Genomic DNA, 223,756 nt, shown 5'->3' on the forward strand with positions numbered 1-223,756 from the left:
TAATAGCGCCGATGGTAGTGTGGGGCTTCCCCATGTGAGAGTAGGACATCGCCAGGCTTTAAATTTGAAGAGAGCCCGTTTGAAAGAACGGGCTTTTTTAATCCCAAGCATAAAAGATTTATTGTGCTGGTATAGCTCAGTTGGTAGAGCGCACCCTTGGTAAGGGTGAGGTCCCCAGTTCAAATCTGGGTACTAGCACCACTTAATATAAAGATTTTTCTTGGCGACCATAGCATTGTGGACCCACCTGATTCCATGCCGAACTCAGAAGTGAAACGCAATAGCGCCGATGGTAGTGTGGGGCTTCCCCATGTGAGAGTAGGACATCGCCAGGTTATATTTTAAAGCCCTGACCATAAGGTCGGGGCTTTCTCGTTTCTGGGGTTGGTGTTTGGAAAGGTAGTGTGTGCTTGCGAGTCGTCGAGGTGTCGAACCATCGCACTGCCCATACAAGAGTTGGTATCACCAAGTAGATATTAAAGCCCAGCCTACTTTGCTGAGCCTTTCAGCACTAAAACTATTTGTGTAAGGTGCTAATCGCTATTTTGCTTCATTAAGCGACCAATCATACTCGTATTTGAATTTACTGCCGCCGATGTCGGTTAATTCTGGCTTGTACGAGGCTAGGTGAGCGACGAGTTGTTCTTGAGAACCGAAATCTTCAGCAAACCACTCATAGATCGATGATAGTTGCGTTCGATCATCAGTTACTGATACCCCTTTTTCACTGTTAATGAACTCTTTAGCTGCTGATTCTAACAACTGTTCAGTGTTGCCTGATGTGAATGCTTGCAACTGAAGGTTAGGACAGCCAAGGCTTGCACAGTTCACTGCATAATGCGTTCTAGGGTCATTCCATATAGGACGCAAAATCCGATGCTCTATATCGTTTAGGGTGAGATCTTTACCATTTACCTCTATTACTTCATCGCCCCAAGGGCCGAAGCTGAACAGTCCGCCCAACTTAGTAATCGACTTAATAGGATAGGCTTCTAGAATCAGCTCAACAGTGATTGCATTGTAGAGGTTGACCCAATATGCATATTGTTCAGCTCTATTGAGTTGCAGCGGGTCGATGTTGGACATGCTATTCAGGTAATTCTTAAGCAACTCTTTATCGCTATTTGAAACACTAGCGTAGCGAAATAAAGTGTTCTCGCCTTCTTTTACCAAGTAGGTATCGAGTATCTGCTGCCAAGGTGTATGGTCTAAGGCTTCTGAATTACTTTCATTACTGGCATTCCAATAAGGCCAAAGCTCGGACTTAGGTGCAGAAAAGGTTTGGAATGACAGCAAAGTGAGAAATAGAGTGATAAGTACTTTCATAGAATTACGAGTTAATTTAAGTAACATATACAATCAGACCGCTTAATGTATCTCTTCATTTCATATTAAGTTGTCACAAATAAAAAGGCTGGCACTTGCCAACCTTTTTAGTCATTGAGCTTTTTAGTTATTAAGCTCCGAAAAGATTCTCAGCTTATTTTAAAAACGCTGGAATTTTTTCTTCGTATGCAGCAATTTTATCTTCGTGCTGAAGAGTTAGGCCAATGTTATCTAGGCCATTTAGTAGGCAGTGGCGGCGGAACTCATCAATTTCGAATGAGTACTCTTTCCCATTAGCGCGAACAACATTCGCCTCTAGATCTACCTCAACCTGCGCACCTTCATTCGCTTCTATAAACTGGAATATCTCATCCACTTCTTGCTCTGTAAGACGTACCGGAACCATCTGGTTGTTGATTGAGTTACCGTAGAAGATGTCTGCAAAGCTTGGCGCGATCATCGCTTTGATACCGTAATCTGCCAACGCCCAAGGCGCGTGTTCACGAGATGAACCACAGCCAAAGTTCTCACGAGCTAGTAGGATCGAAGCGCCTTGGTAACGAGGAGCGTTCATCACAAACTCTGGGTTTGGTTGCTCTCCAGCGTCATCTAGGAAGCGCCAATCGTGAAATAGGTGCTTACCAAAACCTAAGCGAGATACTTTTTGTAGGAACTGCTTAGGGATAATTGCATCGGTATCGACGTTCGCTGCATCTAGAGGAACAACCAAGCCTGTGTGTTGTTTAAAACCTGACATGTGTTCTCTCCTTAGTCCAATTCACGAATGTCAACAAAGTGACCAGCAATTGCTGCTGCCGCTGCCATAGCAGGGCTCACTAAGTGGGTACGGCCATCACGGCCCTGACGGCCCTCAAAGTTACGGTTTGAAGTAGATGCACAACGCTCGTGTGGACCTAAGCGGTCATTGTTCATTGCTAGACACATAGAACAGCCCGGTAGGCGCCATTCAAAGCCAGCGTCTTTAAAGATAGTATCTAGACCTTCCGCTTCTGCTTGCGCTTTTACCTGTTCAGAGCCCGGTACGATAAGCGCTTGTACGTTATCTGCTACCTTACGGCCCTTCGCAATTTCAGCTGCTGCACGCATATCTTCGATACGAGAGTTAGTGCAAGAACCAACAAACACTTTATCTACTTTGTAGTCAGACAGTGCTTTGCCAGCTTCGAGACCCATGTAAGCTAATGCTTTCTCAGCTGATGCTTTTTCAACTGGGTCTGCAAAGCTTTCTGGTGCTGGGATAGGTTGGTCAACTGCGATTACCTGACCTGGGTTAGTACCCCAAGTAACCTGAGGTTTGATGTCTGCAGCGTTTAGCGTAACAACGGCATCAAATTCAGCATCATCATCAGTTTTTAGAGATGACCAGTACTCAATGGCTGCATCTAAGTCGTCACCCGTTGGAGCGAACTTACGGCCTTTGATGTACTCAAAAGTGGTTCCATCTGGTGCGATTAAACCTGCTTTCGCGCCCAGCTCGATAGCCATGTTACATACTGTCATACGACCTTCCATCGTAAGATCTGTAATGGCTTCACCACAGAACTCAACTACGTAGCCAGTACCGCCAGCGGCAGTGGTTTCACCGATGATGGCTAGTACGATATCTTTTGCCGTAATTCCCGGTGCGACCTTGCCTTTTACTTCGATCTTCATCGTTTTAGCACGTGCTTGCTTTAGCGTTTGTGTCGCTAGAACGTGTTCAACTTCAGAAGTACCGATACCAAATGCTAGCGAGCCGAATGCACCGTGTGTTGCTGTGTGTGAATCACCACAAACAATGGTCATGCCTGGTAGCGTAATACCTAGCTCAGGGCCCATAACGTGGACGATGCCTTGATACTTGTGGTTGATATCGTAAAGCGTAACGCCGAATTCTTCACAGTTTTTAGATAGCGTTTCCATCTGAATACGCGCCATCTCGCCAGAAGCGTTAATGTCTTTAGTCTGCGTTGAAACGTTGTGGTCCATCGTTGCAAACGTTTTGCCTACTTGGCGAACTTTACGACCTTTCTCACGCAGGCCATCAAAAGCTTGAGGTGAGGTTACTTCGTGAACCAAATGGCGGTCAATGTAAAGAATCGGGTTTTCGCCCTCAGCGGCTACGGCAACGTGTGCGTCGTAGACCTTTTCATATAATGTTTTGCCCATCATCACATTCCTGTGTGCGACTCCCGACAACGGCTTATCGGGAGCAAATAATTATTATTGATTAAGAGTTTAAGATGTACTCAGCGATCTTATCGCCCATCTCAGAGGTAGATAGCGCTGGTTTATCACCGGCTAAGTCGCCTGTTAGTTCACCTGCAGAAAGCGCTTTAGAAACCGCGCTCTCGATATCTTGCGCGGCAGCTTCTTGACCAAGGCTGTAGCGTAGCATTAGCGCTGCAGATAAGATTTGAGCAACAGGGTTGGCAATGTTCTTACCTGCGATGTCTGGTGCACTACCACCTGCTGGTTCATATAGACCAAATTTGCTTTCGTTTAACGATGCAGATGGAAGCATGCCCATAGAGCCAGTGATCATTGCACACTCGTCAGAGATGATATCGCCGAAGATGTTTGAACATAGCATCACGTCAAACTGTGCAGGGTCTTTGATTAGCTGCATAGTCGCGTTGTCGATGTACATGTGTGAAAGCTCAACATCTGGGTAATCTTTTGCGATCTCTTCAACTACTTCGCGCCACAGGATAGAGCTTTGTAGTACGTTTGCTTTGTCGATTGAGCAAACCTTCTTGTCACGTAGGCGAGCTGATTCAAACGCAATCTTTGCAATGCGCTCAATTTCGTAGCGATGGTAAACTTCAGTATCGAAAGCTTTCTCGTTAGGACCTTCACCTTCACGACCTTTAGGTTGGCCGAAGTAGATACCACCCGTTAGCTCACGAACCACAACGATGTCGAAGCCGTTTTCTGAAATGTCTGCACGAAGTGGAGAGAAAGCTTCTAAACCTTTATGGATCTGCGCTGGGCGAAGGTTACAGAAAAGCTGGAAGTGTTTGCGAAGTGGAAGTAGTGCACCACGCTCAGGCTGATCATTTGGTGGAAGGTGTTCCCACTTAGGACCGCCTACAGAACCAAATAGCACAGCGTCTGACTCTTCACACGCTTTCACTGTTGATTCTGGTAGTGGACAACCGTGGTTATCGATTGCAATACCGCCGACATCGTGTTCTTCACGTTCGAACTGAACACCATGTTTTTTCTCGATAGCATCTAGCACTTTGTGTGCTTGCTGCATTACTTCTGGGCCAATGCCATCGCCAGGAAGAACGGCGATTTTGAATGATTTGTCTGTCATGTTAATCCTTTATACTTTTATTTTTGCTCTCTTTGGAGAGTCATTCCCTGTCAGCAGCTCTTGACTCTCCAGAAGAGGTTTAAACTGTTTCGACTTTCTTTTGCTTAATTTCGGCGATCTTATCGGCACGATGGATGCTGTTAATAACATGAAGTAGTGCTTGGCCAGATGCTTCAACGATGTCAGTTGATACGCCTGTACCGTGGTACTTTCTGCCTTTGTAGTTCGCAATGATGTCAGCTTGGCCTAAGCCATCTTCGCCTTCACCTTTAGCCGTTAAATCAAACTTATCTAGAACAATATCATAACCAGTGACACGATAGATACACTGGTAAAGTGCATCAACAGGGCCGTTACCGACAGCTGCCTCACTAGTCTCTTCATCGCCACACTGTAGCTTGATACTGGTTGTCGCCATCACGCTGCCAGATTGCACGCTTAGGTAGTTCAACTTGTAGAAGTCATCTTCTTCTCGTAGGTTGGAGAAGTGCATTAACGCTTCCAAATCGTAATCGAATACTTGGCCTTTGCGGTCTGCCAATTTCAAGAAATCTTCGTATAGTGCGTCTAGGTTGTACTCATCGCCTTCTTTATAGCCCATCGTATCCATGTGGCTCTTCACCGCGGCACGGCCACTTCGGCTAGTTAGGTTAAGCGCTTGGTTTTTAAGACCGATAGACTCAGGGGTCATGATTTCGTAGGTGTTCTTGTTCTTCAACATACCGTCTTGGTGGATACCTGAAGAGTGACTGAACGCATTCGCACCTACAATCGCTTTGTTGTCTTGAATTGGCATGTTACAAAGTTGGCTAACAAGCTTACTTGTACGGTGAATTTCGTCGTACTTAAGACCTGTGTTCACGCCCAAAAACTCTTGGCGCGTCTTGATGATCATGGCGATCTCTTCAAGAGAACAGTTACCTGCGCGCTCACCGATACCGTTAATGGTACCTTCTACCTGACGTGCACCAGCTTGAACCGCAGCAATTGAGTTAGCAACAGACATACCTAGGTCATCGTGACAGTGAACTGAGATGATCGCCTTATCGATGTTTGGTACTCGGTTGAATAGCGTTTGGATGATACCACCAAACTCATTCGGTACTGTGTAGCCGACGGTGTCTGGAATGTTGATTGTGTTGGCACCGGCATCAATGGCTGCTTCTACCATGCGACATAAGTTGTCGATCGGTGTACGGCCTGCATCTTCACAAGAAAACTCGACGTCGTCAGTGTAGTTACGGGCACGTTTAACTGCTTGAACACCCATCTCTACCACATCGTCGTAGCTGCGACGCAATTTGTCTTGAACGTGAACAGTTGAAGTTGAGATGAAGGTATGAATACGGAATGCGTCTGCCACTTTTAGTGCTTCTGCAGCTGCATCAATGTCTTTAGCAACCGCGCGGGACAAACCACATACTCGGCTGTTCTTGATGTTGCGCGCAATGGTTTGAACCGATTCGAAATCGCCTGGAGAAGAAACAGGGAAACCAGCTTCGATTACATCTACACCGAGGCGCTCTAGTGCGTAGGCAATTTGCAGTTTCTCTTTAACCGTCAAACTTGCTGACAACGCTTGTTCGCCATCACGTAATGTGGTGTCGAATATAATCACCTGATCGTTCATGTTTGCTTCCTTTTTACCGATTGTTAATCGTTTGCTTCCAGTTTCTTTTTAAAAGAGAGATATGAAAAAAGCCCGCATTTTGGTGCGGGCTTTTTAAATTCTTATGTGGTTCATTTTTCTTCCACAGCCAACCCGCGCGATTATGTCACGATAAGGAGGAGGCTCAGCAGGATAGAAAAACGGTTCATCATTGTTAACGGTTCCTTTTAGGGCGTTAAATAATCCACAAAATTAAGTTAACAAATTAGTACCGCACTCAGCCTGTGAGGTCAACCCTTTCGTCGCATTTTTATTCATATCGGATCAGTTAGGCAGAAATCTCGCGGTCAGACAATAAATTAATCAAATGATTAAATAGTGATTAATAAAAGTCCTGTGGATAGAAAATAGTCTGTCCTATAATTAATCAATTGTTTAATTATTACTGAAATGAGTATGGTTAATATGGGGCAGGAATCGCGGAGAGTAGGGCGGCCAACGGAGCATACTGATGCTAGGCAGCTGTTAGTCAGTGCTGCTCGTGGGCTTTTCATCACTCAAAGCTACGAAAAAGTGTCCACTCGAAAGATAGCACAAGAAGCGGGCGTTAATGTGGCGATGATACGTTATTACTTTGGCAGCAAAGAAGGACTGTTTGAAACCATGGTTCGCGAAACCATTGCACCAATGAAGTTGCAAGTTCAGCGTTTATTCAAAGACGTCACCCATAAAAACCTCGTCGATTTGATGCGAACGTATTACCAAGAGATGAGCAAGTCGCCGCAATTTCCTCGGTTAGTGGCTCAGGTAATGAATATGCCTGAAAGCCAACCTCAAAGGCAGTTAGTTGAGAAGGCTCTGGATGACGTGAGTCGGCCAATGCAAGAAGCCATAATCAGTCGAATCAGTGCGGATAGTGTTCTTAAGCCGGGCTTTGAACCTAGACTATGTAAGTTCTCTTTTCTTAGTTTGATGGTGTTCCCCTTTATTGCGCCTTCATCGCTATTAGCCAAACATGACATTCAAATCAATGAAGCGTTTCTCAATCAATTAATTGAACACAACATTAAACTTATGACCTCAGGCATGTTGCAAGAACCCGCAACCCAGCAAGGAAGCCAAAATGAAAATTAATCGTAAACTCCTCTTCTTTCCGGCTGTTGCAGTTGGGGTAATCATTTTAATTATCGCTATTAACTCCAAGCCTCAGCTGCCAGTTAAACCTGCGGGAGATAGAGCTCGCCTTGTTGATACAGTTCCATTAGAACTCAGAGCAATGGCTCCATTAGCTATCGGATTTGGCAAAGTGACACCAAAAGTTGAGTGGAAAGCAATAGCGGAAGTAACGGGCAAAGTTGTATTCCGACATCCTAGATTGGAAAAGGGCCAAGTATTGGTGGCTGGAACTGAAATCTTACGCATTGACCCGCTCGATTATGAGCTTAAGTTGACCCAAGCTCAGGCCGATTTGAAATCGAGTCAAACGTCTTTAGCTAAGTTGTCACAGCAAGAGCAGAACTTAAATCAGACCTTAGCGATTGAGAAGAATCAGCTCGAGATTGCCAACAAAGAGCTAGACCGTAAGCAGAACCTTAGAAAGAAAGGTTTAACTTCGCAATCAGATGTAGATCAACAACAGCAAAGTGCTTTGACTCAGAAGAAGTTGGTTCAAGAGATCCAAAACCAGCTGGCGCTTTTGCCGGACGAAAAACGCGTGGCAGAAGCAATGGTGAAAGTGAACCTTGCCAAAGTCCAAGAAGCACTGCGATCGCTTGAGAAAACCATCGTAACCTTGCCAGAAGATCTGCGTATTGCGGAAGTGAACATCGAACAAGATCAAGTTGTAAACATGCAACAAGAGATGGTTGTGGCTCATGGCATTGATGTCATGGAAGTGGACGCTCAGCTATCGATTCATGATATGCAGACCTTAGCTTCTAGCTTGAGTGCGTTTACTCGAGATGAAAACGGCCTGCCAAAGCCAGATATGTCTCAGGTATCTGCGCGTATTTACTTGCAAAGTGGCAGTCTAAAAGCGGATTGGCCTGCCGAAGTGGCACGCATCAGTGAGACCGTTGATGAAGCACAAGCCACGGCAGGTGTGATTCTAGAGATTGAACAAAGCTATAAAAGCACTCAGCCCACAAACTGCACCGCCATTAGTGAATGGGATGTTTGTCAGTGCCGAAGTCGAAGGGCAAGCTAACCCGAGCTGGGTTGTACCAGAGCGCGCGGTGCACGGTGACAAAATTTACCTATTGAATAATGAAAGTCGACTAGCGATTGTGCCAATCACAGTACTTTATCGAAGAGACAATCTGGTTGTGATAGATGGTGAATTAGAGCAAGGGCAAAAGCTCATTCTTAATGATCTTCTGCCAGCTATAGATGGCATGTTGCTAAGAGAAGACGATGTTAGCGAAGAAGAGACTAATGACGCACAGGAGGCATCATTATGATTCGTTTCTTTGCAAGGCACCCAACCGCGGCGAACTTGCTCATGTTAGCGCTGCTGATTTTGGGTTTGTCTTCGCTTTCTGGCATTAAACGCGAGACATTCCCAGAGTTTGATCCTCCCTACATCATGGCTGGAATCGTTTACCCTGGCGCATCGCTTCTGAAGTCGAAGAGAGCTTGTGTGTGCGAATGGAAGATGCGGTAGACGGCTTGTCCAATATTGAAGAGGTGCGCTGTGAGGCAATAGAGGGATCAGCGCGATTGATCCTAAAACTCAATGAGAAGGCTGACATTGGCCGAATGCTGGTGGATGTTCAAACACAGATAAACTCGATCAATGACTTTCCGGCTGAAATCGAATCACCAGTTGTTCAAGAGATGGATTGGAACGAGCCGGTTGTTGATGTCGCCATAATGGCCGATACCACATGGCCAGAACTCAAAGCCTATGCCGAACAACTAAAGCGTACTCTCAAGCTTGATTATGATGTCTCTTTGGTTGAAGTGAGCGGTTTTTCTGATCATCAGTTTCGGGTTGAAGTAGATATTCAAGCCATGCGTCAGTTGGGTGTCAGCATCAATGACATTGCCAATCAGATTGGTAGCCAGAATATCAAGCTGCCAAGCGGTAATGTCGAAACGCCGGACAAAAACTTTCTGATCCGATTTGATGAACGCCGCATCACGCCCGATGAGCTTGAGTCATTAGTGGTAGGATCCTCGCCTAATGGTGCGGTAATACGCCTTAGAGATATTGCCACCATTACGGATCGCTTCGAACTTGATGAACAAAAAGTGCTGTTCAATGGGCATCCGTCTGCTCTCCTCAAGGTGAGTAAGAATAAAGAAGACGATGCACTAAGGATTAAAGAGCGAGTAGAACAGTTCGTTGACGATCAAAGGTTGATCACTCCAGATGGTGTCACGCTTGAAATGACTAACGATCTCTCATCGGTACTTTGGGATCGTTTGACTATGATGGTGCGCAATGGCTGGCAAGGGATCGTGCTGGTATTTGCAACCATGTGGCTGTTCTTTAGTTTGCGTTACTCGTTCTGGGTTGCGGCAGGCTTACCGGTTGCCTTTTTAGGTGGTCTATTCTTAATGGCTAACCTCGGCCTTTCTATCAATATTATGTCGCTGGTGGGTTTGCTCATGGCGATTGGTATCATGATGGATGACGCCATAGTGATCGCCGAATCGATTGCTGCCCATTTAGAGAGGGGGCAAAAGGTTGATGATGCGGTGGTGAATGGGGTTAAAAAGGTACTACCCGGCGTATTGTCCTCCTTTCTCACAACCGTGTGTATCTTTGGTAGTTTACTGTTCTTGGACGGCGAAATGGGCGCGGTATTGAAAGCGGTGCCGCAAGTCTTAATTCTGGTGTTAACCATCAGTCTGGTAGAAGCGTTTTTGATTCTTCCCAATCACCTTTCCCATTCTCTACATAAGCAGTCGAAAGAGCGCGAGCCATTGCGATTCAAGAGAGTATTACTTGAGAAGTTTGAGCACTTTCGTAATACCACTCTAGTGGCGAGCGTAGAGAAGGTGGTTACTTACCGATATGCTTTCTTAGGCAGTGTGATTGCACTGCTGCTTATATCGGTCGCTATGATTGCGGGTGGAGTACTTAAGTTTCAGCCATTCCCCGAACTCGATGGTGACATTGCAGAAGTTCGCGTGATTTTGCCGCCGGGGTCGTCACTGTCTCAGACAGAGCGAGTAGTTGATAAGCTGGTGGAGTCGGCGCAACGTCTCGATAAAAAGTGGACACAAGAAGTCGAAAATGGCGTGCCGTTAGTGAAGCACATTACCAGCCAGTTCAATGTGAATGCCGATGCGAATGAATCTGGGCCGCACATCGCTACAGTCCGTTTGGACTTATTGGGGGCGGAATCGCGTAATACCTTGATTGATGATTTCATTGCCGCGTGGCGTGACGATGTGGGTGAGTTAGCTGATCCAATCTCACTGGTTTACAAGCAGCCAACCATGGGTCCCGGCGGGCGGGCGATCGAAATCCGAATCAAGCATGATGATTTGGATGAGCTGAAAGCGGCTTCTATCGATATCCAACACTATCTCAATCAATTTGATGGAGTACATGGCATTCTCGATGACATGCGAATGGGTAAAGAGGAAGTATTGGTTAAATTGCGCCCCGGTGCGGAAAGCTATGGTGTGAATGGGCAGATCATTGCGGCTCAATTGCGCGCGGCGTTTTTCGGTCAAACGGCGGATGAGATTCAAGTTGGGATTGAAAATATCTCTATAGAAGTGCGTTTGAATAAAAAACAAGCGGGTGACTTAGGGCAATTGGCGAACTTCCCAATTATTCTAAGCGATGGCAGTCAAATTCCATTGGCTACACTTGCGACCCTAGACTTTCAACGAAATTATGTTCGCATTCAACGTGTTGATGGTTTAAGAACCGTTAGCGTCTTCGGAGATACTGACAACAGTAAAGTAAGCTCGTCGGCGGTCATTTCTCAATTTCAACGAGAGGAAGCGCCTAAGCTTACTAGCAAATACCCAGGCTTGAGATTCGACTTCGAAGGTGAAGCCAAAGACGCAGCTAAGACTGGCGCCTCTATGGGGAAAGGGTTCTTGCTTGGCTTGTTTGGCGTGTTTGCCATATTGAGCTACCAGTTCCGCAGCTATCTGGAACCTGTGGTCGTCATGTTAGCGATCCCGCTGGCGTTTATTGGTGTCGTGTGGGGACATATCCTACTTGGGCACTCGCTGAGTATGCCTAGTCTAATGGGTTTTGTCTCCTTGGCGGGCATTGTGGTGAATGACTCCATTTTGTTGGTGCAGTACATCAGGCACCATGTCGATGAGGGAGACTCGGTTCATGATTCGGTGGTCAAAGCGAGCCGCGAACGTTTTCGAGCCGTGTTCATAACTTCGATGACGACTGCGGCCGGCCTTTTGCCTCTGCTTACTGAGACCAGCTTGCAGGCTCAGGTAATTCAGCCATTAGTGATATCGATTGTGTTTGGTATTTTCGCTTCAACGTTGATGGTGCTTTTCATGATTCCTGCTGCTTATTCTGTATTGGCAGACTTTGGTTTAGTGAAAAAGCATGAAGCTATCTAGCTGAAATACGAGTTATATTTTGAAGGCCCTGTTGGGCCTTTCTATTTTTCATCATACCGCCAACTTAACTTCACGATTCTGTCATGCACGCCAACTACCTTGATAAGATATACCCAAGGTAGTAGGAGTGTAGGATGCGTTCTGTTGAATCTATCGTGAAGTTAGACTTTGCCTTCTCGCAATTTTGTTCTCAGCACAAGTTTAATCGTCAAGTCGCTAGGGTCAGTAAAACCGTCTCTCAAACGGGCGATGGCCCCACTTATTTATTGATTGGTATTTTGTGCTATTTGAAAGGTGGAGAGGTTGGTAAGTTGCTGCTGCTTAGCGGCCTTCTGGCGTTTGCCATTGAATTGCCTATTTACTGGATTGCGAAAAACAGTTTTCGTCGCAGAAGGCCAAGTGAACTCTGCCAGTTCTTTACCTCACACATAACGCCTTCTGATCGTTACAGCTTGCCTTCCGGCCACACCGCGGCAGCATTCTTGATGATGACGGTCATCTCATACTACTACCCCGATCTATTGATGTTCACATTAATTTGGGCGTCGCTGATTGGCCTGTCTCGAATTCTACTGGGTGTCCATTTCTTAAGTGATGTTCTGATTGGAGCGTTACTTGGTTTCTCAACAGGCTATGCCTCTATTCAGTTTGTTAAGGCGTTGGTATGAAAATCTTATATGGTGTGCAAGGCACAGGAAATGGGCACATTGCTCGCTCTCGAGTGCTGGGTCGAGCTTTAAAAGAGCGTGGGTTAGAGGTTGATTTCTTGTTCTCCGGTAGAGAGCGAGACGGTTACTTCTCTATGGAGTGCTTTGGTAATTACCAAGTCAAACGCGGATTAAGCTTTGCGACCTGTCGTGGGAAAGTCAGTTATCTAAAAACATTGATGCAAATGGATTTTGGCCAGTTGCACAAGGATATTAAGCAGCTTGACCTCTCTAATTACGATTTGGTGATTACCGATTTTGAGCCGATTTCAGCTTGGGCGGCCAAACTGCAAAGTAAAACCTGCATAGGCATCAGTCATCAGAATGCCTTCCTATACGATGTGCCAACCAAAGGCGTTAGTTGGCTAGATAGAAAGGTCATAAAGAACCTTGCTCCTGCCACTCACACCATTGGGCTTCACTGGCATCACTTCAATCAGCCAATCTTGCCACCGATTATCGATCTGTCTAACGACCCATCAACCAATGATGAGTCTGTGCTTGTCTATCTACCATTCGAAGACAATCAAGATGTAGAGGAACTGCTGTTAAGGTTTAATCAGCAAAAATTCGTCAGCTACCATCCTGATAACAGCGAAATTGTGGTAAGAGGGAATGTAGTGCATCGACCTCTTTGCTATGACAGCTTTAAAAAGCAGCTACATGCGTGCAGTGGGGTAATCGCAAACGGTGGTTTTGAGTTACCTTCCGAAGCTCTGTCTCTGGGTAAGAAGTTATTATTGAAGCCGCTAAAAGGTCAATTTGAGCAGTTGACTAATGTTGCTACGTTAGAAACATTAGGACTCGCTCAGGGGATGGATTTCTTAGATGCGGCAGCATTGAGAGATTGGCTCGATGAGCAGCCTGCAGAGCATGTTCACTACCCAAATGTTGCCCATTCTATATCGGAATGGATATGCCAACGCAGCTGGGAGAGCCAGAAAAAGTTGCCGTTCGATCTATGGAATCGTGTCGACTTCCCAAGTTACACCGCAAACGTTTAACTAATATTGACGTCGTCATTATATTGGCTTTGTCTACTATTCAGCCGCTCAATGCACAAATTGCGCGGCTTTTTCTCATTTTTGCGACATGATGCAATCTAAATGACCTAAATTTTTCTAATTTAGACTTTTTTATAAATGATCTAGATATATGATTTGAAAGATTAAAGTGGTCGCGTAAGTAAAAAATACTGATTAAATATCAATCTTCTTGGTGTTCGTTAATTGATTTGTGAATAGTAATAGTCGTCCGGCAATCATCCGGATGACAAATGTATAAAATACGCTGTTCTATTACGTATCCTCCCTTTAAAAATTATTTTTGCTAGTAGTAGCGATTGACGACCGAAGAGGCCAAGCAATGATCGATAAAAAAGACGCAATGAGCGCGATTGCAAGTTACCGCATGGAGAGCACATTACGTGGTGTAGACCTAAACCTATTGACCGTGTTTGACGCCGTTATGCAAGAGCAGAACATTACTCGTGCTGCGCATAACCTTGGCATGTCACAGCCGGCAGTAAGTAACGCGGTTGCACGTCTTAAGGTTATGTTTAACGACGAACTGTTCATGCGTCAAGGTCGTGGTATTCAACCAACTCAACGTGCTCGCCAACTGTTCGGTCCTGTACGTCAAGCGCTGCAACTTATCCGCAATGAACTGCCAAGCTCAATCTTCTCGCCTGAGACTTCTACGCGCTTGTTTAAGCTAGCGATCTGCAGCCCATGCGATATGCGTTTCGCACCTAAGATCATGTCTACAGTTCATGAGCAAGCGCCAAACGTACAGCTTCACTTAGACGCTGAGTTTGATCGTCGTCTTGCAGAGCGCATGCGCTACCAAGAGATCGACTTCGTTATCGACTACGCACGTTTCGATGAGCAAGGTTTCTCAAGCACTGAAATCTTCCAAGATGAACTTGTTGTTGTTGCGGCTAAATCTCACTCTCGCATCCAAGGCAGCGTAACGGCTTCTGATCTTGAGCTAGAGCGTCACGCTAAGCTTTCTAAGATTCACGGTCAGCGCAGCTTTTCTGAGCAAGCTTACCGCGAGCTAGATGTCCAAGCATACTACGAAGGTACAAGCCTAAGTAACGTGCTGTACGTTGTGGGTCAGTCTGAGCTTGTGACTATTGCACCTCGCTGGATGGTTGAAAACGCAGCCAACAAAGATGAGCTGCAAGTGATTGAGTTCCCATTCGCTAATTCAAACATCAGTGGCTACCTAAGCTGGCATGAGTCGAGCGAAAAAGACAAAGGTCACATCTGGCTACGCGACCAGTTGATGATGATCTGCGGCGAAGTTGTTGCACTGAACTAAACAGACATATTTAGTAACAAGAAACCTTGCTCGGATAAGCCCTGAGCAAGGTTTTTTTATGGCCAAAATTGACAGATTTGTCGATAACTTTGATGTTCGTCAGTTGCCTTTTTCGGCCCTAAATGTACACTTGTGCGCTCAAAATAGCTTACATGTGTAAGCCAAAGGTAAGAAGTGATGGCCAATTTAGATTTTCATATCGTAAAACGAATTCGTGACCAAATTGCTCAAGGTGCTGACCGCATTGCACTTAAGCACAAAGTGGGTGCCAAATGGGAAGGCATCAGCTGGAAGCAATTTGGAGCGCAAGTGGACGCACTGTCTCTTGCACTATTGGCTCAAGGATTGAGAGTACAAGATAAAGTTGGTATCTATTCCAACAACATGCCGCAATGGACAATGGCTGACTTTGCTGCGCTGCAAACTCGCTGTGTCACTGTGCCTATTTACCCAACCAACACGGCGTCTCAATCGTCGTATGTGATTCAAAACGCGGATGTTCGCGTGTTGTTTGTGGGTGAGCAAGAGCAGTTTGATGCTGCAGTTTCGCTCTTTGATGAGTGTGATCAGTTAGAACTTGTTGTGGCAATGTCTGATGATGTGGATCTTGGTGATCATACTTTTGCGATGAGCTGGAAGCAGTTTATTGCTCTAGGTGGCACGAAGCAGCAGGTGGAGTTTGATGCTCGCCTAGATGCGGCAAATCTTGATGATCTTCTTACCTTGATTTACACCTCTGGCACCACCGGTCAGCCAAAAGGCGTAATGTTGGACTACGCCAACATCGGCGCGCAGCTAAAAGGTCATGATGAAAGATTAAGTCTAAGCCAAGACGATGTATCTCTAGCATTCTTACCTTTGTCACATGTGTTCGAACGCGCGTGGACCTTCTACGTTCTTTATAAGGGCGCAACTAACTGTTACCTACAAGACACCATGCAAGTACGTGACGCGCTAGGAGATGTTCGCCCTACCGTTATGTGTGCGGTGCCGCGTTTCTACGAGAAGATCTTCTCAGCGATTCACGAGAAAGTGTCTAAAGCGCCATTCATTCGCAAAGTGCTGTTTACTTGGGCGGTGAACATGGGCGCCAAGATGGCGGTATGCCACCAAGAAGGGCGCACACCATCGTTGATGTTGAAGAAGTCCCATGCGCTAGCAGATAAGCTTGTGCTTTCTAAGTTACGTGCTCTGCTTGGTGGTCGTATCAACTTCATGCCATGTGGCGGTGCTAAGTTAGACGAAACCATTGGCCGCTTCTTCCATGCGTTAGGTATTAACGTCAAGTTGGGCTACGGCATGACGGAAACCACTGCAACAGTCTCTTGCTGGGATGATAAATGCTTTAACCCTGATTCGATTGGTATGTCTATGCCGGGTGCCCAAGTTAAAATCGGTGAGAACAACGAGATTTTAGTTCGTGGCCCAATGGTTATGCGTGGCTACTACAAGTTACCAGAAGAGACAGCAAAAACGTTTGATGAGCATGGCTTCCTGAAAACAGGCGATGCGGGTCATATCGATGAGAACGGTAACGTATTCATCACTGATCGCATCAAAGAGCTGATGAAAACATCGGGCGGTAAGTACATTGCGCCGCAGATGATTGAGGGTACAATCGGGAAAGATCACTACATCGAGCAGATTGCGGTGATTGCAGATACTCGTAAGTTTGTATCTGCGTTAATCGTGCCTTGCTTCGATACACTGGAAGAGTACGCGAAAGAGCTCAACATCAAATATCACGACCGTCTGGAACTGATCAAAAACAACGATATTGTTGAGATGTTCGAGAAACGCGTCAATGAGCTTCAGAATGAACTGGCGAAGTTTGAACAAGTGAAACGCTTTAAGCTCCTGCCAAAAGCTTTCTCTATGGATGATGGTGAGTTAACACCGACACAAAAATTGCGTCGAAAAGTGATTAACGATAAGTATCACGACGAAATCGAAGAAATGTACACAGAAAATCATCAGGCAAAGTAATTTAGCCCAAGATAATTTTCAAAGTGTTTAAAAATCCCCCACTGCGATTGAGTGAAATCGGTGGGGGATTTTTTTATGTCTAGGGTTATTGAGCTGTGTAAATAGTAAACAGCATCATTTCACTGAAATGATCCTCCGCTCTTTGCGTTTGTAGAATATTTCTCTTTATTTTTATTATTAGCCTAACGTAGTTCGAACTTGGGGCTTCCAGTTGGCATGAATGATTGCATATTGGCCAAAGTTTGGAGTTTTATGGATATTGGGATCAAAGTTGCATTAGACCCATTGATAATAAAACGTTACAGTTGTTGAGTTACCTGTATTCTTGTTATCACAAGATTGGGGCATAGCTGAAAAAGTGGATTAATGTCCAATTAGGCTACGAATAAGACCTAGACTATGTAAAACCAGAACAATTCGCCTAACAGGCTGATTGAACACTGGTAAGGAGAAAATATGGCAATGTCATCTGAAAGCACCACAGCTTCGGAAGCGAATACTATTCAGTTATCTGGAGCAGAGATGGTGGTTCAATCTCTTATTAATGAGGGAGTTGAGCAGATTTTTGGTTATCCAGGCGGTTCAGTGCTGGATATCTATGACGCACTTCATGCGAAAACCGATCAGATTAAGCACGTTCTTGTTCGTCATGAACAAGCCGCGACGCATATGGCAGACGGTTATACTCGTGCAACGGGTAACCCTGGTGTGGTTCTGGTTTGTTCTGGTCCTGGCGCAACCAATACCGTAACGGGTATTGCCACCGCGTACATGGACTCAATTCCTATGATCGTCATTTCTGGCAACGTACCAAACAACCTGATTGGTAACGATGCTTTCCAAGAGTGTGACATCGTGGGTGTCTCTCGCCCAATCGTAAAACACAGTTTCTTAGTGAAGAAAGCCGAAGATATCCCTGAAGTGGTTAAGAAAGCTTTCTACATTGCAACAACGGGTCGCCCTGGACCCGTTGTCATCGATCTTCCTAAAGATGTGATGAATCCGCAGATCAAACTGCCTTATCAATATCCTGAAACCATTAAGATGCGTTCATACAACCCAACGGTTTCAGGTCATAAAGGCCAGATCAAAAAAGCACTCAAAACACTGCTTGCAGCGAAAAAGCCAATTCTTTACGTCGGTGGTGGCGCAATCATCTCTGGTGCCGACAAACAACTGCTTAAACTTGCTGAAGCCTTGAATCTACCGGTAGTGAGCACCTTAATGGGCCTAGGCGCTTTCCCTGGCACACATAAGAACGCATTAGGTATGTTGGGCATGCATGGTTTGTATGAAGCCAACATGGCAATGCACAAAGCCGATTTGATCTTTGGTGTTGGGGTACGATTTGATGATCGTACAACGAACAATCTAGAGAAATACTGTCCAGATGCGAAAATCATGCACATTGACATCGATCCTTCATCAATCTCTAAGAACGTTCGCGCGGACCTACCGATTGTAGGCTCGGCTGAAAAAGTTCTAGAGAGCATGGTTAAGCTTCTTGAAGAGCAAGGCGCGAGTAACGATAGCGAGGCATTAGACAGCTGGTGGCAAGAGATCCAGACATGGAAAGAGCGTGACTGCCTAGCATATGAAAAGTCGCCAGAGCGCATCAAGCCACAGCAAGTTATCGAGACGCTGCATAAGGTCACTAACGGTGATGCTTACGTTGCGTCGGATGTTGGTCAGCACCAAATGTTTGCTGCACTTTACTACCCATTCAACAAACCGCGTCGTTGGATCAACTCAGGTGGCCTTGGCACCATGGGCTTTGGCCTACCAGCAGGTATGGGCGTTAAGTTTGCTAAGCCTGATGAAGAAGTGGTGGTAGTGACCGGTGATGGCAGTATTCAGATGAATATCCAAGAGCTGTCGACAGCACTTCAATACAATATTCCGGTTAAGATCATTAACTTGAACAACCGTTTCTTAGGCATGGTAAAACAGTGGCAAGACATTGTTTATCAAGCCGTCACTCAAACTCATACATGGACTCTGTTCCAGACTTTGCGGCTATTGCCGAAGCATACGGGCACGTTGGCATGCGAATCTCCTCTCCAGATGAACTTGAGTCTGGTCTAGAGAAAGCAATGGCAATGAAAGATCGTTTGGTGTTCGTTGATATCAGCGTGGACGATACTGAGCACGTTTACCCAATGCAAATTAAAGGCGAGGGTATGGACAAGATGTGGTTAAGCAAGACGGAGAGAACATAATATGAGACACATTCTTTCAATATTAATGGAAAACCAACCAGGTGCACTATCACGAGTGGTTGGCCTGTTTTCTCAACGTGGCTACAACATCGAATCATTAACAGTATCGCCAACGGATGATGAAACACTGTCGCGTCTTAACTTAACGACGACTTCTGATGAGATGCAGTTAGAGCAGATTCAAAAGCAGCTGCATAAATTGATCGATGTACTTAAGGTACAAGAAGTTTCCGAGCTCGAGCATATTGAGCGTGAACTGATGATGGTCAAGGTGAAAGCGAGCGGCTTTGCACGAGCTGAAGTAAAGCGCACGGCTGATATCTTCCGAGGTCAAATCGTCGATGTGACTGCCTCTCAATATACCGTGCAGATGGCAGGCACCAGTGAAAAGCTTGATGCTTTCATTCAGGCTTTGTCTGAAGTGACGGATGTGATTGAGGTCGCTCGAAGTGGTGTGGTTGGTATTGCTCGTGGTGAGCGAGTGCTAAAAGCATAATCATTTCTAAATGAATAGTGAAAGCGCAGCCCAAGGGCTGCGTTTTTTTGTTGGTAAGGTAGTCGATTAAAGCTTCCGACAAACAAAAAGCCCTGCATCATGTGCAGGGCTTTGACGTTTTATTGTAGCAACGAATTAGTGAAGGATACGCGCGCGAATTGTACCTTCGATCTGCTTCAGTTTCGCTAATGCTTCTTCTGAACGTTCTGCTTCCACATCGATAACTACGTAACCCATGTCTGCAGAGGTTTGCAGGTACTGGCCTGCGATGTTGATGCTCTCTTCGGCAAAGATGGTGTTGATTTGCGTCAGGATACCTGGGCGGTTCTTGTGGATGTGCAGTAGGCGAGAGCAATCACGGTGCTCTGGCAGCGATACCTCTGGGAAGTTCACACTTGAAAGCGTTGAACCGTTGTCTGAGTATTTCGCCAGCTTGCCTGCTACTTCCACACCAATGTTTTCTTGAGCTTCTTGCGTTGAACCACCAACGTGAGGCGTTAGGATGACATTGTCGAATTGAATTAGTGGAGATTCAAACGGGTCTTTGTTGGTCTTAGGTTCAACTGGGAACACGTCCACAGCTGCGCCAGATAGGTGACCAGACTCAAGTGCACCGCAAAGCGCAGGAATATCAACAACCGTACCGCGAGCCGCGTTAATGAAGATCGCACCTGGCTTCATGCGTGCGAACTCTTCAACGCCCATCATGTCTTTCGTTTCTGGTGTTTCAGGAACGTGCAGTGAGATAACGTCACACTTATTTAGTAGTTCACTCATGGTGTGAACTTGTGTTGCATTACCGAGCGATAGTTTGTTCTCGATATCGTAGAAGTAAACACGCATACCCAAGTTTTCAGCAATAATACCCAGCTGAGTACCGATGTGGCCGTAACCGATGATACCAAGACGCTTGCCACGTGCTTCGTAAGAGTTGTCAGCGCTCTTTTTCCAGATACCACGGTGTGCAAGTGCATTCTTCTCAGGAATACCGCGAAGAAGCAGAAGAATTTGGCCAAGTACCAGTTCAGCAACGCTTCGAGTGTTTGAGAACGGTGCGTTAAATACTGGGATACCGCGAGCGGCGGCTGCACCAAGGTTTACTTGGTTTGTACCAATACAGAAACAACCAATCGCAACCAGTTTTTCAGCTGCATCGATCACTTCTTGAGAAAGGTTAGTACGGGAGCGAATACCAATGAAGTGTGCGTCCTTCACGGCTTTCAATAGCTCTTCTTCTGGCAAAGAGCCTTTGTGGTATTCAATGTTGGTGTAACCCGCAGCTTGAAGTACTTCTACTGAAGAAGGGTGTAGGCCTTCAAGCAGAAGGATTTTAATTTTGTCTTTTTCCAGTGAAACTTTGGCCATTATCGTAATCCTTTAAATGGGGAAAGGGGGCTTAACTGGCGCACATCGCAAAAAAGGGCTCTAACACGTAAAATATTCGCCACTTCTTGGGGACGCAAACGATTTCCCTGTGCGTCTTCTGCTCATTAAGTTAACAAAAAAAATACAGTTTGGGTAAGAAAATTACGGAATAAGCAATAATTTTTCTAGAGAAGCTAACAAAAAGCGGCGCAAAAGAGCGCCGCTTGTAATGAAATAACAAAAAATAATAGAAACTCAGTTCAAAATCCGAGTTTTCATTCGATTATTCTTCGATTTTTGCACCTTCAGGTGTACCTGTGATCACAACGTCAGCGCCGCGATCAGCAAACAGGCCATTTGTCACCACACCAACGATGGCATTGATGCGGATTTCTAGGTCTTTTGCGTCAGTAATTTTCAGACCGTGAACATCGAGAATGTCACAGCCATTGTCGGTCACTACGCCTTCACGGTACACAGGGTTACCGCCCAGTTTTTTCAGTTCGCGCGCTACGTGCTCACGAGCCATTGGAATCACTTCTACAGGAAGTGGGAAAGTACCTAGTACGTCGACAGCTTTCGTGCCATCAACGATACATACAAACTTATCTGAGATTGCTGCAACGATCTTTTCACGAGTCAGAGCTGCGCCGCCACCTTTGATCATGTCGCGAGTTGCATTGATCTCGTCTGCACCATCAACGTAAACATCCAGTTTTTCAACTTCATTACAGTCGAATACTTGAATACCAAGGCCTTCTAATTTCTCAGTTGATGCTACAGAGCTAGAAACCGCGCCTTTAATATCGTCCTTGATTGATCCTAGTGCATCGATGAAGTGATTCACTGTTGAGCCCGTACCTACGCCCACGATGCTGCCTTTTTCTACATACTTTAATGCAGCCCAGCCAGCAGCCTTTTTCATTTCATCTTGAGTCATGCCCATCTCCAGAGTGAGTTATTTAGATTAAGAATTAATCAGTACCATTCAAGCGCGCGATTATAGCGATTCTAGGTCAAGATTCCCATTGCCAGATCTGGCTCGGGGTCACTATTTTAGGTAAAGGCACATCCCATGATTCAATAGGCAGCTTATCAACATGTTGGCAATCATGGGCGAGACCGATAGGTTGAGGGCCGCGATTATTTTCAAACCAAGGCTGCAGGGTGCGATCGTAGTAACCGCCACCCATCCCCAGTCGATGACCGGTCGAATCAAATCCCACTAAAGGTGTACAGATGACATCCAATTGCTGAACGGGGCAGATCAGTGGCTGTTTCAAACGTGGCTCGAGAATGTTGTAGCGGTTGTGGGTCATTTCTGTATTGGGTGTGTATTCCAAAAACAGCAGATGGCCTTTAGAGAAAGGGTGAATAACCGGTAAGTAGGTCTTTTTACCAGTAGCCCAGAGCCAGTCAATCAGAGGTTGAGTGTCGAGCTCGCCGTCAGCGGCCAAATAGAGCGCAATGTGTTCGGCGTTTGCTTCAGATGTTTGCTTGAACTGATCAACCAAAGCCTGTGATGCCGCTTTTTGGTCAAACTCTGAAAGGCTATTCCGTTTGTTGCGGATCAGTTTGCGAAAGTCTTGGCGAGAGAGCTGTGATGGTTGATTGGAACTTGATTGAACGGTCAGTGACATAGTGGCCTCTAGTTAAAAGCGGCGAGTTCTAAATCACTTGAAAGGGATACCCCAGAGTGCCGTTGAGGATTGTGGCCCTTGAACCAGCTGGTTCAAGGCGGATCAGCAATGGTGACCGTAGGCTTCTCGGTACGAGCCGAGCATGCTCAATAGTCATCAAGTACTAACCCTAATGTATTGCTTATCGGCTCAGGGACTTAAATCCAGCTGACGCACACCCCAGGGTAAATTTTGTGGTTAAGTAAGTTTAGTCGCTCGAACGTTTTACTTTACTTAATGCATCATCGAGTGATGCTGTGAGCAGACTGAGTCTGTCACTTAAATCTTGTTGCTTTTGCTCGCCATCACGGTTTACCGATTGAAGCTCATAGCAAAAGTTTAAGGCGGTAATTGTCAACAATTGAACTTCATTGGTGACTTTGGTTCGGGAGGTTAACTCTTTCAGTTTTTCATCAAGGTGTTGAGCCGCATTAATCAATGATTCTTCTTGACCTGCAGGGCAGTTAACTCGTGTGAGTTTGCCTAAAATTTCAACTTCAACCGCTTGATTACTCATTACCTATGAACTCTTTACGCGCCATTCCATGGTGACCATGATACGCGACCACCGAGGAGGAAACTATAGGTAATGCGATTATAAGATTCAAGCTTTTCACAACGAAGTGACACAAATCAGAGTTTGACCACACAGTAATTGGGCAATTTGAGTATTTGCTATCCACAATTACTAACATCGCCATTTTCGCCGTGAGGGTGAAATGGTAGGATTGAGCGACTTAAAACATGAAAGGCTTTCCCATGAGTGAAACAACACTTCCTGATTACCTTGTTGTAGCGACTGAATTGCAATCTGCAGGCTTAGCGGTGAACCCGTCTGAGCTTCATGGCTTATTGACAGGCATGCTGAGTGGCGGCTTGAAGCTGAATGATGAAAGCTGGCAGGCCGTATTATTTGATTACACCAATGATGGTATGGGCTGGCCGAAGGCGTCACTGGAGTTTGCCAAAACTATCCTTGCGACAACGACGCTTGAAGTGACAGGTACAGGCATGGAAATTTCTTTGCTGCTTCCAGATGAAGAAGCGAGTGCAAGCCTATTCGATTTAGCAGATGGCGTTGCGGATTGGGTTAACCACTATATTTCTGGTCTTGGTTTAATTGGTGCCGACATCAAGAAAGCGTCGAAAGAGACGAAAGAAGCCTTGGCAGACTTAGAAGAGATCGCCAAGCTAGGTATCGATGAAGATGATGACATGGAAGAGCAAGCCCAGCTGCTTGAGCAGGTGATTGAGCATGTTAAAGCGTGTGCTTTGACCATTCATGCCGAGTTTGGTGCAAGGCCAACTGCTGAAGCGTCGACGACGATTCACTAACCTTTTTCTTTTCGCACTATAAAACTTTGAGCAGTACAAAACTGGGTAGAAAGCATGAAGCAGTTTGATGTCGTTATTGCTGGTGGCGCAATGGCAGGGATGACGCTAGCACTAGCGTTGGATAAGTTAAGCGAAGGTCGCTTATCGATAGCGGTCGTTGAAGCTTATCAAGTGGATCATCAGACCCATCCCGGTTTTGATTCTCGCTCCATTGCACTGTCTTACGGCACGGTTAATCTTCTGAAAAGTTGGTCTTTGTGGCAAGACATTGAGCCTGTTGCAACGGCCATCAACGACATTCACGTTTCTGACCGCGCGCATGCTGGCATGACAGATATTTCCGCTCCAGAACTGGGGGTGAATGCGCTAGGCTATGTCGTTGAATTGGCAGATGTAGGCCGTATCTACCAACAGAAAGCGGATGCGACAGATAACATTACGTTGTTTTGCCCTGATTCTGTCGCTAGCGTAGAAAGAACCCAAGAAACGGTATCTATTACCTTAGCGAGCGGTGAATTACTGACGAGTAAGCTACTCGTAGCCGCCGATGGTGCGATTTCAACTTGCTGTTCGCAGGTTGGTATTGAGATGCGCGAGCATGATTTTGAGCAAGTCGCTGTCATTGCGAATATTTGCAGTGAACAGAGTCACGGCAACCGCGCGTTTGAACGTTTCACTGAACATGGCCCATTAGCTTTGCTGCCGATGAGCGATAATCGCTTATCTTTGGTTTGGTGCTTGCCACCAGAGTTTGCCCAAACGGTGATGTCACTCGACGAAGAGGTGTTTTTGCAGGAACTGCAAAGTGCATTTGGATGGCGCTTGGGCAAATTGACCAAAGTGGGGGAGAAAGCGAGTTACCCTCTGATTCTGCGTCATCGCGAGCAAAATGTGTCTCATCGTTTTGCTATTGTCGGGAATGCGGCACAAACCCTTCACCCAATCGCAGGTCAAGGGTTTAACTTAGGTATTCGAGATGTGGCTACGCTTGCTGAACAGATTGTGAAGTCTCCTCAAGATGCCGGTCAGTATGGGGTGCTATCAAGTTTTCGCGAGCGCAGACAGTCCGATAGGGCCAATACTATTTCGCTCACGTCGTCTATGGTTCATATATTTTCCAATGATCTACCGCCATGCGCTTGGGTAGAAATTTAGCGCTATTTACTATGGATAATCTGCCACAACTCAAGTCGCCGCTGATTAAGCGCACTTTGGGTATTGTTGAGCGCTAATCGAGTCATTTTTAAAAGGTTTAATTGTCATGATGCAAAGTGTAGATATTGCTATCGTTGGTGGCGGGATGGTCGGCCTAGCTTTGGCCGCAGCGTTTAAAGATAGTGATATTCGTGTTGCGGTAATTGAAGGCAAAGCGCCTGAGCAATCTTTGGTTGCTCTCCCAGATGTGCGTGTATCCGCCCTAAGCCGTTCAAGCGAAGTGCTACTTCGTAACTTAGGCGCTTGGCAGGGCATTATGGAACGCCGAGCTTCACCTTACCGCGCAATGGAAGTGTGGGAGCAAGACAGCTTCGCGCGAATAGAGTTTGACGCCCAACAGTTCGCACAGCCTGATTTAGGCCACATCGTTGAAAACCGAGTCATCCAACTGGCTCTGCTTGATCAGGTTCAGCAGTTGCAGAATGTTTCCCTGTTTATGCCTGCTCGTTGTCAAACTATGGCGATAGGTGAAAGTGAAGCCTGGTTAACCTTAGACAATGGTCACTCGATTACGGCGAAGTTAGTCGTTGGCGCTGACGGTGCAAACTCTTGGGTCCGCAAGCAAGCGGATATCCCACTTACCCATTGGGACTATGGCCACAGTGCTATTGTTGCCAACGTGCGCACTGATGAACCGCATGAATCGGTCGCAAGACAGGTGTTCACACCGCAAGGGCCGCTGGCATTTCTGCCGTTAGGTGAATCTAATTTAAGTTCTATCGTTTGGTCGACCGACCCTTCACGAGCAGAGCGCTTAGTTGCTATGCCAGAAGAAGAGTTTAATAAATCATTAACGGCAGAATTTGATGTTAAGTTGGGTTTATCGCGGGTTGAGGGAGAGCGTTTTGCGTTTCCTTTGAAGATGCGTTACGCCAGAGACTTCGCGGTTGAACGCATTGCGCTGGTTGGTGATGCCGCGCATACCATTCACCCGCTAGCTGGGCAGGGTGTGAACCTTGGCCTGCTTGATGCCGCCAGTTTGGCTCAAGAGGTGATGGTATTATGGCAAGAAGGGCAAGATATTGGCTCTAAGCGCAACCTAAGAAACTATGAGCGCTGGCGCAAGGCTGAAGCCGCTAAGATGATTGCGGCGATGCAAGGCTTCAAAGATCTGTTTGCTGGTGACAACCCTGCCAAGAAACTGATCCGTGGGATTGGCATGAGCTTGGTTGGAACATTACCTGGTGCGAAAGATGAAATTATGAAGCGAGCACTGGGGCTCAAGGGGCAGCTTCCGGAACTGGCGAAAGCTCGCACTAAAGGCTTGGTATAGAGCCGAATTAGGTTTGAGAAAGTAAAAAGGGTTGGCAATGCCAACCCTTTTCTAATTCTGTTGTGTTTAAGCGTATGCGCAGCGTAGTTTCATGATTTCTTGATTAATTTCTTTTACTGCTTGGAAATGACGCTTTTCCGCACGCTCTGGAAGTATTAACTTTCCGTTATCAAACTCAAACTTACCGACTCCGTTGATATAGATTCTTCCCTTAAAAAGACGACTTACATGCTTAGCTATCATTCCTGGAATATAGCGCTTAAACAGTCTCATATAGTGTGTCCTTGTTATTACCTAGCACCGCTAATTGTACGAAAACCCCGGCGATTTTTTTGTGATATTGCTGGAGGTTCATGCAGTCTTTACTAATCAGATTGGATATTTGTGCTGTTGTAGACAGAAAACCAGTCAAATCCCTAACTGAGTGTGATTGTTACCTCAAATTTGTTCTGTATGTGGAACTTGGCTGCGACATAGTAAGACAGATGAATGTGACAAAAGTAAGAATAGACGAGATTTTTATCTGGGAAAGTTTAAGTTGTTATTTCTTAGTTAGAAAAGTAACAAAAAAAAGCCCGCTTTAGTGGCGGGCGAATAGTCACAGATGCATTACACAAAAAGTGGATGTCCTGAAACAATCAGTGGATTCACTTTTTTTGTTGGTGAAGGATTTCAAGGTTAAGTAGCAGTCACTTACCTTGCATCGCCGACATGACAAGTGCCAAGCGAAATTTTACCAACAGATTCAGCATAGCCCAAAAAAACACCTATGACTATTTATGTTTTCTTTGTGAATAAAAATTTAACCCAATCCTGTTGCTTGTGCGATCTTGTTCACTCTTTGTTGTAATATGTGGTTACATTTTGCAGATGTCAGCCCAAATTGGGGTACATAGCTGAGTAAGATCTTCACGATGTAATGCAATTCCCGCAAGGCGATCGCCACTGCTTATGGTGATGCAGTCTTCGTCTTTGATGGAATGGTCGAACAGAATTGGCATATGACGTTTAAGAAGCAAGGGAGCGACTGTCCCAATTTTGTAACCCGTCAGTGGCTCAACTTGTTCCTTCTCAACGCAAGTCATCCGGCGGCAGTCTAGTGTCGCTCTGACTTTTTTCGGATCAACAGAACGATTGCCAGGGCAGCACGCGAGCGCAATCATACCGCCCATATCCCGCAGCAGCATCGACTTAACCATTTGGCTGGTTCGGATACCACGCTGTCTAGCGGCATCTTCAATCGACACTGCCGCCGTTTGGTGCGGCAGCAGTGTGTAGCTCACGCCTTGTGAGTCAAGGAACTGAGTGATTTTTGTAGCAAACATAGTCATCAAAACTTACTCATCAAAACTCAAAACCTAGTCATCGGTGAGTGAGTAAGGAAGGGCTTCGATTCTCCAGCTTGAGTCTGGTTGATCTTTTAGGCGAAGCTGAGTGTCGGCTTCAAGGTTATTCGGCAGCACGACCAATCCAATAGCTTGGTTGTCACTAAAGTTAAATATGTTCAATAGAGAGCCTGCCGAACGCCAGTTTTCACCCACGGCACGTTCAAGTTCAACACTGTCGCTATCTAGTGGAGCGGAAGTTGAACCGCGAACGATGAATGTTGAGCGCTTATTAGTGCCACGATATTTTGCACGAGCGACGGTCTCTTGGCCGGTGTAGCAGCCTTTCGTGAAGCTAATGCCTCCGGTTGCTTGTAGATTCAGTGCTTGTGGAATATGTTGGATCTGCTCTTGTTGAGTCACTGCTGGCAAGGCCGCTTGAATATCAAAGTAGTCCCAAGCAGATTCAGAAACTTTTTCACCTGAGAAGTCGCTTATCAGCGAAGTAGCAGCATCTTGATTGATGAGTAGCAGCCAGCGATTGTCTTCAATTTTAACGGCTGTGCCACCATCGATATTACGAACATCGCTTCGGGCATCAGACAGAGCATCAACAAAATCGTTGGCTTCCAAACCCATGACACCTAGCGCCACATCGCTGCTTGATTCAATCGTCACCTTAGAGAAAATAGCGTATTTCTTTAGTTCAGTGAGTTCAGCTTCAATCGCAGATTTTGGTTGAAACATCCCATAGCCACCGTTGTGGTTGAAAAGGCGAAACAGGCTCCAAACCTTACCTTTTGCATCACAATGAGCACCTAATGTGGATTCTTCAGCAGGTAGAGTCACGACATCGCAGGTGACTTGGCCTTGAAGGTAAGACTTTTTGTCATCACCTTGCATTTCGATTGCGCCCCAAGATGGTAAATGAGCAAGCATCAGAGCCGGAAGTTGCTGATCGTGTGCAATCTCAAGTTGTGTGAATTCGTTTTGCCATTCCATGTTGAAACCTTTTAATCAATTGGCGATGGCTTATGTTAAAGCGGATAGGTCACAAAGCTCAAGAGTGAGCGACTGAGATTATCAATATATCTAAGAATCGGAGGAAATAGCCCGTTTTGAAAAGCGATAAACCCTTTGTTATTTGTGGACTTGAAGGACTTTTTGACAAGTTTTTGCTATCAAGCAAAGGGACTGTGACTGGTGCAGTAGTGGACTGGCGCTTAGATTGATACACTCCGCTTATAGTTACAGAAACATCAGGTGAGGAATACCATGTACACTGCAGAAGACAAAGCTCGTATCAAGTGGGCATGCCGAAGAGGGATGCTTGAGCTTGATGTCGTCATTATGCCTTTTTTCGAAGAGTGTTTTGAGTCACTACAAGATAATGAACAACGTGATTTCGTTTCGCTACTAGAGTGCGATGATCCGGATCTATTTACCTGGGTCATGGGGCACGGTCGAAGCGAAAACCTTGGCCATGCCGCCATGGTGGATAAGATTGTCGCTCATAACCTCAGCAAAGTTCGATAGTTTCCACTGCCGGACTTCATCTAACGCTCGTATTGCTAGCCTACTACTCCTGTTGCTAGCAATATGGGCGATTGTCACCTCTCCATTAGCCCCTCTGCCTGCTTTACTTCTTTCACTCGCTCTCATTTACTGTTGTTGTTTTAATTCCTTAACGCCTCCCGCCATTGAAGGCTCGTTCTCATTGTCTCGCACTGGCGAGTTTAAGTACCAAGATCAGACATTCAATGTTACTCGCACTTTTGAGCATTGCGGATATTGGTTTGTGGTGATTACTATGAGTAACGGTCATCGATTTACTTTGTGGCGAGACAGCTTACCCGAATCAGACTATCGATTGATTAAGGTCATCTCTAGGATGAATAAGCAGGAATAACTGAACAAGGCTGAATGTCAGGCAAAGAAAAGGAGCGATGACCGCTCCTTTTTGATGTGTTGGTGTGAACCGTTACTTTTCAGGGGTTAAGATTGTTGGCCCACTTTGCTCTGCGCGGTTAGGATAATCTAAGGTGTAGTGCAAGCCTCGGCTCTCTTTACGTTGCATGGCGCAGCGTACCATGAGCTCTGCCACTTGCAGTAGGTTACGCAGCTCAAGCAGGTTGTTCGAAACTCTAAAGTTGCTGTAATACTCGTGCGTTTCTTGCTGCAGCATTTGAATGCGGCGCAATGCCCGTTCAAGACGCTTATCTGTGCGAACGATACCCATGTAATCCCACATAAACAGGCGTAGCTCATGCCAGTTATGCTGAATAATGACTTCTTCATCTGAACAGCTAACTTGGCTTTCATCCCAAGCAGGCAAACTTGGTGGCATTTCAGCATTGCCAATCAGTTTGACGATGTCCTTCGCAGCAGACCACGCATAAACCACACACTCCAGCAAAGAGTTCGATGCCATACGGTTCGCACCGTGTAGGCCGGTGTAGCTCACTTCACCAATCGCATAGAGCTGCTTGAGGTCGGTCTGGCCTTGCTGATTCACCATCACACCACCACAGGTATAGTGAGCGGCAGGAACGATAGGGATCGGCTCCTTAGTCATATCGATGCCCAAGTCTTGCAAACGCATGTGAATGGTTGGGAAGTGCTTTTCGATAAAATCAGCAGGCTTATGGCTGATGTCTAAATACATGCAATCTGCGCCCAAGCGCTTCATTTCAAAGTCGATTGCACGTGCCACGACGTCACGTGGAGCAAGTTCAGCTCTTTCATCGAAGTCAGACATGAAACGTGAACCGTCTGGGCGTCTTAAGTACGCTCCCTCACCACGCAAGGCTTCGGTAAGAAGGAAGTTACGCGCTTCAGGGTGGAATAGACAAGTTGGGTGGAATTGGTTGAATTCCAAGTTGGCAACGCGGCAACCTGCACGCCATGCCATTGCAATACCATCGCCAGAGGAGACGTCTGGGTTAGATGTATATTGGTAGACTTTGGAAGCACCGCCTGTTGCTAACACAACAAATTTCGCGCGTACGGTTTCTACGTGCTCTTGGTTGCGGTTCCAAATGTAGGCGCCGATGACTTTATTCTTATTGCCGCCAATTTTGTCTTCAGTGATGAGATCAAGCGCGTTGTGACGTTCGAAGATTTCAATGTTTGGATGATTATGAACGTTGTCTTGGAGAGACGTTTGCATCGCCATGCCCGTTGCATCGGCGGCATGCAGAATGCGTCGATGACTGTGACCGCCTTCTCGCGTTAGGTGATAACGTGGCGCTTCATCAGTGTCGTTTTCTTCTCTGTCAAAAGGAACGCCGCCATCAATCAACACTGCACACACTCCTTGGCGTTTTCAGCAATAAACTTAACGGTTTCTTCTTCACAGATATCGCCACCGGCAATCTGTGTATCTTCGACATGCGACTCGATGCTATCTGACTCATCGAATACCGCGGCAATACCACCTTGAGCGTAATAGGTTGCCCCTTCGCTTCTTGGGCCTTTGCTCAATACGATAACCTTGCCATGCTCTGCGACACGCAAGGCCAAGGATAAACCTGCAGCGCCGCTCCCTACCACTAACACATCACATTGATGTTCACGGTTTGCGTTCATAAAACTTTTAAAATCCTGAATTAAATTAGAGCGTGGTGACCTTTTGTGGTTTGTTTCCCACCAAGTGCTGCAAATCAGCTCGAAAGGTTAACACGCTCGAGAGTGCTCAACTCTTGCAGTGCAATCTTTAATGCAACGAACACGTTTTCACGTGTTTTAATTTCAACTATACCACTAGCTTTAATACATTACTTTGTTAATAACATTGCTTTTCGTCATTTTCATCCCCAGAATCTGGATAACGAATAAATGTGGCGATATCACACTGTCCAAAATAAAAAGTGAATTTTTTGAGAAAGTTTTGAACTTTCCTTTCACTGCTGGGTCACAATAGTGCTCATGTAGGCAGTGGTGTCAATACTACATTGTGCATAAATAGTACTCACCTTTGTGAAAAGCTGAGTAAAAACAAATAGGAGAATACGCTCGAATGAACGAGCAGCTGACCGATCAAGTATTGATTGAGCGAGTTCAGAGTGGGATAAGCAAGCATTTAATCTTTTAGTTTTGCGTTACCAAAACAAAGTTTGCAATCTTATTTCTCGGTATGTGAGCAATTCCGGCGACGTCGCAGACGTTGCACAAGAAGCGTTCATTAAGGCGTATCGTGCGATTCCAAGTTTCCGAGGCGAAAGTGCCTTTTATACTTGGTTATATCGAATCGCTGTCAATACCGCTAAAAATCACCTTGTTGCCCAAGGCCGTAGGCCACCAGCAACAGATGTTGATGCTGAAGAAGCTGAATATTACGAAACCGGTAGTGCACTGAAAGAAATTTCGAACCCTGAGAACTTAACGTTGTCCAACGAGTTGAAACAAGTGGTTTTCAGTGCAATAGAAGCACTACCTGAAGATTTAAAAACCGCGATGACTTTACGAGAGCTAGACGGCTTGAGTTATGAAGAAATCGCAGAAGTAATGGATTGCCCTGTAGGAACGGTACGTTCGCGTATCTTCCGAGCCCGTGAAGCGGTTGAAAAGAGAATCAAACCTCTTATGCAGCGCTAACGTCAATAACGGTATGAAAGCGAGTTATGGTGAAAAGAATGGCTGACAAAGAAAAACTTTCAGCACTCATGGATGGAGAGTTGGTTGATAAAGCACTAATTTCAGAATTAGAGCAAGATCAATCAGGGTTGGAAGCGTGGAAGAACTATCATCTCATCGGCGATGTGATGCGTGGTGATGCCCCTGAAAAACCTGAGTGGAATATCGCTGAAAGCGTCGCGTTAGCGTTGGAAAATGAACCTGCGCACAATCCACTACCACAGACTAATGTCGTTGACCTTCAAGAAGCTAAGGTTGAGTCACAGCCTACACCTTCACAAGCAAGAAGACAGCTTCCAGCTTGGTTGTCCCAGTTTGGACAAGTTGCTGTTGCAGCGTGTGTGTCAATGGCCGTTATTCTGGGTGTACAACAGTATGGTGGTAGTGAAGCGTCTCAAGCAGAGCGTGACCAAATCCCAGTGCTACAAACCATTCCATTTGCGGGAAGCGCAGAACCTGTAAGCTTGACCCGTGATACAGTTTCTAATCGAAGCACAGAATTGAGCGAGGCGAACGTTCAAGAGCAACGTCGTCGTATTAACGCCATGCTTCAAGATTATGAGTTACAATTGAGACTAAACAGTGAAGGTAACCCAAACCAGAGTGTTATCGAACCGGTAGTTGAATGAAAAAAATCCTGATCAGTGCGCTGGCACTGTTCGGTTTGAACTCAACGTTAGCCTTTGCAGAGCCAGTACCTGCAGAGGCTTTGTTGCATCAAATGAACGAAGCCAGTCAAAATCTTAATTATGAGTTGTCTTACGTCTTAATTAAGAAAAACAGTATAGAACCTCTCCTTTATCGTCATGCTCGAAATGACGAACAACAACTTGCGCATCTTGTATATCTTAGTGGTCCTGTTCGTGAAGTGATTCGTCGTGGTGGCGAAGTAAGCTATATCGAACCGGGTGTCGAGCCGTTCACCATCGAATCTGGCAATATGGTTGCCCCGACCATTCCGCTATTGAACAGCGATATTGAGCATTTGAGTGAACAGTATGATTTCGTCAATGTGGGCCGCTCTCGCGAAGCGGGCACGGCGTGTCAGGTGTTGCGTATAGTGCCAAAAGATGGCTTGCGTTATTCCTACATCCTTTGGATTGATGAGAACACGAGCCTTCCGCTACGTGCCGATTTAGTCGACCGTGACGGAGAAGTGCTAGAGCAATATCGCACCATCTCTTACTCAGTCAATGAGCGTATTGCTGATGTGCTGACGCGTCTAAATGATGTCACGCTTCCTGAAGTATTGTCTTTGCCTAAAGGTAATGTTGAAGATACATACTGGAACGTGGGTTGGACCCCTGAAGGGTTTGAGCCGAAAGAGTTGAACCGTTACAGGATGGCGATGACAGAACGTATGGTGGAAAGCCAAATGTTCAGTGATGGTCTGTTCACGTTTTCTGTGTATGTTTCTGATAGCGATGATTTGTCTTTAAAAGGGCAGGTTGTTCGTCAAGGTCGCCGCACCTTGCATAGCTTTGTGAAAGGCAAGAGTGAGATATCAATCGTTGGTGATATCCCACCAGCAACGGCGAAGCGTATCGCCGACTCTGTGGTTTTTGAAACACCTGCGGTGGCTCAGCCATGATGACGGCATTAGCAACGGTAACCTCGGTTGAACAAACTCAATCGGGGTACCGAGTCTCGTTAAGTTGCGAGCAGCAAACCAGTTGCAGCAGTTGTTCTTCGCAAAAAAGCTGCGGAACTGGGATTGTCTCCAAAGCTGTCGGAAACAAATCATTACAATGGAACTTAACTTCTGATAAACCTGTATCGGAAGGACAAGTGGTTGAAATCGGCTTTCCTGAGAGAAATCTTCTTCAATCGGCCGCAACGGTCTACATTATTCCTCTTATAATGATGTTAGTGGGTGCGCTTCTTGGCCAGTGGTGGATTGCACCATGGCTTGGAGGTGGCGAAGGTAGCGTCATTTTTCTCTCAATGCTCTTTATTGCGCTCGGTGTGATGATATCGAAACGCGTTGCCCACACTTTAGAGGCAAAAGATTCTCACCATGTGACTTTGATCCGCGTATTTGGAAATCCAATTAGCTAGTGCGCACAAGAGAGAAATTGGGTAGAATCTGCCAACTTGATTGAAATGCCGTCAAATGATGGCTTTCTTATGTCCCTATTTTTAGAGTTTAGTCATCCCAAATCATGAAGCACATTCGTAACTTTTCGATTATCGCCCACATCGACCACGGTAAGTCGACCCTATCAGACCGTCTAATCCAAGTATGTGGTGGATTAAGCGATCGTGAAATGGCAGCACAGGTTCTTGACTCAATGGATCTTGAGCGTGAGCGTGGTATCACCATCAAATCTCAGAGTGTGACGCTAAACTACACCGCCAAAGACGGTGAAACTTATCAGTTGAACTTCATCGATACCCCAGGACACGTTGACTTCGCCTACGAGGTATCTCGTTCTTTGGCGCTTGTGAAGGTGCGCTGTTGGTTGTCGACGCAGGTCAGGGTGTAGAAGCTCAGACTTTGGCAAACTGTTACACCGCGATCGAAATGGATCTTGAGGTTGTGCCAATTCTCAACAAGATCGACCTTCCTGCCGCTGATCCTGAGCGTGTAGCAGAAGAGATCGAAGAGATTGTTGGTATCGATGCGATGGAAGCGACGCGTTGTAGTGCGAAAACAGGTATCGGTGTTGATGATGTATTAGAAAACATCGTTTCAGCTATTCCAGCACCGGAAGGCGATCCTGATGCGCCACTTCAAGCTCTGATCATCGACTCATGGTTCGATAACTACCTTGGCGTTGTGTCACTGGTTCGTATCAAGAACGGTACACTTAAGAAGAACGACAAGATTAAGGTGATGAGTACGGGTCAAGTTTGGGGTGTAGACCGTCTAGGTATCTTTACGCCGAAACAGATCGATACGACTGAACTGAAAACTGGCGAAGTAGGCTGGGTTGTTTGTGGTATTAAAGACATCCTAGGTGCACCTGTAGGTGATACTCTGACGTTGGCAAAAGGTGGCAGTGAAGAAGCGCTACCTGGTTTTAAGAAAGTAAAACCTCAGGTTTATGCCGGCTTGTTCCCAGTATCATCAGATGATTACGAAAGCTTCCGTGATGCGCTAGGTAAATTAAGCCTAAACGATGCGTCTCTATTCTATGAGCCAGAAAACTCTGCGGCACTAGGCTTTGGTTTCCGTTGTGGCTTCCTTGGTATGCTTCACATGGAGATCATCCAAGAGCGTCTAGAGCGCGAATACGATCTTGATCTGATCACTACAGCACCAACCGTAGTGTATGAAGTTGAGAAAACTGACGGCACTCTACTGTACGTAGATAGCCCAGCGAAACTGCCTGCTATCAACGACATCGAAGAGATTCGTGAGCCAATCGCTCGTTGTAATATCCTTGTACCTTCTGATTACTTGGGTAATGTGATTACGTTGTGTGTTGAGAAACGTGGTACTCAGGTTGATATGGTCTACCACGGTAACCAAGTTGCCGTCACTTACGATATCCCGATGGCAGAAGTTGTATTGGACTTCTTCGATCGCTTGAAGTCGACCTCGCGTGGTTATGCGTCGCTAGATTACAACTTCCAGCGCTTTGAAGCATCGAACATGGTTCGTGTAGACGTACTATTGAACGGCGATACGGTTGATGCCCTTGCAATGATTACTCACAAAGATCAATCGCAAACTCGTGGCCGTCAGTTGGTTGAGAAGATGAAAGAGTTCATTCCTCGCCAGATGTTCGACATTGCGATTCAAGCAGCAATTGGTAACCACATCATTGCTCGTTCTACCGTTAAACAGCTTCGTAAGAACGTAATTGCGAAATGTTACGGTGGTGACGTGAGCCGTAAGAAAAAGCTACTGAAGAAGCAGAAAGAAGGTAAGAAACGTATGAAGCAGATCGGTAATGTCGAGCTGCCTCAAGAAGCCTTCCTTGCCATCTTGCATGTAGGTAAAGATTAATCCCCGTCATAATTGTCGCTACAGCGTTGTTGCCAGCGCAAACTCACCCAAATCACATAGGACTTCTATGCTCATTGGGATGAGCTTGCTTGTCGCCTAGCTGTAGCACCAATTATCTAGGGGATAGTGAGTGCAAAATTATAATTAGTAAGTGAAAGGGTCTCGGCTCTTTCACTTTCGTATTTTTAAGATAAGGGAAGTCAATGGCGAATACATTCTCACTGATTCTGGTTCTAGTCACGCTAGTGACCGGTATTGTTTGGGCCTTAGAGAAGCTCGTTTGGGCGAAAAAGCGTCAGCAGAATCTGCAGCAAGCTCAAGATCAAACCAATGATTTAGATGAAGCAACTATCGAGAAAGCTCAGCAGCAGCCTTGGTGGGTAGAGAACAGTGTATCGATTTTCCCAGTCATTGCGTTTGTGTTGGTGTTGCGTTCGTTCATTTACGAGCCTTTCCAGATCCCATCAGGCTCTATGATGCCAACGCTGTTAGTGGGCGATTTCATTCTAGTAGAGAAATACGCTTATGGATTGAAAGATCCGGTTTGGCGTAACCAACTAGTGGAAACGGGCAAGCCTGAGCGTGGTGACGTTGCGGTATTTAAGTACCCACCTCAACCAAACATTGATTACATCAAGCGCGTCGTTGGCCTGCCGGGTGATACCGTTCGTTACAGCGGTAAGAAAGAGATCTGTATTCAGCCACAAGGCGAGAACGTATGTAAGCCAGTGAAACTGCATAATGTGGTTGAGAGTGAATTCATTCAAGACGGCGTACCAATGATTCAGCTCAACGAGCAACTTGGTGAGCAAGAACACCAAATCTTGATTAACCCGATCCGCCGTGACCGTGTGGGTTCTTACCAACCACGTGGTGGTGTAAACGAGTGGGTAGTCCCACAAGGTCAATACTTTGTGATGGGTGATAACCGCGACAACAGTGCTGACAGCCGCTACTGGGGCTTTGTTCCAGAAGGCAACTTAGTCGGTAAAGCGGTCGCAATTTGGATTAGCTTCGAGTTCGAACGCGATCCAAACAGCATCCTACCAGGATGGATTCCAACGGGTGTGCGTTTCAACCGCATCGGTGGTATTAACTAAACTTTTAGTTAGCAGGAGTTGCAGCCTAAGCGGCTGCAACAATCCCGACTTAGAGTTATAAACGAAACTAATGAGAGAGTATGAATTCTCCAATTGATAAATTAGAAAGAAAGATTGGTTACACGTTTAACCAATCTGACCTTATTCACCTAGCGCTCACTCATCGCAGTGCGCACGGTAAGCACAATGAACGTCTTGAATTTCTGGGCGATTCAATTTTAAGTTTTGTCATTGCTGATGATCTTTATCACCGTTTTCCTAAGGTAAACGAAGGTGATATGAGTCGTATGCGCGCCACCTTGGTTCGCGGTAATACATTGGCTGAGCTAGGTCGTGAATTCGAACTAGGAGATTACTTAAAATTAGGTCCAGGCGAATTGAAAAGTGGTGGTTTCCGCCGCGACTCGATTCTTGCCGATGCCGTTGAAGCCATCATTGGCGCTATCTATTTGGATAGTGATATTGAGGTGACAAGACGAATCGTTCTTAGCTGGTATCAAACTCGCCTTGATTCGATCCAGCCAGGTGTCTCGCAAAAAGACCCGAAGACACGATTGCAGGAATTTCTACAAGGTCGAAGAAAACCGCTTCCTGTCTATACAGTGACTAATATTAAAGGTGAAGCACACAACCAAGAGTTTACGGTTTCGTGTGAAGTAGCAGGAATAGGAAAGCCTGTAATTGGAAAAGGTACCAGTCGCCGCAAGGCTGAACAAGCGGCTGCTGAGCTAGCATTAGAGCAACTGACCAATGGCTGATTCAAAAGACAATAACTCAGCGGATAACGCAGAGTTCGATATCGACGCATACTTCTCTTCTAACCCAGAAGAGAGCAACCCAGAGAACCAACATTGTGGTTTCGTTGCGATTGTAGGTCGTCCAAACGTGGGTAAATCGACGCTCCTGAACAAGATTTTAGGGCAAAAGATTTCGATCACTTCACGTAAGCCACAGACCACTCGTCACCGTATTATGGGTGTCGATACGGACGGTGATTACCAAGCCATTTTTGTTGATACTCCAGGTCTTCATATTGAAGAAAAGCGTGCTATCAACCGTTTGATGAACCGTGCAGCAAACTCTTCTTTGAGTGATGTGAACTTAGTATTCTTCCTAGTAGATGGTACTCAGTGGACACCAGATGATGAGATGGTACTGACTAAACTGCAGAAGTCTAACTTCCCAGTTGTGTTGTGTGTTAACAAAGTCGACAACGTGTCAGACCGCAATGATGTGATGCTGCACATGATGGAGATGTCTAAGAAGATGGACTTCGTCGATGTTGTGCCTATCTCTGCTAAACACGGCAAAAACATCGACGTATTGCGCAAGCACGTACGCGAGTACTTGCCAAAAGCCACGCATCACTTTCCTGAAGAGTACGTGACTGATCGTTCTCAGCGCTTTATGGCCTCTGAGATCTTGCGTGAAAAATTGATGCGTTTTACCGGTGATGAGCTGCCATACTCAGTGACGGTAGAGATTGAGCGTTTCGACTACAACCCAGAGACAGACGGTTTCCATATTAATGGTCTGATCTTGGTTGAACGTAGCGGTCAGAAGAAAATGGTCATCGGCAAGGGCGGAGAGAAGATCAAGACGATTGGTCGAGAAGCGCGCTTGATATGGAAGAGCTATTTGGCCGTAAAGTCTACTTAGAAACTTGGGTTAAAGTGAAATCTGGTTGGGCTGATGATGAGCGTGCCTTGCGTTCATTGGGCTACATTGACGACCTTTAAGCTCGTCTGAGTATGACAACTCACGTTCGATTACTTTTAAGTACGAATAACAAAAGAGAGAGTGTAAACTCTCTCTTTTACGATCTGTAGGGGTGAACAATGAGCGATGGATTACAGCGATGCTTTGTATTGCATCGTCGCCCTTATAGCGAATCGAGTTTGATTCTTGACGTGTTCAGCGAAGAGTATGGTCGCTTAACCTTGATGTCTAAAGGGGCACGCAGCAAGCGTTCCACCTTGAAAGGTGCATTGCAGCCATTCACCCCCTTACTGCTCAAGTGGTCGGGCAAAGGCTCAATGAAAACCTTGCGCCAAGCGGAGCCCATCAGCTTGGGGCTACCCTTAACAGGCATTAACCTCTATTCAGCAATGTATGTGAATGAACTTGTCGGCAGAGTACTCGCGGCTGAAGAGCCTATGCCGGCGCTTTTCCATGATTACTTACATGCATTAACTGAGCTTGCACAATGCACCAACCCTGAACCGGCTTTACGACGTTTTGAACTCGCGGTGCTGTCGGCTTTAGGGTACGGCGTGGATTTTTTGCATTGTGCCGGTACGGGTGAACCGATTGAGCCTACTATGACGTATCGTTATAGAGAGCAAAAAGGTTTTATCGCCTCTGTTAGGCGTGACAATCTGACATTTTTAGGTGATGAGCTGATTGCCATCAGTGAGCGTCGTTTCATCACGAAAGAGCAGTTAAGCGCTGCAAAACGCTTTACACGAATAGCCTTAAAGCCGTATCTTGGCGGCAAACCTTTAAAAAGCCGAGAGTTGTTTATCTCAAGAGTCGGCCTTCCTAAAGCACGGAGTATTGGAAAATGAGCGCAATCTATTTAGGCGTTAATATTGATCACATCGCAACATTGCGAAATGCACGTGGTACAAAGTACCCAGACCCAGTTCACGCGGCTGAGATTGCCGAGCGTGCGGGTGCAGACGGTATCACGATTCACCTACGTGAAGATCGCCGCCATATCTTAGATCGCGATGTGCGAATTCTACGCGAGACGTTGCAGACACGTATGAACCTTGAGATGGCCGTAACCGATGAGATGGTGGAAATCGCGCTTAAGACTAAACCTGAGTTTGTATGTCTAGTACCAGAAAAGCGTGAAGAACTGACCACTGAAGGTGGTTTAGACGTGGTTGGTCAGCTAGAGAAGGTGAAAGCGGCAACTAAAAAGCTTAACGAAGCAGGCATCAAAGTATCTCTGTTTATTGATGCTGACCGCGAGCAAATTGACGCGGCTAAAGCGTGTGAAGCGCCATTTATTGAGCTGCACACTGGCCATTATGCCGATGCGGAAACCGAAGAAGACCAACAAGATGAGCTTAAGAAGATCGCCGCTGGTGCCAGCTACGCACATGATCTAGGCATTACAGTCAATGCAGGCCACGGCCTGACGTATCACAACGTTGCTCCAATCGCGGCGCTGCCAGAAATTTACGAGCTTAACATTGGCCACTCTATCATTGGCCGAGCAGTATTTGATGGCCTGCATAAAGCGGTAGCGGACATGAAAGCTGTGATGGAAGCCGCGCGCAAATAACCCATGGCAATTGTTGGAATCGGCACTGATATCGCAGAAATCGAGCGCATAGAAAAAGCGCTTGAACGCAATGGCGACGCATTTGCGTCGCGCATTCTGACAGAGTCTGAAATGTCTGTGTATGCGGGCTTAAAGCAAAAAGGGCGTTACCTTGCTAAGCGCTTCGCCGTTAAAGAAGCGGCGTCAAAAGCCCTTGGAACTGGCATTGCTAAAGGCGTCACTTTCCATGATTTCATTATCTCCAATGACGGGTCTGGTGCCCCCATATTGGAATTATCTCAAGTTGCCGCTTCGATTGCACAATCAAAAGGCGTGCAAAATATCCATCTCTCGATATCTGACGAGCGCCACTATGCAGTGGCCACTGTTATCTTAGAAAAGTAAGACGGCCTGATGGCCGTTTTTTTGTCTCGTTTTTGAGTGCTATTGCTACACTAATTACAAGGTTGTTGCTTTTAACGCGCTGATATTCCTCTCTTGGTTGTCGCTAGAAGCAATCTCTTCACTTGATCGAGTTGCAAAGGATGGCATGTCATGAGGCGAGATGCTCAAGTTTGGGTCATACGCTACTTTTTCCTCTTCTCTCTTATAACGACTAGCATAACGAGTTTTGCTGTCGATTGGTCAGTTTCTGGCTTCGGTACACTAGGTTACTCCTACGAGAACGAAGATGACCTTGCTTACCTCAGAGATATCACCCGCACCGCAGACATCAGTGATAATGGATCGTTCGGGACGGATTCAAATTTAGGTATTCAGCTTGACGGCACATTCAATCGTAAATGGTCCTTCACTACTCAATTGGTTTTGGATGACAGCGTTAAGCACAACTTAGATACCGTAACTGAACTGGCTTTTCTGCGTTTTACCCCCAATGCCAACTGGGAGTTTCGTGCCGGCCGAGCCGGAGTGAATGCCTATGCTGCCGCTAACAGTCGTAATATCGATTACGCCCATTTGTGGGTAAGGCCGCCGCAAGAGTTATACGGCAGCGTGGTGTTTAACTCGCTTGATGGTGTCGGAGCAACCTATTACTCGAATAATCCTGAATTCAACTGGCAAGCCAAAATTCAGTTTGGCCGTAATAGCGAAGAAGGGGAGCTATCACTGACCAAAGACCGCTTCAGCACCGACATCGAACAAGTATTGGGCCTCTCTTTTGATGTGATTCAAGATAATTGGAAATGGCAACTGTCCTATGCCCATGTAGGCTCATTGACGGTTAATCAGTCTGAATCAATCAAAACACTGCAACAAGGTATTGGCCAAGTAGCGATGTTGGGTATTCCCGGTGTCAGCGATGAGGCGGCAGCCATTTCAGAACACTTAGTGATCGATGGGGAGAAGCTGGATTACTTTCAGGCTGCTGTTGGCTACTTCGATGGTGTATGGACTGCGCAGGTTGAGCTTTTCCAAGTCAATGCAAAGAAAAAATCAATACCTCAAGGTTACGGAGGATATGGGCTTATTGGTCGCAACTTTGGCCAGTTTACCCCTTACCTGATGTATGGCGTTTTTAATGCGAGTAACGAGGTCTACACAGCCCAAACAGATTGGGGCGCTGTTGATCCCAATCTTGGGGTATTACAAGCTTCAAGTATCGCCGGTATTAATGCTGTTCGGGTAGACCAAGCGACTTATTCATTTGGTTTGCGTTGGGATGTGACCTCGAATATCGCACTCAAGGCGCAAATTGATCATGTCGAGATTAGTCCATTTGGTTATGGATTGTGGGCAGCTTCGGTGGATAGATTTGCAAGCGGAAGTGATATTCAAGTTTATACACTCAACTTAAACTTTATTTTCTAAGGGGGCGAATGAAATATTTACTCCTCTTAACCTTGATGGCGAGTATGCCGGTTTTCGCGGACTTCTATGTGGTTGCTCATAAAGACAGCCAATTGGAAGTTTCCTCACTAGACAGTGTTGCAGAACTCTATCTTGGTCGACGTAAAGCGATTGGTGGCGTCTATGTTGATGAGGTGCTTGATAGAGAAGGTGATATCCGAGGGCGCTTTTTTAAAGCGGTGGTCAATATGGGAGAGAGCCAAGTGAATGCCTATTGGGCGCGGCTTAAATTCTCAGGAAGTATGCGTGAGCCTGAAAAAATCGAGACACAACAAGATCTGATTGAGAAGCTGACTTTGAATGCTAACGCGATTGGTTATATGACAGATCAGCCTCCTGAGGATTCAGAACTGAAGGTGATCCTTAAAATTGAAGAATAAACCTCACTCACAATCCTTGTCGAATCAGTTGCTAAAAATCGTGTCGATTTTGGCACTGATCTATTTGATTGTGATTCTGCTGCTGTTGGTGCCCATTGGTTTCATTCAGGCAGACAAGAACCACAAAGATCTTGAACAAAAGCTCGCCCTTTCTTTATCGAGCAATGCCGCTATTGCGCTTTATGTAAGTAATAAAGAGATAGCAGACGAAGTGATTACATCCTTGTTGCTGCATGAAGAGATCGATGCCGTTAAATTAGAAAGTGATGATGGTGTGGTCTTTGCTTCGACCATGATGATTGAAGATGAGCAAGATGTTTGGGAGAAAGCCAAAAAGTATCGACTCTATTCCCCAACCGATGGTATGCCCTTAGGCACGCTCTACATTCATGACAATCACAAAGTACTTCAAAGGCAAGCGCTGAGTAAGATCTTTGATCAAGTTCTATTTATTCTTATCCAGTTCTTCCTCACCGTCATTGCTTTGGTTGCCGTCTTTAAGCGTGTGGTTGGCGATCCATTAAAAGCCTTGTCTCAGGCTGTGTATTCTGTTACTCCGGGGCGCAGGGAAATGATTCCAATCGATAAACACAATGAACATAACGAGCTTGGTGTGGTGGTTCATAGCGTAAATACTTTTATTACTAACTCGAATCAAGCAATCGAGCGGGAACGCGAGCTGCGGGCGCAGTTAGAAAAGTGGGAACGCTACTATCGAACGATGGCGGAGCAAGACACATTAACAGGACTAAAAAATCGTTTGGGCTGCGAGAAGTATATTGAAGAGGCGGGTCATTTTGGCCAGTACATAGCGCTCTTGCTGGTGGATCTTGATGGCTTCAAGCTCGTCAATGATACCCATGGTCACTCTGCTGGCGACTTAGTGCTTAAAACTTTGGCGCAGCGATTCCAAACTTTGCAGGCTGAGAGCAATGTTCCCGGAGCGGTAGGGCGTATCGGGGGCGATGAGTTTGTCGTTTATTTTGTGTTACAGAGAAATGATCTCGCACTGTTGCGCCGATTGGCCTTGGATTTGATCGATCTTGCCAATATGCCCTGCCAGCATGGGGGTACCTCAGTTCATGTGGGCTGTAGCGTCGGTATTGCAACTGCACCTGCAGAGAATGTCGACATTGAAGCCTTAGTTCATAGTGCAGATCAAGCGATGTATAAGGTCAAAGGTAGCGGTAAGAACAGTTACCATTTTAGTACTGTTGAGTCGGTTCGAGATTGATTCAATATGGTTGAGATGAGCTTAAAATAAAACATCGGCGCTTTGTCAGCGCCGATGTCATTGTATTTAGACTAACTCTATTACGTGTTAATCAATATAGGGCTTGGCACTGGCCACCACTTTCTCCATTTCATCTTGAAGCTCGAATAATTCAGGCTCGATATCTTCAATCGAAGAGCCAGAACGCAGTGCTTTCTCAATTTCAGCGCAGACTTTCTTTAGCCTTGGAACACCACTGTACGAACAGCTTCCGTGCAGCTTGTGAATGTGATGAATTAGGGTGTCGACATCATAACCTTCTTCATCCAAAGCTGCCTCAACGGTGGCGTCCACTTCGGGGATAGACTCGGTGAGCATGCGCAGCATATCTTTGGCTAAATCTTCTTTGTTCGCAGATTGTTTCAGCGCCGCTTGCCAATCGATGATCATATTTTGATGAGCTGGTTCAGTTGAAGGTGCTATCTCCGCCTCCGGAACTTGAGCGGTAATATCGAGTTTCTCGACAACGTTTTCAGGTATTGCTGGTCCCCAATGAACTAAGACTTGTTGCAAGATGTGCTCTTCAATGGGTTTGGTGAGGTAGTCATCCATACCTGCATTCAGCAGGCGTTCACGTTCTCCCGTCATCGCATGTGCAGTAACCGCAATGACTGGAGTATTCGCGTTGAGCTCAGTTTCCTTGATCAAACGATTTGCTGTGACACCATCCATGTGCGGCATCTGAATATCCATGAGGATGATATCAAACTTACGTTTTTGGGCTTGCTCCACCGCGTCTTTACCGCTTGTACAAGACACAACATGCTCGGCGCGTTCTTTGAGTAGTGCGGTGATAAGCTTCAAGTTGGCTGGGTTATCATCCACCGCCATGACAGTGATAGGGGCTTGGTCACTGACTTGGTCGCTGACATTGCCTTCAAGATTCTCAAGGGCAAAGCTTGGTGGTTCATTCGCTACCATAATTTGCAGTAGCTTCTTACGAGCAAGTGGTTTAGTCACACATTGAACTTGGTATTTCTGAATCAGATGATCGGATAAGGCTAATGCGGTACTTGGTATACCCACTATTACGTTGCTACTCATGGTTTGAGCTGACTCAACCCAACCCTCTACTGTTGAAGTGTCGTAATCGCCACTTGGCGCTAGGTTAAATAATACATAGTCGTACTGCTCAACTTGCTCAGGCAGAGTGGAACGATAGGTCACTGCTACGCCTTCCTGAACCAGCATCTGCTGCGTGACCGAGGCCGCTTGCATGTTTGGTTCGATAAGCAGCAACTGACGCTGCTTCAGTGATTGAGTATTGAGAAGGTCGCTTACAGGCATATCGGTCGCATGCAGCCTGATGGTAAACCAGAAAGTAGAGCCTTGGTGAAGTCGGCTGGTTAGGCTGATTTCGCCCCCATTTGGCTAACCAGTTTTTGAGTGATGACAAGACCTAGACCCGTACCGCCATAACGACGTGAAATACTCGCATCTGCTTGGCTAAAGGCTTGGAATAACTGAGCTTGCTGGCGCTCTGAGATACCGATACCCGTATCACGCACCATAAATTGAAGCTCAACAGCATCGTCTTTTTGAGAGCGCAGCTCAACGCTAATATCAATGTTGCCACGCTCTGTAAATTTGATTGAGTTGCCAACAAGGTTAGTCAGTACTTGCTGAATTCGAAGTGGGTCGCCTACAAGGCCTGTTGGGATCTTAGGATCCACTTTTAGCGTCAGTTCTAGTCCTTTTTCGTGGGCGCTGGTGGCTTGCAAGCTGACTACCTCTGCAAGGCTCTCTTGGAACTCAAATGGGATGTTTTCAAGTGCTAGCTTACCGGCTTCAAGCTTAGAGAAGTCCAAAATATCATTGATGATATTGAGTAGGTTATTGGCCGACTTTTCGATGGTTTGAAGATAGTCAGTTTGGCTATTGGTGAGCTGAGTTTTTAGCATCTGCCTGGTAAAGCCGATAACCCCGTTAAGTGGCGTTCTTAGCTCATGAGACATGTTAGCCAAGAATTCCGATTTCACCCGTGCTGCTTCTTGGGCACGCTTTTTCGCGATATCGAGCTCAACGTTCTGAATTTCTAACTGCTCAAGGGTTTCACGCAAGTCTGATGTCGCTTGGTCGATACTGTGCTGCATTTCAACGTGATACTCAGACAGTGAAACCGCCATTGAGTTGATACCATTTTTCAATGAATCAAGCTCACCGTGCATCTTGCCTTCAATACGAACATCAATGTGACCACGTCGAATTCGGTCGACCATGTTCTTCATATGCGTAATTGGACGAGTGACATCATGCATCAATCTAAAGGCAAATATACCCGATAGGCCAAGGCCGGAAAGGAGAACAAGGAAGGCGGCAAAGACTTCTTGATATTGTTGAAGTCGTAATGAAGACAAGTCCAACTCTATCGCAATATAACCGAGCGCTTGGTTCGGTGGTTGCTGCCCAGACGGTGTGCTTAGAAATGTCCCTTCCGCCAAAATTGGCACGCGCAACACTAACGTTTGCTCATCAATATGTGATGAGCCAATAAGCGGGATAGGTGCGTCTTTGGGGAAAGTTAGGGTTTCGAAATTAGGATGAAAGTTCGAGGTTACGAAGAGGTCATGTTTGAAGTCAAAGACTGCAATACTGCGCACGAAACGCGAGTTTTTTCGGTGTGCATAACCAATAAGGCGTCGAACCGACTCTCGGCTCTGATTTCTTAAACCATCCTCACTAGCAATGGCTAAAGGCTCTACGATATTCAAGCCGGAGCTAATGACCTGACGTTCAAGGTCTTGATAGCGATTGAATGAGAAAAACGCACTAAGCAGCAACCCAATGATTAAGGTTGGGGCAAGAGTGAGAGTGATAACGCGGGCGCGTAAGCCATATCTGGTCATTATTGTCTAAACATCGTGGTGTGGATATGGGAAAATAACTCGCATAGCAAATTATAATAATAAGGCGTGTCGTCCTTTCGTGGTTAAATTTTCCACAAAGAGTTGAGAAAATCAGCTCGATGGATCACATGCCCTAGCGTTAGCTGCCTAAATTGTACTCAAACTTGAGGTTCAATAAAGGGTTAGCTTTAGAATTAGCTTAATAAAGTCAGCGCGGTTCGACAATTGCTACAGAGTTAAATAGTGACTCTCGGGCGAAACTTACCCTGACTTACTTGGGTATACAATTAAATTGACACATTTAGGCACAGAGCATGGCGCGTTTTTTCCAACCGAAAAAGAAAACTCAAATCGACAAGAAACACCAACCAGTGAAAATCGACAGGTTGGATAATCATGGTGCGGGTATCGCTTACCTCAATAAAAAGCCGTTGTTTGTCGAAGGGGCACTGCCGGAAGAAACCGTTTTAGTGCAGCTTGCAGAAAGTAAAAGTAAATTTGCCCGGGGCAACTTAATTAAAGTGCTTGATGAGAGCCCACTGCGTCGTGACCCATTTTGCCAGCATTATCGTGATTGTGGTGGCTGCCATCTCCAACATATGGACCTAGACACTCAGCTTGAATACAAACAGCAGTCGCTAAAGCAACTGATGAGTAAGTTTGCTCAGAGCGAGGTTGAACTGCAACCCACCATTCAAGCTTCAGACAAAGGCTATCGTCGCAGAACGCGCATTAGTTTGATTGTCGATAAGAAAACCAAGCAATTGCAGTTTGGGTTCCGCAAAAAACAGAGCAAGCAGATTGTGAACATCAAAAGCTGCCCAGTACTTGAACCTAGCCTGAATGCTTTGTTGCCACCGCTTAAATCTTTGTTGAGCGAGTTGCCATGTGTGGCAAACCTCGGGCACGTTGAGCTCGTAAAGGCAGACAACACTGCCATTCTTGTAGTGCGTCACTTAAAAGCGTTAGATAGCAAGAGTCATCAAGCTCTACTCGATTTTGCCAGTGAACATACTTTAACGCTTTATTTGCAATCCGAGTCGGACAAGTTAGAACGTATGCTTGGTGACGCAGGTTATTACCAAGAAGCAGGGGCCAAAGTTCCTTTCGAGCCGAACAACTTTATTCAAGTTAACCAAGATGTGAATCGACAGATGGTTGAGCAAGCGCTGGAATGGCTAGCGCCACAACCTCAAGATCGAGTGTTGGACTTGTTCTGTGGATTAGGCAACTTCAGTTTGCCTCTAGCAAAACAGGTAGATCAGGTTATTGGCGTCGAAGGCGTGGATGACATGGTAATAAAAGCGACCAACAATGCTAAAGAGAATGAATTGGACAACGCCAAGTTTTATCAAGCCAACTTAGAACTGGATATGTCGACCCAGCCTTGGGCTGAAGAAAAATTCGACAAAGTGCTGCTTGATCCAGCAAGAGCGGGCGCAGCTGGCATTGTCGATCAAATATCAGAGCTTGGAGCTATGCGAGTGGTTTATGTTTCCTGTAATCCTGCTACTCTAGCCAGAGATGCACAAAGCTTACTATCACAAGGCTACCAGTTAGAAAAATTGGGTATGTTAGACATGTTCCCACATACCAGTCACATGGAGTCGATGGCACTTTTTACTAAGTCATAGCCGGTGAGAAGCATCACTGAACAATTGGCTTATATACCCAAGTAACTTCAAGATGCGTGGTTCAGCGAGGGGTGCCTAGTTTGCATACGCGGCAACGATTCGACAATCTAGTAGCTCTAAATTGAGAGTCGTTAACAAAGTATGCGAGCTAGGCAAACTTGCCCTTCGGGAGCGTATCACGGATTCAATCTCTACGTTAAATGACTGGGAAAGAACCCGTTATTCCGCTGCGTCATTTGTCTTGACCTTGAACCCGTGATAACGCTCTGAATCCTGCATCTTGAAGTCACTTGGGTATAATATGATGCGATAACCCAAAGAACTAACTCCGACATGGTTAGTCGAAGTAATAAATATAAGAACTAGGACGAAAAAATGGTTGCGGTACGAAGTGCACACTTAAACCAAGACGAACAGTTTGATTTAGACAAATGGATTGAGAGCTTAAAGCAGGAGCCGAAAACGGCCAATAAGCTCACCAAAGTTTACCGTCAGTGTGAAGAGCTAGTAAAAGATCACGAGCAAGGCGCTCTGCTGTTGTGGCGTGGGCGCGAGATGATCGAAATCTTAATTACCCTTTCAATGGACAGGCCAACGCTTGTCGCGGCTCAATTATTTCCGTTGGTGACCAGCGGCGTATTCGAACGTGAGCAGCTTGAAGAGCATTACGGCAAAGAGATCATCAAGCTGATTGATGGCGTAGAAGAGATGGCTGCGATTGGGCAGCTAAACGTCACTATGCAAAGTAGTGACTCGCAAGGCAGCGAGGCATCCGGCCAAGTCGATAACGTACGTCGCATGCTCCTGGCGATGGTCGATGATTTTCGCTGCGTGGTTATTAAGCTTGCAGAACGTATCTGTAATCTTATCGAGGTCAAAAAGGCGCCCGATGAAGTGCGTCGTGCCGCGGCAAAAGAGTGTGCCAACATCTATGCGCCACTGGCGAACCGCCTTGGTATCGGTCAGCTGAAGTGGGAAATCGAAGACTACGCGTTTCGTTATCGCCAGCCTGATACCTACAAACAAATCGCTAAACAGCTGTCAGAGCGCCGCATTGTTCGCGAGCAATACATCACTGATTTCGTTGATGACCTAACGTCAGAAATGAAAGTCTCGAGCATTAACGCTGAAGTAAGCGGGCGCCCGAAACACATCTACAGTATCTGGCGTAAAATGCAGAAGAAGAGCCTCGCATTTGATGAGCTTTTCGATGTGCGCGCAGTTCGTATTATTGCTGACCAATTGCAAGATTGTTATGCCGCATTAGGTGTCGTTCATACCAAATACAAGCACCTACCAAGTGAGTTTGACGATTACGTCGCGAATCCAAAACCGAATGGCTACCAATCGATTCATACCGTGGTGTTAGGCCCTGAAGGTAAGACCATCGAGATTCAGATCCGTACTAAGCAGATGCACGAGGATTCTGAACTCGGCGTTGCTGCTCATTGGAAATATAAAGAGGGTAGCAGTGGTGGTCGCAGTGGCTATGATGAGAAAATTACTTGGCTGCGTAAACTTCTTGATTGGCAGGAAGAGATGTCCGATTCCGGTGAAATGCTGGATGAAGTTCGAAGCCAAGTGTTTGATGATCGCGTTTATGCCTTTACCCCACGCGGTGATGTGGTCGACTTACCGATGGGGGCTACGCCGCTCGATTTCGCATACCACATTCACTCAGAAGTGGGGCATCGCTGTATTGGTGCGAAAGTAGCAGGGCGAATCGTGCCATTCACGCACAAGCTTACAATGGGCGATCAAGTCGAAATCATTACCTCCAAAGAGCCTAACCCGTCACGCGATTGGCTAAACCCATCGTTAGGCTTTGTGACGTCAGGCCGTGCCCGTGCCAAGATTAACGCGTGGTTTAGAAAACAATCTCGCGAGAAGAACCTAGAAGCGGGTCGTGAGATTTTAGAGGCGGAACTTGCCAAAATTGGTGCATCTCTCAAAGATGCAGAAACCTACGCCCTGAAGCGCTTTAACGTCAATACGCCAGATGAGCTGTTTGTTGGTGTTGGTAGCGGTGACTTGAGAATCAACCAAGTTATTAATCACATCAATGCGTTAGTGAATAAGCCAACAGCGGAAGAGGAAGACAAGCAAGCGCTTGAAAAACTGCAAGAAGCAGAAAGCAAAGCGCCAGCGCAGAGTCGTCCGAAGAAAGACGCGGTCGTGGTAGAAGGTGTCGATAACCTAATGACGCATCTTGCGCGCTGTTGTCAGCCAATTCCTGGTGATGAGATTGCAGGTTACATCACGCAAGGGCGAGGTATTTCAGTCCACAGAGCGGATTGTGAACAGCTTGAAGAGCTTCGTCATCATGCGCCAGAGCGTATCATCGATACAGTTTGGGGCAGTGGCTTCGTTGGTTCATACATATTGACTGTGCGCGTTGAAGCGATGGAGCGTGGTGGCCTACTGAAAGACATCACCAGTCTGTTTGCCAACGAGAAGATCAAAGTGACCAGCATGAAGAGCCGAGTGGATTACCGCACGCAAATGTCGATAATGGACTTTGATTTAGAGGTGACTAACGTTGAGATCCTGCAGCGCGTTTCTAAGCGAGTGGAACAGATCAAAGACGTAATGTCAGTCAAGAGATTGGGATGATCATCTCTGTTTAAAGTTGATAATATGTTGAAGGTGAGTGGTTTTGGCTGCTCACCTTTTTCTTTATAAAAAAGGTTTAAAGGGATAGAGAGATGAGTCACCCAATTGAACAGTTAGAGCAGATCATGGCTAAGTTACGTGACCCAGAGAGCGGATGCCCTTGGGATATCAAGCAGAGCTTTGACACTATCGTGCCTTATACCATAGAAGAAACGTATGAAGTGGTGGATGCTATCCATAATCGCGACTGGCCGAACCTTAAAGAAGAACTAGGCGACCTGCTGTTTCAAGTAATCTTTTATAGTCAAATGGCCAAAGAGCAGGAGTTGTTCGATTTTTCGGAAGTGGTGGAAACCGTGAACGAGAAGCTAACACGCCGCCATCCTCACGTCTTTTCCGATAGCAAGTTTGAGAATGAAGAACAAATTAGTGCCAATTGGGAGAATGAGAAACAGAAAGAAAAAGCTCAGTTAGGCAAAAAGGAGCAAAGTATTCTAGACTCAATACCAAATTCTCTACCTGCACTTTCGCGTGCCACAAAAGTGCAAAAGAAGTGTGCTAAGTATGGCTTTGATTGGCAATCTCTTGGTCCTGTGGTTGAAAAGGTGCAAGAAGAGATTGATGAGGTGATGGAAGAAGCGCTTCAAGTCCAACCTGATGCCGAAAGAGTAGAAGATGAGTTGGGGGATTTGCTGTTTGCTGTGGTCAATTTATCTAGGCATCTTGATGCGACCCAGAAGCCGCTTTAAGCAAAGCGACCCTCAAGTTTTCTCGCCGTTTTAAAGGGGTAGAAGCACAGGTTAAAGCCCAAAATAGCAAACTCGAGCAGTATAGTTTGGAGGATCTAGAAGAATTTTGGCAACAAGTGAAACGCGATGAAAAAACATCTTCTCAATAAAATGAGCGAGTTATAAAAAATAGCGCTTCGGCGTGATGTGAATCACCCATGTTGTTTTTTTGTTCGGTGTCACTATTTGATTTGAAGCAAAAAATAAAAAATTGCAGTGTGATAGATTTCACGTTGTAGCGGAAAAGGCGTTCTGGTATATTTATATCCCGTCCAGAAGAAATCCATTTTCCCTCATTCAACCAATTTCAGGTTAAACATGACGACAAATTACATTTTTGTTACTGGCGGGGTTGTATCCTCTCTAGGTAAAGGTATTGCAGCAGCATCTCTTGCAGCTATTCTAGAAGCTCGTGGTCTAAAAGTGACTATGATGAAGCTTGACCCTTACATCAACGTTGACCCAGGCACAATGAGCCCTACTCAACATGGTGAAGTGTTCGTCACGGAAGATGGCGCTGAAACTGACCTTGACCTTGGTCACTACGAGCGTTTCATTCGTACCAAGATGACCAAGCGTAACAACTTCACTGCAGGTCGTGTTTACTCAGACGTTCTAGCTAAAGAGCGCCGCGGCGACTACCTTGGTGCAACTATTCAGGTTATCCCTCACATCACTAACTCAATCAAAGACCGCGTAATTGCTGGTTCTGAAGGCCACGACGTTGCTATCGTTGAAGTTGGTGGTACGGTTGGTGATATCGAATCTCTACCATTCATGGAAGCGATTCGTCAGCTAGCAGTTGAACTCGGTCGTGAGCGTGCTATGTTTATGCACCTGACACTGGTTCCATATCTTGCAGCTGCGGGCGAAGTGAAAACTAAGCAACTCAGCACTCAGTTAAAGAACTACTGTCTATCGGTATTCAGCCAGATATCCTTGTTTGCCGAAGCGATCGCATGATCCCTGCAAACGAGCGTAAGAAGATTGCTCTATTCTGTAACGTTTCAGAAAAAGCAGTAATCTCAATGAAGGACGTAGATTCAATCTATAAGATCCCTCAACTAATCAAATCTCAAGGTCTTGATGATCTTGTATGTACTCGTTTTGGTATCAACGCACCAGAAGCTGACCTGTCTGAATGGGAACAGGTTATCTATGAAGAAGCGAACCCAACGGGTGAAGTCACGATTGGTATGGTTGGTAAGTACATTGAACTGCCAGATGCATATAAATCTGTGAACGAAGCACTTAAGCATGCGGGTCTTAAGAACCGTTTAAGTGTGAAGATCAAGTACGTAGATTCTCAAGATGTTGAGTCTAAAGGTGAAGAAGCTCTTCAAGGCCTTGACGCAATTCTTGTTCCTGGTGGCTTTGGTGACCGTGGTGTTGAAGGTAAGATCCTTGCTGCAAAATACGCACGTGAAAACAAAGTACCTTACCTAGGTATCTGCTTAGGTATGCAAGTGGCACTGATTGAATAGCACGTAACGTTGCGGGTATGGAAGGTGCACATTCAACAGAATTCAACAAAGAGACGAAGTACCCAGTGGTTGGTCTAATCACTGAGTGGGTAGATGGCGAAGGTAACGTTGAAGAACGTACTGAAAAATCTGACCTAGGTGGTACTATGCGTCTTGGTTCACAGCTGTGTCACCTAGAAAAAGGCACAAAAGCGCGTGAGCTTTACGGTAATGCAACGATTCACGAGCGTCACCGTCACCGTTATGAAGTAAACAATAATTTGCGTCCACAGATTGAAAAAGCAGGCTTAAAAGTATCAGGTCTGTCTGCGGACAAGAAGCTTGTTGAAGTGATTGAGAACCCTGCTCATCCATGGTTTGTAGCAGCTCAGTTCCACCCAGAGTTCACTTCAACACCTCGCGATGGTCACCCACTATTCGCAGGTTTCGTGAAAGCGGCTGGTGAATACCAACGCGGCGAATTAGAGAAGTAAAGGATACGGGCAGCAGCGTTAGTAGTGCTGCTGCCTTTAATTTTGACATTATATATTCAACGAGAAGGAAACATTCAATGTCTAAGATCGTTAAAGTTCTAGGTCGTGAAATCATCGATTCACGTGGTAACCCAACTGTAGAAGCTGAAGTACACCTAGAAGGCGGTTTCGTAGGTATGGCTGCTGCTCCATCTGGCGCATCAACTGGTTCACGTGAAGCTCTTGAGCTACGTGACGGCGACAAAGCTCGTTTCCTAGGTAAAGGTGTTCTTAAAGCTGTTGAAGCTGTAAACGGCGAAATCGCTGAAGCTCTAGTTGGTAAAGACGCTAAAGACCAAGCTGCAATCGACGCAGTAATGATCGAGCTAGACGGTACTGACAACAAATCTAAGTTTGGTGCTAACGCAATCCTAGCGGTTTCTCTAGCTAACGCTAAAGCTGCTGCAGCGGCTAAAGGCATGCTCTATACGAGCACATCGCTGAGCTAAACGGTACTGCTGGTCAGTTCTCTATGCCTCTACCAATGATGAACATCATCAACGGTGGTGAGCACGCAGACAACAACGTTGACATCCAAGAGTTCATGATCCAACCAGTTGGTGCTAAGACTCTTAAAGAAGCTCTACGTATCGGTGCAGAAGTATTCCACAACCTAGCTAAAGTTCTTAAGTCTAAAGGCTACAGCACTGCAGTTGGTGACGAAGGTGGTTTCGCTCCTAACCTTAAGTCTAACGCTGAAGCTCTAGAAGTTATCGCAGAAGCTGTTGCAGCTGCTGGTTACGAACTAGGTAAAGACGTTACTCTAGCTATGGACTGTGCAGCATCTGAGTTCTTCGACAAAGAAGCTGGCATCTACAACATGAAAGGCGAAGGTAAGACTTTCTCTTCTGAAGAGTTCAACCACTACCTAGCTGAGCTAGCAAGCAAGTTCCCAATCGTTTCTATCGAAGACGGTCTAGACGAGTCTGACTGGGATGGCTTCAAGCACCAAACTGAACTACTAGGTGACAAGCTTCAACTAGTAGGTGACGACCTATTCGTTACTAACACTAAGATCCTTGCTGAAGGTATCGAGAAAGGCGTAGCTAACTCTATCCTTATCAAGTTCAACCAAATCGGTTCTCTAACTGAGACTCTAGCTGCAATCAAGATGGCTAAAGACGCGGGTTACACAGCTGTAATCTCTCACCGTTCTGGCGAAACTGAAGATGCAACTATCGCTGACCTAGCGGTAGGTACTGCTGCAGGTCAAATCAAGACTGGTTCTATGAGCCGTTCTGACCGTGTTGCTAAGTACAACCAACTAATCCGTATCGAAGAAGCTCTAGGTGCTAAAGCTCCTTACAACGGTCTTAAAGAAGTTAAAGGTCAAGCTTAATTCTTAGTTGAATTAACTGATTAAAGCTTTGAAACGCTCTACTTCGGTAGGGCGTTTTTTTATTTTTGTAGAAAATGGCGGTAAGAAGCTCTAGGTTCTAAAGCTCCTCCTTTTTACAACGTAAGCGGTCTTAAAGAAGTTAAAGGTCAAGCTTAATTCTTAACTGAATAAGTTTAACTTACGCTTTGAATGCCCTGCTTTATGCGGGGCATTTTTTGTCTGCGAGGTAGTGGCGTTAGGCTACAAAGCTCTTCTGTTGATACAAAAACACCTCGGCAAGCCGAGGTGTTTTAGATTTTAATTGTGCTACTACAGGGCAGCAATCGCCGCAACTCTACGTTTTTCCATCTCATCTCGAATGGCTTTACCTTGATGACCGTCTTTAATCACCTCTTGAACATTGACGCTCAAAGCGGCTTGATAGGCTTGTTCGAAAATCGCTTTCTGCGGATACTCTATATCTTCAAAGCCAGTTCGACCACGGCTGTCTGCCATACAGCATAGTAGGATATCTTCGAGTCTTTCTGGTTTACGCCACACATCAAAATGGTTCAGCACTTTTAACTTGGTCGCGGGCTTGAGCTCTGCCGCGCGGTGTATGTTCGAGTGCTGCTCACAAACGAACAGAGAAAGTTCTTTGAACTCATTGGGGACTCGAATCCGTTCACACAGCTTCTTAATGAGCTTAAGACCGGTATGGCAGTGCATTTTATGGCTTGGCCACTCTTTTTCTGGCGTGATGCCTTTGCCAAGATCATGCAGCTGAGCGGCGAAACGAACAGGCAGAGAGTCTGAGAGTAGCGCAGCTTGCTGAGCAACCATCAATGTATGAACCCCAGTATCAATTTCTGGGTGCCATTTCTCTGGTTGCGGGACACCGAATAGCTTATCTATTTCTGGAATGACGACTGCGAGAGCGCCACACTTCCTTAAAACGTCTAGGAAAATGTGAGGGCTTTGCGTGGACAGTGATTTATGCCATTCCTGCCAAACACGTTCAGGTGTTAGGCTCTCCAGTTCACCAGATCCTGCAATCTGCGCCATTAACACTAGGGTCTCATCGGCAACAGTAAAGCAAGGTGATGAAATTTAGCAGCAAAACGAGCCACGCGTAATACGCGTAGAGGATCTTCAATAAAGGCGTCAGAGACATGACGCAGAGTACGATTGTCGAGGTCTTCTTGACCACGATAAGGATCAATAATCTGTCCATCGGTATCTCGTGCCATGGCGTTGATCGTTAAGTCTCGGCGTAAAAGATCATCTTCGAGAGATACATCGGGTGCAAAGTAGCAATCAAAGCCTGTGTAGCCTTGGCCTGTTTTACGCTCGGTGCGAGCTAACGCATGCTCTTCCTTTGATTTAGGGTGCAGGAAAACAGGGAAATCTTTACCTACAGCTGTATAGCCAAGCTCTAGCATATTCTCTGGCGTGCCACCTACGACCACCCAATCCTTGTCATAGACGGGCATATTAAGGAGTTGATCTCGAACCGCCCACCGACTAAATAAATTTGCACCTTGTTACCTCGAATTTTTTGCGTGTGCCATTGGCTATTATGAGCTGCAATGGTACTTTTCCTGTTAGGACAATTATAGAGATGTGCGAGTGTATAAGGAATTTTTTGGTTGTGCAGAGCTGCCATTTTCAATAGTACCCAACTCACGCTACCTATTTTTAAGCCCAAGGCACAAGGAAGCGATCTTTCACCTTGAATCTGGCTTAGGAGACGGTGGTGGTTTCGCGATGCTAACTGGGGAAGTTGGTACGGGTAAGACAACAGTCGCGAAAGCGATGTTGAAGTCTCTAGATGACTCGACACAAGCTGGCTTTATTCTCAACCCGACTTTCTCAAGCAATGAGCTTCTAGAAGCCATTTGCGATGAGTTCCGCTTGGATTATGCGGCTGGAGATAGCCTGAAACAGCTTAGTGACACGATACATCGCTTTCTATTAGAAAATCACAGTAAGCAAATTCAAACCTTGTTGGTGATTGATGAGGCTCAGCATTTATCCATTGATGTGTTGGAGCAGCTGCGTCTGTTAACTAACTTGGAGACAGAGCGCACTAAGTTGCTAAAGGTGCTCTTGGTTGGGCAGCCCGAGCTGCAACAAAAACTCAAGCTTCCGCAATTGCGTCAATTAGCTCAAAGGATCACCGGTCGATATCACTTGTTACCGCTCGATGCTCAAGAAACGAGTAAATACATTCGCTTTCGTTTGGAGCGTTCAGGGGCAAGCGCAGAGCTGTTTTCATCTCGCAGCATCCGACATATCGCAACCGCTACATCGGGTATTCCAAGGTTAATCAATCTTGTTTGTGATGCTTCTCTTAAGCATGCCTATTCAGTCGGAGAGCAAATTCCATCTTTTAAAACGGTTGAACTAAGCTGCGATCAAGTGATGGCATTTCAATTTCAACCTAACCCTAGCGCTTCTAAGAAAAAGAGTGGCTCTGGCTGGTTAGTGGTTTGTGCGATTAACGGGGTACTGCTAGCTATTCCTAGTTACTATTATATGCCGAAGCTGGCTCATAACACGATTGCCCAAGTGATAGAAAATCAGCACCCTACTGTGGAGCCAGTGAAAGTCGAAACCGAGCAATTGGCCACTGCATTTACGGAGCTTTTAAAAAAGGCGAATCAACAAGATAGCGCAATTACTGACCTTTACCATTTGTGGGGTCACCAAGCGTCGGTTATCGACAAAATGTGTGATGGTCAAAGTACCAACTTTCGCTGCGTTCGCCGCTTGGGCAATTGGCAGCAGGTCATTGAGCAAAACAAACCAGTAGTCCTCACTCTGCAGTATCAAGGTGAGACCGCGTATGCCACGCTTTATCAAGCGGATGCGCAATATGTGGATCTTTTGTTAGCAGGTAAGCGAGTACAGATTGAGCGACGCTGGATTGATGAGCTTTGGGTCGGTGAGTATTACACCGTGTGGCAGGCTTTTTGGAATCAAACCTTGAGAGAGGGCATGCGAGGGGAGTCGGTTTCAGTACTCGATACTAAGCTCTCTGCACTGTTGGGAGAAGAACCAGGACAAGGCCTTGTGTTTGACCGCCATTTAAAAAATAAGGTCGAGCTTTTCCAACGCTGGCAAAATATGGATGTTGATGGCATCGCCGGTCGACAGACGCTTTCTCAATTAGAAAAATTGAGCCAAGAAAACCCGCCGACCCTAGAACCTCAAAGATCTCAACCTCAAAGTTCGCAGTCTCAAGAGGTTACCGCTTTAAACGAGGATGATGTCTAATGTCTAAAATTTTAGCGGCTTTAGAGCAGTCAGAGCAGAATCACCAAGCGCAAACGATGCCTTATAGTGGCGCCGAACGTGTTAATGAAGTGAAAGAGAACTGGGCGCCAAAAGGTCTGTTGTTCATAGCGCTGCCAGCAGTGATTGCTGCCACAGTCGGTATCGCGCAAGAGTACATCAAACAGAAATCCAGCTTTGTACCGTTGCCTAGCTCTGAAGAAGTAGTGGTGGATGCGTATTTTGCTGAACTGGCTTATCCAACGTTCGTAGAGCGAGAGTTATCCTCGGTACCTCAAGTTGCTGCTGTCGCCTCACAACCGAATCAAACGTCGTTAATCGCGACCAACATAGTTGAAAGTCCACCTAACCCAACAACACTAGAATCTCCCCAAGTTTTACCCGAAACAGTCTCACCCGAAATAGACTTATCAGAGATTGATTTAAGTGAGTTTTCGCCTTTGCTCGCACAGCGAGTGGAATCGGCTTTAGCTCAAACTCAGTTCCAAGAGACTAGTTCAAATAAACCAAGCTCAAGTGGTTCTGATTCGCAACAAGATTTTGCCGTTGATCTGATATCTCAATCAAATCGCTATATCGGTAAGTTGCCAGCGTTGAATTTCCAAACTCACGTGTACTCAAGCAATGTTGGCAAGCGTTGGGTTCGTGTCAATGGTGTGGAGTATGTTGAAGGAGATTGGGTATCCGATGATGTTCAACTGATAGGTATTGAACCGCAATCGACCAAAGTTCGATTTGAACGAGAAGTTATTGAGATACCTGCACTCTATGATTGGCAAGGGTAAGGATTGGCAAGGTTTAGCTCGTTTAAATAGGTACATTACTTTGGACGGTATATGAAAAACAAAAAGGAGCACAATGTGCTCCTTTTTCAATTTGAGTTGCTATTACGCCCAGCCGTTTGGTGACTTCTTACGACGAGGAATAAGGTGTGGAAGCAGTAAACCAAAGATTAAACCACCGCCTGCAACACCACCACCGTACATGAAGTACTTAAGCAGCAGATCTTCTTTTTGAGTGTCTAAACGTGCACGAAGCTCGCGAATTTCTGTTTGAGACGCTGTTAGCTGAGTGCTGATTTCGCTGTAGCTTTGCTCAAGGTCGGCAATTTGCTGGTTGCGTGTTTCTAGAGACTCAACCAAGCCTGCTTTTTCGCTGTCAGCGTTGCTACGTGCATTTGCCAGCTTTGATTTCACATCAGCTAATTCTTTTTCTAGCTTAGGAAGACGCACGCCCATGCTTTCTTGGCGAGTCACAAAGCGAGTCTCAACCCAACCTTTACGACCACGGCTATCTGTAATTTGAGAGTAGCCTGAATCTCTGTCTGTGCTTAGTAGAGTAACTTTATCACCCGCATCGACACTGCCGATGATACGGAATTGATTGCTTGGACCTGAGTGCATGTAGGTAAATAGTTTATCTGCGATATAGCGGTCTTGAGCAAGCGCAGCTGGGACGACCAGCATAGAGGCTAAAACCATGCAAATCAGTTTCTTCACGGTAAATCCTTTAACAATATTTGGGAATGTCATTATGCATTGGGCAAATAGTATGAAGTTTCGCAGGGCTGTGCAACAAAGAAGGGAGGCAAAGCCTCCCTTTATGTGCGTTTGAGTCAATAATGACAGTGCGCTCACAAAGCGCTGACGTTTTTGCTTAAACGAACATGCCTTGAATGCCGTAGAAGAATACGACAGCTAGTAGAGCACCAGCAGGCAGTGTGACAATCCAAGAAGCAACGATGTTACGAACTACGCCAAGGTTCAGTGCTGCAATACCGCGGGCAAAGCCAACACCCAGAACCGCACCAACCAAGGTTTGTGTGGTTGAAATTGGCAGACCTGTACCTGACGCAAGTACAACCGTACAAGCTGTTGCAAGCTGCGCTGCGAAGCCACGGCTTGGTGTAAGTTCAGTGATGCCGGTACCAACCGTTGCCATTACCTTGTGACCAAGGGTTGCTAGGCCGACAACGATACCAAAACCACCCAGAGGAAGAATCCACCAAGCAATCGTGCTCTTACCTGAGATTTCACCCATATGTTCAACAGTAGACACTACCGCAGACAGTGGACCAATCGCGTTTGCAACATCGTTTGAACCGTGAGCGAATGCCATCGCACAGGCAGTGATAACCATTAGCACGCTGAAGATCCCTTCTACGCCAGCAAAACCGTGGTCGTCTTCGCGGTTAGCAAATTTCTTCTGGATGTAGATGTAACCGCCAATCATAACAAGTGCAGAAACACCTGCCGCCCATGCCCATGCTTCGAAACCAGTTAGATGAAGACCAACGTGCTTAAGGCCTTTTTTGATGGTAACCAGTGCGATCACCATTGTGGTGATGAACATGTACACAGGTACAAAACGCTTAGCGTTAAATAGAGGTTTCTCAGTATCAAAGATTAGACGCTGTGCACTAACGAAAATAACGTACGCGAAGAAACCGGAAATAACAGGTGTGATAACCCAGCTACCTACGATGCCTTTCACACTGCCCCAGTCAACCGCTTCAGTACCAACAGACACACAAGCGAAACCGATGATAGCGCCGATGATTGAGTGAGTCGTTGAAACTGGCCAGCCCATGTAAGAGGCTAAAAGAAGCCAAGTACCAGCCGCAAGGAGGGCGGAGAGCATACCAAACACGAGAACATCTGGTTGGTGTGCAAAGAGGTCTGTGTCAATTACACCACGGCGAATCGTATCGGTTACTTCACCACCTGCAAGGTAAGCACCTGCAAATTCGAAGATCATCGCGATAATGATCGCTTGTTTAACCGTTAGAGCTTTAGAGCCGACTGAGGTGCCCATTGCGTTCGCAACGTCATTCGCACCAATACCAATCGCCATCAAAAAACCGAAAGCGGCTGCAATAAGAATGAGGACAGTGCCGTGGTTAGCAATTATATCCATCGTAATACCTAGATTTGTTATAACAAGCGGAGCAAATTTTAAGCGCAATTAACCCATCGGTAATGAAAATAATCATCACCTAGCCGGTTGAGTTTAAATTATGCTCTTCGTTATTGAGTTAACTTATGAATTATGAGCGAGATAGCATAACTTCCAGACGAGCGCCCACACGTTGCGCTTGGTCTGCAATTCCGCCAACCCATTCAAGAATTTTGTACAAGAACATCACATCGACAGGGTTCAAGTCTTTCTCTACGCCCATAAGTTGTTGGCGTAGCTGAACTTGCATCGCGTCAGTGTCATCTTCAATGACATCAAGCTGGTGGATCATTTCAGCCACAAGAGTTACCTCTCGGCCTTTGAATCCAGTTTCCAGTAACTCGTCTAACTCGTTAATCACTTTCTGTGCTTGATCTGCTGCATCTAGGCAACGTTTCACGTAAGCGATGAAGTTTTCTTGAAGAGCTTCTGGGATGACAAGTTGACGGCCGTATACGCGACCAGCAATGTCTTTAGCAAGGTTTGCAAGTTTGTCTTGCTGAGTTAGCAACTCAAGCATGTCGGTACGATCAACCGGCATAAACAAACCGCGAGGAAGTTTGAGACGAATTTCACGTTTGAGTACGTCCGCTTCTTTCTCTAGGTGAGAAATTTGAGCGCGAATTTCAGCCGCTTTTTCCCAGTCACCTTTTGAAGATACTTCAAAAAAGTTCACTAGGTGTGAGCAACACTCGTTCACGCAAACAACGTGACGCTGCAAAGGCTTAATTGGGGACTTTGCAAATAACCCCATAATCGTATTCACTGGCATGGTCGTTCAACCTAAATGTATAACCTAAAAAGAACATACACCATTTCATGGTGAAATGTTGAGCGATGGCTATAAAGGCGCGCATGTTAACCCATTAAATCCCTCATTTAAACTGTTTTAGATCATCATTAGGGCGATATTTCACACTTGCTACGTGTGGAAATTGGCAATATCCTGTTGCTATCTGCTTTGAAAGGTATAGATATGGAAACCGAGATAGAACTGAAGTTTTTTGTTTCTCCTGATTTTTCAGATGTTTTACTGGAAAAAATCTCCGAAGCAAAAGTGCTTCAGCACAGTTGTCGTGAGTTAGGAAATACTTACTTTGATACCGCTGACAACTGGCTTAGAGGGCATGACATCGGCTTACGTATTCGTCGATTTGATGATGTTTTTGTTCAAACCGTGAAAACGGCTGGACGCGTAGTCGCAGGTTTGCACCAAAGACCTGAATATAATGCTGAACACAACTCCAACGAGCCAGATTTGTCTTTGCATCCAGAAGATATTTGGCCACAGGGAAGAACTTTCTCTGAAGTTCAGCAGCAGTTAACGCCTCTTTTCTCGACTAACTTCACTCGTGAGCAGTGGCTAATTGGCATGCCAGATGGCAGCCAAATCGAAGTGGCTTTCGATCAAGGCTTGGTTATCGCGGGTGATAAAGAAGATCCTATCTGTGAAGTTGAGTTAGAACTTAAATCTGGCCAAGCGGATTCATTATTCACTTTGGCTCGCACATTATGTGAAGCAGGCGGCATGCGCCTAGGCAACTTAAGTAAAGCCGCGCGTGGTTACCGCTTAGCTCAGGGGCACGAAGAAGATGAAGTTAAAGAGCTGACATTAGTCGCGACAGACAAAAACGACACGGTTGAGTCTTGCTTCATTAATACCTTAGAACACGCGCTTTCTCATTGGCACTATCACGAGCAGATTTACTCAGAAAGAGAATCGAATGAGGCGCTGCACCAAATTCGCCAATCCATCAGTTTTATTCGACAAACGTTGACCATTTACGGTGGCATTGTACCGCGTCGCGCCAGTGCTATCTTGAGACAAGAACTGAAATGGCTAGAGCAAGAGCTTGAGTGGCTGCAAGAGTTTGACTACCTTGATGACCTGTTAGAAGACAAAGGCCACGTACTGCGTAAACTGGATGCTCGTAAGTTCCTCGTTGGGGAACTTAAAGTGATGCAAGAACAGCTGCCTGATCGAGAAAGTAACTTAACGTTATTGTCTTCGGCACGTTATACCGGTCTTCTGTTGGATCTTAGCCGTTGGATTTTGAGCCGAGGTTGGCAGCCCTTCCTCGATGAAAAAGCCCGACAAAAAATGGCGCGTAATATCTTGCCGTTTTCTGTCCAGCAATTAGACCGCACTTGGGCAGAGCTGATGGAAGCTTTCCCACCGGAGCGCACGCTATCTCGTCAAGAATACATCGATCAGCAATACCGCTTGATGCGTAACTTATACACTGGGCTTGGTTTTGCAAGTTTGTATGATGCCGACGAGCGCAACAGCTTCCGCTTACCATGGGCTGACTTGATGCAGGGCATTGATGACCTGTTGATGCTAAAGCCGCTTGCGAATCTCATGGATAAGCTTGATGGCGAAGAAGAGCGTGAGCAGTTAGAGCGATGGCTTTTCCGCCAAGAAACATCCATTTTGCACGCTATGGAGCAAACGCGCTTAATTAGTGTTGAAGCTGCCCCATACTGGCAAGAGTAATCGAAACCCAGTTTTCTATCCTAAAGGCCTAGTGAATGATCACTAGGCCTTTTGTTTATGGCGCAATAATAAATGGACCGCCTACGTCTTTTTTTCTAGCTGCTCGAGCCTATCTTCAATGGCTTCCAATCGCTGTATAATTTTCGTTTGATGCTGAGTGATCTCTATTAATAAACGTTCTTTGTTCTCTGAGCGGCTCTCTTGTTGCTTGGTTGGAGAGGTAATGAGGGAAGTGATCAAACCTGAAATCATACCGAACAAGCCCACACCGGAAACGATCAACCCAGCCGCGAGTAATTTGCCGGAATCGGTCACGGGGTAGTGATCCCCATAGCCGACGGTCGATATAGTCACTAGCGCCCACCACATGGCGTCGCCTGCATTATCTATATTGGACTCGGGATTCGGCCCTTCAAGAAACAGCATGACGCTTGAACCCACCGCCATTAACACCACCATCAACAAGATAATGGAGGCTAACGTCGTCTCTGTGCGGTTGCGAGTAAGAAGGGCGGCGATGTTTTGGCTTGACCGAAGCAGTAATATGACTCGCAAAATTTGGAAAATCCGTGCATATCTCAGCGGTTCAATCAAAGGGATACTTGCGACGTAATCTATCCAATGTTTTTTCAAGAATTGCACACGATCTGTGGCGCGGATCATATCTATAGTCAACTGTATGATGAATACGCTACAGATCAGGAAGTCTAAGCCGATAAGGACCTGACGAGTTTCATGGTCGACAGGCAAAAAGAGCAAGCTTGAGATCACAAATAGCGCCATGAATGACAGGATTAGTGACAATAAGCTCATAGGTTTAGTGCTGTCTTTGTTATCATCTTTATTCATACGAAGCTCGAAATAAATATCGGGTAAGTTTTTTAACCCTCTAAATCTTTGGGTTAAAAATCAATATATAAGACTTAGTGGAGAACTGACAATGACGACTTTGGCATTTAAGCATGGGAAAAGGTAATTACCAATACACGCCTTATCCCTAAGATGGTCATGCTCATGGTGTTTAGTACCGTACTAATCATCGGTAAGCAGCTCTGGGACGCGAGTACTTTTTATGATTCGTTGGTGGCAGCGACTCAAAGCACTGAAATCGCTCAAGAACATTACCAAGCCTACTTGGTAAAAATCGTTTGGCAAACTGCCGCAATGGTCGTTGTTTTTGTGGTTCTTCTTTTGTTCGCAGCCCGTGTTATGTTGCGACAAACTCAATACCTGAGCGAATCGATTAAGAAGATGGCAAGCCGTGACCTATCGCAGCCAATCCATATGGATTGTAAAGATGAATATGGCGATGTCGCGCGTGAACTTGAAAAGACACGAGTTCAGCTACAAGAAATGATTAAGATGCAAGTGACCTCTTCTCAAGAGCTAGCCGGCCTGACTGAAATCATGACACTAAGCATGTCTGAGACAAAAGAATCAGCTCAAGAAGAGTTTAATGAAATTGATCAGCTTGCTACCGCAATGAGCGAAATGACCTCAACGGTCCAAACGGTTGCTGAACATGCACAAAGCGCTTCTAGTTTAACGGAAAGCGCTTCAGGTCAAGCAGAAACCGGTCAACGCTTTGTTCAAGATAGCGTCGATAAAATGAGTGTGCTGTCGCAAGACATTTCGGCATCGGCACAAGCAGTAAACCAAGTTGAAGAAAGTGTGGATTCAATCGGCAGTGTGGTCGGTACTATCCAAGGTATTTCTGAGCAAACCAACCTTCTAGCATTGAACGCGGCGATTGAAGCAGCACGTGCCGGCGAAGCGGGTCGTGGCTTTGCGGTTGTTGCGGATGAAGTTCGTAACCTAGCGCAGCGCACTCAACAAGCAACGGTTGAGATTCAAGAGATGATCACTCAGTTACAAACCAGCGCAAATTCAGCGGTAGAGTTGATGGAGAAAAGTGTGGTTGAAGCGGCAACGGGTGTGGAGCTTGTGACGAACGCTGGCTCTGAGCTTGATGGCATTGTGGCTCAAGTTAATCAGATCAATGACATGAACTTCCAAATTGCAACAGCGGCAGGTCAGCAAAGCAGTGTCGCGGAAGAGATGAACCAGAACCTAACCAACGTACGAGAGTTGGTAGAAGCGTCGGTAACCGTGGTCAGTGAGCTGCTTGAAACGTCAGAAATCATGCAGACCAATGCGGAAGAGTTAGACGGAAAGATCACGTCCTTTAAAGTCTAATTGATGATAACTCTATGAAAAACGCCCACATTGATACTGTGGGCGTTTTTTATTGCGCTAAGTTTGATATAAATAGAGACATAACTCGTCGCGCTAGTCTCAACAAGGAAGAACAATGCAATTGCCTGCTCAGCTAACCACACAGGTTGATCCTCACCTTTCTCAATTACTCGAACAACATCAAGCTACTTTTGATGCATGGCCCGAAGATTTGCAGAGCCAACTCAGCTACGTGTGCACCTTGAGTCAATTCGTTTGCGAGACGCTACAAAGAGATGAAGCATTGGTGGACCAATTGCCTTCAATGCTGGCTCAAGAAGAAAGATGTCAAAGCTATCGAGAGCGGCTAGCGGCCCTGCTTGCTGACTGTAGTGATGAAATGAGTAGTCATCGCGTGCTGCGTCAATTTCGTAATCGTGAGATGGTCTATATTGCTTGGCGTGATTTTACTCAGTCGTGGCCGCTTGAAGAGAGTTTGGCCCATCTGTCTTGTTTGGCAGAGGCGATGATTTTTGAAACCTACCAATGGCAGTACCAAATTTGCTGCAACGAGTGGGGCACACCCTGTAATGAGCAAGGCGAAGCTCAGCCAATGCTAATCATTGGTATGGGTAAATTGGGTGGTGGCGAGCTCAACTTCTCTTCTGATATCGATTTGATCTTCACTTACCCAGAGAACGGCGAAACCCAAGGCGCTAGGCGCTCAATTGCCAATGCACAGTTCTTTACACGTCTCGGGCAGCGTGTGATTAAAGCGTTAGACCAGCAGACTTTTGATGGCTTCTGTTATCGAGTTGATATGCGTTTACGCCCGTTTGGCGAAAGTGGCCCCTTGGTGATGAGCTACGCGGCACTGGAAGACTACTACCAAGAGCAAGGGCGAGATTGGGAGCGTTACGCGATGATCAAAGCACGCGTAATGGGACGTGAAATGTACCCAGAGTACCAAGAGCTGCGCCAGATGCTTCGCCCGTTCGTATTCCGACGTTACATCGACTTTAGCGCGGTTCAATCTCTGCGCCGCATGAAATCGATGATTAGTAGTGAGGTTCGTCGCCGTGGCTTAAGCAACAACATTAAGCTCGGTGCGGGCGGCATTCGTGAAATCGAATTTATCGCGCAGGTTTTCCAGCTTATTCGTGGTGGGCGTGAGCCTAGCCTTCGCCAGCGAGGCCTACTCGAAACTTTAGAGGCGATTGATGAGTTACATCTGCTTGATAAGCAAGAAGTACAGAATTTGTCCGATGCCTATAAGTATCTACGTAGGCTAGAAAACTTACTTCAAGCCATGGCGGATAAACAAACTCAAACTTTACCTGATAACGATATTGAACAGCTAAAGCTGGCGGTTGCCATGGGGTATCAAGAGTGGACGGAGCTAGTTGTCGATACTCAAACTCACATGAAAGCAGTTCACGCTGTCTTCGACCAATTGATTGGCCAAGAGGAAGAAGAAAGCACGAGCGTAGCGAAACACTTCCATGAACTGTGGGATATGGCCCACAAGCAAGATGTGATTGAAGATGTGCTCGAAAAAGATGTGCACCTTAATGATGTAGAAGTTCATGCCCAAACGATCATTCAGTTCAAGCAAGATTTAGCGAAGAAGACATTGGGGCCTCGCGGACGCGAAGTGCTAAATCGATTGATGCCTAAAATCTTCCAAGCCCTATTCACCAATAAAGATGCGCAGTTTGGCTTATCTCGAGTGCTTCACCTGCTGCATAAAATCGTTACTCGCACAACGTATCTTGAGTTGCTTGATGAACATCAGGCTGCGCTTACTCAATTAGTCCGCCTATGTACGGCAAGTCCAATGATCTCAGAGCAGCTAGGGCGTTATCCAATCCTTCTGGATGAGCTGATTGACCCGCAGCAGCTTTATAACCCAGTTCCGTTGGAGTCTTATAAAACTGAGCTTCGCGATTTTCTCGCACGCATTCCTGAAGATGATATGGAACAGCAGATGGAGCGCTCAGGCAGTTCAAGCAGATCTGTATGCTTAGAATTGCCGCCGCCGATATCGCAGAAGTACTGCCAGTCATGAAAGTGAGTGACCACTTAACTTATCTTGCTGAAGCGATTGTTGAAGCGGTGGTGAACCAAGCTTGGCTGCAAGTGGTCGAAAAGTTTGGAGAACCGTCCCACCTTAAAGATCGCGAAGGCAAAGGTTTTGCGGTTATTGGCTACGGCAAAGTGGGCGGTTGGGAGCTTGGCTACAACTCCGACTTAGATATTGTGTTTATGCATGATTGCCCTGTTCATGCTTATACGGATGGAAAAAAAGAGATTGATGGCAGGCAGTTTTATCTGAGACTTGCTCAGCGCATCATTCATATTTTCTCAACTCGTACGGCTTCAGGCATTTTGTATGAAGCGGATACGCGTTTACGCCCTTCAGGTGCGTCGGGGTTATTGGTGAGCCCGACGGAAGCATTTGATGAGTATCAGCATAAAGAAGCTTGGACATGGGAGCATCAGGCATTGGTGCGTGCACGTATGATTTATGGTGATGCGCCGCTGCAACAAGCCTTTGGTGAAACGCGTCATACCATTTTGTCATTAGAGCGAGCAGAACCAGAACTTAAACAGCAAGTCGCGGACATGCGGATGAAGATGCGCGACCACCTTGGCGGGAAGAAAGCTGGACGATTTATGCTTAAGCAAGATCCGGGTGGGATTACCGATGTTGAGTTCTTAGTTCAGTATTTGGTGTTGCGTTTTAGTCATGAGAAGCCAAAACTGACTAAATGGTCGGATAACGTGCGGATCATTGAGTCGCTAATCTCGCAAGGAATTCTTGATGAAGGCCCTGCGATGGCGCTTATCAATGCGTACACAACTATGCGCGACCAAATACATCATAGAAACCTGCTTAATCTGGATGCTGATGTTGATGAGCAGAAACTGCAGCAAGAGCGAGAGTGGGTTCGTCAAGTATGGAATCAATGGCTTGGATAAGTTGCTCGCGACTTATCAAGAATTGTTTGCCATTGATAATCTGATACACTCTGCGCTGAAACAAAAATTGGAGATCCATAATGAAACCAATCCTACCTGATTACAGTGATGCTGGCGTACTCATCATCGGTGATGTCATGCTTGACCGCTATTGGTACGGCCCAACTGGCCGCATCTCACCAGAAGCGCCTGTGCCTGTAGTGAAAGTAGAGAATAACGAAGAACGCCCGGGTGGTGCTGCAAACGTGGCAATGAACATTGCTTCGCTTGGCGGTAAGGCGCACATCGTTGGTTTAACGGGTCAAGATGAACCTGCGAGTGTTCTGCAAGATACGTTGAGCTCACTGAATGTGACTTGCGATTTCGTTGCGTTAGAAGATTTCCCAACCATTACTAAACTTCGTGTGTTAAGCCGCGGGCAACAACTGATTCGTTTAGACTTTGAAGACAAGTTTGAAAACACGGATCCAGAGCTTGTGCTTAGCCGCATGGAAAAAGCGCTACCAAATAGCAAGTCAGTGATTTTGTCTGACTATGCAAAAGGCGCGCTTGAACATGTTCAACAGTTCATCCAAAAAGCTCGTGCGGCGAATGTACCTGTATTTATCGACCCTAAAGGTGCCGATTTCGAACGTTACCGTGGCGCAACACTTCTGACGCCTAATATGGCAGAGTTTGAGTTGGTTGTCGGCCCAGTGAAGTCGGAAGAAGAGCTGGTCGAGAAAGGGTTAGAGCTTATCGAACGCCATGACTTTGAGGCACTTCTTGTTACTCGCAGTGAGCATGGCATGACGCTACTTCGCCGCGGACAAGAACCTTTCCATCTGCCTACTTTGGCAAAAGAGGTGTACGACGTAACGGGTGCGGGCGATACGGTTATCTCTGTATTGGCTGCCTCTGTCGCTGCGGGTAAACCACTGGATGAAGCGTGTGCATTAGCCAATGCAGCCGCAGGTGTGGTTGTCGGCAAGTTGGGCACATCAACCCTTTCTACTATTGAACTGGCGGAAGCGATTCACGGTAGCCAAGACACCGACTATGGTGTGATTGCTGAATCAGCGTTGATTGAAGCGGTGAAGCAAGCGCGCGCGAAAGGTGAAAAGGTGGTGATGACCAATGGCTGTTTTGATATTTTGCATGCAGGTCATGTGTCTTACCTAAACCACGCTGCAGAGCTTGGTGATCGTCTGATTGTTGCGGTGAATACCGACGATTCAGTCAAACGTCTTAAAGGCCCTGGCCGACCAGTTAATCCAACCGATCGCCGAATGGCGGTATTGGCTGGTTTAGGTGCGGTGGATTGGGTTGTACCATTTAGCGAAGATACGCCTCAGCGTCTGATCTCTGAAGTGCTGCCAAGCCTATTAGTGAAAGGCGGCGATTACAAACCGGAAGAAATTGCGGGTGGCAAAGAAGTGATTGCCGCTGGCGGTGAAGTTAAAGTGCTTAACTTTGAAGATGGTTGCTCAACTTCTGGGATTATCGAAGCGATTAAAGGTGGCCGTGGTTAATCTCATCCACTAGGTTGTTGCCTCTAGCAAAGAGTGAGAAAGCTAGCAAAAACAAGAAAAAAGCCGTTGAAGAAATTCAACGGCTTTCGTTTATCTAGAGGGTCGTTAGTTTGCTGGCTTTAGGCCTGCATCGATATCTAGAATTTCTTGTTCGCTTAGCGTACCGATAGCTTGACGAAGTTGAAGCTCACTTAGGATGTAGCTGTAACGTGCGTTAGATAGGCTCTTGTTCGCATCGTATAGACGGCGAGTTGCATCTAATACGTCAACGATTGTACGAGTACCCACATCGAAACCGGCTTCCGTTGCTTCTAGAGCAGATTGTGCAGAAATCACAGTTTGTTCAAAGGCACGCAGGGCACCAATAGAGGCCGTGATGTTGTTGTTCTGTGCACGTACATTCTTCACTACGCCACGGTAAGTCGCCTCAAGATCTTGGCTTGCAGATACGTAGGCAAACTCAGCTTGTTTGGTTTGCGATGTAATGTTGCCACCTGTGTAGAGAGGTACGACCAAGTTCAAACCAATATTGAAGTTGTCTTGATCAAAGTTACTGTTCAATTGGTCACTTTTCGATTGATCAAGGAACTGGTAGCCACCATCAAGGGTGATGGATGGTAGGTGACCAGATCTTGCTAGCGAAATGTTGTCGCGAGCGATGTCTTGCGCAATACGAGCCGTTAGTAAGCTCAAGTTTTTCTCTTGTGCTTGTTCGATCAGTTCATTGACTGATGATGCTGATTTACGAGCTGCGAAACGGTCTGTATCTAGAATGTTTAGCGCAGTGTGCTCTTGACCTGTGATTTCACGCAGGCCTTCGTAGCTGTTTACCAGATCGTTCTCAGCTAATACTTCTTGAGCAAGCACTGAGTCAAACTGAGCTTGTGCATCATGAACGTCAGTGATTGCTGATAGACCTACTTCAAAACGTTGTTTTGTTTGTTCTAGTTGTCGACCAACGGCGGCTTTTTCTGCACGAACAAACTCAAGGTTGTCTTGTGCGCTAAGCACCGCGAAATATGCGTCTGCAACTCGGAAGATCAGATCTTGTTGTATGGTTGCGTAAGCCGCGTCTGCTTGACGAGCCGACTTCTCAGCTGTCTCTAGAGTAATCCAGCTTGAACGTTGATAAAGCTCTTGTGAGAAGCCAATGCCAGCGGTTAACTGATTGTTATCAATGCTTGTAGAACCGACACCGTCAATATCACGATCACCACGGTTTAGGTTGTAACCCGCCGTTAAGTTAATTTGAGGTAATAGAGTACTGCGTGAACTGTTAACTGCTTCGAATGCAGCATCACGTTGAGCAGCTGCTCCTAATAGCGTAGGGTCGTTTTCTTTTGCTTGGTTATAGATTTCAGTTAGGGTGTCCGCCCAAACTGTGCTACTCATGCTACCGATTGCAGCACTAATAAATAGAGGAAGCAGTTTTTTCATTGGTCCTATTCCTGCCAAGGGTGAAAGGTGAATTCTTCAAATTCTAACTCAAATTGGCGCTAAAACACGCATTACTTTGCAGTTTTTTACATCAATATAGAAATCGATCATCAGTAAATAGTCAAAATTTAAAAAAAGTGACAATTCTTGTATAAAAAGTTGAACCAGATCCTTGGTGCTATAGTGTCTATCTGAGTACACTACACGATTCTCTTACTTAGAGAGGCACTTATAATGCAACAACCTCAAAAAAAACCGCAAACTTTTCGCCGAGAAGATGTGCAAATCATCTCAAAAGAGACTTTGTTTCAAGGTTTCTTCAAGATGGTGAAGTACAAGTTCAAGCATAAACTGTTTGAAGGGGGTTGGAGTGGCCCGGTTGAACGAGAGATGTTTGAACGAGGTCATGCTGCTGCAATGCTTCCATACGACCCTAGCTCAGACAGTGTCGTGATTATTGAGCAGATCCGTGTTGGAGCTCTGGAACATGACTCTCCTTGGCAATTAGAAATTGTCGCGGGCATTATTGATACGGATGAGTCTGCGGAAGATGTGGTGCGACGTGAGTGCGTTGAAGAAGCGGGCGTTGAGGTGTCTGAGCTAGAGAAAGTGACTTCTTACTATCCATCTTCGGGCGGATGCTCTGAAAAGCTAGACGTGTATGTGGGTCGCGTTGATGCTTCTAAAGCGTATGGCGTTCATGGTTTAGACTATGAAGATGAAGACATTCGCGTTCAGGTGATGAGCCGACAAGAGGCTTATCAATTGGTCGTCGATGGTCAGTTAGAAAACGGTGCGTCGATCATTGCTCTGCAGTGGTTGGAGCTGAATTACGAGCGATTACAGGCAAAATGGCAGGCTTAGCGACAAATCGTCCGTATCACGTTGATTTATGTGAACTCATGCGTGTGTACGAGACAAACTATGCGAAGTTGAACGCATTAATACCCTCTCAACCTGAGGTGGGGGATGTGCGCTGCTACCAAGCTGTGAACATGACGTATCAGCTACATGTGGAAGAGGTCACAAAGTACACGACTCTGGTGGAGATTTGTCAAAGTGATGACGTTCCGGTATTTCCATTGCCGAAAATGTCTGTCAGGCTTTATCACGATGCAAGAGTTGCTGAGGTTCACCAAAGTGACCAAATGCAACGTATCAAAGCGCATTATGATTACCCTAATGACAAGATGATTCAGAAGGATGAGAAGGCACAACTGAATCGATTTTTAGGGGATTGGCTAACTTTTTGCCTTAAACACGGTATCAGCCGTGCACCATTGGATATTAGTTAACACTTATCGATAAAGAAGAAACTCGCAGATGAAGCGATCAGCAGATAATAGTTAGCAAAAATACTTAACTAAAATAATTAGCGAACAATAGAAGAAAGGGTACTGAGGTTTAATTTGTCGTCACAGTCATCACAATCACAACCGATTAAGCTACTTCAAATTACAGATACGCATCTGTTTGAAGCGCATGATGGTAGCTTGCTCAGCGTTAACACGGGAGAAAGCTTCAAATCAGTGGTGAATGCTGTTTTGGACTCTGGTTACGACTATGAGGCCATTCTGGCAACAGGCGATATCTCTCAAGACCACAGTGCGGCTTCTTATCAACGATTCGCCGATGGTATCGTGCCGCTAGAGAAAACTTGTTATTGGTTGCCGGGTAACCATGACTATAAGCCGAACATGGGTTCTGTTTTTGAAGAGCAAGCGCAACTAGATAATCAGATTCAGCAAGTCGAGCATGTGTTGCTTGGCAATAATTGGCAGATTGTGCTTTTGGACTCGCAAGTTGTTGGTGTTCCGCATGGCCGATTAAGTGACCAGCAGTTAGCTTTGCTAGACGACAAATTAGCGCAATACCCTGAGCGTCACACTTTGGTTCTGTTACACCACCACCCAATTTTGGTTGGTAGCGCGTGGCTTGATCAGCATACCTTGAAAGATAGCGATGCGCTTTGGGATGTGATTGCCAAGCACAGTAACGTCAAAGCTATTTTGTGTGGTCACGTCCATCAAGACATGGTTAAAGATCATAATGGTGTGTTGGTAATGGCAACGCTTCAACCTGTGTTCAGTTCAAACCCAATTCCGACGATTTCGCACTGGATAACCAGTCTCCGGGTTGGCGAGAAATCAATTTGAATCACGATGGTAGCGTCGACACAATCGTTAAGCGCCTTGGCGATGGTCAGTTCCTACCCGACTTTAGTGCAGACGGCTACTAGGGTCTACAGATACTAACTCACAAGAGTGCTCATCATGATGGCAAGTCAAAAACCTTCGCTGCTTCTCTATATCCATGGTTTTAACAGCTCACCGCTTTCTCACAAAGCGAATGTTATGGCTAACTATTGCAAAGAGCACAGGCCAGACATTAAGGTATTGACGCCTCAACTTCCATGCTACCCCAAGCAAGCTGCAGAGCATTTACAACAGCTGGTCAATCAGCATCAAAACGACTTTAATATTGCCTTGATTGGCAGTTCACTAGGCGGGTACCTTTCTACTTGGCTCAATAACAAGTTTGGTTTTCGCGCTGTAGTGGTTAATCCAGCGGTGAAACCTTATGAGTTACTTAGTGATTTCTTAGGCCCGCAAACCAATCCTTACACTAACGAAAACTATTTCTTAGAAGCTCACCATATTGCCGAGCTAAGAGAGTTAGATGTGGAAGTTATCCAGCAACCACAAGATTTTTGGCTCTTGCAGCAAGAGGGCGATGAAGTTCTCGATTACCGCGAGGCGGTGGCTAAGTTTCAAGGTGCAAAACAGACGGTGGAGCCCGAGGGTGATCATAGCTTTGTTGACTTTGAACGTTACCCTGAGCAGATAATCCAATTCTTAAAGCTTTAGCTCGTCTGGTTAAGCCTTTCGTCTCTCATTGAGGGAAGAGTCATAAATTTACCTGTTACTTACTGATGTCACTTGACATAGCAGGGTCTCTTCCAGACTATGTTCTACCTAGACTTTTGTAGAGTAGAGTCATGGATAGAATGTTTAAAAGAGCAGCGCCTTAGTCGATTTTTCACCTATTTGGCTAACGAATCGCCAAGCCTCCATTGCTGCACGTCATCTACCTTATCCTTTCCTACAAAGTTACCTATTATTTTCTAACGAAGCATTCCGTATTATGACTGAACAATATAATGCTGGAGCCATTGAAGTTCTTAATGGTTTAGAACCAGTACGTCGCCGACCAGGGATGTATACGGACACAGCGCGCCCGAACCATTTGGGCCAAGAAGTTATCGATAACAGTGTCGATGAAGCGCTAGCCGGACATGCCTCAAAGGTGCAAGTGATACTGCACGCCGATCAATCGCTAGAGGTGATTGATGATGGTCGTGGTATGCCTGTCGATATACACCCAGAAGAGAAGATCTCGGGTGTCGAACTGATTTTCTGTAAGCTGCACGCAGGTGGTAAGTTCTCGAACAAGAACTACCAATTCTCGGGTGGTTTGCACGGGGTAGGTATCTCCGTTGTAAACGCACTGTCTAAGCGTGTTGAAGTGACGGTTCGTCGTGATGGTCAAGTGTATGAAATGGCTTTTGAACACGGTAATAAAGTCGAAGAGCTTACGGTAACGGGCACTTGCGGTCGTCGTAACAAAGGTACCAGCGTTCACTTCTGGCCAGATGCTAGCTATTTCGATTCAGCGAATTTTTCTGTTACGCGTTTAGTGAACAACTTACGCGCTAAAGCCGTGCTTTGCCCGGGCCTTGAAATTACCTTCAGCGACAAGGTAAACAACAAAGATTACCGCTGGTTCTATGAAGATGGCCTGAAAGATTACCTAGCCGAAGGCGTTAAAGGCTTCCCTGTCTTACCTGAATCACCTTTTACCGGTGAGTTTAAGGCAGAAACCGAAGCAGCAACGTGGGCGGTGATTTGGCAGCCAGAGGGCGGTGATATGATCACCGAAAGCTACGTTAACCTTATTCCTACTGCCCAAGGCGGTACGCATGTTAACGGTCTGCGCCAGGGCTTGTTGGATGCAATGCGTGAATTCTGTGAGTTCCGCAACCTTCTCCCTCGCGGCGTCAAACTGACTGGTGACGATGTCTTTGAACGTTGTTCGTACGTCTTATCGGTGAAGATGCAAGATCCTCAGTTTGCAGGCCAAACCAAAGAGCGTCTATCGTCGCGCCAAACGGCAGCGTTCGTATCTGGCGTGGTTAAAGATGCCTTCAGCTTATGGCTAAACGAGAAACCGCAACTGGCTGAACTGCTGGCTGAATCTTGTATTGCCAATGCGCATCGCCGCATGCGAGCAAGTAAGAAAGTCGTACGTAAGAAAGTGGCTTCAGGCCCAGCACTGCCAGGTAAACTGACAGACTGTTCCGTACAAGACTTAAACCGTACTGAAATCTTCTTCGTCGAGGGTGACTCGGCGGGCGGCTCTGCTAAGCAGGCACGTGATCGTGAGTTCCAAGCAGTCATGCCACTGCGCGGTAAAATCCTCAATACTTGGGAAGTTTCAGCAGATCAAGTACTGGCTTCACAAGAAGTCCATGATATCTCTGTGGCGCTAGGTATTGACCCAGACAGCGATAACCTCAGCAGTCTACGTTACGGTAAAATCTGTATACTTGCCGATGCGGACTCGGATGGTCTTCATATCGCGACGCTACTGTGCGCTTTGTTTACGCGTCACTTTAAAGCGCTGGTGGAAGCGGGTCATATATATGTCGCTATGCCGCCTCTTTACCGAATCGACTGTGGCAAAGAAGTGTTCTATGCCCTAGATGACGATGAAAAAGAGGGCATTTTAGAGCGCCTGTCTAAGAAGAAAGCCAAGATTAACGTTCAGCGATTCAAAGGTCTGGGTGAGATGAACCCACTTCAATTGCGTGAAACGACAATGGATCCAAATACCCGTCGCCTTGTTCAGCTGACTATCGATGATAGCCAAGCGACGATGGAGATGATGGATATGCTGCTTGGTAAGAAGCGAGCGGATGATCGTCGTACTTGGTTGCAAAGCAACGGCGATTTGGCAGAGGTTTAATGAATGTCTAACGAAATTACTTATGACGGCGTTGAACAGTTGCCAATGCGCAAGTTCACCGAAGACGCTTATCTAAATTATTCAATGTACGTCATCATGGACCGTGCCTTGCCATACATTGGCGATGGCTTAAAACCGGTTCAACGACGCATTATTTACGCGATGTCGGAGCTTGGTCTGTCGGCAGCAGCGAAATACAAAAAATCGGCACGTACCGTTGGTGACGTTTTGGGTAAGTACCACCCACACGGTGACTCGGCGTGTTACGAAGCCATGGTATTGATGGCTCAGCCATTCTCTTACCGTTACCCATTGGTGGACGGTCAAGGTAACTGGGGTGCACCAGATGACCCTAAATCATTCGCAGCGATGCGTTATACCGAAGCGAAACTGTCGAAGTTTGCTGAGGTATTGCTTGGTGAATTAGGTCAAGGCACGGTTGAATGGCAACCAAACTTTGATGGCACAATGAAAGAGCCACAAATGTTGCCGGCTCGTCTGCCACATATCTTGCTGAATGGTGTGACGGGTATTGCTGTAGGTATGGCAACAGATATCCCGCCTCACAATGTACGCGAGATTGCGGATGCGACCATCCATATGATCGACAACCCTAAGTCTGAGCTTTCGGATGTGATGGACTTTGTGAAAGGTCCGGATTACCCAACTGAAGCGGAAATCATTTCGCCGAAGTCGGACATCGAAAAGATTTACCGTACCGGTCGTGGCAGCATTAAGATGCGTGCCGTATGGCATAAAGAGGGCGGTGATATTGTCATTACCTCTCTACCGCACCAAGTATCGGGCGCTAAACTGCTAGAGCAGATCGCAAACCAAATGCGCGCGAAGAAACTGCCGATGGTCGACGATTTGCGTGACGAGTCGGATCATGAGAATCCAACGCGTATCGTGGTGGTTCCTCGTTCTAACCGTATCGATTGCGATCAGTTGATGAATCACTTGTTTGCATCAACCGATCTTGAGCGTAGTTACCGCGTTAACCTAAACATGATTGGTTTGGATAATCGCCCTCAAGTAAAAGGGTTAGTTCAAATTCTGTCTGAGTGGATCGAATTCCGTCGCTCAACGGTGAAGCGTCGTCTACAACACCGTTTAGATAAGGTTCTAGCTCGCCTACACATCTTAGAAGGTTTGTTGGTTGCTTACCTGAACTTGGATGAAGTGATTGAAATTATCCGTACTGAAGACGATCCTAAAGCTGTGCTTATGGCGCGTTTCGGTATCACTGATATTCAAGCCGATGCGATCCTAGATACGAAACTTCGTCATTTAGCCAAACTCGAAGAGATGAAGATCCGCGGTGAGCAAGATGAACTCGAGAAAGAGCGTGAGAAGTTAGAGAAGCTTCTTGGTTCAGAGCGACGTCTAAATACATTGCTTAAGAAAGAGATCCAAGCGGATGCTGACAAGTATGGCGACGATCGCCGTTCGCCACTTGTTGAGCGTGCAGAAGCGAAAGCGCTAACTGAGCGCGATCTTGTACCGAGCGAGCCAATCACGGTTGTACTATCTGAGAAAGGTTGGATTCGTCACGCGAAAGGTCATGATGTCGATGCTTCAGGACTTAACTACAAGTCTGGGGATAAGTACTTGGCGAGTGCTCGAGGCAAGAGTAATCAGCCTGCGGTGTTCTTAGGTAGCGACGGGCGAAGCTATTCCCTAGAGTCTCACTCTCTACCTTCTGCTCGTAGTCAAGGTGAGCCGATTACTGGTCGCTTGAATGTCGCAGCAGGCACATCCATCAGCCAAGTGGTGATGGGTGAAGAAGAGCAGCTATGGTTAGTTGGCTCAGATGCAGGTTACGGCTTCGTTTGTAAGGGTAGCGATATGCTATCTAAGAACCGAAGTGGTAAAGCGTTGGTTAATCTGCCGCAAAACGCGCAGATCATGACACCATACCCAATTGCGAACTTGGATGCGGATGAGATCCTAGCGATCACCAATCTTGGCCGAATGCTGCTGTTCCCAATTAAAGATCTGCCGCAACTTGGCAAAGGCAAGGGCAATAAGATCATCAATATTCCAGCGGCGAAAGCGAAAGAGCGTGAAGAGTTTGTCTCTCATCTAATGGCATTGCCGCCAGAAGCGTCACTCACATTGTACGCGGGTAAGCGTAAGCTAGGTCTTAAACCAACTGACCTAGAGAACTTCCGTGGTGAGCGTGGCCGACGCGGTGGCTTACTGCCTCGAGGCTTGCAACGTGTGACTCGTATTGAAATCGAGTCAGCGAAAGAGGTTGATGAATTGGAGTCAACGGACGATTAATATCAAGTTCGTTGAACTATAAAGAAAAAGCCCCGCATTGCTTATTTAGTATTGCGGGGCTTTCTTATTTTTGTGATGAATGAAGGCGTTGGTTACTGGCGCGTATCTTCTTCAATAAGTACAGGTAGAGTTATCTCTTCCCCTTTACGCAAGACGAGAATATCCACTGTTGTTCCTGGCCTTAAGTCTGTCACGATATCCATAACACTTTGTCTGCCATTCACTTTATGTCCATCAATCGTCAAGATAATATCTTGCTCTTCAAAGCCAGCTTTGGATGCTGGGCCATTTGGATCGACACCAAGTACGACAATACCGCCAAGGTGCTCACTTCCAAGAAGCCTTGACGTTACCGAATTGATGTCTTGTCCATCAATACCGATATAGCCGCGAATAACTCGGCCATCAGCGATAATCTTATCCATGATTTTCTGTGCAAGAGGGAAGGGGATAGCAAATGAAATGCCGTAGGTTTCTAGCTCTGTTGCCTGTTGGAAAGAGGCGGTATTAATGCCGACCAGCTCACCTTGAGTGTTCACCAATGCACCACCGGAGTTCCCTTCGTTGATCGCCGCGTCCGTTTGAATAAAGGCTTGTCGACCATCAAGGCTGATTGAAGAGCGCCCTGTTGCTGAAATAATCCCAAAAGTGGTGGTTTGACCGAGGTTGTATGGGTTACCAATGGCAAGTACCACATCGCCCACTTTGGCTTTGTAGTCTGGGTTTTGTGGTATGACGGGCAGGTTGCTGCCCTCTACTTGTAAGATCGCGATGTCTGTCCTGCGGTCTGTCCCCACCAATTGTGCTGCAGCAACGCGGCCATCTTGCAAAGCAACGATGATTTGATCTGCCTGAGCGATAACGTGGTAGTTAGTGATGATGTAGCCTTTATCACTAACGATGACACCCGATCCAAGACCTTGCGTAGAGAGTTGAACTTTATCGCTTTCGGTGTATTTTCGGCTGTAGATATTGACCACTGCAGGCGCGGCTTTACGAACAGCATTGTTGAATGAGATTTGCAGTTTATCGGCAGTGAGTGGAATGCTTGGAAGCTCGGCGTTGGAAAGATTTGGACGTAATGATGGCATGACTACAAGTAGTAAGGCTGCCGTCACAAGTCCTAACGCGATGGAACGAAATAAAAAATTCAGCATGCCTTTTTGAGCTCTCCTGCCACTAAATTAGCCAATTGCAAATAGAAACAGAAGGATAGCATTAGATAGTTAAATAATAAAAGGACGGCTAAAAATATAGCCGTCCTTTTGACGTGACTTCACTGTTTTTTGTCATTTTTGACTTGATTATTGCCTGCTTCGGCCTAGCGAACCACTAAATAGATAGTGCGATCTCCACGTTGAATGTTTAGTGCAAGTACTCCAGGTTTAGTTTCCAAAAGTGCTCGGAACTCAGCGAGGTTTTTCACTCGTTGGCGGTTTACGCCAATAATGATATCGCCTTCTAGCAGCTGGTAACTTGCGGCCGGTGACCCCTCTTGAACAGAGCTCACTTTAACACCTTGTACGGAGTCGGCAGATGTTGTGTTAGTCAGTGATGCGCCGGTCAGGCCTTCATGCAGTTTTTCAGCCGTCGTTTGCACATCGGCCTGCTCACCCAGTGTGACTTCAAACTGTTTCGATTTACCATCACGTACTACGCCTAGCTCAATGGTTTTACCCGCTCCAAGGGTCGCGACTTTGGCACGCAGTTCGCTGAAGGTGCTTATCTTCTTACCATTGACCGATACGATGATATCTCCGGCCTCGATCCCCGCTTCTTCGGCAGCACTTTCAGGCATAACTTGGCTAACAAAAGCACCTTTACTAGATTCATAGCCTAAAGCTTCAGCAAGTTCAGAAGTCACTTCACCGCCTTGTACCCCTAACATGCCGCGCTTAACTTCACCAAAATCAATAATTTGGCTAGTTAGGTTAGACATCATGTTAGATGGGATGGCGAAACCAATACCGACGTTACCACCGTTAGGGCCAAGGATCGCAGTGTTGATGCCGATCAGTTCACCATTGAGATTTACCAAGGCACCGCCTGAGTTACCGCTGTTAATAGCGGCGTCAGTCTGAATGAAGTTTTCAAAGTTTTCTAAGTTAAGTCCGCTGCGGCCCAGAGCAGAAACGATACCAGAGGTGACGGTTTGACCCAGACCGAATGGGTTACCAATGGCTACCGTGAAGTCACCGACTCTGAGAACGTCAGAATCAGCTACATCGATTTGAGTCAGGTTTTTCGCCGACTCCAGTTTTAATAGAGCGATGTCGGACATTTGGTCGCCACCGACAAGCTCAGCCTTGTATTCACGGCCATCGTGTAGACGTACACGGATTTTTTCGGCGTTATTGATGACGTGATAGTTGGTCACAATGTGGCCTTGCTCTGCATCAATAATGACGCCAGAGCCTAAACCACGAAATGGGCGTTCTTGGGCTTGTTCTGGAATGCCAAAGAAGAAGCGAAATTGTTCTGGAATTTGTTGCTGTGCGACTTGCGTACCTTCTACCGCAATACTGACGACGGCTGGTGTGACTCGTTCCAACATGGGTGCCAAACTTGGCAGTTGCTGGTGATCGACAGAAAGGGGTAGCGCAGCCGTGGCAGGAACTGGCGCGATGATTGAACTTAAGCTTAGAGAGAGGGTTGCTAATGCAAGCAAAGGTTTTTTCATCATAAAACTCCTACTATTGAATGAATGCCTATCTTCAGATACTCATTTATATACGAAGATAGGCACTAGTGAGTTTTATGACTCAGAAATTTATTGAAAGTTCAGCGGTTTTTACGATGCTTTTGCAGTAACGACATCGGCAGGTTGAATGATCTCTTTCTTGTCTTCTTTTAAAAGACCAGTTGCACCGTTTGCGTAGTCCTTCGGTGCTTCTTCCATTTTAGGCTGCTCAACTTGTACTTCTGACTCGTCTAGATTGTGCTGAGCAATCTTTTTAGCAAACGGATTGTCTTGAGCCGGTTGCTCTGGAAGCAGTTCAGATGACGTCTTCGCCATATGCTGATACAGCTTAGTGTAATCTTTACCAAGCGTGTCTAGCATCTCGGCTGTTTGAGCGAAATGGTCAGAAAGGTCTTGGCGCTGTTGTTCGAGTTCGTATTTAGCGGCCTCTAGATCTTTTTTAACGGTTTTTTGCTTTTTGTATTCTGGGTTAGAAATACGAGCGATAACAACACCCAGTACAGTACCAACTAGCAAGCCAACAAGGGCGTAAATCCACGGCATAAAAGCTCCTTATCGTTGTTGTTTAACATGTTTGCAACCACTTGGTTACACATGTCGAAAGTCCATGGTACTATGAGTTTCATACCCAATAAAGAAAAAGTGCATAAGCATTTTGTTTAATCTTGTAAGACCTTCTTCCTAAAGCATTTCGTCCTTAGGTGTATTCTATAAAGTAGTAAAGTAATGACCCCAAAAGAAAAATACTTGCATGATATCCGTGAACTCGGTTTTCAAGAAGATGTCGCTCAAGCGCAGGCTGTTGAAGCCTTAGACAAGCTATATCACGAGTTCAACGACTACATTTCAGCTCAGCCGGAGGAAATTAAAGGTTGGAAGAAATGGTTTGTTAAGCCGCAGGAAGTGATTGCGCCAAAAGGCCTCTATTTCTGGGGCGGTGTAGGGCGCGGTAAAACTTACTTAATGGATACCTTTTTTGACGCGCTACCGAGCGACAAAAAGATGCGGGTTCACTTTCACCGCTTTATGTACCGTGTACATGATGAGTTGAAGGCTTTGGGTGAGCAGTCTGACCCATTAGAGTCAATAGCGGACACATTCAAACAAGAAGCAGAGATTATTTGTTTCGACGAGTTTTTTGTTTCCGATATCACCGATGCAATGATTCTTGGCACTCTATTCCAAGCCTTGTTTGAGCGAGGTGTCATTCTTGTCGCGACGTCCAACATCCCACCGAAAGATCTCTATCGAAACGGATTGCAGCGTGCGCGCTTTTTACCTGCGATTAAGTTAATTGAAGAAAACTGCCTCGTTATGAATGTGGATAGTGGAGTGGACTATCGCTTGCGTACGCTTGAGCAAGCTGAGATCTATCACTATCCGCTAGACAAAGCCGCAACTGAAAACCTCTATCGTTATTACGGCCAGCTAGTTGGCGAGGGGAAGGCAAAAGAGTCACAGATTGATATCAATCATCGAAGCATTCCCGTTATCGAGGCGAGTGATGGGGTTCTCCATGCCTCTTTTGAGCAGTTATGTCAGTCTGCGCGTAGCCAAAATGACTATATTGAAATGTCTCGCATCTATCACACCGTGCTGCTTGCCGATGTCAAACAGATGGGTGTGACCCTTGATGATGCTGCCCGTCGTTTCATTGCTTTAGTTGATGAGTTTTACGAAAGAAACGTTAAGCTGATAATCTCGGCTGAGGTGGCGATGGATGCCTTATATAGTGGTGGACAGCTTGAATTTGAGTTTAAGCGATGTCTGTCACGATTAATTGAAATGCAAAGCCATGATTACCTAGCAAAAGAGCACTTAGGCTAAGGAAAATCACACAATTTTGGGCTGCGAGAAAAAAATCGTGATTTTGTTCAAAAAGAGGTGATTTTTTCAGCTTACTTCTCTATAATCCTGCGACCTACCGTTACTGCTGGCCTCTAGTTATTAGATTTTCTATGGCTATGCCGAGAGTTACCAACACTCGAAGGGGTGATGAATGGGGCTCTTAGACAGTGGGAACATATTGTTCCTTAAGTGTAAATTTTTTAATAGGTAATTATTAGCATGAAAACTTTCGTTGCTAAACCAGAAACTGTAAAACGCGACTGGTACGTTGTAGACGCTGAAGGTAAAACTCTTGGTCGTCTAGCAAGTGAAATCGCTTCTCGCCTTCGCGGTAAGCACAAAGCTGAATACACTCCACACGTTGACACTGGTGACTACATCATCGTTGTAAACGCGGAGAAAGTTACTGTAACTGGTAACAAGGCTAAAGGTAAGATCTACTACCGTCACACTGAGTTCCCAGGCGGCCTAAAATCAATCAGCTTCGAGAAGCTAATTGATCGCAAGCCAGAGATGGCTCTTGAACTAGCTGTTAAAGGTATGCTACCACGTGGTCCTCTTGGCCGTGCTATGTACCGTAAGCTAAAAGTTTACGCTGGTGCTGAGCACAACCATGTTGCTCAACAACCAACAGTACTAGACATCTAATTGGGGATTATGAAAATGGCAGAGAATCAATACTACGGCACTGGCCGTCGCAAAAGCTCAGCAGCTCGTGTTTTCATCAAGCCAGGCAATGGTGAGATCGTAATCAACAAGCGTAGCCTTGATGTTTACTTCGGTCGTCCAACTTCTCGCATGGTTGTTAAACAGCCTCTAGAGCTAGTTGAACTAACTGAGAAACTAGACCTATACATCACTGTTTCTGGTGGTGGTATTTCTGGCCAAGCTGGTGCTATCCGTCACGGTATCACTCGCGCGCTAATGGAATACGATGAGTCTCTACGTCCTGCTCTACGTGCAGCTGGCTACGTTACTCGTGACGCTCGTTGCGTTGAACGTAAGAAAGTTGGTCTACGTAAAGCACGTCGTCGTCCACAGTTCTCTAAGCGTTAATCTCTTTTTACAAAGAGTTCGCTTCCAGTTATTACTGGATTGTGGTTCAAAAGCCTGGCATTTATGTCAGGCTTTTTTGTTTTTCCCCTTCTCAAAACCTCTTCATTCCGAATACTTCCTCCTGATATCGCTCAATTTTAGCGCTTTTGTGACCATGCGAACGCTTTGCCCGACGAATGTTGCAAAAAGGTAGCTTTATCTTGTCAAAAAGTAGGGTTTTATTTATCATTTCCCGTCAAATAAATACAACTAAATTCGTATCTTGTTAGCCATGCTCTGTAAGCGGAATAACAATAATCCAAAGGGAGCAAATGGGAGAATGTTTGGATGAGCAATGCGCCTTTAAATAACGGCCGTAGACGTTTCTTAACTGCCACAACCGCGGTTGTGGGTGGTTTGGGAGCAGCTGCTGTCGCCGTTCCTTTTATTAAATCTTGGAACCCAAGTGCCAAAGCGAAAGCGGCGGGTGCCCCTGTTGAAGTTGAAATTGGAAAACTTGAAGAAGGGCAAATGGTTCGTGTCGAGTGGCGAGGAAACCCTGTATGGGTTGTACGTCGCGCCCAGTCAGTTGTCGACACCCTTAAAGATCTTGACGGTCAGCTTCGTGACCCTAGCTCCAATGAAGAGCAGCAGCCAGATTACGCTCAGAATGCTTATCGCTCAATTAAGCCTGAGTATTTTGTGGCTGTTGGTATTTGTACCCACCTAGGTTGTTCGCCTACTTATTTGCCAGATACCTTTGGCGAGCAAGTTCAAGGCGTGCGTTCTGGTTTCTTCTGCCCATGTCATGGTTCTAAATTTGATATGGCTGGTCGAGTTTTCCAAGGTGTTCCTGCACCACTAAACCTAGTGGTACCTAAGCACATGTACCTAAGTGATACCAAAATTATCATCGGTGTTGATGAAACAGGGGAGGCATAATGCAAGCTCTACTTGATTGGGTAGAAAAACGCATACCCGCAATGAATGCGTACAAAAAGCACTTGTCTGAGTATCCAATGCCAAAGAACTTCAACTTTTGGTACTTGTTTGGCTCATTGGCAATGTTGGTGCTAGTTAACCAGATCCTAACGGGTATTTGGCTGACTATGAACTATGTTCCATCTGGTGATGGTGCATTTGCCTCTATCGAATACATCATGCGTGACGTGGAATACGGTTGGTTACTGCGTTACATGCACTCTACTGGCGCATCAGCTTCTTTGTTGTCGTCTACCTGCACATGTTCCGTGGTTTGATTTACGGCTCTTACCAGAAGCCGCGTGAGCTGCTTTGGGTATTCGGCATGCTGATCTTCCTAGTTCTAATGGCAGAAGCTTTCATGGGTTACTTACTACCATGGGGTCAGATGTCTTACTGGGGTGCTCAGGTAATCATCTCATTGTTCGGTGCAATTCCTGTTATCGGTGACGACCTAACGCTATGGATTCGTGGTGACTACGTTATCTCTGGCGCGACGCTAAACCGTTTCTTTGCACTGCACGTTATTGCGCTGCCTATCGTTCTGCTGCTTCTTATTGTTCTTCACGTTCTAGCGCTTCACGAAGTTGGCTCAAACAACCCAGACGGTATCGAAACTAAGCTACCTAAAGGTTCTCAAGGCGACGATTACAAGACTCAGTTTAAGTTCCACGAAGACTACACGAAGAAATACGACATTATTGATTCCATTCCTTTCCACCCATACGGTACGGTTAAGGACTTGGTTGGTGTCGCAGGTTTCTTATTCTTCTTCTGTTATGTGTTGTTCTTTAATCCAGAGATGGGCGGTTTCTTCCTTGAGCCACCTAACTTTGAAGCAGCGAACCCACTGAAAACACCAGAACACATTGCTCCAGTATGGTACTTCACGCCGTTCTACGCGATTCTGCGTGCTGTTCCAGACAAGCTCCTAGGTGTTATCGCAATGGGTGCGTCGATTGCCGTACTATTCGTACTACCTTGGTTAGACCGCTGTCGTGTGCGCTCTTACCGCTACCGTAGTAAGTTCCACCTGTTTAACATCATTCAATTCACCATCAGCTTTATTGCGTTGGGTATTCTTGGTGCGCTTCCAGCAACGCCAACGTATACACTGCTTGCGCAGATCTTTAGCTTAGGTTACTTCATGTTCTTTGTACTTCTGTACTTCTACAGTAAGAATGAGGCGACGAAACCATTACCAGAAAGGGTGAATTTCAAATGAAAAAATGGATTGTAATTTTGTTTGCAATGCTGCCTGCTCTCGCGATGGCAGCCGGTCCAAAGGTACCGTTAGACAAAGCAAATAACGACTTATCGGATCAGGCATCGCTACAAAATGGTGCCAAGTTATTCATGAACTACTGTTTTGCTTGTCACTCTACGCAATATCAGCGTTACGAGCGAGTAGCGACAGATTTAGGTATTCCTGCTGACCTAATGAAAGAGAATCTAATGTTCGACCCTGAGGCGAAAATTGGTGATCTTATGGTGAGTGCAATTCCGCAAGACTCTGCGGCTCAATGGTTTGGTGCACCGCCACCAGATCTAACGTTGGTTGCTCGTGTTCGTGGTGTGGATTGGTTATACACTTACTTGCGCTCTTTCTATGCAGATCCGTCTCGCCCATTTGGTGTGAACAACGTTGTGTTCCCAATGGTAGGTATGCCACATGTTCTTGAAGAGCTTCAAGGTATTCCTCAGCCAGTATACGGTACGCGTGTTGTGGATGGCGTTGAAGAGCAAGTCATCGTCGATATTAAAACAGACGGTACGGGTGAGCTAAACGAAGAAGAGTACGATGACGCCATTCGCGATCTTGTAAACTTCCTAGAGTACTCTGGTGACCCTGTGAAACTTGAGCGCCATACGTTGGGTTGGTGGGTGATGGGCTTCCTTGTTATCTTCACCATCATCGTTGTGCTTCTTAAGAAAGAGTATTGGCGTGATGTGCACTAATTGTGCTACCATACGGTGCTAATTCCTAATTTTTAATGTATACAATGGAGGCAATGCCTCCATTGTTTTTTATATCTGTAAGTCTGCTGGAGGGCTCCATGGCTGTAGCTGCCAATAAACGTTCTGTGATGACTCTATTTTCAAGTGCATCTGATATGTATAGCCATCAGGTTCGTATCGTTCTGGCTGAGAAAGGTGTAAGTGTTGAAGTTGAGCTAGTTGATGAGGCAAATCTGCCGACAGAACTTGTTGAACTAAACCCGTACAAGACAGTACCAACTCTTGTTGATCGTGAGCTTGCGCTTTACGATTCAAAAATCATCATGGAATACCTTGATGAGCGTTTCCCTCATCCACCATTGATGCCTGTATATCCAGTTGCTCGTGGTAACAGCCGTTTGATGATTTACCGCATCGAGCGTAACTGGTACTCACTAGCAGAGAAAGTTGTGAAAGGTAATGCAGAAGAATCTGAGTCTGCTCGTAACAAACTTCGTAACGACCTTCTGACTCTAGCGCCTCTTTTCGCTGAGTATGAATACTTCATGAGCGATGAGTTCAGCCTAATTGATTGCTACCTAGCACCTCTACTATGCGTCTGCCTCAGCTTGGTATCGACCTAATCGGTCCTGGCTCAAAAGAGCTGAAAATCTACATGAACCGCGTATTTGAGCGTGATTCATTCTTAGCTTCTTTGACGGAAGCTGAGCGTGAGATGCGTTTATCTCGTTAATGTTGGTGTGATGGATATTTCTAACATGACACCGCGCCGACCATATTTGCTGAGAGCATTTTATGATTGGCTAGTGGATAACGATTTAACGCCACACTTGGTGGTAGAAGCCAATGTACCTGGTGTACGAGTTCCTCTTGAGTTCGTTCAAGATGGTCAAATTATCTTGAATGTCGCGCCGCGTGCGGTTGGGAACTTAGAGTTAGGTAATGAAGCGATTACATTTAATGCTCGCTTCAGTGGTCGTCCACATTCGGTGATCGTTCCACTCTATGCAGTACAAGCGATTTACGCTCGTGAGAATGGTGCAGGAACAATGTTTGAACCTGAAGAAGCTTACGAAGCGCGAATAGATGAAGAAGAGGCTGTATACGAGCCAGAAGCGCCATCTCCGCTTTCTGTAGCGACAGAAGAGAGCACGCCAGCTGAAGTGACAGAGGCTGAATCAGAACCGGCTAGACCAAAAGGTAAGCCGAGTCTTCGAGTTATCAAATAAAATGCTCAGTCGTCACTATTAAACTAAAAAAGCAGCGCATCAGCGCTGCTTTTTCTTTTTGTGCTTGTTGCTTACTGGAAATAGCTTATAGGAAGCCGTTTACTGGAAAGCGCGAATGACCTGCTTAACACCAGAAATGTTGCGGGCAACTTCGGTAGCCTTATCGGCTTGTTCTTTAGTGACATAACCGAGCAAGAAGACTTCTTTGTCTTCGGTAATCACCTTAACCTGCAAGCCATCTAGCGCTTTTTCTGCCAGTAATGCGGATTTCACTTTAGTGGTGATCCAACTGTCTGCGCTTATTTCAGTGACCGATAGTGGGGCTTTAATGCGGACTTGGTTGTGGATGGTTTTAACGCCATCAACAGAACGAGCTTCTTTCTCAAATTGGTTTAAAAGCTCTTCTGTGCTTGATTGGCCGATCAGCACCACGGTGCCATCGTATGAACTGGCTGAGATACGTGCTTGGCCGCGGTAAGGGGCTTTGTTGCCAATACCAACGATCGAAAATTCAATGTTGCTGTCGTTCCATTTATCTCGAGTTGAGCGCGGATCTAAGTTTGAGCTGGATGAATCACCTGAACCGGGTAGCGAGCCACAACCCGTTAACAGAGCGATACCCAAGGCAACAAAAAAGAGTTTGATTGACTTCATCATTTACTCCTCGTGAGCAGGGAAAAGTACCTGATCAATAAGATCACATAAACAGTGCAGCGTGACCATATGGACCTCATGGATCCTTGCGGTACGGTGTGAGGGAATACGGATTTCAACGTCATGTTCGCCAAGTAAACCGGCCATTTCGCCACCATCTTTACCGGTTAGGGCAATGATGGTCATGTCGCGAGTTACGGCAGCTTCCATCGCTTTGATAATGTTTTTACTGTTACCACTGGTCGAGATAGCTAAAAGAATATCGCCCGGTTGACCAAAAGCGCGTACCTGCTTTGAGAAGATCTCTTGGTAGTGGTAGTCATTGGCTACAGCCGTTAACGTTGTGTTGTCGGCGGTTAACGCCATGGCTGGTAGGCTTGGCCTTTCCGTTTCGAAACGGTTGAGTAGGCAGGATACAAATTGCTGTGCATTAGACGAGGAGCCCCATTCCCACAACACAGAATCTTATTGCCATTGAGTAAACTCGTGACCATAGCTTGCGCTGCGTGAGTAATTGCGTCTGGCAGAGCTTCTGCAGCGGCAATTTGAATTTGAATGCTTTCTGTAAAACTGTCTTTAATGCTATCGAGCATCGTTTATCCTTGAGTTATTGCGTTTTGTATCCATTCGATGTCATGGCCGTCGTTATGTATCGCGACGAGATCAAATCGAAAGTCAGTATCATGAACTGAGTGGTCGTGTTTCATTAGCCAAAGGTTTGCCGTTTTAATTAACTTACGCATTTTGGCTGGGTTAACGGTTTCGGCAGCATGGCCGAAATTTTGGCTTTTTCGGTAACGAACTTCAACAAAAACCAGCGTACTGCCATGAGTGAGTATCAAATCGATCTCTCCACAGCGCGCATTGAAGTTACGTTCAACAAGTTTTAAGCCACGGCGCTGCAAATAATCCAGCGCCGCGGCTTCGAAGTGATCGCCTTTAGCTCTTTTACTAAAGAGCTTCACGCTCTGCCCAGCTAATTTCGCGCTGTACGACGCATTGCTCATCAATGGTCAAAACACCTGTTTTACCTTCGATAGAGTAACCCTCAACCACTTTCATTTGTGGTAGTTGCTCCATCAACTGATAAGCATCCATGCCGAGAGCTTGCAATCGTTTCTCTGCATTAGAGTTTCTTGGCCACAGCTGCGCCATTTCTGCTTCTAGTGCAGCATCCGGCTGAATCAGAAGAGGGATATCACTGTAGGTAACGCCCGTCAGATCTTCGTACTGTTTGCTTGAGCTGTTGCTGCGTGAATTAGAGAACAGCTTCGGTGGAATCGTATCTGGGTTAATTGCAACTTCAATAAATGGCTTAATCAGCGTTAACTCAGAGCTTTTTGCCACAATGTAAACGGCATCAATATCTCTGCGGCTGCGAGGCTGGCTCTCTAGAGGGATATCGAGCAGTGCTTCCATTTGTGCGATGTGCTGCTGACTATCTTGCAAACCAAACACGCCATTAATGTTGCGTTGTAGTTGGCGTTTATGGCCAAACAGATTAACTGCGACTTTATTGTCACTGTGCTTAGCCCACTCTTCATTGAAGCTTCAACCACACGTTGACCTAGGCTGCCTTGTGGTGCCAAGACCAATGGATATTGATAGCCCTGTTCAAAAAAGTGCTTGGCTGCCTGAGCGACTTCTTGCTCTGGTGATAGTGCAAGATAGCAAGTGTCGGTGCCGGCTTCTAACGTATCTGGGATATTCAATGCGAGAGTCGGAATCGGTTTTTGTAGGTTGTCTAGTGCGGTTTGCAGCTCTTCCACCTTGTCTTTAGTCAGTGGACCAACAACAAAATCGATGTCTTTTTCGAGCATCAATGTTTCAATCGCTTTCGCGTCGTTGATGTTAGTATCAACGATAGTCAAAGTCGCACTGTCATCGCGTTCTTCATCGTTCATCATCTCCATGATGAATCCATCGCGAATCAGTTGGGCTTGTTTAGCGAAGCGACCTGTTAAAGGCAATAACAGTGCAGTGTTCACTGGCTTTGCGATATCTAAAGCGAGAATGTCCTGCACTTTGTTTGGTGTGTACAGCGCGGCTGGATGATTCGGGTTTGCGAGTAACCACTCTTCAATCTCACCTTTTAACTGAGCAATGCTTGTCGCGTACTGTTTCGAGATTTGACTTAATTCAACCCAACCTGCAAATGTCGAGGTTGATGACGCTTGAACGAGGCGCGCTGTCTCTGGCGTGACATCGTAAGATAAGTATTCCCAAATGCCTTCAGACAGCAGAGGCTGCTTTTGTTCGCGTTCATATCGTGAAAGGTTCGACAGCTCATTTGCCGCTTCGAAATAACGAGATTGAAGAGCGAAAAGGTCTGAACGAAGCTGGTGGTACTCTTGCCATTGCTCATCAGGCAGTGACCAGTTGCTTTGGAAGTTTAGCTTAGACAGTGCTAAGTCATAATCGCCAGCGTTCTTAACAAGGTTTGCTCTAGCCAGTTGCCACTCTGCCTGTTGTAGAGGGCTTAAAGATTGCTTCGACAAGCGGTTAATCAAGCGGTTCGCTTGTTCCACATCATTGGCTTCAACAGAAGCTTTCAATGCCATGATAAGCCAATCATTTTGCAAACTACCTTGGCTGCTGTCTGCTTGCATGATGTAACTTTGCGCAGACCTCACCGGATCTTGGGTAATATCAACGCTAAGCGGTGCTTTCGGTTGCGATGAACATGCTGCTAGGGTAATTGCCAGTGCAACAGGAGTCAGCAAGCGTGGTACACTTATTCTCTTATGGTTCTTCATAGCCATGAGTTCTTAAATAATTCCGTGTAAAATTGTCTCTATATTAATCGTTGAAGTGATGGTAAACAAATGACAGATAACAAAACCTTGCCAGCAGAGATCTCAACTCTCTACATTGTTCCGACCCCTATTGGCAATTTAGGTGATATTACTCAACGTGCCATAGAAGTTTTGTCTAATGTCGACGTTATTGCTGCTGAAGACACTCGACATACAGGTAAATTACTTGCTCACTTCAATATACAAACAAAAACCTTTGCACTGCATGATCACAATGAGCAGCAAAAAGCGCAAGTCTTAGTTGAAAAATTGCAACAAGGGCAGTCTATCGCTTTGGTTTCAGATGCGGGCACGCCCTTAATTAGTGATCCAGGATACCATCTGGTGAAACAATGTCGTCAAGCAGGCGTCAGAGTTGTTCCGCTGCCTGGTGCATGTGCAGTGATTGCTGCATTGAGTGCGTCGGGCTTACCGTCAGATCGTTTTAGTTTCGAAGGTTTCCTGCCTCCAAAGAGCAAAGGCAGAAAAGATAAGTTTCTTGAAATCGCTAAAGTGGAGCGCACGTGTATCTTCTATGAGTCGCCGCATCGCATTATGGATTCATTGGACGATATGCTTTCCATCCTCGGCCCAGATCGCGAAGTCGTGCTAGCCCGTGAGCTAACTAAAACCTTTGAGACGATTCAAGGGTTGCCTTTAGGCGAGTTGATTGAGTGGGTGAAGAGCGATGAAAATCAGCGCCGAGGTGAGATGGTGCTATTGATCCATGGTCACCGTGAAGAGGCCTCTGATGAGCTACCAGAGGAAGCGACTCGCACTTTGTCGATTCTGGTAAAAGAGCTGCCATTAAAGAAGGCGGCAGCGATGTCAGCAGAAATCTATAACTTGAAGAAGAATGCGCTTTATAAATGGGGACTAGAGAACCTGTCTTAACGACCGCGCTTCGAGATGCATAACAAAGGCCTGTATTCGATACAGGCCTTTTGTTTATGAGCGCTGGGGGATTTGTCGGTGGTATTCAATAGCGCTAGACACTGTATCTAATTATCTATACAATCCGCCTCCGGAGTTGAACGGGTAATCGCTGCTTCATTGATGTCCTTCGGGAGACTGATGAAGGGGAGGAACGTCCGGGCTCCATAGAGCAGGGTGCCAGGTAACGCCTGGGGAGCGTGAGCTCACGACAAGTGCAGCAGAGAGAAAACCGCCGATGGCTTAATCTTCTTTTATTCTTCGGAGTAGGGAAGTAAGCACAGGTAAGGGTGAAAGGGTGCGGTAAGAGCGCACCGTGCGTCTGGTAACAGTGCGTAGCAAGGTAAACTCCACCCGGAGCAAGATCAAATAGGCCTCACATAGCATGGCTCGTGTTTGGGGCGGGTAGATTGCTTGAGCCTGTGAGCGATTGCAGGCCTAGACGAATGGTTACCACCGCGTAAGCGGGACAGAACCCGGCGTATGTGTCAACTCCACCTATTCGAGACCCATCATAGCTGCAAAGCTATGATGGGTTTTTTGCTTTTAATTGACGAATTTAACTTTGTTAGCCTTAAACTTAGCGCAAGATCACGACTAACAGTAGCGATTAGCCACTAAATCAGTACACTGATAGTTTGGTAATCGCTTGTTATTGCGAATATTCAATCAAGCCTGATGAGAACATTATGACTGAACCCTTCCAACATATTTCTGTACTGCTTAACGAATCGATCGACGGTTTGGCGATTAAACCAGATGGCATCTACATTGACGGTACTTTTGGACGTGGTGGTCATAGCCGCACGATTCTTTCAAAATTGGGTGAAAATGGTCGTTTGTATAGTATCGATAGAGATCCTCAAGCGATTGCTGAAGCCAATAAAATCGATGACCCTCGTTTCACCATTGTTCATGGTCCGTTTTCAGGAATGGCTGAATACGCAGAGCAATACGATTTGGTCGGCAAGGTAGATGGCGTGTTACTCGATTTAGGTGTGTCATCGCCACAGCTTGATGACGCTGAGCGTGGTTTTAGCTTTATGAAAGATGGCCCGTTGGATATGCGTATGGATCCAACGTCTGGTGTCCCCGTATCTCAATGGCTTTTAGAAGCGGACTTGGATGATATCACTTGGGTTATTCGTGAGTTTGGCGAAGACAAACACGCTCGCCGTATCGCTAAGGCGATCGTGGCGCATCGTGAAGACGAAGAGAAAGAGCCACTGACTCGAACCAGTCAGTTGGCGAAATTGATTTCAGAAGCCGCGCCAAAAAGTTTTAAAGAGAAAAAGCACCCAGCTACTCGTGCTTTTCAAGCTTTCCGTATCTATATCAACAGCGAACTTGAAGAGATTGATACAGCACTAAAAGGGGCGGCAAGTATTCTTGCGCCGCAAGGCCGCTTGTCGGTGATCAGCTTCCATTCACTTGAAGATAGAATGGTGAAGCGTTTTATCCGTAAAGAGAGTAAAGGCCAGAAGTGCCACATGGTATTCCATTGACCGAAGATCAAATCAAAGCAATGGGCAGCGCTAATTTGAAACCAGTAGGTAAAGCGATCAAACCATCAAAAGAAGAAGTCGACATGAATCCACGCTCGCGCAGCTCGGTATTGCGTTTGGCAGAGAAACTATAAGACACCAATGAAACAAACACCTCCTAACCTTGCAAAATTGATCGGGCTAGATCTAATAACAGTGGGACGACTCCCGCTGTTTATTATGGTGCTCCTGTTTGCAAGTGCTATGGGGGTCGTATTTACCACTCATCACACCAGACAAGCGATTTTTGAAAAGGATCAAGCATTGTCTGAGCGCGAACGCTTAGATAACGAGTGGCGCAACTTAATTCTGGAAGAAACGGCACTAGCCGAGCATAGTCGTGTTCAAGCCGTTGCGATGCAAGAGCTTGAAATGACTCGACCTAACGCTAACACGGAAGTAGTGATCTCCTCGCAATGACCACCCAAAAAGCCAAAGCTCAACCTAAAAAAACTGATATGTCGGGGCCAATTCTTATCCGCTGGCGCTTCTATCTCATCATTTTCTTCGTTTTTTGTGCTTTTGCTGCGCTCGTCGGTCGTATTGGTTACATTCAAATTATTGAGCCGGACAACTTAATTCGCCAAGGCGATATGCGTTCGGTTCGTGCTCAAACCCTTCATTCTGCTCGTGGCATTATTTCTGATCGCAATGGCGAACCATTGGCAGTAAGTGTGCCTGTTGAGGCGGTTTGGGCAGATCCTGTCGCCATCTACAAAGCGGGTGGATTAGTTGATATTGACCGCTGGTATGCACTTGCAGACGTACTTGGGATCGCCCGTGAAAGCCTTGTCAGTAAAATCGAAAAAAACAAATCACGTCGATTCATCTATCTGCAACGCCAAGTTAGTCCTGCCATGGCGAAATATATCCGTGAGCTTAAGCTAGCGGGAGTGGGGTTAAAAGCCGAATCTCGTCGTTATTATCCAGCGGGTGAAGTCAGCGCCCACTTAATTGGTGTGACGGGTATTGATGGCCACGGTTTAGAGGGCGTTGAGCGCAGTTACGATAAGTGGTTAACAGGTGAAGCTGGCAAACGAATTATCCGCAAAGATCGCTATGGCCGAGTGGTTGAAAACATCTCTTTAGAAGAGCGTGAAGAAGGTAAGCCTTTAGAGTTAACAATCGATCAACGTCTACAAGCGATTGCTTATCGAGCCATCAAGCAGGCGGTCGCCGATTTTCGTGCGACATCAGGCTCGGCTGTGTTGCTGGATGTGAAGACCGGTGCAGTGTTAGCTATGGTGAACGCGCCATCCTACAACCCAAACAATCGCGCTGACCTGCAATCTTTCAAAATGCGTAACCGCGTCATCACTGATGCTTTCGAACCGGGTTCAACGGTAAAACCTTTTGTCGTACTTGCGGCGTTAGAAGAGGGGACGGCAGACTTAGACACTGTGATCGATACGGGTAATGGTCGCATGAGAACCGGCGGTAGTTGGGTTCGTGATACGTCGAAAGTAGGCAAAGCTGACCTTACTACTATTCTACAAAAATCCAGTAACATCGGTGTGGCGAAACTCGCACTGGATATGCCGCTTGAGGCCTTGTTGGGCATGTACAGTTCAGTCGGGTTTGGCGAAATGTCTGGTTTGAATTTGGTGGGTGAAACCTCCGGTATCTTCCCGAATCGCCGTCGCTGGTCTAAGCATGAGATTGCGACTTTCTCTTTTGGTTATGGTCTCACTATTACGCCACTGCAACTTGCCCACGCTTACGCCACCCTAGGCAACTTTGGAGAGTATCAACCGATTCATATTATCGATAATAATCAGCAAGACCTGTCTCGTCAGGTGATTGGCCGAGACAACGCTAAATCGGTTCTGAAAATGTTAGAAACTGTCACTCAGCCAGGTGGTACCGCCACCCGTGCAGCCGTGCCCGGCTATCGTGTTGCCGCTAAAACGGGTACATCACGTAAAGCGGTGGCTGGTGGTTATGGTGATGAATACTTTGCCTATACCGCAGGCGTAGCGCCAGCCAGTAATCCGAGAGTGGCTTTGGTGGTGGTGGTGAATGAACCGCAAGGTGATAATTATTATGGTGGCTCGGTTGCCGGCCCTGTCTTTTCTGAAATTATGAAAAGTGCCCTGCAAATATTGAACGTAGCGCCAGATGAAAATAAGACAAAAAGTGAAGAGCAAAACTAACAATGATTGAGAAGATGACTTTATCTCAGCTTGTCGCCCCATGGCTTACCAACGCGTCAGAAGCTTTATCGAATGTAGACGTGACCCATTTAGAGCTTGATAGTCGCAAGATAACTTCAGGCGACACTTTTGTGGCGGTAGTCGGGCACGCCGTTGATGGCCGAAAGTTTATTGATAAAGCGATTGAACTCGGCGCTAGTTCCGTTATTGCTCAATCTTGCTCTGAGCATCCTCATGGCAGCGTTGAGCTGCGCGCTCAAAAGCCAGTGGTCTATTTATCGGATCTCGGTGAGCACCTATCTCAGCTCGCTGGTCGTCTGTACAATCACCAAGGCAATGCTGTGATTGGTGTGACAGGTACGAATGGCAAAACCACTATTTCGCAACTGATCGTCCAGTGGCTCGATCTGGTTGGTTCACGTGCTGCCGTAATGGGCACAACAGGGAATGGTTTTCTATCAGATTTAAAGCAAGCTGCCAATACAACGGGCAGTGCGATTGAGATTCAGAGCACTTTGGCTGATTTAGCTGATGAGGGCGCTAAATATACTGCGCTTGAAGTCTCATCTCATGGTTTGGTGCAAGGGCGCGTTAAAGCGCTGACGTTCAGCGCTGGTGTTTTCTCTAACTTGAGCCGTGACCACCTCGATTATCACGGGACCATGGAAGCCTACGCTGAAGCTAAATACACCCTGTTCTCCGAGCACGAGTGTCAGCAGGCGATCATCAACGCTGATGATCCTGTTGGTCATGAGTGGCTAAATCGTTTATCCGATGCCATTGCCGTGTCTCTAAAGCCTGATTGCCAATTTTCAGAGGCTGTGTTTGCCAAAGAGGTACACTACTCAGAGTCCGGCATTAAGCTATCGTTTGATGGTAAGTTTGGTTCAGGTGTGCTCCATGTTCCGCTTATTGGTGAGTTCAATGCCAGTAATGTGCTTTTGGCGTTTGCGTGTTTACTTTCGCTCGGTGTTGATAAAGTAGCGCTTGTCGAGGCTGCGCCGAAGTTAGTGCCAGTCATCGGCCGTATGGAGCTGTTTAAGAATGGCAGCAAAGCTAAAGTCGTCGTCGATTATGCTCATACGCCTGATGCACTCGAGAAAGCGTTGAAAGCATTGCGCGTGCATTGCTCAGGAAAACTGTGGGCTATATTTGGCTGTGGTGGCGATCGCGATACGGGTAAGAGGCCAATGATGGCATCTATTGCCGAGCAGTTCGCCGACCAAGTGATCATGACAGACGATAATCCGCGCAGTGAAGATCCCGCCACTATCGTGGAGGACATGAAAAAAGGTCTTAAGCAACCAGACAATGCCTACATTCTGCACAGCCGCTATGAAGCCATTGAGTTCGCACTCAATCATGCGAATGAAAATGACATCATCTTGCTGGCAGGAAAAGGGCACGAAGATTATCAAGTGATGGCGAATGAGACCATCCATTACTCAGACCGCGAGTCTGCTCAGCAATTATTAGGTCTGTAGACGAAAGGAATTACGAATGATTTCAGTATCGCTTTCCACGTTAGTGGATGTGCTTGATGCGACTTTGATTGGTGACGATCGCATCATTAACAGTGTCTCGACAGATACTCGAAAGATAGAGGCAGGAAGCTATTTATTGCCATTGTTGGTGATCGATTTGATGCGCACGATTTTGTTGATAACGCTGCAGAACAGGGTGCCAGTGCCGTACTTGTTTCTAAACCGCTTGATGTTTCTATCCCTCAATTACTGGTAAAAGACACTAAGCTTGCGCTTGGCAAGCTAGGTGCATGGGTGCATCTGCAGTGCGATATTCCTACCATCGCTATCACAGGTAGCTGCGGTAAAACCACAGTGAAAGAGATGGTTGCCAGTATTCTCTCTACCAAAGGCAAGGTGCTGTTTACCGCAGGTAACTTTAACAATGATATTGGGGTGCCGTTAACCCTGCTGCGCTCTACGCCAGAATACGATTTTGCGGTAATTGAACTCGGCGCCAATCATATCGGAGAGATCGCTTATACGACTCAATTGGTTCAACCTGATATCGCCATGGTCAACAATGTTGCGGCTGCGCACCTCGAAGGTTTCGGCTCAATGGATGGCGTGAAACAGGCTAAAGGCGAAATTTACCAAGGATTAACGGCAGGCTCACCTGCCATTGTTAACTTAGATAGCCATGGTGAGCAATACTGGGAAGCAGTCCTAGCAGACAAGCAAGTGACGACGTTCTCGGTGAAAGAGAGCAAAGCGGATTATTTTGCATCGAACATCAGACTGTCTGACACAGGCGAAGCCAGTTTTACCTTGCAAACACCGCAAGGCAATATCGACGTTCAGCTAGGTATTATTGGTCAGCATAACGTGGCCAATGCATTGGCTGCTTGCGCGTTATCTCTCTTTATGGGGGCAACATTGGAGCAAGTTAAATTGGGTTTGGCACAACTAGGTATGGTGAAAGGTCGAGTTGAAGTGGTTGAGCTCACCGACTCAATCAAACTGATCGATGACAGTTACAACGCCAGTGTTCCAGCAATGAAAGCCGCCGCCGACCTACTTAACAGCTTTGATGGTATTCGGTGGCTTATTTTAGGCTATATGGCAGAGTTAGGTGAGGAAAGCCTTGCACTTCATCGGCAAGTTGGAGAACATGCTGCACCGTTTAAATTTGAGCATGTCCTGACATTTGGTGATGACGCAAAAGCGATCAGCGACGTATGTCATGGAAAGCACTTTAGTAATCATGAAAGCATGATTCAGTATATTGAGCAGCAGCTGGTTAAGCACGATACTCAAACGCACACATTATTAGTGAAAGGTGCTAACAGTGCGGGTATGAGTAAAGTCGCTACTGCTTTGAAGGAGAAATACTCATGATCATTTGGCTAGCAGAGTTATTACAGCCATATTTTTCTTTTTTTCGTCTATTTGAATACTTGTCATTCAGAGCCATCGTTAGTGTGTTAACCGCACTTGGTCTGTCGCTTTGGATGGGACCACGCTTAATTAGACGTCTTCAAATGCTTCAGATTGGCCAAGTCGTTCGTAACGATGGCCCTGAATCGCATTTTAGTAAGCGCGGCACGCCGACCATGGGCGGAGTCATGATTTTAGCGGCAATCATTATTACCGTATTGCTTTGGACGGACCTGAGCAACCCTTACGTCTGGGCAGTTCTAGCGGTACTTGGTGGTTATGGCGCAGTCGGTTTTGTCGATGATTATCGTAAAGTGGTGCGTAAGAACACCGATGGCCTTATCGCCCGTTGGAAGTATTTTTGGCAATCAGCGATTGCGTTGATCGTGGCATTTGCGCTTTACGCACACGGCAAAGATACAGCAGCAACTCAGCTGGTAGTGCCTTTCTTCAAAGACATCATGCCTCAGCTGGGACTGTTCTACATTATTCTGACTTACTTTGTGATTGTAGGAACCAGTAATGCGGTTAACTTAACCGATGGTCTCGACGGTCTTGCAATCATGCCAACAGTTTTAGTGGCCTCGGGCTTTGCGGCGATTGCATGGGCGACAGGTAACGTTAATTTCGCAGAGTATCTGCACATCCCGCATATTCCAATGGCTTCAGAGCTTGTGATTGTTTGTACGGCGATTGTGGGGGCGGGTTTAGGTTTCTTGTGGTTTAACACCTATCCAGCGCAAGTCTTTATGGGCGATGTGGGCTCGCTAGCGCTAGGCGGTGCTCTAGGTACGATTGCGGTACTAGTGAGACAAGAATTTGTACTTGTCATTATGGGCGGTGTATTTGTAATGGAAACCTTGTCGGTTATCTTACAAGTTGGCTCATATAAGTTGCGTGGTCAGCGAATTTTCCGCATGGCTCCTATCCATCATCACTACGAGCTAAAAGGCTGGCCAGAGCCGCGAGTTATTGTGCGTTTTTGGATCATTTCAATTGTTCTAGTATTGATCGGACTGGCGACACTTAAAGTACGTTAATCGTTCTGGATGACCAGTTCTTTCCAATTAAGTAATCACTTTCAATGAGTTAGCATGGAACGTTGGCAACACATTAAAAATGTCGTGGTATGTGGGCTCGGTATTACCGGGCTCTCTGTCGTTAAGCACCTCAAACGTTTAGAGTTACCCTTAAACATACGCGTTATTGATACTCGCGATAATCCTCCAGGAAAAGAATCTTTACCTGATGGCGTCGAGCTGTATTCAGGTAGCTGGAATACCCAGTGGCTAGAAGATGCGGATCTGGTGGTGACCAACCCTGGTATTGCTCTAGCGACGCCAGAGATTCAAACCGTTGTTAAAGCAGGAACAACTGTTGTGGGTGATATCGAGCTGTTCGCGTGGCAAGTCGATAAGCCAGTTATCGCAATCACAGGCTCGAATGGCAAAAGTACCGTTACCGATCTGACAGGTGTGGTTGCCAATGCGTGCGGTGTGAAGACTGCTATTGGCGGTAACATTGGTGTTCCGGCTTTAGATTTACTGGAGCAGGAAGTGGATCTTTACGTCTTGGAGCTGTCTAGCTTCCAACTTGAAACCACGTCTAGTTTGCCTCTTGTCGCCGCCGCATTTTTGAATCTTTCTGAAGACCACATGGATCGCTATGAAGGTATGGCGGATTACCGTGAGGCGAAATTACGTATTTTTGAACATGCTTCTGCTTGCGTTGTGAACTTAGATGACAAGGCGACTTACCCTGATAGCAAGAACTTGAATCTTGTTGAATTTAGTGTCGAAAACGAAGCTCAGTTTGAGGTTATCACTAAGGATGGTGTTGAGTGGCTGAGTGACAACAAGTTACCTATACTCCCAACTTCGAAGTTATCTTTAGTTGGTCGCCACAATGTGGCGAATGCGCTTGTTGTGATTGCGCTTCTCAAGCAAGCGGGTATCGACTACCGCCAAGGCCTTGAAGCGCTTACCTCATACACGGGTCTTACTCATCGCTGCCAAGTGGTAGCAGAAAAAGATGGTGTGAAATGGGTGAATGACTCAAAAGCGACCAACGTCGCGAGCACCTTAGCGGCTCTGTCTGGCTTAGAGTTAGAAGGCACCTTATATCTGCTTGTTGGTGGTGATGGCAAAGGTGCCGATTTCTCGGAACTTGCGCCAGCTCTGGGTAACTTAAATGTTCAGCTTTGTTGCTATGGCGCGGATGGTAAGGAGTTTCTCTCTCTTCATCCATCAGCAAGATATTTCTCAACTATGCCCGAAGCGATTGAAGTTGTGAGTCCACAAACTCAGGCTGGCGATATGATTATGTTGTCACCGGCTTGTGCAAGCTTCGATCAGTTCCCGAACTTCATGCTAGAGGTGACGCGTTCACCGATATTGCCCGCCAGTATACTCAAAAATAGGGATCTTGAATGAGTTTACGTGGAATGCTCGGAGCGACAAAAGGTTGGTTTACCACTCACACGCCAGACGCGCTGTTCGATAGGCAGTTAGTATGGATATCACTAGGCCTGATGTTAATTGGTCTAGTGATGGTGACGTCTGCTTCGTTTCCTGTAAGTTCAAGGCTGACCGATCAGCCGTTTCACTTCATGTTTCGTCATGCGGTATTTTTAATTCTGTCACTGATGGTCTCGACAGCGGTTTTGCAAATCCCTTTGCAGCGTTGGTTACAGTACAGCTCTGTGCTCTTAGGTATCTCTTTTGTCTTGCTGATTGTCGTGTTAGTCGCGGGTAAATCAGTAAACGGTGCTTCGCGTTGGATCCCACTAGGGCTGTTTAACCTCCAGCCTGCAGAAGTTGCCAAGCTTTCGCTGTTTATCTTCATGTCTGGCTATTTGGTCAGAAAACAAGATGAAGTGCGCTCAACCTTCTTTGGCGGCTTCTTTAAGCCCATTGTGGTGTTCGGTGCATTGGCGATCTTGCTACTTGGTCAGCCGGATTTAGGAACCGTGATCGTTATGCTGGTGACGCTATTTGGCATGCTGTTTGTCGCAGGGGCTAAGCTCACACAGTTTATTGCCCTGATGGTGGCAGGAATCGTGGCCGTTATTGCATTGATTGCAGCAGAACCCTACCGTGTTCGTCGTGTGACCTCATTCCTTGACCCGTGGGAAGATCCATTTGGAAGCGGTTATCAGCTGACTCAATCCTTGATGGCTTTTGGCGTGGTGAGTGGTTTGGACAAGGTTTGGGTAACTCAATTCAAAAACTCGAATATCTCCCAGAAGCGCATACCGACTTTGTATTTGCCGTATTGGCCGAAGAGTTAGGCTTTGTCGGCGTCGTATTAGTTCTCATGCTGATCTTTAGCTTGGTGCTAAAAGCGGTCTTCATTGGTAAGAAAGCGTTCGAGCATGAACATAACTTTGGCGGTTATCTTGCCTTTGGTATCGGTATTTGGTTTGCCTTCCAAACCTTGGTTAATGTGGGGGCGGCTGCGGGCATGGTCCCGACCAAAGGCTTAACCTTACCTTTGATCAGTTATGGTGGTTCAAGTTTAATTATTATGGCAATTGCAGTATCCATTTTGCTGCGAATTGATCATGAATGTCGCCTTGATGGTGGCTCCCAGCAAGACGACATAGCAAAAGAAGAAATAGAGAACGATGAAAAAGAATAAGCGCTTAATGGTAATGGCTGGTGGTACGGGTGGACATGTTTTCCCCGGTTTGGCAGTTGCTAAGAAGCTTCAAGAGCAAGGATGGGAAATCCGCTGGTTGGGTACCGCTGATCGTATGGAAGCTGATTTAGTGCCTAAGCATGGCATCGAAATCGACTTCATTAAAGTGAAGGGCCTACGAGGCCAAGGTGTGCTTAAGTTGTTAAAAGCACCGTTTCAGATCCTTAATGCAGTAAAGCAGGCGCGTGAGCATATGTTGCTTGGAAGCCGGATGTCGTTTTAGGGATGGGCGGTTACGTTAGCGGTCCTGGCGGAATAGCAGCTAAATCAATGGGTATTCCAGTGGTACTGCACGAGCAAAATGCGGTTGCGGGCTTAACTAACCAATGGTTGTCGAAAGTGGCTACCAAGGTGTTCCAAGCATTCTCTGGGGCGTTTTCTGATGCTGAAGTTGTGGGTAATCCAGTACGTGAAGACGTCACTCAAATTCCTGCACCACAAAATCGCCTAGCAAATCGCGAGGGTGATATTCAGATATTGGTAATGGGCGGGAGCAAGGCGCGCAAATTTTAAATACGACCTTACCGCTTGCGTTATCCCAGTTAGGTGAAGGCTACCAAGTTGTTCATCAAGCGGGTAAGAACCGACAACAAGAAGTCGAACAAGCTTATCAGAGTGCCGGCGTTAAAAATGCTCAGGTTGTTGAGTTTATTGATGATGTTGCTCAAGCCTATGAACAGGCAGATTTGCTAGTTTGTCGCTCTGGTGCTTTAACTGTATCAGAGGTATCAGCAGCGGGTGTCGCGGCTATTTTTATTCCTTTCATGCATAAAGATAGACAGCAGGCATTAAACGCCGACCATTTGGTTGAGTGTGGCGCGGCCAAAATGATTGAACAGCCGCAACTGACGGCGGATGGTTTAGCTGAGCAAATTTCAGAGCTGACTAGAGAAAAAATTTTAGAAATGTCCATCGCAGCGCGTGAAGCGGCAAAACTCGATGCAGACATTAAAGTGGCTGAGGCAATTCAAAGTATTGCAGCCTCAGGCAAATAAAGAGACAAAGAATATGACAATAGAACATACACAAGACCTAGCTCAAATTCGCGCTATGGTTCCAGAAATGCGCCGTGTTAAGAGCATCCACTTCATTGGTATTGGTGGTGCTGGAATGAGTGGTATTGCGGAAGTTCTGCTAAATGAAGGCTATCAAATCACGGGCTCAGATATTGCGGAAAACCCAGTTACTCAGCGTTTAACTGAGAAAGGGGCGACGGTTTATATCGGCCACCAAGCGAGTAATGTGGCTAAAGCCAGCGTTGTTGTAGTCTCTACTGCCATTAATGAAGAAAACCCAGAGATTATTGCTGCGCGCGAAATGCGAGTGCCGATTGTGCGTCGTGCTGAGATGCTGGCAGAGCTGATGCGATTCAGACATGGAATCGCGGTTGCGGGTACTCATGGTAAGACAACCACTACGGCACTGGTCACTCAGATCTACTCAGAAGCAGGCCTTGATCCAACCTTCGTTAATGGCGGTCTTGTGAAAAGTGCGGGCACGAACGCGCGTTTAGGTTCAAGCCGAATCCTTATCGCAGAAGCCGATGAAAGTGATGCATCTTTCCTTCACCTGCAGCCAATGGTAAGTATTGTCACCAATATTGAAGCCGATCATATGGATACCTATGGCGGCGACTTTGAAACACTTAAACAGACATTCATCGACTTCTTACATAACTTGCCGTTTTACGGCCAAGCGATCTTATGTATTGATGATCCTGTGGTTCGAGAGTTGGCTCCAAAAGTAAGCCGTCAGGTGATCACTTATGGTTTCTCCGATGATGCCGATGTTCGAATTGAAAATTACCGACAAGAAGGCCAGCAAGGTAAATTCACCGTTGTACGTGAAGGTAAAGCCGATCTTGCGATCACTTTGAACATTCCGGGCCGTCATAACGCGCTTAATGCAGCAGCTGCAATTGCCGTGGCAACGGAAGATGATATTAGTGACGAAGCTATCATGAATGCCATGGTTGGCACTCAAGGCACAGGCCGACGCTTTGATCATCTTGGAGAGTTTGATACAGGTAATGGCAATGCGATGCTTGTTGATGATTATGGGCACCACCCGACAGAAGTGGACGTAACCATACAAGCTGCTCGTAGCGGTTGGGCAGACAAACGACTAGTGATGATCTTCCAACCTCATCGTTACAGCCGTACACGCGATCTATACGATGATTTTGCCAATGTTCTCGATCAAGTTGATGTTTTAATCATGCTTGATGTGTACTCGGCGGGTGAGCAACCGATTGCGGGGGCAGATAGCCGCGCATTGTGCCGCACCATTCGCAGCCGAGGACGTATCGATCCAATTTTTGTTGCTGAAAATGACACCTTACCTGCTGTTTTAGCTAATGTTTTACAAGATGGTGACCTAGTACTTACTCAGGGCGCAGGCGATGTTGGTAAAGTGGCTAAGCAGCTTGCTGCTCTTGAGTTGAATATCAATAAAATGCAGCAAAACTAATCGTTGGGGCTGAAAGTCGAAGTTTTGTTCAGAAAGGCGTTATCAAACTTCGATTTATCACTTTCGCCAATTGATACTTTTAGATAGCTCAGTATAATCCGAGAGTTAAAGTGAGTACTTTTACGCTTTATTTTGAAGAGACATGGAAAGAGATTGCAAGCTACGTGCAAGGATAACGGACTTTGATTAAAAGTACTTTAGAACAAGGTCTCCGTATTCCCCATCTTCCAAAGCTAAAACAGCACGCTTCCGGCGGCATGTTTTTACTTTTGGTTATTGTGCTTGTCGGCTCTCTTCTTCACTCTACGTTATCGTGGATGTGGGATGATGAACGACTTCCTCTCTCCAAAATTGTATTGCAAGGTGACTTGCAATACGTATCGGCTCAAGACGTACAAAATGCTTTTGCCCAGCTCGATTATATTGGGACGTTTATGTCTCAAGACGTTAATGCTTTGCAAGAGCGTGTTGAAGAGATCCCTTGGGTTTCGAATGCATCGATTCGTAAGCAGTGGCCCGATACTGTAAAAGTTTACTTAACAGAATTTAAAGCAGAAGCCATTTGGAATGGGATCAGCCTGTTAAATGAAACAGGTGTGATTTTTGATGGTGATGTTGGTCAGCTACGAGAAGAGCGAATAAAGCTCTACGGGCCAGAGGGCAGTAATACCGAAGTGCTTTCTGTGTGGCGTGATATCTCCCCCAGGTTTGAAGACCTAGGACTGTCGATCAATACGCTACTCCTAAATGAGCGAAGAGCTTGGCAAATAATTTTAGACAATGGCATGCGCTTGAATTAGGCAAAGAGTCATTGCATCAGCGAATTGAGCGCTTTATCTCGTTGTACAAGAACTTAGGCACTGATGTCGATAGGGTTAGCTATATTGATCTTAGATACGACACTGGCGCCGCGGTAGGTTGGTTTCCAGAACAAGAGTTAGGACAAGAAAATACAGATGACGAAGATCGCTGATGACAATATTATTGTAGGTCTTGATATCGGGACAGCGACAGTATCCGCTTTAGTCGGTGAAATCTTACCAGATGGCCAAATTAACATCATCGGCGCAGGTACCAGTCCTCTCGTGGGATGGATAAAGGCGGCGTTAATGATTTAGAGTCGGTAGTGAAATCTGTACAGCGTGCTATCGATCAGGCTGAGCTTATGGCGGAATGCCAGATCAGTAGCGTGTTCATTTCTTTATCTGGTAAACATATCGCAAGCCGAATCGAAAAAGGCATGGGAACTATCTCCGATGAAGAAGTTTCCCAAGATGATATGGATAGAGCGATTCATACCGCAAAATCTATCAAGATTGGTGACGAGCAAAAAATTCTGCACGTTATCCCTCAAGAATTTACAATTGATTACCAAGAGGGCATTAAAAACCCGCTTGGTTTATCAGGTGTGCGTATGGAAGTTAGCGTACACTTAATTTCTTGTCATAATGATATGGCGAGAAATATTATCAAAGCCGTTGAACGCTGTGGCCTTAAGGTTGAACAGTTGGTGTACTCTGGATTGGCTGCAAGTAATGCGGTCATTACAGAAGATGAGCGAGAGCTTGGTGTGTGTGTTGTCGACATCGGTGCAGGTACGATGGATGTATCTATCTGGACAGGTGGTGCCTTAAGACATACCGAAGTCTTCTCTTATGCTGGCAATGCAGTAACAAGTGATATTGCATTTGCGTTTGGCACACCAGTAAGCGACGCTGAAGAGATTAAAGTCAAATATGGCTGTGCTCTTAGTGAGCTAGTCAGTAAGGATGACACGGTTAACGTTCCTAGTGTCGGAGGTCGACCATCCCGCAGTTTGCAAAGACAAACCTTGTCGGAAGTGATTGAACCTCGTTACACTGAATTAATGGGGCTCGTTAACCAAACTATCGACACTACACAAGAAAAGTTGCGTGAAGAGGGCATTAAGCACCACTTAGCGGCCGGAGTCGTACTCACAGGCGGCGCAGCACAGATTGAAGGGTTGGTAGAGTGTGCGGAGCGTGTGTTCCGCAACCAAGTTCGAGTCGGCAAGCCTCTTGAGGTGAGCGGACTAACAGATTACGTAAAAGAGCCGTATCATTCTACGGCGGTTGGTTTACTTCATTACGCAAAAGATAGTCATATTAATGACGAGACTGATTACAATGAGCCTAAGCGCCAGTCAGTAACGTCATTATTTGGTCGTTTGCGTAACTGGATACAAAAAGAGTTTTAACCTGAGTAGCAGGAAAAACGGAGATAACACATGTTTGAACCGATGATGGAAATGTCTGACGATGCAGTAATCAAAGTCGTTGGGGTTGGTGGCGGTGGTGGTAACGCCGTTGAGCACATGGTACGTGAATCCATCGAAGGCGTGGAATTCATCAGTGTCAATACGGACGCACAAGCTCTACGCAAAACAAGCGTTAGCAGTGTAATCCAGATTGGTGGTGACATCACAAAAGGTCTCGGTGCGGGTGCAAACCCTCAGGTTGGACGTGATGCTGCTCTAGAAGATAGAGAAAGAATTAAAGAAGTTCTTACTGGTGCCGATATGGTATTTATCGCAGCTGGTATGGGCGGTGGTACAGGAACAGGTGCAGCTCCAGTTATTGCTGAAGTTGCAAAGGAGCTTGGTGTTCTGACTGTTGCTGTAGTAACCAAACCATTTAGCTTCGAAGGGAAGAAGCGTTTGGCGTTTGCTGAACAAGGGATTGAAGAGCTTTCTAAGCATGTTGACTCTTTGATTACGATTCCTAACGAGAAGCTTCTTAAAGTGCTTGGCCGTGGCGTAACGCTACTGGAAGCCTTTGCTAGCGCGAATGATGTGCTTAAGAACGCAGTACAAGGTATTGCTGAGCTAATCACACGCCCTGGTATGATCAACGTCGACTTTGCGGATGTTAGAACCGTAATGTCGGAAATGGGTCATGCAATGATGGGTAGTGGTGTGGCAAAAGGCGAAGATCGTGCTGAAGAAGCGGCAGAAACGGCAATTTCTAGCCCGTTACTTGAAGATATCGATCTTGCCGGAGCTCGAGGCGTGCTGGTTAACATCACTGCTGGTTTGGATATGCGTCTAGACGAATTCGAAACAGTGGGTAATACCGTTAAGGCATTTGCTTCAGACAATGCTACAGTTGTAATTGGTACATCGTTAGACCCTGATATGACAGAAGAAATCCGCGTAACGGTTGTTGCGACGGGTATCGGTAACGAGAAGAAGCCAGACATTACGTTGGTTGCAGGTGGTAAAGCGAAAGTAGCCCCTGCTGCACAGCCTCAAACACAGGCTACGCAACCAGCAGCGAAAGTGGAAGAAAAGCAGGCACAACCTTTGCAAGAAAAACCACAAGTAACTGCTCAGCCAACGGCTCCTGTGACTAAACCAGCTCCAACTGCTGGTGGTCAAGGCCAGAGTACTGCGCCGAAAGAGAAAGAAGGCTACTTGGATATTCCGGCATTCTTGCGTCGTCAGGCTGATTAATAAAACGCCATAATTTGACAGTGTTCAAAATTGTGGTACGATTCTTGGTCGAAAATTACATCGGCCGAGTTTTGTGGCACTGATATTGAGGCATTATAGATGATCAGACAACGTACTCTGAAAGAGATAGTGAAAACAACTGGTGTGGGTCTCCATTCTGGTCGTAAAGTAACACTGACTCTTCGACCTGCTGCTGCAAACACAGGTATCGTATATCGTCGCACCGATGTAAACCCGCCTGTAGACTTTCCTGCAGACCCTGAGTCTGTACGCGACACTATGTTGTGTACAGCGCTTGTTAACGATGAAGGTGTTCGTATCTCGACGGTAGAGCACTTGAACGCGGCATTGGCGGGTATGGGTATCGACAACATTATTGTTGAAGTCGATGCTCCGGAAATTCCAATTATGGACGGTAGCGCAAGCCCATTCGTGTACTTGCTACAACAAGCAGGTATCGAAACATTGAATGCACCGAAACGATTCATTCGAATCAAGAAGCCTGTACGCTTCGAAGACGGTGACAAATGGGCTGAGTTTGTTCCTTTCAATGGCTTTAGAATGGACTTCGAAATTGAGTTCAATCACCCAGCAATTGATGGCGATGAACAGCACCTGCGATTTGATTTCTCATCGCAAGGTTTTGTGAAAGAGATTTCTCGCGCTCGTACTTTCGGTTTCATGCGTGACATTGAATACTTACAGTCTCAAAACCTATGTTTAGGCGGAAGCTTTGATTGTGCAATTGTACTGGATGAGTATCGCATTCTTAACGAAGAAGGCCTTCGTTTCGAGAACGAATTCGTTACACACAAAGTACTTGATGCAATTGGCGACCTATACATGTGTGGTCATGCAATCATTGGTGAGTTCCGTGCTTTCAAATCAGGCCACGGCTTGAACAACCAACTTCTTCGCGCAGTACTTGCTGACCAAGAAGCTTGGGAATGGGCAACCTTTGAAGAAGAAGTCGGCTCTCCTGTTGCTTTTGCGGAACCTAACATGGTGTTAGCGTAAGACAACGTTTAGAACAGAATTTAAAAGGCTAGGTGAAAACCTAGCCTTTTTTGTATCTGTCGCTTTTTCTGTATCTGCAGTTCAGGCCCTACTTAATGTTCCAAACAGCTAGCGTTGTTTACTGGCTTTTATCGGCAAGTTTGGCTAATCGTTCTAAACGCGCTTTCACTTTTGGAGGCGCAGCGGTCGCGGCCATCAATAGTGCCTCAGCAGCGTTATGAGAAATAGGTGGCCGAGCAGGGGCACTTGGTTTATCTGCGTGATTAGAGGTATTTCTATAAAGTTCGGGATTAACCTTGAGCTCGATTGAAATCAGACGAGCGTAGCCTTTGCTGCGTAACTGGTTCAGTATATTCAGTCGGTCGTAGTCGAGCTTCATTTTAAGGCTAGCGTTTGCCACTTCGATGATTAGGTGACTGCCTCGCACATTCGCAACCCGGCAATGTTCAAGGGCACTCTTGGGCAAAATTGCCTGCAAGGCGTTACCAATCTCTAAAACCTCTTTCGCATGCTCTTGGATTTGAGACAGTTTAGAGTCAGAGATAAGCTCTTTGGTTAAGGTAGGTCTATGGTCTCTCATGGCAATCAATTCAAGGGCTGACACGATCAAGTGTAATCGATAGCAAAGCGAGTAGATAGGGCTTAAAAGCGTATTCTTTGAGCAAAACATAAATAAAATTTTAGTATGCATCAAACAAATCAATTTGCTATTGGTCGTAGAGCTCAAAATTCCTTACACTAAGCCGCATTATTTCTAACTGTCACCTTGAAATCTAAGTTTGTCATCGCAATATCTGTGATACATGATTTAACTCAGTATCCTTAGTTACAAACTGGAAGAGACTGAAGGTATTTTTGATAGATCCGGTGCGGTCTAAGTAAAGAGAGATTCACAGCAAATGATAGCTAAGCTACTGACAAAGGTATTTGGTAGTCGTAACGATAGAACGCTACGTCGCCTGCGAAAAATTGTAAAAGAGATTAATAACTACGAGCCGCAGTTTGAAGCTCTATCGGATGAAGAGCTAAAAGCGAAAACTGTCGAGTTTCGTGAGCGTCTAGAGAAAGGTGAATCATTAGATAACCTGCTACCAGAAGCTTTCGCGACGGTACGTGAAGCGTCTAAGCGTGTTTACGGTATGCGTCACTTCGACGTACAGCTTATCGGTGGTATGGTACTGAATGCTGGTCAAATTGCAGAGATGCGTACTGGTGAAGGTAAAACCCTGACTGCAACTTTGCCTGCATACCTAAATGCTCTTCCAGGAAAAGGCGTTCACGTGGTTACTGTGAACGACTACCTCGCAAAACGTGATGCTGAAACAAACCGTCCACTATTTGAATTCTTAGGGATGAGCGTTGGCGTTAACGTGCCAAACATGCCTCCACAAGAGAAGAAAGAAGCCTACCAAGCAGACATCCTGTACGGAACAAACAACGAGTTTGGTTTCGATTACTTACGTGACAACATGGCATTTCGCAGTGAAGACCGTGTTCAGCGTGCTCGTTTCTTTGCCATCGTCGATGAAGTTGACTCAATCCTAATCGATGAAGCGCGTACTCCTCTTATCATCTCTGGTCCAGCAGAAGATAGCTCTGAGCTATACACTCGCATCAATACTCTGATCCCACACTTGAAGCGACAAGAGCAAGAGGACTCGGAAGAGTACCGTGGTGACGGTCACTACACTCTGGACGAGAAGTCTAAGCAAGTTCACTTGACTGAAACGGGTCAAGAGTTTGTTGAAGAGTTGATGATTAAGAACGGCTTGATGGAAGAGGGCGACACACTTTACTCTCCAACCAACATCAGCCTATTGCACCACGTGAATGCGGCACTTCGAGCTCATGTTCTGTTCGAGAAGAACGTGGACTACATCGTGAATGAAGATGGTGAAGTGGTTATCGTTGATGAACATACTGGTCGTACTATGCCAGGTCGTCGTTGGTCTGAAGGTCTTCATCAAGCGGTTGAAGCGAAAGAAGGCGTTAAGATCCAAAACGAAAACCAAACACTTGCGTCAATCACCTTCCAGAACTTCTTCCGTCTGTACGAGAAACTGTCTGGCATGACAGGTACTGCAGATACAGAAGCGTTTGAATTCCAATCTATCTACGGTTTGGAAACGGTTGTTATCCCAACTAACAAGCCAATGATTCGTAACGATATGCCTGATGTGGTTTACCGTACCGAGGCGGAAAAGTTCAACGCAATCATCGAAGATATCAAAGATCGCGTTGCGAAAGGTCAACCAAGCTTGGTTGGTACTGTAACGATCGAAAAATCTGAGCTTCTATCAAACGCACTGAAGAAAGCGAAGATCAAACATAACGTTCTTAACGCGAAGTTCCACGAGAAAGAAGCGGAAATTGTTGCTGAAGCGGGTATACCAGGTGCGGTTACTATCGCAACCAACATGGCTGGTCGTGGTACCGATATCGTGTTGGGTGGTAGCTGGCAGGCAAAAGTTGAAGCGCTAACGAATCCAACTCAAGAGCAGATCGACCAAATCAAAGCAGACTGGAAAGTCGTTCATGATCAAGTACTAGAAGCGGGTGGTCTACACATCATCGGTACTGAACGTCACGAATCTCGCCGTATCGATAACCAGTTACGTGGTCGTTCTGGTCGTCAGGGTGATGCGGGTTCATCTCGTTTCTACCTATCTATGGAAGATTCATTGCTGCGCATCTTTACTTCTGACCGTATGGCGAGCCTAATCCAGAGTGGTATGGATGAAGGTGAAGCAATCGAATCGAAAATGCTTTCACGCTCAATTGAAAAAGCACAGCGTAAAGTAGAAGGTCGTAACTTCGACATCCGCAAGCAGCTTCTTGAGTACGATGACGTTGCCAACGACCAGCGTAAAGTAGTTTATGAGCTGCGCGATGAGCTAATGAGCGTTGATGATATCAGCGACATGATCTCGCAAAACCGTGAAGATGTAATCACTTCAGTGATCGACGAGTTCATTCCGCCACAATCTCTGGAAGATATGTGGGATGTGGAAGGTCTTCAAGAGCGTTTGAAGAACGACTTCGACATCGATGCTCCAGTTAAACAGTGGTTAGAAGACGACGATAAGCTTTATGAAGAAGCGCTTCGTGAGAAGATTCTAGAAACTGCAGTGGAAGTGTACAAAGCGAAAGAAGAAACCGTTGGTGAGACTGTTCTTCGTAACTTCGAAAAATCAGTTATGCTTCAGACGCTAGACACGCTATGGAAAGAGCACCTAGCGGCGATGGATCACCTTCGTCAAGGTATTCACCTACGTGGCTATGCTCAGAAAAACCCGAAACAAGAGTACAAGCGCGAGTCGTTTGAACTGTTCGAAGGTCTACTCGAGTCTTTGAAGTTTGATGTTATCGCGATTCTTTCTAAAGTTCGTGTTCAACAGCAAGAAGAGGTTGAACGCATGGAAGCCCAGCGCCGCGCTCAAGCTGAAGAAGCAGCGCGTCGTGCACAGGCTCAACATGCAAATGCACAAAATCCACTTGCAGAAGGTGATGAAGCTGAGCAAGGTGCTGCACAACCTATGGTTCGTGATGAGCGTAAAGTGGGTCGTAATGAGCCTTGTCCATGTGGTAGCGGCAAGAAGTACAAACAATGTCACGGTAAGATCTCTTAAAGATTGAAGACATTGATGCAGTAAAGTATTGCTGACAAGTAAATGATCAAGAGTCGCCTAGGCGACTCTTTTTTTGAGGAAATTTTAATGAAACGAGTTCATATCGTCGCTGGTATTATCTTCAATGCCGATAAGTCGAAAGTGTTTATCACTAAGCGACCAGATGACAAGCACAAAGGTGGATTTTGGGAGTTTCCCGGTGGCAAAGTTGAAGCTGGCGAAAGTATTGAAGCTGCGATGGCGCGAGAGCTAAATGAAGAGATTGGTATTCAGGTGACGCAGCAGTCGCCTTACGAACACTTTGAATTTGATTACACCGATAAGTCGCTCACTTTTGACTTTATCCTTGTCTCTTCTTTTGAAGGGGAGGCCTATGGCAAAGAGGGTCAACAAGGAGAGTGGGTAGAAGTGTCCAATCTTCCGGCATACACATTTCCAGAGGCAAACACACCAATCGTTGAAAGAGTTGTGAAAGAGTTTACTATACCCAAGTAACCTCAAGATACGTGTTTCAGCGAGAATTGCCTAGCTTGCAAACGCGGCAACGATTCGAGAATCTAGTGGTTCTAAATTAAGAATCGTTAACAAAGTGTGCGAGCTAGGCAAACTCGCCCTCTGGGAGCGTGTCACTGTTTCAATTTCAGCGTTAAATGACTTGGAAATAACGCGTTATTCCGCTGCGCCATTTGCCTTGAACTAGAATCAGTGACCTCGCACTGAATCCTGTATCTTGAAGTCACTTGGGTATTAAGTCTAGCCAGCGGATTGGATTGTTGATAGGTTAGTTAGATTGGTTAGGAATGAGGTGTTTGAACACCTTGTACAGAATGAATGGAGAACAGCAATGGTGAAAATTGCAGTCGCAGGAGCGGCAGGGCGCATGGGGCGAAATCTCGTCAAAGCAACGTTAGCTAATCAGCAAGCAAGATTCGGTGCAGGTTCTGAGCGACCAGAGTCTTCACTCGTTGGCGTTGATGTTGGTGAGTTATGTGGTGAAGGCAAGCTGGACATCGCATTGGTCGATGATCTAGAAAAAAGCATCGAAGAATTTGATGTGATCATAGACTTCACTGCGCCAGCAAGCACTTTGGCAAATCTAGAGCTGTGTAAAAAATACGGCAAGAAGATCATCATTGGCACAACCGGTTTTACAGATGAAGAGCGCAGCTTGATCGACGAGTTCGCAAAATCGGTTCCAGTTGTTATGGCTCCAAACTACTCAGTGGGTGTAAACCTAGTATTCAAGCTACTTGAAAAAGCGGCGAAGGTTATGGGTGATTACACTGACATCGAGATTGTCGAAGCGCACCATCGCCATAAAGTCGATGCACCTTCAGGTACTGCGATTGGCATGGGTGAAGCGATTGCAGGTGCAATGGGCAACCAACTAAATGATGTTGCGGTCTATGCTCGTGAAGGTATCACAGGTGAGCGAACTAAAGATGAGATTGGTTTTGCGACTATTCGTGCAGGTGACATTATTGGTGAGCACACTGCGATGTTTGCTGATATTGGTGAACGCGTTGAGATCACTCACAAAGCGACCGATCGCATGACATTTGCCAACGGTGCGGTGAAAGCTGCGGTTTGGTTGAATGAAAAACAGGCTGGTTTCTATACCATGACCGATGTTTTAGGTCTCAATGACATCTAATACATATTTATGCGCCAGACTTGTCTGGCGCTTTTCTTATCTAGCTATATTTCGCTTCCAATTAACTCTCCCCTTCATCCTTAGATATCTCTACTTAATTTATTATTTACCTCTTTTATTGTGTTTTTTTGCCTTAACTGGTCAAAAGATCAATTAAACTGTCTATTGTTATCGGTTGCGCGAATTTATAAAGGCGATATGGTTAGTGATGGATGTTCGACTGAGGTTATGGAGTGAATTTTTTTGATTTCGACCACTCAAAGGTTAGTAAACATGTTTTTTTAACCTTTTGAGAAGGAAAATTGCATATAGAGCCTTAAAAGAGATAATTATTTATCATTGTTAGTTGACACAAGTCACAGGCATCACTAGAATACCGCCAATTTGTCTAATTTCCATAAAAACGCTATTTATGGCGTAAAAGGAAGGTAGATTTGCAAATTAAATCAATTTTAATGCATTTTTATTCTGGAGGTTGTCTTGAGTAAGTCAGCACTGCTAGTCCTAGAAGATGGGACAGTATTCCACGGTGAGTCCATTGGAGCAGATGGTTCTGCTGTTGGTGAAGTCGTTTTTAACACCTCGATGACGGGGTACCAAGAAATCCTCACTGATCCTTCCTATTCTCAACAAATCGTTACTTTAACTTACCCTCACATTGGCAATACCGGAACCAATTCCGAAGATGAAGAATCCTCTTCAATTCATGCACAAGGCCTTGTGATTCGCGATCTCCCTCTTATCGCTTCTAACTTCCGTAATGAACAATCTCTTTCTGATTACTTAAAGTCGCAAAACATTGTAGGTATCGCTGATATCGACACGCGTAAGCTGACTCGTATTCTTCGTGAAAAAGGTGCGCAAAACGGTTGTATCGTTGCAGGTAACAACCTTGATGAAGCATTAGCACTGGCTAAAGCTAAAGAGTTCCCTGGCTTGAAAGGAATGGATCTTGCGAAAGAGGTTACAACAAAAGAAGCGTATCAATGGAAACAAGGTTCGTGGACGCTTACGGGTGGACTTCCTGAAGCGAAAGCAGATTCAGAGCTGCCATACCACGTTGTTGCCTACGACTTCGGTGCAAAACGCAACATCCTGCGCATGCTTGTTGACCGCGGCTGCCGCCTAACGGTTGTTCCGGCTCAAACTCCAGCTGAAGAAGTACTAGCAATGAACCCAGATGGCGTTTTCCTATCAAACGGCCCTGGTGACCCAGCTCCTTGTACTTACGCAATTGAAGCGACAAAAGTATTCCTAGATAAAGGCCTACCAATCTTTGGTATCTGTCTTGGTCACCAAATCCTTGCTCTAGCGTCTGGCGCTCAGACAGTGAAGATGAAGTTTGGTCACCACGGTGCAAACCACCCAGTTAAAGACCTAGATCGTAACGTTGTAATGATCACGTCTCAAAACCACGGTTTTGCTGCAGACGAAGAGACATTACCAGAGAACCTACGTGCGACTCATAAGTCTCTATTCGACGGTACTCTACAAGGTATCCATCGTACAGATAAGCCAGCGTTCAGCTTCCAAGGTCACCCAGAAGCGAGCCCAGGTCCACACGACGCTGCGCCACTATTTGACCACTTTATTGAACTAATTAAACAGCACAAAGCGTAATTCGGAGTCTTAGACAATGCCAAAACGTACTGACATTCAAAGTATTCTTATTCTTGGTGCTGGCCCGATTGTTATCGGTCAGGCTTGTGAGTTTGACTACTCTGGCGCGCAAGCGTGTAAAGCGCTTCGTGAAGAAGGTTACCGAGTTATTCTGGTTAACTCTAACCCTGCAACTATTATGACTGACCCAGAGATGGCGGATGCGACTTACATCGAGCCAATCCAGTGGGAAGTGGTTCGCAACATCATTGCGAAAGAGAAGCCAGATGCAGTACTGCCTACTATGGGTGGTCAAACTGCGCTTAACTGTGCTCTAGATCTTGAAAAGCACGGTGTGCTTGAAGAGTTCGGCGTTGAGATGATCGGCGCAACTGCAGACGCTATCGATAAAGCAGAAGACCGTTCTCGCTTTGATAAAGCGATGAAATCTATCGGCCTTGAGTGTCCACGTGCAGACACTGCGAAAACCATGGAAGAAGCTTACGCTGTTCTAGATATGGTTGGCTTCCCTTGTATCATCCGTCCATCATTCACTATGGGTGGTACTGGCGGTGGTATCGCTTATAACAAAGAAGAGTTCGAAGAGATCTGTCGCCGCGGCCTAGATCTTTCTCCAACGAATGAACTTCTAATCGATGAATCACTTATCGGTTGGAAAGAGTACGAGATGGAAGTAGTTCGTGATAAAGCGGACAACTGTATTATCGTATGTGCGATTGAAAACTTCGATCCAATGGGTATCCACACGGGTGACTCAATCACAGTTGCACCAGCACAGACTCTAACTGATAAAGAGTACCAACTGATGCGTAACGCATCGCTAGCAGTACTACGTGAAATCGGTGTTGAGACAGGTGGTTCAAACGTACAGTTTGGTATCAACCCGAAAGATGGCCGTATGGTTATCATCGAGATGAACCCACGTGTATCTCGCTCTTCAGCTCTAGCGTCTAAAGCGACAGGTTTCCCAATCGCTAAGATTGCTGCGAAGCTGGCTGTTGGTTTCACGCTTGATGAGCTAATGAATGACATCACTGGCGGCGCAACACCTGCATCGTTCGAACCAACTATCGACTACGTAGTCACTAAGATTCCTCGTTTTAACTTCGAGAAATTTGCAGGCGCTAACGACCGTCTAACGACTCAGATGAAGTCTGTTGGTGAAGTTATGGCTATCGGCCGTAACCAACAAGAGTCACTACAAAAAGCGCTTCGCGGCTTAGAAGTTGGCGCGACTGGTTTTGATGAAATGGTTGACCTAGATGCACCAGATGCACTGTCTAAAATTCGTCACGAACTAAAAGAAGCGGGCGCTGAGCGTATCTGGTACATTGCAGACGCATTCCGCGCTGGCCTATCTGTTGATGGTGTTTTCAACCTAACGCAAATCGACCGTTGGTTCCTAGTTCAAATCGAAGAGCTTGTGAAGCTAGAGGAAGAGCTAAAAGCGAAAGGCTTTGCTGGTCTTGATAAGCAAGAACTGAAAAAGCTTAAGCGTAAAGCTTTGCTGATGCTCGCCTATCGAAGATCCTAGGTGTAGCAGAAAGCGAAATTCGTCGTCTACGTGATCAGCACGATATCCACCCGGTTTACAAGCGCGTTGATACGTGTGCGGCGGAGTTCTCATCTGATACGGCTTACATGTACTCATCTTACGATGAAGAGTGTGAAGCGAACGCAACTGACAAAGACAAGATCATGATTCTTGGTGGCGGTCCAAACCGTATCGGTCAAGGTATCGAATTCGATTACTGTTGTGTACACGCAGCGCTAGCACTTCGTGAAGACGGTTACGAAACCATCATGGTTAACTGTAACCCAGAGACAGTATCAACCGACTACGACACGTCTGATCGTCTGTACTTTGAACCAGTAACGCTGGAAGATGTACTGTCTATCGTTCGCGTTGAAAAACCAAAAGGCGTTATCGTTCAGTACGGTGGTCAAACACCACTGAAACTGGCTCGCGCACTAGAAGCGGCTGGCGTGCCAATCATCGGTACTAGCCCAGATGCAATCGACCGTGCAGAAGACCGTGAGCGTTTCCAAGTTGCTGTTGAACGTCTAGGCCTACTACAGCCAGAAAACGCGACAGTAACAACAATGGAGCAAGCGGTAGAGAAATCTCGCGAAATCGGTTTCCCATTGGTTGTACGTCCTTCATACGTTCTTGGTGGTCGTGCGATGGAAATCGTATACGACGAGCAAGATCTACGTCGCTACTTCAACGAAGCGGTAAGTGTTTCTAACGAATCTCCAGTACTACTTGATAGCTTCCTAGACGACGCGGTTGAAGTCGATATCGATGCGATTTGTGATGGTGAGCGCGTAGTAATCGGCGGTATCATGGAGCACATTGAGCAAGCAGGTGTTCACTCTGGTGACTCTGCATGTTCACTGCCTGCTTACACGCTAAGCCAAGAAATCCAAGACGTGATGCGTGAGCAAGTTGAGAAACTGGCGTTTGAGCTAGGTGTTCGTGGTCTAATGAATACTCAGTTTGCCGTTAAGAACAACAAGGTTTACCTAATCGAAGTAAACCCACGTGCTGCACGTACAGTACCGTTTGTATCGAAAGCAACAGGTGCACCAATCGCTAAGATTGCTGCTCGTGTAATGGCAGGCCAATCTTTAGAGTCGCAAGGCTTCACTAAAGAGATCATCCCACCATACTACTCGGTGAAAGAAGTTGTTCTACCGTTCAACAAGTTCCCAGGTGTTGACCCACTGTTAGGCCCAGAAATGCGCTCAACAGGTGAAGTTATGGGTGTGGGTACGACATTTGCTGAAGCTTACGCGAAAGCAGAACTAGGTTGTGGCAATGTTTACCCAGAAGGTGGTCGTGCACTACTGTCAGTTCGTGAAGGCGACAAAGAGCGCGTTGTAGACCTAGCGTCTAAGCTTTCAAAGCTTGGCTACCAGCTAGATGCAACACACGGTACTGCGGTAATCCTAGGTGAAGCAGGTATCAACCCACGTCTAGTGAACAAAGTACACGAAGGTCGTCCGCACATTCTTGACCGTATCAAGAACAACGAATACACCTACATCGTGAACACGGCTGCTGGTCGTCAAGCGATTGAAGATTCGAAAGTTCTACGTCGCGGTGCACTAGCTGAGAAAGTGAACTACACAACAACGCTAAACGCAGCGTTCGCAACGTGTATGGCTCACACAGCTGATGCAAAGACATCGGTAACATCGGTTCAAGAACTTCACGCGAAAGTGAAAGCTGACCAAGCATAATTGGTTATCTTGAGCATTAATCTGAAAGCCCGCTATTAAGCGGGCTTTTTGTTTTAATGAGAGAATTAACCAAATCCTAATCTTACGGCTCTAGACGCAGTTGGAATAAGCTGTCATGTTTAGCAGCTTGCTCTGTTTGCCAACTTACTTATTGTAATACCAAGGGATTTATGGAACTGACTTTCGAAATCTTCGCACTGCTATTTGCCGTCGCTACTGTGGCTGGGTTCATCGATGCAATGGCCGGGGCGGTGGGCTATTAACCTTGCCTGCACTTTTGGCCGCAGGCGTTCCGCCAACGCAAGCGCTGGCCACGAATAAGCTACAAAGCTCTTTCGGTAGCTTCTCCGCGAGTTGGTACTTTGTGCGCAATGGTTTAGTCAGCATTAAAGAGATGAAGTGGGCGATAGTCTGCACCTTTGTTGGTTCCGCTCTGGGGGCTGAACTGGTGCAGTACATTGATGCCAGTTTGCTCACCAGCCTAATCCCTATTTTGCTGATTGCAATATCGCTCTATTTCTTACTAGCGCCACAAACCAAAGAGTCAACCAGTAAGCAAAAGATGTCGGAGTCTTTGTTTGCGCTTTCCGTGGGTGGCGGCGTGGGTTTTTATGATGGCTTTTTTGGTCCGGGAACGGGCTCAATTTTCACCGTCTGTTTTGTGGTGATTGGGCATTTTTCACTTGTCGATGCAACCGCTCGAACTAAAGTGCTGAACTTCACTTCGAACATCGCGGCGCTTCTATTCTTCATTCTAGCGGGCTTGCCTGTGTGGGAGCTGGGTTTAGTAATGGCACTTGGTGGTTTCCTTGGTGCTCGTTTGGGCGCCAAAGTCGTAATTTCAAAAGGTCAGAAGTGGATTCGCCCTCTGGTGATTGTGATGTCTATGCTCATGGCCATTAAACTACTTTGGTCCGAGCATAGCGACTGGGTGCTTTCCTTCATTGTTTCTTAAATCGAGCCAAACGGCTATTTAACTAACAAGGCAATGCGTTTACCGAAATGGTGAGCAGTCTCTAAATCATTTGGATGAAGTTGCCCATTTTCGTCGTGACTGGACACCAAGCCAATACTTGAGCCGGTTCTGTTTAGGCCAAGTTCGTCAACATGAACTGACGTGTCGAGCCCTGCCCAAAGCATTCCGTGTTGATTGGCTAATACGAAGAAGCTTAACAGGGTTTGTTGCTGCTCTCCGTTGATACTGCCACCTGAAGTAAAGCCTGCGGCAATCTTGTCGCGCCAAATCCCTTTGCAGTAACTGTCGCTGCTTGCGTCCATGAAGGCTTTAAACTGTGCAGCAGCACTGCCCATGTAGGTTGGGCTGCCAAATAGGATGGCGTCATATTCGCTAAGCTCGTGGAACACTTCAGTCTTGCTATAGCGACCAGCTTGAATATCATCGCCCACTATTTCAAACAAGGTTGGCTGTACGTCGCACTGTTCCACTCCCTCGGCTACTTTTGTTGCGATTTGTTTGGTATTACCGCCATGAGAGAAGTAGACGATTGCAATTTTTGTTGCCATATCAAGCCTCCTCATAGCTATTTTTTAGGCTTGGTTCTGTTACCACGTACTCAACAAATTCCCACTCAATACCGTCTTGGTCGAACACGTAACAACGCTTGCGATAGGTTTCATCCATGACTTCATCATCGTTTCGAAACCCTGCGGCGATTAAACGTTGTGACACTTCATTGATGTTATCTACAACGAAGCCAACATGGTTCAAACCAAGATCATTGTATGCTTCGCGCTGACAAGTTTGTACGTGCTCCGGTTCAGGTTCTTGCAAGGCAAGGTAGCTATCTTCTGTACCTAGATGACACCATCGCTTGGTGTTTTTCCCTTGATGTCGAATTTGAAAGTCCGGCATGGCGGTTTGCAGAAAGTGAATCGTTCTCTCTAGGTTCGTGACGGTAATGTTGGCGTGTTCGACAAAGGCTTTCATAGGCCCTCCTGTTGTAATCGCATTTCGATGGCTTGCTGATAGTTTTGGTTAGGGAAGCGACTTGATAGCCAATAGCAGCTGTAAGTCACCTTAATTGTGTGATCATCTGAACTAGAAAAAGCTCGGGAAATCATTGCCCTCCAAGAATCTAACTGCTGACTCTCCGTCTTATCCTTGATCAGTATTCTGGGTTGAAAAGGCTTTTGAGTGGTGCTGAAGGCAGCAACGTAAGCTTGCCAGAACTGCCTAAGTGCGAGCTCTTTGTCACTCATGTATGGAAGTAGATGGTTAAAGGCGTGAAAGCCTGTCACACCATGGAGCAGAGTGAAGTCATTAGTGTGATAGAACTGCTGCAAGATGAATTCAGCCACTTCTTCAAGCGTAAGAGACGACGGAGATGAGGAGATAAGATGAAAATTCGAATGGCGGACAGCTTCATTGATTCGATCATCAATGATCCCCGGTTGAAAGTGGTGATCACCAAATAGTCTGGCGGCAAAGTTAAGTTGCTCTTCGGCAGTGTATTGATCGCTGATTTCGAACTTAGGTAAAGGAGTGTATTGATCTTCCCAGTAGATCAGTGCGAGTGCGATCTCCAAATGGCTATCTGCTTGAACCGCATAGCTTAACCGAATCAGTGCATGGAAGGCTGCTGAACCAAAGTTAGCGCTAAGTGCTTCAAGTTTCTTTTTTAATACTGCACCCACGTCATTTTCGGAGAATCGTGAGAGGTATGACTCTATTCGCGCATCCAGTAAATTTTGCTGACTGTGATTTAGCGTGGTTAATCGCGGAGTGTACTGCTGAATAAAGTGATTTATGATCTCTGTTTTTGCATTGAGTTGCTTGTAGGCGATCACCGTCATTGGGAGGTGATTGGTTAGACGATCACCGTATTCGAACGCAAACTTTGCGTTGTAGTGAAGAAAGTCTTCTAGGGATGAAGCCGATTTCAAAAACATAGCCAACTCACTTAGTAAAGTTATTTATTTATAAACTAGATTCTTTACTAATGTTTGTAAATAAAAAACTTTACTTAATTGATGATGTATTTGATTTTGCGATCTGTGATGGATTTTTGAACAGGGTGAGTTTAGAGACTGAAGATCAAAAAAAAGCGCCTTTCGGCGCTTTTTTAAATACTTACGTTAACTTGTTTTACTGTGAATTATAGAGACTCAGTAAAAGTACGAGCGATTACGTCACGTTGCTGCTCTGGAGTTAGAGAGTTGAAACGTACCGCGTAACCAGATACACGGATTGTTAGCTGTGGGTAGTTCTCTGGGTTTGCAACTGCGTCTTCTAGCGTTTCACGCTTAAGAACGTTAACGTTCAGGTGTTGACCGCCTTCGATTTTTGGTGCAGTTTCGATAGCAACTTCGCGGCTTTCGAACTCACCTAGATCAGATGCTGGAACAACTTGGTCTGCTTCGTAGCCAGAGTTTGCAGCAACACAACGCGCTTCGTTTTTCTCTGTATCTAGTAGCCAGATTGAGTTTAGTAGTTCGTCGTTAGCGGCTTTAGTAATTTGAATACCTTGAATCATCACTTTCTCCTATACACATAATTGTGTTGGTTGGTGTTAACTTTCTAATTTTTGTTAAGCGTATTTTCTACTTAGCTGATACCCACTATTTTAATATTGATTTACGTCAAAATACAACTAAAAACATCAAATTCTTAATGGTTATTAATTTGCGCTTAATCAATAAAGCGTTGGAAAACCTAGCTTGTTAACTATAGTTGATAACTTAAAATAAATCTATAATGAAATTTTGTCGTAATTTTACTACAAAATACCGCATTTTAAGTGGCGATAATGCAGCCAAGCCGCATTGGTTCGTCGCGTTTCTGAAAGTAAAAAGTGATTAAATGACAAAACAGACACAAGCATTTGGTAACAAATTTATTGGTGCTCATGTATCCGCTGCGGGCGGCGTGGATCAGGCTCCAATGAGAGCTCGAGAAATTGGTGCGAACGCTTTTGCACTCTTCACTAAAAATCAAAGGCAGTGGAACGCAAAGCCTCTTGAAGAAGAGACAATTGCAGCGTTCAAGTCAAATTGCGAAAAGTATGGCTTCAAATCTGAACAGATTCTTCCCCATGATTCGTACCTGATTAATTTGGGTGCTCCTGAAGTGGAGAAGCTTGAGAAGTCACGCGCGGCTTTTATTGATGAGATGGAGCGATGTCATCAGCTAGGGTTGACGCTACTTAATTTTCATCCTGGGAGTCATTTAAAGAAGCTTTCTGAGAAAGGCTGTTTATCGAGAATTGCAGAATCGATAAACATGGCTCTTGAGAAAGTGCCTGATGTGATCGCCGTTATAGAGAATACAGCAGGGCAGGGGACGAATTTAGGCTGGCGCTTTGAACACCTCGCGGAGATCATAGATCAAGTAGAGGATCACTCGCGCGTCGGCGTCTGCTTGATACTTGCCACACCTTTGCCGCAGGCTACGACTTGCGAACCATGGCCGCGTGTGAAGCAACTTTTGCTGAGTTTGACCAAGTGGTTGGGATGCACTATTTGAAAGCAATGCATCTTAATGATTCAAAAGTAGAATTAGCAGGTCGTGTGGATCGCCACCATTCACTGGGTAAAGGTGAAATAGGTTGGGATTGTTTTGAGTTCATCTCTAAAGACAGTCGCTTCGATTCTATCCCATTGATTTTAGAGACAATTGATTCCAGTATTTGGGCTGAGGAAATTTCTAAGTTAAGAAAATTTCATCTAGATTCAATAAAATAGAGGATTAAGCGAAATAATTGGCATCCTTTTTTCATAGTGTAACAGTGAGCAAGTAATTTATCGGCCTAGTAACTAGTGAACCGGAGATTGGCGATCGAGTTACCTATATTGGGAGGGCGCCGCTATGACATTTACGACAACTGCACCACGAATGACTTCACGAGTTAACATCACTCGTTTCCCTGTTCCTAACCGACACATCACAGGACAGGGGCATCATCGAACTCCGCAGAAAACGCAATCTGATAAGTAAGCTTGTCTGCGCTTTAGTGACACTTCTAAATCGCTCTGTGTACAATGCTAACACTCTTGTTCACAGGGCGGTTATATGACTTCAAACCTCACTTGGGAAGCGCTTCTTTCTGAAGAGCAAAATCAACCTTACTTCCAATCCATGATTGAACACATTGAAACGCAGCGGAAAGAAGGCAAAGCATCTATCCTGCAAAACAAGATGTGTTTAATGCGATGACAGAAACGCGTCTTGAAGACGTCAAAGTCGTTATTCTCGGCCAAGATCCGTATCACGGGCCCAATCAAGCGCATGGTTTAAGCTTTTCCGTTTTACCTGGTGTTAAAACGCCGCCGTCTTTGGTGAATATTTATAAAGAGCTTGCGCAAGATATTGAAGGTTTTGAGCGACCAAACCATGGCTACCTGATGCCTTGGGCTAAACAAGGGGTGTTGCTGCTCAATACGGTATTGACTGTCGAGGAGGGCAAAGCCCATTCCCATGCTAAGTTGGGATGGGAGCAGTACACAGATCGCGTGATTGAAGTGATCAATGAACACTGCCAAGGTGTGGTGTTTATGCTGTGGGGCGCGCATGCGCAAAAGAAAGGGCAAAACATTGATACGGCTCGACATCATGTGTTGAGCGCGCCGCATCCGTCGCCTTTATCTGCTCGCCGCGGCTTTTTTGGTTGTCAGCATTTTTCCAAAGCAAATGATCTGATTGTTGCGCAAGAGAAAACACCTATCGAGTGGCGCTTGCCTCCAGAAGTGTAGCGACTATTTTTTGAACAGCGTCAAAGCGAGAGAGGGTGGCATCTTATACACTTATAAAAAGTAGGTGTTATGGAGAGCCACTATGATAATAGAAAGGATTAGGCGCGAGCACGGCTACATGCTGAGATTACTCGCCATATTGAATCGTAAGTTGACGCAACTCGAGCAAGAACAACTGATTAACTACAGTTTGGTTTATGAGGTGGTTGATTACTTAGCCACACATTCTGAGAAAGTTCACCATCCTAAAGAGGACATTCTCTATCACTATTTTGTGAAGCATTATGGAAATGAAGAGCAGATAGAGAACTTAGAGACGGAGCATGTGGAGCTATCTGAAAGAACCCATCAGTTTTTAGAAACCGTTGAAATGATTCTGCAAGACGCGGTAGTACCCCATGACATCTTCGTCGGGCAGCTAAGTGAGTTCATTCAAGCGCAGAAACGTCACCTCGATTTGGAAGAGCGTTCCATTCTCCCCATGATTCAAAAGGCATTTACCACTCAAGACTGGCAAGCGGTTGAATCGGAATGGTCACTCAGTGACGATGATCCTGTGTTTGGCGAAACCATAGCAGATCGATACCAACAACTTGCTCAAAGAGTCAGAACCACAGAGCAAGAAGCGATATAAGCTGCGAGCTATAAACTAAAATGCAAAAGAGGCACATAATGTGCCTCTTTTCTCTATTTATAGGTCTATGTCTTCAACATCGAAATCTAGCCGATGTCCATATCCATTAATTCTCGCTGCAAGCGTTGGCGATCTTTAATAGCTTCTATTTCACGCCATTTTCTTTTCATTGGTTTCGAGCGCGTTGCGCGTACTTTAGGGATATCCAAGTCCATTACTTCATCAAACTGTAAGCCATCCATAAGCCACCTCATTATTGTTTTTACATCCAACTAAGGAGTATTTTTAATATCACATTCAAAGGGAGCCTAACTTTGATATGTTTCTCATTTGTTTCGTTTCAATGAACTTTTTATTGGAAGTTGAACATTCATTCACAAAAAAATAACCAACGATTGCTTATAAAGTAAGCAGTTAAACGTTATCGTCAGATTTTTTATGGAATGTCGTTTGTTAAGTGGGTGAGCTTGGTCACTGACAAATAGTATGCAAGCGCCAAATGGAAACCTGAACACACTGGATGGACCACATCACTAAACATCGACATTGTTTGAATCCTTATTCCATAACGCTTTGAGTTTGAAATAGCCTTGGAAGCGAGTAGAGGGTATGTCTAGGTATGAATGTTAGCTAAATTGATGGTGATTGTTTCAATGCTGGCCGAATACTGTTATTGAATGTGTTAAGTTTTAGTGTCTTTTTAGTGAGAAATAACAGTTAAGTGCGCCTGTGTTCATATTGATTTTTCGTGATCTTGGCTTCATTATCTGCCGGTCAAAAAATCGCTGTACTGAGTATTTATGCTTTTCGAACACTTCCTAGGAGGGAAGTCGACTGGCTGAGACTCACTGTGAGTGCTAAACAATACTAATCACAAGTCGTACTGAGTTGACATACGATGACGGCACTTATGGGCTTGGCATTGGCCAAGAACAGCGCAAACACCGAGAGAGGTTCTTGTGACAGACTTAATTAATTTGATGAACGATTTACTTTGGGGATCGATTCTAGTTTATCTACTGGTTGGCGTAGGCGTTTACTTCACCGTTCGACTTGGTTTCATCCAGTTCCGCCATTTTGGCCACATGTTCACGGTGTTGAAAAACAGCCGTAAAGCAGACAAAGCGGGTATTTCTTCTTTCCAAGCTCTTTGTACTAGCCTAGCTGCTCGTGTCGGTACTGGTAACATGGCGGGTGTAGCCGTTGCACTGACCGCTGGTGGCCCAGGCGCGATTTTCTGGATGTGGCTGATCGCTATGTTGGGTATGGCGACTTCATTCGCCGAGAGTACACTTGCTCAGCTATATAAGACACGCGACAACGACGGTAACTACCGTGGCGGCCCTGCGTACTACATGGAAAAAGGCCTTGGCATGCGCTGGATGGGGGTTCTGTTCTCTATCTTCCTTATCATCGCATTCGGCCTAGTGTTCAACGCTGTACAAGCAAACGCGATTGCTGGCGCGATGAACAATGCATTTGGCTTTGAGCACATGTATGTGGGCATTGCGATTGTTGTGATTTCTGCATTCGTTATTTTTGGCGGTATTCGCAAGATTGCACGTACAGCTGAACTGATTGTTCCACTGATGGCATTGGCTTACTTGTTGCTGGCTATCTTCATTATGCTAACCAACCTAGACAAGCTACCAGATGTTCTGAGCTTGATCTTTAAGAGCGCATTCGGCCTGCAAGAAGCAGCAGCAGGCGGTCTTGGTTATGCGATTGCTCAAGCAATGATCAACGGTATTAAACGTGGTCTATTCTCGAACGAAGCGGGTATGGGTTCTGCGCCAAACGCGGCGGCTTCAGCAACGCCTTACCCACCACACCCAGCATCTCAAGGTTACGTTCAAATGCTTGGTGTGTTCGTTGATACCATTGTTATCTGTTCTGCCACTGTGGCGATCATCTTGATGTCGGGAGAATATGTACCACACGGTGAAGTGACGGGTATCGAACTGACTCAAAGTGCATTGACGGCGCAAGTCGGTGATTGGGGCGGCATCTTTGTTGCGGTTGCTATCTTCTTCTTTGCTTTTACATCAATCATCGCGAACTACTCATACGCAGAAACTAACCTTATCTTCTTGGAGCACAACAACAAGAAAGGTCTGGCTCTGTTCCGCATCTTCGTACTTGGTATGGTGATGTTCGGTTCTATGGCAACGCTGCCAACCGTTTGGGCACTGGCTGACGTTTCCATGGGCCTAATGGCGATTGTCAACTTGGTAGCGATCATCTTGCTGTCGGGTATTGTTATCAAATTGGCGAAAGACTACAACCGTCAGCTTGATGCCGGTAAGGTGCCAACGTTTGATGCCAATGACTATCCTGAGTTGAAATCTCAGCTAGAAGATGGCATCTGGGACCAAAACGACAAGAAATAATCGGTTTCACATATTGAAGCGATTGAAAAAGCCATGCAGACAACGCATGGCTTTTTTTGTACTCTGTGTTCAGTAAAACAATAAAGTAGAGTATCAGTCATGTTAATCGTAATCTCACCAGCAAAAACACTGGATTATGAATCGCCACTGGCGACTCAGTCTTACACACAGCCTGAGCTTATTGAGCATTCTGCCGAGCTTATCGAAGAGTGCCGTAAGCTGACGCCTGCCGATGTCTCCGCGTTGATGAAGGTGAGCGATAAGATTGCAGGCCTTAACGTCGCGCGCTTTGAAGAGTGGAGTGAAACCTTCACCACAGACAACTCGCGTCAAGCATTGCTAGCGTTCAAAGGCGACGTATACACGGGGTTAGATGCGCAGTCGCTTTCTGAAGATGACTTCGAATACGCGCAGAAGCATCTGCGTATGCTGTCTGGCTTATATGGCCTGTTAAAACCTCTGGACCTAATGCAGCCATACCGACTAGAAATGGGCACTAAGCTGGCAAACCCACGCGGCACTAACCTTTACCAGTTTTGGGGCAACATTGTTACCGACAAGCTCAATGAAGCGATTAATGCTCAGGGTGACAACGTGCTGATTAACTTGGCGTCTAACGAGTACTTTAAAGCGGTGAAGCGAAATCGCTTGATGCGCAAGTGATCACTCCAGTGTTTAAAGATTGCAAGAATGGTCAATATAAGGTGATTAGCTTCTACGCCAAGAAAGCACGTGGCATGATGGCGCGCTTTATCATCGACAACAAAGTCGATTCAATCGAAGGCTTAACAGCGTTCGATCGTGAGGGTTACTACTTCAGTGAAGAGGACTCAAATGCCAAAGAGTTGGTATTCAAGCGCGAAGAACAGTAATTATTGAAGTGCGACTAAATAGAGGGCAAGTGATGTGGAGTAAACTCAAGCAACTCGTTGCGAAGTACGATCGTTGGTTGCGTAGTATGGGATTAGCGCCAGACCAGAAACGCAGTTGTGTGCCTTATCGCTCAGATCCTGCGCCAAAGAAAGATGACTCGAACGCCACTGTTTGACACGCACTGCCATCTAGACTTTCCTCCGTTTCAAGATGATATTGGCGGGCATATCGATCTTGCCCGCCAACATCAAGTTGAACGTATTCTTATCCCTTCAGTCGGGCCAAGTAACTGGCTGACTATAACCAACCTCGCAACCCAATACCCCAATCTCTATTTTGCCTTGGGGATCCACCCACACTTTATTCGCCAAGATCCACAAGTCATGTTGCAGCAGCTTGAGAAGGTGTTAGCTGACACAAGCCAACATACTCATCTTGTTGCGATTGGTGAATGCGGTTTGGACTTTACAGTCGACACCCCAGCAGAAATCCAAGAACAAAATACTGATTCGTCAGCTAGAACTGGCGAATGAGTACCAACTGCCCGTGATTCTTCACTCTCGTCAATCGCATAACCGGCTACTGCAATTGCTAAAACAAACACCGCCGATTAAAGGAGGGGTTTTACATGCGTTCAGCGGAAGCGAGCAGCAAGCCAAGCAGTTTATTAAGTTCGGTTTGAAGATTGGAGTGGGGGCGTGATCACCTATCCAAGAGCGAATAAGACTCGCAATACCATTCGCAACCTGCCTATTGATACATTAGTGCTAGAAACAGACGCACCGGATATGCCGCTTAATGGTGAGCAAGGCTGTTACAATCATCCAAAAAATACATCAGTTATAGTGGAATGCGTCGCAGAGCTTAAGAAACAACCAAAGCAAACGATTGCTTGCAAATTGTGGGAAAATAGCAATTTGCTCTTCGGTATTTGTGAATAAAATCTAAATAAAATGTATTTGTTATGATTAATGCAAACGATTAATTAGATCTGGATCACATAAAATGATGAGCGCACGGTGAATCTTGTCGGAAAGTGTGAAGGTGGCATTACTTTATCTTGGGCGGGGTGAGTATAATTGCCCCGCTTTTTGAGCTCCATTTTGTAACACGCCAACAAATAAACATATAAGGATGCCATAAACTATGAGCCTGTTTATGAGCCTAATCGGTATGGCAGTACTAGTAGGAATCGCACTTCTACTGTCTGATAACCGCAAAGCTATTAATCTAAGAACTGTGGGTGGCGCATTCGCTATCCAATTTTTAATCGGTGGTTTCGTTCTTTACGTACCATGGGGTCGTGATCTTCTTGCTGGCTTCTCTGCTGGTGTACAGAACGTTATCGACTACGGTAAAGACGGTACAGGTTTCCTATTCGGTAGCCTAGTTAACTTCTCTGTTGACGGTATCGGTTTCATCTTTGCTTTCCAAGTACTACCAACTCTAATCTTCTTCTCTGCGCTAATCTCTGTACTTTACTACATTGGTGTAATGCAGTGGGTTATCAAGATTCTTGGTGGCGGTCTACAAAAAGCACTTGGCACATCTCGTGCGGAGTCAATGTCTGCAGCAGCAAACATCTTCGTAGGTCAAACAGAGGCGCCTCTAGTTGTTCGCCCATTTGTTCCTAAGATGACTCAATCTGAACTATTCGCAGTAATGTGTGGTGGTCTAGCATCTGTTGCTGGTGGTGTACTTGCGGGTTACGCATCTATGGGTGTACCTCTAGAGTACCTAGTTGCAGCGTCATTCATGGCAGCACCAGGTGGTCTACTATTCGCTAAAATCATCAAGCCAGAAACTGATACACCAGACGAAGAGCTTGAAGCTAACATCGACGGTGGCGAAGACAAGCCTGCTAACGTTATCGATGCAGCAGCTGGTGGTGCTTCTGTTGGTCTACAACTGGCACTTAACGTTGGTGCAATGCTACTAGCATTCGTTGGTCTAATCGCGCTAATCAACGGTATCCTAGGTGGTATTGGTGGTTTCGTTGGTATGCCAGAGCTAACTCTAGAGCTTATCCTAGGTTACCTATTCTCGCCTCTAGCATTCCTAATCGGTGTTCCATGGGAAGAAGCAACATTTGCAGGTTCATTCATTGGTCAGAAACTGGTTGTGAACGAATTCGTTGCTTACCTAAACTTCGTACCTTACGTTGGTGAAGCAGCTCAAGTTGTTCCAGCAACTGGTGAAGTAATGTCTGAGAAGACTCAAGCAATCATCGCCTTCGCTCTATGTGGTTTCGCAAACCTTTCTTCTATCGCGATTCTACTAGGTGGCCTTGGTAGCCTTGCTCCTAACCGTCGTTCTGACATCGCTCGTATGGGTGTTAAAGCGGTTGCAGCAGGTACTCTATCTAACTTGATGGCAGCGACAATCGCTGGCTTCTTCCTATCTTTCTAAGAAAGTAGAGTTAGATTATATAGACGCCGTTTAATAAAACCCCGTAGTCACACTTGGTGTGCTACGGGGTTTTTTTTGTTTTTCGGCAGCTAAAAAATGAGCTGTTTAGGCAATAAGCAAGGCCAGAGCAGCGAGTTTGGAATCGTTTGAACATTGAGCAAACGTTAAACAGACTCTTTTTTGAGATACAAACCGTTTGCGTTCTATGGGTAGCTACAGATTTGTGACAAATATCTATACTCTATAGGGCAGTTAAGGTGAAGATTACCTTTATCTAAGACCCATGGTGGATAGCATCCACGGATTGCAGGAAGCAATCAGGTCATTGCTTACGTTAGACACAACAACTTAGCTTTGTTGTGCCATAGACCAGACTGGTACTGTGCGGTGACAAGGATTGCAATTGGTATACGTTGAACTACGAGTAATACCGAGTCTTCAGGGAACCAAGTCCGTTCATTTGTTATTGCAAACAAGCCCATGGTGGGCGTTTGCTAAAACTAATTGAATATATTGATCGGAGATAGAAATGAGCGATTTAAAAGCAGCAGCGCTACGTGCACTTAAACTTATGGATCTTACTACGCTAAATGACGACGACACTGATGCAAAAGTGATCTCGCTATGTCACGACGCGAAATCTGCAGTAGGCAACACCGCTGCAATCTGTATCTACCCTCGCTTTATTCCTATTGCTAAGAAGACACTTCGTGAGCAAGGTACGCCAGATGTTCGTATCGCAACAGTAACGAACTTCCCTCACGGTAACGATGACATCGAAATCGCGGTTGCTGAAACTAAAGCAGCTGTGGCTTACGGTGCCGATGAAGTCGACGTGGTATTCCCATACCGTGCTCTAATGGCAGGTAACGAGGAAGTGGGCTTTGAGTTAGTTAAACAGTGTAAAGAAGCATGTGGCGATATCCTTCTGAAAGTCATCATCGAAACAGGTGAGCTAAAAGAAGAAGCGCTAATTAAGAAAGCGTCGGAAATCTGTATCAAAGCTGGTGCGGACTTCATTAAAACTTCAACTGGTAAAGTGCCAGTAAACGCAACACCAGAATACGCTCGCATGATGCTAGAAGTCATCCGTGACATGGGTGTTGCTGAATCAGTTGGTTTCAAACCTGCTGGTGGCGTGCGTACAGCAGAAGACGCAGCAGCTTACCTAGCAATGGCAGATGAGATCCTAGGTGATAACTGGTTGATGCTCGCCACTACCGTTTTGGTGCATCAAGCCTGCTGACTAATCTACTTAATACATTAGAAGTGACAGACGAGACTGCTGACCCAGCAGCTTACTAATTTCTCTTTCTAATTAGAGAAATAATAAAAACAAAGTCTGTTTGGTGGAGTAGCGCTTCGTTGCTCCACATTACCTCTTTACCTTACAACCATAACTCGTACGAGTATGGGAGGATCTAATGTCATTATCTCAAACCTATTTACCTCAAGAAATCATTCGTAAAAAACGCGACGGCGAAGTCTTAACTGCCGACGAAATTAACTTCTTCATCCAAGGTGTGGCAAAAGACACCGTATCGGAAGGCCAAATTGCAGCATTCGCAATGGCGATTTTCTTTAATGAAATGACAATGCCGGAACGTATAGCACTGACGTGTGCAATGCGTGATTCAGGCATGGTGATCGATTGGAGCCACAAAGAGTTTGGTGGTCCAATCGTTGATAAACACTCAACCGGTGGTGTGGGCGATGTGACGTCTCTAATGCTTGGCCCTATGGTGGCAGCATGTGGCGGCTTTGTCCCTATGATTTCTGGTCGTGGCCTTGGCCATACTGGCGGTACGCTCGATAAGCTTGAGTCAATCCCAGGCTATAACATTACACCAACGAATGAAGTATTCGGTGATGTAACAAAAGACGCAGGCGTAGCGATTATTGGTCAAACTGGTGATCTTGCCCCTGCCGACAAGCGCGTATACGCGACTCGTGATATCACAGCAACAGTAGACAACATCTCGCTGATCACGGCTTCAATTCTTTCTAAGAAGCTCGCGGCAGGTCTTCAATCGTTAGTCATGGATGTCAAAGTGGGTTCAGGCGCATTTATGCCAACTTACGAAGCATCTGAAGAGCTGGCGCGCTCTATCGTAGCGGTCGCAAACGGTGCCGGCACGAAAACCACAGCAATCCTAACAGACATGAACCAAGTTCTGGCTTCTTCTGCGGGTAACGCGGTTGAGGTGCGTGAAGCGGTGCAATTCCTTACGGGCGAATATCGTAACCCTCGTCTGCTTGAAGTCACCATGGCGTCATGTGCTGAGATGTTGGTGCTTGCTGAGCTTGCAGACAACACCGAAGATGCACGCGAAAAACTGATGGCAGTGCTAGACAACGGTAAAGCAGCCGAATGCTTTGGCAAGATGGTTGCAGGACTAGGTGGCCCAGCAGATTTCGTAGAAAACTACGAAAACTACCTAGAAAAAGCCGAGATCATCAAACCAGTATACGCTGAAGACAGTGGCGTGGTATCGGCAATGGATACGCGTGCTATCGGTATGGCTGTGGTTGCGATGGGCGGTGGTCGCCGCGTAGCGTCAGACAAGATTGATTACGCAGTAGGTTTTGATGGCTTTATCCGTTTAGGTGAGCAAGCATCAGCAAACAAACCACTGGCTGTGATCCACGCTCGCAACGAAGAGCAGTGGCAAGAAGCAGCTGACGCGTTGAAAGCAGCGATCACAATTGGTGGCGAATATACGCCAACGCCAGAGGTGTATCGCCAGATTCGTGCTGAAGACATCTAATTCCAGTGAAATGAACGTTGCAGCTTAGATGGTTACTTTAAACGCTAAGCTGCAACAGATATAAATTGAGTTAACTAAATATAATTAAATGGTCGATTGAAGCGTTACGCTCTCGACCAAATACAGGAAGAGAGCAATGAAACGAGCATTTATTTTAGTCCTAGACTCATTTGGCATTGGCGCGACTGCAGATGCTAAAGATTTTGGTGACGTAGGTTCAGACACATTGGGTCACATCGCAGAGCATTGCGACAAAGGACTGGCAGATAACGACAAACGTAGCGGCCAATTAAAGCTTCCAAACCTATCTAAGCTGGGTTTGGCTATGGCTCATAAAGAGTCAACGGGCAGCTTCGCGCCTGGTCTTGATGCCGATGCAGAAATCATTGGCGCGTACGGCCATGCTGCAGAATTGTCGTCAGGTAAAGATACTCCATCGGGTCACTGGGAAATTGCTGGTGTACCAGTTCTTTTTGACTGGGGTTACTTCACTGATAAACAAAATAGTTTCCCAAAAGAGTTAACTGACCGCATCCTTGAGCGTGCAGGTCTAGAAGGCTTCTTAGGTAACTGCCACGCATCGGGCACACAAGTGCTGGATGATCTTGGTGAAGAGCACATGAAAACGGGCCTACCAATTTTCTACACATCCGCTGACTCGGTATTCCAAATTGCTTGCCATGAAGAGACTTTCGGTCTGGATCGCTTACTAGATCTTTGTCAAATCGCTCGTGAAGAACTTGAAGATTACAACATTGGTCGCGTTATCGCGCGTCCATTCATTGGCCCAGGCAAAGGTCAATTTGAGCGTACGGGTAACCGTCGCGATCTATCCGTTGAGCCACCTTCAGCAACGATTCTTCAAAAGCTAGTTGAAGAGAAAGGGGGTGAAGTTCACTCGATTGGTAAGATCTCTGATATTTATGCTGGCTGTGGAATCACTAAGAAGACCAAAGCAACGGGCATTCCTGCACTGTTTGAAGCAACTAAAGAAGCCATCAAAGAAGCGGGTGACAATACTATCGTGTTTACCAATTTCGTAGATTTCGATTCTGCTTATGGCCACCGCCGTGATGTTGCGGGCTATGCAGAGGCATTAGAGTATTTTGATGGTCGTATCCATGAAGTGATGGATATGATGGAAGAAGATGATGTTCTTATTCTGACTGCTGACCATGGTTGTGATCCTACATGGCCGGGTACAGACCACACTCGTGAGCATATCCCTGCTCTAGTTTATGGTAAGAAAGTGCCAGCAGGTTCATTGGGCCTACGCGAGAGCTTTGCAGATATCGGTCAAAGCCTAGCGAGCTACTTTGGTACTTCGCCAATGGGATACGGTAAGAGCTTCCTATAATTTTTGAATTGCAGCGTTCATCACTCAGTGAGAACGCTGCTTTATTATTTTCCTAGGGATAAATCCTAGATTTCAACCATTGATTGAGAAGGAAAAAGTAATGGCTACTCCGCATATTAACGCTGAAATGGGTGCATTTGCTGACGTGGTGCTAATGCCTGGTGATCCGCTACGTGCTAAATACATCGCTGAAACATTCCTAGATGACGCAGTACAAGTGTGCGATGTTCGCAACATGTACGGCTACACGGGCACTTACAAAGGTCGTAAAATCTCAGTGATGGGCCACGGTATGGGTATTCCATCTTGCTCTATCTACGTGACAGAGCTGATCAAAGATTTCGGTGTTAAGAAGATCATCCGTGTTGGTAGCTGTGGTGCGGTGAGCGAAGACATCAAACTGCGCGATGTGGTTATCGGTATGGGCGCGTGTACGGACTCAAAAGTGAACCGTATTCGTTTCAAAGACCATGACTTTGCTGCGATTGCTGATTACAAAATGGTACGTAACGCAGAAGATGCAGCGAAAGCACGCGGCATCGACGTTAAAGTAGGTAACCTATTCTCAGCAGAGCTTTTCTACACGCCTGATCCAGAAATGTTCGATGTGATGGATAAGTACGGCATTGTTGGTGTTGAGATGGAAGCGGCGGGTATCTACGGCGTTGCTGCTGAGTATGGTGCGAAAGCTTTGGCGATCTGTACCGTTTCTGACCACATTAAAACCGGTGAGCAAACCACATCTGATGAGCGCGCAACCACGTTCAACGAGATGATGGAAATTGCATTAGATTCTGTGCTGTTAGGTGACGAAGAGTAATCTTCCAAACGACTAAGAGTTTCAAAAGTTAAAGCCCCGCAAGTGCACTTGCGGGGCTTTTTGGGGTTCATAGTGAATTGATTGCTAGTGAATTGCTTCCTAGCTAATTAGCTACTTTGCTATTCCAGTCATTACGACACGTCCTTTAGTAGCAGGTTTTCACCTTTGTCTTTCGGTTTACGGCGAACCACTAATGCAAGCAAGAAGCCGGCGATAAAACTGATGATCACCATGGTATACATGTAGCGATCACTCTTACGGTAGAAATGATCAGAAATTGCAGTGACTCGGCCAGTTTCAAAGGTGACTCTTACAAAACCTATGATGGTGTTGTCGTGTACAACCGGTTCAATTAACTGTTGTTTGCCAATGCTTGCGGTGGAAAGAGGGGTATCTAAACCCAACACTTCTCGAGCCGCTAGAGCTTTGCTACTTGAAGCGAGTCGGATACCTTCTGCGTCATAAATGGTGGCATCGAATACTAAGTTGTCTTGCGATAATTGGTTTGTCAGTTTGAGTAGGCGCTCTTGATCTTGTTGGGTGATCATATCTCTTGCAGAGAGAGCTGCTTGTGATATCAAGATTTGGCTGAGGGTTTCTAGCTGGTTCGCTTGAATTTGTTCATTACCCTTAGTGATCTTCACACTGTTCACCGCAATGACTGATACCATCGCGATGAGAGCTAAAATAACGGTCACTCTTAGCGCGACTCGAAATGAAAAAAGTGAGGAATCCATAGACTGCCTAATAGAATTAATTTGGCTTTCAGCCATATTGAGACTTGCGTTTTTAAATTGCAATAGGTTAACTAGCGGTAGTATATACCCAAGTGACCTCAAGAAGCAGGATTCAGGGACACACTCTGAAACAATTACCTCGAGGTTATTTAGGTATACCTTAAGTTTAATTTATGGATTACAAACATGGAAACGTTGAAGAGACTACCAATAAAGCGTCACACTTCGCTTTTAACACGTCTACCTGAAACCCGCCTCGCAAATCAATTGGACAAGCAACGCGCCAATTGGATTATTTTTGGCGAGTACCTATCACCAAAGCATTTCGACGACATTGACTTCTTCACCGGATACTACAACTCAATCATCGACACATGGAAAGTCGGTTATTATGAAGTGGCACTGATGTCTGGCGATTTGACGCCGGAACATGAAGAGATTTTACAAGGGCTGGGTTTGGACTACGCCTCTTTGTCAGAAGTCCCAGATCTATCGAGCCCAGGCCTGATTGTTTTTGATATGGATTCAACAGCGATTCAAATCGAATGTATTGATGAGATTGCGAAGCTAGCAGGCGTAGGCGAAGAGGTCGCTGAGGTGACCGAGCGTGCAATGCAAGGCGAACTCGACTTTGAGCAAAGCCTGCGTCAACGCGTAGGTAAACTGGCTGGCGCCGATGAGTCGATTCTGGAATCAGTACGCTCGACGCTACCTTTTATGCCGGACTTAACTTCTCTCATTACGACTTTGAATGAACTTGGCTGGAAAACGGCCATTGCGTCGGGTGGTTTCACTTACTTCTCGGATTATCTAAAAGAAGAGGTCGGTTTCGATTTCGCTCAGTCTAACCAGCTAGAAATTGTTGACGGGAAGCTGACAGGTAAAGTTGTTGGCGACGTGGTGTCTGCGCAGACTAAAGCCGAGATCTTGGTTGAGCTGGCAGAGAAGTACGAAATCGAAGGGCACAACACCGTTGCTGTTGGTGATGGTGCGAATGATTTGGTGATGATGGATGCCGCAGGTCTTGGTATTGCTTATCATGCTAAGCCTAAAGTACAAGCGAAGGCACAAACGGCAATTCGCCATTCCGGCTTGGGTGGTGTGCTTTGTATCCTATCAGCGGGCCTAGCTAAGCAGCAGAAAGTTAGCTGGCAAAGTAAGCCTTAACAGCTAAACGGTAGATAAGCAAAAAGCGAGGTGTTTACCTCGCTTTTTTGCTAATGGGGTAGGGCTCTATCTTGTGAGTTCGAGCCTGACTAACACTTCCTCGGTAATATCAACGATCTCACCATAGCCCACGACGGCTTTGATCTCTTTCTCTAGATTGCGAGCATTGTGCAAACTAATCTGAGCAAGTTCTTCTAAATCCAGAGAAAGCAAAGTTGTGAAGGGGTCAAATACCGGAGCTGCACACAGGCGAAGGGCAAAAAACTCACCAATCGTCTGTGCCTTTTTAATGAAGGCGATGCGTTCTTTGGTGCTGTCAAAATCAGACAGCAGCTGAGTTTCGACTGATTGAATTCGGGTACCAAATTTCACCGTCGATATATAGATCTCGTTGTATTGCGGTTTTGCGCCATCAATGCGTTTCATTGGTGCGGCAAGAAGCGTATTGCTGCGCCCTTTATAAATAGGCTCTAGAGAGAAGTGCTCTTCATGACCCAGCTTGGCAAACAGGGCTAAGTGAGGGAGCAGCGGATAGTTGACTCCAATGACACTCGGAGCAATGGCTGAGCCTTTCTTGCTTGCAAATACGGGGGTACAGACGACTTTGTCTAGCATGATATCGTGCAGCCCTTCGAGCAGTTCGTTGGTTGGCAACAGCTCTTTATTGGGGGTCAGTTTATCCTGATTGTGCGTGATTAGACGATTCAGGAAGTGCACGGTTTTAATCGTCTCTTTTTTCTCTTCTATTTCAAGTTGAAGCTTTTTACCGCCAGCACTAATCCGTACGATGCGGTAAGGCACTTCGCTGAGAGGCACCTCTTTGTCATAGAGCTGAAGCTCCTTGAAGTTAATACTGCACATAGTGTTAGCTGCAATATCGATAGGTCTGGCTAACGCAAGGCTTAAGCCACGTTTGGATAAGTCGAGAGTGGTCCCTTCCGCTTGTGTGTTGTTGATAGTAAGCACTAAAGGAGAGCGGAATTTATACCTTGGTTCTTTGCGACGCGATTGTGCATCAAAGTACAAGCAAATCGGTTGGTTTGCCGATTTACGCGCGTGCCTAAACTTGTTGAGTTCTTTGCTCGCAAGGCGCGGTTTTTCCGTTAGTAGGTAGTCACGTGCAGAGCTTGTGTCGGCAATTTCCTGCAGCATGCCACAGTGCGTAAGAGATTGAGTGTCGAGATTAAGTTCGGTCGAGTGCTGCGCAAGTGCTTCTCGTTCTTTGTCTGATAGCTCAAATACAGAAAGGCGAAATGCTTTCCAGCTGGCTCTTTTGGCGCCAACGTGCCAGAACAATTGACGCTGTTCTCGGGTTGCTTCAGGCATCATCATCGAGAAAAACAGCTGCTTTCCTTGATGTTCATGAGTAAAAGCGTAAAGCACATTATTGCTGCCCTTGAGGCCTGGGCGAGTCAGCATATCCATCCGTTCGGGGTGGAATAGGCTATCTAGCGTTTGTTGGTTGCGCTCGTCATGCCAGTACTGCCAAATTGGCTGATTGTTTTCGGTCATCAGTGCCAGTTTTAGTTCATTACCACTGAAGAATAAAGGCAGATTACAAGTGTGCTTGAGATAGGTGTGTTCGAAGCCGCGAGTACGGGCGCGAATAATTTTGTCTTGGTTATCGTGCCTTGCTCGCTGCGACTCATCGACTAGAGACTGCTGAATAAAGCGCTCAATGACATCCGATTGAGACAATCGAACGCTTCTTAGAAATTTAACCGCATCGTTCTCGTAGGACTCATCGATACCAACAACGCGATATTGAATCTTTTGATGGATGCCATCGAGTACCGATGTCTTCGCCAACTCCACGTAGTGAACGTCAATGACTTCGCCGAGCTTGTAGTTAAATGCGGTTGGTACTTTAAAGCGCGCACCTGATGGTGAAATATCGGCAGTGACAGCATGAACCAACTGCTCGTTGGGTAAATGAATTTCTACTTGTGAGCTGATTTTTAGACGATTTTCTTGGCGTTTTAGGTCATAGCTAAGGTAACGGGTTCAACCTCAAACGGGCTATTGGCACTGGTAATCTCTTTGGGCTGGTTATTACCACGCTGCTGCATTACACGGAAGTTGTTTCGAGTGTTACACAGAGCAAGCCAAACGCCTTCTGTATACCCACCAAACTTCTGGATATTTTTGTGGTACGCATTGAAAGCAACGTCATCGAGCCAATGCTTCAGCCCGTCCAGTTCATACTCTCTACATTCACCGTTGACACGCCCGCGCAGGTCGATAGTTTTAGTGCAAGGCTCCATGATGCGGTTGAGCTCCATTTTGACCAAGATTTTAGTCGATGGTGGCTCGCCCTCTGTCATTTGAGAAAGAAGGTAGTCGAAGTCGGATGAGTGATAGGCAGTGATCAGTCGTTCTGCCAGTGAGAGAATTTCAGCTTGCTGCATGCTTTTCTGTTAGAGTAGTCCGTTAAATAGTATATCGACCCAGTTATATTGAACTTTAGTGATACTTGGCAGCGAATCAACCTTTTGCAGCCTTTTATCCTAATGGCTCACAGAGTTTATTTAAATTTGAGGTGACATGGCAAAAGCAAAACGCGCCTACGTCTGTAACGATTGTGGTGCAGACTTCCCACGATGGCAGGGGCAATGTAATGCCTGCGGTGCATGGAATACCATTTCCGAAGTGAGGCTTGCAGCTTCACCAACAGTTGCTCGTAACGAGCGCCTGTCTGGTTATGCAGGTTCCGCTACCGAATCTAAAGTACAAACGCTTTCCGACATCGATTTGCAAGAAGTACCACGTTTTACTAGTGGATTTAAAGAGCTGGATCGAGTGCTCGGAGGAGGGATAGTGCCCGGAGCGGCCATTTTGATCGGTGGTAGCCCAGGTGCTGGTAAATCCACTTTGCTACTGCAAACTATGTGTTTGCTGTCATCGCAAATGCCAACCTTGTACGTCACCGGTGAAGAATCGCTTCAGCAGGTTGCGATGCGCGCTTCACGTCTTGGCTTGCCAAAAGAGCACCTCAAGATGCTGTCGGAAACGAACGTGGATAAGATCTGCCAAATCGCCGAAAAAGAGCAGCCGCGTATAATGGTTATCGACTCGATTCAAGTTATGCACGTAGCAGACGTTCAGTCGTCTCCGGGCAGTGTGGCTCAGGTTCGTGAATCAGCAACCGCACTGACACGTTATGCTAAACAAAACAACGTGGCAGTGTTTATTGTTGGTCACGTCACCAAAGATGGCACTCTCGCTGGGCCAAAAGTCCTTGAGCACATTATCGACTGTTCGGTACTGCTTGATGGCGGTACCGATAGCCGTTTTAGAACCCTTCGCAGCCACAAGAACCGTTTTGGTGCGGTGAATGAGTTGGGCGTATTTGCCATGACAGGCCAAGGCTTGAAAGAGGTCAGTAATCCATCGGCGATTTTCCTTTCTCGTGGTGAAGAAGAGACTTCCGGCAGTTCAGTCATGGTGGTTTGGGAAGGCACGCGACCACTACTGGTTGAGATTCAAGCGCTGGTGGACTATTCGCAGCTTGCTAACCCTCGCCGCGTGGCGGTTGGATTGGAGCAAAACCGATTGTCTTTGTTGTTGGCGGTTCTGCATAAACATGGCGGTCTGCAAATGGCCGACCAAGACGTTTTTGTTAATGTGGTTGGCGGTGTCAAGGTCACCGAGACCAGTGCGGACCTTGCGCTGGTGATGGCGCTGCTATCGAGCTTCCGAGATCGCGCATTACCAAAAGATGTAGTGATCTTTGGGGAAGTGGGCCTTGCCGGTGAAATTCGTCCTGTGCCAAGTGGCCAAGAGCGTTTAAATGAAGCGTTCAAACACGGCTTTAAGAAAGCGATTGTTCCTGCCGCCAATATGCCCAAAGGTGGCATTCCAGGAATGCAAATCCATGGTGTGAAGAAGTTGTCCGAGGCAATCGAAGCCTTTGACGAACTGTAATCAGCATAAGTAAGAAGTGATCGGCCTATAATCCTCAGTATTAGGAGGTCGTATCAGTTATTGATTTATTGCATAATAACGAGGTCTCCTATATCTGCAATCAAGGATTGATTGGGTATGCGTTACTTCTTGCTAATGCTATTAATTATTGTTTTTTCGCCCACGTCTTGGGCGAACGAGACGGTTTTGTCTAAACCTGTTCAATGGTTTTCAAGCAGTTGGGAGGAAGGTTTAAGCGCTTTCCAAGCAGTAAATTCAAAAGATAGCTACTCATTAACCGGCGAAACTCAAGTGAGTTACCTTTCATTTCAGGTAATGGAAGATGGCGAGTATGTTGTCGATTTTCGCAATTCTGCATTGATCAATCGGTTTGAGCACCACTTAGTGGATAAGCAAGGTTTATTGCACCTGAGTGTGGTTGGAGGAATAGCCTCCAAAGTGACGCATGAGTTCTTTTTGCGTCATGGAGTGAGGGTCTATTTACCTGCAGGAGAATACTCACTCATCACCCGTCAAGAATCCAAGTTCAATATCGCCCCGCCGACACCTTTCGTTATCTCATATCACGATTATGTGGAAGATATTAAGGTTGGTAACGCGATTACTTTAATTGGAATAGGGGTGTTTTTCGCGCTATTTCTCTACTACTTCGTCCTCTCTATTACGCGTAAGAACATTGTTGATTTGACCTACGCACTGTTCATACTCGGCAATCTATTGTTCAACAGTACGACATTATTGGTCTTTTCTGACCTGTTTGGCTGGCGATCATTCGTGGGGGCTAGTTGGCCGATTTTCTTTTCCAACATTGCCTACATTGTATTTGTTCTTACCTTGCTCGAAATCAGCCGACGCAGTAACCCAATATTATGGTCGGTTGGGGTCGGCATCCTTTCCCTTTTTGTTTGCTTTATCGTTGTCGGGGCGCTCTATCCCAACTATCAAAACGAAATCAACCGAATCGCTGTAGGGATCTTCATTTCTTATGGTTTGCTTGTGGGGCTAGTAAAGAGTTTTAAAGGCAATATGGTGGCTAGATGGTATGTCGTAGCGAATCTAGGATTCTTTGTTCTTGCTACTGTTGCCATTTCGCAAGAGCAGATCGCGGGGCTTAATACGATTTATATGTCGCACATTGGTTTACTGGCGGTCGCAATAGAAGTATTGCTTCTGTCGTGTGTTGTCTCGTACCAAATGAGCTTAGTCGAAGAAGACAAGACCAAAGCGGTGAAGCGAGCACAAGACTTGGTCAAGCTTGCCCATACTGATTTATTGACTCAATTACCCAATCGGTATGCGATGGACCTGCGTTTGCAGCAAGTGACAGACTTTGATGCCTTTATCTATATTGATCTTGATGGATTAAAACACTGCAATGACACGTACGGTCATGACGAAGGCGACAAACTGCTGGTGGGTTTTAGTCGCAAGCTGTCCATGACTCTTCCGCAAGAAGCGGAATTTTATCGTATTGCAGGAGACGAGTTTGCCATCATCTACCCTGCGAGTATCGGTAAGCTTGTGGTTGCAGACATTCATGCCACGGAAGCAGAACTTAAGCAGGAGCTAAAAGCGTTTGCAGGAGTAAGTTTTGGTGTTGCCATGTTCAATGATCACGAGAGTGTTTATCAAGCTGTGAATGCCGCAGATGCGGATATGTATTTGAACAAAAAGCGTCGTAAGAGAGCCTCTTCCTCTCAAGGGGAGACAGCAATAGCGGTGGATGAATCCCTTACCTAAAGCGTAATTAATAGCATACTTGCACCTGTCTCAATAAAGGTTATGTACAGCTATAGCCTTTGCAATCTTATCAATAGTAGTCTTTACTGTTCGAACAGAAAGTTTTTCCAACCTATTTGCACGCAAAGCTATGAGTCTTGACAGATTGTGGTATACTCTGCGCGCAATTTATATCCTATTAACAGAGTAAGACAATGGCAGATTTATCGAAATACAGAAACATTGGTATTTTCGCGCACGTTGATGCGGGTAAAACAACTACCACTGAGCGTATCCTAAAGCTAACTGGTCAAATCCACAAAACTGGTGAAGTTCACGACGGTGAGTCAACAACTGACTTCATGGAACAGGAAGCTGAGCGCGGTATTACTATCCAGTCTGCAGCTGTAAGCTGTTTCTGGAACGATCACCGTCTAAACGTTATCGATACTCCTGGACACGTTGACTTCACAGTAGAAGTATACCGTTCACTTAAAGTACTTGATGGCGGTATCGGCGTATTCTGTGGTTCTGGCGGTGTAGAACCTCAGTCAGAAACTAACTGGCGTTACGCTAACGAATCAGAAGTTGCTCGTCTGATCTTCGTAAACAAACTAGACCGTATGGGTGCAGATTTCTTCAACGTTGTTGACCAAGTTAAAAACGTTCTAGGTGCAAACCCACTAGTAATGACTCTACCAATCGGTCGTGAAGACAACTTCGTTGGTGTTGTAGACGTACTAAACCGTCAAGCTTACGTTTGGGATGACACAGGTCTTCCTGAAAACTACGAAATCCAAGAAGTTCCAGCGGACATGGTTGATGACCTAGAAGCTTACCGCGAAGAGCTAGTTGAAACAGCTGTAGAGCAAGACGAAGAGCTAATGATGGCTTACATGGAAGGTGAAGAGCCTTCTATCGAGCAGCTAAAAGCTTGTATCCGTAAAGGTACTCGTGACCTAGCGTTCTTCCCAACATTCTGTGGTTCTGCATTCAAAAACAAAGGTATGCAGCTAATCCTAGACGCAGTTGTTGATTACCTACCTTCTCCAACTGAAGTTGATCCACAGCCTCTAACTGATAAAGAGACTGGTGAGCCAACTGGTGAAGTTGCAACAGTATCTGCAGATGAGCCACTACGTGCTCTAGCATTTAAGATCATGGACGACCGCTTCGGTGCACTAACGTTCATCCGTATCTACTCTGGTGTAATGAAGAAGGGTGATACAATTCTTAACGCTGCAACTGGTAAAACAGAGCGTATCGGCCGTATGGTTGAGATGCAAGCTGATGACCGTAACGAGCTAACTGAAGCTCAAGCTGGTGACATCATCGCTGTAGTTGGTATGAAGAACGTTCAAACTGGTCACACTCTATGTGATCCTAAGCACGAATGTACTCTTGAGCCAATGATCTTCCCAGAGCCAGTAATCTCTATCGCTGTTGCTCCTAAAGACAAAGGTTCAACTGAGAAAATGGGTATCGCTATCGGTAAGATGGTTGCAGAAGATCCATCTTTCCAAGTTGAGACTGACGAAGATTCAGGCGAAACTATCCTGAAAGGTATGGGTGAACTTCACCTAGACATCAAGGTAGATATCCTTAAGCGTACATACGGCGTTGAGCTAACTGTAGGTGCTCCTCAGGTAGCTTACCGTGAAACTATCACTCAAGCGATTGAAGATAGCTACACGCACAAGAAGCAGTCTGGTGGTTCTGGTCAGTTCGGTAAGATCGACTACCGCATCAAGCCAGGTGAGCCAAACTCAGGCTTCACGTTCTCTTCAACAGTTGTTGGTGGTAACGTACCTAAAGAATTCTGGCCTGCAGTTGAGAAAGGCTTTGCGTCAATGATGGATAACGGTGTTCTAGCTGGTTTCCCAACTCTAGACGTTGAAGTTGAACTATTCGACGGTGGTTTCCACGCAGTTGACTCTTCAGCAATCGCATTCGAAATCGCAGCTAAAGGTGCATTCCGTCAATCTATGCCAAAAGCGGGCGCACAGCTTCTTGAGCCAATCATGAAAGTTGACGTGTTCACTCCAGAAGATCACGTTGGTGATGTAATCGGTGACCTTAACCGTCGTCGTGGCATGATCAAAGATCAACAAGCTGGTGCAACTGGCGTACGTATTAAAGCTGACGTTCCTCTATCAGAAATGTTCGGTTACATCGGTCACCTACGTACTATTACTTCTGGTCGTGGTCAATTCTCTATGGAATTTGCACACTACGCACCATGTCCAGCAAACGTTGCTGAAGAAGTAATTGCTAAAGCGAAAGAAGAAAGCAAGTAATTGTTTAATCTCTAGCTAATTGAAAGCCCTGCAAGCAATGCTTGCAGGGCTTTTTTATTATCTACACATATTGGTAAGTAGGACGGCAGTGTCTTTCTTGTTACCCATTGCGCCATGGCAAAGTAAAGTCAGTCTCTAACACGTCGCAAGGAGCGGGATTCGCTTGTTGGAACAGCGCCACTTCACGTCTTAACCACTCAATGAACTGCTTGATTTTCTCTCGCTTAAAATAGCTGCTAGGTGCACACAAGTAGTAGTTGTACCTTGGGCGCAGCGCCGTATCGCCAATCCGAACTAACTTACCCTCCTTGATGTAGCGAACGGCTAGACTGTGCTTAACCAAAGCTACCCCCTGCACTGAAAGTGCCCCTTCAAGTACAAAGTGGGAGCCATCATATTTGAGTGTCGTTTGAGTCTTCTTACGGCCATGAGCGTATAACCACAAGTTCCAATCCATATCCGGCCACATGTCTTCGATGAGCTCGGCTCTAGTCAAGTCTTCAATGTGATAAATGTTGTGTTGTCTCTGATACATAGGGTGGCAAACCGGATAGACCACTTCATCCATGAGTATTCTTGATTCTAGATTTTTGTAATCCCCAAGGCCATATCGAATGCACAAATCAACGTTGGAGTCTTGGAAATTGACCAGTTGATTAGAAGGTTCAAGCAACAGCGAAAGATCGGGGTGTTGCAGTCGGAAATCGCCAATACGTGGCACAAGCCAGTGCTGAGCAAAAGAGGGAAGGGTGGAGATAGACAGCTGATTAGGGTTGGGATCTTGGTTGATGAGCTGGACCCCTTTGCGTAAGTGATCGAAACCCCGCTGAGTTTGCTCAAAAAGCAGTTGCCCTTCTGCGGTGAGCTCTACCTGTCGGTGGCGCCGTATAAATAGCGCACAATCCAAAAACTCTTCTAGAACGCGTATTTGTTGGCTAATGGCGGCTGCACTGACATAAAGCTTATCAGCGGCAAGTTTGAAACTCTTTAGCTCAGCAGCGGTGGAGAAGTAGTAAAGCCCTTGCAGTGGCGGCATTCTCTCTTTCACTTAAGTTTTCCTTAACTGAGTGGCAATATAGATCGTTTGAAGGAAGTTACGAAAAGGTTAAATATTGCACTGTAAGTTGAGTAAAGCAAGCAGGAGATTCAAACTATGACTACATTAGCTATTTTCCGCACTTCTATCTCTCGAAACCGTGCTGGTATCATAATTAAGAATATCTTTACTAAGTTAGTGCAATGGAGAAGTCAGTCTCGCTCGCGTAAGCACTTAGCGGATTTGCCAGATCACCTACTGAACGATGTAGCTTAACGAAAGAGCAAGCTCAACGCGAAAGCGAACGCCCTTTCTGGTATTAATAGTGGTAAGTGGGTTTGATGAAGCTAAGCGAGTTTTGTCATACCCACTAGCAACTCGGTATTATTACATCGATTTAAGCCTAAGTAGGTGACTCGTTAGCTCTGAGAATCAACAGCCACTTCACTGACCAACCAATCAGAAAAGAGTGAGCAACGAACTTTTCTCGGTGAGTTAGGATCGCTGCACATTGAGAACTTAATACCGGGCGACATGCCAATATCGAATGTCCGGCAAAGCAACCCTTGTTCGATCAAACTGCTGGCCAAACTTTCAGACGCCAAACAGACGCCGTGACCTGCCATTACTGTGCTTAGCGCCATCTCAAATGTTTCGACCTCCATCCACTGTATTTGGTCAGTATTGATTTCCACATTGGCGGCTTTAAACCAATTTTGCCAACTGATACTTTCTACGCCGTAGTGAACGAGCCAGCATCTTTGAAGCTGTTCAGGATCTGACAGATCCATAGACTTGGCGAGTTGTGGAGAGCAATAAGCGTAGATCTTCTCTTCAATAAGGGTTTGTCGAGTCAGTTCGACGTCTTCTTCGAGCGTTTCGCCTTGTACGATCGCAAGGTCAACGTGACCGTGCCTTAGATCTGGAGAGTCGCAGGTGGAGTTGACCTTAATGGGAATGCTTGGGTGAAGAACAGAAAATTTCCAAAGCCTTGGCAGTAGCCATCGAGAGGCGAAAGAAGGAGGGCAACTAACACTTAATAAGCCTTCAATTGGTTCAGATTGAATTTGGTTGAGGCCTGCGACAATGTGTTCGAATCCCTTTTTGACCTCACTAAAGAGCGTACTACCTTTATCAGTCAGTATCATCTCACGCCCTTGCCGCATAAATAGTTTACAGTCGAGAGTCTCCTCTAATTGGCGTATCTTTTGACTGACAGCCGCTTGGCTAATGCACAGTTCCGATGCGGCCTTACTGTAGTTGCAATGCCTTGCCGCCGCCTCAAAATAGCGTAAAGCCGCGAGGTGTCTAAGTCTGTTATCCATAACTCCAGCTTATACCATTTGTCAGTATTGATTGTTCGTAATAGTAAATTCCCTTGCACATAATAACAACAAGTTTAACGAGGCGAGTGGGAAGGGGTTATGCGAATTTCGATAGAGTGGGGCTTCAACTTTGAGTTAAGTATGAAAAGAACTGTATGGAGATCAAGCTTTGGCAGTTTAAGCAAGACTAGAAAATCTAGCCGGATTGAGCCGACAACTTTGAGTCGGCATTTACGTAATGATTTAGGCCTTGAAGAGTCGACCCCAATGAGAAGTGACTATTACACCTACTTATAATTCATCAGTTTCTGCAGCAATGATATTAGTCGTAAGCGACTTAAAAAGCGGCCAAATGGCCGCTTTGCAGGTGATGTGGATTGACTCTATCGAGATTAATCTTCCCAAACAACCAGTTGGTCTTTCGGCCAATTTTGCCCCACGTCATGATACTTCTGTTCTAATACATGGCGTTTGATCTTCAGAGTTGGAGTTAAGACACCATTATCAATGCTCCAAGGTTCTTTAATCATCAGTACACCTTTGATCTTTTCATGAGAAGCGAGTTGCTCGTTCATCTTAGCGATGACTCGTGTAGTGGTATTTTCATATCGTTGGCGATCAAAGTTGGGAAAGTCGTGTGGGACAACTAGTAATATGGGTCCAGGTAAACCAAGGCCAATTAAACACATCATCTCGACGCGACTGTATTCAAACAGTTTCTTCTCAATAGGAACAGGGGCAACAAACTTACCTTTGGCGGTTTTAAAGGTATCTTTTTTGCGGCCCTGAATCGAAAGATAACCCTCAGCATCAATCGACCCGATATCTCCAGTATGAAGCCAACCGTCGTCGTTAAAGGCTTCTTGCGTGGCAATGTCGTTCTTAAAGTAGCCTGAGAATAGGCCTTGCCCGCGCACGAGAATTTCATCGTCTTCGGCTATCTTGAGGTCAATTCCAGGTCCTGCATTACCTACCGTGCCAATCTTGTCTGCGCGGAACGGGTAGTTGATGGTGCTATAGGCAAAAGACTCGGTCATTCCCCAAGCTTCGGTGATGTTAAGTCCTACGCTGCGGTACCACTCAAGTAGAGCTGGTGATACTGGTGCTGAACCACAGCCTAATACTCGCGCTTGATCCAAACCCAACCCGTCAGCAAGCTTCTTCTTAATCAACGAATTGATGAATGGAATCTTAAGTAGAATATTGAGCTTACGTTGTGGCAGTTTGTCTTGAATACGCTGTTGGAAAAGGGTCCAAAGCCTAGGTACTGAAATGAACAGTGTCGGTCTTTGCATTTTGACATCCTCGATAAAGGTATCGAGAGATTCAGGGAACGCCGTTAAGATTCCGCCCTTAATTGAACTACCAAAAATGTACACTCGCTCAGTAATGTGTGCCAATGGTAAGTAAGAGAACAGTCGGTCCGATGGTTCAATACCGATATGATCAACCAGTTGCTGTACCGACCAGTTAAATGCGCCGTAGGTGAGCATTGCCCCTTTTGGTAGGCCCGAAGTACCCGAGGTGTAAACAATCGACATCAACTTGTCGTCATGGTGTACGGGGCGGCTATCGCTCGGCGTTGCTGTACTGATAAGGTCGGTAAACGCATGTTGGCATTTTGGCGCTGAATCATAAGGCAGTGAAATACTGACTACTTCAGGTAGTTTTGCAAAGACCTCTTGAGTGGCGGTGGCATCATCCAGTTTGCCGGCAATGACGATGTTGCTTTCACTGTGGGTAATACAGTACTCGATGGTGTCTGCGCCAGCAGTTGGAAAAATTGGCACACTGATAAAGTCACCGAGCATAAAGGCCAAATCACAAATGAACCATTCGGCACAGTTTTTCGATATCAGTGCAATCTTATCCCCTGGTTTTGCGCCAAGATTTTGCAGTGCTGTGACAAGCTTTAGCGCCTGATCGGCAACTTCACTGTAGGTATAGGTGACAAATTCGCGATTAATGATCTGTTTTAGGTAGATCTCATTGGGACGTTCCTCGGCCCATTTGAGGATCAGTTCGTTAGGAGGGGGAGAGCACACGATGGTTTAGATAACTCGTTAGGCTGAATCATTGTCTAACTCCATGTTATTGGTAATTTATTAGAATATTTATGTTAACAGCTTGTTAACTTTAGCAGTGTTTGGGTAGACAGAAAAGACACAGTTCGTGTCGAAATGTGATTGAGTGATCTGGTTAATGGATTTGCCGGAAGCTAGCGGGTGTAATTCCTGTTTTTTTCTTGAAAATCCGTGAAAAGTACGACACATCCTTGTATCCACATTGATAGGCAATAGAGGCGATTTTGGATTCTCTTTCACTGAGCAATAAGTGTTTAGCTAAAGAGATCCGTTTTGAAGTGAGGTAGTCACGAAAGCTCATTCCAATGGATTGATGAAATAATCGTGAAAAGTAAGTGACTGAATAATGACAATAATCTGCAATGTCTTCTTCTCTAATTGTTTCTGAAATATGACTGTCGATATATCTCAATATTTCAGCTAGATCTTTACTTATTTTATTCTCTTCAAAATGTTTTTTGTTTCTATGAAGATGTATAACTTCTTGATGTCTCGAAAATAAATAATGAATATTCTTGCTGAGCGTTTCTGTCCAGCTTTCAATATTGCTGCCTTGAACATTGTAACTATCGAGTATGACGTCGAGATCCAAAAAGTTTGTGTCTATTTTATCATCGTGAATGAGAATGAGTTTTTTATCTAAGTTCTGACACATTTTTATTGATGTCATTAATAAGGACTGGGTTTGTATTGGGTCATAATAGAAAAAACAAAACTCGATGTCTCTTTCACTTAATATCGATACATCGTGTCCACTTTCTTGAATGCTAAAGTATTTTCCCAAAATATTGAGCGTGTCTTTGGGCAGAAAAGAGATCGACTTTCCTAGCCAGTGTCCCGTGTGTAAGACGTCCATGTGCTTCAAGTGCCTCCAAACTGTCACACTCTAAACTAAAAGGTTAGGAGACTCAGGATAAAGTTCAAGCAAGAGTTTAATTGATATCTCTATCATCTCAATTGTAAATATTTGTGGCACAGATCTTAATTATTCTTTAATGTAATGCTGTCAAGTATCAAAAATGAGAATTTAATCAATGCGGTCTATTGTTGATTTACCTGTAAACTTGACATTGGGAGTATTTCTAACTAGGTCATTAGGTTAGTCAAAGCTTTGATGTGGACTCTTATTCTAATTAAATTTCATCTTGGTTAGTTGGGTAAGTATTTTGCTATTTTTTTGGTCTAATTACTCTATAAATGTTGGGCAAAAAAGTCCTATCGATAGCTAATAAAGTCCTAACGGTTCCCTATCCAGATCTCTAAATTTAAAGACAAGCAACAACGGTTTGTTGCCTTTAGAAGGAGACTAAATAATGAATAAGTTTACTCAAATGATTAAATCATTCTTGAAGGATGAAGAAGGCCTAACAGTCGTTGAATACGTTGTGGGTGCGGGTCTACTCGTAGGTGGTTTGACCGTATTATTCTCAACCTTGGGTACTGAACTGGCTGCAGAACTAACAGCGATTATTGGAGGAATTAACGGAAGCTAAAAGGAAACTTTTTTACGGCGCGTTAATCGTTTTAGTAAATTCTCTACTAGCTGTTCAAATATTTGTTTGCCGTCTACTATTACATAGCACTAAGGTGTTATTCAGTGTAAGGGGAGACGGCAATGAATATTATTATAAAGCGAGTTCGTCAGTTTTATTCTGATGAAACGGGCTTAACCGTTGTCGAATACGTGGTGGGAGCTGCTCTACTACTCGGTGCCATGACCGTGTTTTTCCAAGGGTGGGAGACGGGAATGAGCGGTGCGTTGGCCACTGCGCTCCAAGGTATCTATGAATAACCAAGGTTGGAGTATCGAAGCGTGGCTGAATCACTGTTGTACATACTTATATGGACCTCATTAGTCGCGATTGCGGTTGTAGACGCGCGTGAGCATAGAATTCCAAATAGTGGTCTGCTTGCCGTTTTGACACTTTCCTTTCTCTATTATCTCGTTAGTCCAGATCCGGTGACGGCGCTTGTCTCTGCTTTACTGGCAGCTCTTGTCCTCTTCGTAGGATCGCTACTACTACATCTTATAAAAGTGATGGCTCCAGGCGACGTCAAGCTGTTGGGGACCATCGGATTCGTTGTTGGTTGGGAACAGTGCTTGTCGACGATTTACTGGATCGCTCTGACGTCTGTCATTGTGGGCATTTTGTTTTCTGCTGTGCACATTGCAGAAAACCCACAGGTTTTTAAATCCACACTTAGACGTTACGCAGCTTCGACACCGTTGGATCAGTCGAGTACTGAAAAAAAACAGAGTCCTAATTCCACGGCAGGAAAGCTGCAGATGCCATTTGGACCGATTGTTGTAATAGGACTGGCTCTATCACACTATTTTTGAAATAGGAGCTCCAATGGAAACAAGTACAGCGGAAAGTACATCGAGGAGCAAACTTACCCCTCAAGCTCAGGCCCCTACCGTTCCTACTTCGTTTGAGGAACTCGGGGTACCAAAGACTGTCATCGAAAACTTACTGATTAAAACGCTTGCCGCCTATCCTAAGTCCGACATTCTCCAACTGACTAAGCTTCTTTGTATTAACAGTCATATGATTGAAGAGCTAATTGCGGGCTTGCGTAAGAAATCATTGGTTGAAGTATTCCAAGCTGCGAGTGAAACCTTCGGCCAAGATCATACTGGGCATGTTCGCTATGGGTTATCTGAAACCGGTGGTAAAGAGGCCGACGCCGCCTTCGCTAAGGATGCTTATCTCGGTCCAGCCCCTGTTTCATTATCTGATTACGACGCCATGGTGAAAGCTCAAGACGTTAGAGCTAGGGTAGTAACTAAAGCGGATGTAACCGAAGCGCTGTCCGAGGTTTATGGGGCAGAGAGGATGATTGCTGTTTTGGGGCCTGCAATCAATTCCGGACGAGCTTTACTGCTGTACGGCGACGCGGGTACGGGTAAAACATTTGTCGCAACGCGCATTCTAAACTCGTTAAATACGTCTGTTTATATCCCTTATGCGGTCTATGCTGCGGGTAACATCATTAAAGTTTTTTCACCTCAGCATCATAAACGTGCTGAGAGTGCAGCCACCAATCAAAGCATCATTTTCAAAGATCAATATGACAGACGTTGGGTATTATCTGAACGGCCAAATATTCAGGTCGGTGGTGAGCTGACGATGGATATGCTTGAGGTTAACCATACAGAGCACAACCGAGTTTGGATGGCGCCACTGCAAATGATGGCCAACAACGGCATCTTCATCATTGATGATTTGGGTAGCAGCCGATGCCCGTTGATACTCTGCTTAATCGTTGGATTGTGCCAATGGAGTACTTTTTTGATCACCTTTCTTTACCTAACGGCCAGCAGGTGACCATACCTTTTATTCTAACCCTTGCCTTTTCGAGTAACTTGGATCCAGAGAAAATCAGTGATCCTGCCTTTTTGCGTCGACTTGGCTACAAAATTCAGTTTTACCCTCTTCATGAGCAGGAATATCGAGCGCTTTGGGAAGATTTCGCCAAGTCTAAAGGTTTGTCTGTCGCGTCGGTACGTTTGAAGAGTTGTTTCATTTACACGATCAACATGATGTGGGTTTCTACCCATGTTTACCCAAGGATATGGTGGGGATTAGCCGCGACATTATTGCATTTGAAGAGTTTGAGTCGGTGATCACACCAGCCGTTCTGTTACGCGCGTGGGAAGTGTACTTTACGGCAGACGGAAAAGGAGGAGGAGCACGATGAGTCGAAACCAAGCCTTTTTGTTGTTTTTGTTGTCGGTTGTATTTGGCCTTGGCGCAGTATTTTTTGCCAAACAATGGATGGATAGACAAACCCAGCCACAAGTGGAAGTCGAAGTTGTTGAGCGTGAGCCGATTGTCGTGGCTGCGCAAGAGATTCCTGCCGGTACTGTAATCGAAGAGCAGCACCTAAGTACTCGCTTGATTGAAAAAGATTGGCGTGATGAAAACCAGTTCATCACCACGGAAGAGGTGGTGGGTCGAGTAGCATCGAACATCATTTATGAGGGGGAAATCTTGCATCCATTGCGAGTCGCATCGGCAGGAGAGGGGGCCACTTTAGCTGCACTAATCACAGAGAATAAACGAGCCATAACTATTCGGGTTGATGATGTTATTGGTGTTGCGGGTTTCTTGCTTCCCGGTAACAAGGTCGATGTATTGAGTACCATTAAATACAACGAACGTTCGGCCTCAACATCAACAGTGCTTAAGGATATTAAAGTTTTGGCAGTTGACCAGACAGCTAAGAATGAAGAGAACAAGCCTGTGATTGTTCGTGCTGTGACATTAGAAGTCTCGCCGAAAGAAGCAGAAAAACTTCTTACAGCAAAAAGCAAAGGGGATATCCAACTGGCACTGCGTAACCCATTTGAACCGGAAGAGAAAAAGGCCCAGAAACGTTACGTAGCACCGAGTGTCACGATTATCAAAGGAACTGAGTCTTCAAATATTCGAGTCAGGGACTGAGGTGGAATATGCATAGTAATAACAAAACATTAATAACATTCCTGATGGCGGCGCTATTCACCTTAATGATTCCGCACGTTTATGCAGCAACACAAACTGGGAAAATAGTTAAGGTTCCGCATCACAAATCAACTTTCGTTAGCTTGAGCGGTAAGGCTAAGCGGGTGTCTTTGGGTGATCCTGAAGTGCTTGATATCGTGATGCTGAAATCCGACGAGCTGTTTTTGATTGGTAAAAAGCTAGGCTCTACGAACTTAATGGCGTGGGACAGCCGAGGTCAATTGATTGAATCTATCAATATTGAAGTGACCCATGATTTAAACAGCTTAAAAGCCAAACTGTATGAGTTCTTACCAGATGAGAAAGTGGAAGTTCACAGTGCGCAAAACCGGTTGATTTTAAGCGGCCAAGTGAGTGATGCCGCTAAGATGAATGTGGCTTTGCGCATTGCTGAAACCTATGCGGCAGGGCAAGAAGCCAATGAAAGCAATGAATCTTTGAGTGAGCAAACGGACAAAACGGGCGTGATCAATCTGATGTCGATCGGTGGCGCTCAACAGGTCATGTTGGAAGTGACCGTCGCTGAAGTTCAGCGCAGCTTAGTTCGCCGTTTCGATGCCAGTTTTCACTTCTTCGAAACGGGTGGCAAGTTTTCTTGGGGGGCACATCAGGAGGAGGCTCTTTAGAAGGTATTGGGGATGCAATCGGTCCTGTATTCAATGCCCCAACCATCGATAGCACCGGTATATTAGGGACATTTTTAGACGGTGATACCTTGTTTGCTTTTACTCTCGATATCGCCAAACAAAACGGTACTGCTAAGGTACTCGCTGAGCCCAACCTTACTGCATTGAGTGGTGCGAAAGCAGAGTTCTTGGCCGGTGGGGAATTCCCGATTCCAGTGCCCGACGATAACGGTATTACCATTGAATACAAAGAGTATGGTGTCGGCCTTAAATTCATTCCAACGGTTCTGAGCGACAAGAAAATCAATCTCGATTTGGCTGTCGATGTGAGTGAAATTGCCAATACCAGTTCATTAACGTTATCGCCAAGTGGCACAAACGGCACCTACGTTATTCCTCCTATTACTCGCCGAAGTGCTTCTTCCACACTGGAACTTGCCGATGGGCAAACCATAGGTATTGCAGGCTTACTCAGTGAGAACGTAAGGGACATTGTGCAAGAGATGCCAGGGTTCAGTGATATCCCAATTCTTGGACAAATGTTTAATAGCCAAGAGTACATTTCAGGGGAAACCGAACTCGTGATTTTGGTGACGCCAAGGCTAGCAAGGCCAGTTGATTCATCGAAAGTGACACTACCAACAGACGCCTACGTTGAGCCAAATGACGTCGAATACTATCTATTAGGCAAAGGCGCGTACATTGCAGAGCCGAGTACCGCTAGTACAGCGCAACCTGAACAGGATAGTTCTTACATTGAATATTCTGAAGGAGGCAGTGAAGGCTCCTTTGGGCACAGCTTTTAGGAGGGTGATGTCATGAAAAACAGTATGTTGAAGCCTAGTTTATCTGTCTCATCATTAGTTATAGCGCTGTTGCTAGTGGGCTGTGCGAACGAACCAAAACTTGGACACCATGTGTCTAACTTAAAACAGTTGCAAACCTACGATGTGAATGCAACTCAAAACAATATGGATGTCATTCCCGATGGGAGTGGTGGCCGCATGGATGAGATTTATCAAGTCTACAACGGCAAAGAAACCAATGAACTAAAAGGCGGAACCGAAAGCCAATTTCTTGAGGGAGCGCGATGAGGTAGCGTTAAGGAAGTATGTATGGGCATGAACATAAACCGAAGCTGCGCAGCTAAGCAGCTCACTATGAAAAAACAGCAAGGCTTGGTCCTTGTATTAGTCACAGCAACCATGATGCTGATCGTTGGTATTGGTGCGTTTGCTGTGGACATCAATCATGCCCTATTTAACCGAACGAGACTACAAAACACGGTGGATACCGCAGCTCTCGCGGCGGCGGTTGTGGTGAGTAACGGCGGCACGACGGGGGAGGCTGAAGCGATTGTCTCCAGCACGCTAACGGAAATGGCCAGTGCGTCAGGCAATACCAGTATGGATTTCTCATCTTCTAGCTTAATCGTGCAGTTTTCAAATAGTCCTGGGACGTTTCCGGATGCCTCATATTCGAGCACTGACGACACCTATGTTCGGGTATCTATTACGGGTTACGAGTTGGAAAACTTTTTCGCCTTGATGTTTGGGGTTGAAAAAGAGATCGCCGCAAGTGCGGTAGCTGGGCCCAGTGCGCCATTCACTTTGGCTTGTAACCTAGTGCCTATGGCCGTGTGCTCTGGAGATGATACTGGCACCAATGGCTACAATGCTGGGCAAATTTATGGGTTAAAACTGGCGGATCAAAGTCAGTCGAGTATGGGGTCGGGTAACTTCCAATTGCTTGATTTCGGCTCTGGTGCGGCAACGGTGAGAGAGGCGCTAGCCGGCGGCTTTGAAGAGTGTGTGGATACCATAAATACCGTGCAAACTAAGCCAGGTGGGACGGTTGGTCCTGTAGGGCAAGGATTAAATACTCGGTTGAATGATTACGGTGGTGGTGGTGTAAGTGCCGATGATTATCCACCAGATGTGTTCATCCGAGAGCCTGTTAAGGCGGCGACAATCGATAACAATGGTGATGTGAAATATCAAGATACCAGCGGTGCGGGTGGATCACCTTGGGGGTACAGTGATTATGAAGCGGAGCTGCCAGACTGCACCGGTGTGAGTGGTTGTATGATCGAGAATGGTGGTAGATACAACAGACGAATCTTACCTGTGCCGATTGTGGATTGTTCTACAGCCACAGGGGGAACAAATACGTTTAATGTCGAGGCGATAGGGTGTTTCTTCTTACTGCAAAAAGCACCGACTAACAACTCTGGTAAACAGGCAGTATTTGGTGAGTTCATCGAGGACTGTACGGTTGCCAATGGTACTTTTGGTAATACGCCGCCTCCTGGCGACCCAGAGGGGCCTTATCGGATTGTTCTTTATAAAGATCCGTTGGGGGACAGCTCATGATACTGCGTAAAAAACAGCAGGGTGTGGCTGCGATAGAGTTTCTCATCACCATCCCAATTTTGTTGCTGTTTCTTGTTGGATTAACGGAAATCGGCAACATTCTGATTACCTACAATACGTTGAATAAGCTCTCTCAAAATGGTGCGCGATACGCGGTTGTTGATGTGTATGGCACCGCGGCAAGTTCTCCTATTGCTGATGAATCTGACATCAAGCGAGTGGTCGTTTATGGCGATAAGAATGCCACGGATGCTTCGACCGCTTTAGTGAATGGTTTAACGACTAGCGATGTGCAGGTAACGACTGTGGGTTCTTATGTCACGGTGACCATCAACCACACTTATGAGCCCGTTATGGGGGACTTAAATACTACAGGCCTCAGTTTTTCTTTACCCCTAACCGCTTCTACCAAAATGTATACAGGGACGCCTTAGTCATGAAGCAATTGAAGCAAAAAGGGTTAAGTACTATCGAATTTACACTTGTCGCTACCTCGCTGCTGCTACTCATGTTGGCTGTGTTTGAGTTTGGCCGATACGTCTACTCAATGCAGGTGATTAACGAGATCACTCGAGTCGCCGCACGACTAGGTGTGGTTTGTTATGTGACCGACCAAGATGATATTGCCAATTTAGCCATTCCTGATTTTGCTCCGCCGAATTTTGATTCAAGCAATATTAGCATCCAATACTTGGATGGAAGTGGTTCACAAATCACAGGTACTCTGACAGACAGCGATGTTTTTCCTACAATTAGATATGTAAGAGCATCGGTGGTCGATTATGACTACCAGTTCTCTGGTTTAATGAGCTTCCTTGGAGAAAGTGGTGTGCTGAGTGTTCCCGTATTTGAAACGACGCTGCCTGTGGAGAGTCTTGGAATTTATGCCGATTACAGTGCTCAAACAGATTGCTAGGAGGACAGCCGATGGGTGAAGCTGTAAAGCTAAATCGAGGGGATGACAATAGTCTTCGTTTGAAGACTAATCTGACTATTTGGGTTTTTTACTCGAGTGACCGTTTTCAGCTACACATCAGCCACGAGCTAGGAAAAAGCAAACACATCAATTTCGAGATGGTGTCTTTACACAATTTAGTGGTTTCTAATCTTGCTCAGTTTGCTGCACCAGACCTCATTTTCGTCGAAACAGGGCCGAGTTGGGCTCAGAAGATCGTGGAGCTTCAGCAACTTGAAGCCCCACCTGCAGAGAGCAGCCCAGAAGCGTCACTGATAGTTTTTGGGAACGAGAATGACAATGGTGCGCTGAAAATCGCTTTGCGTATTGGTGCGGCGGACTTTTTGTCTGATAGAGCGAGCTTGGAAGAGTTATCTTCTATGCTCAAAAACGTGGCAGAAGAGAAAGTGGCGAGCCGAGATCTTGGTGAGCTCTACGCTTTTTTAAACACCAAGGGCGGAGCAGGTGCTTCAACATTGGCGGTTAACTGTGCGTTAGGTCTTGCCAAAGAGTTTCCCGATAAAGTGTTGTTGCTCGATTTAGATATGCAGTTTGGCGTAGTGGATGACTACCTGAATATGACATCGTCATACAGCATTGCCGATGCGATTGCCAACGTGGCGGATTTAGATGAGATGTCTTTAGGTGCGATTGTCACTAAACATAAGTCGGGGCTGCATTGCTTGGGCTTTAACCATGAAAATAGCCATGATAATTACGACAAAGCACGCCACTTAGCAAAGTTATTACCTGTACTCAGGGAGTTCTACCCATATGTGATTGTGGATCTCTCGCGAGGTATTGACCGCCTGTTTTCTTCGGTCATTGCCCCTGCTAATAAGGTGTTTTTAGTTACCCAGCAAAATCTGGCGGCAATTCGGAATACCTCTCGAATTACTAAACTGCTGTCTTTTGAATTTGGAATGGGGAAAGAGCAGTTAGAAGTCGTGGTAAATCGCTATGAGAAGCGTCAATCGATTAAAGTTAAAGACATTGAAGATACGATTCAAAGTTGCAAAGTACATACTGTTCCTAACGACTTTAAAACGGCTTTAGAAAGTACCAATTTGGGTAAACCTTTTGTTGAGTACAGGAAAAAATCAGGAATTTCGAAAGCTGTAAATAAACTGACACATACATTGTTACCGGAAGAAGAGAAGAAGAAACAAGGCTGGTTCAGTCGGATGTTTTCCTAATTGTTGCTCTCGTCGTTGTTCTTTTGCCGTAGCGTTATTTTTTGCTGCCGGCTAGGCAGGCCGTGAAACTCAAGGAGCTGGAATGTTTTTTAAAAGGAAGAATATAAATCCAGAGCTGCAAGAAAAAGTCCTCAATGCTGAATCCAACCAACAAATTCATGATATTGGTGAAGAGCAAGAAGAGCCATTCCCACTGGAGAACACGGCGACGCCAATAAAATTATCAGATTCAACGAGTTCTGTTGAAGGTGAAAATAGGGCATCTAAAAAACAGCGAGAACTCGAAGAGAGAGAGAAAGCGGTTGATGAAGCCAAAAAGCAGCTTGCGTTAGAGCTTGATGTTAAGCACTACTACCACCAACGATTACTTGAAACTCTAGACTTAGGCCTATTGGCGAGTTTGGATAAAGATAAAGCCAAAAGTGAACTGCATGATGCCATAGTGCAGTTGATGACAGAAGATCAAACCAAAACCATTGGTGCTGAAGGTCGTAAGCGCGTCATTCAGCAAATTGAAGATGAAGTTTTTGGCCTAGGACCACTTGAACCTCTGCTCAATGATGCGACGGTTTCCGATATTTTGGTCAATGGTCCTAAGAGCGTTTTTGTAGAGCGAAGAGGTAAGTTAGAGCGCACGCCTTATACGTTCCTAGATGATAGGCACCTTCGTAATATCATTGACCGCATTGTTAGCCAAGTGGGACGGCGTATTGATGAAGCTCCCCAATGGTGGATGCTCGCTTGGCAGATGGCTCGCGGGTTAACGCCATTATTCCCCCTTTAGCCCTTGATGGCCCATCGGTTTCGATTCGCCGCTTCGCTGTTGACAAACTCAACATGGAGAATCTCCTCAGTTTTAATTCAATCTCACCTGAGATGGCTAAGTTTGTTGAAGCGGCGGTAAAAGGGGAGTTGAATATTCTTATCGCCGGTGGTACGGGTTCGGGTAAAACCACTACATTGAATATCTTTTCTGGTTACATTCCGAGCGATGATCGCATCATTACCATTGAAGACTCGGCCGAGCTTCAACTTCAACAGCCTCATGTGGTACGCCTTGAAACTCGCCCAGCGAATCTTGAGGGTAAAGGGGAAATTACCCAGCGTGACTTAGTAAAAAACTCTTTGCGTATGCGACCTGATCGTATTGTGCTGGGTGAGGTGCGGGGCAGTGAAGCGGTGGATATGCTCGCGGCAATGAACACTGGTCACGATGGCTCTCTCGCGACCATTCACGCCAATACTCCTCGTGATGCTTTGAGCCGTGTGGAGAATATGTTCTCTATGGCTGGTTGGAACATTTCGACCAAAAATTTGCGATCACAGATAGCGGCGGCCATTCACCTTGTTGTGCAAATGGAAAGGCAAGAGGACGGTAAGCGTCGCATGGTGAGCATTTCAGAGATCAATGGCATGGAAGGTGAAATCATCACCATGTCGGAAATCTTCAAGTTTCAGCGTCAAGGTATGGATGAAGAAGGGAATGTTATTGGTTACTTCACGGCAACGGGAATCATCCCAGGCTGTCATGACTCTTTATCGAAGCGTGGTTTGCACCTTCCCTTTGAAATCTTTAATGAAACGTATCAGTAGGAGTCACCATGGAACTCGATGCAACAATGTTTTTTGTCCTACTGTTTTTTGCAGTAGTGTTTATTTCTCAAGCCTTAATTCTTCCGGCTGCAGGTAGCAAAGCCAAGCATAAAGAGCTGTCTGAGCGTCTTAAAGCGAGTCAATCGGATCTGGACGAGGAGACGCGATCGCTACTTCATGAGCACTATTTGAAGTCGCTGACTCCGCTCGATCGTAAGCTGGTAGAGTTTAGCTTGTTCTCTAACCTAAAGAAGACCATTGAACTTTCAGGCTTTCATTGGAGTTTGAGTCGACTGCTCGCGGTAACCACTGCAATTGCCACCAGTTTGTGTTTGATCACGATTATTTTAAGGCAGCCTTGGTTTGTTTCGGTGGCTGCGTTTGTTGGGACATGGGTGATCATGCATGTTGGTCTGCAACAGAAAATTTCCAACCGCTTATCGACCTTCGAGGAGCAACTGCCCGATGCATTAGACATTATGCGCCGTATGTTGCAAGCGGGTCAGCCCGTGACTCAAGCATTTAACGAGGTCGGAAATGAAATGCCCGATCCGATTGGTGTGGAATTTAAAAACACCTTTAATTTGCTGAATTATGGTTATGACATGCGTCTAGCCATTATGCAGATGGCAGAGCGAACGCCAACGGTCTCAATGCTGGCGTTTTCCAGTGCGGTTCTACTTCAGAAAGAAACAGGTGGTAACCTGTCGGAGAACTTGGAAAAAGTATCACACGTATTACGCGCTCGGTTTAAGTTGGTTCGTAAGATCAAAACTATCTCGGCTGAAAGTCGATTGTCGGCATGGATTCTCGTCTTATCGCCATTTGTACTGTTCCTAATGTTGTCATTGATCAACCCAGATTATGTCGCACCGCTTTATCAAGATCCTAGGGGGATGTCTTTGGTGAGTTTTGGGGTAGTGAGCCTATTCTTTGGCTCTATTTGGATACGCAATATCATCAATTTCGAGGTGTAGTATGGACCAACTACTCTCATTCATCGCTAGTTTTGAGATCACAGAAGAGGTATTAGTTTTAACCCTCGTATTGGTCTCAACCACTTTATTATGTGTTACGGTCGTTTTCTTCTTCGTCGGTTCGAAGTCCAAAACGGTGAAAAAGTTGGAAGATCTCCGTCGCGAGTCTGGCGCTCAGAAGCTCAAAAAAGGCAATAAGATCGATAATACGTTGGAATCACTTGCTCCTATTATGACACCTAAGAGTGTGAAGGAGCGTGAGACTATTCGTCATAAGTTGATGCATGCCGGTTACCACGACTCGAATGCGCTAACCATCTTCTACGCAATTAAAGCGTTCTCGTTCTTTATTGGCATTATGATGGCGGCTAGCTGTATGTGTTCAATCCGAACATGAGCAATCTGAACATGGCAATGCTAGTGTGTTTGGGTATCGGTATGTTTATTCCGAATGTGGGCTTAAGCCATATGATTAAAAAGCGTCAGTCAAAGGTGCGTGGCGGCGTGCCGGATGCACTGGATTTGTTGGTGGTGTGTACTGAATCGGGCCTAGGTTTCAACGCAGCATTAAGGCGAGTTGCTGATGAGTTGATGATCTCGCATCCCGACTTTGCCGATGAACTGGATACCGTGTGTGCCAAAATCAAAGCGGGTGTGGATATGTCTGACGCCTTTGCAGATTTGGTTGAACGAACGGGAGTGACTGAGATTACAGGTCTTGTAAATATGTTGGCTCACGCTTCGCGAATTGGTGGCAGTATTGCTCAAACGTTGCGTGAGTACACGGAAGATTTTCGAGACAAGCGTAATCAAGAAGTGGAGGAGATTGCAGCAAAAATCCCCACTAAGATGATTTTCCCGTTGCTGGTGTTTATTTGGCCTTGTTTCTTCATTGTTGCGATAGGTCCGGCGATGCTCACCATCACATCAAGCTTTGGTAATTAGACTAAATCGGCGCATCACACGACTGCGCATAAGGAAAATGTATGAAATGGAAAGCGACGATTGCCACATTACTGTGTTTATCCCTCATTGGCTGTGCAAGTGACCCTAAACAACCACAAGTTGATACCGCGCTTTACGATGGTCGGCCGATAGATACGCTCTCATTGCAAGAGCCACCGGTCACGGAAAAAGAGGCTATTACTCGCGGGGATCTCGCGTTATCTCAGAATAATGTTGATTTGGCGTTGTATGAGTATATCCGCTCGCTGTCTTTTGAAAATGCTCAGTTCCGCGATAAGTCTTTATTCAATATTGGTCGTATTCACCAGTCTAGAGGAAACTTGGCCCTTGCTGAAAAGGCTTATCTGCTCGGTTTAAAAGAAAACCCGAATAATGTCCAAGTTCTAGAGCAACTTGGTGTGCTCTACAGTACCTCGGGGCAAACGGATACCGGTTTCAGCTATTTACTTCGCTCAGTCAATTCTGATCAGTTGAGGCTTAACAGTACTCACCAGTTGTCAAACGAAGAGAGCATTACCGAAGCGGACGTTGAGAAGTTGGTGATTGATGCTTCTTCCCCTGCCAATGCGTACATGGGGCTAGGAATTCTTACCGATGTAAAAGCAAAGCATGAGCTTGCCCAAGAGTTCTACAATAAGGCGCTGACCATTAAGCCTAAATCGGTAAAAGCGTTGATAAATGTGGGTTACTCCTATTACATGTCCGGTGACTATATGACGGCTCAGCGCTTTACTTTAACGGCCTTGGATATCGCGCCGAGCAATGAAAAAGCGTTAAACAACCTAGCACTTATCTATTTGGGCAAAGGTGAAACTAAGCGCGCAGTGAATGTGTTTATGAGGCAGATGGATGCGGCCGAGGCGCTGAATAATGTTGGGTATTTCTTGATTCTGCACGGTAAGCCAGACCAAGCAATTCCTTACTTAGAACAAGCTATCGATAAAAAGCCGACCTATTACAAGGTAGCGAATGAGAATTTGGAAAGAGCGTTGGCTGAAGTGCGAGAAAAATCGAGAAACAGCGAGCAACAACAGTGATAGCAAAAGCAGCAGTGATATGAAAAAGGAGAGCATTGGCTCTCCTTTTTTGTGGGCAGAGGTTTACATCAAACCTGTTATCGCGCCTGCTGCCATGAAGAAGGCAACCATAGCGACAATCGGTAGCTTCATCTGTTTGAGTAACCAGAATCCAATCAACACGAGCGCAATATCCATCTCATTGATGACCGCACTGCTGAAAACAGGTTGATAAAGCGCTGCGAGAAGTAGGCCGACAACGGCAGCATTCACGCCTGAAATCGCGCCAGACACACTTGGAATCGCAGCCAAAGATTGCCAGTTCTTTAGTACCCCTAATAGCAGTAGGAAACCCGGAAGAAAAACAGCCAATGTAGCAATGATCGCTCCAGCTACCGGTGTACTTGGCAGAAGTTCATAACCTATATAGGTAGCAAAAGTGAACATGGGTCCCGGTACAGCCTGAGCGGCTGCATAGCCAGTTAAAAACGCATCTTGAGTGAGTTGGTCACCCACGATGTTTTGCAGAAGCGGTAGCACCACATGACCGCCGCCAAACACCAAACTTCCAGCTTGGAAAAAGTCATTAAATAGGGCAATGCTTGGCAGGATATGCGCCGCAAACGGTAAACCGACTAACAGAGCCACAAACAGGGCCAATGGTGCAAGGCTAGGTTTGAAAGGTTGTGTCACTTCAGAAGATTCTTTTAACAGGTATCGACTTCCGACGAATGCGGCAATCAGTAAAACCACCATTTGGGTTGCAATGCTTGGCACGAGTAATAGAGCAACAGCCGTTGCGACGCAAAGCGAGACAGTTAACTTGTCTTTGCAAGAGTTTTTATACATTCCCCAAGTTGCATCTGCGACCACGACTACAGCCAGCAGTTTTAAGCCGTGAACAATGCTTTGGAAAAGGGGCATGTCGGTCAATTGACTGCTTAACATCGCTAGCGCCAACATGATGATGACCGATGGCAGAGTAAAGCCAAGAAAAGCCATACACGCGCCTGGTAATCCGCCTCGCTGGTAACCTAATGCAAAGCCGACTTGGCTCGAACCAGGGCCTGGTAAAAACTGACTGAGCGCCACAATTTGTGCATAGTCACTGTCGCTTAGCCATTTACGCTTTTCGACGAAGGTTTGGCGAAAATAGCCGATGTGCGCTGCAGGGCCACCGAAGCTGATCCAGCCTAGCCAGAAGAAGGTTTTGAATATTGAAAACATCTTATACATCTCGGATTTTAGTCTGCCGATACTCTAAGAGTTAACGTATAATGATTCAAATTGATAGTTTTAATATAAGGTATGAATAAAATGGGATTGGATGTAAGCTCTAACTCCACGGGCAAGCCGTTTAACTGGAAAGGGATCGACCTTAACTTGCTGGTGGCTTTTCAGGCTTTGTATCAAACCCAAAGTGTTAGCCTTGCGGCAGAGCGATGTCATGTGAGTCAATCTGCCATGAGTCATACCCTCCAAAGAATGCGCACTCAATTTGATGACCCTCTGTTCGAGCGAGTTGGAATCAAAATGGTCGCCACACCGAGAGCGGTTGAAATTGCGCCTGTTGTCGATCAACTGCTTCAAACCATTCATCGTGACCTCTTGGCTAAACCAAAATTTGAACCTGCAGAATATAAAGGGGTCTGGCGAATTGGCTTGACCGACTATGCTGAGCAGCTATTTGCTGCCCCTTTATATGATCAAATCAAGCACTATTCGCCTAATGCACAAGTCAGTTTTATCAACGTAAACCGCAGCAACTATCAACCTTAACCGAGTCGGAAGAGATCGATGTGATCGTTGGTAGTATTGCCAATCTCGATAATCAATTTCTCAAGAAAAACCTCTATTCTGAGCAGCATTTGTGCCTGTTTGATCCACAAATGGTTAACCTCAAACATCCTGTAGAACTTGAGGAATTTTCGCGTGTTGAGCATGCGCTTGTTAGCCCAGATGGCCGCTTGGAAACGCAAGTGGACAAACTGCTAGCAAAGAAAGGATTTGCTCGAAGAGTTGGGGTCGCATCGCGAAACTTTTTAACTATTCGCAGGTTGTTAATTGGGCGAAAGTTGCTTTGTATCGTACCTAAGCGTTTTGCTCAGAGTGAAATGGACAACCATGATCTAAAAGCGCTCCCAGCGCCCATTGAAGTGCCTGATTTTGATATTGATTTGGTTTATCGAAAGGCTTTTCGCGCAGATGAAAAGAACCTCTGGTTGAGAGAGCTTGTCAGCCAAGTTATTAAATAATGAGTCAAATAATTATAATCGTGTCTTTATAACTTATTATGATATGAGTCATAAAGACATGATTATGGGTTTAATCCACTAAATATCAATGAGTTATTGTTGGAATGATTTGTGCTTAGCCTAAAACTAGAAAAGTTTTGGAGATGAATCGTGCTCAATATTACCGACAAAAAAGTGGAAGAAAAAATACCCGCTGTACTTCGACTTGGTTTTCGCCCCTTTTTTCTATTGGGGGCGTATATGCTGTTATCGCTATCGCGGTTTGGGTTTGGATGTTTCAAAATGGCCAACCTAGCCAATTGAGCGTGCCTGCTTTGTGGTGGCATGTTCATGAGATGCTGTTTGGTTTTGCTATGGCGATAGTGGTGGGTTTTGTGCTGACTGCGGTACAAAACTGGACGGGCATCAATGGAACAAAATCCTATTGGCTGGGCGCTATCGTTTTATTGTGGCTTCTGCCTCGGATATTGCTGTGGACCCCAATGCCTTTATGGTTGGTTTCAAGTATCGAAGGGCTGTTCTTACTTGCGGCTGCATTTGAAGTTGGGCGACGAGTTCTGCAAGCGAAAGGGTGGCGAAATCTGTTTTTCGTTCCTTTATTCTTATTGGCCATTATGGCGAACTTTGCCAGCTATGCGACCATCAAAGGCATGCCGCCTTTCCCTCCAATGGCGGTTTGGCAAGCCATGCTTTGGTGGTTCACGTTGCTATTGTCAGTGATGGGAGGTCGAGTAATTCCCTTCTTCAGTGCTCGCCGATTCCAATATGAAAAGCCGCAACCTTTAGTGTGGTTAGAATGGACGGCCAATCTGCCATTGATTGGATTGTTTGTCCTGAGCTTCTTCCCTATGACATTTGCTCAGCTAGGCCAACCGTTAATGTTAGTTGCAGGTATCGCACAGCTAGTGCGTATGGCTCGTTGGAAGCCTTGGAAGACATTAAGTGAGCCACTGGTTTGGTCGCTGCACTTTGCGTACTTGTGCATGCCTGCAAGCTTGATCCTTCGTGGTGTCCTCGATAACCCATTTGCCAACCATAACTTGATTCACCTGTTTGCGATTGGTGCATTGGGCGGGTTGATCCTGGCGATGATCGCAAGGGTCACCATGGGTCACACAGGGCGCGCTATTTACGAAGGGCCGAAAATGGGACTCGCATTCGCCGTTATCATCCTAGCAGCAGTCATTCGTGGTGCTGGGGTGGTGCTGTTCCCTCAACATATGATGACGTTCATCAACGTAAGTGCAGGGCTTTGGGTATTAGCTTTTGGCCTGTTTACGATGAAGTTCTCTATGATGCTTGTGAAGCCAAGAGTGGATGGTCATCCTGGTTAATGGAATGAGAAAAATGACTGTAAAGAAGCCCTTCATCTGAAGGGCTTTCCGTTATTAGAAATGATTAGTAGTTATCTTGGTAGTGCCAAATCTTACTCACCATATCTTCTTTGGCTTGCGGGGAGATAAAACTGGCATTGACCGCATTAACGCTCAGCTGAGCAAGCTCTTGCTTAGTCAATGACAACGCTTGGTGTACGGCTTGAAAGTTGTCGGTCATGTAACCACCAAAATAGGCGGGGTCATCGGAGTTAATTGTAACGGCAAGGCCTCTTCGAAGCAGTTCAGCGATGTTGTGATCGGCCATGGTGTCGAATACGCGAAGTTTAATGTTAGACAGAGGGCAAACAGTCAGCGGTGTCTGTTCTTGGATCAAACGTTCGACGAGAAGTGGATCTTCACTGCAGCGCACCCCGTGATCGATTCGAGACACTTGTAGCAGCTCCAATGCATCACGAATGTTTTGTGCCGGCCCTTCTTCGCCCGCATGGGCAACAGTTAGAAACCCTTCATCAAGGGCTTTTTCAAACACTCTTGCAAACTTCTCTGGTGGGTGGCCTTGCTCTGAAGAGTCAAGCCCAACAGCAATGATCTTATCTTTGTATGGCAGGGCTTGTTCTAGGGTTTCCAATGCTGCCGACTCTTCAAGGTGGCGCAAAAAACATAGGATTAACTGACTCGAAATCCCCAGCTCTTTCTCACCTTGTTTTAATGCTGAAGTGATGCCATTGATGACGGTTTCAAAAGCGATACCACGATCGGTGTGGGTTTGTGGATCAAAGAATATTTCGGTGTGAATGACATTATCTTGCTGACATCGAAGCAGATATTCCCAAGTGAGATCGTAGAAGTCTTGCTCCTCAATTAAGACCTCAGCACCTTGGTAATAGATATCGAGGAAACTTTGCAGATTTTCGAACTGATAGGCCTGGCGGATTTGTTCTGGTGAATCAAAAGGGATAGAGACGTTGTTGCGCTTAGCCAACTTGAACATGAGCTCTGGCTCAAGCGTTCCTTCTATGTGCAGGTGAAGTTCCACCTTTGGCAACTGTTCGATAAAGCGATCCATAGCCACTCCTTAGCGTTTGTTTTTATTGGGAGTTGAACTAACAGCATAGTTTATGGACGTTAGGATCGACAGCTAAGTACTGAGGTATTTACCTCAATTTATATAGCGCATTGGCGATGTAGCCATCCAAAACTTGCACCTCATCCGGTGTGGTGAATAGGCCAAGTTTGGTACGTCGCCATAGGAGGTCATCACTGCAAGTGACAAACTCATGTTTAAGCAGATAGTCGACTTCACATTGATACAAAATGAAAGCAGGGTCATCGCAACGGTTAAAGGCTTGACCAAGTTGATCGAGATCCATGGCGTCATCAAGAATGGAAAGCGTATCGAGACCAAACTGAGTGACATAGCGATGGATCAGTGAGCTCGGTAGCCACGGATACTGCCTGTGAATACTGTGGGTGAGCTGCTCTGAACTGCTCGTGAAGTCACCACCGGGTAAAGCACTGCTGGCGGTCCATGCTGGAGTCATGTTCGGAAATAGCGGCTCCAACTTGTTTAATGCGGCTTCTGCGAGTTTGCGATAGGTGGTGATCTTGCCGCCAAACACGGACAAGACTGCAGGTTCACCGTTGGCTTGCATTTCTAGCGTGTAGTCGCGGGTAATGGCTTGCGGTGAGTTTGATTCATCATCACCTTCCTTATCACTCAGGGGACGAACCCCACTGAATGACCAAACCACGTCATCCGCTGAAATCGGGCTCACAAAGTGTTGGTTAACGACATCGACCAAGTAGTCGATCTCCTTCTCGGAAATCTTTGCCTCAGCCGCATCGCCTTGATGCTCCACATCGGTCGTTCCAATCAAAGAGAAATGCTCTAGGTAAGGAATCACAAACACAATACGGTTGTCTTTGTTTTGAAGAATGTACGATTGAGGCTCATCGTGAATTTTAGGTACCACGATGTGTGAGCCTTTGATTAAACGCACATTTCTTGGAGAGGTGAGCGCTAAGTTCTCGTCGAAGACTTTCTTAACCCAAGGGCCAGCGGCATTCACGAGTACCTTGGCGGTTTGAGTATAGGCTTGCTCTGTGATGGTGTTACGAATGGTGACCTGCCAATGATCGTGATGCCAAGTGGCCTTTTCGACTCGGCAGTAGTTGTGAACATTAGCCCCATTACGCTCAGCATCTCGGATGTTGAGAACCACAAGGCGAGCATCGTCCACCCAGCAATCGGAGTACTCGAAACCTTGCTTAAATTCAGGATGAAGCAACTTAGATTTAGCCAAATTGACGCAGCTCGTCGAAGGCAACTGACTGCGTCTGGCAAGGTTGTCGTATAAAAATAGGCCGCTTCGCACTAGCCAAGTAGGTCGCAATGATGAGCGATGTGGCAAACGAAAACGCATCGGCCATGCAATATGCGGCGCTTTCTTTAAAAGGACTTCTCGTTCTGCCAGAGCTTCGGAAACTAAACGGAACTCATAATGCTCAAGGTAGCGTAAACCACCATGGATGAGTTTAGAGCTCGCCGATGAGGTGGCACTGGCAAAGTCATTCGCTTCAAACAAACTCACGGATAATCCACGCCCCGCGGCGTCTGCAGCAATTCCCGCACCATTGATACCACCACCAATGATGAGAAGATCAACCCTATCATTTTCTTCTGAATGATGACTTGGTGTCGATGGGTTTACTGCTGTTGAAGGCTCATTCATTTCTAAACTTTCGTCCTTGTTAGGTATCGCTATTACTCAACGTCGTCATCGCGCATGTCTGCCCAGGATTGCACGCATTTAACGGCCCTTTGCCAACCTTTATAGCGGCGTTGACGCTTGTTTTCATCTTCATGAGGTTCGAACGCGGTTTCAATTTCAGCGCGATCTTTTACCTCATCAATGCTATCCCAGAAGCCTACCGCAAGCCCTGCTAGGTAGCCAGCACCAAGCGCAGTGACTTCGGTGACCTTAGGTCTTAATACGTCAGTATTGAGGACATCGGATTGAAATTGCATTAAAAAGTTGTTGGCGACAGCACCACCATCCACTCGGAGCGCAGAGAGTGTGATGCCAGAATCCGCCTGCATGGCATCGAGTACATCTCGTGTTTGGTAGGCAATGCTCTCAAGGGTAGCTCGCACAATATGGTTGTTGTTTGAGCCTCGACTCAGACCAACAATCGTTCCGCGTGCGTAGGCATCCCAATAAGGCGCTCCAAGCCCGGCAAATGCGGGTACAACATACACACCATTGGAAGAATCTACTTGGGTCGCCATTCTTTCCGAATCTTTAGCATCAGTGAGCAGTTTTAGTTCATCGCGAAGCCATTGAATAGAAGCGCCAGCCATAAATACAGCACCTTCTAAAGCATAAGCCGGTTTACCTTGTGCGTTACAAGCTAGGGTGGTGAGAAGGCCGTGTTTTGAGGTCACTTTCTCTTTGCCCGTATTCATCAACAGGAAACAGCCTGTGCCATAGGTATTTTTGGCTTGTCCGGCATCCACACACATTTGGCCGAAAAGAGCCGCTTGCTGATCGCCTGCAATGCCCGCGATGGGAATCTGCGTGCCTGAAATGTTGGTGTACCCGTAGATATGAGATGAGGGCTGAACACTTGGCATCATGGATTTTGGAATATCGAACGCTTTTAATAGATGGTTATCCCATTCTAATCCATCGATGTTAAACAGCATGGTACGCGAGGCATTGGTGTAGTCGGTGACGTGGACTTGCCCTTGCGTCATCTTCCAGAGTAGCCATGTGTCTACGGTGCCAAAGAGTAACTTGTCTTGGCTCGCGAGCTCTCTTGCGCCTTCGACGTTATCAAGAATCCACTTAACCTTGCTGGCCGAGAAGTAAGGGTCGAGTAGCAGGCCGGTGTTTTCTTTAACATAGTCTTCGAAAGCATGGTCTTCGAAAACATAGCTTTCCAGCTCTTGTTCCTTATATTTTTCACACATGTCAGCTGTGCGTCGGCATTGCCAAACAATAGCATTGTAGATTGGCTTACCTGTTTCTTTATTCCAAACCAAAGTCGTTTCTCTTTGGTTTGTGATACCGATGGCCGCCACTTGCTCGGGTTTCACATTCGATTTGTTCAGCACTTCGGTCAACGTTGAGCTTTGGCTTGCCCATATTTCTAGAGGGTCGTGCTCAACCCAACCTGCTTTTGGGTAGATTTGGCGAAACTCTCGTTGGCTGACACCAACAATATCTGCATTGTGATCAAGAATGACTGCGCGAGAACTGGTGGTGCCTTGATCTAGGGCGACGATGTACTGTTTTTCGGACATGCTAAGCTATTCGAATTGTTTTTATAAGTGTAGCGAAAGTAATATACCCAAGTGACTTCAAGATGCAGGATTCAGAGCAGTATCACGGGTTCAAGGTCAAGGCAAATGACGCAGCGGAATAACGGGTTCTTTCCAAGTCATTTAACGTAGAGATTGAATCCGTGATACGCTCCCGAAGGGCGAGTTTGCCTAGCTCGCAAACTTTGTTAACGATTCTCAATATAGAACCACTAGATTGTCGACTCGTTGCCGCGTTTGCAAACTAGGCAATTCTCGCTGAACCACGCATCTCGAAGTTACTTGGGTATAGGACAAATCCGAGAGCGGAATAGAGTTTGTAGTATGGGAGTTCTACGGATACAAAAACAGCCTCAAGAAGAGGCTGTTTGTTAGTCACTGAATCTGCGTACCAGATTAGTTGTTGCTGTGTAGCTCAGAGTTAAGTTCTACAGCAGATTTGTTCGCTAGACATTCGATTTGACCAGTCACAGAGTTGCGACGGAATAGAAGGTCAGAAACGCCAGCTAGGTCACGTGCTTTTACAACTTCAACTTCTTGGCCAGAAGAATCCAGCATACGTACTTTAGAACCTGCTGTTACGTATAGGCCAGACTCAACAGTACAACGATCGCCTAGTGGGAAACCAAGACCTGCGTTTGCACCCAGTAGAGAGTTCTCACCGATAGAAACGACAACCGTACCGCCACCAGACAGTGTGCCCATGATAGAAGCACCGCCACCGATGTCTGAACCGTTACCCACAACAACGCCTGCAGAGATACGACCTTCAACCATGCTTACGCCAGTTGTACCCGCATTGAAGTTGATGAAGCCTTCGTGCATAACTGTTGTGCCTTCGCCAACGTGTGCACCAAGACGAACACGTGAAGTGTCAGCAATACGAACGCCAGCTGGAACCACGTAGTCCACCATTTTAGGGAACTTGTCGACACAATCGACGGATAGCGCACGGCCAGCTAGACGAGCTTCGATTTGGCGGTCTGCCAGTTCAGGAAGATCGATAGGGCCTTCGTTAGTCCATGCGATGTTGTGTAGTAGACCGAAGATGCCGTCCAGAACCGTACCGTGTGGTTGTACTAGGCGGTTAGAGATAAGTTGTAGCTTAAGGAAACCTTCAGCAACAGACGCTGGTTTCTCGTCAGTCGCTAGAACAACAAGAACAAGTGGTTGCGCAGACTCAGCAGCTTTTGCTGCAAATGATGCGTTTGCTGCATCACCGTTTGCTTCAAATGCGCCAGCAAGTTCTGCGCTTTGTTTAGCGGTGATTTCGATAGCTTGGTTGCCTTGCTCGTAGCCGCTTACTGCTTTAAGCGCACCAACAAGTTCATCACTTGGGTTTAGAACTGGATTAGGGAAAAATGCTTCGATGATTTTTCCGTCACGGTTTTTGGTTGCCGTACCAAAGGCTAGAGCAAAAGAAGCCATATTAAATCTCCATCTATAATTTAAGGAGCAACTTACAACTGACAGGGGAACCTATCAGTAGTTGCTAAATCTTGTTGATAGTCATCATAAAGAGACGCCTTACGACTTTAAAGGGCGATTCACGATAAAGTCTGTAAACTGATATGTTTTGTCTCTTTAGGGATATGTTTGTCTATTAAGAAAAAGACAAACAAAAAGCCCGAAGATAACTTCGGGCTTTTTGATTAGGACTTTACTTTTTTACTGATTGGCGTGCGCTTTGCGCTATAGCTTATGCTTTATGTTCTCTTCTTTGAGAGAGTCCAACCATATCACCCGTTTGAGCGGCGGGTGTTTCCTCGGTGTGTCGAGGAGAGAAAACCTAATTACTTGCTTAGGTCGTCTGCGTGCTCAGATAGGAACGCTGCAACACCTTTTGGAGATGCGTCCATACCTGCTTTACCTTCTTCCCACTGTGCTGGACAAACTTCACCGTTCTTCTGGTGGAAGTTTAGAGCGTCAACCATGCGAAGCATTTCGTCGATGTTACGGCCTAGTGGTAGGTCGTTAACTACTTGGTGACGTACAACACCTTCTTCGTCGATTAGGAAAGAACCACGGAAAGCAACGCCAGCTTCTGGGTGCTCAACGTCGTATGCTTGACAGATTTCGTGTTTAACGTCAGCAACTAGAGGGTACTTAACTTGACCGATACCGCCGTCTTCAACAGCAGTGTTACGCCATGCGTTGTGAGAGAATTGAGAATCGATTGAGATACCGATTACTTCAGCGCCTTTAGCTTGGAAATCAGCTAGACGGTTGTCGAATGCGATTAGCTCAGATGGGCAAACAAAAGTGAAGTCTAGTGGGTAGAAGAATACAACTGCTTTTTTACCTTTAGTAAACTCAGCAAAGTTGAAGTTATCTACGATTTCACCGTTACCTAGAACTGCTGCAGCTGTAAAGTCAGGGGCTTGACGACCTACTAGTACCATTTTGGAATCTCCTAAAAAATTAAATGTCCAAACATCTTTGTTTGGGCTTTCGTTTCTACGGGACAAACTATAGAACAAAAGTTACTATAGAAAAAAGCGAATTAAATAGATTAAGTTAATCGAAAAAAGCGATAACCTTGCGTCCATTGGACTGTTCAATAATACGACATACATTGATTACAAAATTATGAATAAATGGCCTAGTCTTAAACAGTTACATTACCTCGTCACTTTGCATGAAACTCGCCACTTTAGTGATGCCGCTGAGCGTTGCTTTGTTAGTCAGTCTACCTTGAGTAAAGGTATTCAAAACCTCGAAGAGCTGATTGGTTGCCCTCTTTATGAGAAGAAAGATAAGAAAAGTCCTTTAGTCTTTACCCACTCAGGAGAGATGGTTGTTCAGCAGGGTCGAGAACTGCTGGCAAAAGGCCAAGATTTGGTCGAGTTGGGCGCATTGTGTCAAGGCCAAGTGATGCAGGGCCAGTTGAAAATCGGTTGTATTCCGACGATTGCGCCTTTCTTATTGTGTGATCTAGTACAAGAGGTGAATGCAAGATATCCAAGCTTAACGTTACTGCTAAGGGAAGACACAACCAGCAATTTGCTCACAGCGCTACGTCATGGCGATCTTGATGTGTTAATTCTGGCTCTGCCTGTCGAAATCGACGGCATGCAGAGTAAAGTGGTTGGTCAAGATCCATTTAGGATGGTGATCAGCAGAAATCAAGCCGATGGGATCCCGGTTCCTATCAAATATGATGACTTGCCTAACGAGTCAGTTTTCTTACTGGAAAAAGAGCACTGTTTAACCGAACACGCCGTTTCAGCCTGTAAGCTGACAGACAAAGAGAAGATTAACCCGTTTAGTGCAACCAGTTTGCACACGCTAGTTCAAATGGTGGCAAACGGATTAGGCACGACTTTTATTCCCCAAATGGCCATTGAACACGGGTTACTTGAAAATCAAAACCTCGTCGTGATTGACCCTCCTGGTCAACAAGCGCATCGCGATATTGGTTTAGTTTGGCGCCCGAGTTCATCTCGTACGGAAACGTTTGAGCAGTTGGCTGAAGTTGTATCTGAACTTCTTTAGTCTCTTAAAAAAAGCCTATAGATACCCAGTTTATAGGCTTTAGAAGTTTATAAAATACCAGTGCATTAAAAGGTATTTATAAATCTATTTCCTTTTTTTGTTATTTATAAAATATATCTTTCTTGTCTTACTTTTAAAATTAACGTAACTCGTTGGAATTTAAGTAAAGTAACTGCTTTCGCTTGGTATTGAACTAATATCAAAATTAAACATATTTTTTATTCATTAATATCATTTTGGTGCTAGTTATTTAAATTGCTTGCGCAAGCGAGTATAGGTCATTGGCTAAAAGGAAATAATAATGAATATCAAACGTATAGCGATAAAAATATCCGCTGCGCTATTTGTTGTATCGGCATATGCTGGTGTTGATATAACAGGCGCACAAGCAAATGAAGAGATTTATCCTGATAATATACACTCTGCAGTAAATAGCGGAGATATATCAGGGGTAGATAATGAATCTGACATTGTTAATTTTATTCTTGATGATATATATCAAAGTCTAAGTGATTTGGATTCGTTGAGAATTGAGCTGTTTAACTTAGACAGTGATGGGGGGTAAAAAATGATGGAACGAGTCTATCCAGTGTCACTTGGTATCCAACCCATGATGCTAACTTAATGCGCGCAACATATGGTAAGAACTTTCCGATGTTACAAGCAAATGCAGCATTTCGGGATGGCAGTTTTAAGAGTTCAGATATTGCGGTAGCGGGCGTGAAAGGGGCGCAAAAGTATCTGTTTTTATCTTCTAGCCCACAGAACTCAGAGCGACGAGGTTACGAAATTAATGAGGAGTTTTGGCAGTTTTATACCAACGCTATCTATTGGTTAACCGAAAAAACTGCCTCAGATATTTCAGCTGATGGTTTAAATATTGTTGTTGCTCAACATGATGAAAATAGTTATTTCTATAAAGATGGTCGCTATGTAAGGGATTGGCTAGTTAATAGATTTGGTGAGGGGGTTACACTCAATACAGAATATAATAGCTGTGACGGCGCTTTACTGGAGTCATGCTTGAACTCATCGATTGATTTATTAGTATTATCTAATTATGTGTCTGATGGAGAAGAAGCTGAATTTGTTATTGATCAGGTTAATAGAGCAAATGATTTAAATATTCCCATTTTGTTCACTCATTATGGTAGAAACCTAAATGCCATCTCAAAATCTTTGTATTCAATGTATTCAATTACTTCCTTGGGAAGTAACTATTGGCCACGTTCAGGCGTTGATAATATTGATAGCTCTCAATATGTAGGTTTGTTACCTGAATCAGTGCAGTCGGTAGAAACTCTAATTTCTCACCTAAAAAACGACAGCTTTCCTTTTTCGATATCCGATTGTAAAGATGGCTGTGATAATGAGTGGTATCACTCTGAATTTAAGGATGGAGCATCGCAAGTTAAAAGTATTGCTGATGGGTACGATAAACAGTCAAGCAACATTTTCTCTACTGACGCCCCTGATTATCAAAAAGCGCTAATTCTACTTGCGGATTGGTATCGCCAGTCTATTCAGTATCCAATGAGTTACGACACAACGGATACCAAGCGTTTTCTATCGGCTTACTACGCCGATCACGTAATTCATTCTGCTCGTCTTATTAACCCTGTTCAGTCCGATTTAGGTAATTTTAGCCGTACTGACTTTTCGCACGTTATACCAGACACCAAAGGTGTAGAGCTTGTGAATCGTGGCGGCTTTCGATCAACAGGGGCGTATGCTCTACCTGGACAAACAGTAGCGATTACCCGTAATGATCCTTTCCATCAGGTTGAGACCAAAATTTTCATCAATACCATGCGCTCGGGCTCTACTAAGGAATTTGCACAGAATGGTTATAAGCGCCCTAAGTACCTGCGCTCCACATCAGTACCGATTGGCGTTGGGGAAACGATCTATTTAACTCACCCCTACGGAGGCCCGATTCAAGTTGAGTTCGCTGGTGAGAAAGATCTACCTGTAGCCCTTTTGTTTTCTAATGTGGGGGAGCATCCTCATTATCCGGGCTTTGGCGATGGTGCGAGTTTTGAATCTGCTCTGTATGCGAGTGAATACGATTGGGCAGAGATTGTTACCGAGAGTTTTGAAATCCATTCCACAGCCATGAAAATGGGGATGACCTTAGCTAACCCTAACTTTCCTTCTGTTGAAGCGGTCGCTCAAGGAGCAGAAACTTATACTCATAACTATCCGCACGTTTTAGCTGGTTATCAAGGAGACGGTATTGATACGGTTGCTGAGATTGTTGACTGGGCTGCAGCCAATGATCTGGATGTTGTCACATTAAAAGGTGTTAAGCACATGAACGCGGACCAAGCGACTTGTGGTTCGGGCTGTTCGGGGAATCCGTATGATGCGAACTGGCACTATAATCCAGTAGGTCATGGTGACATTCATGAGCTTGGTCATGGACTTGAGAAATCTCGCTTGCGCTTTGACGGTTATACGGGGCACTCATCAACCAACTTTTACTCTTACTACAGTAAATCGCAGTTCTTTGCTCAAACAGGCGCAGATCCAGGTTGCCAAGACCTAAACAATCAGAGCTTTTTCGAACACCTTCAAGCGGCTTATCAGCAACCTGATCCTTCTCAATATATGGCTGACTTAGGCTTGGGTAGTAATTGGCGAAGTGGCCCTGCCTTATATATTCAAATGATGATGTTATCGCAGCAGCTAGGTACCTTGGATGACGGTTGGAATCTCTATCCGCGTCTGCACATACTGCTTCGTGAGTTTGGTACGGCAGCAAAAAATGATGAGGCATGGGAAGCGAAGAAGTATCAACTGGGATTTGATCATTTCACCCGTGATGAGGCGAAAGCATTAAGTCGTGATGATTGGCTAGCGATTGCGATAGCTAAGGCGAGTTCACTTAACTTCAATGATTACCTCACCATGTGGGGCAGAACGGTGAACACCGAAGCTGTAAATCAAGTTGCGTCATTCGGTTATCCAGCAGCACCCACTGATCGCTATTTCCGATTTGAAGGTGATGAATACTGCCGAAATTTTGATTGGGACACAGTAGCGCTAGATGGCGAATCACGTTGGGATGGAATCGATATTGATGGCGAGCTACTGAGTTTATATAAACCGACGAGTTCAAATGGGGATGATGGTAGCCGAGTCTCAGCCCATGTCACGGATGGCCGAACGGATACTATTTGGCATGGTTTAAAAGGGTTGGAGAGCAACTGGGTAGAAGTGGATTTGGAGAAAGCGTACTCACTTAATCAGGTGTTAATTACTGATCGTAACTACAGCCACACCGATAATATTGATACGTCAGTATTGAGCTTATTTGATGCAAACCGCAATCTAGTTTGGCAATCTGAACCTCTATTTTGGGAGACGCCAGGTGGATCAGTACTGACAGTTAATCGTGACATACATGGCTTGGACGCTAAACCCGTACGCTTTATTCGATTAACAAAGACTGGTGGGCACGTTAATGTTGCTCAAATTGAGGCTTATGGCAAAGATGCTTTGCTTCCTCATGAAGGGTACAACGGTACGTTAGTTTTAGCTGGGGAAAAGAAAACGTTTCAAGATGCAGAAGCCTACTGTCAAAACTATGGTTATCAGCTGCCTACTTCAGATGAAATTGGAGTATGGCGTAATATGTACAGCGATGAAGAGCACGCTGCGTACGGCATTCCAAACGATTGGTTCTGGACAAGCACACCACTATCCGATGGCAAAGTACCATTTAGAAGCTTCTATACCTCTTCTGGTGGTCGAGCAAGTACGACGAGTAAATATCATGTCGCTTGCATAGTACAACCGTAGCTAAGTTAGGATCGAAAGCCGCCTTTTATTTTGAAAGGTGGCTTTTTGTCATGATCGTCATAATTTCTTTGTGGAGCATCTGTTGTAGTGGGGCATCTCGCTTACCTAATTTGCAGCAACTTACCAGTTTGATTGGGATTAAAGCGCTATTAGGTACATCAATTTCTTGCATGTTTTCTAACATACATTGCCTTGAGTATGGCGCCGCAAATTCACCCTGCTGAAGTAAGTTAATACCTGCACTGATATCGTCGACAATGAATGGAGTGAAGACCTTGATGTCTAGTGCATCAAATTGGCTACTGAATCTGAACTTATCATCGTTCCAGCCTGGAGTTCGAGTAAAGATAAATGGCCACTGTTTTATTTCTTTCCAATCAACATTCTTGTGTTTGCTACCAATAACGATGGTCAGTGTGTCATCAATGATTGTTCGTTGATAAATGTCTGCAGGAAGGTTTGGCGACAAAGCATATAAACCAATATCGATCTCATCGTCTATCAGCTTTTGCGGTGATTGATTATTCCACGTACTCATCTCAACTTGAGCTTTGGGAAAGAGAAATCTCATTCGCGCTAGGATTTCTGCGCCGTACCTTGCCATTGCCTGAGCTAGCATTGAGATATGTATGGGGGCTGAATAGCTAGCAGGGTCGAAGTCTTCAATATCCAGTGCTTCTTGAACCAATGAGAGAGCTTGTTTTAGTTTCGGGTAGATGATTCGCGTGTAATGGGTAGGTATCAAGCCATCTGAAGAACGAACAAAGAGCTCTTTCTCCAACGCTTCGCTCGCTCTAGTTAATGATTTACTTACTGCACTGTCTGTTCGTCCAAGCTTTCGGCCGACCGCTTTTAAGGATCTAAGTTCATACATCAGTATGACAACGTGCAGCAGATTCAAATCTAAGTCTACTTTCCTATTGTTCAAGTTTGTATTTCCTCGCCGTCCAATAATTCAAATTATCATAGCTTTGTTTTCGACATAGCAGCAACTTGTTAGAGCGCTGTCGTCGAGTGAATTGTGAACTTAATGAGAACTAAACTATGAAAAAAGCACTACTTGCAACGGCAATAGCAGCACTATCAGTCAATGTTATCGCACAAGAGGCATCTACCGGATTTCCAACTCAAGAAGCCTCTGCGGTTTATGCTCAAATGGATCTGGAAAACTTAACTCGTGCATTTACGGATTTACAGCCAGAGGCCGCATTTATGTCTCTGTACCACTCTTATTTTGATGCAGGCTCTACTGAACAAAATATTGGCATCATGGAAACATCCGTTGATCCTAGGCAGATTGTTCTGACTGCAAATTCAGAAACTATTTATGCCGTTCACCCTGTTAATTTGGACGCATAGGGTGGCGCAGTGGTCCTAGAAGTTCCCGCTGGTGTAATGGGTATGGCGAATGGTCCAGGCTGGACGTCGTTTGCAGATTTTGGCCTAACTGGTCCTGACCAAGGAGCTGGTGGCACGTACTTATTAACGAGCCCGAGCTGGGAGGGAGAAGTACCAGAGGGGATGATTCACTCACCATCTCCGACAAATACTATTGTGTGGTTGATTCGAGGCTTTCAAAAAGATGAAGGTATGGCTGGGGCAGTGAAAGAGCTGCAAAACGGTATTCGAACCTATTCACTAAATGATGCTAAGAATCCACCTGAAACGACGTTCTATAATACGTCAGCACCTGTTTATGAAGATGGTGGATTCCAAGACATGCTGTTTCAGGCTGATGATATCCCAAGGTTAATTAAGTCCTACTATCAGCTCAATGGCTATGGTGAAGAGAAGCATAGCTACAATACTGCACACTTGTCTCACGCCGGCTTTTTCGATGGTCGTGTTGACGCTGATTTGGTTGAGAAGGCTATAGACATCGCATGGCAGCGTGTCCTCACTATGTCATTTAGTAACCGAGAAGCCGATGCCTATCGATGGGAGGAGAGTCATTGGCTATTACCAAACACAACGGTAGATGAGAGCTGGACGCATGCGTCATTAGGTATTGTTGACCCAGTGGCTCAAATGGTTTGGGCGCATCAAGCCACCTTTACCTCTGCAGCGATGACAAGACCTCCTAAAGGCGCAGGCGCAATTTATGTTGCAGCATATCAAGATAGAGATGGGAACTTCTTAAATGGTTCAAACTGCTACGAGTTAACGGTACCAGCGAACGTGCCATACAGTAATTTCTGGTCTGTTGTTACCTACAATGCTCCTAAGCGCTCGATGATTCAAAATGAACAGTTTCAGTGGGGGTAAATAGTTACATGGAAGAGCTGACTCAGAATGAGGATGGCTCTTATACACTCAAGTGGGGACCGAATGTAGAAGAAGACGTTAACTCTATCCAAACAAATGCTAACGAGGGCTTCTTCCCATGGTTTAGAATTTACGGACCAACAGATGCTTGGTATGACAAAAGTTGGGTATTACCTAGCATCGAAAAAATCGCTTGTTCGTAGGTTAAAGATATTCATTGCCACAGTTTAAAAATAATGTGGCTACTACCCTAGAGCTTGGTAGTAGCCACTTTTTTGTCAACTTTGGCTAATTTACGTTCTGAATAAAGGAAGTTTCACAGGATATTGCTCTGTTGGTAAACTTTGACTTGTAAAATTTCACAAGCTTTTTCGGGTGAAGGTTTCATAAAATTGTGAAATTTCACAATGTAAACTTTACAAGCCTCCTCAAGAATCCTGTTTAAAACTCACTCCAAGTTCTCCTCAAACCCCCAACTGGCTTGGGCTTTACTATGCATTGACAAATTCAAACGCCTGTTTGATTGGTGTGGTGCGCTGTGAAAATATTGTAATTAAATTACGTAATAACTTACGTGATGAGTGTAAAAATAAAGCACTTGTTTCAAACGGAATAAAACTTTGAATTTAACTTTTTGTTAACTTTGGAACTTTTACTCTATCGCTTATTGGTATAGGTTAAATAAGGGTTGAGTAAGACTTATGTCTAATTATTCATCACTTGAAAAACGACCTGATGTCATTGAAGGTATACATAAGCGAGGCGAATATGGAGTACGCCTTTGCATAACTAGAAGAATGATTTTGTGGTTTTATAGTTACAAATGACAGCTTTACTGATAAGAAACGCGATTGAAGGCGCTGATTTATTAAGTAGAAAAGTTGTGACTAGCAAAGCAAACGCCTAAGGAAGAGAGCCATGCTTAGAACGGTTTCAGAAAAAATGGTTTCAGAAAATACAGCTAACAGCAGACCAGATAATAAAAACACAACAGCCGAAGCCCAAGAAGGCAGGCTTGGTGTGATTGGTACCCTTTCGCCAGAGCATCAAGCTATTTTCCCTGTAGAAGCCCAAACCCTATTGTCTTTACTGTGTGAAAAGTTTGCATCAAGAGTCGATACACTGCTTGCAGCAAGAGAAGCAAGACAGGAACAAATCGACCAAGGCAAATTACCGGACTTTCACGAAGATACGCAAGATATCCGTGAAGGAAGCTGGAAGATCTTAGGTATTCCAGAAGATCTACAAGATCGCCGAGTTGAGATAACTGGCCCAACCGATCGCAAGATGGTCATCAATGCGCTTAACGCTAATGTGAAAGTGTTCATGGCTGATTTTGAAGACTCTATGTCACCAGCTTGGGACAAAGTGCTCGATGGCCAAGTGAATTTGCGTGACGCCGTTGCTGGAACCATCAGCTATATCAACCCAAGTAGTGGCAAGCACTACCAATTAACGGATGATCCAGCAGTATTGATCTGCCGAGTTCGAGGTTTGCATCTAAAAGAGAAGCACGTTGAATTCAATGGTCAAATCATCCCAGGCGCGCTGTTTGACTTTGCGGTCTATTTCTTCAACAACTACCTTGCGTTGTTAGCAAAAGGCAGTGGCCCTTACTTCTATATCCCTAAGCTGCAATCTCATCATGAAGCGAAATGGTGGAGTGATGTGTTCCATTTCACCGAAGAGTATTTCGGTCTTGAGACTGGCACCATCAAAGCAACGGTATTGATTGAAACTCTGCCTGCCGTTTTTGAGATGAATGAGATCCTATTTGCCATGAAGGAGCACATTGTCGGGCTCAACTGTGGTCGCTGGGACTACATCTTCAGTTACATCAAAACCTTGCGTAACTACCCAGATCGTATTCTGCCGGATCGCCAAGCGGTCACAATGGAAAAGCCATTCTTGAATGCTTACTCAAGGCTACTGGTAAGAACTTGTCACCAACGCGGTGCGTTTGCGATGGGGGAATGGCTGCTTTTATTCCTTCAAAAGACCCGCAAACTAACGAGCAGGTTTTAGCCAAGATTAATAATGATAAGTCTTTGGAAGCGAATAACGGCCACGATGGTACGTGGGTTGCCCATCCAGGTTTAGCCGACACGGCGCTTGCTGTGTTCGATTCGGTATTTGGTGAGCGCTCCAACCAACTTGACGTATCCCGTAGCGATGACGCGCCAATTACTGCGAATGAGCTATTAGCACCTTGTGAAGGTGAGAGAACCGAGCAGGGTATGCGCCACAACATTCGAGTGGCATTGCAGTACATCGAAGCTTGGATCTCTGGCAACGGCTGCGTTCCGATCTACGGAATGATGGAAGATGCCGCAACCGCTGAAATCTCCCGCGCTTCTATTTGGCAGTGGATCAAGCACGGTAAGACGCTCGATAACGGCCAAGTTGTCACTAAAGAGCTGTTTGAGCTCTACCTTGCTCAAGAAATTGAAGTGGTGAAGAAAGAAGTAGGAGCTGAGCGCTATGAGGCTGGTCGCTTTGAAGAAGCCGCTAAGTTGATGGCTAAGCTAACCACCAGTGATGAACTGACCAACTTCTTAACCATTCCAGGATATGACTACTTGGATTAACCGAAGTAAAAACGATTAGAAAACATTTTTAGTAATAACAATAACGTGAAATCAATTTTCGAACGCAGATTCGCTTGTACTGCTAAGAAATGGAAGACCAATGCGACAGTCGCTCAACAATGAAGAGCACGCCGCACTAATAAGAGGGAAAGACCATGACACTAACTCGCCGTCAACAAATTGAAGCATTAGAGAAAGACTGGGCAACGAATCCACGTTGGAAAAACGTGAAGCGTACTTACACTGCAGAGGAAGTTGTCGACCTACGCGGCTCAATGGTGCCTGCAAATACCATTGCGCAGCGCGGTGCGGACAAACTATGGTCATTGGTCAATGGCTCATCGAAAAAAGGCTATGTGAACTGTTTGGGTGCACTGACAGGTGGTCAGGCAGTTCAGCAAGCAAAAGCAGGAATTGAAGCGATTTATCTGTCAGGCTGGCAAGTAGCTGCGGATAACAACACCGCCTCAACCATGTATCCAGACCAATCGTTGTACCCAGTTGATTCGGTACCGTCAGTAGTAAAACGCATTAACAACTCATTCCGCCGTGCAGACCAAATTCAATGGGCAGGTGGTAAAACGCCAGAAGATGAAGGTGGTATTGATTACTTCCTACCAATCGTGGCGGATGCAGAAGCAGGCTTTGGCGGTGTTCTTAATGCTTATGAGCTGATGAAGAATATGATTGAATCTGGTGCTGCAGGTGTTCACTTTGAAGACCAACTCGCTTCAGTGAAAAAGTGTGGTCACATGGGCGGGAAAGTACTGGTTCCGACCCAAGAAGCGGTTCAGAAACTGACGGCTGCGCGTCTAGCAGCAGATGTAGCAGGCACGACGACTTTAGTCATTGCTCGTACCGATGCGAATGCAGCAGACCTGTTGACTTCAGATTGCGACCCATACGATCGTGACTTTATTGAGGGTGAGCGTACTCAAGAAGGTTTCTATCGTGTTCGTGCGGGTATCGACCAAGCAATTTCTCGCGGCTTAGCGTACGCACCGTATGCAGACCTTATTTGGTGTGAAACGGCAACACCGTGTCTTGAAGAAGCGCGTAAGTTTGCAGAAGCAATTCATGCCCAATACCCAGATCAACTCTTGGCATATAACTGTTCTCCTTCATTCAACTGGGAGAAGAACTTGGATGCGGACACCATCGCCAAGTTCCAACAAGAATTGGCAGACATGGGTTACAAATACCAATTCATTACACTAGCGGGTATCCACAACATGTGGTTCAACATGTTTGAACTAGCACATGCGTATGCACAAGGTGAAGGTATGCGTCACTACGTTGAGAAAGTACAACGCCCTGAGTTCGAAGCAGCAGAAAAAGGCTATACCTTCGTTGCGCACCAACAAGAGGTGGGTACGGGTTACTTCGATCGCATGACGAATACCATTCAAGGTGGTAATAGTTCAGTAACAGCGTTGACTGGCTCAACAGAAGAAGATCAATTCAAGTAATTGGTAGCATAACGAGCAAAAAGAGCAGCGTAAGCTGCTCTTTTTATTGTCGGTGTATTTTTGCTTTAGAGTTTGAAGAAACTCAATAGCTCTTTTTGTTTAACTGCCAATGATGACATCTCTTCACTGGCTTTCTTACTTTGCTGGACGCCAGACACGTTTTGGTTAACCAAATCAAACGTATGTGAAACGTTCTCTGAGATATCTTGAGTTACGCCAGATTGTTCCTCAGAAGCCGTAGCAACTTGAGTGTTCATATCCGAAATCAAGGTGACTGAGTTAGTAATCGCAGCAAACGCGGCTCTTAATTGCTCACTGTAATTGCGAGAGTCTTCGGCAAGAGATAAGTTTGATTGCATGAACTGGTTGGCGTCTTTGGCTTGTTCTTGCAGCCTTGAGATGATCTCTTGAATATCCACCGTCGACTGTTGCGTCTTCGCGGCGAGCGATCGCACTTCGTCAGCTACTACTGCAAATCCGCGGCCTTGCTCACCGGCGCGAGCAGCTTCGATAGCGGCGTTAAGAGCCAGAAGGTTGGTCTGCTCTGAAATGGAGTTGATTACTTCTACTACAGTACCAATCTCGACCGAGTACTCTTGCAACTGATTGACAATTTTAGATGTTTCATCAATCGAGCTCTCTACTTTACGTGAGACTTCATCTGATGAATCCAACGAGCGACTGCCTTCTTGTACATTGTTGGACGCATCGGATGCGGCGGTCTCTGCATTGGCCGCGTTGTTACTCACTTCACTAGCAGTACTCGACAGCTCACTGATGGCCGTAGAAATCTGCTCCATCTGACTAAGCTCTTGCTGCGCGTTATTCTCGGTGGTTGTCATTAGAGAGGCGAGCTCATTGGCTTCGGAGGTCACGCGGTCGGAGATTTGGTGGAAGCCCTCAATAATACGGCGCAATTCTAAACGCATTTGCAGAATATTGGCGTAAATCCCGGTCTCTTTGCCTGTGACCTCAATATTGGAAGAAAGATCACCAGAGGCAACTTCTGCCACTATCTCTTGAATGTCGCTTGGTTCACCGCCAACCACTTTCAATACGCTGCGATAAATCGCAATGGCAATCGCAAGTGCAATGGCAATAACAATAATCGACATGACGCTAAGAATGACTTGAGCACTGTTAAAGCGGTCTACCATCGCAGGCCCTAACTTGTCTTGCTCCGATTTCGTTGCCAGCTTGATCTCTTCGATAGTTCCTGCCGCTGAGGCACCAACAACGTCTAACGTTCCAGCAATAATGCCATTTCTGGTATTGATGGTTTCTACGACAGAGGTGAAAGTATCTCGATAAACTTCAAAGGCGTCGACCATTTCGCTTTTCGTCGCTTTTTGCGTAGAGCTTCTGAGTTTTGAAGTGACTTCACGAGAAATATTGGCGACATAATCGAACTCTTTGTATGCGCGATCGGCGTCCGATTGATCATTGGTGGTGAGAAACTTGGAGGCGTATAGACGAGCGAGAAGTATGTGTTGTTGCAGCTTACCAGCGATGACAGCAACCTCTAAATCATTCTCGGCCGCCGCTTGCTCCATCAAATTCGTGACCGCTTTACGCATGGTGAGGCCGGATGGATCGAGCTGTTCTTTTACTAATACATTGCGTTGACTGATTAGATTGGTGACTTCAGAGAAGCCCTGCCTGTATTGCCTTAGCTGATCTTGGATCGAAACAAAGTCGTTTTTGTGAATGTCATCAATGTGAGAGTCGAGCACTTGTTGAATCAATTGAAGAGACGTATCAAGGCGTTTGTTCAGTTCATCGATATTTTTAGCATCTGTATTTTTGATGTATTTCAATGCTGCCAAGCGAGCTTCAAGAATGTTGGCCTGAATTCGACCTGTTGACACGCTGGTCAGCGCGAGCCCGCGGTAAGAATTGAAACCATCACTGGATTGGTAGAAACGATATGAGGCGACAACGGATATCACTAAGATAAGCCCTAGGATAACGCCAAATCCTAAGGTTAATAATTTCTTTAAGCTCATACCAACTCCCTCTGTGTGTTTATGGATTACTAAGCCTGAAACTGACGGGATAGGGAACGTTATTAATATAAGAGTAGATAAAGTATAAACGAGATAAATGAGCTTGCACGGTTAGAGCGTATAAAATCAGCAAGTTCAGGAAAAAGCCCCTCTAAAGTGGTAGGCACTCTTCACTGTCTAAACGTGTCTCGATACCACTTCTCATCCCTGAGATTCGGTCTGTAAAAGTCAAAGCTAACAACCGACTATTACAATCCGGTTTCTATTGGTTCGACTTCTTCTTGGAGTTCTAATAAATTGATTGCGATAGCGACGAAGTCACTGTCTGTGATAATGCCAACCAACTTATTGTCCTCTACCACAGGTAAGCAACCAATTTTGTGCTTCTGCATGTACATCGCGCTCTGCTTTAACCCTGCTTTTGGTGTGACGGTACTAATGCTGTCGTGCATGAGCTCATTGAGGGGAGTATTAAGCGTGTATGACTGATCTTTGGGAAGCTTCTGTAGGCTTGACTCTTGCGCGGCTAGAACGTCTCGCTGCGTGACTATACCTAACAAGTGCGTTTGTTCATCAACGATAGGAATATGACGAATATCCAGCGCTTCCATCATGTCTTTTGCATCGGATAAAGTGTGTGAACGTAACAAGGTGTGCGGGTTCCTTGTCATCATATCTTCGACCTTAATCATGCTGACCTCCTGCTTTTTATTGGTATAGTTTTACTATAGATTCTTTCTCCTTTTTTAAATGCGACCTAGTTCGTTTTGCACGCTATTTTCCCAAGAATTCGACCTAAACTTGATCTATACCCAAGTGACTTCAAGATGCAGGATTCAGAGCGTTGTCATGGGTTCAAGTTCAAGGCAAATGACGCTGCGGAATAACGGGTTCTTTCCAAGTCATTTAACGTAGAAATTGAATCCGTGACATGCTCCCGAAGGGCGAGTTTTCCTAGCTTGCACACTTTGTTAACGATTCTCAATTTAGAACCACTAGATTGTCGAATCGTTGCCGCGTCTGCAAACTAGGCAATTCTCGCTGAACCACGTATCTTGAGGTTACTTGGGTATAAGTTATTTGTCTCACTTGTTGCAGTTGTAAACAATTTTCTAGGGCTAATACCTATTGACAAACCTTGCTATTAAATTCAGGGAATCTATACTGTTCGGCTGCGCAAAATAGCGGATTTTTTCACTTAATCAGGCACGACGAAAACCATGCAAGTTTCAGATTTTCACTTTGATCTTCCCGATGAGCTTATTGCTCGATACCCGCAACCAGAACGCACTGCGAGCCGTTTACTGCAGTTAAATGGCAATAGCGGTGAACTTACGGATGGCACGTTTAAAGATGTGCTTGATCAAGTACAGCCGGGTGACTTGATGGTATTCAATAACACTCGTGTTATTCCAGCTCGTATTTTTGGCCGTAAAGTGTCTGGCGGTAAGCTCGAAGTATTGGTTGAGCGAATGATTGATAACAAGAGCATCTTAGCTCATGTTCGCTGTTCAAAATCGCCAAAGCCGGGAACGACTTTGTTCTTAGGTGAAAATGATGAATACCAAGCGGAAATGGTCGCTCGACACGATGCGCTGTTTGAAATCCGCTTCGACTCAGACCGAGCAGTGCTAGACATTCTTAATGATGTTGGCCACATGCCACTGCCGCCCTATATCGACCGCCAGATGAAGATAGCGATAAAGAGCGTTATCAAACGGTTTACAACGCTAAACCGGGTGCGGTAGCGGCGCCAACGGCAGGCTTGCACTTTGATGATGCATTGATGGAAGCGTTAAAAGAAAAAGGTGTTGAACTTGCGTACGTGACTCTGCACGTTGGTGCGGGTACATTCCAGCCAGTAAAAGTCGACAACATCAACGACCATCACATGCACGCCGAGTACGTTGAAGTACCGCAAGAAGTGGTTGAAGCTATTGCTTCTACGAAAGCGCGTGGCGGACGTATCATCGCAGTGGGCACAACATCGGTTCGCTCGCTAGAGAGCGCAGCGCAAGATGCATTGAAAAACGGTACCGAGCTGGTGCCATTCTTCGGTGATACCGAAATCTTCATCTACCCGGGTTATGAATACCAGTTAGTGGATTGCTTGATTACCAACTTCCACTTGCCAGAATCAACACTCATCATGTTAGTGAGTGCATTTGCCGGTTATGAGAATACTATGAACGCGTATAAGCATGCGGTAGAAAACCAGTATCGTTTCTTCTCTTATGGCGATTCAATGTTCATCCAAAAGAGAACGGCATAACTAAGATCAACAGACCCTGTAATTTACGAGTGCTAGCATTACGCTAGGAGATAGGTAGGCCTATTTCTCGCAAGGAACGAGCGACCGCTCCACTTTGGGCTAACGCCCACAATTAAACGTCAGACTGTTTCTCTGACAATCGGAGGCTTCGTGAAACTTCAATACGAACTTAAAAAAACAAACGGTAATGCTCGTCGTGGTCAACTGACTTTCGAACGTGGCACAGTTCAAACCCCTGCATTCATGCCAGTTGGTACCTACGGTACTGTTAAAGGTATGACGCCTGAGGAAGTAAAAGGCACAGGTGCAGAAATCTTACTGGGCAACACATTCCACCTATGGTTGCGCCCTGGTCAAGAAGTGATGAAAATGCACGGTGACCTGCACGATTTCATGAACTGGCATGGCCCAATCCTGACTGATTCAGGCGGTTTCCAAGTATTTAGCTTGGGCGCGATGCGTAAGATCACTGAAGAGGGTGTTCATTTCCGTAACCCGGTAAACGGTGACAAGATTTTCATGGACGCAGAAAAGTCGATGGAAATTCAAAAAGACCTAGGTTCAGACATCGTAATGATCTTCGATGAGTGTACGCCATACCCAGCGACGCACGATGAAGCTAAGAAATCGATGGAAATGTCACTACGTTGGGCTCAACGCTCTCGTGACCATTTTGATGAATTAGAGAACCCAAATAACCTATTTGGTATCGTTCAGGGTGGTGTGTACGAAGATTTGCGTGATGTATCTGTTAAAGGCCTCACTGACATCGGTTTTGATGGCTATGCGGTTGGCGGCCTTGCGGTAGGCGAACCAAAAGAGGACATGCACCGAATCCTTGAGCACACGTGTCCACAGCTACCTGAAGATAAGCCTCGCTACCTAATGGGTGTGGGCAAACCGGAAGACCTTGTAGAAGGTGTTCGCCGTGGTATCGACATGTTTGACTGTGTAATGCCTACGCGAAATGCACGTAATGGCCATCTATTTGTGACTAACGGTGTGATCAAGATCCGTAATGCGAAACATAAAACAGACACAACCCCTCTAGATCCAGAGTGTGACTGTTACACTTGCCAAAACTACTCTAAGTCGTACTTACACCACTTAGATCGTTGTAATGAAATTCTTGGCGCTCGTCTAAATACGATTCACAACCTTCGCCATTATCAACGTCTGATGGAAGGCATTCGCAAGTCGATTGATGAAGATCGCTTTGATGAGTTCGTTGAAGAGTTTTACGCAAACTTAGGTCGTGAAGTACCGCCGTTAGGTCAATAATTATTCACCTAGTCGAAGTTTTTGAGAGGTCGCTCTCTTTATAGGGCGGCCGTTGCTTGAAATTAAAGGCTTAATCCCAATTTGTTGGTTTATTAATAAAAATAGTTACAGAGGATATTTTTAATGTTTATTTCTCAGGCTCACGCTGCAGCAGAAGGCGCACCAGCTGGTGGTGGTTTCGAAATGATTATCATGCTTGGTATGTTCGCGGTCATCTTCTACTTCATGATCTACCGCCCACAAGCAAAACGTGTAAAAGAGCACAAGAACCTAATGTCTTCTATGGGCAAGGGTGATGAAGTTCTAACAAGCGGTGGCCTAGTAGGTAAGATTACTAAGATCGCTGAAGACAACGATTACATCACAATCGAGCTTAACTCAAACAACGAAGTAGTGATCAAGAAAGACTTCGTTACTGCAGTGCTACCAAAAGGTACGCTTAAATCTCTATAAACAGTAGAGGGGCCTCGCTGTGCTAAACCGTTATCCATTATGGAAGTACTTGATGGTGATTATAACGATCGCTGTCGCTGCTTTGTACGCACTTCCAAATATCTACGGTGAAGATCCAGCAGTTCAAGTTACAGGGGCGCGTGGCGCCTCTGTTGATCTGTCAACGCTGGACACTGTCACCAAAGCTCTTGAAAAAGAGTCTCTCACTCATAAATCTATTGCTCTCGAAAACGGCTCTATCTTCGTACGCTTCAACGACACCGATACTCAAATCAGTGCGCGTGACATCATCAGCGAAGCCGTTGGTAGCGACAAAATTGTTGCCCTAAACTTAGCACCCGCGACTCCAGATTGGTTAGAAGCGATTGGCGGCGCGCCAATGAAGCTAGGTCTTGACCTACGTGGCGGTGTTCACTTCTTGATGGAAGTGGATATGGACGCAGCGATGGAGAAGTTGGTTACCCAACAAGAAGAAGCATTCCGTAGTGAACTTCGTGAAGAGCGTATTCGTTACCGCTCAATTCGCCCATCGGGTAAAGATTCTGTTGAAGTATTACTGCGTGATGCTGAGCAGTTAGCAGATGCTAAGCGAGTTCTAGAGTCTAAGCACCCTGACATGACTTTTGTTGATTCGGACTCAAATGGCCGTTTTGCACTAACAGCAAGCTTCCGAGAAGAGCGTCTTCAAGAGATCCGCAACTACGCGGTTAACCAGAACATCACGATTCTACGTAACCGTGTAAACGAACTGGGTGTTGCTGAGCCACTGGTTCAACGTCAAGGTGCAAGCCGTATTGTGGTTGAGCTTCCTGGTGTTCAAGACACTGCTCGCGCGAAAGAGATCCTTGGTGCGACAGCAACGCTAGAGTTCCGCGAAGTTGACGATAAAGCTGACCTTTCAGCTGCAGCCTCTGGCCGCGCGCCAGCAGGTAGCGATATCAAACAAGATCGCGATGGCCGACCTGTTGTTGTTAAGAAACGTGTAATTCTTGGCGGTTCAAGCATCACAGACGCAAGCTCAAGTGTTGATGAATATGGTCGCCCGCAAGTTAACATCTCACTAGATAGTGAAGGTGGTAACAAGATGTCTGCGTTCTCTCGCCAGAACATCGGTAAGCTAATGGCTACCGTATTTGCTGAGTACAAAGACAGTGGCCGTAAAACGCCAGAAGGCCGTGTGATTTTAACTAAACACGAAGAAGTAATTAACCAAGCGACGATTCAGTCTGCACTTGGCCGTAACTTCCGTATCACAGGTATTGATTCAGCTGCCGAAGCGCACAACCTAGCACTTCTACTGCGTGCTGGTGCACTGATTGCGCCTATCTCGATTGTTGAAGAGCGTACGATTGGTCCATCTATGGGTCAACAGAACATCGATATGGGTATCAAGGCATGTATCTACGGCATGATTGCTGTAATGCTGTTTACACTGATGTACTACCGTAAGTTTGGCCTTATTGCTAACGTTGCATTGATGGTGAACTTAGTTCTTATCATTGGCGTGATGTCGATGATTCCAGGTGCCACGATGACGCTGCCGGGTATTGCCGGTATCGTACTGACGGTCGGTATGGCGGTCGATGCCAACGTACTGATCTTCGAGCGGATACGTGAAGAGCTTAGAGAGGGGCGTAACCCACAACAAGCGATTCACCAAGGTTACGCAAACGCGTTCAGTACCATTGCTGATGCAAACATCACTACGCTGATTACAGCGATCATTCTGTTTGCTGTCGGTACTGGTGCAATCAAAGGTTTCGCGGTAACTCTGTCTATCGGTATCTTAACCTCTATGTTTACTGCCATCATTGGTACACGTTGTGTCGTGAACCTAATGTACGGCGGCAAACGCGTAGATAAACTGTCGATCTAAGGCTAGGAATTATTATGTTTCAAATTCTAAAAGCAGATAAAGCGATCGACTTTATGCGTTGGTCGAAAGTCGCTTTTGCACTTTCTATCTTGGCTATTGGCGCATCTATCTTTACGCTTTCAACCAAGTGGTTGAACTGGGGGCTAGATTTCACAGGCGGTACCTTGATTGAGGTAGGTTTTGAACAGCTGCAAATCTTGATCAAATTCGTGAAGCACTTGACGCGGAAGGCTTTGGCGACGCAACCGTTCAGAACTTTGGTTCGGCACGTGATGTGATGGTTCGCTTGCGCCCGCGTGAAGGTGTGGCAGGTGAAACTCTAGGCAATCAAATTCTAAATGCAATTAAAGACGGTACTGGCGAAAGCGTAGAAATGCGCCGTATCGAGTTCGTTGGCCCTAACGTGGGTGATGAGCTAACAGAAGCGGGCGGTCTTGCGATCCTTGTGTCTCTTATCTGTATCTTGATTTACGTTTCAATGCGATTTGAGTGGCGTTTGGCGGCCGGTGCGGTAATGGCACTAACCCACGACGTAATCATCACTCTGGGTATCTTCTCGCTTCTACAGGTTGAAGTTGACCTGACGATTGTTGCGGCATTGCTGACGGTAGTAGGTTACTCACTCAACGATACCATCGTTGTATTTGACCGTATTCGTGAGAACTTCCGTAAGATGCGTAAAGGCGAGCCAGTGGATGTTATGAACAACTCTGTGACACAAACACTGAGCCGTACTTTGATTACGTCTGGTACGACTTTGTTCGTAGTCATTGCTCTGTTTACACAGGGCGGTGCGATGATTCACGGTTTTGCTCTCGCACTACTATTGGGTATCACAGTCGGTACTTACTCTTCTATCTACGTTGCATCCGCACTAGCACTTAATCTTGGTGTGAGCAAAGAGCACCTGATGCCACCACAAGTGGAGAAGGAAGGCGAAGAGTTCGAAGAGATGCCTTAACGAACATTTCCGTTCTAGTAAAAACCGCTGCCAATGCAGCGGTTTTTTTATGTCTTGAGCGCCAACTTCGTATTTAGGGCGTGTTGCTCTTTCGTGGTTAAATTTTGTTCGAGATAAAATCGTTTTAGGCGCGGCGAAGGCTATGTAGCTAGTCATTCTAAGCAAATAGTCTTCAACAAAGCATAGAACGATTTTAGCCGAACCCTTCGGGCAGTCTTTGTGGTTCATTTCTACTGCGTTATCAGCTTTTCATGTAGGCTAGCTACACATCAAAGCCTCTACCTTGTATAAATTTTCCACAAAGTGCTGCAAAAATCAGCTCGAAAGATCAACACGCCCTAGTCAGCATAAACAAAAAGCCCTCATGCGTGAGCATGAGGGCTTTTGGGGAATCAGCGTGACGGGCTATTGATTACTTAGCTATCTGTTTCTAACAGATGCTAAGTCAGGACTCTATTACTTCAGAATCGCAGAGTTACCGTTTTCACGGATGTGCTTAAGCATAGACTTAACGCCACGAGCGCTTGAAGCAACGATGTTGCCAGAAGTCATGTAGTCAGTACCGCCAGCGAAGTCTGTTAGGATTGCACCTGCTTCACGTGCAATAAGCTCACCAGCAGCTAGGTCCCAAGGCTTAAGACCAAGCTCGAAGTAACCATCAACGCGGCCAGCTGCTAGGTAACATAGGTCAAGAGCAGCAGAACCTTGGCGACGGAAATCCGCACAGTCTACGAATAGAGAAGACATGATCTTGAAGTAAGATTCGGAGTGTTGCTTCTGCTTGAATGGGAAGCCTGTCGCTAGAACAGTGCCTTGCAGATCTTTAAGCTGCTTAACACGGATACGAGCGTTGTTTAGCTGTGCACCTGCACCACGTTGAGCCGTGAACAGTTCGTTAAGCATTGGATCGTATACACAAGCAACTTCAGTTTTGCCTTTGATACGAACAGCGATAGATACAGAGAAGTGAGGCAAACCTTTTACAAAGTTTGTCGTTCCATCCAGTGGGTCGATGATCCATTGTACGTCGCTATCTTTACCTTCAATAAGGCCGTTCTCTTCAGCAACGATTGAGTGCTCTGGGTAAGAGTTCTTGATCGTATCAATGATGATAGCTTCTGCTTCTTTGTCTACGTTAGTAACAAAGTCATTTGTACCTTTCTGAGTTGATTCGATTTTCTCAGAGTTTTCTAGCGATTTTGCAATATGATTGCCTGCTTTTCGCGCAGCGCGAATAGCAATGTTTAGCATTGGATGCATACAAGTTTTCCCAACGGATGTTAAAGAACGAAAAAGCGGGCGGCAGTATACCAAAGTTATTGGAAAAGGGAAGTGGTTATTTTTTGAACTTTCAAAGTGAGTTTATCAAAGGGTCTGACCATTTTACTCAGGTATGTGATAATATCGCTCGGTTATTAATAGTGTGTTGGTTTTTGGTTATGTTAGACAACGTGAAAGTTGTATTGGTGGGCACATCTCACTCCGGAAATATTGGCTCAGCGGCACGAGCGATGAAAGTGATGGGGCTGACTCAAATGGTTCTTGTTGACCCACAATGTGAGGTTGATGATCAAGCCCTAGCTTTGGCTGCAGGCGCCGGTGACATAGCCAGTAACGCACAAATTGTTTCGACTCTAGAAGAAGCGGTTGAAGACTGTGGTTTAGTGGTTGGGTCAAGTGCACGTTCAAGAACGTTAGAATGGCCAATGCTTGAACCGCGTGAGTGTGGTGAAAAGTTTGCCCAAGAAGGCAAGAATCACCCAGTTGCGTTGGTGTTTGGCCGCGAGCGTACAGGCTTAACCAATGAAGAGCTACAGAAGTGTCACTATCACGTTTGTATTCCGGCTAACCCAGAATACAGTTCATTGAATCTTGCTATGGCCGTGCAAACGTTAAGTTATGAAGTACGTGTTGCGCACCTAAACGATGTTGAAAGCCAGTACTCTGCTCCAGACGAGATTGAGTATCCGCGCCATCAAGAACTCGAAATGTTCTACGAACACCTTGAAAAAGTGATGCTTAATACCCATTTTATCAGTAAGGAAAAGCCAGGCCAGGTGCTGAACAAACTAAGACGTTTGTTTAGCCGAGCTAGGCCTGAGTCTCAAGAAATCAATATCTTACGTGGTGTTTTAACTGCAGTTGAGAAAACAATAGAGAACAAAAAATAACCACTTATAGTGAGTGGTTAAATACCTGACTATTTTAGTCAAATAAATACTTGACCATTTTAGTCGGGTATGAAAGAATTCCTTCCACATAAACGATGTGGATATGGTGTTATATGAGACTTACATCTAAAGGAAGATATGCGGTGACGGCGATGCTTGACGTGGCGCTTCACTCGCAGCAAAACCCAGTACCATTGGCGGATATTTCAGAGCGCCAAGGGATCTCACTGTCATACCTTGAGCAGCTTTTTTCGAAATTAAGAAAAGCAGGCTTGGTTGCTAGTGTACGTGGTCCTGGTGGTGGTTATCGTCTTGGCGCAGATGCCAACACCATAGCTATCGGAACAGTTATTTCAGCAGTCGATGAGTCGGTTGATGCAACAAAATGTAGTGGTAAAGGAGACTGCAACGGCGGTTCTCGTTGCCTTACACACACACTTTGGCGTGATTTGAGTTCACGTATCAGTGACTTCCTGAACAACATTACTCTTGGTGAGTTAATGGTGGATAACGAAGTATTGGAAATCACTGAACGCCAAGACATCATCTTGGCGGCAAATCATGAATTTGCAAACAATAATAGAAGCACCCACACAATTGGTGCCAATGTTCGCTCTTAGCGGCAATGTTTTACATTGGAGTAGATAATGAAACTGCCTATTTATTTTGATTATTCAGCGACTTGTCCTGTAGACCCGCGCGTTGCTGAAAAAATGGTTCAGTACATGACTATGGATGGTACTTTTGGTAACCCAGCGTCACGTTCTCACCGCTATGGTTGGCAGGCAGAAGAAGCAGTCGACACTGCTCGTGAGCAAATTGCAGATTTACTGAATGCCGATCCACGCGAGATCGTATTCACATCTGGCGCAACAGAATCAAACAACCTTGCTATCAAAGGTGCAGCGCACTTCTATGGTAAGAAAGGTAAGCACGTTATTACCTGTAAAACTGAGCACAAAGCGGTTCTTGACCCTTGTCGTCAGCTAGAGCGCGAAGGCTACGAGGTGACTTACCTTGAGCCTGAGTCAAACGGCATCATCGACCTAAACAAGCTGCAAGATGCGATGCGTGAAGATACGGTTCTTGTTTCTATCATGCACGTAAACAACGAGATCGGTGTTATCCAAGATATCTCAGCTATCGGCGAATTGTGTCGTGAACGCAAGATCATCTTCCACGTTGATGCGGCTCAGTCTGCAGGTAAACTGCCAATTGACGTACAAGAGATGAAAGTTGACCTTATCTCAATGTCTGCACACAAAATCTACGGCCCTAAGGGTATTGGTGCACTATACGTTCGCCGTAAGCCACGTATTCGCCTAGAAGCGCAGATGCACGGTGGTGGTCATGAGCGTGGTTTCCGTTCTGGCACACTTCCGACTCACCAGATCGTAGGTATGGGTGAAGCGTTCCGCGTAGCAAAAGAAGATATGCAAAAAGATCTTGAGCACGCTAAAACACTTCGTGACCGTCTACTTGATGGCATCAAAGATATGGAAGCTGTGACAATTAACGGCGACCTAGATCAGCGTCTAGCAAACAACCTAAACGTTAGCTTTGCATTTGTAGAAGGTGAATCTCTACTGATGTCGCTGAAAGACCTTGCAGTATCTTCAGGTAGTGCATGTACTTCAGCAAGCTTAGAGCCATCGTACGTACTTCGTGCTTTGGGTCTAGATGATGAGTTAGCACACAGTTCAGTTCGTTTCTCATTCGGTCGCTTTACAACCGCGGAAGAAGTGGACTACGCAGTAGAACAAATTCGCGTAGCAGTGAACAAGCTACGTGACATGTCTCCTCTATGGGATATGTACAAAGAAGGGGTTGACCTAAGCACAGTTGAGTGGGCGCACCACTAATTGGCCTAAGGCTTATCCAGGGATAGAACTAGAGGATTCGAGGTATATATTATGGCTTATAGCGAAAAAGTAATTGATCACTACGAGAACCCACGTAACGTTGGTTCTTTCGATAAAGAAGACCCAACAGTAGGTAGCGGCATGGTTGGTGCACCTGCTTGTGGTGACGTAATGAAGCTGCAAATCAAGGTAACGCCAGAAGGCATTATTGAAGATGCAAAGTTCAAAACATACGGTTGCGGTAGTGCAATCGCTTCTAGCTCACTGGTTACTGAGTGGGTTAAAGGCAAGAGCGTAGACGAAGCCGCTGCTATCAAGAACTCTGAAATTGCAGAAGAGCTTGAGTTACCACCAGTAAAGGTACACTGCTCAATTCTTGCAGAAGATGCAATTAAAGCAGCAGTTGCTGACTACAAAAAGAAAAACGATTAAGTTGATTTAGGGAGAACCCTTTCTCCCTCTTTATTTAGATTATTAACCAAGAAGACCAAGGTGCAGTATGGCCATAACAATGACAGAAACAGCAGCAAGCCGAGTTAGATCTTTCCTCGATAATCGTGGCAAAGGTATTGGATTGCGATTGGGCGTAAAAACCACTGGCTGTTCGGGTATGGCATACGTTCTTGAGTTTGTTGATGAGCTGAATGAAGAAGACGAAGTTTTCGAGCACTCTGGCGTTAAAGTTATCATTGACCCTAAGAGCTTAGTTTACTTAGATGGCACCGAGCTAGACTACGTAAAAGAAGGCTTAAACGAAGGTTTTGAGTTCAACAACCCAAATGCGAAAGGCGAATGTGGTTGTGGCGAAAGCTTCAACGTTTAATTGATCGTATGTGTCACTCTAGGCACTGGCCTAGAGTGCGTTAATCTAGGGCCGACGTCTCCATGAATCACTTTGAATTATTTGGGCTACCATGTCAGTTTAAGCTGGATGGTAGCCTTCTTTCTTCGCAGTTCCGAGAACTGCAAAAGCGTTTCCACCCAGATAACTTTGCGACGGCCTCTGAACGAGATCGTCTGCTGGCGGTTCAAAAAGCCGCACAAATCAACGACGCCTACCAAATATTGAAGAACCCTATTTCTCGCAGTGAGTATCTACTTGCTGAAAATGGTGTCGATATTCGAAGCGAACAGCAAACCATGCAAGACCCGATGTTTCTTATGGAACAGATGGAGTTGCGTGAAGAACTAGAATCGATCGCATCTAAAGAAGATGCAGAAGATCTGCTGTTTGATTTCGAATCTAAGGTGAGCAAAATGTATAAACAACATCTTGCCTTAGTAGAACAAGAACTGGATGGACAACAATGGCCACAAGCTGCCGATCGCGTAAGAAAGCTGAAATTTATCGCTAAACTGAATCGTGAAATAGAGCAAGTTGAAGACAACTTACTCGGCTAGTTTGAATTATAAGGATTAATCAATGGCGTTACTCCAAATTGCTGAACCGGGTCAGAGCAGTGCCCCCACGAACACAAGCTGGCAGCGGGCATCGATCTTGGGACAACCAACTCGTTAGTGGCGAGTGTCCGTAGCGGTGAAGCAAAAACACTTAATGATGAGCAAAACAGAGCAATTCTTCCTTCAGTAGTGAATTACGCTGCTGAAGACTTATTGACTGGTCATGATGCGCGCGCATTAGCGCAAACTGATCCGGTGAATACTGTGATTTCAGTGAAGCGATTAATTGGTCGCTCTTTGGAAGATATCCAATCTCGCTACCCATCACTTCCTTACCAATTTAGAGCAAGTGATAACGGCCTGCCGATCATTGAAACAGCGCAAGGTGACAAAAACCCTATCCAAGTGTCTGCAGACATTCTTAAGTCACTTGGTGCGAGAGCAGAAAGCACACTTGGTGGCGAACTAGCAGGCGTTGTGATTACCGTCCCTGCGTATTTCGATGATGCGCAACGTGCTGGCACCAAAGACGCGGCTAACCTAGCGGGTCTGCATGTTCTTAGACTGCTTAACGAACCTACCGCGGCGGCTATCGCTTACGGCTTAGATTCGGCCAAGAAGGCGTGATTGCTGTTTATGATTTGGGTGGCGGTACATTTGATATCTCGATTCTACGTTTGTCGAAAGGCGTGTTTGAGGTACTAGCAACAGGCGGTGACTCTGCTTTAGGTGGCGACGATTTCGACCATTTGGTTGCTGACTACCTGCTAGAACAGATTGGCTTGTCGGCTCCACTGAGTGCTGAGCAAAATCGTGAGCTTCTAGATGCAGCAACTGCTGCGAAAATCGCACTGTCTGATTCAGATGAAGCGCAAGTCGAAGCTTTGGGTTGGAGTGGTACGTTAACCAAGTCTCAGTTCGAAGACATTATTCGCCCACTCGTGAAGAAGACGTTGATGTCTTGCCGCCGAGCATTGAAAGATGCAGAAGTGGATTCGGAAGAAGTCATGGAAGTGGTGATGGTTGGGGGTTCAACTCGTACGCCGCTTGTTCGTGAAATGGTGGGTGACTTCTTCGGTCGCACTCCGCTAACGAGCATTAACCCTGATGAAGTGGTTGCGATTGGTGCTGCCATTCAAGCGGACATCCTAGCGGGCAACAAACCAGACTCTGAAATGTTGCTACTGGACGTGATTCCGCTATCACTGGGTATCGAGACCATGGGTGGTTTGGTTGAGAAAATCATTCCACGTAACACCACAATTCCAGTCGCTCGCGCTCAAGAATTTACTACCTTCAAAGATGGCCAAACGGCGATGACAGTGCACACAGTGCAAGGTGAGCGTGAAATGGTCGATGACTGCCGTTCACTGGCTCGTTTTGCATTGAAAGGCATTCCTCCAATGGCCGCTGGTGCTGCGCATATCCGCGTAACTTACCAAGTTGATGCAGACGGTTTACTGTCTGTAACCGCGATGGAAAAGAGCACTGGTGTTCAAGCTGAGATTCAGGTTAAACCGTCTTACGGTTTAAGTGACGATGAAGTGGCGAACATGCTCAAAGATTCGATGACTTATGCGAAAGATGACATGCAGGCTCGCGCACTTGCTGAGCAGCGTGTTGAAGCGGATCGAGTGATTGAAGGCCTAATCGCTGCCATGCAAGCCGATGGTGATGAGCTTCTTTCGGACGAAGAGAAACAACAGTTAGTCAAAGTACTGGAAGCTCTTATTGAGCTTCGCAACGGTGACGATGTTGCTGCGATTGAGCAGGGCATCAAAGATACAGATAAGGCGAGCCAAGAGTTTGCTTCTCGTCGTATGGATAAATCGATTCGAGCTGCGCTATCAGGCCAGTCGGTAGATGATATTTAAGAGATAACACGTTATGCCTAAAATTATTGTATTGCCTCATGAAGACCTATGCCCAGAAGGTGCGGTATTAGAAGCGCAAGAAGGTCAAACAGTCCTAGATGTAGCACTTAAAGCGGGTATCGGCATCGAGCATGCTTGTGAGAAGTCGTGTGCGTGTACAACTTGTCACGTAGTGATTCGCGAAGGTTTTGATTCACTTGAAGAGAGTGATGAACTAGAAGACGACATGCTCGACAAAGCTTGGGGCTTAGAACCTGAGTCTCGTTTGGGCTGCCAAGCTAAAGTGACTGATGAAGATCTTGTCGTAGAGATTCCAAAGTACACACTGAACCACGCGTCTGAAGATCACTAATCACTTTTGATCTGCAGTAGCTATTTTTCAGTAGTAGCTTATGGTCAGTATTAGCTAAGATAACTAATAAAGAGGCGCTGTAATAAGCGCCTTTACTGTGTAGCGATGAGATAAGGAAATAGATGATGAAGTGGACTGATTCACGAGATATTGCTATTGAACTGTGCGACATGTATCCGGATGTCGACCCTAAGAATGTTCGTTTTACCGATTTACATCAATGGATACTCGATCTAGAAGATTTTGACGATGAGCCCAATCGCTCAAATGAAAAGATCCTAGAAGCTGTCATCCTTTGCTGGATGGATGAAATGGATTAATGACACGAGTTTAAAAATATCGTGCAGTTAACAAAATGAATCAAAAAAGCGGACCAAAAGGTCCGTTTTTTTTTCAAATTGACATCTTGAGCCTACATAATGCTAACATTCGTGGGTTATTCCAAAATATGGCGCTAGCGCCAGATAGAACAACCAAAAATAAAGCCGATAAATGGCGCATAGCATAAAAGATAAAAAGACAGGAGAGACCATGTCTACACAGATGTCAGTTTTCATCAGTCATCAACCCGCTGCTGCTCAATGGGGTGAGAAAGCCATCCTTTCATTTTCCGACAATGGTGCAATCATCCATATTGGTGTTGGCCATGACTTAGGCGCGATTCAACAAGCGGGCCGTAAGTTGGATAATCAAGGTGTTCGCGCAGCAAACCTTCAAGGGGAAGGTTGGGATTTAGAAGCCGTTTGGGCATTCTACCAGGCTACCGTAATCCAAAGAAACACAACTCAGTAGAGTGGGCCGAACTGGCTGAAGAAGAGCAATCTGAATTAAACGCGCGCATCAAGGCATCAGATTGGACTCGTGACATTATCAACAAGCCAGCGGAAGAAGTTGCACCAAGACAGCTGGCGACGATGGCGGCAGAGTTTATTAAGTCTGTTGCGCCAAAAGGCACAGTTAAAGCAAAAATCGTTAAAGACAAAGATCTCCTAACAGAAGGTTGGGAAGGCATTTATGCGGTAGGTCGTGGCTCTGAGCGCACGTCTGCGATGCTGCAATTAGACTACAACCCAACGGGTGATGAGAGTGCGCCAGTGTTTGCGTGTCTTGTGGGTAAAGGCATAACGTTTGACTCTGGCGGTTACAGCATCAAGCCTTCGGGCTTCATGACTGCAATGAAAGCAGACATGGGCGGTGCAGGTACAATCACAGGTGGTCTTGGCCTTGCATCATGCGTGGCTTGAATAAGCGCGTTAAATTGATCCTTTGCTGTGCAGAGAACATGATCTCTGGTCGAGCCTTGAAATTAGGCGACATCATTACCTACAAAAACGGTAAGACTGTTGAGATTATGAATACCGATGCAGAAGGCCGTTTGGTATTGGCAGATGGTCTTATCTACGCAAGTGAGCAGAACCCTGAACTTATCATCGATTGTGCGACTCTAACGGGTGCGGCGAAGAACGCATTGGGTAATGACTACCATGCACTGATGAGCTTTGACGATGAGCTTTCACACCAAGCGCTGACTGCAGCAAATCAGGAGAAAGAGGCTTGTGGCCACTGCCTCTTGCTGATTTCCACCGTGGCATGCTGCCTTCATCATTTGCTGACCTATCTAACATCAGCAGCGGTGATTACAGCCCAGGCGCAAGTACAGCTGCGGCATTCCTTTCTTACTTTGTTGAAGACTACAAGAAAGGTTGGCTCCATTTAGATTGTGCGGGCACTTACCGTAAGTCGGCGACAGACAAGTGGTCTGCAGGTGCGACAGGTATGGGTATTCGCACGCTAGCGGGTTTCATTACTCAGCAAGCAAAATAGATATTTAAGGCCGCCCTGATTTTAGGACGGCCGATATAACAATAAAGCGGTAACTTAAAGGACATCTTATGGCTCTAGAAAGAACTTTTTCTATTATCAAGCCCGACGCGGTGAAACGCGATCTTATCGGTGAAATCTACCACCGTATCGAGAATGCAAATCTGCGCATTATTGCGGCGAAAATGCTTCATCTTAATGATGAGCAAGCTGCAGGCTTTTACGCAGAACATGAAGGCAAACCGTTTTTCGAAGATCTTAAAGAATTTATGACTTCTGGGCCTATCATGGTACAGGTTCTAGAAGGCGAAGATGCAATTGCACGCTACCGTGAGCTAATGGGTAAAACCAACCCAGAAGAAGCGGCGTGTGGCACAATCCGTGCCGATTATGCATTAAGCATGCGTCATAACTCTGTGCATGGCTCAGATAGCCCGGTGTCAGCGGCACGTGAGATTGAATACTTCTTCCCAGAAGCTGAAATTCACCCTCGCAGTGAATAAGCGACTTGGTCGTTAATCTCACTCAATAGTGAGGTAAAAAAATAAGAGTTAAAAACCCGATGTAAAATCGGGTTTTTTTCGTTCTGTGCGAAGAAAATGGGTAAAAATTACCCGTCACTCGAGTTGTATAAAAAATAATCACATTTAATTGAGTAAGTTAAGCTTATCAAGGGGTACAACCTCTTGTTGAAGCTGCGTAAAGGCTGTACAATTCGCGCCCTTATTATTGTTTCACCTTAGAGAGGCATCATGACCACTGAAAAAATCAATCTACTCGATTTTGATCGTAAAGGTTTACGCGAGCTATTTGCCCAAGAGCTCAATGAAAAACCGTTTCGAGCAGAGCAGGTGATGAAGTGGATCTACCATTTTGGTGTAGATGACTTCGATAAGATGACTAACATCAACAAGAAGCTTCGTGAGAAGTTAAAGCACAAATGCGAGATTCGTGCACCTTACGTTTCTGAAGCGCAGCACTCGTCTGACGGCACTATCAAATGGGCAATGCGCGTTGGCGATCAAGATGTGGAAACAGTATATATCCCAGAAGATGATCGCGCGACTTTGTGTGTTTCTTCTCAAGTCGGTTGTGCGCTGGAATGTAAATTCTGTTCTACGGCTCAGCAGGGCTTTAACCGCAATCTAAAAGTGTCTGAAATTATCGGTCAGGTGTGGCGCGCTGCACGTGAAATCGGCTTAGAGAAAGAGACTGGTCGTCGCCCAATTACTAACGTGGTAATGATGGGTATGGGTGAGCCACTTCTTAACATGAAGAACTTGATGCCATCATTAGAGTTAATGCTAGATGATCTCGGCTTTGGTTTGTCTAAACGCCGCGTGACGGTTTCGACTTCGGGTGTTGTTTCTGGTTTGGATCAGATGACTGGCAACATTGATGTGGCACTGGCGATTTCTCTACATGCACCTAATGACAAAGTACGTAGCGATATCATGCCAATTAATGACCGTTGGGATATCCAAGACTTTTTAGCGTCTGTACGTCGTTATATCGCATCATCTAATGCCAACCGTGGCAAGGTAACGGTTGAGTACGTACTGCTGGATCACGTGAATGATGACATGGACCACGCTCGTGAATTAGCGGAGCTGATGAAAGACACGCCATGTAAGATCAACCTGATTCCATTTAACCCATATCCGGGCTCCCCTTATAAAAAGCCAAGTAACTCTCGCATCGATCGCTTCATGAAAACATTGATGCAGTATGATTACACGGTAACAGTACGTAAGACTCGTGGCGACGATATCGATGCAGCATGCGGTCAGCTAGTGGGTGATGTGATCGACCGTACTAAGCGTACTAAACTTAATAAAGCCGCTTCCGGCGAAGTGATCGCGGTTAAAGCGGTATAGAAGATATACAAACAGAACAAGCCAGAGCTCGACTCTGGCTTTTTTGTACTTACATTTTGAAAACCTTTATTGGTACTCGTATGTAAAATTTCGGAAAAACCTTGACCTGCTTGTAATTTCTGGTTCAAGGTCGTGTTGTTTAACTACGAATATCTATTAGAATTGCTAATTAGACTTTTATAGTTATTGGTGCGAATAGGTTCTAAACCTAAGTTGCATAAGTTTTTGGCGAGGAGAGCTCTCCTCACGGATTTATTTTCGTTTTCGAACAGTTTAGTAAAGCTACTAACAAAAAATAATTAAAGCATTGAATTAAAGCATAGCTCTCGAAAACAGACGACAGAGAAGTACAAACTCTATGAGTACTGAACAAAATACAATTGTTGAAGAATCATCCCCACAATCAGACTCTCACGAATCACCTAAAGTAGAAGCCGGCACGCTACTTAAAAATAAGCGTGAAGAGTTGGGCTATACCCAACAGCAAATCGCTGATCGCCTTCGCTTGCGCATTTCCATCATTCAAAATATCGAATCTAATCAATTCGAAAACGGTCAAGTGGCTACCTTTACTCGCGGCTACCTTCGCTCTTATGCCAAAGCCGTCAACTTAGATGAAGAGATGGTGCTATGTGCGTTTGATGACGGTTGTGAGCCTGAAGTTCATGGTCACAATATGAAGAGCTTTTCTAAGAAAACCAATCAAGAGAAGCATGACAGCCGTATCATGAGCCTGACATGGGGTATTGGTGCAATCATTATCGGCATATCGGCGTATTGGGTATGGCAGAATCAACAGCAGGACACGTTGACCTTTATTGATGAACAAGAAGTGGTGCAAGAAGTAGAAGCGGCGCCTGCTACTGCGGCGTTTACTGACTTTAATGGTGATGTCGTTGCATCAGATGGCGACAATGAAAGCGCCCAGCCAGTGACTTTACCTGAATTAGAAAACACAGAACCTGCTGAGCCTGTTACTTTACCGGAAGTTGAGACACCAGAACCTGTCACCCTTCCAGAAGTGGAAGAGCAAGCAGAAGCACCCGTACCGACTCAGCTACCTGAAGTTGAGGCTCCTGTGACGGAAGTAGTTGCTGCTGAGCCTGAAACGGTAGAGGCCACGATCGCGAATAACGTATCGATGAACTTCATTGCCGACTGCTGGATTCAAGTGAAAGATGCCACGGGCAAAACGTTGTCGACGGGCATTAAAAAGGGTGGACAGACGTTAGATTTAACAGGTGAAGCGCCATTTAGTGTCATTCTAGGGGCGCCAGAAAATGTTTCTATGACATTTGGAAGTGAACCTGTCGACCTTTCTGGGTATACTTCAGGAAAAGTAGCAAGATTTACCTTACCTAGAAGTTAATATGCAATACGAATCTCCAATTAAACGTCGCCCATCGACTCGTATCTATGTGGGTGATGTACCGATCGGCGATGGTGCTCCTATCGCCGTTCAGTCAATGACGAATACCAGAACGACAGACGTCGAAGCCACAGTTGCTCAAATCCGAGCACTAGAAAATGTAGGCGCAGACATCGTTCGTGTATCCGTTCCTACTATGGATGCTGCGGAAGCGTTTAAGCAGATCAAGCAGCAAGTCTCTATCCCACTTGTCGCTGATATTCACTTTGACTACCGTATTGCTTTGAAAGTAGCTGAATACGGTGTGGACTGTTTACGTATCAACCCAGGTAACATTGGCAACGAAGATCGTATTCGTTCAGTTGTGGATTGCGCACGCGATAAAAACATTCCAATTCGTATTGGTGTCAATGGCGGTTCATTAGAGAAAGATATTCAGATGAAGTATGGCGAACCAACGCCAGAAGCGCTTGTGGAATCGGCAATGCGCCATGTGGATATTCTTGATCGTCTTAACTTTGATAAGTTTAAGGTCAGCGTGAAAGCCTCAGACGTTTTCTTAGCAGTTGATTCGTACCGTTTGTTGGCCAAGAAAATTGATCAACCTTTGCACCTTGGTATCACTGAAGCGGGCGGCGCTCGCGCAGGGGCGGTGAAGTCTTCTGTTGGCTTGGGTATGCTGTTGGCTGAAGGTATTGGTGATACGCTGCGTATCTCCCTTGCTGCGGATCCCGTTGAAGAGATTAAAGTGGGTTTTGATATTCTGAAGTCTCTACGAATTCGCTCTCGTGGTATAAACTTCATTGCGTGTCCAAGCTGCTCTCGTCAAGAGTTTGATGTGATTGGTACAGTGAACGCTTTGGAGCAACGTCTTGAAGACGTGATCACGCCAATGGATGTCTCGATTATCGGTTGTGTCGTTAATGGCCCTGGTGAAGCAGAAGTGTCTCATCTTGGTTTAGCGGGCAGTGCGCGCAAGAGTGCATTCTACGAAGACGGTAAGCGTCAAAAAGAGCGCTTTGACAACGATGATTTGGTTGACCAACTTGAAGCGAAAATACGTGCGAAGGCCTCGGTATTAGACGAATCAAATCGCATCGACATCAAACAACAAGATTAATCTTATCGCTGATAGCAAAAACAATCAGCGCTAAGCCAAACAATTACGGTATTTATTGTGGCAAAAACAATCCAAGCTATTCGAGGCATGAACGACTGCCTTCCAACTCAATCTCCACTTTGGCAGAAGCTAGAAAACGCGGTCAAGCAAGTCGTTAGCGCATACGGTTACAACGAAGTTCGTATGCCAATCGTTGAAGAAACGAATCTATTTAGCCGTGCGGTTGGTGAAGAAACTGACGTAGTTTCAAAAGAGATGTACACCTTCGAAGATCGCAATGGTGATAGCCTAACGCTTCGTCCAGAAGGGACAGCAGGTTGTGTTCGTGCATGTATTCAGAACAGCCTAATTAACCGTGATGAACAACGTCTGTGGTACATGGGCCCAATGTTTCGTCACGAACGTCCTCAAAAAGGTCGTTACCGTCAGTTCCATCAATGTGGTGTTGAGGTTTTTGGTCTTAATGGCCCTGACGTTGATGCTGAATTAATCATGATGACTGCACGTCTATGGCGTGAACTAGGCATCGATAAGCATGTACGTCTTGAACTGAACTCGATTGGCTCTTTAGACGACCGTGCTAGCTATCGCACAGCGCTGGTTGCTTTTCTAGAGCAGCACATTGATGTTTTGGATGACGACTGCAAGCGTCGTATGCACACTAACCCACTGCGTGTTTTGGATACTAAGAACCCAGACGTTCAGGCTATCTTAGGTGATGCTCCTCGTCTTTCTGAGTACTTAGGTGAGGAATCTAAGGCACACTTTGCAGGTCTATGTGAACTTTTAGACGCTGCAGGTATCGAATACACAGTTAATGAACGCTTGGTGCGTGGTCTTGATTATTACAACCGCACTGTCTTTGAGTGGATCACTGAAAGCTTAGGTGCACAAGGCACCGTGTGTGGTGGTGGTCGTTACGATGGTCTCGTTGAACAGTTGGGTGGTAAAGACACTCCGGCTGTTGGTTTCGCAATGGGCCTAGAGCGTCTAGTTCTGATGCTAGAAACGCTAGAGCTAACACAAGTTCGCCGCAGTGTTGATGTCTACATGGTGACGGCGGGCGAAGGCACTATGATGGCGGGTATGAAGCTAGCTGAACAGCTACGTGAACAGGTGCCAGGTCTGCGCGTGATGAGTCACTTCGGTGGCGGTAACTTTAAGAAGCAGTTTAAGCGTGCTGACAAAGCCGGAGCAGCAGTGGCTCTTGTGCTAGGTGAGAACGAAGTGGCTGATGGTACTGTGGTATTAAAAGATCTTGTCGGTGGTACACAAGACACAGTAAGCCAAGCTGAAGTCAGTGCGAAGCTCGTTGATTTAGTCTAACTATTGGCTGAAACAACAGTCGCATTGAAAAACATCGGAATTTAAGAACATAACAAGTGGTGGCAAAGGTCACCGCTTTATTGATTTATGAGGACAGGAAGTGGAAGTCTACGATACTGAAGAACAACAGGTTGAAGCCATCAAAGATTGGTGGAAGGAAAATGGTAAAGCAGTCATCTTTGGTGCTGTTTTAGGTTTAGGCGGCCTACTAGGCTGGCGCTACTACCAAGATACATTGACGGCTGGCCAAGAAGCGGCTTCAGAAGCTTACACGACTGCTGTGACTGCACTTCAAACACAAGGTGCATCGGCTGAAGAGTCAGTACAAAGCTTTATCGATTCAAACGCTGGCACTGAATACGCAACACTGGCAGCGCTTCAACTGGCTAAAGTTCAAGTGGAAGCAGGTCATTTGGATGAAGCCGTAGCACAGCTTGAATGGGCGAAAGGCAGCTCTAAAGATGAAGCGCTAAAGGCTTTGGTCTCATACCGCCTTGCGCGCCTTTACGCTGAGCAAAACAGCTTCGATACTGCTTTAGCTGAGCTAGGTAGCATCACTGACACTTCATGGGCTGGCCGTGTGGCTGAACTGCGTGGTGATATTTCATTGCGAAGTGGTGACAAAGACGCCGCTTACGCAGCATACACAGAAGCTCAGCAGTCATCAGATGCTAGCCAAGCGTTGCAAATGAAGCTGGATGATCTAGCCAAGTAGAAGGGCAGTTGTTAATGAAGAAGTTGTTGAACAAAGTTCTTGTTTCGGCGATGGCTATAGGTGTCCTTGCTGGCTGTGCCGGTGAAGAAGATACTATTATTATGGCTCCGCTGCCTGTAGTACAAAGCGAGTTCACCTCTGGAGAAAGCTGGAGCACCTCAATTGGCGATGGTGTTGGGCATTTCTTTTCAAATTTGTCCCCAGAATACGCTTATGGCAAAGTCTTCATCGCGAGCGTGAAGGTGTTGTGAAAGCTCTTGAGCCGGATACAGGTAAAACCATCTGGGAACTTAACCTAGGTGAAGAAGGCAATGCGCGTCTATCTGGCGGTATTTCATCAGCTTACGGTAAAATCTACATCGGTAGTGAGAACGGCAAAGTCTTTGCGATTGATGAAGAGAGCGGCGAGCAGCTATGGGCAGCGAATGTTAATGGCGAAGTTCTCGCTGATCCGGTTGCTGATAGTAACCTAATCATGGTTCACACCAGCCGTGGTATGTTGATTGCTCTTAGCCAAGACAGCGGCGAAGAACGTTGGACAATCAATACTGAAGTACCTAACTTAACCCTTCGCGGTGACAGTACGCCAGTTGCGGTATCGGGCGGTGTTTTCTGGGGAACAGCAAGTGGACGTCTTGCGGCCGCAATCGTTGATCGTGGTCAGCTCATTTGGCAGCAACCGATTGGTACTCCGCAAGGTGCAACTGAAATTGATCGTTTAGTTGATGTGGATGCATCTCCGATTGTGTTGGGCGGCAATTTATACATTGTTGGTATCAACGGTAATTTAACCTCTATCGACCTTCGTTCGGGTGAAGCTTCTTGGAAGCGTAAATATTCATCGGCAAATGATATGGCGAGTGACGGTGGCCGTCTGTTCCTGATTACAGATAAAGACCACCTTGTTGCTGTTGATGCGCGAAGTGGTACTGAATTGTGGACAAATGACCAACTTGAGCACCGTTTATTGACTGCTCCTGTCATCATTAACCGCTACATTGTGGTGGGTGATGCGGAAGGTTATCTGCATTGGATTGACCGCTCTACAGGCGAGTTTGTTGCTCAGCAGTTAGTAGACGATAGCGGCTTTGCTGTGGGTCCAATTAGCCTAGATGACGGTTACCTCGTGGTAACGCGTCAAGGCAGTGTAAAGAAACTGACGATCAATCAGTAATAACGTGATATAATTCACATTCGGCTCCTGGCTGGTAACAGCTAGGAGCCGTTTTATTGCATAGAATTTAATCGTGTGGTTATAGGTAATAGTTGTTTAAACCTTATGTATCAACGTAATGTTCAGACATTAATTAACCTATAACTACATAAGAAAGAACACATTAGAGGTTGTTATGGTACCTGTTGTTGCTCTTGTAGGGCGTCCTAACGTAGGTAAGTCTACGCTATTTAACCGACTCACTCGCACCCGTGATGCTTTGGTTGCGGACTTCCCTGGTTTAACGCGTGACCGTAAATATGGCCAAGCTAAGCTTGGTGAACATGAATTTATCGTGATTGATACCGGTGGTATCGATGGCACCGAAGAAGGTGTAGAAACCAAAATGGCGGAGCAGTCTTTGGCTGCTATTGATGAGGCCGATGTTGTGCTGTTTATGGTTGATGGCCGTGCAGGTCTAACACCATCAGATATCGCTATCTCTAATCACCTTCGTAAAATTGAAAAACCATCAATGCTTGTTGTGAACAAGGTTGACGGTATTGATGCTGACGCCGCTTCTGCTGATTTCTGGCAGTTAGGTGTAGAGAACATGTACCAAATCGCAGCGGCTCATGGTCGTGGTGTTAGTGCATTGATCGACCGTGCGCTTAATCCGTTTGCTGAGCAAATGATTGAAGAAGCAAAAGGTGAAATTGAAGATCTTACTGAGTTTGTTGACGAAGACGAAGAAAAGCTAGATTACACCGAAGAAGAAGCGGAAGAAGAGTTCAAGCGCCTTCAAGATCAGCCAATCAAGCTAGCAATCATTGGTCGACCAAACGTAGGTAAATCTACACTGACTAACCGTATCTTAGGTGAAGAGCGTGTGGTGGTTTACGATATGCCTGGTACGACTCGTGATTCTATCTACATTCCGATGCAGCGTGATGAGCGTGAATACGTACTGATTGATACGGCTGGTGTACGTCGCCGTAAGCGCATCAACGAAACGGTAGAGAAGTTCTCAGTGGTGAAAACGCTGAAAGCCGTAGAAGATGCGAACGTGGTTCTACTGGTTATCGATGCGCGCGAGAACATCTCTGATCAAGATCTAAGCCTACTGGGTTTTGCGCTTAACGCAGGTCGTTCTATCGTTATCGCAGTAAACAAGTGGGATGGTCTGGACACGGACGTGAAAGAACACGTTAAGAAAGAGCTAGACCGCCGTCTAGGTTTTGTGGACTTTGCTCGTATTCACTTTATCTCAGCATTGCACGGTACAGGTGTTGGCCACCTATTTGAATCGGTTCAAGAGGCTTACAAATCTGCGACAACTCGCGTAGGTACATCGGTACTGACTCGTATCATGAAGATGGCAACTGACGATCACCAACCACCAATGGTTCGTGGACGCCGTGTGAAGCTGAAATACGCGCACGCTGGTGGCTACAACCCACCAATCGTCGTTGTACACGGTAACTTGGTCAATGAACTGCCTGACTCTTACAAGCGTTATCTAATGAACTACTACCGTAAGTCATTAGAGATCATGGGTACACCAATTCGTATCCAGTTCCAAAGCAGTGACAACCCATTTGAGGGTAAGACCAATAAAATGACGCTTTCTCAAGAGAGAAAACGTAAGCGCCTGATGACGATGATGAAGGGCCGCAAAAAATAATCCTGAAAGCCCAAGCAACTGCTTGGGCTTTTTACATCCAGATTTAAAAGAAACTGTACCGTGATGAATACCACTTCAACTACTCCTGCTTCAATTCAAGTAACACCAACAACCGTCACTTTTTGTCAGCAAATCTGGCAACTCGAATCGACCATTCAATTAGTCAAACACTCTGATGAGAGAACTTACTTAGTCACTGAAACCACACCTTTTCATCCGGTCAGCCATATTTGGCCAGATCATCCTGCTGATAGAGGAGAGGTGACCATTGATGGATGTTTCCATGAAGTTGTTGACTGTCTTGTCGGAGCAGTAGAGGAGGCGACAGGTGAACTTTATGTCGATAAACAGATCCCCGTAAAACGAGATACTCAAGGGTGGATGTTTGTTGTTGTGCATGTACTGGATGGACTTATTACTCCCCAAAGCAACTTGGTTGGCTTACAGGTCGACAAAGACTATCAGCAGGCATTGAGCCGCGGGCACACTGCTGGGCATCTTGCTTACTTAGCGCTGAACAAAGTATTAGCTCAGGGATACTGGCGTAAAGATGCCGACCGCAAAGACCCTCACGGTAATTTTGATTTCAACAGTTACGCACAGGAAAACAGTTTTGTAACTGAAGACCGTTGTGTTGACCATTACCGACTGGGTAAGACATTACGTAAGCGTGGACTGAACAGCGCGCAATTTATAGAAGATATTGCTGAAGTCGAACAGAAGGTGAATGCTGTTTTACAGGTTTGGTTGAGTAGAGAAGTCGATATCACTATGCGTTTAGAAGGTGACAAGTTGACTGACTCACGTTATTGGGGATGCGATCTGGGGGAAGATCACTATGCGGAAATCCCTTGTGGCGGGACTCATATTAGAAACATTAAAGAAATTAGTGGTTTAAGCGTGTCACTTCGCAAGCTAGACGAGAAAAACATTGAAATGCACACAGTTGTAAATGGAAATACACAGTAAATTGATCGATTTATATATTGCTGAAAGCATGGCTTTAAATATCACTTTTAAGATTTAATGTCTGTTTAAAATCCAAAAACAGCACATGTAACTTATGCTTTCGGTGTGTGGTTATATAAATATTCTTTTTGGGGCAGATCGCTGATCAGTTTGGATAAAGCCGATGATCGTGTTCCGATCATTGTTGGTCAAAATCGAGTATTGAAGGATCTCTAGTATAGGCCTAGCTCTGAGCAATAACTGAGTGTTTACGCCGAATTTGACGAAACTTAACTGTGATGAAGATCAAAGTTTGGCTTAGATGTCGCGGTAAGATACTTATAAGTCTGAACAGATAGGTAATACGATGAGCGAAAATATCTGCCTAAGTGCGATAAAGAGCTGGAATGGGATGGAGCCTACTTTTGCCAACCGTGTAACAGCCACTATAAAAAGATAGGTTACTGCCCGGAGTGTGATAAAGAACTCGAGAAGTTACAAGCCTGTGGTGCCGCAAGCTATTTTTGCAACCACTGTAACGAGCTTAAATCGAAATCTCGAGTGAGATTTGAGTTTGCAGAAATTCAAGCCTAACTAATCTACTAGTAAGCTGTTGTATCAGCTTAAGTCGCTTTGAAGCTTTAGTTGACCGTTGAGTGAACCACACCATTTGCTAAACGGGTGATCAGTTGATCGCCCGTTTTTACTTTGTCTGCGTTATCAATCACCTGACCGTCTTGGGTTTGGGTGATCGAGTAACCGCGTTTAAGTGTGGCAAGAGGGCTTACTGTTTCAAGCTTCTCTGCAGCCAATGACAACTGGTGCCTTGTCGTGAGTAGCTTTCTGTCCATTGCGTCGAGCAGCTTTTGATGACTGTTAGTCAAATGAAGCTTCTGCTCAGCCAGTTTTTTGCTTGGTGAAGAGAGCTGGATCTTATGTTCTGCACGCGAAATTGCTTGCTGCCTTGAAGCAATATATCGAACCATTGATTGTCTGAGCCGATTGTCGAGGTCATCCAATCTTTGGCTTTGACGCTGCAATTGGTAGTTCGGATGCTGTTTATCTAGCTGGTGGGAAAGCCGAGTAATAAGTGCATTCTGATGGGCGAGATAATGACGCATTCCATTGTGCAGCTTCTGGATCATTCCAGTCAGTGCTTGCGTCTTATGGCTGTTATCACGACTAACGAGTTCAGCCGCTGCCGATGGTGTTGGGGCGCGCATATCGGCTACAAAGTCAGCAATGGTGACATCGACTTCGTGACCAACGGCGCTGATTATCGGGATTTGGCTTGCTGCAATCGTGCGAGCAACAATTTCGTTGTTGAAGCACCAAAGATCTTCTAACGAGCCACCACCACGGCCAACGATTAATACATCACACTCATTACGGCTGTTGGCACATCCAATCGCTTGAGCAATTTGAATCGCTGCTTCTTCGCCCTGAACCATAGTCGGATAGATCACCACAGGTAAGCTCGGGTCACGCCTCTTCAGTACGTCGAGAATATCAAACAGCGCCGCTCCAGTTTTGGAAGTAATGATACCAACTCGTTTTGGATGCTCAGGCAGAGGTTTCTTGGCGGTTTGAGCAAACAACCCTTCGCCTGCGAGTTTCATCTTTAGTTCTTCGAACTGCTGCTGTAAGCGGCCGTCACCTTCTGGCTGCATGCTTTCAATGATCAGTTGATAATCACCGCGAGGCTCATAGAGAGACAAGCGAGCTTTGACTAAAACTTGATTACCATTCTGAGGTTTGAAGTTAACTCGGCGGTTGTTACCGCGAAACATCGCACACTTTACTTGAGCACGAGAGTCTTTAAGAGTGAGGTACCAGTGGCCGGAAACAGGCGCAGAGAAATTAGAGATTTCACCAATCAGCCAAACAATGCCCATCTCATTTTCGAGCAGTAATCGAACTTCGGAATTTAAACGAGAGACAGTAAAGATGTTTTGATTGGTCAGAGAAGACACAGCTAATCTCGTGGGCGTGAGTATGGAAATTAGCGGCAATATAATACATAGCAAGGGGTAATTGCAAATAAAAAATAGAAAAATGTGTAGCCAAGCGATTTCGTTAGCCGTATAATCCGTCCGCAATATCTAATCCAAATGCAGCTCAATTTAGGTTAATTGACTGCCCTCATTATGCGAAACGATGAGATTGGATTGTTCTTTCTACCCCTCTAATTGTGAGATATTGCAAATGCTAAGAATTGCCAAAGAAGCGCTGACATTCGACGACGTCCTGCTAGTGCCAGCACACTCCACCGTTCTCCCAAACACAGCTGATCTTCGCACTCAGCTGACGAAGAATATCACCCTAAACATCCCAATGATCTCTGCATCTATGGACACAGTGACCGAAGCACGTCTTGCTATCGCACTGGCTCAAGAAGGTGGTATCGGCTTTATCCACAAGAACATGTCTATTGAGCAGCAAGCTGAGATGGTTCGTCAGGTTAAGATCTTTGAAGCTGGTGTGGTTACTGCACCGGTAACGGTTCGTCCTGATGCAACAATTGCTGACGTTGTGGCCCTAACAGAAAAACACGGCTTTGCTGGTTTCCCTGTAGTCACTGATAACAAAGAGCTCGTTGGTATTATTACTGGCCGTGATGTTCGCTTTGTAACAGACCTATCAAAGACGGTTGAGTCAGTAATGACACCAAAAGATCGCCTAGCTTCGGTTAAAGAAGGTGCATCTCGTGAAGAAGTTCAAGAAAAAATGCACAGCGCTCGTGTTGAGAAAGTACTGGTTGTTAACGACGAGTTCCAACTAACAGGTATGATCACAGCAAAAGACTTCCACAAAGCAGAACGTAAACCGAACGCATGTAAAGATGCGCAAGGTCGTCTACGCGTTGGCGCGGCTGTTGGTGCTGGCGCTGGTAACGAAGAGCGTGTAGCTGCTCTTGTTGAAGCAGGTGTTGACGTTCTACTTATCGACTCTTCACACGGTCACTCTGAAGGTGTACTAAACCGCATTCGTGAAACTCGTGCAGCATTCCCAGACCTAGACATCATCGGCGGTAACGTTGCAACAGGTGCAGGTGCAAAAGCACTGATTGAAGCGGGCGTAAGCGCGGTTAAAGTGGGTATCGGCCCAGGTTCAATCTGTACAACTCGTATCGTGACAGGTGTAGGCGTTCCACAGATCACTGCAATCTCTGACGCAGCAGAAGCAGCAGCAGAGTTCGGTATTCCTGTAATTGCTGATGGCGGTATTCGCTTCTCAGGCGATATCTGTAAAGCTATCGTTGCAGGTGCATCATGTGTGATGGTTGGTTCTATGTTCGCAGGTACTGAAGAAGCACCGGGCGAAGTTATCCTTTACAACGGCCGTTCATACAAAGCTTACCGTGGCATGGGTTCACTTGGCGCAATGTCTCAAGGTTCTTCTGACCGTTACTTCCAATCTGATAACGCGGCTGACAAGCTGGTTCCAGAAGGTATCGAAGGTCGTATCGCTTACAAAGGCCGCCTAAAAGAGATCGTTCACCAACAAATGGGTGGTCTTCGTTCAAGCATGGGTCTAACAGGTTCTGCAACAATCGAAGATATGCGTACTAAAGCTGAATTTGTACGTATCTCTGGTGCAGGCATGAAAGAGTCTCACGTACACGACGTTCAAATTACAAAAGAAGCACCAAACTACCGTCTAGGTTAATTTTTACTGGCTATTTCGCTCAATAGCGGCATCGAAAGTGCTCATTTATACTTATAAACTGCGCGCTTTCTCTTTGCTCTTAAGCGAAATACCGGCGTAAAAATAAAACCTATATATTCGACGGAAACGTTTGCTTTTTTGCTTGAAGCATTGATGAGAGGCGAGTAAACTCGCCTCGTTTTCATAACCTATAGCCCAGTTTTTATGACTGAGGTTAACGATAAGACTGCTCAAAATGACTAAAAATATTCATGACCAACGTATTCTGATTCTGGACTTCGGTTCTCAGTACACTCAGCTAGTTGCTCGCCGCGTTCGTGAGATCGGCGTTTACTGTGAACTATGGAGCTGGGATGTTGAAGAGTCGGACATTCGTGAATTCAATCCAGATGGCATTATCCTATCTGGTGGCCCAGAGAGTGTAACGGAAGACAACTCTCCACGTGCTCCGCAATACGTATTTGACTCTGGTGTTCCTGTTTTAGGTGTATGTTACGGCATGCAAACTATGGCAGAGCAGCTAGGTGGTAAAGTAGCAGGTTCGAATGAACGTGAATTTGGCTACGCGCAAGTTAAAGTGTCTGGTGAATCAGCGCTGTTTAAAGATCTTGAAGCAACTCAAGATGTTTGGATGAGCCACGGCGACAAAGTTGTCGAGATCCCAGCAGACTTCGTTAAAGTTGGCGAAACGGACACTTGTCCATACGCTGCAATGGCTAACGAAGAGAAGAAATACTACGGTGTTCAGTTCCACCCAGAAGTAACGCACACTAAACAAGGCCTACAAATGCTAGAGAACTTCGTTCTTGGCGTATGTGGCTGTGAGCGTCTTTGGACTTCTGAATCTATCATCGAAGACGCGGTTGCTCGTATTAAAGAACAAGTGGGTGATGACGAAGTTATCCTTGGCCTATCTGGTGGTGTTGATTCATCAGTCGTTGCAATGCTTGCTCACCGCGCGATCGGCGACAAACTAACCTGTGTATTCGTTGATAACGGTCTACTTCGTTTGAACGAAGCTGAACAAGTGATGGACATGTTCGGCAACAAGTTTGGTTTGAACATTGTTCACGTAAACGCTGAAGATCGCTTCCTAGAAGCGCTCAAAGGCGAGAGCGATCCAGAAGCGAAGCGTAAGATCATCGGCCACGTGTTCGTAGACATCTTTGACGAAGAGTCTAAGAAGCTTTCAAATGCTAAATGGCTCGCTCAAGGTACTATCTACCCAGACGTTATCGAATCTGCCGCTTCTAAGACTGGTAAAGCACACGTAATCAAGTCTCACCACAACGTTGGTGGCCTTCCGGATGACATGGAAATGGGCCTAGTAGAGCCTCTACGTGAGCTATTTAAAGATGAAGTACGTAAGATTGGTCTAGAGCTTGGTCTTCCATACAACATGCTTTACCGCCACCCATTCCCAGGTCCTGGTCTAGGTGTTCGTGTTCTTGGCGAAATCAAGAAAGAGTACTGTGATTTGCTGCGTCGTGCTGATGCTATCTTTATTGAAGAGCTACACAACGCAGATCTTTACCACAAAGTATCTCAAGCGTTCACGGTATTCCTACCAGTTCGCTCTGTAGGTGTTATGGGTGATGGCCGTAAGTACGATTGGGTTGTGTCTCTACGTGCAGTAGAAACGATCGACTTTATGACGGCGCACTGGGCGCACTTGCCATACGATTTCCTAGGTAAAGTGTCTAACCGCATTATCAATGAAGTCGACGGCATCTCACGCGTTGTTTACGATATTTCTGGTAAGCCACCAGCGACAATTGAATGGGAATAATCTCGTCTATATTAAATTGTTAGCATAATAAAAGGCCGCAAACATTGTTTGCGGCTTTTTGTTTTTCTGGGGTGTTTAATTTTATCGTTGAATCTGCGGAGCATCGCAAGCTTGCATTAGCAACATATGATAAACCAGTTGGTATATGGCCTATTCCACTCGCATAGTTCACGGTTTTGACCAAAAACTTCTACCTTGTTTTACGTGTGCTACCTACTCTCATGGCATCCAATAAAACGTAAAACAAGGAAGACAAAATGGTTAAGCTAACCAAGCTAACATTTGCCGTGAGCGCCCTGCTAGCAGCAAACAGTTATGCAACCATGAACATCCAACCCGACCCAGAAAACCCAACGGGCTATGTCGTCTCAAGAGCCGATATACAAGCTGTTGAAGCGTCTAAAACCTCTGATCCAATGTATGCCATCTGGTCAAAAGCACTAGAGACTCAACCAAACACCATTGTTGAAGCGATCGAACCGGGAAAAGCGGATAACCCACCAAACGTAAAACGCGTTGAACGTGTATTCCCTCATGCTGAGTGGGACTTCCTAACTCAAATGGCGGCCCCTGAGTACACTTATACACGCTTCTTACGTGCTATCGGTAAATTCCCTGCCTTCTGTGGCGAATACACCGATGGCCGTGATTCTGATGCAATCTGTAAAAAATCTATCGTGACGGCGTTTGCACACTTTGCTCAAGAGACAGGTGGCCACATTGCCATCGACAACATCTCAGACAACCCTTTAGCTCTTGAAGAGTGGCAGCAAGCACTAGTACACGTTCGTGAGATGGGCTGGGCAGAAGGTCAGGAAGGTTACACAACGGGCTGTGGTCAGAACGATTGGCAGAACAAGCGTTGGCCATGTGCAGCAGGGCAAGGTTACTTTGGCCGTGGTGCTAAACAGTTGTCTTACCACTTTAACTATGGCGCTTTCTCTGAAGTGATGTTCGATGGCGATGCAACCGTACTATTGAACAACCCAGGTTTAGTGGCGGATTCTTGGTTAAATTTAGCGTCTGCAATTTGGTTCTTCTTAACACCACAAGCGCCTAAGCCTGCGATGTTGCATGTCATTGACCGCACATGGACGCCATCACAGCGAGAAATTGATGCGGGTATTGGCTATGGTTTCGGTACTACCATTAATGTTATCAACGGCGGTATAGAGTGTGGTGAGCAAAACAAAGAAAAAGGCCAACCAGTAAACCGTATTCGTTACTGGGAAGGGCTGTCTTCTCACTACCAAATCCCAATTGAAGCGGATGAGAAGAACACATGTTGCAGCAACTGCCATACGGTAGTTTGAACCTAAACGGCGCAACAGATGTGCTCTATACCAACTGGGATGGTAACTGGAAGTACTACTCAGATCGCCCAGGTGGTGCATCGTTTGAATGTGAGCTGGTGGGTTTCCAAACGGCATATTCTGCACTGGTTCCGGGTGACTACCAGAAGTGTGTAACGAACTTCTATGGTTCACATGCTAATTGGCCTGAAGTACGTGTGGTTGAGAAGCTGGACCCAGTCGATCCTGGCACAAACCCGGGTGGTAATGGTTGGAATGCGAGCAAAGTGTACACAGCAGGTGAGCAAGTTGAACACAACGGCGCAACGTATGAAGCGCAAGTGGTGGACACAAGGTGATGACCCTG

General features: G+C 45.8%; 145 protein-coding genes, 1 tRNA gene, 1 rRNA gene, 2 other RNA genes and 52 pseudogenes. 149 read left to right on the forward strand and 52 right to left on the reverse strand.

Features of this window, described 5'->3' with window-relative positions; genetic code table 11:
- Positions 1-125: 125 nt before the first annotated feature.
- Together UA76_RS16325 and rrf are read left to right on the forward strand one after the other, a co-directional pair.
- A tRNA-Thr gene (locus tag UA76_RS16325) sits at positions 126-201 on the forward strand.
- An 18-nt stretch (positions 202-219) separates the two neighbouring features.
- Positions 220-335 (forward strand): 5S ribosomal RNA (gene rrf, locus UA76_RS16330).
- Between the two features lie 205 nt (positions 336-540).
- Here the strand turns inward: rrf and UA76_RS16335 are convergent.
- The 5 genes from UA76_RS16335 to leuA all read right to left on the reverse strand — a co-directional run bounded on the left by UA76_RS16335 (position 541) and on the right by leuA (position 6,278).
- Positions 541-1,326 carry a DUF547 domain-containing protein gene (locus tag UA76_RS16335; protein WP_047048699.1) on the reverse strand — a complete coding sequence of 262 codons (786 nt, stop codon included), beginning with the start codon at positions 1,324-1,326 and terminating at the stop codon, positions 541-543.
- A 154-nt stretch (positions 1,327-1,480) separates the two neighbouring features.
- Positions 1,481-2,083, reverse strand: a complete 603-nt coding sequence (leuD, locus tag UA76_RS16340; protein ID WP_047048337.1) for a 3-isopropylmalate dehydratase small subunit — start codon at positions 2,081-2,083, stop codon at positions 1,481-1,483.
- A gap of 11 nt (positions 2,084-2,094) precedes the next feature.
- A complete protein-coding gene (gene leuC / locus UA76_RS16345; protein ID WP_047048340.1) occupies positions 2,095-3,495 on the reverse strand; it encodes a 3-isopropylmalate dehydratase large subunit in 1,401 nt (466 codons plus the stop codon).
- A gap of 61 nt (positions 3,496-3,556) precedes the next feature.
- Positions 3,557-4,648: a 3-isopropylmalate dehydrogenase gene (gene leuB / locus UA76_RS16350; RefSeq protein ID WP_047048343.1), complete on the reverse strand. Its 1,092-nt coding sequence runs from the start codon at positions 4,646-4,648 to the stop codon at positions 3,557-3,559.
- Between the two features lie 79 nt (positions 4,649-4,727).
- Positions 4,728-6,278 (reverse strand): 2-isopropylmalate synthase, encoded by a 1,551-nt coding sequence (gene leuA, locus UA76_RS16355; protein ID WP_047048346.1) that lies wholly within the window; start codon positions 6,276-6,278, stop codon positions 4,728-4,730.
- Between the two features lie 444 nt (positions 6,279-6,722).
- Between leuA and UA76_RS16360 the strand changes: the two genes are divergently transcribed.
- From UA76_RS16360 to ilvN, 9 genes and pseudogenes are all read left to right on the forward strand, one after another.
- Positions 6,723-7,391: a TetR/AcrR family transcriptional regulator gene (locus tag UA76_RS16360; protein WP_047048349.1), complete on the forward strand. Its 669-nt coding sequence runs from the start codon at positions 6,723-6,725 to the stop codon at positions 7,389-7,391.
- Positions 7,381-8,716, forward strand: a pseudogene (locus UA76_RS16365) (efflux RND transporter periplasmic adaptor subunit). Before UA76_RS16360 ends, UA76_RS16365 begins: the two are co-directional and overlap by 11 nt.
- A pseudogene (locus tag UA76_RS16370) lies at positions 8,713-11,813 on the forward strand (efflux RND transporter permease subunit). Before UA76_RS16365 ends, UA76_RS16370 begins: the two co-directional pseudogenes overlap by 4 nt.
- Positions 11,814-11,947: 134 nt before the next feature.
- Positions 11,948-12,481 carry a phosphatase PAP2 family protein gene (locus UA76_RS16375; protein ID WP_047048352.1) on the forward strand — a complete coding sequence of 178 codons (534 nt, stop codon included), beginning with the start codon at positions 11,948-11,950 and terminating at the stop codon, positions 12,479-12,481.
- The gene (locus UA76_RS16380) at positions 12,478-13,524 is read left to right on the forward strand and encodes an MJ1255/VC2487 family glycosyltransferase (RefSeq protein WP_047048355.1); all 1,047 of its coding nucleotides are present in this window, start codon (positions 12,478-12,480) and stop codon (positions 13,522-13,524) included. Before UA76_RS16375 ends, UA76_RS16380 begins: the two co-directional genes overlap by 4 nt.
- A 361-nt stretch (positions 13,525-13,885) precedes the next feature.
- Positions 13,886-14,845, forward strand: coding sequence for a transcriptional regulator LeuO (gene leuO / locus UA76_RS16385; RefSeq protein WP_047048358.1), 960 nt, complete (start codon positions 13,886-13,888; stop codon positions 14,843-14,845).
- Between the two features lie 177 nt (positions 14,846-15,022).
- A complete protein-coding gene (locus tag UA76_RS16390; protein ID WP_047048360.1) occupies positions 15,023-16,831 on the forward strand; it encodes an AMP-dependent synthetase/ligase in 1,809 nt (602 codons plus the stop codon).
- Between the two features lie 462 nt (positions 16,832-17,293).
- Positions 17,294-19,050, forward strand: a pseudogene (locus UA76_RS16395) (acetolactate synthase 3 large subunit).
- 1 nt (position 19,051) lies between these two features.
- Positions 19,052-19,546 (forward strand): acetolactate synthase small subunit, encoded by a 495-nt coding sequence (gene ilvN, locus UA76_RS16400; RefSeq protein ID WP_047048363.1) that lies wholly within the window; start codon positions 19,052-19,054, stop codon positions 19,544-19,546.
- A 135-nt stretch (positions 19,547-19,681) separates the two neighbouring features.
- Here ilvN and serA read toward each other — a convergent pair whose 3' ends face one another.
- From serA to UA76_RS16420, 5 genes are all read right to left on the reverse strand, one after another.
- Positions 19,682-20,911 (reverse strand): phosphoglycerate dehydrogenase, encoded by a 1,230-nt coding sequence (gene serA / locus UA76_RS16405; RefSeq protein ID WP_047048367.1) that lies wholly within the window; start codon positions 20,909-20,911, stop codon positions 19,682-19,684.
- 283 nt (positions 20,912-21,194) lie between these two features.
- Positions 21,195-21,851 (reverse strand): ribose-5-phosphate isomerase RpiA, encoded by a 657-nt coding sequence (gene rpiA / locus UA76_RS16410; RefSeq protein WP_047048370.1) that lies wholly within the window; start codon positions 21,849-21,851, stop codon positions 21,195-21,197.
- Between the two features lie 76 nt (positions 21,852-21,927).
- Complete coding sequence (locus UA76_RS16415; RefSeq protein WP_047048373.1) at positions 21,928-22,551, reverse strand: 5-formyltetrahydrofolate cyclo-ligase; 624 nt, start codon at positions 22,549-22,551, stop codon at positions 21,928-21,930.
- 44 nt (positions 22,552-22,595) lie between these two features.
- A non-coding RNA gene (gene ssrS, locus UA76_RS23150) (6S RNA) lies at positions 22,596-22,780 on the reverse strand.
- Between the two features lie 18 nt (positions 22,781-22,798).
- Positions 22,799-23,107, reverse strand: coding sequence for a cell division protein ZapA (locus UA76_RS16420; RefSeq protein ID WP_047048377.1), 309 nt, complete (start codon positions 23,105-23,107; stop codon positions 22,799-22,801).
- Between the two features lie 242 nt (positions 23,108-23,349).
- Here UA76_RS16420 and UA76_RS16425 point away from each other — a divergent pair, with 242 nt between their 5' ends.
- From UA76_RS16425 to UA76_RS16435, 3 genes and pseudogenes are all read left to right on the forward strand, one after another.
- Entirely contained in the window at positions 23,350-23,925 is a 576-nt protein-coding gene (locus UA76_RS16425) for a YecA/YgfB family protein (RefSeq protein ID WP_047048701.1), read from the forward strand.
- Positions 23,926-23,979: 54 nt separating this feature from the next.
- Positions 23,980-25,157, forward strand: a pseudogene (ubiH, locus tag UA76_RS16430) (2-octaprenyl-6-methoxyphenyl hydroxylase).
- A 29-nt stretch (positions 25,158-25,186) separates the two neighbouring features.
- Positions 25,187-26,413 carry an FAD-dependent 2-octaprenylphenol hydroxylase gene (locus tag UA76_RS16435; RefSeq protein ID WP_047048380.1) on the forward strand — a complete coding sequence of 409 codons (1,227 nt, stop codon included), beginning with the start codon at positions 25,187-25,189 and terminating at the stop codon, positions 26,411-26,413.
- Positions 26,414-26,479: 66 nt separating this feature from the next.
- On the opposite strand, the gene UA76_RS16440 is transcribed toward UA76_RS16435, so the two are convergent.
- The 3 genes from UA76_RS16440 to ygfZ all read right to left on the reverse strand — a co-directional run bounded on the left by UA76_RS16440 (position 26,480) and on the right by ygfZ (position 28,740).
- Positions 26,480-26,686: a DUF1107 domain-containing protein gene (locus tag UA76_RS16440; protein ID WP_047048383.1), complete on the reverse strand. Its 207-nt coding sequence runs from the start codon at positions 26,684-26,686 to the stop codon at positions 26,480-26,482.
- A gap of 584 nt (positions 26,687-27,270) precedes the next feature.
- Positions 27,271-27,744, reverse strand: a complete 474-nt coding sequence (locus UA76_RS16445; protein ID WP_047048386.1) for an aminoacyl-tRNA deacylase — start codon at positions 27,742-27,744, stop codon at positions 27,271-27,273.
- A 27-nt stretch (positions 27,745-27,771) separates the two neighbouring features.
- Complete coding sequence (gene ygfZ / locus UA76_RS16450) at positions 27,772-28,740, reverse strand: tRNA-modifying protein YgfZ (RefSeq protein WP_047048390.1); 969 nt, start codon at positions 28,738-28,740, stop codon at positions 27,772-27,774.
- 273 nt (positions 28,741-29,013) lie between these two features.
- Between ygfZ and UA76_RS16455 the strand changes: the two genes are divergently transcribed.
- Both UA76_RS16455 and UA76_RS23715 read left to right on the forward strand, forming a co-directional pair.
- Complete coding sequence (locus UA76_RS16455) at positions 29,014-29,274, forward strand: FAD assembly factor SdhE (RefSeq protein ID WP_047048393.1); 261 nt, start codon at positions 29,014-29,016, stop codon at positions 29,272-29,274.
- The gene (locus tag UA76_RS23715; RefSeq protein ID WP_157617661.1) at positions 29,243-29,647 is read left to right on the forward strand and encodes a protein YgfX; all 405 of its coding nucleotides are present in this window, start codon (positions 29,243-29,245) and stop codon (positions 29,645-29,647) included. Before UA76_RS16455 ends, UA76_RS23715 begins: the two co-directional genes overlap by 32 nt.
- A 72-nt stretch (positions 29,648-29,719) precedes the next feature.
- On the opposite strand, the pseudogene nadB reads toward UA76_RS23715, so the two are convergent.
- Positions 29,720-31,326: pseudogene (gene nadB, locus UA76_RS16460) on the reverse strand (L-aspartate oxidase).
- A 430-nt stretch (positions 31,327-31,756) separates the two neighbouring features.
- Between nadB and rpoE the strand changes: the two are divergent.
- From rpoE to UA76_RS16530, 14 genes and pseudogenes are all read left to right on the forward strand, one after another.
- Positions 31,757-32,334, forward strand: a pseudogene (gene rpoE / locus UA76_RS16465) (RNA polymerase sigma factor RpoE).
- A 38-nt stretch (positions 32,335-32,372) separates the two neighbouring features.
- Positions 32,373-33,002, forward strand: coding sequence for an RseA family anti-sigma factor (locus tag UA76_RS16470; protein WP_047048396.1), 630 nt, complete (start codon positions 32,373-32,375; stop codon positions 33,000-33,002).
- Complete coding sequence (gene rseB / locus UA76_RS16475; protein WP_047048398.1) at positions 32,999-33,964, forward strand: sigma-E factor regulatory protein RseB; 966 nt, start codon at positions 32,999-33,001, stop codon at positions 33,962-33,964. Before UA76_RS16470 ends, rseB begins: the two co-directional genes overlap by 4 nt.
- Complete coding sequence (locus tag UA76_RS16480) at positions 33,961-34,431, forward strand: SoxR reducing system RseC family protein (protein ID WP_047048401.1); 471 nt, start codon at positions 33,961-33,963, stop codon at positions 34,429-34,431. The genes rseB and UA76_RS16480 overlap by 4 nt, the downstream gene beginning before the upstream one ends.
- Before the next feature lie 104 nt (positions 34,432-34,535).
- Positions 34,536-36,328: pseudogene (gene lepA / locus UA76_RS16485) on the forward strand (translation elongation factor 4).
- Between the two features lie 203 nt (positions 36,329-36,531).
- Positions 36,532-37,428, forward strand: coding sequence for a signal peptidase I (gene lepB, locus UA76_RS16490; RefSeq protein ID WP_047048403.1), 897 nt, complete (start codon positions 36,532-36,534; stop codon positions 37,426-37,428).
- Between the two features lie 80 nt (positions 37,429-37,508).
- A complete protein-coding gene (gene rnc / locus UA76_RS16495) occupies positions 37,509-38,186 on the forward strand; it encodes a ribonuclease III (RefSeq protein ID WP_047048407.1) in 678 nt (225 codons plus the stop codon).
- Positions 38,179-39,167: pseudogene (era, locus tag UA76_RS16500) on the forward strand (GTPase Era). The gene rnc and the pseudogene era overlap by 8 nt, the downstream one beginning before the upstream one ends.
- A gap of 99 nt (positions 39,168-39,266) precedes the next feature.
- A complete protein-coding gene (recO, locus tag UA76_RS16505) occupies positions 39,267-39,995 on the forward strand; it encodes a DNA repair protein RecO (protein WP_047048410.1) in 729 nt (242 codons plus the stop codon).
- Positions 39,992-40,723: a pyridoxine 5'-phosphate synthase gene (gene pdxJ / locus UA76_RS16510; protein WP_047048413.1), complete on the forward strand. Its 732-nt coding sequence runs from the start codon at positions 39,992-39,994 to the stop codon at positions 40,721-40,723. Before recO ends, pdxJ begins: the two co-directional genes overlap by 4 nt.
- A gap of 3 nt (positions 40,724-40,726) precedes the next feature.
- A complete protein-coding gene (acpS, locus tag UA76_RS16515; protein ID WP_047048416.1) occupies positions 40,727-41,107 on the forward strand; it encodes a holo-ACP synthase in 381 nt (126 codons plus the stop codon).
- A gap of 150 nt (positions 41,108-41,257) precedes the next feature.
- Positions 41,258-42,532 (forward strand): hypothetical protein, encoded by a 1,275-nt coding sequence (locus UA76_RS16520; protein WP_047048418.1) that lies wholly within the window; start codon positions 41,258-41,260, stop codon positions 42,530-42,532.
- 8 nt (positions 42,533-42,540) lie between these two features.
- Complete coding sequence (locus UA76_RS16525) at positions 42,541-42,951, forward strand: hypothetical protein (RefSeq protein ID WP_047048421.1); 411 nt, start codon at positions 42,541-42,543, stop codon at positions 42,949-42,951.
- Entirely contained in the window at positions 42,941-44,185 is a 1,245-nt protein-coding gene (locus UA76_RS16530) for a GGDEF domain-containing protein (RefSeq protein WP_047048426.1), read from the forward strand. The genes UA76_RS16525 and UA76_RS16530 overlap by 11 nt, the downstream gene beginning before the upstream one ends.
- Positions 44,186-44,272: 87 nt before the next feature.
- Here the strand turns inward: UA76_RS16530 and UA76_RS25725 are convergent.
- Positions 44,273-45,067, reverse strand: a pseudogene (locus UA76_RS25725) (response regulator); the annotation flags it as partial.
- Between the two features lie 71 nt (positions 45,068-45,138).
- Positions 45,139-47,070: pseudogene (gene barA, locus UA76_RS16535) on the reverse strand (two-component sensor histidine kinase BarA); the annotation flags it as partial.
- A gap of 314 nt (positions 47,071-47,384) precedes the next feature.
- On the opposite strand from barA, the gene rlmD reads away from it, so the two are divergent.
- The 5 genes and pseudogenes from rlmD to eno all read left to right on the forward strand — a co-directional run bounded on the left by rlmD (position 47,385) and on the right by eno (position 55,440).
- Complete coding sequence (rlmD, locus tag UA76_RS16540) at positions 47,385-48,704, forward strand: 23S rRNA (uracil(1939)-C(5))-methyltransferase RlmD (protein ID WP_047048429.1); 1,320 nt, start codon at positions 47,385-47,387, stop codon at positions 48,702-48,704.
- A 375-nt stretch (positions 48,705-49,079) separates the two neighbouring features.
- On the forward strand, positions 49,080-51,317 hold the full coding sequence (gene relA / locus UA76_RS16545; protein WP_047048432.1) for a GTP diphosphokinase: 2,238 nt from the start codon (positions 49,080-49,082) through the stop codon (positions 51,315-51,317).
- A 92-nt stretch (positions 51,318-51,409) separates the two neighbouring features.
- Positions 51,410-52,215: pseudogene (gene mazG / locus UA76_RS16550) on the forward strand (nucleoside triphosphate pyrophosphohydrolase).
- Between the two features lie 208 nt (positions 52,216-52,423).
- Positions 52,424-54,062, forward strand: a pseudogene (locus tag UA76_RS16555) (CTP synthase).
- A gap of 77 nt (positions 54,063-54,139) precedes the next feature.
- Positions 54,140-55,440, forward strand: a pseudogene (gene eno, locus UA76_RS16560) (phosphopyruvate hydratase).
- Positions 55,441-55,749: 309 nt separating this feature from the next.
- Here eno and UA76_RS16565 read toward each other — a convergent pair.
- Positions 55,750-56,959: pseudogene (locus UA76_RS16565) on the reverse strand (multifunctional CCA addition/repair protein).
- A gap of 89 nt (positions 56,960-57,048) precedes the next feature.
- On the opposite strand from UA76_RS16565, the gene UA76_RS16570 reads away from it, so the two are divergent.
- The gene (locus UA76_RS16570) at positions 57,049-58,698 is read left to right on the forward strand and encodes an ExeA family protein (protein ID WP_047048434.1); all 1,650 of its coding nucleotides are present in this window, start codon (positions 57,049-57,051) and stop codon (positions 58,696-58,698) included.
- Positions 58,698-59,501 carry a general secretion pathway protein GspB gene (locus UA76_RS16575; RefSeq protein WP_047048437.1) on the forward strand — a complete coding sequence of 268 codons (804 nt, stop codon included), beginning with the start codon at positions 58,698-58,700 and terminating at the stop codon, positions 59,499-59,501. The genes UA76_RS16570 and UA76_RS16575 overlap by 1 nt, the downstream gene beginning before the upstream one ends.
- Before the next feature lie 102 nt (positions 59,502-59,603).
- Here the strand turns inward: UA76_RS16575 and UA76_RS16580 are convergent, their stop codons facing one another.
- The 3 genes from UA76_RS16580 to UA76_RS16590 all read right to left on the reverse strand — a co-directional run bounded on the left by UA76_RS16580 (position 59,604) and on the right by UA76_RS16590 (position 62,443).
- Positions 59,604-60,215: a TIGR04211 family SH3 domain-containing protein gene (locus tag UA76_RS16580; protein ID WP_047048441.1), complete on the reverse strand. Its 612-nt coding sequence runs from the start codon at positions 60,213-60,215 to the stop codon at positions 59,604-59,606.
- A 157-nt stretch (positions 60,216-60,372) separates the two neighbouring features.
- The gene (locus UA76_RS16585) at positions 60,373-61,632 is read right to left on the reverse strand and encodes an inorganic phosphate transporter (protein WP_047048444.1); all 1,260 of its coding nucleotides are present in this window, start codon (positions 61,630-61,632) and stop codon (positions 60,373-60,375) included.
- A 130-nt stretch (positions 61,633-61,762) separates the two neighbouring features.
- Positions 61,763-62,443 carry a TIGR00153 family protein gene (locus UA76_RS16590; protein ID WP_047048448.1) on the reverse strand — a complete coding sequence of 227 codons (681 nt, stop codon included), beginning with the start codon at positions 62,441-62,443 and terminating at the stop codon, positions 61,763-61,765.
- Between the two features lie 204 nt (positions 62,444-62,647).
- Here UA76_RS16590 and UA76_RS16595 point away from each other — a divergent pair, with 204 nt between their 5' ends.
- Entirely contained in the window at positions 62,648-64,168 is a 1,521-nt protein-coding gene (locus UA76_RS16595) for a CYTH and CHAD domain-containing protein (protein WP_047048704.1), read from the forward strand.
- A gap of 81 nt (positions 64,169-64,249) precedes the next feature.
- Here UA76_RS16595 and UA76_RS16600 read toward each other — a convergent pair whose 3' ends face one another.
- Positions 64,250-65,017 (reverse strand): potassium channel family protein, encoded by a 768-nt coding sequence (locus UA76_RS16600; protein ID WP_047048450.1) that lies wholly within the window; start codon positions 65,015-65,017, stop codon positions 64,250-64,252.
- 91 nt (positions 65,018-65,108) lie between these two features.
- Between UA76_RS16600 and UA76_RS16605 the strand changes: the two are divergent.
- The 3 genes and pseudogenes from UA76_RS16605 to hldE all read left to right on the forward strand — a co-directional run bounded on the left by UA76_RS16605 (position 65,109) and on the right by hldE (position 70,836).
- Positions 65,109-66,364, forward strand: a pseudogene (locus tag UA76_RS16605) (methyl-accepting chemotaxis protein).
- A 115-nt stretch (positions 66,365-66,479) separates the two neighbouring features.
- Positions 66,480-69,325: pseudogene (gene glnE / locus UA76_RS16610) on the forward strand (bifunctional [glutamate--ammonia ligase]-adenylyl-L-tyrosine phosphorylase/[glutamate--ammonia-ligase] adenylyltransferase).
- Positions 69,326-69,405: 80 nt separating this feature from the next.
- Positions 69,406-70,836: a bifunctional D-glycero-beta-D-manno-heptose-7-phosphate kinase/D-glycero-beta-D-manno-heptose 1-phosphate adenylyltransferase HldE gene (hldE, locus tag UA76_RS16615; RefSeq protein WP_047048455.1), complete on the forward strand. Its 1,431-nt coding sequence runs from the start codon at positions 69,406-69,408 to the stop codon at positions 70,834-70,836.
- 105 nt (positions 70,837-70,941) lie between these two features.
- Here hldE and tolC read toward each other — a convergent pair whose 3' ends face one another.
- The gene (gene tolC, locus UA76_RS16620; protein WP_047048458.1) at positions 70,942-72,273 is read right to left on the reverse strand and encodes an outer membrane channel protein TolC; all 1,332 of its coding nucleotides are present in this window, start codon (positions 72,271-72,273) and stop codon (positions 70,942-70,944) included.
- 234 nt (positions 72,274-72,507) lie between these two features.
- Here tolC and nudF point away from each other — a divergent pair, with 234 nt between their 5' ends.
- From nudF to parC, 6 genes and pseudogenes are all read left to right on the forward strand, one after another.
- Positions 72,508-73,137, forward strand: a complete 630-nt coding sequence (nudF, locus tag UA76_RS16625; protein ID WP_047048461.1) for an ADP-ribose diphosphatase — start codon at positions 72,508-72,510, stop codon at positions 73,135-73,137.
- Positions 73,125-73,568 (forward strand): DUF1249 family protein, encoded by a 444-nt coding sequence (locus tag UA76_RS16630; protein ID WP_047048464.1) that lies wholly within the window; start codon positions 73,125-73,127, stop codon positions 73,566-73,568. Before nudF ends, UA76_RS16630 begins: the two co-directional genes overlap by 13 nt.
- A gap of 174 nt (positions 73,569-73,742) precedes the next feature.
- Positions 73,743-74,512, forward strand: a pseudogene (gene cpdA / locus UA76_RS16635) (3',5'-cyclic-AMP phosphodiesterase).
- A gap of 34 nt (positions 74,513-74,546) precedes the next feature.
- Positions 74,547-75,140 carry an esterase YqiA gene (yqiA, locus tag UA76_RS16640; RefSeq protein ID WP_047048467.1) on the forward strand — a complete coding sequence of 198 codons (594 nt, stop codon included), beginning with the start codon at positions 74,547-74,549 and terminating at the stop codon, positions 75,138-75,140.
- Positions 75,141-75,417: 277 nt separating this feature from the next.
- Positions 75,418-77,298 (forward strand): DNA topoisomerase IV subunit B, encoded by a 1,881-nt coding sequence (gene parE / locus UA76_RS16645; protein WP_047048469.1) that lies wholly within the window; start codon positions 75,418-75,420, stop codon positions 77,296-77,298.
- A gap of 3 nt (positions 77,299-77,301) precedes the next feature.
- Entirely contained in the window at positions 77,302-79,584 is a 2,283-nt protein-coding gene (parC, locus tag UA76_RS16650; protein WP_047048472.1) for a DNA topoisomerase IV subunit A, read from the forward strand.
- A 92-nt stretch (positions 79,585-79,676) separates the two neighbouring features.
- Here parC and degS read toward each other — a convergent pair whose 3' ends face one another.
- The 3 genes from degS to zapG all read right to left on the reverse strand — a co-directional run bounded on the left by degS (position 79,677) and on the right by zapG (position 82,828).
- Positions 79,677-80,741 carry an outer membrane-stress sensor serine endopeptidase DegS gene (gene degS / locus UA76_RS16655; protein WP_047048475.1) on the reverse strand — a complete coding sequence of 355 codons (1,065 nt, stop codon included), beginning with the start codon at positions 80,739-80,741 and terminating at the stop codon, positions 79,677-79,679.
- Positions 80,742-80,905: 164 nt separating this feature from the next.
- Positions 80,906-82,264 (reverse strand): DegQ family serine endoprotease, encoded by a 1,359-nt coding sequence (locus UA76_RS16660; protein ID WP_047048476.1) that lies wholly within the window; start codon positions 82,262-82,264, stop codon positions 80,906-80,908.
- 111 nt (positions 82,265-82,375) lie between these two features.
- Positions 82,376-82,828: a Z-ring associated protein ZapG gene (gene zapG, locus UA76_RS16665; protein WP_047048481.1), complete on the reverse strand. Its 453-nt coding sequence runs from the start codon at positions 82,826-82,828 to the stop codon at positions 82,376-82,378.
- A 183-nt stretch (positions 82,829-83,011) separates the two neighbouring features.
- On the opposite strand from zapG, the gene zapE reads away from it, so the two are divergent.
- The 8 genes and pseudogenes from zapE (at position 83,012) to sspB (ending at position 89,337) form a co-directional block, all read left to right on the forward strand.
- Positions 83,012-84,112 carry a cell division protein ZapE gene (gene zapE, locus UA76_RS16670; RefSeq protein WP_047048484.1) on the forward strand — a complete coding sequence of 367 codons (1,101 nt, stop codon included), beginning with the start codon at positions 83,012-83,014 and terminating at the stop codon, positions 84,110-84,112.
- Positions 84,113-84,352: 240 nt separating this feature from the next.
- A complete protein-coding gene (rplM, locus tag UA76_RS16675) occupies positions 84,353-84,781 on the forward strand; it encodes a 50S ribosomal protein L13 (protein ID WP_047048488.1) in 429 nt (142 codons plus the stop codon).
- Between the two features lie 15 nt (positions 84,782-84,796).
- Complete coding sequence (rpsI, locus tag UA76_RS16680) at positions 84,797-85,189, forward strand: 30S ribosomal protein S9 (protein ID WP_047048492.1); 393 nt, start codon at positions 84,797-84,799, stop codon at positions 85,187-85,189.
- 327 nt (positions 85,190-85,516) lie between these two features.
- Positions 85,517-86,110 (forward strand): ubiquinol-cytochrome c reductase iron-sulfur subunit, encoded by a 594-nt coding sequence (petA, locus tag UA76_RS16685; RefSeq protein ID WP_047048494.1) that lies wholly within the window; start codon positions 85,517-85,519, stop codon positions 86,108-86,110.
- Positions 86,110-87,374, forward strand: a pseudogene (locus tag UA76_RS16690) (cytochrome b). Before petA ends, UA76_RS16690 begins: the two are co-directional and overlap by 1 nt.
- Entirely contained in the window at positions 87,371-88,108 is a 738-nt protein-coding gene (locus UA76_RS16695) for a cytochrome c1 (RefSeq protein WP_047048498.1), read from the forward strand. Before UA76_RS16690 ends, UA76_RS16695 begins: the two are co-directional and overlap by 4 nt.
- Before the next feature lie 98 nt (positions 88,109-88,206).
- Positions 88,207-88,841: pseudogene (gene sspA / locus UA76_RS16700) on the forward strand (stringent starvation protein SspA).
- A gap of 10 nt (positions 88,842-88,851) precedes the next feature.
- Positions 88,852-89,337, forward strand: coding sequence for a ClpXP protease specificity-enhancing factor (gene sspB / locus UA76_RS16705; RefSeq protein ID WP_047048501.1), 486 nt, complete (start codon positions 88,852-88,854; stop codon positions 89,335-89,337).
- 99 nt (positions 89,338-89,436) lie between these two features.
- Here the strand turns inward: sspB and UA76_RS16710 are convergent, their stop codons facing one another.
- From UA76_RS16710 to UA76_RS16725, 4 genes and pseudogenes are all read right to left on the reverse strand, one after another.
- Positions 89,437-89,991 (reverse strand): BON domain-containing protein, encoded by a 555-nt coding sequence (locus UA76_RS16710; protein WP_047048707.1) that lies wholly within the window; start codon positions 89,989-89,991, stop codon positions 89,437-89,439.
- Positions 89,992-89,994: 3 nt separating this feature from the next.
- Positions 89,995-90,584, reverse strand: a pseudogene (locus UA76_RS16715) (phosphoheptose isomerase).
- A gap of 3 nt (positions 90,585-90,587) precedes the next feature.
- Positions 90,588-90,956, reverse strand: a complete 369-nt coding sequence (locus UA76_RS16720; RefSeq protein ID WP_047048503.1) for a YraN family protein — start codon at positions 90,954-90,956, stop codon at positions 90,588-90,590.
- Positions 90,943-92,747: pseudogene (locus UA76_RS16725) on the reverse strand (penicillin-binding protein activator). The gene UA76_RS16720 and the pseudogene UA76_RS16725 overlap by 14 nt, the downstream one beginning before the upstream one ends.
- Before the next feature lie 69 nt (positions 92,748-92,816).
- On the opposite strand from UA76_RS16725, the gene rsmI reads away from it, so the two are divergent.
- From rsmI to lpxC, 16 genes and pseudogenes are all read left to right on the forward strand, one after another.
- A complete protein-coding gene (gene rsmI / locus UA76_RS16730) occupies positions 92,817-93,680 on the forward strand; it encodes a 16S rRNA (cytidine(1402)-2'-O)-methyltransferase (protein WP_047048507.1) in 864 nt (287 codons plus the stop codon).
- 132 nt (positions 93,681-93,812) lie between these two features.
- Positions 93,813-94,219, forward strand: an RNA gene (gene rnpB, locus UA76_RS22600) — RNase P RNA component class A.
- A gap of 189 nt (positions 94,220-94,408) precedes the next feature.
- Positions 94,409-95,358, forward strand: a pseudogene (gene rsmH, locus UA76_RS16735) (16S rRNA (cytosine(1402)-N(4))-methyltransferase RsmH).
- 7 nt (positions 95,359-95,365) lie between these two features.
- Entirely contained in the window at positions 95,366-95,683 is a 318-nt protein-coding gene (gene ftsL / locus UA76_RS16740) for a cell division protein FtsL (RefSeq protein WP_047048509.1), read from the forward strand.
- Positions 95,680-97,416: a penicillin-binding transpeptidase domain-containing protein gene (locus UA76_RS16745; RefSeq protein ID WP_047048512.1), complete on the forward strand. Its 1,737-nt coding sequence runs from the start codon at positions 95,680-95,682 to the stop codon at positions 97,414-97,416. Before ftsL ends, UA76_RS16745 begins: the two co-directional genes overlap by 4 nt.
- Before the next feature lie 2 nt (positions 97,417-97,418).
- Positions 97,419-98,900, forward strand: coding sequence for a UDP-N-acetylmuramoyl-L-alanyl-D-glutamate--2,6-diaminopimelate ligase (murE, locus tag UA76_RS16750; protein ID WP_047048516.1), 1,482 nt, complete (start codon positions 97,419-97,421; stop codon positions 98,898-98,900).
- Between the two features lie 16 nt (positions 98,901-98,916).
- Positions 98,917-100,277, forward strand: a pseudogene (murF, locus tag UA76_RS16755) (UDP-N-acetylmuramoyl-tripeptide--D-alanyl-D-alanine ligase).
- Positions 100,274-101,356, forward strand: coding sequence for a phospho-N-acetylmuramoyl-pentapeptide-transferase (gene mraY / locus UA76_RS16760; RefSeq protein WP_047048519.1), 1,083 nt, complete (start codon positions 100,274-100,276; stop codon positions 101,354-101,356). Before murF ends, mraY begins: the two are co-directional and overlap by 4 nt.
- Before the next feature lie 54 nt (positions 101,357-101,410).
- Positions 101,411-102,735: pseudogene (gene murD / locus UA76_RS16765) on the forward strand (UDP-N-acetylmuramoyl-L-alanine--D-glutamate ligase).
- Positions 102,736-102,744: 9 nt separating this feature from the next.
- Positions 102,745-103,955: pseudogene (gene ftsW / locus UA76_RS16770) on the forward strand (cell division protein FtsW).
- Positions 103,942-105,010: pseudogene (gene murG, locus UA76_RS16775) on the forward strand (undecaprenyldiphospho-muramoylpentapeptide beta-N-acetylglucosaminyltransferase). Before ftsW ends, murG begins: the two co-directional pseudogenes overlap by 14 nt.
- A 13-nt stretch (positions 105,011-105,023) precedes the next feature.
- Positions 105,024-106,484: a UDP-N-acetylmuramate--L-alanine ligase gene (murC, locus tag UA76_RS16780; protein WP_047048522.1), complete on the forward strand. Its 1,461-nt coding sequence runs from the start codon at positions 105,024-105,026 to the stop codon at positions 106,482-106,484.
- Positions 106,485-106,666: 182 nt separating this feature from the next.
- Positions 106,667-107,457, forward strand: a pseudogene (locus tag UA76_RS16785) (cell division protein FtsQ/DivIB).
- Positions 107,441-108,702 (forward strand): annotated as a pseudogene (ftsA, locus tag UA76_RS16790) (cell division protein FtsA). Before UA76_RS16785 ends, ftsA begins: the two co-directional pseudogenes overlap by 17 nt.
- Positions 108,703-108,732: 30 nt before the next feature.
- Positions 108,733-109,956, forward strand: coding sequence for a cell division protein FtsZ (gene ftsZ / locus UA76_RS16795; RefSeq protein ID WP_047048525.1), 1,224 nt, complete (start codon positions 108,733-108,735; stop codon positions 109,954-109,956).
- A gap of 99 nt (positions 109,957-110,055) precedes the next feature.
- A complete protein-coding gene (lpxC, locus tag UA76_RS16800; protein WP_047048528.1) occupies positions 110,056-110,973 on the forward strand; it encodes a UDP-3-O-acyl-N-acetylglucosamine deacetylase in 918 nt (305 codons plus the stop codon).
- 118 nt (positions 110,974-111,091) lie between these two features.
- Here lpxC and UA76_RS16805 read toward each other — a convergent pair whose 3' ends face one another.
- Positions 111,092-111,553: a DUF721 domain-containing protein gene (locus tag UA76_RS16805; RefSeq protein WP_047048711.1), complete on the reverse strand. Its 462-nt coding sequence runs from the start codon at positions 111,551-111,553 to the stop codon at positions 111,092-111,094.
- A gap of 319 nt (positions 111,554-111,872) precedes the next feature.
- On the opposite strand from UA76_RS16805, the gene secA reads away from it, so the two are divergent.
- The 6 genes and pseudogenes from secA (at position 111,873) to UA76_RS16835 (ending at position 122,077) form a co-directional block, all read left to right on the forward strand.
- Complete coding sequence (gene secA / locus UA76_RS16810) at positions 111,873-114,602, forward strand: preprotein translocase subunit SecA (protein ID WP_047048530.1); 2,730 nt, start codon at positions 111,873-111,875, stop codon at positions 114,600-114,602.
- An 87-nt stretch (positions 114,603-114,689) separates the two neighbouring features.
- Complete coding sequence (mutT, locus tag UA76_RS16815; RefSeq protein ID WP_047048713.1) at positions 114,690-115,097, forward strand: 8-oxo-dGTP diphosphatase MutT; 408 nt, start codon at positions 114,690-114,692, stop codon at positions 115,095-115,097.
- A gap of 349 nt (positions 115,098-115,446) precedes the next feature.
- On the forward strand, positions 115,447-116,256 hold the full coding sequence (gene dapB / locus UA76_RS16820) for a 4-hydroxy-tetrahydrodipicolinate reductase (RefSeq protein ID WP_047048533.1): 810 nt from the start codon (positions 115,447-115,449) through the stop codon (positions 116,254-116,256).
- A gap of 480 nt (positions 116,257-116,736) precedes the next feature.
- Positions 116,737-117,876 carry a glutamine-hydrolyzing carbamoyl-phosphate synthase small subunit gene (gene carA, locus UA76_RS16825; protein WP_047048536.1) on the forward strand — a complete coding sequence of 380 codons (1,140 nt, stop codon included), beginning with the start codon at positions 116,737-116,739 and terminating at the stop codon, positions 117,874-117,876.
- Positions 117,877-117,892: 16 nt separating this feature from the next.
- Positions 117,893-121,122, forward strand: a pseudogene (carB, locus tag UA76_RS16830) (carbamoyl-phosphate synthase large subunit).
- A 170-nt stretch (positions 121,123-121,292) separates the two neighbouring features.
- A pseudogene (locus UA76_RS16835) lies at positions 121,293-122,077 on the forward strand (TSUP family transporter).
- A gap of 14 nt (positions 122,078-122,091) precedes the next feature.
- Here the strand turns inward: UA76_RS16835 and UA76_RS16840 are convergent.
- The 4 genes from UA76_RS16840 to grcA form a co-directional block, all read right to left on the reverse strand.
- On the reverse strand, positions 122,092-122,646 hold the full coding sequence (locus tag UA76_RS16840) for a flavodoxin family protein (protein WP_047048538.1): 555 nt from the start codon (positions 122,644-122,646) through the stop codon (positions 122,092-122,094).
- 1 nt (position 122,647) lies between these two features.
- Positions 122,648-123,070, reverse strand: coding sequence for a VOC family protein (locus UA76_RS16845; protein WP_047048542.1), 423 nt, complete (start codon positions 123,068-123,070; stop codon positions 122,648-122,650).
- The gene (locus UA76_RS16850) at positions 123,067-124,032 is read right to left on the reverse strand and encodes a questin oxidase family protein (RefSeq protein WP_052772079.1); all 966 of its coding nucleotides are present in this window, start codon (positions 124,030-124,032) and stop codon (positions 123,067-123,069) included. The genes UA76_RS16845 and UA76_RS16850 overlap by 4 nt, the downstream gene beginning before the upstream one ends.
- 206 nt (positions 124,033-124,238) lie before the next feature.
- Complete coding sequence (grcA, locus tag UA76_RS16855) at positions 124,239-124,616, reverse strand: autonomous glycyl radical cofactor GrcA (RefSeq protein ID WP_047048545.1); 378 nt, start codon at positions 124,614-124,616, stop codon at positions 124,239-124,241.
- Positions 124,617-124,942: 326 nt separating this feature from the next.
- Here grcA and nfo point away from each other — a divergent pair.
- The 4 genes and pseudogenes from nfo to UA76_RS16870 all read left to right on the forward strand — a co-directional run bounded on the left by nfo (position 124,943) and on the right by UA76_RS16870 (position 127,465).
- Positions 124,943-125,823: pseudogene (gene nfo, locus UA76_RS16860) on the forward strand (deoxyribonuclease IV).
- A 124-nt stretch (positions 125,824-125,947) separates the two neighbouring features.
- On the forward strand, positions 125,948-126,076 hold the full coding sequence (locus UA76_RS25245; protein WP_272946029.1) for a hypothetical protein: 129 nt from the start codon (positions 125,948-125,950) through the stop codon (positions 126,074-126,076).
- A gap of 75 nt (positions 126,077-126,151) precedes the next feature.
- Positions 126,152-126,831: pseudogene (gene ung / locus UA76_RS16865) on the forward strand (uracil-DNA glycosylase).
- A gap of 82 nt (positions 126,832-126,913) precedes the next feature.
- A complete protein-coding gene (locus tag UA76_RS16870) occupies positions 126,914-127,465 on the forward strand; it encodes a hemerythrin domain-containing protein (RefSeq protein WP_047048548.1) in 552 nt (183 codons plus the stop codon).
- An 86-nt stretch (positions 127,466-127,551) separates the two neighbouring features.
- Here the strand turns inward: UA76_RS16870 and UA76_RS23155 are convergent, their stop codons facing one another.
- Positions 127,552-127,707 carry a DUF3545 family protein gene (locus tag UA76_RS23155; RefSeq protein WP_075202591.1) on the reverse strand — a complete coding sequence of 52 codons (156 nt, stop codon included), beginning with the start codon at positions 127,705-127,707 and terminating at the stop codon, positions 127,552-127,554.
- Positions 127,708-128,424: 717 nt separating this feature from the next.
- Between UA76_RS23155 and UA76_RS16875 the strand changes: the two genes are divergently transcribed.
- From UA76_RS16875 to deoD, 9 genes and pseudogenes are all read left to right on the forward strand, one after another.
- A complete protein-coding gene (locus tag UA76_RS16875) occupies positions 128,425-129,855 on the forward strand; it encodes an alanine/glycine:cation symporter family protein (protein WP_047048551.1) in 1,431 nt (476 codons plus the stop codon).
- A gap of 99 nt (positions 129,856-129,954) precedes the next feature.
- Positions 129,955-130,727 (forward strand): annotated as a pseudogene (gene yaaA, locus UA76_RS16880) (peroxide stress protein YaaA).
- 29 nt (positions 130,728-130,756) lie between these two features.
- Positions 130,757-130,903 (forward strand): hypothetical protein, encoded by a 147-nt coding sequence (locus tag UA76_RS23720; protein WP_157617662.1) that lies wholly within the window; start codon positions 130,757-130,759, stop codon positions 130,901-130,903.
- Positions 130,881-131,669 (forward strand): annotated as a pseudogene (locus UA76_RS16885) (TatD family hydrolase). Before UA76_RS23720 ends, UA76_RS16885 begins: the two are co-directional and overlap by 23 nt.
- 205 nt (positions 131,670-131,874) lie before the next feature.
- Entirely contained in the window at positions 131,875-133,137 is a 1,263-nt protein-coding gene (locus UA76_RS16890) for a NupC/NupG family nucleoside CNT transporter (protein ID WP_047048554.1), read from the forward strand.
- Between the two features lie 529 nt (positions 133,138-133,666).
- Positions 133,667-134,442, forward strand: a pseudogene (deoC, locus tag UA76_RS16895) (deoxyribose-phosphate aldolase).
- 119 nt (positions 134,443-134,561) lie between these two features.
- Positions 134,562-135,905: a thymidine phosphorylase gene (gene deoA, locus UA76_RS16900; RefSeq protein ID WP_047048556.1), complete on the forward strand. Its 1,344-nt coding sequence runs from the start codon at positions 134,562-134,564 to the stop codon at positions 135,903-135,905.
- A gap of 136 nt (positions 135,906-136,041) precedes the next feature.
- Entirely contained in the window at positions 136,042-137,262 is a 1,221-nt protein-coding gene (locus UA76_RS16905) for a phosphopentomutase (protein WP_047048561.1), read from the forward strand.
- A 100-nt stretch (positions 137,263-137,362) separates the two neighbouring features.
- Positions 137,363-138,082 (forward strand): purine-nucleoside phosphorylase, encoded by a 720-nt coding sequence (gene deoD, locus UA76_RS16910; RefSeq protein WP_047048563.1) that lies wholly within the window; start codon positions 137,363-137,365, stop codon positions 138,080-138,082.
- A gap of 131 nt (positions 138,083-138,213) precedes the next feature.
- Here deoD and UA76_RS16915 read toward each other — a convergent pair whose 3' ends face one another.
- The gene (locus tag UA76_RS16915) at positions 138,214-138,819 is read right to left on the reverse strand and encodes a YtjB family periplasmic protein (protein ID WP_047048567.1); all 606 of its coding nucleotides are present in this window, start codon (positions 138,817-138,819) and stop codon (positions 138,214-138,216) included.
- A gap of 186 nt (positions 138,820-139,005) precedes the next feature.
- Between UA76_RS16915 and serB the strand changes: the two genes are divergently transcribed.
- Positions 139,006-139,986 carry a phosphoserine phosphatase gene (gene serB / locus UA76_RS16920; protein WP_047048570.1) on the forward strand — a complete coding sequence of 327 codons (981 nt, stop codon included), beginning with the start codon at positions 139,006-139,008 and terminating at the stop codon, positions 139,984-139,986.
- Positions 139,987-140,052: 66 nt separating this feature from the next.
- Here the strand turns inward: serB and UA76_RS16925 are convergent.
- Positions 140,053-142,394, reverse strand: a pseudogene (locus UA76_RS16925) (PilZ domain-containing protein).
- A 136-nt stretch (positions 142,395-142,530) separates the two neighbouring features.
- Here UA76_RS16925 and radA point away from each other — a divergent pair.
- The 3 genes from radA (at position 142,531) to fusA (ending at position 147,926) form a co-directional block, all read left to right on the forward strand.
- Entirely contained in the window at positions 142,531-143,910 is a 1,380-nt protein-coding gene (gene radA / locus UA76_RS16930; RefSeq protein ID WP_047048574.1) for a DNA repair protein RadA, read from the forward strand.
- Between the two features lie 186 nt (positions 143,911-144,096).
- Positions 144,097-145,650, forward strand: a complete 1,554-nt coding sequence (locus UA76_RS16935; protein ID WP_162198960.1) for a GGDEF domain-containing protein — start codon at positions 144,097-144,099, stop codon at positions 145,648-145,650.
- Positions 145,651-145,844: 194 nt separating this feature from the next.
- Entirely contained in the window at positions 145,845-147,926 is a 2,082-nt protein-coding gene (gene fusA, locus UA76_RS16940) for an elongation factor G (RefSeq protein ID WP_047048577.1), read from the forward strand.
- 100 nt (positions 147,927-148,026) lie between these two features.
- Here fusA and UA76_RS16945 read toward each other — a convergent pair whose 3' ends face one another.
- On the reverse strand, positions 148,027-148,974 hold the full coding sequence (locus UA76_RS16945; RefSeq protein ID WP_047048580.1) for a LysR substrate-binding domain-containing protein: 948 nt from the start codon (positions 148,972-148,974) through the stop codon (positions 148,027-148,029).
- 105 nt (positions 148,975-149,079) lie between these two features.
- Between UA76_RS16945 and UA76_RS23160 the strand changes: the two genes are divergently transcribed.
- The gene (locus tag UA76_RS23160) at positions 149,080-149,238 is read left to right on the forward strand and encodes a YjiS-like domain-containing protein (protein ID WP_084705532.1); all 159 of its coding nucleotides are present in this window, start codon (positions 149,080-149,082) and stop codon (positions 149,236-149,238) included.
- Positions 149,239-149,381: 143 nt separating this feature from the next.
- Here UA76_RS23160 and UA76_RS16950 read toward each other — a convergent pair whose 3' ends face one another.
- The 3 genes and pseudogenes from UA76_RS16950 to UA76_RS16960 form a co-directional block, all read right to left on the reverse strand.
- The gene (locus UA76_RS16950; protein WP_047048582.1) at positions 149,382-150,287 is read right to left on the reverse strand and encodes a LysR substrate-binding domain-containing protein; all 906 of its coding nucleotides are present in this window, start codon (positions 150,285-150,287) and stop codon (positions 149,382-149,384) included.
- Positions 150,288-150,679: 392 nt separating this feature from the next.
- Positions 150,680-152,364, reverse strand: a pseudogene (locus UA76_RS16955) (AMP-binding protein).
- 122 nt (positions 152,365-152,486) lie between these two features.
- Positions 152,487-153,227, reverse strand: a complete 741-nt coding sequence (locus UA76_RS16960) for a helix-turn-helix transcriptional regulator (RefSeq protein ID WP_047048584.1) — start codon at positions 153,225-153,227, stop codon at positions 152,487-152,489.
- A gap of 457 nt (positions 153,228-153,684) precedes the next feature.
- Between UA76_RS16960 and UA76_RS16965 the strand changes: the two genes are divergently transcribed.
- The 15 genes and pseudogenes from UA76_RS16965 to UA76_RS17030 all read left to right on the forward strand — a co-directional run bounded on the left by UA76_RS16965 (position 153,685) and on the right by UA76_RS17030 (position 166,601).
- On the forward strand, positions 153,685-153,864 hold the full coding sequence (locus UA76_RS16965; RefSeq protein WP_047048586.1) for a Flp family type IVb pilin: 180 nt from the start codon (positions 153,685-153,687) through the stop codon (positions 153,862-153,864).
- A 122-nt stretch (positions 153,865-153,986) separates the two neighbouring features.
- Positions 153,987-154,163, forward strand: a complete 177-nt coding sequence (locus UA76_RS23725; RefSeq protein ID WP_157617664.1) for a Flp family type IVb pilin — start codon at positions 153,987-153,989, stop codon at positions 154,161-154,163.
- Between the two features lie 21 nt (positions 154,164-154,184).
- Entirely contained in the window at positions 154,185-154,712 is a 528-nt protein-coding gene (locus UA76_RS16970) for a prepilin peptidase (protein ID WP_162198961.1), read from the forward strand.
- A 13-nt stretch (positions 154,713-154,725) separates the two neighbouring features.
- Positions 154,726-156,073 (forward strand): annotated as a pseudogene (locus UA76_RS16975) (ATP-binding protein).
- Positions 156,070-156,819 carry a Flp pilus assembly protein CpaB gene (cpaB, locus tag UA76_RS16980; RefSeq protein ID WP_047048587.1) on the forward strand — a complete coding sequence of 250 codons (750 nt, stop codon included), beginning with the start codon at positions 156,070-156,072 and terminating at the stop codon, positions 156,817-156,819. Before UA76_RS16975 ends, cpaB begins: the two are co-directional and overlap by 4 nt.
- A 44-nt stretch (positions 156,820-156,863) precedes the next feature.
- Positions 156,864-158,311: pseudogene (locus tag UA76_RS16985) on the forward strand (type II and III secretion system protein family protein).
- 12 nt (positions 158,312-158,323) lie between these two features.
- Positions 158,324-158,599 carry a hypothetical protein gene (locus tag UA76_RS16990; RefSeq protein WP_202906956.1) on the forward strand — a complete coding sequence of 92 codons (276 nt, stop codon included), beginning with the start codon at positions 158,324-158,326 and terminating at the stop codon, positions 158,597-158,599.
- Positions 158,600-158,620: 21 nt separating this feature from the next.
- Complete coding sequence (locus tag UA76_RS16995; protein ID WP_238322333.1) at positions 158,621-159,877, forward strand: pilus assembly protein TadG-related protein; 1,257 nt, start codon at positions 158,621-158,623, stop codon at positions 159,875-159,877.
- Positions 159,874-160,311 (forward strand): TadE/TadG family type IV pilus assembly protein, encoded by a 438-nt coding sequence (locus UA76_RS17000; RefSeq protein WP_047048590.1) that lies wholly within the window; start codon positions 159,874-159,876, stop codon positions 160,309-160,311. The genes UA76_RS16995 and UA76_RS17000 overlap by 4 nt, the downstream gene beginning before the upstream one ends.
- 2 nt (positions 160,312-160,313) lie before the next feature.
- Positions 160,314-160,793 carry a TadE/TadG family type IV pilus assembly protein gene (locus tag UA76_RS17005; RefSeq protein ID WP_047048593.1) on the forward strand — a complete coding sequence of 160 codons (480 nt, stop codon included), beginning with the start codon at positions 160,314-160,316 and terminating at the stop codon, positions 160,791-160,793.
- 11 nt (positions 160,794-160,804) lie between these two features.
- Positions 160,805-162,028: a CpaE/TadZ family protein gene (locus UA76_RS17010; protein ID WP_047048596.1), complete on the forward strand. Its 1,224-nt coding sequence runs from the start codon at positions 160,805-160,807 to the stop codon at positions 162,026-162,028.
- Between the two features lie 82 nt (positions 162,029-162,110).
- Positions 162,111-163,621, forward strand: a pseudogene (locus UA76_RS17015) (CpaF family protein).
- An 8-nt stretch (positions 163,622-163,629) separates the two neighbouring features.
- The gene (locus UA76_RS17020) at positions 163,630-164,598 is read left to right on the forward strand and encodes a type II secretion system F family protein (protein WP_047048597.1); all 969 of its coding nucleotides are present in this window, start codon (positions 163,630-163,632) and stop codon (positions 164,596-164,598) included.
- Between the two features lies 1 nt (position 164,599).
- Positions 164,600-165,543, forward strand: a pseudogene (locus tag UA76_RS17025) (type II secretion system F family protein).
- A gap of 41 nt (positions 165,544-165,584) precedes the next feature.
- On the forward strand, positions 165,585-166,601 hold the full coding sequence (locus tag UA76_RS17030; protein ID WP_047048601.1) for a tetratricopeptide repeat protein: 1,017 nt from the start codon (positions 165,585-165,587) through the stop codon (positions 166,599-166,601).
- Between the two features lie 63 nt (positions 166,602-166,664).
- Here UA76_RS17030 and chrA read toward each other — a convergent pair whose 3' ends face one another.
- On the reverse strand, positions 166,665-167,807 hold the full coding sequence (gene chrA, locus UA76_RS17035; RefSeq protein ID WP_047048729.1) for a chromate efflux transporter: 1,143 nt from the start codon (positions 167,805-167,807) through the stop codon (positions 166,665-166,667).
- A 90-nt stretch (positions 167,808-167,897) separates the two neighbouring features.
- On the opposite strand from chrA, the pseudogene UA76_RS17040 reads away from it, so the two are divergent.
- Positions 167,898-168,835 (forward strand): annotated as a pseudogene (locus UA76_RS17040) (LysR family transcriptional regulator).
- Between the two features lie 150 nt (positions 168,836-168,985).
- Positions 168,986-170,169 (forward strand): annotated as a pseudogene (locus UA76_RS17045) (NnrS family protein).
- Positions 170,170-170,233: 64 nt separating this feature from the next.
- Here UA76_RS17045 and UA76_RS17050 read toward each other — a convergent pair.
- The 5 genes from UA76_RS17050 to UA76_RS17070 all read right to left on the reverse strand — a co-directional run bounded on the left by UA76_RS17050 (position 170,234) and on the right by UA76_RS17070 (position 176,898).
- Entirely contained in the window at positions 170,234-171,238 is a 1,005-nt protein-coding gene (locus tag UA76_RS17050) for an adenosine deaminase (RefSeq protein WP_047048603.1), read from the reverse strand.
- An 88-nt stretch (positions 171,239-171,326) separates the two neighbouring features.
- On the reverse strand, positions 171,327-172,904 hold the full coding sequence (glpD, locus tag UA76_RS17055) for a glycerol-3-phosphate dehydrogenase (RefSeq protein WP_075202592.1): 1,578 nt from the start codon (positions 172,902-172,904) through the stop codon (positions 171,327-171,329).
- Positions 172,905-172,936: 32 nt separating this feature from the next.
- The gene (glpK, locus tag UA76_RS17060) at positions 172,937-174,478 is read right to left on the reverse strand and encodes a glycerol kinase GlpK (protein WP_047048606.1); all 1,542 of its coding nucleotides are present in this window, start codon (positions 174,476-174,478) and stop codon (positions 172,937-172,939) included.
- A 414-nt stretch (positions 174,479-174,892) separates the two neighbouring features.
- Positions 174,893-175,924, reverse strand: a complete 1,032-nt coding sequence (dapD, locus tag UA76_RS17065) for a 2,3,4,5-tetrahydropyridine-2,6-dicarboxylate N-succinyltransferase (RefSeq protein ID WP_047048608.1) — start codon at positions 175,922-175,924, stop codon at positions 174,893-174,895.
- 365 nt (positions 175,925-176,289) lie between these two features.
- On the reverse strand, positions 176,290-176,898 hold the full coding sequence (locus UA76_RS17070) for a peroxiredoxin (protein WP_047048612.1): 609 nt from the start codon (positions 176,896-176,898) through the stop codon (positions 176,290-176,292).
- Between the two features lie 187 nt (positions 176,899-177,085).
- Between UA76_RS17070 and UA76_RS17075 the strand changes: the two genes are divergently transcribed.
- The 4 genes and pseudogenes from UA76_RS17075 (at position 177,086) to UA76_RS25795 (ending at position 181,795) form a co-directional block, all read left to right on the forward strand.
- Positions 177,086-177,991, forward strand: coding sequence for a hydrogen peroxide-inducible genes activator (locus UA76_RS17075; protein WP_047048618.1), 906 nt, complete (start codon positions 177,086-177,088; stop codon positions 177,989-177,991).
- A 301-nt stretch (positions 177,992-178,292) separates the two neighbouring features.
- Positions 178,293-178,556, forward strand: coding sequence for a hypothetical protein (locus UA76_RS17080; RefSeq protein WP_047048619.1), 264 nt, complete (start codon positions 178,293-178,295; stop codon positions 178,554-178,556).
- 26 nt (positions 178,557-178,582) lie between these two features.
- Positions 178,583-181,045, forward strand: a pseudogene (locus UA76_RS17085) (ImpA family metalloprotease); the annotation flags it as partial.
- Positions 181,046-181,084: 39 nt separating this feature from the next.
- A complete protein-coding gene (locus UA76_RS25795; RefSeq protein ID WP_475345733.1) occupies positions 181,085-181,795 on the forward strand; it encodes a discoidin domain-containing protein in 711 nt (236 codons plus the stop codon).
- Positions 181,796-181,820: 25 nt separating this feature from the next.
- Here the strand turns inward: UA76_RS25795 and UA76_RS17090 are convergent, their stop codons facing one another.
- Positions 181,821-182,723: a LysR family transcriptional regulator gene (locus tag UA76_RS17090; RefSeq protein ID WP_157617665.1), complete on the reverse strand. Its 903-nt coding sequence runs from the start codon at positions 182,721-182,723 to the stop codon at positions 181,821-181,823.
- Positions 182,724-182,839: 116 nt separating this feature from the next.
- Here UA76_RS17090 and UA76_RS17095 point away from each other — a divergent pair, with 116 nt between their 5' ends.
- The 5 genes and pseudogenes from UA76_RS17095 (at position 182,840) to aceA (ending at position 188,117) form a co-directional block, all read left to right on the forward strand.
- On the forward strand, positions 182,840-183,154 hold the full coding sequence (locus tag UA76_RS17095; RefSeq protein WP_047048622.1) for a hypothetical protein: 315 nt from the start codon (positions 182,840-182,842) through the stop codon (positions 183,152-183,154).
- Between the two features lie 9 nt (positions 183,155-183,163).
- Positions 183,164-184,060 (forward strand): DUF1214 domain-containing protein, encoded by an 897-nt coding sequence (locus UA76_RS17100; RefSeq protein WP_047048627.1) that lies wholly within the window; start codon positions 183,164-183,166, stop codon positions 184,058-184,060.
- Positions 184,051-184,263: a DUF1214 domain-containing protein gene (locus UA76_RS17105; protein ID WP_157617666.1), complete on the forward strand. Its 213-nt coding sequence runs from the start codon at positions 184,051-184,053 to the stop codon at positions 184,261-184,263. The genes UA76_RS17100 and UA76_RS17105 overlap by 10 nt, the downstream gene beginning before the upstream one ends.
- A gap of 739 nt (positions 184,264-185,002) precedes the next feature.
- Positions 185,003-186,648, forward strand: a pseudogene (aceB, locus tag UA76_RS17110) (malate synthase A).
- A gap of 155 nt (positions 186,649-186,803) precedes the next feature.
- Positions 186,804-188,117 carry an isocitrate lyase gene (gene aceA, locus UA76_RS17115; protein WP_047048633.1) on the forward strand — a complete coding sequence of 438 codons (1,314 nt, stop codon included), beginning with the start codon at positions 186,804-186,806 and terminating at the stop codon, positions 188,115-188,117.
- Between the two features lie 65 nt (positions 188,118-188,182).
- On the opposite strand, the gene UA76_RS17120 is transcribed toward aceA, so the two are convergent.
- Both UA76_RS17120 and UA76_RS17125 read right to left on the reverse strand, forming a co-directional pair.
- On the reverse strand, positions 188,183-190,123 hold the full coding sequence (locus tag UA76_RS17120) for a HAMP domain-containing methyl-accepting chemotaxis protein (protein WP_047048635.1): 1,941 nt from the start codon (positions 190,121-190,123) through the stop codon (positions 188,183-188,185).
- Between the two features lie 248 nt (positions 190,124-190,371).
- The gene (locus UA76_RS17125; protein ID WP_047048637.1) at positions 190,372-190,815 is read right to left on the reverse strand and encodes a CBS domain-containing protein; all 444 of its coding nucleotides are present in this window, start codon (positions 190,813-190,815) and stop codon (positions 190,372-190,374) included.
- 528 nt (positions 190,816-191,343) lie between these two features.
- Here UA76_RS17125 and queA point away from each other — a divergent pair.
- The 5 genes and pseudogenes from queA (at position 191,344) to secF (ending at position 196,966) form a co-directional block, all read left to right on the forward strand.
- Positions 191,344-192,395 (forward strand): annotated as a pseudogene (queA, locus tag UA76_RS17130) (tRNA preQ1(34) S-adenosylmethionine ribosyltransferase-isomerase QueA).
- Positions 192,396-192,545: 150 nt separating this feature from the next.
- A complete protein-coding gene (gene tgt, locus UA76_RS17135) occupies positions 192,546-193,676 on the forward strand; it encodes a tRNA guanosine(34) transglycosylase Tgt (protein WP_047048638.1) in 1,131 nt (376 codons plus the stop codon).
- A 123-nt stretch (positions 193,677-193,799) separates the two neighbouring features.
- Positions 193,800-194,129, forward strand: a complete 330-nt coding sequence (yajC, locus tag UA76_RS17140) for a preprotein translocase subunit YajC (RefSeq protein WP_047048639.1) — start codon at positions 193,800-193,802, stop codon at positions 194,127-194,129.
- 19 nt (positions 194,130-194,148) lie between these two features.
- Positions 194,149-196,005, forward strand: coding sequence for a protein translocase subunit SecD (gene secD, locus UA76_RS17145; protein ID WP_075202593.1), 1,857 nt, complete (start codon positions 194,149-194,151; stop codon positions 196,003-196,005).
- 14 nt (positions 196,006-196,019) lie between these two features.
- Positions 196,020-196,966 (forward strand): annotated as a pseudogene (gene secF / locus UA76_RS17150) (protein translocase subunit SecF).
- 456 nt (positions 196,967-197,422) lie between these two features.
- On the opposite strand, the gene suhB reads toward secF, so the two are convergent.
- Positions 197,423-198,226, reverse strand: a complete 804-nt coding sequence (suhB, locus tag UA76_RS17155) for an inositol-1-monophosphatase (protein WP_047048648.1) — start codon at positions 198,224-198,226, stop codon at positions 197,423-197,425.
- 179 nt (positions 198,227-198,405) lie between these two features.
- Here suhB and trmJ point away from each other — a divergent pair, with 179 nt between their 5' ends.
- From trmJ to UA76_RS23165, 20 genes and pseudogenes are all read left to right on the forward strand, one after another.
- Positions 198,406-199,137 (forward strand): tRNA (cytosine(32)/uridine(32)-2'-O)-methyltransferase TrmJ, encoded by a 732-nt coding sequence (gene trmJ / locus UA76_RS17160; RefSeq protein ID WP_047048739.1) that lies wholly within the window; start codon positions 198,406-198,408, stop codon positions 199,135-199,137.
- Between the two features lie 113 nt (positions 199,138-199,250).
- Positions 199,251-199,757 (forward strand): Fe-S cluster assembly transcriptional regulator IscR, encoded by a 507-nt coding sequence (gene iscR / locus UA76_RS17165; protein ID WP_047048651.1) that lies wholly within the window; start codon positions 199,251-199,253, stop codon positions 199,755-199,757.
- Between the two features lie 27 nt (positions 199,758-199,784).
- Entirely contained in the window at positions 199,785-200,999 is a 1,215-nt protein-coding gene (locus tag UA76_RS17170; RefSeq protein ID WP_047048654.1) for an IscS subfamily cysteine desulfurase, read from the forward strand.
- A gap of 51 nt (positions 201,000-201,050) precedes the next feature.
- Positions 201,051-201,431, forward strand: a complete 381-nt coding sequence (gene iscU, locus UA76_RS17175) for a Fe-S cluster assembly scaffold IscU (protein WP_047048658.1) — start codon at positions 201,051-201,053, stop codon at positions 201,429-201,431.
- A gap of 67 nt (positions 201,432-201,498) precedes the next feature.
- Positions 201,499-201,822, forward strand: a complete 324-nt coding sequence (gene iscA, locus UA76_RS17180) for an iron-sulfur cluster assembly protein IscA (protein WP_047048661.1) — start codon at positions 201,499-201,501, stop codon at positions 201,820-201,822.
- A gap of 62 nt (positions 201,823-201,884) precedes the next feature.
- Entirely contained in the window at positions 201,885-202,400 is a 516-nt protein-coding gene (gene hscB, locus UA76_RS17185) for a co-chaperone HscB (protein WP_047048664.1), read from the forward strand.
- A 22-nt stretch (positions 202,401-202,422) separates the two neighbouring features.
- Positions 202,423-204,274: pseudogene (gene hscA / locus UA76_RS17190) on the forward strand (Fe-S protein assembly chaperone HscA).
- Positions 204,275-204,287: 13 nt separating this feature from the next.
- Complete coding sequence (fdx, locus tag UA76_RS17195) at positions 204,288-204,626, forward strand: ISC system 2Fe-2S type ferredoxin (RefSeq protein WP_047048666.1); 339 nt, start codon at positions 204,288-204,290, stop codon at positions 204,624-204,626.
- A 125-nt stretch (positions 204,627-204,751) separates the two neighbouring features.
- On the forward strand, positions 204,752-204,946 hold the full coding sequence (iscX, locus tag UA76_RS17200; protein WP_047048669.1) for a Fe-S cluster assembly protein IscX: 195 nt from the start codon (positions 204,752-204,754) through the stop codon (positions 204,944-204,946).
- Between the two features lie 211 nt (positions 204,947-205,157).
- Positions 205,158-206,450: pseudogene (gene pepB / locus UA76_RS17205) on the forward strand (aminopeptidase PepB).
- A gap of 68 nt (positions 206,451-206,518) precedes the next feature.
- Positions 206,519-206,950, forward strand: coding sequence for a nucleoside-diphosphate kinase (gene ndk / locus UA76_RS17210; protein WP_047048671.1), 432 nt, complete (start codon positions 206,519-206,521; stop codon positions 206,948-206,950).
- A 249-nt stretch (positions 206,951-207,199) separates the two neighbouring features.
- Positions 207,200-208,324: a dual-specificity RNA methyltransferase RlmN gene (rlmN, locus tag UA76_RS17215; protein WP_047048674.1), complete on the forward strand. Its 1,125-nt coding sequence runs from the start codon at positions 207,200-207,202 to the stop codon at positions 208,322-208,324.
- Positions 208,325-208,682: 358 nt separating this feature from the next.
- Positions 208,683-209,693, forward strand: coding sequence for a cytoskeleton protein RodZ (gene rodZ, locus UA76_RS17220; protein WP_047048675.1), 1,011 nt, complete (start codon positions 208,683-208,685; stop codon positions 209,691-209,693).
- 1 nt (position 209,694) lies between these two features.
- Positions 209,695-210,813: a flavodoxin-dependent (E)-4-hydroxy-3-methylbut-2-enyl-diphosphate synthase gene (gene ispG, locus UA76_RS17225; RefSeq protein WP_047048677.1), complete on the forward strand. Its 1,119-nt coding sequence runs from the start codon at positions 209,695-209,697 to the stop codon at positions 210,811-210,813.
- Between the two features lie 57 nt (positions 210,814-210,870).
- Positions 210,871-212,139 carry a histidine--tRNA ligase gene (gene hisS / locus UA76_RS17230; protein ID WP_047048680.1) on the forward strand — a complete coding sequence of 423 codons (1,269 nt, stop codon included), beginning with the start codon at positions 210,871-210,873 and terminating at the stop codon, positions 212,137-212,139.
- 100 nt (positions 212,140-212,239) lie between these two features.
- Positions 212,240-212,854 (forward strand): YfgM family protein, encoded by a 615-nt coding sequence (locus tag UA76_RS17235; protein WP_047048683.1) that lies wholly within the window; start codon positions 212,240-212,242, stop codon positions 212,852-212,854.
- Positions 212,855-212,868: 14 nt separating this feature from the next.
- Positions 212,869-214,028, forward strand: a pseudogene (bamB, locus tag UA76_RS17240) (outer membrane protein assembly factor BamB).
- A gap of 175 nt (positions 214,029-214,203) precedes the next feature.
- The gene (gene der / locus UA76_RS17245) at positions 214,204-215,691 is read left to right on the forward strand and encodes a ribosome biogenesis GTPase Der (protein WP_047048686.1); all 1,488 of its coding nucleotides are present in this window, start codon (positions 214,204-214,206) and stop codon (positions 215,689-215,691) included.
- 93 nt (positions 215,692-215,784) lie between these two features.
- Complete coding sequence (locus UA76_RS17250; RefSeq protein ID WP_047048741.1) at positions 215,785-216,660, forward strand: metal-dependent hydrolase; 876 nt, start codon at positions 215,785-215,787, stop codon at positions 216,658-216,660.
- Positions 216,661-217,006: 346 nt separating this feature from the next.
- Positions 217,007-217,233, forward strand: a pseudogene (locus UA76_RS23165) (zinc ribbon domain-containing protein).
- A 47-nt stretch (positions 217,234-217,280) separates the two neighbouring features.
- Here UA76_RS23165 and xseA read toward each other — a convergent pair.
- Positions 217,281-218,612 carry an exodeoxyribonuclease VII large subunit gene (gene xseA, locus UA76_RS17255; RefSeq protein WP_047048689.1) on the reverse strand — a complete coding sequence of 444 codons (1,332 nt, stop codon included), beginning with the start codon at positions 218,610-218,612 and terminating at the stop codon, positions 217,281-217,283.
- A gap of 232 nt (positions 218,613-218,844) precedes the next feature.
- Here xseA and guaB point away from each other — a divergent pair, with 232 nt between their 5' ends.
- The 3 genes and pseudogenes from guaB to UA76_RS17270 all read left to right on the forward strand — a co-directional run.
- On the forward strand, positions 218,845-220,308 hold the full coding sequence (gene guaB, locus UA76_RS17260) for an IMP dehydrogenase (protein ID WP_047048693.1): 1,464 nt from the start codon (positions 218,845-218,847) through the stop codon (positions 220,306-220,308).
- A 235-nt stretch (positions 220,309-220,543) separates the two neighbouring features.
- Positions 220,544-222,097 carry a glutamine-hydrolyzing GMP synthase gene (gene guaA / locus UA76_RS17265; protein ID WP_047048696.1) on the forward strand — a complete coding sequence of 518 codons (1,554 nt, stop codon included), beginning with the start codon at positions 220,544-220,546 and terminating at the stop codon, positions 222,095-222,097.
- A gap of 257 nt (positions 222,098-222,354) precedes the next feature.
- Positions 222,355-223,756, forward strand: a pseudogene (locus UA76_RS17270) (chitinase); the annotation flags it as partial.

It is taken from the genome of Vibrio mexicanus (assembly GCF_001012815.1).
Lineage (GTDB): Bacteria > Pseudomonadota > Gammaproteobacteria > Enterobacterales > Vibrionaceae > Vibrio > Vibrio mexicanus.

Excerpts from the sequence above, each read along its gene's own strand:
- UA76_RS16585 (WP_047048444.1), bottom strand. The coding sequence starts at position 61,632 with ATGGATATAATTGCTAACCACGGCACTGTCCTCATTCTTATTGCAGCC.
- UA76_RS16425 (WP_047048701.1), top strand. The coding sequence starts at position 23,350 with ATGAGTGAAACAACACTTCCTGATTACCTTGTTGTAGCGACTGAATTG.
- aceA (WP_047048633.1), top strand. The coding sequence starts at position 186,804 with ATGACACTAACTCGCCGTCAACAAATTGAAGCATTAGAGAAAGACTGG.
- UA76_RS16525 (WP_047048421.1), top strand. The coding sequence starts at position 42,541 with ATGAAATATTTACTCCTCTTAACCTTGATGGCGAGTATGCCGGTTTTC.
- relA (WP_047048432.1), top strand. The coding sequence starts at position 49,080 with ATGGTTGCGGTACGAAGTGCACACTTAAACCAAGACGAACAGTTTGAT.
- UA76_RS16805 (WP_047048711.1), bottom strand. The coding sequence starts at position 111,553 with ATGAGAGACCATAGACCTACCTTAACCAAAGAGCTTATCTCTGACTCT.
- UA76_RS16445 (WP_047048386.1), bottom strand. The coding sequence starts at position 27,744 with ATGACTATGTTTGCTACAAAAATCACTCAGTTCCTTGACTCACAAGGC.
- mutT (WP_047048713.1), top strand. The coding sequence starts at position 114,690 with ATGAAACGAGTTCATATCGTCGCTGGTATTATCTTCAATGCCGATAAG.
- iscU (WP_047048658.1), top strand. The coding sequence starts at position 201,051 with ATGGCTTATAGCGAAAAAGTAATTGATCACTACGAGAACCCACGTAAC.
- UA76_RS16360 (WP_047048349.1), top strand. The coding sequence starts at position 6,723 with ATGGGGCAGGAATCGCGGAGAGTAGGGCGGCCAACGGAGCATACTGAT.
- UA76_RS16335 (WP_047048699.1), bottom strand. The coding sequence starts at position 1,326 with ATGAAAGTACTTATCACTCTATTTCTCACTTTGCTGTCATTCCAAACC.
- UA76_RS16380 (WP_047048355.1), top strand. The coding sequence starts at position 12,478 with ATGAAAATCTTATATGGTGTGCAAGGCACAGGAAATGGGCACATTGCT.
- zapE (WP_047048484.1), top strand. The coding sequence starts at position 83,012 with ATGACCCCAAAAGAAAAATACTTGCATGATATCCGTGAACTCGGTTTT.
- zapG (WP_047048481.1), bottom strand. The coding sequence starts at position 82,828 with ATGCCGTGGATTTACGCCCTTGTTGGCTTGCTAGTTGGTACTGTACTG.
- leuA (WP_047048346.1), bottom strand. The coding sequence starts at position 6,278 with ATGAACGATCAGGTGATTATATTCGACACCACATTACGTGATGGCGAA.
- UA76_RS16710 (WP_047048707.1), bottom strand. The coding sequence starts at position 89,991 with ATGAAGTCAATCAAACTCTTTTTTGTTGCCTTGGGTATCGCTCTGTTA.
- parE (WP_047048469.1), top strand. The coding sequence starts at position 75,418 with ATGACTGAACAATATAATGCTGGAGCCATTGAAGTTCTTAATGGTTTA.
- UA76_RS17010 (WP_047048596.1), top strand. The coding sequence starts at position 160,805 with ATGGGTGAAGCTGTAAAGCTAAATCGAGGGGATGACAATAGTCTTCGT.
- murE (WP_047048516.1), top strand. The coding sequence starts at position 97,419 with ATGATTGAGAAGATGACTTTATCTCAGCTTGTCGCCCCATGGCTTACC.
- UA76_RS16595 (WP_047048704.1), top strand. The coding sequence starts at position 62,648 with ATGGAAACCGAGATAGAACTGAAGTTTTTTGTTTCTCCTGATTTTTCA.
- UA76_RS16840 (WP_047048538.1), bottom strand. The coding sequence starts at position 122,646 with ATGGCAACAAAAATTGCAATCGTCTACTTCTCTCATGGCGGTAATACC.
- rsmI (WP_047048507.1), top strand. The coding sequence starts at position 92,817 with ATGACAGATAACAAAACCTTGCCAGCAGAGATCTCAACTCTCTACATT.
- UA76_RS17075 (WP_047048618.1), top strand. The coding sequence starts at position 177,086 with ATGAATAAATGGCCTAGTCTTAAACAGTTACATTACCTCGTCACTTTG.
- UA76_RS16375 (WP_047048352.1), top strand. The coding sequence starts at position 11,948 with ATGCGTTCTGTTGAATCTATCGTGAAGTTAGACTTTGCCTTCTCGCAA.
- UA76_RS16950 (WP_047048582.1), bottom strand. The coding sequence starts at position 150,287 with ATGGATAACAGACTTAGACACCTCGCGGCTTTACGCTATTTTGAGGCG.
- UA76_RS17030 (WP_047048601.1), top strand. The coding sequence starts at position 165,585 with ATGAAATGGAAAGCGACGATTGCCACATTACTGTGTTTATCCCTCATT.
- UA76_RS16390 (WP_047048360.1), top strand. The coding sequence starts at position 15,023 with ATGGCCAATTTAGATTTTCATATCGTAAAACGAATTCGTGACCAAATT.
- UA76_RS23725 (WP_157617664.1), top strand. The coding sequence starts at position 153,987 with ATGAATATTATTATAAAGCGAGTTCGTCAGTTTTATTCTGATGAAACG.
- guaA (WP_047048696.1), top strand. The coding sequence starts at position 220,544 with ATGACTAAAAATATTCATGACCAACGTATTCTGATTCTGGACTTCGGT.
- yajC (WP_047048639.1), top strand. The coding sequence starts at position 193,800 with ATGTTTATTTCTCAGGCTCACGCTGCAGCAGAAGGCGCACCAGCTGGT.
- nudF (WP_047048461.1), top strand. The coding sequence starts at position 72,508 with ATGCAACAACCTCAAAAAAAACCGCAAACTTTTCGCCGAGAAGATGTG.
- glpK (WP_047048606.1), bottom strand. The coding sequence starts at position 174,478 with ATGTCCGAAAAACAGTACATCGTCGCCCTAGATCAAGGCACCACCAGT.
- UA76_RS16590 (WP_047048448.1), bottom strand. The coding sequence starts at position 62,443 with ATGCCAGTGAATACGATTATGGGGTTATTTGCAAAGTCCCCAATTAAG.
- parC (WP_047048472.1), top strand. The coding sequence starts at position 77,302 with ATGTCTAACGAAATTACTTATGACGGCGTTGAACAGTTGCCAATGCGC.
- UA76_RS16890 (WP_047048554.1), top strand. The coding sequence starts at position 131,875 with ATGAGCCTGTTTATGAGCCTAATCGGTATGGCAGTACTAGTAGGAATC.
- rplM (WP_047048488.1), top strand. The coding sequence starts at position 84,353 with ATGAAAACTTTCGTTGCTAAACCAGAAACTGTAAAACGCGACTGGTAC.
- UA76_RS16455 (WP_047048393.1), top strand. The coding sequence starts at position 29,014 with ATGTACACTGCAGAAGACAAAGCTCGTATCAAGTGGGCATGCCGAAGA.
- UA76_RS16575 (WP_047048437.1), top strand. The coding sequence starts at position 58,698 with ATGTCTAAAATTTTAGCGGCTTTAGAGCAGTCAGAGCAGAATCACCAA.
- leuD (WP_047048337.1), bottom strand. The coding sequence starts at position 2,083 with ATGTCAGGTTTTAAACAACACACAGGCTTGGTTGTTCCTCTAGATGCA.
- hscB (WP_047048664.1), top strand. The coding sequence starts at position 201,885 with ATGAATCACTTTGAATTATTTGGGCTACCATGTCAGTTTAAGCTGGAT.
- rlmN (WP_047048674.1), top strand. The coding sequence starts at position 207,200 with ATGACCACTGAAAAAATCAATCTACTCGATTTTGATCGTAAAGGTTTA.
- ygfZ (WP_047048390.1), bottom strand. The coding sequence starts at position 28,740 with ATGGAATGGCAAAACGAATTCACACAACTTGAGATTGCACACGATCAG.
- grcA (WP_047048545.1), bottom strand. The coding sequence starts at position 124,616 with ATGATTCAAGGTATTCAAATTACTAAAGCCGCTAACGACGAACTACTA.
- radA (WP_047048574.1), top strand. The coding sequence starts at position 142,531 with ATGGCAAAAGCAAAACGCGCCTACGTCTGTAACGATTGTGGTGCAGAC.
- yqiA (WP_047048467.1), top strand. The coding sequence starts at position 74,547 with ATGATGGCAAGTCAAAAACCTTCGCTGCTTCTCTATATCCATGGTTTT.
- UA76_RS16850 (WP_052772079.1), bottom strand. The coding sequence starts at position 124,032 with ATGTTTTTGAAATCGGCTTCATCCCTAGAAGACTTTCTTCACTACAAC.
- UA76_RS16480 (WP_047048401.1), top strand. The coding sequence starts at position 33,961 with ATGATGACGGCATTAGCAACGGTAACCTCGGTTGAACAAACTCAATCG.
- secA (WP_047048530.1), top strand. The coding sequence starts at position 111,873 with ATGATAGCTAAGCTACTGACAAAGGTATTTGGTAGTCGTAACGATAGA.
- UA76_RS17000 (WP_047048590.1), top strand. The coding sequence starts at position 159,874 with ATGATACTGCGTAAAAAACAGCAGGGTGTGGCTGCGATAGAGTTTCTC.
- iscX (WP_047048669.1), top strand. The coding sequence starts at position 204,752 with ATGAAGTGGACTGATTCACGAGATATTGCTATTGAACTGTGCGACATG.
- UA76_RS17095 (WP_047048622.1), top strand. The coding sequence starts at position 182,840 with ATGAAAAAAGCACTACTTGCAACGGCAATAGCAGCACTATCAGTCAAT.
- pdxJ (WP_047048413.1), top strand. The coding sequence starts at position 39,992 with ATGAGCGCAATCTATTTAGGCGTTAATATTGATCACATCGCAACATTG.
- serB (WP_047048570.1), top strand. The coding sequence starts at position 139,006 with ATGGAAACGTTGAAGAGACTACCAATAAAGCGTCACACTTCGCTTTTA.
- UA76_RS25245 (WP_272946029.1), top strand. The coding sequence starts at position 125,948 with ATGACATTTACGACAACTGCACCACGAATGACTTCACGAGTTAACATC.
- dapB (WP_047048533.1), top strand. The coding sequence starts at position 115,447 with ATGGTGAAAATTGCAGTCGCAGGAGCGGCAGGGCGCATGGGGCGAAAT.
- acpS (WP_047048416.1), top strand. The coding sequence starts at position 40,727 with ATGGCAATTGTTGGAATCGGCACTGATATCGCAGAAATCGAGCGCATA.
- ilvN (WP_047048363.1), top strand. The coding sequence starts at position 19,052 with ATGAGACACATTCTTTCAATATTAATGGAAAACCAACCAGGTGCACTA.
- UA76_RS16745 (WP_047048512.1), top strand. The coding sequence starts at position 95,680 with ATGACCACCCAAAAAGCCAAAGCTCAACCTAAAAAAACTGATATGTCG.
- degS (WP_047048475.1), bottom strand. The coding sequence starts at position 80,741 with ATGCTGAATTTTTTATTTCGTTCCATCGCGTTAGGACTTGTGACGGCA.
- recO (WP_047048410.1), top strand. The coding sequence starts at position 39,267 with ATGAGCGATGGATTACAGCGATGCTTTGTATTGCATCGTCGCCCTTAT.
- guaB (WP_047048693.1), top strand. The coding sequence starts at position 218,845 with ATGCTAAGAATTGCCAAAGAAGCGCTGACATTCGACGACGTCCTGCTA.
- leuC (WP_047048340.1), bottom strand. The coding sequence starts at position 3,495 with ATGGGCAAAACATTATATGAAAAGGTCTACGACGCACACGTTGCCGTA.
- UA76_RS16905 (WP_047048561.1), top strand. The coding sequence starts at position 136,042 with ATGAAACGAGCATTTATTTTAGTCCTAGACTCATTTGGCATTGGCGCG.
- leuB (WP_047048343.1), bottom strand. The coding sequence starts at position 4,648 with ATGACAGACAAATCATTCAAAATCGCCGTTCTTCCTGGCGATGGCATT.
- rpiA (WP_047048370.1), bottom strand. The coding sequence starts at position 21,851 with ATGACTCAAGATGAAATGAAAAAGGCTGCTGGCTGGGCTGCATTAAAG.
- fusA (WP_047048577.1), top strand. The coding sequence starts at position 145,845 with ATGGCAGATTTATCGAAATACAGAAACATTGGTATTTTCGCGCACGTT.
- UA76_RS16630 (WP_047048464.1), top strand. The coding sequence starts at position 73,125 with ATGGCAGGCTTAGCGACAAATCGTCCGTATCACGTTGATTTATGTGAA.
- UA76_RS17170 (WP_047048654.1), top strand. The coding sequence starts at position 199,785 with ATGAAACTGCCTATTTATTTTGATTATTCAGCGACTTGTCCTGTAGAC.
- UA76_RS16870 (WP_047048548.1), top strand. The coding sequence starts at position 126,914 with ATGATAATAGAAAGGATTAGGCGCGAGCACGGCTACATGCTGAGATTA.
- UA76_RS16520 (WP_047048418.1), top strand. The coding sequence starts at position 41,258 with ATGAGGCGAGATGCTCAAGTTTGGGTCATACGCTACTTTTTCCTCTTC.
- murC (WP_047048522.1), top strand. The coding sequence starts at position 105,024 with ATGACAATAGAACATACACAAGACCTAGCTCAAATTCGCGCTATGGTT.
- UA76_RS16915 (WP_047048567.1), bottom strand. The coding sequence starts at position 138,819 with ATGGATTCCTCACTTTTTTCATTTCGAGTCGCGCTAAGAGTGACCGTT.
- UA76_RS16960 (WP_047048584.1), bottom strand. The coding sequence starts at position 153,227 with ATGGACGTCTTACACACGGGACACTGGCTAGGAAAGTCGATCTCTTTT.
- UA76_RS16435 (WP_047048380.1), top strand. The coding sequence starts at position 25,187 with ATGATGCAAAGTGTAGATATTGCTATCGTTGGTGGCGGGATGGTCGGC.
- UA76_RS16995 (WP_238322333.1), top strand. The coding sequence starts at position 158,621 with ATGGGCATGAACATAAACCGAAGCTGCGCAGCTAAGCAGCTCACTATG.
- glpD (WP_075202592.1), bottom strand. The coding sequence starts at position 172,904 with ATGAATGAGCCTTCAACAGCAGTAAACCCATCGACACCAAGTCATCAT.
- UA76_RS16440 (WP_047048383.1), bottom strand. The coding sequence starts at position 26,686 with ATGAGACTGTTTAAGCGCTATATTCCAGGAATGATAGCTAAGCATGTA.
- UA76_RS17005 (WP_047048593.1), top strand. The coding sequence starts at position 160,314 with ATGAAGCAATTGAAGCAAAAAGGGTTAAGTACTATCGAATTTACACTT.
- lepB (WP_047048403.1), top strand. The coding sequence starts at position 36,532 with ATGGCGAATACATTCTCACTGATTCTGGTTCTAGTCACGCTAGTGACC.
- UA76_RS16965 (WP_047048586.1), top strand. The coding sequence starts at position 153,685 with ATGAATAAGTTTACTCAAATGATTAAATCATTCTTGAAGGATGAAGAA.
- ispG (WP_047048677.1), top strand. The coding sequence starts at position 209,695 with ATGCAATACGAATCTCCAATTAAACGTCGCCCATCGACTCGTATCTAT.
- rpsI (WP_047048492.1), top strand. The coding sequence starts at position 84,797 with ATGGCAGAGAATCAATACTACGGCACTGGCCGTCGCAAAAGCTCAGCA.
- UA76_RS16420 (WP_047048377.1), bottom strand. The coding sequence starts at position 23,107 with ATGAGTAATCAAGCGGTTGAAGTTGAAATTTTAGGCAAACTCACACGA.
- hldE (WP_047048455.1), top strand. The coding sequence starts at position 69,406 with ATGAAACCAATCCTACCTGATTACAGTGATGCTGGCGTACTCATCATC.
- UA76_RS23160 (WP_084705532.1), top strand. The coding sequence starts at position 149,080 with ATGACTACATTAGCTATTTTCCGCACTTCTATCTCTCGAAACCGTGCT.
- cpaB (WP_047048587.1), top strand. The coding sequence starts at position 156,070 with ATGAGTCGAAACCAAGCCTTTTTGTTGTTTTTGTTGTCGGTTGTATTT.
- UA76_RS16600 (WP_047048450.1), bottom strand. The coding sequence starts at position 65,017 with ATGAATAAAGATGATAACAAAGACAGCACTAAACCTATGAGCTTATTG.
- UA76_RS17120 (WP_047048635.1), bottom strand. The coding sequence starts at position 190,123 with ATGAGCTTAAAGAAATTATTAACCTTAGGATTTGGCGTTATCCTAGGG.
- UA76_RS17020 (WP_047048597.1), top strand. The coding sequence starts at position 163,630 with ATGGAACTCGATGCAACAATGTTTTTTGTCCTACTGTTTTTTGCAGTA.
- deoD (WP_047048563.1), top strand. The coding sequence starts at position 137,363 with ATGGCTACTCCGCATATTAACGCTGAAATGGGTGCATTTGCTGACGTG.
- fdx (WP_047048666.1), top strand. The coding sequence starts at position 204,288 with ATGCCTAAAATTATTGTATTGCCTCATGAAGACCTATGCCCAGAAGGT.
- der (WP_047048686.1), top strand. The coding sequence starts at position 214,204 with ATGGTACCTGTTGTTGCTCTTGTAGGGCGTCCTAACGTAGGTAAGTCT.
- trmJ (WP_047048739.1), top strand. The coding sequence starts at position 198,406 with ATGTTAGACAACGTGAAAGTTGTATTGGTGGGCACATCTCACTCCGGA.
- iscA (WP_047048661.1), top strand. The coding sequence starts at position 201,499 with ATGGCCATAACAATGACAGAAACAGCAGCAAGCCGAGTTAGATCTTTC.
- serA (WP_047048367.1), bottom strand. The coding sequence starts at position 20,911 with ATGGCCAAAGTTTCACTGGAAAAAGACAAAATTAAAATCCTTCTGCTT.
- tolC (WP_047048458.1), bottom strand. The coding sequence starts at position 72,273 with ATGAAAAAACTGCTTCCTCTATTTATTAGTGCTGCAATCGGTAGCATG.
- UA76_RS16415 (WP_047048373.1), bottom strand. The coding sequence starts at position 22,551 with ATGTCACTGACCGTTCAATCAAGTTCCAATCAACCATCACAGCTCTCT.
- rlmD (WP_047048429.1), top strand. The coding sequence starts at position 47,385 with ATGGCGCGTTTTTTCCAACCGAAAAAGAAAACTCAAATCGACAAGAAA.
- UA76_RS23155 (WP_075202591.1), bottom strand. The coding sequence starts at position 127,707 with ATGGATGGCTTACAGTTTGATGAAGTAATGGACTTGGATATCCCTAAA.
- lpxC (WP_047048528.1), top strand. The coding sequence starts at position 110,056 with ATGATCAGACAACGTACTCTGAAAGAGATAGTGAAAACAACTGGTGTG.
- UA76_RS16845 (WP_047048542.1), bottom strand. The coding sequence starts at position 123,070 with ATGAAAGCCTTTGTCGAACACGCCAACATTACCGTCACGAACCTAGAG.
- ndk (WP_047048671.1), top strand. The coding sequence starts at position 206,519 with ATGGCTCTAGAAAGAACTTTTTCTATTATCAAGCCCGACGCGGTGAAA.
- petA (WP_047048494.1), top strand. The coding sequence starts at position 85,517 with ATGAGCAATGCGCCTTTAAATAACGGCCGTAGACGTTTCTTAACTGCC.
- ftsL (WP_047048509.1), top strand. The coding sequence starts at position 95,366 with ATGAAACAAACACCTCCTAACCTTGCAAAATTGATCGGGCTAGATCTA.
- UA76_RS17080 (WP_047048619.1), top strand. The coding sequence starts at position 178,293 with ATGAATATCAAACGTATAGCGATAAAAATATCCGCTGCGCTATTTGTT.
- UA76_RS16990 (WP_202906956.1), top strand. The coding sequence starts at position 158,324 with ATGAAAAACAGTATGTTGAAGCCTAGTTTATCTGTCTCATCATTAGTT.
- UA76_RS17125 (WP_047048637.1), bottom strand. The coding sequence starts at position 190,815 with ATGATTAAGGTCGAAGATATGATGACAAGGAACCCGCACACCTTGTTA.
- ftsZ (WP_047048525.1), top strand. The coding sequence starts at position 108,733 with ATGTTTGAACCGATGATGGAAATGTCTGACGATGCAGTAATCAAAGTC.
- deoA (WP_047048556.1), top strand. The coding sequence starts at position 134,562 with ATGTCATTATCTCAAACCTATTTACCTCAAGAAATCATTCGTAAAAAA.
- UA76_RS16470 (WP_047048396.1), top strand. The coding sequence starts at position 32,373 with ATGGCTGACAAAGAAAAACTTTCAGCACTCATGGATGGAGAGTTGGTT.
- rodZ (WP_047048675.1), top strand. The coding sequence starts at position 208,683 with ATGAGTACTGAACAAAATACAATTGTTGAAGAATCATCCCCACAATCA.
- rnc (WP_047048407.1), top strand. The coding sequence starts at position 37,509 with ATGAATTCTCCAATTGATAAATTAGAAAGAAAGATTGGTTACACGTTT.
- leuO (WP_047048358.1), top strand. The coding sequence starts at position 13,886 with ATGATCGATAAAAAAGACGCAATGAGCGCGATTGCAAGTTACCGCATG.
- suhB (WP_047048648.1), bottom strand. The coding sequence starts at position 198,226 with ATGCATCCAATGCTAAACATTGCTATTCGCGCTGCGCGAAAAGCAGGC.
- iscR (WP_047048651.1), top strand. The coding sequence starts at position 199,251 with ATGAGACTTACATCTAAAGGAAGATATGCGGTGACGGCGATGCTTGAC.
- rseB (WP_047048398.1), top strand. The coding sequence starts at position 32,999 with ATGAAAAAAATCCTGATCAGTGCGCTGGCACTGTTCGGTTTGAACTCA.
- UA76_RS16660 (WP_047048476.1), bottom strand. The coding sequence starts at position 82,264 with ATGAAAAAACCTTTGCTTGCATTAGCAACCCTCTCTCTAAGCTTAAGT.
- dapD (WP_047048608.1), bottom strand. The coding sequence starts at position 175,924 with ATGGCTTCTTTTGCTCTAGCCTTTGGTACGGCAACCAAAAACCGTGAC.
- sspB (WP_047048501.1), top strand. The coding sequence starts at position 88,852 with ATGGATATTTCTAACATGACACCGCGCCGACCATATTTGCTGAGAGCA.
- UA76_RS16695 (WP_047048498.1), top strand. The coding sequence starts at position 87,371 with ATGAAAAAATGGATTGTAATTTTGTTTGCAATGCTGCCTGCTCTCGCG.
- UA76_RS17070 (WP_047048612.1), bottom strand. The coding sequence starts at position 176,898 with ATGGTACTAGTAGGTCGTCAAGCCCCTGACTTTACAGCTGCAGCAGTT.
- chrA (WP_047048729.1), bottom strand. The coding sequence starts at position 167,807 with ATGTTTTCAATATTCAAAACCTTCTTCTGGCTAGGCTGGATCAGCTTC.
- UA76_RS17050 (WP_047048603.1), bottom strand. The coding sequence starts at position 171,238 with ATGGATCGCTTTATCGAACAGTTGCCAAAGGTGGAACTTCACCTGCAC.
- mraY (WP_047048519.1), top strand. The coding sequence starts at position 100,274 with ATGATCATTTGGCTAGCAGAGTTATTACAGCCATATTTTTCTTTTTTT.